Source organism: Micromonospora vulcania (assembly GCF_042658605.1).
In the GTDB taxonomy this organism is placed as follows: domain Bacteria; phylum Actinomycetota; class Actinomycetes; order Mycobacteriales; family Micromonosporaceae; genus Micromonospora; species Micromonospora vulcania.
The window spans coordinates 1-228,917 of record NZ_JBHSQS010000010.1 but is presented as its reverse complement, the minus strand read 5'-3'; the positions used below and the strand labels follow the sequence as shown (position 1 = coordinate 228,917).

General features: G+C 71.8%; 207 protein-coding genes, 4 tRNA genes, 1 other RNA gene and 3 pseudogenes (1 of these 215 running past the window's edge). 89 read left to right on the top strand and 126 right to left on the bottom strand.

The window, feature by feature from the left end:
- Together ACFQGL_RS18935 and ACFQGL_RS18930 are read left to right on the top strand one after the other, a co-directional pair.
- Positions 1-658, top strand: the final stretch of a protein-coding gene (locus ACFQGL_RS18935) for an AAA family ATPase (protein WP_377513498.1). The gene continues 1,589 nt to the left of window position 1, outside the view; 658 of the gene's 2,247 nt are visible here — the last part of the coding sequence; the start codon falls outside the window, past its left edge; it ends in the stop codon at positions 656-658.
- Positions 659-773: 115 nt separating this feature from the next.
- Complete coding sequence (locus ACFQGL_RS18930; protein WP_377513497.1) at positions 774-1,706, top strand: SMP-30/gluconolactonase/LRE family protein; 933 nt, start codon at positions 774-776, stop codon at positions 1,704-1,706.
- 58 nt (positions 1,707-1,764) lie between these two features.
- Here the strand turns inward: ACFQGL_RS18930 and ACFQGL_RS18925 are convergent, their stop codons facing one another.
- The 5 genes from ACFQGL_RS18925 to ACFQGL_RS18905 form a co-directional block, all read right to left on the bottom strand.
- Entirely contained in the window at positions 1,765-2,274 is a 510-nt protein-coding gene (locus ACFQGL_RS18925) for a GNAT family N-acetyltransferase (RefSeq protein WP_377513496.1), read from the bottom strand.
- A gap of 141 nt (positions 2,275-2,415) precedes the next feature.
- Positions 2,416-3,312 carry a hypothetical protein gene (locus tag ACFQGL_RS18920; RefSeq protein WP_377513495.1) on the bottom strand — a complete coding sequence of 299 codons (897 nt, stop codon included), beginning with the start codon at positions 3,310-3,312 and terminating at the stop codon, positions 2,416-2,418.
- A complete protein-coding gene (locus tag ACFQGL_RS18915; RefSeq protein WP_377513494.1) occupies positions 3,281-3,880 on the bottom strand; it encodes a DUF3618 domain-containing protein in 600 nt (199 codons plus the stop codon). The genes ACFQGL_RS18920 and ACFQGL_RS18915 overlap by 32 nt, the downstream gene beginning before the upstream one ends.
- A 22-nt stretch (positions 3,881-3,902) precedes the next feature.
- Positions 3,903-4,298, bottom strand: a complete 396-nt coding sequence (locus ACFQGL_RS18910) for a phage holin family protein (protein ID WP_377513493.1) — start codon at positions 4,296-4,298, stop codon at positions 3,903-3,905.
- On the bottom strand, positions 4,295-4,954 hold the full coding sequence (locus ACFQGL_RS18905; RefSeq protein WP_377513492.1) for a hypothetical protein: 660 nt from the start codon (positions 4,952-4,954) through the stop codon (positions 4,295-4,297). The genes ACFQGL_RS18910 and ACFQGL_RS18905 overlap by 4 nt, the downstream gene beginning before the upstream one ends.
- Positions 4,955-5,254: 300 nt before the next feature.
- On the opposite strand from ACFQGL_RS18905, the gene ACFQGL_RS18900 reads away from it, so the two are divergent.
- Positions 5,255-5,470 carry a hypothetical protein gene (locus ACFQGL_RS18900; protein ID WP_377513491.1) on the top strand — a complete coding sequence of 72 codons (216 nt, stop codon included), beginning with the start codon at positions 5,255-5,257 and terminating at the stop codon, positions 5,468-5,470.
- A 12-nt stretch (positions 5,471-5,482) separates the two neighbouring features.
- Here the strand turns inward: ACFQGL_RS18900 and ACFQGL_RS18895 are convergent, their stop codons facing one another.
- The 4 genes from ACFQGL_RS18895 to ACFQGL_RS18880 all read right to left on the bottom strand — a co-directional run bounded on the left by ACFQGL_RS18895 (position 5,483) and on the right by ACFQGL_RS18880 (position 9,011).
- Entirely contained in the window at positions 5,483-5,929 is a 447-nt protein-coding gene (locus ACFQGL_RS18895; RefSeq protein WP_377513490.1) for a DUF3263 domain-containing protein, read from the bottom strand.
- Between the two features lie 152 nt (positions 5,930-6,081).
- On the bottom strand, positions 6,082-7,098 hold the full coding sequence (locus ACFQGL_RS18890) for an ABC transporter permease subunit (protein WP_377513489.1): 1,017 nt from the start codon (positions 7,096-7,098) through the stop codon (positions 6,082-6,084).
- Positions 7,095-8,105, bottom strand: a complete 1,011-nt coding sequence (locus tag ACFQGL_RS18885; protein ID WP_377513488.1) for an ATP-binding cassette domain-containing protein — start codon at positions 8,103-8,105, stop codon at positions 7,095-7,097. Before ACFQGL_RS18885 ends, ACFQGL_RS18890 begins: the two co-directional genes overlap by 4 nt.
- A gap of 120 nt (positions 8,106-8,225) precedes the next feature.
- On the bottom strand, positions 8,226-9,011 hold the full coding sequence (locus ACFQGL_RS18880; RefSeq protein WP_088987368.1) for a DeoR/GlpR family DNA-binding transcription regulator: 786 nt from the start codon (positions 9,009-9,011) through the stop codon (positions 8,226-8,228).
- Between the two features lie 199 nt (positions 9,012-9,210).
- Between ACFQGL_RS18880 and ACFQGL_RS18875 the strand changes: the two genes are divergently transcribed.
- The 3 genes and pseudogenes from ACFQGL_RS18875 to nagA all read left to right on the top strand — a co-directional run bounded on the left by ACFQGL_RS18875 (position 9,211) and on the right by nagA (position 12,396).
- A complete protein-coding gene (locus ACFQGL_RS18875) occupies positions 9,211-10,140 on the top strand; it encodes an SIS domain-containing protein (RefSeq protein WP_377513487.1) in 930 nt (309 codons plus the stop codon).
- Between the two features lie 100 nt (positions 10,141-10,240).
- Positions 10,241-11,149, top strand: a pseudogene (locus ACFQGL_RS18870) (ROK family protein); the annotation flags it as partial.
- Between the two features lie 137 nt (positions 11,150-11,286).
- Positions 11,287-12,396 carry an N-acetylglucosamine-6-phosphate deacetylase gene (gene nagA / locus ACFQGL_RS18865; RefSeq protein ID WP_377513486.1) on the top strand — a complete coding sequence of 370 codons (1,110 nt, stop codon included), beginning with the start codon at positions 11,287-11,289 and terminating at the stop codon, positions 12,394-12,396.
- Positions 12,397-12,423: 27 nt separating this feature from the next.
- Here the strand turns inward: nagA and ACFQGL_RS18860 are convergent, their stop codons facing one another.
- Positions 12,424-13,635, bottom strand: a complete 1,212-nt coding sequence (locus ACFQGL_RS18860) for a DUF4032 domain-containing protein (protein WP_377513485.1) — start codon at positions 13,633-13,635, stop codon at positions 12,424-12,426.
- Between the two features lie 102 nt (positions 13,636-13,737).
- Here ACFQGL_RS18860 and ACFQGL_RS18855 point away from each other — a divergent pair, with 102 nt between their 5' ends.
- Together ACFQGL_RS18855 and ACFQGL_RS18850 are read left to right on the top strand one after the other, a co-directional pair.
- On the top strand, positions 13,738-14,484 hold the full coding sequence (locus tag ACFQGL_RS18855; protein ID WP_377513484.1) for a phosphatase PAP2 family protein: 747 nt from the start codon (positions 13,738-13,740) through the stop codon (positions 14,482-14,484).
- 11 nt (positions 14,485-14,495) lie between these two features.
- Complete coding sequence (locus ACFQGL_RS18850; RefSeq protein ID WP_377513483.1) at positions 14,496-15,731, top strand: APC family permease; 1,236 nt, start codon at positions 14,496-14,498, stop codon at positions 15,729-15,731.
- An 18-nt stretch (positions 15,732-15,749) separates the two neighbouring features.
- On the opposite strand, the gene ACFQGL_RS18845 is transcribed toward ACFQGL_RS18850, so the two are convergent.
- The 4 genes from ACFQGL_RS18845 to ACFQGL_RS18830 all read right to left on the bottom strand — a co-directional run bounded on the left by ACFQGL_RS18845 (position 15,750) and on the right by ACFQGL_RS18830 (position 22,564).
- Positions 15,750-16,535: an ABC transporter permease gene (locus ACFQGL_RS18845; protein ID WP_377513482.1), complete on the bottom strand. Its 786-nt coding sequence runs from the start codon at positions 16,533-16,535 to the stop codon at positions 15,750-15,752.
- Complete coding sequence (locus ACFQGL_RS18840) at positions 16,532-17,593, bottom strand: ATP-binding cassette domain-containing protein (protein ID WP_377513481.1); 1,062 nt, start codon at positions 17,591-17,593, stop codon at positions 16,532-16,534. The genes ACFQGL_RS18845 and ACFQGL_RS18840 overlap by 4 nt, the downstream gene beginning before the upstream one ends.
- Before the next feature lie 30 nt (positions 17,594-17,623).
- Positions 17,624-20,509 carry an AfsR/SARP family transcriptional regulator gene (locus ACFQGL_RS18835; protein ID WP_377513480.1) on the bottom strand — a complete coding sequence of 962 codons (2,886 nt, stop codon included), beginning with the start codon at positions 20,507-20,509 and terminating at the stop codon, positions 17,624-17,626.
- A gap of 66 nt (positions 20,510-20,575) precedes the next feature.
- On the bottom strand, positions 20,576-22,564 hold the full coding sequence (locus tag ACFQGL_RS18830; protein WP_377513479.1) for a potassium channel family protein: 1,989 nt from the start codon (positions 22,562-22,564) through the stop codon (positions 20,576-20,578).
- Between the two features lie 95 nt (positions 22,565-22,659).
- On the opposite strand from ACFQGL_RS18830, the gene ACFQGL_RS18825 reads away from it, so the two are divergent.
- The 4 genes from ACFQGL_RS18825 to ACFQGL_RS18810 all read left to right on the top strand — a co-directional run bounded on the left by ACFQGL_RS18825 (position 22,660) and on the right by ACFQGL_RS18810 (position 26,801).
- A complete protein-coding gene (locus tag ACFQGL_RS18825; RefSeq protein ID WP_377513478.1) occupies positions 22,660-23,142 on the top strand; it encodes an MSMEG_6728 family protein in 483 nt (160 codons plus the stop codon).
- 149 nt (positions 23,143-23,291) lie between these two features.
- The gene (locus tag ACFQGL_RS18820) at positions 23,292-24,830 is read left to right on the top strand and encodes a hydroxysqualene dehydroxylase (protein WP_377513477.1); all 1,539 of its coding nucleotides are present in this window, start codon (positions 23,292-23,294) and stop codon (positions 24,828-24,830) included.
- A gap of 81 nt (positions 24,831-24,911) precedes the next feature.
- Positions 24,912-26,132, top strand: coding sequence for a hypothetical protein (locus tag ACFQGL_RS18815; RefSeq protein ID WP_377513476.1), 1,221 nt, complete (start codon positions 24,912-24,914; stop codon positions 26,130-26,132).
- 225 nt (positions 26,133-26,357) lie between these two features.
- Complete coding sequence (locus ACFQGL_RS18810) at positions 26,358-26,801, top strand: HNH endonuclease (protein WP_377513475.1); 444 nt, start codon at positions 26,358-26,360, stop codon at positions 26,799-26,801.
- A gap of 69 nt (positions 26,802-26,870) precedes the next feature.
- Here ACFQGL_RS18810 and ACFQGL_RS18805 read toward each other — a convergent pair whose 3' ends face one another.
- The 3 genes from ACFQGL_RS18805 to ACFQGL_RS18795 form a co-directional block, all read right to left on the bottom strand.
- Positions 26,871-28,460, bottom strand: a complete 1,590-nt coding sequence (locus tag ACFQGL_RS18805; protein ID WP_377513474.1) for a serine/threonine-protein kinase — start codon at positions 28,458-28,460, stop codon at positions 26,871-26,873.
- A gap of 105 nt (positions 28,461-28,565) precedes the next feature.
- Entirely contained in the window at positions 28,566-29,333 is a 768-nt protein-coding gene (locus ACFQGL_RS18800; protein ID WP_377513473.1) for an enoyl-CoA hydratase/isomerase family protein, read from the bottom strand.
- Between the two features lie 134 nt (positions 29,334-29,467).
- Positions 29,468-29,623: a hypothetical protein gene (locus ACFQGL_RS18795; RefSeq protein WP_377513472.1), complete on the bottom strand. Its 156-nt coding sequence runs from the start codon at positions 29,621-29,623 to the stop codon at positions 29,468-29,470.
- Positions 29,624-29,927: 304 nt separating this feature from the next.
- On the opposite strand from ACFQGL_RS18795, the gene ACFQGL_RS18790 reads away from it, so the two are divergent.
- Positions 29,928-30,149: a helix-turn-helix transcriptional regulator gene (locus tag ACFQGL_RS18790; protein WP_377513471.1), complete on the top strand. Its 222-nt coding sequence runs from the start codon at positions 29,928-29,930 to the stop codon at positions 30,147-30,149.
- A gap of 268 nt (positions 30,150-30,417) precedes the next feature.
- Here the strand turns inward: ACFQGL_RS18790 and ACFQGL_RS18785 are convergent, their stop codons facing one another.
- Entirely contained in the window at positions 30,418-32,787 is a 2,370-nt protein-coding gene (locus ACFQGL_RS18785) for a M4 family metallopeptidase (protein WP_377513470.1), read from the bottom strand.
- Between the two features lie 195 nt (positions 32,788-32,982).
- Between ACFQGL_RS18785 and ACFQGL_RS18780 the strand changes: the two genes are divergently transcribed.
- Entirely contained in the window at positions 32,983-33,492 is a 510-nt protein-coding gene (locus tag ACFQGL_RS18780; protein ID WP_377513469.1) for a protealysin inhibitor emfourin, read from the top strand.
- Between the two features lie 25 nt (positions 33,493-33,517).
- On the opposite strand, the gene ACFQGL_RS18775 is transcribed toward ACFQGL_RS18780, so the two are convergent.
- The 3 genes from ACFQGL_RS18775 to ACFQGL_RS18765 form a co-directional block, all read right to left on the bottom strand.
- Positions 33,518-34,147, bottom strand: coding sequence for a histidine phosphatase family protein (locus tag ACFQGL_RS18775; RefSeq protein WP_377513468.1), 630 nt, complete (start codon positions 34,145-34,147; stop codon positions 33,518-33,520).
- A 77-nt stretch (positions 34,148-34,224) separates the two neighbouring features.
- Positions 34,225-34,644 carry a VOC family protein gene (locus ACFQGL_RS18770; protein WP_377513467.1) on the bottom strand — a complete coding sequence of 140 codons (420 nt, stop codon included), beginning with the start codon at positions 34,642-34,644 and terminating at the stop codon, positions 34,225-34,227.
- Positions 34,645-34,679: 35 nt separating this feature from the next.
- Positions 34,680-35,078, bottom strand: a complete 399-nt coding sequence (locus tag ACFQGL_RS18765) for a helix-turn-helix domain-containing protein (RefSeq protein ID WP_377513466.1) — start codon at positions 35,076-35,078, stop codon at positions 34,680-34,682.
- A 140-nt stretch (positions 35,079-35,218) separates the two neighbouring features.
- On the opposite strand from ACFQGL_RS18765, the gene ACFQGL_RS18760 reads away from it, so the two are divergent.
- Positions 35,219-35,779, top strand: a complete 561-nt coding sequence (locus tag ACFQGL_RS18760; RefSeq protein WP_377513465.1) for a hypothetical protein — start codon at positions 35,219-35,221, stop codon at positions 35,777-35,779.
- A 104-nt stretch (positions 35,780-35,883) separates the two neighbouring features.
- On the opposite strand, the gene ACFQGL_RS18755 is transcribed toward ACFQGL_RS18760, so the two are convergent.
- Positions 35,884-35,960 (bottom strand) — tRNA-Thr (locus ACFQGL_RS18755).
- A gap of 355 nt (positions 35,961-36,315) precedes the next feature.
- On the opposite strand from ACFQGL_RS18755, the gene ACFQGL_RS18750 reads away from it, so the two are divergent.
- Positions 36,316-37,407, top strand: coding sequence for an ABC transporter ATP-binding protein (locus tag ACFQGL_RS18750; protein ID WP_377513464.1), 1,092 nt, complete (start codon positions 36,316-36,318; stop codon positions 37,405-37,407).
- 103 nt (positions 37,408-37,510) lie between these two features.
- Here the strand turns inward: ACFQGL_RS18750 and rlmB are convergent, their stop codons facing one another.
- The gene (gene rlmB, locus ACFQGL_RS18745) at positions 37,511-38,641 is read right to left on the bottom strand and encodes a 23S rRNA (guanosine(2251)-2'-O)-methyltransferase RlmB (RefSeq protein ID WP_377513463.1); all 1,131 of its coding nucleotides are present in this window, start codon (positions 38,639-38,641) and stop codon (positions 37,511-37,513) included.
- On the bottom strand, positions 38,641-40,056 hold the full coding sequence (gene cysS, locus ACFQGL_RS18740) for a cysteine--tRNA ligase (RefSeq protein WP_377513462.1): 1,416 nt from the start codon (positions 40,054-40,056) through the stop codon (positions 38,641-38,643). The genes rlmB and cysS overlap by 1 nt, the downstream gene beginning before the upstream one ends.
- 120 nt (positions 40,057-40,176) lie before the next feature.
- Between cysS and ACFQGL_RS18735 the strand changes: the two genes are divergently transcribed.
- Complete coding sequence (locus tag ACFQGL_RS18735; RefSeq protein ID WP_377513550.1) at positions 40,177-40,833, top strand: IclR family transcriptional regulator; 657 nt, start codon at positions 40,177-40,179, stop codon at positions 40,831-40,833.
- Between the two features lie 131 nt (positions 40,834-40,964).
- A complete protein-coding gene (locus tag ACFQGL_RS18730; protein WP_377513461.1) occupies positions 40,965-41,966 on the top strand; it encodes a hypothetical protein in 1,002 nt (333 codons plus the stop codon).
- Positions 41,967-42,055: 89 nt separating this feature from the next.
- Here ACFQGL_RS18730 and ACFQGL_RS18725 read toward each other — a convergent pair whose 3' ends face one another.
- From ACFQGL_RS18725 to ACFQGL_RS18715, 3 genes are all read right to left on the bottom strand, one after another.
- Positions 42,056-43,759 carry a S8 family serine peptidase gene (locus tag ACFQGL_RS18725; RefSeq protein WP_377513460.1) on the bottom strand — a complete coding sequence of 568 codons (1,704 nt, stop codon included), beginning with the start codon at positions 43,757-43,759 and terminating at the stop codon, positions 42,056-42,058.
- Positions 43,760-43,899: 140 nt separating this feature from the next.
- On the bottom strand, positions 43,900-44,649 hold the full coding sequence (locus ACFQGL_RS18720) for an HAD family hydrolase (RefSeq protein WP_377513459.1): 750 nt from the start codon (positions 44,647-44,649) through the stop codon (positions 43,900-43,902).
- Positions 44,650-44,662: 13 nt separating this feature from the next.
- Positions 44,663-45,631 carry an EamA family transporter gene (locus ACFQGL_RS18715; protein ID WP_377513458.1) on the bottom strand — a complete coding sequence of 323 codons (969 nt, stop codon included), beginning with the start codon at positions 45,629-45,631 and terminating at the stop codon, positions 44,663-44,665.
- An 86-nt stretch (positions 45,632-45,717) separates the two neighbouring features.
- Between ACFQGL_RS18715 and ACFQGL_RS18710 the strand changes: the two genes are divergently transcribed.
- On the top strand, positions 45,718-46,263 hold the full coding sequence (locus ACFQGL_RS18710) for a CGNR zinc finger domain-containing protein (RefSeq protein WP_377513457.1): 546 nt from the start codon (positions 45,718-45,720) through the stop codon (positions 46,261-46,263).
- A gap of 28 nt (positions 46,264-46,291) precedes the next feature.
- Here the strand turns inward: ACFQGL_RS18710 and ACFQGL_RS18705 are convergent, their stop codons facing one another.
- The 7 genes from ACFQGL_RS18705 to ACFQGL_RS18675 all read right to left on the bottom strand — a co-directional run bounded on the left by ACFQGL_RS18705 (position 46,292) and on the right by ACFQGL_RS18675 (position 60,902).
- Entirely contained in the window at positions 46,292-47,701 is a 1,410-nt protein-coding gene (locus ACFQGL_RS18705) for a class II fumarate hydratase (RefSeq protein ID WP_377513456.1), read from the bottom strand.
- 35 nt (positions 47,702-47,736) lie between these two features.
- Positions 47,737-50,715: an AfsR/SARP family transcriptional regulator gene (locus tag ACFQGL_RS18700; RefSeq protein WP_377513455.1), complete on the bottom strand. Its 2,979-nt coding sequence runs from the start codon at positions 50,713-50,715 to the stop codon at positions 47,737-47,739.
- Positions 50,716-50,757: 42 nt separating this feature from the next.
- Positions 50,758-53,736, bottom strand: a complete 2,979-nt coding sequence (locus tag ACFQGL_RS18695; protein ID WP_377513453.1) for an AfsR/SARP family transcriptional regulator — start codon at positions 53,734-53,736, stop codon at positions 50,758-50,760.
- Positions 53,737-53,778: 42 nt separating this feature from the next.
- Complete coding sequence (locus tag ACFQGL_RS18690; RefSeq protein WP_377513451.1) at positions 53,779-56,760, bottom strand: AfsR/SARP family transcriptional regulator; 2,982 nt, start codon at positions 56,758-56,760, stop codon at positions 53,779-53,781.
- Positions 56,761-57,027: 267 nt separating this feature from the next.
- Positions 57,028-58,695, bottom strand: a complete 1,668-nt coding sequence (locus tag ACFQGL_RS18685) for a fumarate hydratase (protein WP_377513449.1) — start codon at positions 58,693-58,695, stop codon at positions 57,028-57,030.
- Positions 58,696-58,839: 144 nt separating this feature from the next.
- The gene (locus ACFQGL_RS18680; RefSeq protein ID WP_377513549.1) at positions 58,840-60,294 is read right to left on the bottom strand and encodes an outer membrane protein assembly factor BamB family protein; all 1,455 of its coding nucleotides are present in this window, start codon (positions 60,292-60,294) and stop codon (positions 58,840-58,842) included.
- A gap of 119 nt (positions 60,295-60,413) precedes the next feature.
- The gene (locus ACFQGL_RS18675) at positions 60,414-60,902 is read right to left on the bottom strand and encodes an Lrp/AsnC family transcriptional regulator (RefSeq protein ID WP_377513447.1); all 489 of its coding nucleotides are present in this window, start codon (positions 60,900-60,902) and stop codon (positions 60,414-60,416) included.
- Between the two features lie 138 nt (positions 60,903-61,040).
- Between ACFQGL_RS18675 and hppD the strand changes: the two genes are divergently transcribed.
- The 6 genes from hppD to ACFQGL_RS18645 all read left to right on the top strand — a co-directional run bounded on the left by hppD (position 61,041) and on the right by ACFQGL_RS18645 (position 66,968).
- The gene (gene hppD / locus ACFQGL_RS18670; RefSeq protein WP_377513445.1) at positions 61,041-62,246 is read left to right on the top strand and encodes a 4-hydroxyphenylpyruvate dioxygenase; all 1,206 of its coding nucleotides are present in this window, start codon (positions 61,041-61,043) and stop codon (positions 62,244-62,246) included.
- Between the two features lie 11 nt (positions 62,247-62,257).
- Positions 62,258-62,968, top strand: a complete 711-nt coding sequence (locus ACFQGL_RS18665) for an RDD family protein (RefSeq protein WP_377513443.1) — start codon at positions 62,258-62,260, stop codon at positions 62,966-62,968.
- Between the two features lie 76 nt (positions 62,969-63,044).
- Entirely contained in the window at positions 63,045-64,163 is a 1,119-nt protein-coding gene (locus ACFQGL_RS18660) for an RDD family protein (RefSeq protein WP_377513441.1), read from the top strand.
- Positions 64,160-65,263 carry a histidinol-phosphate transaminase gene (hisC, locus tag ACFQGL_RS18655; protein ID WP_377513439.1) on the top strand — a complete coding sequence of 368 codons (1,104 nt, stop codon included), beginning with the start codon at positions 64,160-64,162 and terminating at the stop codon, positions 65,261-65,263. Before ACFQGL_RS18660 ends, hisC begins: the two co-directional genes overlap by 4 nt.
- 141 nt (positions 65,264-65,404) lie before the next feature.
- Positions 65,405-65,959, top strand: coding sequence for a hypothetical protein (locus tag ACFQGL_RS18650; RefSeq protein ID WP_377513437.1), 555 nt, complete (start codon positions 65,405-65,407; stop codon positions 65,957-65,959).
- A gap of 160 nt (positions 65,960-66,119) precedes the next feature.
- Positions 66,120-66,968 carry a hypothetical protein gene (locus ACFQGL_RS18645; protein WP_377513435.1) on the top strand — a complete coding sequence of 283 codons (849 nt, stop codon included), beginning with the start codon at positions 66,120-66,122 and terminating at the stop codon, positions 66,966-66,968.
- Positions 66,969-66,990: 22 nt separating this feature from the next.
- On the opposite strand, the gene ACFQGL_RS18640 is transcribed toward ACFQGL_RS18645, so the two are convergent.
- The 6 genes from ACFQGL_RS18640 to ACFQGL_RS18615 form a co-directional block, all read right to left on the bottom strand.
- On the bottom strand, positions 66,991-67,416 hold the full coding sequence (locus tag ACFQGL_RS18640) for an LPXTG cell wall anchor domain-containing protein (protein ID WP_377513433.1): 426 nt from the start codon (positions 67,414-67,416) through the stop codon (positions 66,991-66,993).
- 89 nt (positions 67,417-67,505) lie between these two features.
- A complete protein-coding gene (locus ACFQGL_RS18635; protein WP_377513431.1) occupies positions 67,506-68,762 on the bottom strand; it encodes an outer membrane protein assembly factor BamB family protein in 1,257 nt (418 codons plus the stop codon).
- Positions 68,763-68,854: 92 nt separating this feature from the next.
- Positions 68,855-69,337, bottom strand: a complete 483-nt coding sequence (locus tag ACFQGL_RS18630) for an SRPBCC family protein (RefSeq protein ID WP_377513429.1) — start codon at positions 69,335-69,337, stop codon at positions 68,855-68,857.
- A gap of 138 nt (positions 69,338-69,475) precedes the next feature.
- On the bottom strand, positions 69,476-69,685 hold the full coding sequence (locus ACFQGL_RS18625) for a DUF397 domain-containing protein (protein WP_377513427.1): 210 nt from the start codon (positions 69,683-69,685) through the stop codon (positions 69,476-69,478).
- Between the two features lie 325 nt (positions 69,686-70,010).
- Entirely contained in the window at positions 70,011-71,207 is a 1,197-nt protein-coding gene (gene fahA, locus ACFQGL_RS18620; RefSeq protein ID WP_377513425.1) for a fumarylacetoacetase, read from the bottom strand.
- On the bottom strand, positions 71,204-72,073 hold the full coding sequence (locus ACFQGL_RS18615) for a hypothetical protein (protein ID WP_377513423.1): 870 nt from the start codon (positions 72,071-72,073) through the stop codon (positions 71,204-71,206). The genes fahA and ACFQGL_RS18615 overlap by 4 nt, the downstream gene beginning before the upstream one ends.
- 94 nt (positions 72,074-72,167) lie before the next feature.
- Between ACFQGL_RS18615 and ACFQGL_RS18610 the strand changes: the two genes are divergently transcribed.
- A complete protein-coding gene (locus tag ACFQGL_RS18610) occupies positions 72,168-73,334 on the top strand; it encodes a homogentisate 1,2-dioxygenase (protein WP_377513421.1) in 1,167 nt (388 codons plus the stop codon).
- 4 nt (positions 73,335-73,338) lie between these two features.
- Here the strand turns inward: ACFQGL_RS18610 and ACFQGL_RS18605 are convergent, their stop codons facing one another.
- The 4 genes from ACFQGL_RS18605 to ACFQGL_RS18590 are packed head-to-tail and all read right to left on the bottom strand — an operon-like array spanning position 73,339 to position 76,114.
- Positions 73,339-74,367: a tetratricopeptide repeat protein gene (locus ACFQGL_RS18605; RefSeq protein WP_377513419.1), complete on the bottom strand. Its 1,029-nt coding sequence runs from the start codon at positions 74,365-74,367 to the stop codon at positions 73,339-73,341.
- 10 nt (positions 74,368-74,377) lie between these two features.
- Positions 74,378-74,863, bottom strand: a complete 486-nt coding sequence (ispF, locus tag ACFQGL_RS18600) for a 2-C-methyl-D-erythritol 2,4-cyclodiphosphate synthase (RefSeq protein WP_377513548.1) — start codon at positions 74,861-74,863, stop codon at positions 74,378-74,380.
- 13 nt (positions 74,864-74,876) lie between these two features.
- The gene (ispD, locus tag ACFQGL_RS18595) at positions 74,877-75,572 is read right to left on the bottom strand and encodes a 2-C-methyl-D-erythritol 4-phosphate cytidylyltransferase (protein WP_377513417.1); all 696 of its coding nucleotides are present in this window, start codon (positions 75,570-75,572) and stop codon (positions 74,877-74,879) included.
- Positions 75,573-75,628: 56 nt separating this feature from the next.
- Positions 75,629-76,114, bottom strand: a complete 486-nt coding sequence (locus ACFQGL_RS18590) for a CarD family transcriptional regulator (protein ID WP_007073334.1) — start codon at positions 76,112-76,114, stop codon at positions 75,629-75,631.
- A 330-nt stretch (positions 76,115-76,444) separates the two neighbouring features.
- On the opposite strand from ACFQGL_RS18590, the gene ACFQGL_RS18585 reads away from it, so the two are divergent.
- The gene (locus ACFQGL_RS18585) at positions 76,445-77,140 is read left to right on the top strand and encodes a hypothetical protein (RefSeq protein WP_377513415.1); all 696 of its coding nucleotides are present in this window, start codon (positions 76,445-76,447) and stop codon (positions 77,138-77,140) included.
- A gap of 29 nt (positions 77,141-77,169) precedes the next feature.
- Here the strand turns inward: ACFQGL_RS18585 and ACFQGL_RS18580 are convergent, their stop codons facing one another.
- The 4 genes from ACFQGL_RS18580 to ACFQGL_RS18565 form a co-directional block, all read right to left on the bottom strand.
- A complete protein-coding gene (locus tag ACFQGL_RS18580; protein WP_377513413.1) occupies positions 77,170-77,826 on the bottom strand; it encodes a hypothetical protein in 657 nt (218 codons plus the stop codon).
- 32 nt (positions 77,827-77,858) lie between these two features.
- Positions 77,859-78,908, bottom strand: a complete 1,050-nt coding sequence (locus tag ACFQGL_RS18575; RefSeq protein ID WP_377513411.1) for a type III polyketide synthase — start codon at positions 78,906-78,908, stop codon at positions 77,859-77,861.
- Positions 78,909-79,002: 94 nt separating this feature from the next.
- Positions 79,003-80,172: an acyl-CoA dehydrogenase family protein gene (locus ACFQGL_RS18570; protein WP_377513409.1), complete on the bottom strand. Its 1,170-nt coding sequence runs from the start codon at positions 80,170-80,172 to the stop codon at positions 79,003-79,005.
- 42 nt (positions 80,173-80,214) lie between these two features.
- Positions 80,215-80,988: a class I SAM-dependent methyltransferase gene (locus tag ACFQGL_RS18565; RefSeq protein WP_377513407.1), complete on the bottom strand. Its 774-nt coding sequence runs from the start codon at positions 80,986-80,988 to the stop codon at positions 80,215-80,217.
- A 46-nt stretch (positions 80,989-81,034) separates the two neighbouring features.
- On the opposite strand from ACFQGL_RS18565, the gene ACFQGL_RS18560 reads away from it, so the two are divergent.
- From ACFQGL_RS18560 to disA, 4 genes are all read left to right on the top strand, one after another.
- A complete protein-coding gene (locus ACFQGL_RS18560) occupies positions 81,035-81,874 on the top strand; it encodes a UbiA family prenyltransferase (protein ID WP_377513405.1) in 840 nt (279 codons plus the stop codon).
- A gap of 140 nt (positions 81,875-82,014) precedes the next feature.
- Positions 82,015-82,839, top strand: coding sequence for a hypothetical protein (locus ACFQGL_RS18555; protein ID WP_377513403.1), 825 nt, complete (start codon positions 82,015-82,017; stop codon positions 82,837-82,839).
- A gap of 84 nt (positions 82,840-82,923) precedes the next feature.
- Positions 82,924-84,378 carry a DNA repair protein RadA gene (gene radA / locus ACFQGL_RS18550; protein WP_377513401.1) on the top strand — a complete coding sequence of 485 codons (1,455 nt, stop codon included), beginning with the start codon at positions 82,924-82,926 and terminating at the stop codon, positions 84,376-84,378.
- Between the two features lie 143 nt (positions 84,379-84,521).
- Entirely contained in the window at positions 84,522-85,703 is a 1,182-nt protein-coding gene (gene disA, locus ACFQGL_RS18545; protein WP_377513399.1) for a DNA integrity scanning diadenylate cyclase DisA, read from the top strand.
- Positions 85,704-85,713: 10 nt separating this feature from the next.
- Here the strand turns inward: disA and ACFQGL_RS18540 are convergent, their stop codons facing one another.
- The 3 genes from ACFQGL_RS18540 to ACFQGL_RS18530 all read right to left on the bottom strand — a co-directional run bounded on the left by ACFQGL_RS18540 (position 85,714) and on the right by ACFQGL_RS18530 (position 87,657).
- On the bottom strand, positions 85,714-86,433 hold the full coding sequence (locus ACFQGL_RS18540) for a hypothetical protein (protein WP_377513397.1): 720 nt from the start codon (positions 86,431-86,433) through the stop codon (positions 85,714-85,716).
- 118 nt (positions 86,434-86,551) lie between these two features.
- Positions 86,552-87,148, bottom strand: coding sequence for a peptide deformylase (locus ACFQGL_RS18535; RefSeq protein ID WP_377513395.1), 597 nt, complete (start codon positions 87,146-87,148; stop codon positions 86,552-86,554).
- Positions 87,145-87,657 (bottom strand): glycine cleavage system transcriptional repressor, encoded by a 513-nt coding sequence (locus ACFQGL_RS18530; protein WP_377513393.1) that lies wholly within the window; start codon positions 87,655-87,657, stop codon positions 87,145-87,147. The genes ACFQGL_RS18535 and ACFQGL_RS18530 overlap by 4 nt, the downstream gene beginning before the upstream one ends.
- Positions 87,658-87,753: 96 nt before the next feature.
- Here ACFQGL_RS18530 and ACFQGL_RS18525 point away from each other — a divergent pair, with 96 nt between their 5' ends.
- Complete coding sequence (locus ACFQGL_RS18525; protein ID WP_377513391.1) at positions 87,754-88,674, top strand: HhH-GPD family protein; 921 nt, start codon at positions 87,754-87,756, stop codon at positions 88,672-88,674.
- Positions 88,675-88,916: 242 nt separating this feature from the next.
- Here ACFQGL_RS18525 and ACFQGL_RS18520 read toward each other — a convergent pair whose 3' ends face one another.
- The 3 genes from ACFQGL_RS18520 to lysS form a co-directional block, all read right to left on the bottom strand.
- Positions 88,917-91,448, bottom strand: coding sequence for an ATP-dependent Clp protease ATP-binding subunit (locus tag ACFQGL_RS18520; RefSeq protein ID WP_363757637.1), 2,532 nt, complete (start codon positions 91,446-91,448; stop codon positions 88,917-88,919).
- 525 nt (positions 91,449-91,973) lie between these two features.
- On the bottom strand, positions 91,974-92,318 hold the full coding sequence (locus ACFQGL_RS18515; RefSeq protein ID WP_377513389.1) for a histone-like nucleoid-structuring protein Lsr2: 345 nt from the start codon (positions 92,316-92,318) through the stop codon (positions 91,974-91,976).
- 111 nt (positions 92,319-92,429) lie between these two features.
- On the bottom strand, positions 92,430-93,938 hold the full coding sequence (gene lysS, locus ACFQGL_RS18510) for a lysine--tRNA ligase (RefSeq protein WP_377513387.1): 1,509 nt from the start codon (positions 93,936-93,938) through the stop codon (positions 92,430-92,432).
- Positions 93,939-94,025: 87 nt separating this feature from the next.
- Here lysS and ACFQGL_RS18505 point away from each other — a divergent pair, with 87 nt between their 5' ends.
- Complete coding sequence (locus tag ACFQGL_RS18505) at positions 94,026-94,766, top strand: class I SAM-dependent methyltransferase (protein ID WP_377513385.1); 741 nt, start codon at positions 94,026-94,028, stop codon at positions 94,764-94,766.
- A 23-nt stretch (positions 94,767-94,789) separates the two neighbouring features.
- Here the strand turns inward: ACFQGL_RS18505 and ACFQGL_RS18500 are convergent, their stop codons facing one another.
- Positions 94,790-95,548, bottom strand: a complete 759-nt coding sequence (locus ACFQGL_RS18500) for a type III pantothenate kinase (protein WP_377513383.1) — start codon at positions 95,546-95,548, stop codon at positions 94,790-94,792.
- Positions 95,549-95,666: 118 nt separating this feature from the next.
- Between ACFQGL_RS18500 and ACFQGL_RS18495 the strand changes: the two genes are divergently transcribed.
- Positions 95,667-96,758: a hypothetical protein gene (locus ACFQGL_RS18495; RefSeq protein WP_377513381.1), complete on the top strand. Its 1,092-nt coding sequence runs from the start codon at positions 95,667-95,669 to the stop codon at positions 96,756-96,758.
- A 17-nt stretch (positions 96,759-96,775) separates the two neighbouring features.
- Here ACFQGL_RS18495 and nadC read toward each other — a convergent pair whose 3' ends face one another.
- The 7 genes from nadC to ACFQGL_RS18460 form a co-directional block, all read right to left on the bottom strand.
- A complete protein-coding gene (gene nadC, locus ACFQGL_RS18490) occupies positions 96,776-97,672 on the bottom strand; it encodes a carboxylating nicotinate-nucleotide diphosphorylase (RefSeq protein ID WP_377513379.1) in 897 nt (298 codons plus the stop codon).
- A 53-nt stretch (positions 97,673-97,725) separates the two neighbouring features.
- The gene (locus ACFQGL_RS18485) at positions 97,726-99,423 is read right to left on the bottom strand and encodes an L-aspartate oxidase (RefSeq protein ID WP_377513377.1); all 1,698 of its coding nucleotides are present in this window, start codon (positions 99,421-99,423) and stop codon (positions 97,726-97,728) included.
- 109 nt (positions 99,424-99,532) lie between these two features.
- Entirely contained in the window at positions 99,533-100,420 is an 888-nt protein-coding gene (locus ACFQGL_RS18480) for a septum formation family protein (RefSeq protein ID WP_377513375.1), read from the bottom strand.
- Positions 100,421-100,516: 96 nt separating this feature from the next.
- The gene (gene panD, locus ACFQGL_RS18475) at positions 100,517-100,945 is read right to left on the bottom strand and encodes an aspartate 1-decarboxylase (protein WP_377513373.1); all 429 of its coding nucleotides are present in this window, start codon (positions 100,943-100,945) and stop codon (positions 100,517-100,519) included.
- A gap of 41 nt (positions 100,946-100,986) precedes the next feature.
- On the bottom strand, positions 100,987-101,835 hold the full coding sequence (gene panC, locus ACFQGL_RS18470; protein ID WP_377513371.1) for a pantoate--beta-alanine ligase: 849 nt from the start codon (positions 101,833-101,835) through the stop codon (positions 100,987-100,989).
- Positions 101,832-102,797, bottom strand: coding sequence for a Rossmann-like and DUF2520 domain-containing protein (locus ACFQGL_RS18465; protein ID WP_377513369.1), 966 nt, complete (start codon positions 102,795-102,797; stop codon positions 101,832-101,834). Before ACFQGL_RS18465 ends, panC begins: the two co-directional genes overlap by 4 nt.
- Positions 102,798-102,949: 152 nt before the next feature.
- On the bottom strand, positions 102,950-104,236 hold the full coding sequence (locus ACFQGL_RS18460) for a phytase (RefSeq protein WP_377513367.1): 1,287 nt from the start codon (positions 104,234-104,236) through the stop codon (positions 102,950-102,952).
- A 54-nt stretch (positions 104,237-104,290) separates the two neighbouring features.
- On the opposite strand from ACFQGL_RS18460, the gene ACFQGL_RS18455 reads away from it, so the two are divergent.
- Together ACFQGL_RS18455 and ACFQGL_RS18450 are read left to right on the top strand one after the other, a co-directional pair.
- Positions 104,291-105,433, top strand: a complete 1,143-nt coding sequence (locus tag ACFQGL_RS18455) for an SAM-dependent methyltransferase (protein WP_377513364.1) — start codon at positions 104,291-104,293, stop codon at positions 105,431-105,433.
- The gene (locus ACFQGL_RS18450) at positions 105,430-106,617 is read left to right on the top strand and encodes an NADH-quinone oxidoreductase subunit D (protein ID WP_377513362.1); all 1,188 of its coding nucleotides are present in this window, start codon (positions 105,430-105,432) and stop codon (positions 106,615-106,617) included. The genes ACFQGL_RS18455 and ACFQGL_RS18450 overlap by 4 nt, the downstream gene beginning before the upstream one ends.
- A 54-nt stretch (positions 106,618-106,671) precedes the next feature.
- Here the strand turns inward: ACFQGL_RS18450 and ACFQGL_RS18445 are convergent, their stop codons facing one another.
- Entirely contained in the window at positions 106,672-108,444 is a 1,773-nt protein-coding gene (locus ACFQGL_RS18445) for a hypothetical protein (RefSeq protein WP_377513360.1), read from the bottom strand.
- A 158-nt stretch (positions 108,445-108,602) separates the two neighbouring features.
- Between ACFQGL_RS18445 and ACFQGL_RS18440 the strand changes: the two genes are divergently transcribed.
- On the top strand, positions 108,603-108,962 hold the full coding sequence (locus tag ACFQGL_RS18440) for a hypothetical protein (protein ID WP_377513358.1): 360 nt from the start codon (positions 108,603-108,605) through the stop codon (positions 108,960-108,962).
- Between the two features lie 60 nt (positions 108,963-109,022).
- Here the strand turns inward: ACFQGL_RS18440 and ACFQGL_RS18435 are convergent, their stop codons facing one another.
- The 3 genes from ACFQGL_RS18435 to ACFQGL_RS18425 all read right to left on the bottom strand — a co-directional run bounded on the left by ACFQGL_RS18435 (position 109,023) and on the right by ACFQGL_RS18425 (position 111,676).
- Positions 109,023-110,027, bottom strand: a complete 1,005-nt coding sequence (locus tag ACFQGL_RS18435) for a glycine betaine ABC transporter substrate-binding protein (RefSeq protein WP_377513356.1) — start codon at positions 110,025-110,027, stop codon at positions 109,023-109,025.
- Positions 110,028-110,255: 228 nt separating this feature from the next.
- Positions 110,256-110,993, bottom strand: a complete 738-nt coding sequence (locus ACFQGL_RS18430) for an ABC transporter permease (protein WP_377513354.1) — start codon at positions 110,991-110,993, stop codon at positions 110,256-110,258.
- Entirely contained in the window at positions 110,990-111,676 is a 687-nt protein-coding gene (locus ACFQGL_RS18425; protein ID WP_377513352.1) for an ABC transporter permease, read from the bottom strand. The genes ACFQGL_RS18430 and ACFQGL_RS18425 overlap by 4 nt, the downstream gene beginning before the upstream one ends.
- A gap of 2 nt (positions 111,677-111,678) precedes the next feature.
- On the opposite strand from ACFQGL_RS18425, the gene ACFQGL_RS18420 reads away from it, so the two are divergent.
- On the top strand, positions 111,679-112,683 hold the full coding sequence (locus ACFQGL_RS18420) for an ABC transporter ATP-binding protein (RefSeq protein ID WP_377513350.1): 1,005 nt from the start codon (positions 111,679-111,681) through the stop codon (positions 112,681-112,683).
- A gap of 42 nt (positions 112,684-112,725) precedes the next feature.
- Here the strand turns inward: ACFQGL_RS18420 and ACFQGL_RS18415 are convergent, their stop codons facing one another.
- The 7 genes from ACFQGL_RS18415 to folP all read right to left on the bottom strand — a co-directional run bounded on the left by ACFQGL_RS18415 (position 112,726) and on the right by folP (position 117,292).
- Complete coding sequence (locus tag ACFQGL_RS18415; RefSeq protein ID WP_377513348.1) at positions 112,726-113,229, bottom strand: hypothetical protein; 504 nt, start codon at positions 113,227-113,229, stop codon at positions 112,726-112,728.
- A gap of 53 nt (positions 113,230-113,282) precedes the next feature.
- Positions 113,283-113,591, bottom strand: coding sequence for a hypothetical protein (locus ACFQGL_RS18410; RefSeq protein WP_377513346.1), 309 nt, complete (start codon positions 113,589-113,591; stop codon positions 113,283-113,285).
- A gap of 53 nt (positions 113,592-113,644) precedes the next feature.
- Positions 113,645-114,859 (bottom strand): ABC transporter permease, encoded by a 1,215-nt coding sequence (locus ACFQGL_RS18405; RefSeq protein WP_377513344.1) that lies wholly within the window; start codon positions 114,857-114,859, stop codon positions 113,645-113,647.
- Between the two features lie 118 nt (positions 114,860-114,977).
- A complete protein-coding gene (locus tag ACFQGL_RS18400; RefSeq protein WP_377513342.1) occupies positions 114,978-115,517 on the bottom strand; it encodes a DUF3180 domain-containing protein in 540 nt (179 codons plus the stop codon).
- Positions 115,518-115,536: 19 nt separating this feature from the next.
- Positions 115,537-116,064 carry a 2-amino-4-hydroxy-6-hydroxymethyldihydropteridine diphosphokinase gene (gene folK, locus ACFQGL_RS18395; RefSeq protein ID WP_377513340.1) on the bottom strand — a complete coding sequence of 176 codons (528 nt, stop codon included), beginning with the start codon at positions 116,062-116,064 and terminating at the stop codon, positions 115,537-115,539.
- Entirely contained in the window at positions 116,061-116,426 is a 366-nt protein-coding gene (gene folB / locus ACFQGL_RS18390; protein WP_377513338.1) for a dihydroneopterin aldolase, read from the bottom strand. The genes folK and folB overlap by 4 nt, the downstream gene beginning before the upstream one ends.
- Positions 116,426-117,292 (bottom strand): dihydropteroate synthase, encoded by an 867-nt coding sequence (gene folP, locus ACFQGL_RS18385; RefSeq protein WP_377513336.1) that lies wholly within the window; start codon positions 117,290-117,292, stop codon positions 116,426-116,428. The genes folB and folP overlap by 1 nt, the downstream gene beginning before the upstream one ends.
- Positions 117,293-117,648: 356 nt before the next feature.
- Here folP and ACFQGL_RS18380 point away from each other — a divergent pair, with 356 nt between their 5' ends.
- Genes ACFQGL_RS18380 through ACFQGL_RS18350 form a run of 7 tightly spaced genes read left to right on the top strand, consistent with a single transcriptional unit; the run spans position 117,649 to position 126,074 of the window.
- Positions 117,649-117,963, top strand: coding sequence for a hypothetical protein (locus ACFQGL_RS18380; RefSeq protein ID WP_377513334.1), 315 nt, complete (start codon positions 117,649-117,651; stop codon positions 117,961-117,963).
- Between the two features lie 13 nt (positions 117,964-117,976).
- Positions 117,977-118,339, top strand: coding sequence for a hypothetical protein (locus ACFQGL_RS18375; RefSeq protein WP_377513332.1), 363 nt, complete (start codon positions 117,977-117,979; stop codon positions 118,337-118,339).
- 49 nt (positions 118,340-118,388) lie between these two features.
- The gene (locus ACFQGL_RS18370) at positions 118,389-121,787 is read left to right on the top strand and encodes an ATP-binding protein (protein WP_377513330.1); all 3,399 of its coding nucleotides are present in this window, start codon (positions 118,389-118,391) and stop codon (positions 121,785-121,787) included.
- A 1-nt stretch (position 121,788) separates the two neighbouring features.
- Positions 121,789-123,738 carry an MFS transporter gene (locus ACFQGL_RS18365; protein ID WP_377513328.1) on the top strand — a complete coding sequence of 650 codons (1,950 nt, stop codon included), beginning with the start codon at positions 121,789-121,791 and terminating at the stop codon, positions 123,736-123,738.
- Entirely contained in the window at positions 123,735-124,292 is a 558-nt protein-coding gene (locus ACFQGL_RS18360; RefSeq protein ID WP_377513326.1) for a hypothetical protein, read from the top strand. The genes ACFQGL_RS18365 and ACFQGL_RS18360 overlap by 4 nt, the downstream gene beginning before the upstream one ends.
- Positions 124,289-125,461 carry a M23 family metallopeptidase gene (locus tag ACFQGL_RS18355; RefSeq protein ID WP_417565877.1) on the top strand — a complete coding sequence of 391 codons (1,173 nt, stop codon included), beginning with the start codon at positions 124,289-124,291 and terminating at the stop codon, positions 125,459-125,461. The genes ACFQGL_RS18360 and ACFQGL_RS18355 overlap by 4 nt, the downstream gene beginning before the upstream one ends.
- A gap of 13 nt (positions 125,462-125,474) precedes the next feature.
- Positions 125,475-126,074 carry a hypothetical protein gene (locus ACFQGL_RS18350; protein ID WP_377513322.1) on the top strand — a complete coding sequence of 200 codons (600 nt, stop codon included), beginning with the start codon at positions 125,475-125,477 and terminating at the stop codon, positions 126,072-126,074.
- A 3-nt stretch (positions 126,075-126,077) separates the two neighbouring features.
- Here ACFQGL_RS18350 and ACFQGL_RS18345 read toward each other — a convergent pair whose 3' ends face one another.
- Entirely contained in the window at positions 126,078-126,635 is a 558-nt protein-coding gene (locus tag ACFQGL_RS18345) for a hypothetical protein (protein ID WP_377513547.1), read from the bottom strand.
- Positions 126,636-126,829: 194 nt separating this feature from the next.
- Between ACFQGL_RS18345 and ACFQGL_RS18340 the strand changes: the two genes are divergently transcribed.
- Together ACFQGL_RS18340 and ACFQGL_RS18335 are read left to right on the top strand one after the other, a co-directional pair.
- Positions 126,830-129,391 (top strand): FtsK/SpoIIIE domain-containing protein, encoded by a 2,562-nt coding sequence (locus tag ACFQGL_RS18340; protein WP_377513320.1) that lies wholly within the window; start codon positions 126,830-126,832, stop codon positions 129,389-129,391.
- A 28-nt stretch (positions 129,392-129,419) separates the two neighbouring features.
- Positions 129,420-130,142 (top strand): hypothetical protein, encoded by a 723-nt coding sequence (locus tag ACFQGL_RS18335; RefSeq protein WP_377513318.1) that lies wholly within the window; start codon positions 129,420-129,422, stop codon positions 130,140-130,142.
- Positions 130,143-130,207: 65 nt separating this feature from the next.
- Here the strand turns inward: ACFQGL_RS18335 and folE are convergent, their stop codons facing one another.
- The 4 genes from folE to ACFQGL_RS18315 form a co-directional block, all read right to left on the bottom strand.
- On the bottom strand, positions 130,208-130,873 hold the full coding sequence (gene folE, locus ACFQGL_RS18330) for a GTP cyclohydrolase I FolE (RefSeq protein ID WP_377513546.1): 666 nt from the start codon (positions 130,871-130,873) through the stop codon (positions 130,208-130,210).
- 35 nt (positions 130,874-130,908) lie between these two features.
- On the bottom strand, positions 130,909-132,918 hold the full coding sequence (gene ftsH, locus ACFQGL_RS18325) for an ATP-dependent zinc metalloprotease FtsH (protein ID WP_377513316.1): 2,010 nt from the start codon (positions 132,916-132,918) through the stop codon (positions 130,909-130,911).
- Between the two features lie 467 nt (positions 132,919-133,385).
- A complete protein-coding gene (hpt, locus tag ACFQGL_RS18320; RefSeq protein ID WP_030328005.1) occupies positions 133,386-133,961 on the bottom strand; it encodes a hypoxanthine phosphoribosyltransferase in 576 nt (191 codons plus the stop codon).
- Positions 133,962-134,061: 100 nt separating this feature from the next.
- Positions 134,062-134,199 (bottom strand): hypothetical protein, encoded by a 138-nt coding sequence (locus ACFQGL_RS18315; protein ID WP_377513314.1) that lies wholly within the window; start codon positions 134,197-134,199, stop codon positions 134,062-134,064.
- Between the two features lie 150 nt (positions 134,200-134,349).
- Here ACFQGL_RS18315 and ACFQGL_RS18310 point away from each other — a divergent pair, with 150 nt between their 5' ends.
- On the top strand, positions 134,350-135,312 hold the full coding sequence (locus tag ACFQGL_RS18310; RefSeq protein ID WP_377513312.1) for a GlxA family transcriptional regulator: 963 nt from the start codon (positions 134,350-134,352) through the stop codon (positions 135,310-135,312).
- A gap of 17 nt (positions 135,313-135,329) precedes the next feature.
- On the opposite strand, the gene tilS is transcribed toward ACFQGL_RS18310, so the two are convergent.
- The 3 genes from tilS to dacB form a co-directional block, all read right to left on the bottom strand.
- Entirely contained in the window at positions 135,330-136,337 is a 1,008-nt protein-coding gene (gene tilS, locus ACFQGL_RS18305; RefSeq protein ID WP_377513310.1) for a tRNA lysidine(34) synthetase TilS, read from the bottom strand.
- Positions 136,338-136,347: 10 nt separating this feature from the next.
- Positions 136,348-137,418 carry a zinc-dependent metalloprotease gene (locus ACFQGL_RS18300; RefSeq protein ID WP_377513308.1) on the bottom strand — a complete coding sequence of 357 codons (1,071 nt, stop codon included), beginning with the start codon at positions 137,416-137,418 and terminating at the stop codon, positions 136,348-136,350.
- A gap of 103 nt (positions 137,419-137,521) precedes the next feature.
- A complete protein-coding gene (dacB, locus tag ACFQGL_RS18295) occupies positions 137,522-139,018 on the bottom strand; it encodes a D-alanyl-D-alanine carboxypeptidase/D-alanyl-D-alanine endopeptidase (RefSeq protein ID WP_377513545.1) in 1,497 nt (498 codons plus the stop codon).
- Between the two features lie 544 nt (positions 139,019-139,562).
- On the opposite strand from dacB, the gene ACFQGL_RS18290 reads away from it, so the two are divergent.
- Positions 139,563-140,069, top strand: a complete 507-nt coding sequence (locus tag ACFQGL_RS18290) for an inorganic diphosphatase (protein WP_377513306.1) — start codon at positions 139,563-139,565, stop codon at positions 140,067-140,069.
- A gap of 31 nt (positions 140,070-140,100) precedes the next feature.
- Here the strand turns inward: ACFQGL_RS18290 and eccD are convergent, their stop codons facing one another.
- Positions 140,101-141,504 carry a type VII secretion integral membrane protein EccD gene (gene eccD / locus ACFQGL_RS18285; RefSeq protein WP_377513304.1) on the bottom strand — a complete coding sequence of 468 codons (1,404 nt, stop codon included), beginning with the start codon at positions 141,502-141,504 and terminating at the stop codon, positions 140,101-140,103.
- 101 nt (positions 141,505-141,605) lie between these two features.
- Here eccD and eccCa point away from each other — a divergent pair, with 101 nt between their 5' ends.
- The 4 genes from eccCa (at position 141,606) to ACFQGL_RS18265 (ending at position 148,603) form a co-directional block, all read left to right on the top strand.
- Positions 141,606-145,595, top strand: coding sequence for a type VII secretion protein EccCa (gene eccCa, locus ACFQGL_RS18280; RefSeq protein WP_377513302.1), 3,990 nt, complete (start codon positions 141,606-141,608; stop codon positions 145,593-145,595).
- Positions 145,596-145,669: 74 nt separating this feature from the next.
- Positions 145,670-147,007, top strand: coding sequence for a type VII secretion-associated serine protease mycosin (mycP, locus tag ACFQGL_RS18275; protein WP_377513300.1), 1,338 nt, complete (start codon positions 145,670-145,672; stop codon positions 147,005-147,007).
- A 54-nt stretch (positions 147,008-147,061) separates the two neighbouring features.
- The gene (locus tag ACFQGL_RS18270; RefSeq protein WP_377513298.1) at positions 147,062-147,853 is read left to right on the top strand and encodes a phosphatase PAP2 family protein; all 792 of its coding nucleotides are present in this window, start codon (positions 147,062-147,064) and stop codon (positions 147,851-147,853) included.
- A gap of 39 nt (positions 147,854-147,892) precedes the next feature.
- Positions 147,893-148,603 carry a phosphatase PAP2 family protein gene (locus tag ACFQGL_RS18265; protein WP_377513296.1) on the top strand — a complete coding sequence of 237 codons (711 nt, stop codon included), beginning with the start codon at positions 147,893-147,895 and terminating at the stop codon, positions 148,601-148,603.
- Between the two features lie 13 nt (positions 148,604-148,616).
- Here the strand turns inward: ACFQGL_RS18265 and ACFQGL_RS18260 are convergent, their stop codons facing one another.
- From ACFQGL_RS18260 to ACFQGL_RS18235, 6 genes are all read right to left on the bottom strand, one after another.
- Positions 148,617-149,795, bottom strand: a complete 1,179-nt coding sequence (locus ACFQGL_RS18260; protein WP_377513294.1) for a MarP family serine protease — start codon at positions 149,793-149,795, stop codon at positions 148,617-148,619.
- Positions 149,796-149,857: 62 nt separating this feature from the next.
- Entirely contained in the window at positions 149,858-150,550 is a 693-nt protein-coding gene (locus tag ACFQGL_RS18255) for an NUDIX hydrolase (protein WP_377513292.1), read from the bottom strand.
- Positions 150,547-151,158, bottom strand: a complete 612-nt coding sequence (locus tag ACFQGL_RS18250; protein WP_377513290.1) for a TlpA family protein disulfide reductase — start codon at positions 151,156-151,158, stop codon at positions 150,547-150,549. Before ACFQGL_RS18250 ends, ACFQGL_RS18255 begins: the two co-directional genes overlap by 4 nt.
- Positions 151,155-151,943: an endonuclease III gene (nth, locus tag ACFQGL_RS18245; RefSeq protein ID WP_377513289.1), complete on the bottom strand. Its 789-nt coding sequence runs from the start codon at positions 151,941-151,943 to the stop codon at positions 151,155-151,157. Before nth ends, ACFQGL_RS18250 begins: the two co-directional genes overlap by 4 nt.
- 40 nt (positions 151,944-151,983) lie before the next feature.
- Positions 151,984-153,156 carry a CapA family protein gene (locus ACFQGL_RS18240; RefSeq protein ID WP_377513288.1) on the bottom strand — a complete coding sequence of 391 codons (1,173 nt, stop codon included), beginning with the start codon at positions 153,154-153,156 and terminating at the stop codon, positions 151,984-151,986.
- Positions 153,157-153,212: 56 nt separating this feature from the next.
- Positions 153,213-153,875 (bottom strand): adenosylcobinamide amidohydrolase, encoded by a 663-nt coding sequence (locus ACFQGL_RS18235; protein WP_377513287.1) that lies wholly within the window; start codon positions 153,873-153,875, stop codon positions 153,213-153,215.
- Between the two features lie 143 nt (positions 153,876-154,018).
- Between ACFQGL_RS18235 and ACFQGL_RS18230 the strand changes: the two genes are divergently transcribed.
- Together ACFQGL_RS18230 and ACFQGL_RS18225 are read left to right on the top strand one after the other, a co-directional pair.
- Positions 154,019-154,696: a Crp/Fnr family transcriptional regulator gene (locus tag ACFQGL_RS18230; RefSeq protein ID WP_007466162.1), complete on the top strand. Its 678-nt coding sequence runs from the start codon at positions 154,019-154,021 to the stop codon at positions 154,694-154,696.
- Positions 154,697-155,534: 838 nt separating this feature from the next.
- The gene (locus tag ACFQGL_RS18225) at positions 155,535-156,281 is read left to right on the top strand and encodes a GntR family transcriptional regulator (RefSeq protein ID WP_377513286.1); all 747 of its coding nucleotides are present in this window, start codon (positions 155,535-155,537) and stop codon (positions 156,279-156,281) included.
- 73 nt (positions 156,282-156,354) lie between these two features.
- Here the strand turns inward: ACFQGL_RS18225 and ACFQGL_RS18220 are convergent, their stop codons facing one another.
- Positions 156,355-157,140, bottom strand: coding sequence for a metallophosphoesterase family protein (locus ACFQGL_RS18220; RefSeq protein WP_377513285.1), 786 nt, complete (start codon positions 157,138-157,140; stop codon positions 156,355-156,357).
- A gap of 108 nt (positions 157,141-157,248) precedes the next feature.
- Between ACFQGL_RS18220 and ACFQGL_RS18215 the strand changes: the two genes are divergently transcribed.
- From ACFQGL_RS18215 to ACFQGL_RS18175, 9 genes are all read left to right on the top strand, one after another.
- Entirely contained in the window at positions 157,249-157,854 is a 606-nt protein-coding gene (locus ACFQGL_RS18215) for a TetR/AcrR family transcriptional regulator (RefSeq protein WP_377513284.1), read from the top strand.
- Positions 157,855-157,894: 40 nt separating this feature from the next.
- On the top strand, positions 157,895-158,692 hold the full coding sequence (locus tag ACFQGL_RS18210; protein ID WP_377513283.1) for a TIGR03084 family metal-binding protein: 798 nt from the start codon (positions 157,895-157,897) through the stop codon (positions 158,690-158,692).
- Positions 158,689-160,371 (top strand): acyclic terpene utilization AtuA family protein, encoded by a 1,683-nt coding sequence (locus ACFQGL_RS18205; RefSeq protein ID WP_377513282.1) that lies wholly within the window; start codon positions 158,689-158,691, stop codon positions 160,369-160,371. Before ACFQGL_RS18210 ends, ACFQGL_RS18205 begins: the two co-directional genes overlap by 4 nt.
- Positions 160,368-161,564, top strand: coding sequence for an acyl-CoA dehydrogenase family protein (locus ACFQGL_RS18200; RefSeq protein WP_377513281.1), 1,197 nt, complete (start codon positions 160,368-160,370; stop codon positions 161,562-161,564). Before ACFQGL_RS18205 ends, ACFQGL_RS18200 begins: the two co-directional genes overlap by 4 nt.
- A gap of 114 nt (positions 161,565-161,678) precedes the next feature.
- The gene (locus ACFQGL_RS18195; protein WP_377513280.1) at positions 161,679-163,280 is read left to right on the top strand and encodes an acyl-CoA carboxylase subunit beta; all 1,602 of its coding nucleotides are present in this window, start codon (positions 161,679-161,681) and stop codon (positions 163,278-163,280) included.
- A gap of 14 nt (positions 163,281-163,294) precedes the next feature.
- Positions 163,295-165,265 (top strand): ATP-binding protein, encoded by a 1,971-nt coding sequence (locus tag ACFQGL_RS18190; RefSeq protein WP_377513279.1) that lies wholly within the window; start codon positions 163,295-163,297, stop codon positions 165,263-165,265.
- Entirely contained in the window at positions 165,262-166,425 is a 1,164-nt protein-coding gene (locus ACFQGL_RS18185; protein WP_377513278.1) for an acyl-CoA dehydrogenase family protein, read from the top strand. Before ACFQGL_RS18190 ends, ACFQGL_RS18185 begins: the two co-directional genes overlap by 4 nt.
- A gap of 126 nt (positions 166,426-166,551) precedes the next feature.
- Positions 166,552-167,553, top strand: coding sequence for an AraC-like ligand-binding domain-containing protein (locus tag ACFQGL_RS18180; protein ID WP_377513277.1), 1,002 nt, complete (start codon positions 166,552-166,554; stop codon positions 167,551-167,553).
- A gap of 62 nt (positions 167,554-167,615) precedes the next feature.
- The gene (locus ACFQGL_RS18175; RefSeq protein WP_377513275.1) at positions 167,616-167,921 is read left to right on the top strand and encodes a hypothetical protein; all 306 of its coding nucleotides are present in this window, start codon (positions 167,616-167,618) and stop codon (positions 167,919-167,921) included.
- An 81-nt stretch (positions 167,922-168,002) separates the two neighbouring features.
- Here the strand turns inward: ACFQGL_RS18175 and ACFQGL_RS18170 are convergent, their stop codons facing one another.
- Positions 168,003-169,277 (bottom strand): hypothetical protein, encoded by a 1,275-nt coding sequence (locus ACFQGL_RS18170; protein ID WP_377513273.1) that lies wholly within the window; start codon positions 169,275-169,277, stop codon positions 168,003-168,005.
- Positions 169,274-170,215 carry a transporter substrate-binding domain-containing protein gene (locus tag ACFQGL_RS18165; RefSeq protein ID WP_377513271.1) on the bottom strand — a complete coding sequence of 314 codons (942 nt, stop codon included), beginning with the start codon at positions 170,213-170,215 and terminating at the stop codon, positions 169,274-169,276. The genes ACFQGL_RS18170 and ACFQGL_RS18165 overlap by 4 nt, the downstream gene beginning before the upstream one ends.
- Positions 170,216-170,381: 166 nt before the next feature.
- On the opposite strand from ACFQGL_RS18165, the gene ACFQGL_RS18160 reads away from it, so the two are divergent.
- Complete coding sequence (locus tag ACFQGL_RS18160; RefSeq protein WP_377513269.1) at positions 170,382-170,714, top strand: hypothetical protein; 333 nt, start codon at positions 170,382-170,384, stop codon at positions 170,712-170,714.
- On the opposite strand, the gene ACFQGL_RS18155 is transcribed toward ACFQGL_RS18160, so the two are convergent.
- The 7 genes from ACFQGL_RS18155 to ACFQGL_RS18125 form a co-directional block, all read right to left on the bottom strand.
- On the bottom strand, positions 170,701-172,197 hold the full coding sequence (locus ACFQGL_RS18155) for a serine/threonine-protein kinase (protein ID WP_377513267.1): 1,497 nt from the start codon (positions 172,195-172,197) through the stop codon (positions 170,701-170,703). The genes ACFQGL_RS18160 and ACFQGL_RS18155 overlap by 14 nt on opposite strands.
- 30 nt (positions 172,198-172,227) lie before the next feature.
- The gene (locus ACFQGL_RS18150; protein WP_377513265.1) at positions 172,228-172,728 is read right to left on the bottom strand and encodes a hypothetical protein; all 501 of its coding nucleotides are present in this window, start codon (positions 172,726-172,728) and stop codon (positions 172,228-172,230) included.
- A gap of 136 nt (positions 172,729-172,864) precedes the next feature.
- Complete coding sequence (locus tag ACFQGL_RS18145; protein WP_377513263.1) at positions 172,865-176,524, bottom strand: adenylate/guanylate cyclase domain-containing protein; 3,660 nt, start codon at positions 176,522-176,524, stop codon at positions 172,865-172,867.
- The gene (locus ACFQGL_RS18140; protein WP_377513261.1) at positions 176,521-177,357 is read right to left on the bottom strand and encodes an MBL fold metallo-hydrolase; all 837 of its coding nucleotides are present in this window, start codon (positions 177,355-177,357) and stop codon (positions 176,521-176,523) included. The genes ACFQGL_RS18145 and ACFQGL_RS18140 overlap by 4 nt, the downstream gene beginning before the upstream one ends.
- Positions 177,358-177,480: 123 nt before the next feature.
- Positions 177,481-177,942 (bottom strand): RidA family protein, encoded by a 462-nt coding sequence (locus tag ACFQGL_RS18135; RefSeq protein ID WP_377513259.1) that lies wholly within the window; start codon positions 177,940-177,942, stop codon positions 177,481-177,483.
- Positions 177,939-178,094 (bottom strand): DUF4177 domain-containing protein, encoded by a 156-nt coding sequence (locus ACFQGL_RS18130; RefSeq protein ID WP_007466198.1) that lies wholly within the window; start codon positions 178,092-178,094, stop codon positions 177,939-177,941. The genes ACFQGL_RS18135 and ACFQGL_RS18130 overlap by 4 nt, the downstream gene beginning before the upstream one ends.
- Before the next feature lie 44 nt (positions 178,095-178,138).
- The gene (locus ACFQGL_RS18125; protein ID WP_377513257.1) at positions 178,139-178,621 is read right to left on the bottom strand and encodes a hypothetical protein; all 483 of its coding nucleotides are present in this window, start codon (positions 178,619-178,621) and stop codon (positions 178,139-178,141) included.
- A 580-nt stretch (positions 178,622-179,201) separates the two neighbouring features.
- Between ACFQGL_RS18125 and ACFQGL_RS18120 the strand changes: the two are divergent.
- The 3 genes and pseudogenes from ACFQGL_RS18120 to bagB all read left to right on the top strand — a co-directional run.
- Positions 179,202-179,801 (top strand): annotated as a pseudogene (locus ACFQGL_RS18120) (Rv0361 family membrane protein); the annotation flags it as partial.
- Positions 179,802-179,827: 26 nt separating this feature from the next.
- Entirely contained in the window at positions 179,828-180,805 is a 978-nt protein-coding gene (gene bagA / locus ACFQGL_RS18115) for an ATPase BagA (protein ID WP_377513255.1), read from the top strand.
- 57 nt (positions 180,806-180,862) lie between these two features.
- Positions 180,863-182,008, top strand: coding sequence for an ArsA family ATPase (gene bagB / locus ACFQGL_RS18110; RefSeq protein WP_377513253.1), 1,146 nt, complete (start codon positions 180,863-180,865; stop codon positions 182,006-182,008).
- A 6-nt stretch (positions 182,009-182,014) separates the two neighbouring features.
- On the opposite strand, the gene ACFQGL_RS18105 is transcribed toward bagB, so the two are convergent.
- Positions 182,015-182,335, bottom strand: a complete 321-nt coding sequence (locus tag ACFQGL_RS18105; RefSeq protein ID WP_130405437.1) for a WhiB family transcriptional regulator — start codon at positions 182,333-182,335, stop codon at positions 182,015-182,017.
- A gap of 408 nt (positions 182,336-182,743) precedes the next feature.
- Here ACFQGL_RS18105 and ACFQGL_RS18100 point away from each other — a divergent pair, with 408 nt between their 5' ends.
- Positions 182,744-185,182, top strand: coding sequence for a penicillin-binding protein (locus ACFQGL_RS18100; RefSeq protein ID WP_377513251.1), 2,439 nt, complete (start codon positions 182,744-182,746; stop codon positions 185,180-185,182).
- Between the two features lie 177 nt (positions 185,183-185,359).
- Here ACFQGL_RS18100 and ACFQGL_RS18095 read toward each other — a convergent pair whose 3' ends face one another.
- Complete coding sequence (locus ACFQGL_RS18095; protein ID WP_377513249.1) at positions 185,360-185,815, bottom strand: GatB/YqeY domain-containing protein; 456 nt, start codon at positions 185,813-185,815, stop codon at positions 185,360-185,362.
- 25 nt (positions 185,816-185,840) lie between these two features.
- Here ACFQGL_RS18095 and ACFQGL_RS18090 point away from each other — a divergent pair, with 25 nt between their 5' ends.
- The 3 genes from ACFQGL_RS18090 (at position 185,841) to ACFQGL_RS18080 (ending at position 188,292) form a co-directional block, all read left to right on the top strand.
- Entirely contained in the window at positions 185,841-186,734 is an 894-nt protein-coding gene (locus ACFQGL_RS18090; RefSeq protein WP_377513247.1) for a metallophosphoesterase, read from the top strand.
- 222 nt (positions 186,735-186,956) lie between these two features.
- Positions 186,957-187,033 (top strand) — tRNA-Pro (locus ACFQGL_RS18085).
- Positions 187,034-187,467: 434 nt separating this feature from the next.
- A complete protein-coding gene (locus ACFQGL_RS18080) occupies positions 187,468-188,292 on the top strand; it encodes a class I SAM-dependent methyltransferase (RefSeq protein ID WP_377513245.1) in 825 nt (274 codons plus the stop codon).
- 11 nt (positions 188,293-188,303) lie between these two features.
- Here ACFQGL_RS18080 and ACFQGL_RS18075 read toward each other — a convergent pair whose 3' ends face one another.
- The gene (locus ACFQGL_RS18075; protein WP_377513544.1) at positions 188,304-188,777 is read right to left on the bottom strand and encodes a hypothetical protein; all 474 of its coding nucleotides are present in this window, start codon (positions 188,775-188,777) and stop codon (positions 188,304-188,306) included.
- Positions 188,778-188,927: 150 nt separating this feature from the next.
- Here ACFQGL_RS18075 and ACFQGL_RS18070 point away from each other — a divergent pair, with 150 nt between their 5' ends.
- Complete coding sequence (locus tag ACFQGL_RS18070) at positions 188,928-190,211, top strand: MFS transporter (protein ID WP_377513243.1); 1,284 nt, start codon at positions 188,928-188,930, stop codon at positions 190,209-190,211.
- 162 nt (positions 190,212-190,373) lie between these two features.
- Here the strand turns inward: ACFQGL_RS18070 and ACFQGL_RS18065 are convergent, their stop codons facing one another.
- Positions 190,374-191,072 (bottom strand): histone deacetylase, encoded by a 699-nt coding sequence (locus ACFQGL_RS18065; protein WP_377513241.1) that lies wholly within the window; start codon positions 191,070-191,072, stop codon positions 190,374-190,376.
- Between the two features lie 168 nt (positions 191,073-191,240).
- Between ACFQGL_RS18065 and ACFQGL_RS18060 the strand changes: the two genes are divergently transcribed.
- Positions 191,241-192,662 carry a sensor domain-containing diguanylate cyclase gene (locus ACFQGL_RS18060; protein WP_377513239.1) on the top strand — a complete coding sequence of 474 codons (1,422 nt, stop codon included), beginning with the start codon at positions 191,241-191,243 and terminating at the stop codon, positions 192,660-192,662.
- Here the strand turns inward: ACFQGL_RS18060 and ACFQGL_RS18055 are convergent.
- Positions 192,659-193,723 carry an aspartate-semialdehyde dehydrogenase gene (locus ACFQGL_RS18055; RefSeq protein ID WP_377513237.1) on the bottom strand — a complete coding sequence of 355 codons (1,065 nt, stop codon included), beginning with the start codon at positions 193,721-193,723 and terminating at the stop codon, positions 192,659-192,661. The genes ACFQGL_RS18060 and ACFQGL_RS18055 overlap by 4 nt on opposite strands.
- Positions 193,724-193,730: 7 nt before the next feature.
- The gene (locus tag ACFQGL_RS18050) at positions 193,731-194,996 is read right to left on the bottom strand and encodes an aspartate kinase (protein WP_377513235.1); all 1,266 of its coding nucleotides are present in this window, start codon (positions 194,994-194,996) and stop codon (positions 193,731-193,733) included.
- A gap of 256 nt (positions 194,997-195,252) precedes the next feature.
- Here ACFQGL_RS18050 and ACFQGL_RS18045 point away from each other — a divergent pair, with 256 nt between their 5' ends.
- Positions 195,253-196,044 carry a hypothetical protein gene (locus ACFQGL_RS18045; protein ID WP_377513233.1) on the top strand — a complete coding sequence of 264 codons (792 nt, stop codon included), beginning with the start codon at positions 195,253-195,255 and terminating at the stop codon, positions 196,042-196,044.
- 84 nt (positions 196,045-196,128) lie between these two features.
- Positions 196,129-196,659 carry a nitroreductase family protein gene (locus ACFQGL_RS18040; RefSeq protein WP_377513231.1) on the top strand — a complete coding sequence of 177 codons (531 nt, stop codon included), beginning with the start codon at positions 196,129-196,131 and terminating at the stop codon, positions 196,657-196,659.
- A 13-nt stretch (positions 196,660-196,672) separates the two neighbouring features.
- On the opposite strand, the gene ACFQGL_RS18035 is transcribed toward ACFQGL_RS18040, so the two are convergent.
- Positions 196,673-197,665, bottom strand: coding sequence for an ArsR/SmtB family transcription factor (locus tag ACFQGL_RS18035; protein ID WP_377513229.1), 993 nt, complete (start codon positions 197,663-197,665; stop codon positions 196,673-196,675).
- Between the two features lie 70 nt (positions 197,666-197,735).
- On the opposite strand from ACFQGL_RS18035, the gene ACFQGL_RS18030 reads away from it, so the two are divergent.
- Together ACFQGL_RS18030 and leuA are read left to right on the top strand one after the other, a co-directional pair.
- The gene (locus tag ACFQGL_RS18030) at positions 197,736-199,007 is read left to right on the top strand and encodes an MFS transporter (RefSeq protein ID WP_377513227.1); all 1,272 of its coding nucleotides are present in this window, start codon (positions 197,736-197,738) and stop codon (positions 199,005-199,007) included.
- 241 nt (positions 199,008-199,248) lie between these two features.
- Positions 199,249-201,000: a 2-isopropylmalate synthase gene (gene leuA, locus ACFQGL_RS18025; protein ID WP_377513225.1), complete on the top strand. Its 1,752-nt coding sequence runs from the start codon at positions 199,249-199,251 to the stop codon at positions 200,998-201,000.
- A gap of 61 nt (positions 201,001-201,061) precedes the next feature.
- Here the strand turns inward: leuA and ACFQGL_RS18020 are convergent, their stop codons facing one another.
- Positions 201,062-202,555: an MFS transporter gene (locus ACFQGL_RS18020; protein ID WP_377513223.1), complete on the bottom strand. Its 1,494-nt coding sequence runs from the start codon at positions 202,553-202,555 to the stop codon at positions 201,062-201,064.
- Between the two features lie 107 nt (positions 202,556-202,662).
- Between ACFQGL_RS18020 and ACFQGL_RS18015 the strand changes: the two genes are divergently transcribed.
- Entirely contained in the window at positions 202,663-203,301 is a 639-nt protein-coding gene (locus tag ACFQGL_RS18015) for an HNH endonuclease family protein (protein WP_377513221.1), read from the top strand.
- Entirely contained in the window at positions 203,301-203,699 is a 399-nt protein-coding gene (locus ACFQGL_RS18010) for a hypothetical protein (RefSeq protein ID WP_377513219.1), read from the top strand. Before ACFQGL_RS18015 ends, ACFQGL_RS18010 begins: the two co-directional genes overlap by 1 nt.
- A gap of 35 nt (positions 203,700-203,734) precedes the next feature.
- Here the strand turns inward: ACFQGL_RS18010 and ACFQGL_RS18005 are convergent, their stop codons facing one another.
- From ACFQGL_RS18005 to ACFQGL_RS17970, 8 genes are all read right to left on the bottom strand, one after another.
- Positions 203,735-204,838, bottom strand: coding sequence for an ABC transporter ATP-binding protein (locus ACFQGL_RS18005; RefSeq protein ID WP_377513217.1), 1,104 nt, complete (start codon positions 204,836-204,838; stop codon positions 203,735-203,737).
- Positions 204,835-205,848 (bottom strand): ABC transporter ATP-binding protein, encoded by a 1,014-nt coding sequence (locus ACFQGL_RS18000; protein WP_377513215.1) that lies wholly within the window; start codon positions 205,846-205,848, stop codon positions 204,835-204,837. The genes ACFQGL_RS18005 and ACFQGL_RS18000 overlap by 4 nt, the downstream gene beginning before the upstream one ends.
- 41 nt (positions 205,849-205,889) lie before the next feature.
- The gene (locus ACFQGL_RS17995) at positions 205,890-206,852 is read right to left on the bottom strand and encodes an ABC transporter permease (RefSeq protein ID WP_377513213.1); all 963 of its coding nucleotides are present in this window, start codon (positions 206,850-206,852) and stop codon (positions 205,890-205,892) included.
- Positions 206,849-207,853 carry an ABC transporter permease gene (locus ACFQGL_RS17990; protein ID WP_377513211.1) on the bottom strand — a complete coding sequence of 335 codons (1,005 nt, stop codon included), beginning with the start codon at positions 207,851-207,853 and terminating at the stop codon, positions 206,849-206,851. The genes ACFQGL_RS17995 and ACFQGL_RS17990 overlap by 4 nt, the downstream gene beginning before the upstream one ends.
- 81 nt (positions 207,854-207,934) lie before the next feature.
- A complete protein-coding gene (locus ACFQGL_RS17985; RefSeq protein ID WP_377513209.1) occupies positions 207,935-209,596 on the bottom strand; it encodes an ABC transporter substrate-binding protein in 1,662 nt (553 codons plus the stop codon).
- 318 nt (positions 209,597-209,914) lie between these two features.
- Positions 209,915-210,508 carry a recombination mediator RecR gene (gene recR, locus ACFQGL_RS17980; RefSeq protein ID WP_377513207.1) on the bottom strand — a complete coding sequence of 198 codons (594 nt, stop codon included), beginning with the start codon at positions 210,506-210,508 and terminating at the stop codon, positions 209,915-209,917.
- A gap of 8 nt (positions 210,509-210,516) precedes the next feature.
- Entirely contained in the window at positions 210,517-210,825 is a 309-nt protein-coding gene (locus tag ACFQGL_RS17975) for a YbaB/EbfC family nucleoid-associated protein (RefSeq protein WP_377513543.1), read from the bottom strand.
- Positions 210,826-210,970: 145 nt separating this feature from the next.
- Complete coding sequence (locus tag ACFQGL_RS17970; RefSeq protein ID WP_377513205.1) at positions 210,971-212,227, bottom strand: hypothetical protein; 1,257 nt, start codon at positions 212,225-212,227, stop codon at positions 210,971-210,973.
- A 122-nt stretch (positions 212,228-212,349) separates the two neighbouring features.
- On the opposite strand from ACFQGL_RS17970, the gene ACFQGL_RS17965 reads away from it, so the two are divergent.
- On the top strand, positions 212,350-213,033 hold the full coding sequence (locus ACFQGL_RS17965) for a DUF998 domain-containing protein (RefSeq protein WP_377513203.1): 684 nt from the start codon (positions 212,350-212,352) through the stop codon (positions 213,031-213,033).
- A gap of 6 nt (positions 213,034-213,039) precedes the next feature.
- On the opposite strand, the gene ACFQGL_RS17960 is transcribed toward ACFQGL_RS17965, so the two are convergent.
- Positions 213,040-215,763, bottom strand: a complete 2,724-nt coding sequence (locus ACFQGL_RS17960) for a DNA polymerase III subunit gamma and tau (protein WP_377513201.1) — start codon at positions 215,761-215,763, stop codon at positions 213,040-213,042.
- 151 nt (positions 215,764-215,914) lie between these two features.
- Positions 215,915-216,004: signal recognition particle sRNA small type (gene ffs, locus ACFQGL_RS17955), an RNA gene on the bottom strand.
- A gap of 82 nt (positions 216,005-216,086) precedes the next feature.
- On the opposite strand from ffs, the gene ACFQGL_RS17950 reads away from it, so the two are divergent.
- Positions 216,087-216,171: transfer RNA gene (locus ACFQGL_RS17950), tRNA-Ser, on the top strand.
- Between the two features lie 76 nt (positions 216,172-216,247).
- Here the strand turns inward: ACFQGL_RS17950 and ACFQGL_RS17945 are convergent.
- The 6 genes from ACFQGL_RS17945 to ACFQGL_RS17920 form a co-directional block, all read right to left on the bottom strand.
- On the bottom strand, positions 216,248-216,370 hold the full coding sequence (locus ACFQGL_RS17945) for a hypothetical protein (RefSeq protein WP_377513199.1): 123 nt from the start codon (positions 216,368-216,370) through the stop codon (positions 216,248-216,250).
- Between the two features lie 819 nt (positions 216,371-217,189).
- Positions 217,190-218,107 carry a DNA-processing protein DprA gene (locus ACFQGL_RS17940; RefSeq protein WP_377513197.1) on the bottom strand — a complete coding sequence of 306 codons (918 nt, stop codon included), beginning with the start codon at positions 218,105-218,107 and terminating at the stop codon, positions 217,190-217,192.
- Positions 218,108-218,355: 248 nt separating this feature from the next.
- Complete coding sequence (locus ACFQGL_RS17935) at positions 218,356-219,024, bottom strand: pentapeptide repeat-containing protein (protein ID WP_377513195.1); 669 nt, start codon at positions 219,022-219,024, stop codon at positions 218,356-218,358.
- Positions 218,993-219,136 (bottom strand): hypothetical protein, encoded by a 144-nt coding sequence (locus ACFQGL_RS17930; protein WP_377513193.1) that lies wholly within the window; start codon positions 219,134-219,136, stop codon positions 218,993-218,995. The genes ACFQGL_RS17935 and ACFQGL_RS17930 overlap by 32 nt, the downstream gene beginning before the upstream one ends.
- A gap of 5 nt (positions 219,137-219,141) precedes the next feature.
- Positions 219,142-219,582: a YbaB/EbfC family nucleoid-associated protein gene (locus ACFQGL_RS17925; protein ID WP_377513191.1), complete on the bottom strand. Its 441-nt coding sequence runs from the start codon at positions 219,580-219,582 to the stop codon at positions 219,142-219,144.
- A gap of 119 nt (positions 219,583-219,701) precedes the next feature.
- Entirely contained in the window at positions 219,702-219,941 is a 240-nt protein-coding gene (locus ACFQGL_RS17920; protein ID WP_377513189.1) for a flavin reductase, read from the bottom strand.
- Between the two features lie 197 nt (positions 219,942-220,138).
- Here ACFQGL_RS17920 and ACFQGL_RS17915 point away from each other — a divergent pair, with 197 nt between their 5' ends.
- Together ACFQGL_RS17915 and ACFQGL_RS17910 are read left to right on the top strand one after the other, a co-directional pair.
- A complete protein-coding gene (locus ACFQGL_RS17915; RefSeq protein ID WP_377513187.1) occupies positions 220,139-220,906 on the top strand; it encodes a Scr1 family TA system antitoxin-like transcriptional regulator in 768 nt (255 codons plus the stop codon).
- Complete coding sequence (locus ACFQGL_RS17910) at positions 220,897-221,088, top strand: DUF397 domain-containing protein (protein ID WP_377513185.1); 192 nt, start codon at positions 220,897-220,899, stop codon at positions 221,086-221,088. Before ACFQGL_RS17915 ends, ACFQGL_RS17910 begins: the two co-directional genes overlap by 10 nt.
- 27 nt (positions 221,089-221,115) lie before the next feature.
- Here ACFQGL_RS17910 and ACFQGL_RS17905 read toward each other — a convergent pair whose 3' ends face one another.
- Positions 221,116-221,757: a DUF1349 domain-containing protein gene (locus tag ACFQGL_RS17905; RefSeq protein WP_377513183.1), complete on the bottom strand. Its 642-nt coding sequence runs from the start codon at positions 221,755-221,757 to the stop codon at positions 221,116-221,118.
- 143 nt (positions 221,758-221,900) lie between these two features.
- Between ACFQGL_RS17905 and ACFQGL_RS17900 the strand changes: the two genes are divergently transcribed.
- On the top strand, positions 221,901-222,455 hold the full coding sequence (locus ACFQGL_RS17900; RefSeq protein ID WP_377513181.1) for a hypothetical protein: 555 nt from the start codon (positions 221,901-221,903) through the stop codon (positions 222,453-222,455).
- Positions 222,456-222,547: 92 nt separating this feature from the next.
- Entirely contained in the window at positions 222,548-223,042 is a 495-nt protein-coding gene (locus ACFQGL_RS17895; RefSeq protein WP_377513542.1) for a hypothetical protein, read from the top strand.
- A gap of 132 nt (positions 223,043-223,174) precedes the next feature.
- Here ACFQGL_RS17895 and ACFQGL_RS17890 read toward each other — a convergent pair.
- Positions 223,175-224,650, bottom strand: a pseudogene (locus ACFQGL_RS17890) (carboxylesterase/lipase family protein); the annotation flags it as partial.
- 129 nt (positions 224,651-224,779) lie between these two features.
- On the opposite strand from ACFQGL_RS17890, the gene ACFQGL_RS17885 reads away from it, so the two are divergent.
- Positions 224,780-225,703: a TetR/AcrR family transcriptional regulator C-terminal domain-containing protein gene (locus ACFQGL_RS17885; protein ID WP_377513179.1), complete on the top strand. Its 924-nt coding sequence runs from the start codon at positions 224,780-224,782 to the stop codon at positions 225,701-225,703.
- A gap of 136 nt (positions 225,704-225,839) precedes the next feature.
- On the opposite strand, the gene ACFQGL_RS17880 is transcribed toward ACFQGL_RS17885, so the two are convergent.
- Entirely contained in the window at positions 225,840-226,394 is a 555-nt protein-coding gene (locus tag ACFQGL_RS17880) for a hypothetical protein (RefSeq protein ID WP_377513177.1), read from the bottom strand.
- A 286-nt stretch (positions 226,395-226,680) separates the two neighbouring features.
- Positions 226,681-226,770: transfer RNA gene (locus ACFQGL_RS17875), tRNA-Ser, on the bottom strand.
- A 75-nt stretch (positions 226,771-226,845) separates the two neighbouring features.
- On the opposite strand from ACFQGL_RS17875, the gene deoD reads away from it, so the two are divergent.
- Together deoD and ACFQGL_RS17865 are read left to right on the top strand one after the other, a co-directional pair.
- Positions 226,846-227,553, top strand: coding sequence for a purine-nucleoside phosphorylase (gene deoD, locus ACFQGL_RS17870; protein WP_377513175.1), 708 nt, complete (start codon positions 226,846-226,848; stop codon positions 227,551-227,553).
- A 372-nt stretch (positions 227,554-227,925) separates the two neighbouring features.
- Positions 227,926-228,894, top strand: coding sequence for a hypothetical protein (locus tag ACFQGL_RS17865; RefSeq protein ID WP_377513173.1), 969 nt, complete (start codon positions 227,926-227,928; stop codon positions 228,892-228,894).
- Positions 228,895-228,917 lie beyond the last annotated feature (23 nt).

Sequence of the window (228,917 nt, the reverse complement as noted above, 5' to 3'; positions counted from 1 at the left end):
GGGCTGCGGCAAGACCTACCTGGTCACCGCGCTCGCCGGCTCGGGCAGGGCGAACGTGCTCTCGGTGAAGGGCGCTGAGCTGCTCTCCAAGTGGGTGGGCGAGAGCGAACGGGCGGTCCGTGAGCTGTTCCGCCGGGCCCGGGAGGCGGCTCCGACCCTGATCTTCCTGGACGAGGTGGACGCGCTGGCTCCGGTCCGCGGCCAGGCCACCGACGGGGGCACCACCGATCGGGTGGTCGCGGCGGTGCTCACCGAGTTGGACGGCGTGGAGGCGCTGCGCAACGTGGTGGTGGTCGGCGCGACCAACCGCCCCGACCTGGTCGATCCGGCGCTGTTGCGGCCGGGTCGGCTGGAACGGCTGGTCTACGTGCCGCCGCCGGACGGTGCCGGACGGTCGGAGATCCTGCGGGCCGCGTCCCGGCAGGTGCCGTTGGCTCCGGACGTCGACCTGGCCGCGCTCGGCGGGGAGCTGACCGGCTTCTCCGCGGCGGACTGCGCGGCGCTGGTCCGGGAGGCGGCGCTGGCCGCGATGCGTGAGTCGCTGACCGCCGCCACGATCACCGCAGCGCACGTCGCCACGGCGCGGGCCCGGGTTCGTCCGTCGCTGGATCCGGCCCAGGTCGCCTGGCTGGCCGGGTACGCCGCTGACCGGTCGTGACCGAATGGTGATCGTCAGTCTCGGCTGAGCCGCCAACCATTCCGCCGGCCCAGGAGGTTCCTACGACGTCAGATTCCTCAGTGGAGAGATCCACGAAGACGTCAGGCGGTGTTCCTTGCGCAAGCTGCTCTCTCTTCTCTTCGTACCCCTGGTGGCGGCGGCCACCATCAGCACGATCGGGTCGCCGGCCGCGGCCCATCGGACGGCGCCGTTTCCGGCCCGGATCGCCCTGCCCGACGGGTTCACCCCGGAGGGGCTGACCATCGGCCGGGGCACCACCGTGTTCGTTGGGTCCAAATTGGACGGTGCGGTGTGGCGTGGTGACTTACGGACCGGGCGCGGCTCGGTGCTGATCCCGGGCGTGCCGGGCAAGGACAAGGCCGGCCTCAAGGTCGACGAGCAGGGCCGGCTGTGGACCGCCGACTTCTCCGGCGGCGGTGCCAGCGTGTACGACGCCGGCACCGGCGCCCAACTCGCCCACTACCAGTTCACCGCCGAGCCGGGCAGCTTCGTCAACGACCTGGTGATCACCAAGCGAGCGGTCTACTTCACCGACTCCGCGCTGCAGGTGCTGTACGTGGTGCCGCTCGGCCCGGGTGGCCGACTGCCGTCCGCCACCAGCTTCCGGGTACTGCCGCTCACCGGACCGGCCGCGACGCCGGACGCGTACCACAACGGGATCGTGGCGCTGCCGGACGGTGATCTGCTGGTCGCGCAGATGCTGCCCGGCCGGCTGGTACGCATCGACCCGCGTACCGGCGGCAGCCGGCTCGTGGACCTCGGTGGCTACTCCGTGGAGCGGGCCGACGGGCTGGTGCTGCGCGGGCGAACCCTCTACGTGATCCGCAACCTGACCAGCGTCATCGCGGTGGTCCGACTGAACGCCTCGTACACCGCGGGGGTCGTCCAGCGGGAGATCACCGGCCCGCAGCTGCGGGTGCCCGCGACCGGTGACCTGCTCGGCTCGGCGCTGTACGTGGTGAACGGCCGGTTCGACGTGGAGCCCGGCCCGGACGTCGACTACGACATCGTCCGGGTTCCGGCCTGATCCCGACGGTCGGTGGCGATCCCCACCGGGTCGCCGCCGGCCGACTCGGCCAACCGCCTCAGAGGGCCGGGGGCGTCGAATCGAGGCAGATCTCGGCGTACACCTTGCCGCCGTCCTCGCGCAGCTTCGCACCGCACTTCTCCAGCACGGTGACCGCACCGATGTTGTCCCGGGTCGTCTCGGCCACCACGGCCCGCATCCCCACCCGGGCAGCTGCGTTCAGCAGCTCCCGCAGGGCGGCCGCGCCGACCCCCTGGCCGCGTGCCGAGCGGCCGAGCCACATTCCGGTCTCCACCGTGCCGGGCTCGTCACAGCGCGTCATCCGGACCATGCCGACGACCTCGCCACCGACGAGGATCGCGTACATCTGCGAGCGGGTCGGGCCGTCCAGACCTTTGAAGCTGGCCCGATGGAACTCCCGGAACGCCTCCCGGCGGGCGAGCGACCAGCCGGCGGGTGCCTCGACCGGAGGCATCACGTCACCCGGCTCCGCCTCGGCAGCCGCTACGGAGAGCAACGGCTCCAGGTTCCTCTCGTCCACCGGCTCCAGCCGGACCGCACCCGCCACGTGCCGCAGTCTGCCGGCCCCATCGGCCGAAGTCCACCCCGTTCGGCATCCACTGGCGGTCCGGCCACCGGTACCGCCCGGTCGGGCGGCCCGAGTGTTCCTCATCACGCTCCGTTGTCACCCGGTCGGGTCGACGAGTGCTCAGGCCGTCGGCGCGAACTCGCAGAACACCACCGAGGCGTCGTCGGTTGGCTTGTGTCGGCGTAGCCGGTCGGGGTGGTCGCGCTCGGCGTTCCGGACGTGGTCGAGCAGCGCGGTCGGCCCGGCCGCGCTCAGCAGGTCCAGCAGCCCGGCCCAGTCGGTCAGCCCGAACTGCTCGACCGCGCTGGACGCGCCGTCGCTGAGCAGCGCCGCCCGGCGCAGCGCGGTCGGACCGCTCCGGGGCAGCGTCCCGGTCACCGCATGGAAGGCCGCGTCCGGGTCGGCCGCCGCCACCCAGTAGCCGTGGGTCCGGTTCATCCGCTCCCGCTGTACGCCCACCGCGTGCCGGAAACGGGTGAGCCGGTCCGCCGGGCCGGCCGGCACCGTGGCGACCGTCTGACGCAGCTCGGCCATCGCCACGTCCAACCGGTCGTCGGTGACCACACTGACCTGGCCGCCGACGTCCAGCACCAGAGGGCTGTCGCAGAGCACCAGGTAGTCCACCTGATCGCCGCAGTCCCGCAGCAGGCAGACGGTGCTGGACGGGGTGCCGGGGTGGTCCAGGTCGCACTGCCCGCCGTGGTCGGCCCGGACGGCGAGGATGGCTGCGGCCAGGTTGCTGGTCAGCCTGGCCGCCGGGCGTGCCGCCTCGGCAACCCCGAGCCGGGCTGCCAGGTGCCGCACGTACCACTCGGGTCCGTGCACACAGCCGGTGTCGAAGCCCTCCGGCACCGTGGCGCCGTCCAGGACGCCGACCAGCGGGCCGAACCGGAAGACCAGGTCCTCGTTGACCGGCCGGCCCGGGGCCGGCGCATACGCGGAACTCACCCGCATCACCGGCGCCGGCCCCGTCGTGCCGACCGGATCACCGCTGCCGGAGGTCGTCGGCTGCCGCATGTGCCTGTCCCTGGACCTGACCGGCCGCCGACCGGCCCTGCTCCCGGACCGCGGACACGCCCTGGGTGGCGCTCGACCGGACCGACTGCGCCGCCTGCTGCGCGGGTTCCCGCAGGTTGTCCCGGACCTGGTTACCGGCCTGACTCGCCTGCGCGCGCAGCTCATCGGAGTGCTCGCTCACCATGGTCCGGGCCCGGCCGGCGAGTTGCCGCTCGCGCCCGCTCGGCGGGACCAGCGAGGCAGCCAGCAGCCCGACACCAAAGGCGACCAGGCCGGCTGCCAGCGGATTGCCCTGGGCCTGCTCCCGGGACTGCTGCCCGAGTGACCGGGTCTCGTCACGTACCGAACCGGCCGCGTGCGACATCCTCTGCTGGGTGCCCTGCCCCAATTGGCTCGACCTGCCCATCACCTTCTCCTTCGCTCGATCGAACGCGCCGCGAGCCTGCACGGCACGGTCGCTGGCGATCCGACGCGGGTTGACCCGGTCGGTCAGTTCGTCGACGTTGCTACTCAACTCGTCGCGGGTGGTCTCGATCTCCCGCCGGATCCGATCCGGATCACTGGACATGACCTGCTCCCTCCCGACTCGTTCACCGGCCTCGCAGGGCATCTGGGATGTCCCGGGCCGTCTGTTTCGTGCGCGGCAGCACCGCACGTGCCCGCTGCATCTGGGTCCGGGCATTGAGGAAGAGGCCTGCGGCCGCGGCGGCCCAGAGGACCGCGACGATCAGCGCCGCCCAGCCCTGGTCCATCGCGTTGGACAGGCCCCACCACACGGCGTACGACACGAACAGCACGGCCAGGAACCCGGCCAGACCGGCAGCGCCGAACATGCCGCCGGCCTTGCCAACCTGGCTCACCTCCTCGCGAACCTCGGCCTTGGCCAGCTCGACCTCCTTGCGCACCAGGGTGGAGAGGTCGCGGGTGACATCGCCCAGCAACTCGCCGACCGAGGCCTGGGTCCGCTCCTTCTCCGGGGCGCTCACGGGCCCACCCTGCCGGGCACGTCCGGCTCGGTTCGACCGGCCGGTGAGACGTTCTGCGCCCGTGCCGTCCCGGTGTACGGCTGCTCGGCCGCCGCACCCGCACTACCGCCCGCACTGCCGCCGCCCGCACTGCCGCCCGCACTGCCGCCGCCCGCACTGCCGTCGGAGCCGGAAGCGGTCAGGCCTCGGGTGAGCCGGCCGACCAGCAGTCCGGCCACCGCCGCGCCGGCCAGGAAGGTCCCGGGGTGGCGCCGTGCGTACGTGCGGACGTCGTCGAGCACCTCGCCGGGTTCCCGCGCGTCGAGCCAGCCCGCAGCCTGCTGGGCGGCGTCGGCCGCCCGGCGTACCGCCTGACCGGCCAGCCCGGAGTCACCATCCCGTTCCGCCATCGTGCCGAGTTCCCGGCCGAGGTCCCGCAGCCCTTCGGCGGCCCGCCGCTGCTGCGCCTGCGCCTGGTCCCGAAGTTGTCCGCCTGCCTGACCGGTCAACTCCCGGGCCTGTCGCCGCGCCTCGGCGGCCACCTGGCCGCCCTGCTCGGCCGCGGCGTGTGCGACCTGGCCACCGGCCTGCGCGGCCTGCTGACCGACCTGGGAGACCTCCTGACGGGCCTGCTGCCCGCCGCCGGCCGGTGGCCGGCTCTGATTCGTTGCCGTCATGCTCCGCTCCCCTCCTGGGTCCTCGGTCGCGCACGCGACCCCGGAACGTCTCCCGCCTACCCGCCGGGCCGGTTGACATGCGGCGTTTCGACCTGCGCGGTTGACCCCGGCACAACGGCCCGGACCAGCACCGATGGCGTCAACTAGCCGACCCGGAGCCGACCCGGACGGTAGCGTCAGCAGCGGTTGACTCCGGAGTTCCCGGGCGGCCGGGCGGAGACCAAGTCGGTCCCGGCGGACCGCGCAGCAGACCTCGGGTACGGGGGACGAAACCGCCCATAGCGACAGGGGGATCGCGGCATGTTGAAGCGGTTGCACGAGTCAGGGCTCAAGGCAGATCACATGTACATGGCCGGCTTCGTCAGCATCGGGCTGTCGTTCACGAGTTGGTTTCTCTCCAGGCATCTGGAGAAGGCAGGCGTGGCCAGGGCCGATCGGTGGGGCATCTTCATTGGCGAGTGGGCTCCGACGTTCTTCGCCATCGGTAACGGGCTTCAGGGGTACGAGAAGAGATGACGCCGGCAGCGGTCAGCGGCGGCGGTTGCGGGCGCGCGACGATCGCAGCCGGCGGAGCCGGCCGATCAGCACGGGGTCGGCGACGAGCGCTGCCGGGTTGTCGAGCAGTCCGTTGAGCAGTTGGTAGTACCGGGTCGAGGAGATCCCGAAGGTGTCCCGGACGGCCTGTTCCTTGGCCCCGGCATGCCGCCACCACTGCTGCTCGAAGGCGAGGACGGCTCGTTCCCGCTCGGTCAGCCCGGGCGCGGTCCCGACGCTCGGCCGCGGCGCGGCGGCGGCCGTCGTACCGTCGGTGTCGGGCTCTTCGTCGGCGTCGAGCGTTGGTGCGGGCGCGTCGGCGGCCTCGACGGCCGGCGCCGGCCGGGGCGACGGAACGGTCGGCCCGGCGTGAGCCACGCCTTCGGCCGGGCGAGCGTCGGTGGACGGCTCGGGGGCGGCCGGGGTGGCGTCGGCGGGCATGGCGCTCCTCGCAGGGCGGGCGACCGGCCGGCGACGCCAACCGGGGAACCCCAGCCTAGCCAGGGTCGACCCGGGTTGCAGCAGCCGACGCGGCCGGCCCCGCGCCGCCGGGAGAACCCGACGGCCGGGCCGGCCGCATCGCGTCGAGTCGGTCAGGAGATGTCGCGCCGACGCATCGCCCAGAGCGCCGCTCCGACGATCACCACCACCCCGACGGAGAACAGCACCGACGACTGCTGCCAGGTGATGTCCAGTGTCGCCGGCTTGCACTCGCCGTAGTAGGTCGCGTTGCAGGAATTCCAGTCCTGCAGGGTGACCTTCTTGGTCATCCAGGCCAGGGCGTACGTGGGCAGCAGCCACGCCTCGGCGAACCGCACGCTCGCCATCGACAGCAGGATGCCCAGGCCGAACTGGCCGACGACCATCACCGCCACCACGCCGCCGAGGGCCATCGCGGTGTGCCGGCCCAGCGAGGCCAGTGCGAAGCCGATGGTGGTGATGACCAGCACCAGCACCACACCGCGCAACCCGGTGAGGGCGAACGACTGCCAGACACCGGACGTCATCTTCGCGGTGCTGCCCCGGAGGTTGGCGACCGCCCAGAACCCGGCGAACCAGAGCACCGCGGCGGGCAGCGTCACCGCCAGCGTGCCGGTGAGCAGCGCGGCCAGCTTGGTGAGCAGGACGGTGAGCCGTTTCGGTCGCCAGAGCAGCAGGTTCATCATGCCGCCGGTGCTCCATTCGGCACCGACGAACGACGCTCCCACCACGAACCCGACCAGCGCGAGGATCGCCGCGAACGGGACGAGCGTCTCGTCGAACGTCTCGCGGAAGTCGAACGTGGAGGGCAGGAACCAGCGTGCCTCGATCGACTCCCTGGGCGGCGCCGTGATCATCGAGCAGTCGTCCGGGTAACGGCCGTCGTTCGGCGTGCCGGCCGTCTTGGCCTGCTCGCAGTTGGCCCGCTCCTGCGCGCTCCAGGTGACCTGCTGCTCGTACTGTTGGTCGGCCTTGCGCTCGGCCAGGGCGTACTGGGTGGAGTCGATCTTCTGATTGGTGAAGAAGACCCCGATCACCACCGCGGCCAGCACCAGCAGACCGAGCAGTGACATGTAGCGGGAGAAGCGCCTCTTGGCCAGCCGGCGCAGCTCCGTACGGTAGAGGCTCACGCGCCCCACCCTCCCGCGGCGGCACCGGGCTGGCCCGTGCCACCGACCATCGTGGACTCATCGACCTGCCGGTGCTGGCCGGGTACCGGCGCGGTGGCGGTCAGTTCAAGGAAGACGCTCTCCAGGTCGACGGCGATCGGGGCCAGCTCGCTGACGTAGAGACCCTGCTCGGCGAGCAGGCGGGTCACCGCGGCGGGCTTGTCGACGCCGGCCAGCATGAGGTGGTCCGGCGCACCGGTGACCTTGATCCCGGCCCGGGTGAGCGCCTCGGTGGCCGCCGGCAGGTCGGTGACCGCCTCCAGCCGGACCCGCACCGCGCTGGACGAGTGCTGGGCGAGCACCTCGTCGACCGGGCCGAAGGCGACCCGCCGGCCCAGCGAGATGATGGTGACCGAGTCACAGATCAGCTGGATCTCGCCGAGGATGTGGCTGGACAGCACCACGGTCATCCCGGATTCGGCGAGGGTCCGCATCAGCGTGCGCATCTCGCGGATGCCGCCCGGGTCGAGGCCGTTGGCCGGCTCGTCGAGGATGAGCAGCTTCGGGTTCTTGAGCAGGGCGGACGCGACGGCGAGCCGTTGCTTCATGCCCAGCGAGTATGTCTTGACCCGCTCACCGGCCCGGTCCCGTAGGCCGACCAGCTCCAGCACCTCGTCGACCCGGACGGCCGGCACGTCGCCGGCGCCGGCCAGCAGGGACAGCGTGTCCCGTGCGGTGAAGTGCGGGAAGAACTGCGGGCTCTCCACGATCGCGCCGACCTGACCGGCGACGGTGGGCAGCGCGTCGGGCACCTCGTGGCCGAGCAGCGCCATCCGGCCGCCGTCGGGCCGGATGAGGCCGAGAAGTGTGCGCAGCGTGGTCGTCTTGCCGGACCCGTTGGGGCCCAGGAAGCCGTGCACCTGCCCCGCGTCCACCTTCATGTCGAAGCCGTCGAGCGCGTTGCGGGTGCCGCGTCGACGACTCTTGTACGTCTTACGTAGACCTTCGATCTCCAGGACAGCTGGCAAGCTGCACCTCCCCCGATGATGGGCGTGTCAGCGGTCACCATACTTGGTATGCAGCCGCTCGCAATACCGGGTATGCATTGACGCGCCGATCGGGGTGAATTATCGGCGGAGAGTGATCGGTCAGGCGCAGACGACCTGTACGCCGGCGGCCCGGAACGCCTCCACCACCTCGGGTGCCGCACCGGAATCGGTCACCAGCGTCTCGACCCGCTCGACCGGGCAGATCCGGGCGAAGGCGTGGCCGCCCAACTTGGACGAATCCGCGATGATCACGACCCGCTTGGCGCGGGCCACCATCAGGTTGTTCATCGCCGCCTCACCCTCGTGATGGGCTGCGGCGCCGAGCTGCGGGTCGATCGCGTCCACGCCGAGCAGCGCGACGTCCAGCGTGACCTCACGCAGCAGTGCCCCGCCCAGCGGGCCGACCAGCTCGAACGACTTCGGGCGCACCACCCCGCCGGCCACCACGACCTTCATCCGGGACCGGACCAGCAACTCGTTGGCGATGTTCAGCGCGTTGGTCACCACGGTGAGCTGGGCGCCCTCGGCGCTGGTGTTCAGGTCCGGACGGACGGCGAGAGCCCGGGCCACCTCGGTGCTGGTGGTGCCACCGTTGAGGCCGACCACCGTGCCGGGCGTGACGAGCGCCGCGGCGGCAGCGCCGATCCGCTGCTTCTCCGCCGAGTGCTTGGCGGTCTTGTAGCGCAGCGGGAGGTCGTAGGAGACCCCGTTGGCCACCGCGCCGCCCCGGGTCCTGGTGATCATCTGCTGCTGGGCGAGCTGGTCGAAGTCCCGGCGGATGGTGGCCTGGGAGACGTCCAGCCGCTCGGCGGCCGCCTCGACGCTGACCCGGCCGTTGTCGGTCAGCATTTCGAGCAGGGCGTTCCATCTGGCGTACCGGTCCACCGCGGGGGCCCTCCCAATGACTGCACGGACGGTGATTGATTGCGTGCACACTAGTGCGCGAAACTAGGCTGGCGCAAAAGGCTGGCCTGCGCGATCGGCCAGCCGGTTGCCACGGCCACCCGAGTTCGCGCAGAATGACGCGCGAAATACGGGTGTAACGAGCCGTATTGCGCATCGGTCGGCCCTGCGAGGAGTTGCCATGGCGTACGTGGACGCGGAGATCGCGAGCCAGCCCGACTGTTGGCGGGAAGCCGCCGAGTTGGCCGACGTCGTACGCGGGGACCTACCGCGCCCCGGCGAGCGGGTCGCCGTCGTCGGTTGCGGCACGTCGTGGTTCATGGCGATGGCGTACGCGGCACGCCGCGAGCAGGCCGGGCAGGGCGAGACCGACGCGTTCCAGGCGTCCGAGTTTCCCCTCGGCCGCCGCTACGACCGGCTGATCGCCATCACCCGCTCCGGCACCACCACCGAGGTGATCGAGCTGCTCGCCGCGCTGCGTGGACGGGTGCCCAGCACCGTCATCGTCGGCGATCCGGTGTCTCCGGCGGTCGACCTGGCCGACGCCGCGGTGACGATGCCCTTCGCCGACGAGCGGTCGGTCGTGCAGACCCGCTTCGCGACCACCGCACTCGCCCTGCTCCGGGCCCACCTCGGCGACCCGGTGACCGCGCTGGCCGCCGACGCCGAGGTGGCGGTACGCGCCCCGCTGCCGATCGACCCGGCCACCATCGAGCAGGTCACCTTCCTCGGTCGGGGGTGGACGGTCGGGCTGGCCCAGGAGGCCGCCCTGAAGTGCCGCGAGGCGGCCACCTTCTGGGCCGAGGCGCACTCGGCGATGGACTACCGGCACGGTCCCATCTCGGTCGCCGCGCCCGGCCGCCTGGTCTGGGCCTTCGGCGAACTGCCCGAGGGGCTGCCCGAGGACGTCGCCGCTACCGGAGCGGCCTTCGTACACAGCCGCACGCACGGCTGGCGGACCGTGCTGGGCAGCTGGTCCGCCGGCCGTACCCCGGTCGACCCGATGGCGGACCTGATCCTGGCCCAGCGCTTCGCGGTCGCGCTGGCGACCAGCCGGGGCCTCGATCCGGACGCGCCCCGGCACCTGACCCGGTCGGTGGTGCTGGCGTGAGCGAGCGAGCCATCAGGCGAAGCGGCGTGCCGGCGTGAGCGACGGCGACGCCGTGGACGCCGAGCGGGTCGTCGTCGCGCTGGATGTTGGCGGCACCGGCATGAAGTGCGCCCTGGTTCGACCGGATGGTGTCGCGGTACGCACCGAGCGGCACCCCACCGACGCCGCACGCGGCCCGGCCGCCGTGGTCGGCACCATCCTGGACGTCGCCGAAGGGCTGGCCGGCAAGGCCCGCGCGGACGGCCTCACCCCGATCGCGCTCGGCATCGCCGTACCCGGCGTGGTGGACGAGGCCCGCGGGGTCGCGGTCTGGTCCGCGAACGTGGGCTTCCGGGACGTACCGCTGCGGGACCTGGCGGTGACACGGCTCGGCCTGCCCACGGCGCTCGGCCACGACGTGCGGGTCGGCGGCCTCGCCGAGGCCCGGCTCGGCGCCGGGCGTGGCACCGGGCACGTGCTCTTCGTCGCGATCGGCACCGGCATCGCCGCCGCGCACGTGGTCGACGGCACGGCCACCGTCGGCGCGCACGGCGCGGCCGGGGAGATCGGCCACATCCTGGTCCGACCCGGTGGTCCGCGCTGCGGCTGCGGCCGACCCGGCTGCCTGGAGACGATCGCCTCGGCCGCCGCGATCGGCCGCCGCTACGCCGAGTTGGCCGGCGGGCCCTCCGACGGCCTCGCCCCGCCGGTGACGGCGGCCGAGGTGGGCGAGCGGGGCGGGGGGCCGGAGTGGGCCGAGCGGGCCGCCGCCGGCGAGCCGCTCGCCAGTCAGGTCTGGCAGGAGGCGGTCGAGGCGCTCGCCGACGGTCTGGCCACCGGGCAGGCCCTGTTCGACGTGGCGACGATCGTGCTCGGCGGCGGCCTGGCGCAGGCCGGAGACCGGTTGCTCGTCCCGCTGCGGGCGGCGGTGCACGAGCGGATGACCTTCCACCGGGAGCCCCGCATCGTCGCGGCGGCCCTCGGCGACGAGGCCGGCTGCCTCGGCGCCGCCCTTCTCGCCCTGGACGCCACGGGCGTCCACGCCGACCTCGACGCCGCGGGCGTCCGCGACCACCTCGACGCCACGGGCGTCCGCGCCGACCTCGACGCCGCAGGCGTCCGGAACCACCTCGACGCCGCAGGCGTCCGGAACCACCAGGAGAAGTGATGACCGTGCGGGTGAACGGCCGAGTGGTGACCCCGAACGGTGTCATCCGGCAGGGGTGCGTCGAGTGGGACGGCGACCGGATCACCGCGGTGGCCGAGTATCCGTCGGCCCGGGACGGGCACTGGATCCTGCCCGGGTTCGTCGACATGCACACGCACGGCGGCGGTGGGCACACCTTCACCACCGGGGACGCCGACCAGGCCCGCGCGGCGGCCGACTTCCACCTGGCGCACGGCACCACCACCCTGCTGGCCAGCCTGGTCAGCGCACCCTTCCCGCTGATGCGCGCGGCCACCGAGGCGTTCACGCCGCTGGTCGACGAGGGTGTGCTGGCGGGCATCCACTTCGAGGGGCCCTACCTCTCCGCTGCGCGCTGCGGCGCGCAGAACCCGGAGTACCTTCGCGACCCGTCGACCGACGAGCTCTCCGAGCTGATCGAGCTGGGTGCCGGCGCGATCCGGATGGTCACCCTCGCACCGGAGCGTGATGGCGCGCTGGAGGCGATCAAGCTGCTCACCGCCCAGCGGGTGGTGGCCGCGGTGGGGCACACCGACGCCACGTACGAGCAGACGCGCGCCGCCGTGGCGGCCGGCGCGAGTGTCGGCACCCACCTCTTCAACGGTATGCGGCCGGTGCACCACCGCGAGCCCGGCCCGGTGGTGGCCCTGCTGGACGCCCCGAACGTGGTCTGCGAACTGGTCGCCGACGGGGTGCACCTGCACGACGGCACGCTGACCTTCGCCACCTCGACCGCTGGCCCCGACCGGGCCGCGCTGATCACCGACGCGATGGCCGCCGCCGGGATGCCGGACGGCGAGTACGAGCTGGGTGGTCAGGCCGTCACGGTGACCGACGGGGTGGCCCGACTGGCCCGGGACGGCGCGATCGCCGGCAGCACCCTGACCATGGACGCGGCCCTTCGGCACGCCGTCAATGCCGGCATCCCGATCGCCGACGCGACCCGGATGGTGGCCACCACACCCGCTCGCGCCGTTGGCCTCGGTGACCGGGTCGGCGCCCTCCAGGTGGGCCTGCGAGCCGACCTGGTGGTGCTGGACGAGGAACTCACCGTGGTCCGGGTGCTGCGCGGCGGTTCCTGGGTGGAGTGACGCCCCACCCGCGTTCGGCGGGCTGGTTCAGCCGCCGGTGGGCACCTCGACGCCGAGCACGGCCTGCTCGTCGGGGCGGTGCACCAGCACGTCGGCCAGGTACGACTGCACGGCGGGCGCCATCCCGACGTCCCGGCCGGCCCGCTCGGAGAGCAGCCACTTGTGCTCGATGATCTGCGCGAACAGCTCCTGCGGCTCCAGCTTGCGGCGCAGGTTCGCGGGCACGGCCCGGACCACCGGCTCGAAGACCTCGGTGAGCCAGCGGTGCGCGGCCTGCTGCTCGTCGTTCAGGTCGCTCTCGGCCCGGTAGGCGTCCAGGTCGTTGAGCAGCTTGCGCGCCTGGTTCTCCTCGGCGTCCAGGCCGGTGAGACGCAGCAGCCGACGGGTGTGGTAGCCGGCGTCGACCACCTTCGGCCGGACCAGGTAGCGCCCGTTGTCGATGGTCGACATGGCCACCTCGGCCACGTCGAAGCCCAGGTCGTTGAGGCGTCGGATCCGGCCCTCGATGTCGTGCCGTGCTTCCCGCTCGATCGCCTGCTCGTAGGTGATCTCGTGCCAGAGCCGCTCGTAGCGCTGTACGACCTCCTCGCAGACCACCTCCGGGTCGATGGACTCGTGCAGCAGCCCGGCCGCCTGCAGGTCCAGTGCCTCACCGAAGATGTTGACCCGGGCGATCTCCAGGTCCTCGCCCCGCTGACCGTTGGAGAGCGTGGTGTGCAGCGCTCCCGTCTCCGCGTCCACCAGGTAGGCGGCGAACGCCCCGGCGTCCCGGCGGAACAGCGTGTTGGACAGCGAGCAGTCGCCCCAGAAGAAACCGGTCAGGTGCATCCGCACGATCAGAGCGGCGAGCGCGTCGAGCAGGCGGCTCATCGTCTCGGGCCGCAACGTGTGCGAGAAGAGCGCCCGGTACGGCAGCGAGAACTGCAGGTGCCGGGTGATCAGCACCGATTCGAGAGGTTCGCCGTCGTCGGTCTGCCGGTCGGCGACGACCGCCACCGCCTCGACCGACGGGAAGTCGATCCGCTCCAGGGATCGGAGCAGGTCGTACTCCCGTTCGGCGATCCGCTCGCGAGTCTCCTTGAACGCGTAGACGTAGTCGCCGAGCCGGACGAAACGGACGATGTGTCGGGAGATGCCCTGTGGCAGCGCCACCAGGTGTTGGGCAGGCCACTCCTCCAGCGGTGTCGACCAGGGCAGGTCGAGCAGCGCCGGGTCCACGAGGGCAGACGTGATCCGCACGGGCACAAGCATGACTGGTCGCCCCCCGGATCCGCCTCTGATCGTGGTTGGGCACACAGCGCCGAACGCCCCGGCCTCGCGCCGGGCCGGTAGCGTGGTCGCGTGCTCAAACCCACGGCGGTACGACGTGACCTGCGGCTACGGCCTGTCCGCCCGGCCGGCTGGTGGTTCGATCTGCTCCTGCTCGTCGGGTTCGGCGTCCTGACCCTGGCCCTTGCCAGGGGAGCCCTCCTCGGGATCGACCTGGCGGTACGGGAGTGGGCCTACGACCACCACCCGGCACCGATCTACTGGACGGCCCGGGTGTTCAACTTCCTCGGCCAGGGTGGCTGGCTGTTGATGCCGCTCTCCGTGGCACTTGCCCTGGCGGCGGCCTGGCGGGCCCGCACGGTCCGACCGCTGCTGCTGGTGGCAGGGGCGTTCGTGCTGTTGTATCTGACGATCGGGCCGCTCAAGGTGTGGACCGATCGGGCTGCGCCCAGCTCGAAACTGCCACCGGCCGACTCGGTCCGGATTTTCAACGACCTGCCGCCCCTGGAATACGACCTCTCCTACCCCTCCGGGCACGTCGCCAACGCAATCGTCTGGTACGGGGTGATCGCCGTGCTGTTGACCGCGCTGACGGCAGGACGACTGCACCCGACCCTGCACCGACTGGTCCGGTTCGCGCCGCCGGCGATCCTGCTGGTCACCACGACCTACCTGAACTTCCACTGGCTCACCGACGGGGTGGCTGCGCTACTGCTGGGGCTGCTCCTGGACCGGCTGCTGCACCGGGTGCCGTGGGACGACCTGCCGCTACCCGGCCGGCTACGTCGGTGGGACGGGCCGTTCACCTCGTACCCCTAGGGTTTCGGCTCGTGGATCAACTGGCGCGGCGACTCGGCGTACCCGATGCGGTTGTCATCGGGTTGGGCTCGATGCTCGGTGCGGGCGTCTTCGTGGTCTTCGGCCCGGCCGCTGCGGCGGCCGGCGGTGCCGGCCTGCTGCCCGCGCTGGCGCTGGCCGGCCTCGTCGCCTACTGCAACGCGAACAGCTCGGCGCGGCTCGCGGCCCGTTACCCCGAGTCCGGCGGCACCTACGTCTACGGGCGGGAACGCCTCGGTCCGTTCGCCGGGTTCCTGGCCGGCTGGGGCTTCGTGGTCGGCAAGACCGCGAGCTGCGCGGCGATGGCGCTGACCATCGGGGCGTACCTGTGGCCGGGTCAGGCCCGGCTGATCGCGGCCGGTGCGGTGCTCGCGGTGACCGCGGTGAACCTGCGCGGCATCGGCAAGACGGCCATCGCGACGAAGGCGCTGGTCGCGGTGGTATTCGCCGTGCTGACCCTGGTCGTGGTCGTCGGCGTCACCGGCGGGGGGCTGACCCTGAGCCGCCTCGGCGACCCTGGTGGCTCCGGCCGGGGCGTGCTCACCGCCGCCGGGCTGCTCTTCTTCGCGTTCGCCGGGTACGCCCGGATCGCCACCCTGGGCGAGGAGGTCCGCGACCCGGAGCGGACCATCCCCCGTGCGGTGCCGCTGGCGCTCGGCGCGGTGCTCGCGATCTACCTGGTGCTGGCCGTGGTCACGCTCGGAGTGCTCGGCGCCGACCGGCTGGCCGATTCCGCCGCGCCCCTGGTCGACGTGGTGACCGCCGCCGGGCTGCCCGGCCTGGCCTGGGTGGTCCGCGCCGGGGCCACCATCGCGGTCACCGGGGTGCTGCTCTCCCTGGTCGCCGGGGTCGGCCGGACCACGTTGGCGATGGCCCGCCGCCGCGATCTGCCCGGCGTGCTGGCCGCCGTGCACCCCGTGCACCGGGTGCCGCACCGGGCCGAGCTGGCGGTGGCCGTGGTGGTGATCCTGGTGGTGTTGCTCGGCGACGTGCGTGCCGCGATCGGCTTCTCCAGCTGCACCGTGCTGGTCTACTACGCGATCACCAACGCGGCGGCGCTCACCCTGGGCCGGGACCCGGACCGGCGGCTGCCGGTCCGGGTCCTCGCCGGCCTGGGGCTCGTCGGTTGTCTGCTACTCGCGGTCAACCTGCCGCTGGGCAGCGTTCTCGCCGGCTTCGGTGTGCTCGCCGTCGGCGCCGCCTCCTACGCAATGCGGGCCCGCCGCTGACCTCGGCAGACGGCCCGGTCAGCGGCTCAGCCGCTGGTAGCGGCGCACGGCCAGCGGCGCGAACGTCGCGATCAGCAGCACCGGCCACACCACCGCCAACAGCACCGCGTGCTCTGCCGGCCAGGAATCCCCACCCAGCCCCGGATTACCGAACAGGTGACGGGTCGCCGCGACGGTGGCGGACAGCGGATTCCATTCCGAGATCGCACCGATCCATTTCGGCATCAGCTCGGGCGACACGAACACGTTGGAGATCGCGGTGAGCGGAAACGCCGCAGGGAAGATGATCACACCGACCGTGTCCGGGTTGCGGACCAGCAACGCCAGGTAGATCCCGATCCAGGTGATCGCGACCCGCAGCAGTAGGAGCAGGCCGACGGCGAGCAACGCCCGGCCGACGCCATGTCGCCACTGCCACCCGACGAGTAGGCCGCAGACCAGCAGGGTGGACATCTCCAGCAGGGCACGGAGCAGATCCGCGGAACTGCGGCCGGTCATCAGGGCGGACCGCGCCATCGGCATCGACCGGAACCGGTCGACAACCCCTCGGCTGAGGTCGAGCGCCACGCCGGTCGCGGTGGCGCCAAGGCCGTACAGCATCGTCATCACGAAGATCCCGGGCAGCAGGAACTCGCGGTAGTTTCCGCCACCCGGCACCTGCATGCCGCTGCCGAACACGTAGCCGAAGACGAGCACGAACATGATCGGCAGCGAGAAGTAGAGGATCAGCTCCTCGGGCGCGCGGATCACGTGGATCATGTTCCGTCTGGTCATCGTCCAGCCGTCGATGATCGCCGTGGTCATGCCGCATCCGCCTTTCGTCCAGTGGTGACGGGCTCGCGGGTCTCGCCGGGTTCGTGGGCCTTGTCGGGTTCGTGGGTCTCGTCCGGCTCGCGGGTCTCGCCGGGCCTGCGGGCCTCGTCGGGCCGGTGGCCGGTCAGGAACAGGAACGCCTCGTCCAGCGTCGCGCGCCGCAGGCCGATGTCCTCGACCGCGATCCCCGCGTCGTCCAGGGCCCGTACCACCTCGATGAGCCCGGCGACCCGGTCGACCACCGGCGCGCTGAGTCGCCGGACCGCGGGATCGCGCTCGGGCTCCGCGCCGCAGATCCGGGCGACGAGACGGGCGGCCGGGGTCAGGTCGGCCGCCTCACGGACCACCACCTCGATCCGGTCACCGCCGGTCATCGACTTCAGCTCGTCCGGTGAGCCCTCGGCCACCACCCGTCCGGCGTCGATCACCGAGATCCGGTTGGCGAGCTGGTCGGCCTCCTCCAAATATTGCGTGGTGAGCAGGACCGTGGTCCCGTCCGCGACCAGGGTGCGGACCAGCTCCCACACCTGGTTGCGGCTGCGCGGGTCCAGGCCGGTCGTCGGCTCGTCGAGAAAGAGCACGCGGGGCGTACGGATCAGGCTGGCGGCGAGGTCCAGGCGGCGGCGCATCCCACCCGAGTACTCACCGGCGGACCGGCTCGCCGCCTCGTCGAGCCCGAACCGTTCCAGCAGCTCCCCGGCTCGTTTGCGGGCCGCACGGGGGCCGAGCCGGAACAGCCGGCCGAACAGCTCCAGGTTCTGCCGGCCGCTGAGGGTCTCGTCGACCGCGGCGTACTGCCCGGTCAGCCCGATCCGGGCCCGCACCTCGTTCGGCTGACGCAACACGTCGAATCCGGCCACGGTGGCTGTGCCGCCGTCGAAACGCAGCAGCGTGGTGAGGATCCGTACGGCCGTCGTCTTGCCGGCACCGTTCGGTCCCAGCAGTCCGTACACGGTGCCGGTCGGCACCCTCAGGTCGAACGTGTCGAGCGCGCGGGTCGGGCCGTACCGCTTGCCCAGTCCCTCGGCGACCACCTCGAATGTCGTCATGCCCCCACGGTGCGGTCGGGCGCTGACGGCTCACGCACCGTCCGCTGACGGCAGCGCACCGGGCGGGTCCAGAACGACGCTCCGCTCCGCCTCGGCGATCTGCGCCAGAACGAGGATGATCTCCGACCGCGTGGCCTCGCCGACGTACCAGCCGGTGAGCCCGCCGGTCAACGCCTCTTCGCCGAGCCGCCGCGCCTCGACGAGGTCTCCGGCCAGCCGTGCCACCTGGGCGAGGCCGAGCCGCGCGCTGGATACGAACTCGGGCGCGCCGCTGCGCTGCGCGAGGAGCAGCGCGCCGGCGAAGTCGTCCCGCGCCGCCGCGAGGTCACCGGCACGCAGCCTTATCTCGCCTCGGGTACGCAGCATGTCGGCCTGGTCGACCGCCGATCCGAGTTCCTCGGCCAACCCGATGGCCTGCTCCATGTAGGCGCTCGCCGCATCCGGATCACCCTGCCAGGCGGCCAGTTCACCGAGCGCACCGAGTGTGATCATGGCTCCCCACCGGTCCCCGGTGCTCCGGAAACCGTCGAGCGCGGAGCCCAGGGCCGTCCTGGCCCGATCCCACTGACCGTTCCACATCTGCGCGGAGCCGGTCCCCATCGCGCCGAGCGCGTTGATCCAGACGTCCGGACCAACCAGCCGCCGCAGCTCCCGCATCAGGTCGTCGACGTGCTCGGCGCCGCCGGACGGTGGTCCGGTCGAGATCCCGGACAGATACAGCAGGAAGGGCTGTCGGGGCGGCCCGTCGAGGCTGCGGATCACGGACCACTGCGTTGTGCCGAGGGACGGTGGATGGCCCGCACCGCCGAGCGAGGCGTTGTAGACGCAGAGGGCGAACTCCTCGCCCAGCCCGGCCGGCGCCTCGGTGCCGAGGACATCGAGGACGTCGGCCGCGAGCCGGGCGCCTTCCCCGCGCATGCCGCGCAGCCACCAGTAGAACGACAGGGCCGCGACCAGCCCGGCCGCGTCGGACGCGGCACCAGCCGCAGCGGCACGACGCAGGGCCGCATGCAGGTTGTCCCGCTCGTCGTCGAGCCGGCGCAGCCACTGCAACTGTTCAGCGCGCCGCAGGTGGTCGCTGGCGATCCAGGCGAATTCCAGGAAGTACGCCGCGTGTGCACGGCGCAGGTCATCGGCCTCGCCGGCCTCGGCGAGACGATCGGCGCAGAAGGCGCGCACCGTCTCGAGCATCCGGTAGCGACCGCCGGTCAACTCCACGAAGGACTTGTCGACCAGACCGGACAGCGCATCGACGAACTCGGCGCTGGGCAGGCCGGAGACCTGCCCGGCCGCCTCCAGCGTGGCACCGCCGGCGAAGACGGTCAGCCGTCGGGCCAGGGCCCGCTCGACATCGTCGAGCAGGTCCCAACTCCACTCGACCACCGCGCGAAGCGTCCGGTGTCGCGGCGACGATGCCCGGCTGCCCATCGACAGCAGCCGGAACCGATCGTCGAGACGGGCGGCCACCTCGGCGACGGGCAGCGCCCGCAGCCGCGCGGCGGCCAGCTCGATCGCCAGCGGCAGGCCATCGAGGGTACGGCAGATCCGCAGCACCACCTCGACGTTGGCCGCCGTGACGGCGAAGTCCGGTACGACGTCAGCGGCCCGCTGGGCGAACAGGCTGACCGCGGCGTAGTCGTCGGCGTCCAGCGTCGACGCGTCGGGCGGCGGGAGGGTGAGCCCGGACAACGGACACAGCGCCTCGCCGGCCAGCCCGAGCGGCTCACGACTCGTGGCCAGGACGCGCAGCGCCGGGCACCCGCTGAGCAACCGTGCGGTCAGCCGCGCCACCTCGCCGATGACGTGCTCGCAGTTGTCCAGCACGAGGAGCAGCCGCCGCTCGGCGAGCGCCTCGACCAGCCGGTCGGCTGCGTTCCGGCCCGGCTCGGCCGGGGCACGCAGGCCGGCGTCGCGCAGGCCGAGCGCGCTCAACACCGCCTGCGGTACGTCCGAGCCGTGTGCCAGACCGGCCAGCTCGACGAAGCGGACCTCGCCGTCGAGGCGGCCGGCGGCCTCGATCGCCAGCCGCGTCTTGCCCGCGCCACCGGGGCCGGTGAGGGTGACCAGCCTCCGTTCGCCGAGCAGCTCCCCTACGCGCTTGAGTTCCTCCTCCCGCCCGACGAAGGTGGTGAGCTGGCTCGGCAGGGTCGACTCGGCTGGCCCGCGTACGGCGGGGCCCTCCGTACCGCGCAACACGGCCAGGTGGATCGCCGTGAGCGCCGCCGACGGGTCGACGCCGAGCGCCTCGGCCAGCACGCGCCGGGCATCCTCGAACTCGGCCAGTGCCTCGGCCGGCCGGCCCAAGCCGGCGAGGGCGCGCATGAGCTGGCCCCGCGATCGTTCCCGCAACGGATGCGCGACGATCAGCTCCCGTAGCTCCGGGACCAGCGCCGCGTGCGCGCCCAGCGCCAACTCCGCCTCGATACGGTCCTCGACGGCGGCCAGCCGCAGCTCGTCCAGCCGCGCCGCCTGCGCGGGAACGCCCGCCACGTCGAGGACGTCGGCCAGGGCGGGACCCCGCCACAACTCCAGCGCCTCACGCAACGTCGCCGACGCCCGGGGCCAGTCGCCGTCGGCGAGCAGGCGGCGACCCGCCTCGGCGAGCCGCTCGAACCGGTACGCGTCGACAGCACCGGGATCCACGGCGAGGCGATAACCCGCCGGGTGGAACTCGACCGGGCTGTGCTCGGCGGGCAGGACCTGACGCAGCCGCGACACCTGGGACTGGAGCGCGTTCGCCGCGCCCCTGGGCGGGCGCTCGCCGTACAGGCCGTCGATCAGCCGCTCCGCGGAGATGATCCGGCCCGCGTCGAGCAGGAGCAGTGCGAGAAGGGCACGCAGCCGCGGACCGCCCAGGGGAATCTCGCGCCCGTCGGCCAACAGCACCTGGGTCGGCCCCAGGATGCGGAAACGCATGACCCCGATTGTCGCTCACGACCAGCGCGTTCCCGCTACCCGAGCTCTCGTCGGAGTCGTCGAACCTCAGACCGACCGTGCCGCGCTCGAACCTGGCTCGTGCTGGGCACCGATGTCGTCGCCCTGCTCCACCGGCCGGTGCCCGGCCTCGACGCCGTGGGCCGGCGGTCCGGCATCGTCGGCCGGTGACGACGGAGCCGGTACCGGATGCACCGCGCCGGGCGCGGACGCGGCGACCTCCTGATCGGTCGCCCGGGGCACCGAGCCGACGTGGCCGTGCGGCATGGGCGCCTTTCCCGGGGCGGGTGGAGCGCACTGCCGGGTCAGCCAATCCAGCCCGCGTCGGCGGGCAACCACGGTGAGCCGGTCGCCCGCGAAGATCACCTGCCGGGGGTCCAGCTCCTTCCACCAGATCGTCTTCGTACCGCCCGCCGGGGTACGCGCGATCAACCGCACCTGGCCGTCCCGGTTGACCGCGTCCAACGGGCGGCCGTCCAGCTCGGAGCCCGCGGCCACCGGCACCTCGGCGACGGGCAGCGCGTGCCGGTCGACCGGAATGGTGGTGATCACCGCGCGCTCGGTGAGCGCACCGATGAAGGCCGGGGCCGCCAGGTAGGAGACCGATCGGGACACGCCGAGGGCGAAGGTCTCCTCCACCCGCTCGGCGAAGTCGCCGTCGAAGAGGCGCAGCACCACCCGCAGGTTGTCGCGCAGGTCCCGGGCGGCCAACGCCGCTTCCAGGTTGGCCACGTCGTCGGTGGACGCCACCACCAGCGCCTGACAGTCCGCCACCGACGCGGCGGCGAGCGTCTCCGGCAGGGCCGCGTCCCCGACGATGAGCGGCACCTCCAACTGGCGGGCCAGGGTGGCACCGCGCGGCTCCGGGACCTTGTCGATCGCGACGACCTCGACGTCGTACTCGCGGAGCTGGGCCATCACCCGAGTGCCGACATTGCCGAGGCCAATCACCACGACGTGCCCGATCCGGGCAGGTTGCAGCCGGCCGGTGTGCAGGGCCAGGCGCGCGTTGACGATGCCGTCCACCACGACGGCGGTGATCAGCGGAATCAGCGCCAGCCCGGCCAGGTTGAGCACCACCTGCATGATCTGCGCGTCCGCCGACTTGGTGGTGTCCGGGTCCGCGCCGCTGAGCGTGGTGACCAACGTCAGGTAGAGCGCCTCCACCGGTGAGACCCCCTCGGCGCGGGAGATCAGCGCTCCCAGCACTGCGATCACCGCGAGCACCACCATCACCGCGACGCCGATCTTGCGGGTGGCGAAACCACGTACCGCTCCCAGCAACATCGCCATCGGGCGGCGCCGGCGGCGGGCCCGGACCAGCCGACGCGCGGCGACCTCGGTGCCGGGCGGCTGCCCGGTCACCTCGGCGAGCACCAGGTCGGCACCGGCCTGTTCGGCCGGCAGCAGCTCCACCCGCTGCTGCTCGGTGACGTGGGCCAACGCGCAGACCACATCCTGCGGCCGGACGTCGGCCCGCCGGGCCACCCGGAGCGTCTTGTCCCGGTGCTGGAACGAGCTCGGGTCGACCTCGCCCAACGCGGCGGCCACGAACGCGGGCGCGGCCATCTCGGCGTCGGAGAGCACCTCGACCGGTGCCTTGATCAGCTTGCGCACACCGTCAGCGAGGGTGCCGTTGAACATCCGCAGCACCTGGCGGACCCGCTGATCGACGGCCTGGGCGCAGAGCGCGGCGTGCAGATTGCCCACGTCGTCCTGGTGCAGCAGGGCCAGCCCGGTCGCACCGGCCAGGCCGGCGGCCTCGAAGGTGGCCACGTCCAGCCGATCCGAGCGGACGACCCGGAGCCCGCGCAGCCCCGCCACGTCCGGACCGTTGGTGCGGTAACGCTCCGGCACGATCACGGTCACGCGTGCCCCACCGGTCGGCAGCTCCGATTCGAGCATCGCCCGGGCCACGTAGTAGGCGAGCGCGTCGCGGCCGCAGATCACGTAGTGCGGGCGCGGGTCACCGGCGGACCGCAGTCGCCAGTTCCACTCCACCGCCCGTCGCGCCCGGTCCCGCCACGGCTCCCCCATGCCCGGATCGTAGCCAGGACGACCTCGGTGGGCGACCCCTTCCGGATCGTCCCCCGGCCAGGCATGTCGGCCCGGGTGGCGGGTAGAGCAGCGGCATGCAGACCTTCCTCCCGTACCCGGACTTCGTGGCCAGCGCCCGCACGCTGGACCAGAAGCGGCTGGGCAAGCAGCGGGTGGAGGCCATCCAGGTGCTGCGCGGCCTCACCTGGCCCGGGTACGGCTGGCGTAACCACCCGGCGGTGAAGATGTGGGCCGGGTACGAGGAGGCGCTGGTCCGGTACGGGCTGGACATGTGCGCGGTCTGGTGCGAGCCGGGGCGGGCCGACACCTGCGCCGCCACGTTGACCGTCGACCTGACCGCCGCCTGCGGCGCTGGCGTCGTGCGTACCCAGGTCGAGCTGGCCGGAGCGGGCGAGCTGCCGCCCTGGCTGGGCCGTGCGGATCTGCACCTGAGCCACCGCTCGTCACTGCTGCGCAAGGACCCCGCGCACTACCGCCCGATCTTCGGTGACGACGTCCCGGAGGACCTGGAGTACGTCTGGCCCGCCTCCGACCGCCCCCGCCGCTGCCTGCCCTGAAGGAAGGGCACCTTGTTAACGCCTCCGGTTGTACAAGGGCACCTTATTAACAACGCTTAGCTCACCCTGTTAACAGGGTCCCCTTGTACAACGCCAGGCGTTAACAAGGTGCCCTTCCTTACATCGGTGCAGTGAACGTGGAGGTGATTATGGCGCTGTCGCAAGTGGTGGGTCGCCTTCTCGGCGTACGCCAGCACCAGGTGGACCCGGGCGGCGGTGGCGCGGACCGCGTGCCGCGACCAACGGCGGCGGTGGTGGTCGGCGGAGGCATCGCCGGCATGTCGGCGGCGGTGGTGCTGGCTGAGCGGGGCGTGGCGGTGACGGTGCTGGAGGCCGCACCGACCCTGGGCGGCCGGCTGGGCGCCTGGCCGGAGGCGCTCGCCGACGGTGACCAGCGCAACGAGCACGGGTTCCACGCGTTCTTCCGGCAGTACTACAACTGGCGGTCCATCCTTCGCCGCGTCGATCCGGATCTGGGCTTCCTCAAGCCGATCCCGGGCTATCCGATCCTCAGTGCCCAGTGGCCGACCGAGGAGTTCGGGAGGCTGCCACCGGCACCACCGGCGAACCTGCTCGCGTTGCTGCTGCGCAGCCCCAGCCTGCGCCTGGCCGACCTGCGGCTGATGGACCGGGACGCCGCACTGCCGCTGCTCAGCTACGACCCGGTACGCACCTACGCCGAGCTGGACGACACCACCGCCGACGAACTGCTGGCCTCGCTTCGCCTGCCGGACCGGGCGCGGGCGATGCTGTTCGAGGTGTTCTCGCACTCGTTCTTCAACCACGAAGCCGAGATGTCGGCGGCCGAGATGGTCGCCCAGTTCCACTTCTATCTGCTCGGCAATCCCGAGGGGCTGGCCTTCGACTGCCCAGACGAGGACTACGCCACCGCGATCTGGGAGCCGCTGACCCGGCACTTGGAGAAGCACGGCGGTCGGGTGCTCACCGGGTCCACCGCTACCGGGCTGCGCCGCGCCGCGGACGGCTGGCGGGTGGCGACCGCCGACGGAGGCAATCACGCGGCGGGCCACGTGATCCTCGCCGTCGACCCGCCGGCGCTCGCCGCGCTGGTCGGGGCCTCCCCCGACCTGGCCGAACAGGCACCGGATCTGGTGGCGCGAATGCCCGCATTCGGCAGGCCCGGCCCGCCGTACGCGGTGGCACGGTACTGGTGCGACGGGGACGTGGCCGCAGGGCGGGCGGTGTTCAGCGGGGTGTCTCGACAGCCCACTCTGGACTCGGTGACGCTCTACCACCGGCTGGAAAACGAGTCGCGGCGCTGGGCGCGGCGCAGCGGCGGGTCGGTCATCGAGCTGCACGCGTACGCCTGCGAGCCCGGGGTGCCGGCCGAGGAACTGGCCGAGCGGATGCGCCGCGAGCTGGGAGCGCTCTGGCCGGAGGCCGCCGGGCTGCGGGTCCGCGAACTCCGGGCCCGGGTCCAGGCGCAGGCGCCCGCGTTCACTCCGGGCAGCCACGCCTGGCGACCGGGGGTACGCACCGACGCGACCGGCCTCTACCTGGCCGGGGACGGGATCTCCACGGAGTTCCCGAGCGCGCTGATGGAACGCTCCGCCGCCACGGGCATCATCGCCGCGAACCACATCCTGCGCGCCGAGGGTGGTGCCGCCGAGCCGGTGCGCTCGATCCGACCTCGGGGACTGCTGGCCGGGCGCCGCCAGCCAAAGTGACAAAACGGATATAAGTAATGAACTGCTGTCGTACGCTCGATTGATCATCCGTCGATCGACCGGGCGGGAGGGCAGCGGACGATGTCACCACTGCTCCGCGCCGGCGCGGAGCGCGTACCGCTGGTCGAGGAGACCGGCCGGGACGACGCGTACCCGCTGATCCGCGATGAGCGCGCCTGCGTCGTCACCGCGCTACGGCTGGGCTGGTGGATGGCGGACGCGTACCACCAGGGACAGCACGCCGAGCTCGGTGCCGCCGAGGCCCACCCGGCCGCCCCGCCGGCCAAGCTCTCCAACTTCACCGAGATGTCCGTGCACCGCCGGATGCGGATGTACCTCGACGGGGTGGACGTCGCGCTCGCCCAGATCGCCGAGCTCACCCGACACACCAAGCCGCTACCCGACACCGCCGCCGCCCGGGACCAACTGCCCGACCTGGACCGGCCCGACCCCATCGACCCAGGGCCACTGCTGCTCGCCCTCGACGACCTCAACGTGGAGGTGCTGCGGTGGGCGATGGCCACCAACCACCGGGTCGGTCTGGCCTACCGGCTGGGCCGGTCACTGGCCGACACCGTCCGACCTGGCGACGCCACCCAGCTGGTTCGTCGCTTCGGCGGCCGGCAGATCCAGATCAGTCGTTGGCTCAGCGAGCTGGCCAGCGTGCTGCCGCCGTACTCGGCGGCGGTGGTGCGTCGCTCGCTGGCCACCTGGGCGACCGCGGTGGAGCGGGCCGGCCGAGGTGACCCGGCCGAGCCGGAGCCCGCGGCGCTGAGCCGGGAGCTGCGCAACCAGGCCGACCTGTGGCGCGGCGTGCTCACCGGCGGCCTGCACCCACGCGACCTGCTCGACGAGGAGGACTACGCGGTGGTCGCCCGGAATCTGATCATCCGGGATCGGCGACTGGTGGCGCAGGCGGCCCGGGGCATCTTCTGGCCGGTCCTGGTACCCCTGCTGGTGGTGCTCTTCGCGGTGGTGGGGGTGAGCGCCGCCGCTGCCGCCGGATCGCCGACCACCCGGGCCACCGTCGCCCTGGTCGGTCTCGGCGCCGGGCTGGCCGCCATCTGGCGCTCGGTCTCCGGGCCGGCGCTGGCGGTCGCCGGTGAGGTCAACCGGCCGCTGCTGGACAGCGAACTCACCGCACGCATGGCCGTACGGATCGACCGGCCCCTGGACACCGCCCGGGCCGCCGTACGGCACACGGCGAGCCCCGCCGCCCGGACCCGGCGGCAACGCCGCTCCGACGACCGGGCGAGCCGATCGAATTACGTTGCCGGTCTCTCCCGGGTGGACCTACCGTGATCACGCAAGGTCAACCACCGCCACGGGAGCAGCACATGACGATGTCGCACGACACCTCCGTGCCATCGACGCTGCTCGGCGACGGTTGCCGAGCGGAAGGTCCCCGGGCGGGCCGGCCCGACTGACGCGTACCCGTACGCGCCGAGCCGCCCGTCCGATCGTCGGACCGGGCGGCTCTTCGCTGTCCGGAGCAGTTCGTCGTCACCATCGTGAAGGGAGAGCCCGGTGGACGCCGTCCTCGTCATCAACGCCGACCTCGGCCCGCTGCACCGGGTCACCGTCCAACACGCCGTCCGGATGCTCTGCCGCCGGGTGGCCGAGATCCACGAGGCCGAGCCCGACCAGGTGATCGGTGTCTTTCCGATGCCCCGGGTGGTGCGGCTGGTCCGCTACGTGGTCACCCGCTGGCGGTTCAGCTCCGGGCCGGCCTGGTCCCGAGCCGGGGTGCTGCGCCGCGACGACCGGTGCTGCGCGTACTGCGGTGGCTCGGCGTCGACCATCGACCACGTCCTGCCTCGCTCCCGCGGCGGCCGGAACACCTGGCGGAACACCACCGCCGCCTGCTACGCCTGCAACCAGCGCAAGGGTGACCGGACGCCGGCGGAGGCGGGCATGCCGCTGCGCCGGGAGCCGACCAACCCAGGCTGGGCCGCGCTGGCCGGGCGGTGACGGACCGGTCGGCGGGAACGGGGGGCCGCGTCGGGGGTACGCCCCCGCGCGGCACCCGCCGGCCCCCGATCAGCCGGCGCGCTCCCTGACCTTCGGTTTCGGGCGGCCGTTGGAGCACTGCACCCGAACCTCGCTGCGATGCTCGGCCGAGGTCAGCTCGACCGAAACCCGCTTTGCCGGGCCGGCGTCGTACGCCTCGGTCCGAAAGCCGGGCGCGGGCTCAACCGCCACCACCTGCACCGTTTTGCCGAGGCAGTGGACGGTGACCGTCCCGCCTTGGGCATCGACCGGTACTCCGGACGGCGGGCTCGGTGTGGGCGCGGGGGCGGCGATTCCGGGTGGTGACGGTTCGGGGGTGCTGGCGGACGGGCTCGGGGCACGAGTGCCGCCCGGATCGGTCGGGGGGCCGGTCCGGGCGGCAGGCGGGGCACCGGTCACCGACGCGTCCGCGTCCGGCTGAGGGCCGGCCGGGCCAGGGTTGACCGGGAGGGGGACGGTCGAGTGGGTGTCGGCCGGACCGGGTGGCTCGGCGGTCAGCGGCAACCCCACGCTCGTGGTGCCGTCCGGCCCGGTACCGGTCCGCGCAGAGCCCGACTCGTGCCGGTGGGTGCTCGCGTCGCCGAGCGAGCCGGCCATCGCCACCACCGCGAACACCGCGACGCCCACCGCCAGCAACACCCGCCGCCGACGCCAGGACCGCCGGCCCACGCCGGAAGAGTCCATCATCGTGGCCTTCGGCGAGTTGGAAGTCGGGCCGTCGCTGCTGGCCGATGCGCCCACCGTGCCGGCCGGACGCACGACGGTGGCCGGTTCGCCCCGCGTCTCCTCCGGGCGCACGACGGTGGACGGTTCGCCGGCGGCGAGCAGGATGCGGGCCGCCTCGGCGGCCGGAGGGCGGTCGGCGGGGTCGCGGGCCAGGCACCAGTGGTAGAGCCGGTGGATCTCGGGCGGCACGCCGGCGATCTCGGGCAGCGGGGCCGGCTCGACGTACGTGTGCGCGCGGAGCATCCGGGTCTGCGCCTCGGCACGCCAGGGCAGTCGACCGGTGAGCACCAGATGCGCGAGCACGCCGAGGGCGTACACGTCGCAGGCTGGCAGCACCTCACCGGCGTCCAGGCGTTCCGGGGCGAGGTAGGCCGGCGTGCCCATCAGCCGCCCCTCGAAGTCAATCTCCGGGTCGCCGGCGATCGCCGCGATGCCGAAGTCGAGCACCTTGGCGCCGATGGGCGTGAGCATCACGTTGTCCGGCTTGACGTCGCGGTGCACCAGGCCCTGGGCGTGGGCGGCCGCGAGCGCGGCGGCCACCTCGGCGCAGATCCGCAGGGCCGCGTGGGGCGGCAGCGGACCGGAGGCGGCCAACCGCTGTTCGAGGGTGTGGCCGTCGAGCAACTCCATCACCACGAACGGGACCTGACCCCCGCCGAGCGTCGACTCACCGAAGTCGTAGACGCTGGTCACGTGCGGGTGCGACAGCCGAGCCGCAGCCTTGGCCTCGGCCCGGATCCGCAACCGGGCGTTGGCGTCCGAGGCGACGAGCACCTTTACCGCCACGTCCCGTTCGAGCACCTCGTCGTACGCCCGGTGGACCGCGGACATGCCGCCGCTGCCGAGGCGCTCCAGGAGCCGGTAGCGGCCCGCAAGCAACTGATCACGCTGCACGACCGACAGCCTGCCGTACCGCCCGGCCACGCACCAGCGCCGCATCGAGCCTTTTCTATGGCAGTAGCCGAGATTTCCGCGCCCCGACGGGGAGGGCGGGGAGAATCAGTCGCTGACTGAGGGGCGCCAGGCGAAGCGGGGCGGTCGGCGTTCGGCCATCGCCGCCACGCCCTCCCGGGCTTCGCCGCTGGTCAGCACCTTCCGGTGCCACCAGGCCACCCGGGCCGGTCCGGCCCGGTCGTCGACGATCTCCTTGGCCGCGGCGACGCTCAGGGGCGATCGCTGGGCGATGGTGGCGGTGAGTTCGTCCACCCGCGCGGCGAGCCGGTCGGCCGGCAGCACCTCGTCGACCAGGCCGACCCGCAGGGCGCGTTCGGCGTCGATCAGCTCGGCGGTGAACAGCAGATGCTTGGCGGCGGACGGGCCGATCAGGCGGGCCAGCCGGCGGGTGGTCGGCGCCGGATAGACCAACCCCAGCCGCGCCGGCGGTACGCCGAAACGAGCATCGTCGCTGGCTATGCGGAGGTCGCAGGCCACCGCGAGCTGGCAACCGCCTCCGACGCAGGCACCCCGGATCGCCGCCACGGTCGGCTTGGCGAAGCGGGCCAGCCGCTCCTCGGCCGCCACCGCGATGCTGGCGTCACCGGCGTCCAACAGCTCGGCGAGGTCGCCCAGGTCGGCACCGGCGCAGAAGGCGTCGCCCGCGCCGGTGAGCACCAACGCCCGTACGGCCGGGTCGGGCTCCAGCCGATCGAGCAGTTCCGGGAGCTGTCGCCACATCGCAGCGGTCATCGCGTTGCGGCGGGCCGGGTTGTGGATCACCACGGTCGCCACCGGCCCGGTCACTTCGACGGTCAACTCCGCGTCCGACACGTCCGCCCCTTCCCGCGCCACCCGTCCGACGCCGCCGATCCGGCTGCCTGCGCCGCTGCGGCGACCATAACGGCGCGGACCCGGCGACCACCGTTGAGGGTTGGCCGCCGGGCCCATGCGACCGGTCGGCCGATCTAGTTGGGCCAGCCGTCCTCGTCGCGGAACTTGTTGATTGCCAGGTGGCGGATCCAGCCCAACATCCGGCCGTACATCTCGATGGGGTTCGGCGGGGTTGGGTAGAGCTGGCCGAGGTCACCCGTGGCCTCGGCCAGACAGTCGGCCATGTCCACGGCCAGGAGCTTCGGGTCGTCGGCGTATTCGGCGGTCAGCTCGGCACGGGCCTGGCGGCACGGCCACGGATGGACACAGGCTGCGCAAAACCAGAAAGGACGGACTGGTGAGTGACGCTGGCTGCACATTGGGCCTCCCGGGGTGGAGTTTCGGGTGTCATGGCACCCCCACCCGCCGTGCTCCGCCTCTAGCAGGTGAGGGGCCCGGCTCGATCCCACCCCGACGCACACCCCCTGTCAATGTAGGCGCGCTAATGTAAGTGCGCTCATATTGACGCGTCCGGCCCGGCCTACCCTCGTCCGCATGACCGAGGAGGGACCAGGCCCGCTCGTCGCAGCGGGCGAAATCCTGGAGATGCTGGGCGTCGGTCGGTCGCGCTTCCGCCAGATCCAGATGCATCCGAAGTTCCCTCGCCCGTACCAAGTCCTGACCGTTGGTTCGATCTGGCTGCGGGCGGACATTGAGAAGTACATCCGGGAGCACCGCCAGCCCAGGCCTCCAGCAGACGAGGACGCAGAGGACTAGTGCCGCCTCAGGCGACGTTTGCCTCGTCCTGTCAGATTGCTCGGCTGACCGCCAGACCTGCGGGAGAGCAGGATTTCCGTGGCTTTCTTGGCCTGGCGGCTATGAAGGTCCTGGCACCTCGCGGCGGCCTCACCCGGCGGCGTCCAAGCGGAAGGCCGCATCCGGACCTGTTACCTCGGTGCCGGTCACCGCTGCGGCGACCATAACGGCGCGGACCCGGCGACCACCGTTGAGGGTGGCCGCCGGGCCCTTGCGACGTGCGGTCAGGTCAGGAGACGTTGAGCGCGGTGTCGTCGACCACGAAGGACGTCTGGAGCGAGGAGTCCTCGACACCGGTGAACTTCAGGCTGACGGTCTGGCCGGCGTACGCGGCCAGCGAGAAGGACTTCTGGCTGTAGCCGGTGGCCTTGTTCAGGTTCGAGTAGGTCGCCAGCGTGGCCAGCACCGTCCCGCCCGAGTTGAGCACCTGCACGCGCAGCGTGTCGTACGCGACGCTCGTGGTGGTCTCGGCGGAGTCGATGTGCAGCCAGAAGCTGAGCGCGTACGACGAGCAGCCGGACGGCAGGGTCACCGACTGGGCGAGCGTGTCGGTGTGGGTGCTGCCGTACCCGTCCAGCCAGGCCTTGTACGACCCGGTGCGGGCGGCCTGGCTGCTGGAGTTGGTGATCACGCCGGAGGTGGCCGTCCAGCCGGTCGCGCCGGACTCGAAGCCCGGGTTGGCCAGCTTCTGACCCGGTGACGTGCAGCCGCCGCCGGTCCCGTTGACGGTCAGCGTGTAGGTCGCGCTCCGGGTGACCGAACCCACGCCGTTCACGGTGACCGAGTACGTGCCGGGCGGGGTGCTCGCCGAGGTGCTGATGGTGAGGGTGGACGAGCCGCCCGAGGTCACCGAGGCGGGGCTGAACGTGGCGCCCGCCCCGCTCGGCAGGCCGGACGCGGAGAACGTCACGGTCTGCGCCGAGCCGCTGGTGGTCGCGGTCGACACGGTCGTGGACGCCGAGGCGCCCGGGTTCACCGAGCCGGCGGTCGGCGAGAGCGTCACCGAGAAGTCGTTGCCGGTCGAGCAGGGCGCGTCGTTGCCGGCCACGTTCACCGCGGTCCAGGCGGCCTGCACGGTCTTGTACTCGGTGGAGCAGCTGCCGTACAGGTCGGTGGCCGCCCGCAGGCTGTAGGCCCGCGCGGTGTTCGCCGGGTTGCTGGTGTTGACGTACGACGTGTTGGAGGTGAAGTAGACGTCCAGCGCCCGGTACCAGATCTTCTCCGCCTTGGTCCGGCCGATGCCGGTGACCGCCGGGGCGGAACCGCAGACCGGAGAGGTGCCGTACGCGGTGGCGCCGGTGCCCTCGGCGAGGTTGAAGTAGAAGTGGTTGGCCACGCCGGAGGAGTAGTGCACGTCCTTGTTCTTGGTGCCGGTGGACCAGCAACTGTCGGACGAGCCGTCCAGCGACGGGTTGTACATGTAGCGCAGCGGCGTACCGTTGCCGTTGATGTTGATCTTCTCGCCGACCTGGTAGTCACCCGGGTCGCTCGGCGCGGCGGCGTAGAACTCCACCATGTTGCCGAAGATGTCGCTGGTGGCCTCGTTGAGGCCGCCGGACTCACCGGAGTAGACCAGGCCGGCCAGCGCCTCGGTGACGCCGTGGCTCATCTCGTGCCCAGCCACGTCCAGCGAGACCAGCGGGCGGGAGTTGCCCGAGCCGTCGCCGTAGGTCATCTGGGCCCCGTCCCAGAACGCGTTGACGTAGTTGTTGCCGTAGTGCACCCGGCTCGGCACGCCGCTGCCGTTACCGAAGATGCCGTTGCGACCGTGCACGTTCTTGTAGTAGTCGAACGTCTTCGCGGCACCGAAGTGGGCGTCGACGGCGGCGGACTGCCGGTTGGAGTTGGTGCCGTTGCCCCACGCGTTGTCGGCGTCGGTGAAGGTGGTGCAGGTGGACGTGCCGTTGTTCATGTCGCAGGTACGGCCGTTGCCGTGCGACGGGTCGATCATCTGGTAGGTGCTGCCGGAGAGCGTCGTGTCGATGCTGACCGTGCCGCTGTAGATGCCCTGGCCGCTGCCGACCACCGACTCGATCTCGTCGTACGATCCGACGGCCGCACCGGTGGTGGCGTCGGTGATCACGTGCAGACGGGACGGGGTCTGCCCGTCGGGCTGCCAGCCGCTGATCACCGTCTCCCAAGCCAGCCGGCCCTGACCGGAGCTGGCGTCGACGAACAGCTCCGGGGCGCCCACCGCCTCGGCCTTGCCGGTGAACCCGGCCCGGGCGGCCTTCTTCGCCGCCGCGGCGGAGACCTTGGCCGTGGTGCCGAGGGTCAGCGGTGCGGCCAGGCCGACGGAGCTGCCGGCGTACGTGCCGTTCGGCGCGGTGTGGATGACGAAGTCACCGCCGTACACGCGGAGTCCCTGGTAGGTACGGGTGTAACGGGTGTGCGCGGCGCCGTTGGCGTCCCGCTTGGTGCTGTGTACCTGGTAGGACTCGGCGCTGGAACCCTGGACTGCGCCGGGGTTCGTCCGCAGGACGGACGCCGCGGAGGCGTCCGGGGCGGTGGGCGGAGCCGCGTGCGCCGCGGTGGCGACGCAGGTCAGCAGGCCGCTGGTGAGCAGCACTGCGCTGACGGCGGCGAGGGGTCTTTTCACGTGCCCTCCTGGAAGGAGAAAGGTTGTGACGGGGGTAGTCACGCATGTAGATATAGCCATGTGTCGAAGAAAAGAGAAGCCTTGGACCGCTCCCAGACATCGACAGTGACCGTTCGGATGAGGGGCGTGACAAGGGAACCGGCAACCGGAACCGTGCGTCCGAGCGGCATGAGACCCGCTTCGCCGATCGGCGTCATGATCACGCTGATGGTCGCCGTCCTGGCCGGTTGCACCAGCGCCGACCCGGTCGACACCACCCCGAACCAGCCCCCGGTCACGGCCACCTCGCCGCCGTCGAGCACCGCCCCGACCACCTCCGGGGCCCCCGCACCGACCAGCCCTGGCACCGGGGCGACCGGTGCGGCCGGCCCGGTGCAGCTGACCCGCTCCGGCGGGTTCGCCGGCCGCGGCGACCGGGTGACCGTCGAGCCGGACGGCCGCTGGACGGCGGTGGACCGGGCCGGCAGCCGGCGTACCGGCAAGCTCAGCGCCGCCGACCTCGGCCGGCTGAGAGGGCTGGCCGCCGACCCCCGCCTGGCCTCCGAGTCCCGCGTCCCGACCGCATCGACCGGCTGCGCGGACGCGTTCACCTACCGACTGAGCGTCGGCACCATCGAGACCGGGTACGTCGACTGCCCGAGTGAGACGACTCCGCCGCCGGCCACCCGGGCACTGGTCGAGCTGCTGCTACGGGCCACGGCCTGACCGCCGGGCAGCGGCAGCCGAAGGATCAGACCAGGTAGTCCGGTGGCAGGCCGGTGCCGCGCAGCTCCAGCGGCAGATGCGCCACGTCGTTGAAGGCGATCAGGTTCGGCGGTCCGGCCGGGCCGTACCGGATGACGGTCAGCCCGGCATTGTGCTGATTCAAGCCCAGCCACCGCCGCTCCGGCGCATCGAGTGCGTGCCGGACCAGCCAGCCGATCAGGAAATTGTGCGTGATGACCAGCTCGCGGACCGGCTCGGCGTCGCCGGCACCGTCGACGACCGGACCGGTGAACCGCCGTGCGGCCTCCGCCGTCACCCGCGGCCCGTCGGCCCGCTCGGCCGCCGTGAAATCGGCCAGAAACCTGGCGTACGCGGGCGACAGCTCGGCCGGATCCGTGTCGTGGGGAAGATGGTCGCCGGCCAGCTCCGTCGCGTACACCGGAACGCCCGGCAGCGACTCGGCGACCAGCTCGGCGGTCTGGGCGGCCCGGCGCAGCGGCCCGTGGTGCACGGCGGCGAACGACCGGCCCCGCAACCGCTCGCCGAGCAGCCTGGCCTGCCGCCGGCCCCGCTCGGACAGGCCGGCCTCCGGCGACTCGGTCGCCGCGTCATCCTGCTCGGCGTGCCGGGCGAGGTACAGCAGTCGGGTCGCCATGGCCTCAGCCCATCACATCGGGAGGTGCGAGGTCGACCCGCACCCCCCGTGCACAGCCCCGTTCGTCGATCGGCGCCTCAGGCCCGCGGGAACATCTGGCCGATGCGGATGTGGTTGCCGAACGGGTCCCGAATGCCGAAGTCGATCCCGTACGGGCGCTCGGTCGGCTCGTCGGTGACCTCGACGCCCTTGGCCACCAGACCCTCGTACGTCTTGTGGGCGTCGTCGGTGGTCATGAAGAGGGCACCGCCCAGCGCCCCCTTGGCGAGCAACTCCCGGACCTGCTCGGCGGTGGCCGGGTCCATCGCCGGCGGACCGGGCTTCTCCAACAGGATCTCGCGGTCCGGGTCGCCCGGCAGGTTGACCGTCAGCCAACGCATGAAGCCGAGGTCCTGATCGGTGTTGAGTTCCATGCCGAGCTTGCCCACGTAAAAGTCGAGCGCCTCGTCCTGATCGAGGACGTAGATCTGGGAGCGGCTGATCGCGTTCATCGTCATGACAAGCACGCTAGACGCAGACCTTGACCTGCTGCTTATCCAAAACTGCTGGGTCGGGTCCAGGCCTTGGTGAAGCAGGACGGCACGTTGCCGGGCACGGTTCGACGGCGGAAATCCGAGGGCGACTCGCCCACGATCTGACGGAACGTCCGGCTGAACGTACCCAGACTGCTGAAGCCAACCGCGTAGCAGATGTCGGTCACGTCCCGACCGGTCTCCACCAGCAGCGACATCGCCCGCTCCACCCGCCGCCGTTGCAGGTAGCGGTGCGGGGTCTCGCCGAAGGTAGCCCGGAAGGTGCGGATGAAGTGCGCCTGGGAGACGTGCGCTATCCGGGCCAGCGCCGGAATGTCCAGCGGCTCGGCGTACGCCCGGTCCATCGCGTCCCGGGCGCGGAGCATCGCCCGGTTCGACTCCTCGACTGCGCGACTCATCCGTCCTCGTTCAACTCGGCTCACTGCCGGGCCCAGGCTACTGCCGAAGAGAGACCTTCCGGCAGCTGCGCCACCACCTGGGCAAGGGCCTCGACATCCGATCCATTAGCCTGACTGGCGAAGGTGACGTCACCGATGGCATGGTCGCCGGCTACCTTGCCAAGTACGCCACCGAAAGCACCGAGATAACCGGGCACCGATCCGTCAGGGCAAGCTGGACGGGCGGCCATCTTGATTTGGTGACGGGTAGTCTCCGCTTCATGGTCCTGTTGGCTGGGCGCATTCGACGTCGACTTCTCCTTGCGCTCCTGTTGGTGGTCTGTCTATTGGTGTGCTGGAGAGCCTTCGCCTGGCAGGGCGAGCTGAACCAACGACGGGACCGGAGCGAGGCCAAGGCCGCCCTGAGCAAGTACCTGGAGCGGGTTCGGGGCAGCGATTACGGTGCGGCCTACGAACAGCTCTGCTCCGACGTGCTATCGGAATACACCGCGTCGGACCATGCCGCGTTCCTTCGAGAGCAGCGGCGGTTCGTGTCGTTCTCGATCGGCGAGCCGACGCAGTCCACCGGCATCGACGGCACCTACCTCATCTTTCCGGTCGACTTGGCCTACGCCGATCAGTCAACCAGCGTCGTACGGCTGGCCGTGGGTCTCGAAACCGGCGGCCCCAAGGTCTGTGATCACTACGAGTGGCGGAAGTGACTCACTACCTCGGTAACGGACGCCTGCTGGAACCCGGTTGCTGTCAGCGCTGCTGTCAACCGGCTCGACGCCGGCAGAGTCGGTCGGGAAATGCCTGGTGGAATTGGAGCCCCCGGCCGGGATCGAACCGGCGACATCTCGCTTACAAGGCGAGTGCTCTGGCCAGCTGAGCTACAGGGGCGCGTGCGTCGAGGCCAGCATAGCGACTGACGTCCGGATATCCCGCTCGCCAGTGGTCCCGAGCACGGGAAACGTCATCAACCCGACGCTTGCCCGGCTTCGCAGGGTTCAGGCGCGCGTCGATTGATGTCTCACCGTGCCGGACTGACCGGAATGCGTAGACGCTGAGTCACTTCCGAGGCTCCCTCGCCTTGGCAGCGCGAGGAAAGCCGTTTACGGTGCAGTGACACGGACGATGACACCGGCTGCCCTCGCGACCGGCCCGTCGTCCGCTGACCGGCGCGGGGCACCGTGCCGGTCGCTCCTTCACTCGGATCGTCCGGCACGTTCCTGCCGGTGAAAGGAAGCGCTTCACCATGGCTACGGTCACCTATTCCAAGGCGTCCCGGATCTACCCGGGCACCGAGCGTCCCGCCGTCAACGAGCTGGACCTCGAGATCGGCGACGGCGAGTTCCTCGTCCTGGTCGGCCCCTCCGGTTGTGGCAAGTCCACCAGCCTGCGGATGCTCGCCGGTCTGGAGGACGTCGACGCGGGCTCGATCTACATCGACCAGCGCGACGTCACCCACCTTCCCCCGAAGGCCCGCGACATCGCGATGGTCTTCCAGAACTACGCGCTCTACCCGCACATGACGGTGTACGAGAACATGGCGTTCGCCCTCAAGCTGCGCAAGACCTCCAAGTCGGAGATCGACCGGCGGGTCAAGGAGGCGGCTGGGCTGCTCCAGCTCGAGGAGTTCCTCGGCCGTAAGCCGAAGGCGCTCTCCGGTGGTCAGCGCCAGCGTGTCGCGATGGGCCGGGCGATCGTCCGCGAGCCGCAGGTCTTCCTCATGGACGAGCCGCTGTCGAACCTCGACGCCAAGCTGCGCGTGCAGACCCGTACCCAGATCGCGTCGCTCCAGGCCAAGCTGGGCGTCACCACGGTCTACGTCACGCACGACCAGGTCGAGGCCATGACGATGGGTCACCGGGTGGCGGTGCTGCTCGACGGTGTCCTCCAGCAGGTGGACACCCCGCGGGCGCTCTACGACACCCCGGCCAACGTCTTCGTCGCCGGCTTCATGGGCTCCCCCGCCATGAACATCAAGACCGTCGCGCTGAACGACGACGGCGCCGAGTTCGCCGAGCTGCAGGTCCCGCTGACCCGCGAGCAGGTCGAGGCGGCCCGCGCCGAGGGCGGCGACGGCAAGGTGACCGTGGGCTTCCGCCCGGAGGACTGCGACCTCGTGAGCCCGACCGAGGGCGGCATGCCGGTCGTGGTCGAGCTTGTCGAGGACCTCGGCTCGGACGCCAACGTCTACGGGCACGCCGCGCTCGGCGGCAACTCGGAGCGCTTCGTCGTCCGCACCGACCGGCGCACCATGCCGAACATGGGTGACACCGTGTTCGTCAAGCCGCGCACCGGCCGCAGCCACGTCTTCCACGCCACCACCGGCAACCGGATCTGACATACGCCGTACCGAAAGGGGCGGTCCGCTTCGGCGGGCCGCCCCTTTCGATAGAGCGAGGCCCCTCCCCCGCTGTGCGGGAAAGGGGCCTCGTCGAACGTCGTTACGGCTCGACCGAGCGGCGGCGGGCGACCTCGGCCAGGGTGACCGCGGCGGCCACGCTGGCGTTCAGCGACTCGACATCAGAGATCATCGGGATGCTGACGGTCAGGTCGCAGGTCTCCCCGACCAGCCGGGACAGCCCGCGCCCCTCGGAGCCGACCACCACGACCAGCGGACCGACCGCGGCCTCCAGGTCGTAGAGCTCGGTGTCGCCGTCGGCGTCCAGGCCGATCACCATGAAGCCGGCGTCGCGGCACGCCTTCAGCGACCGGGTCAGGTTGGTGACCTGGGCCACCGGCACCCGCGCCGCCGCGCCGGCGCTGGTCCGCCAGGCGGTCGCGGTGATCCCGGCAGCCCGCCGCTCGGGTACGAAGACACCCTGCGCGCCGAACGCGGCGGCCGACCGGATCACCGCGCCCAGGTTGCGTGGATCGGTGACGCCGTCCAGCGCGACCAGCAGCGGGGCCTGCTGCTCCATGGCCGCGGCGACCATGTCCTCGAACGGCTGGTACGCGAACGGCGGCACCTGAAGCCCGACGCCCTGGTTCAACACGCCGCCGGTCATCCGGTCCAGCTCGGCCCGGCTGATCTCCAGGTTGGCGATGCCACGGTCGGCGGCGGTCCGGATGATCTCGTTGATCCGGTCATCCATGTCGATGCCCTGGGCGGTGTAGAGCGCCGTCGCCGGCACCTGGGCGCGCAGCGCCTCCAGCACCGGGTTGCGGCCGACCAATAGCTCCGGGGTGTCCTTGGACGGGTTGGACTTGCGCCCCGGCGCGACCCGGGGACCGGACCGGCCGACGGGCTTGCCGCCCCGACCGCCGGTGCCACCCCGACCGACCGGTACGCCTCGACCGCCGCCCTTGCCCCAGGTGGTGTCCTTGCTGCCCGGCTGACCGATCTTCGGGGCGCGCCCCTCGTCGGCCGCCGCGCGGCGCTCCTTGTCCTGCTTCCAGGCGGTGCGCTGGGGCAACTTCTCGGTGCCCGAGTAGCCCTTGTGCCAGGGGCGCTCGTCGGCGGGCAGGGTGCGACCCCGTCCGGCCAGCGAGTCCTTGTTCTTGCCGCCGGAGCCCTTGGGGGCACCCGCCTTCGACGTCAGTCGCCGGCCACGGCGCTGCGAGTTGCCGGCCATCAGTCCTGCTCTCCAATAGTCCAACGGGGCCCCTGGGGGGTGTCCTCGACCACCACGCCGGCCAGCTTGAGCTGGTCACGTACCGCGTCGGCGGCAGCCCAGTCCTTGCGGCCCCGGGCCTGCGCGCGCTGTTCCAGGGCCAGCGCGACCAGGGAGTCCACCACGGCACGCAGATCATCCGAGTGGCCGCCACCGGTCCAGGCCGGGTCGAGGGGGTCGATCCCGAGGATATCCAGCATCGCCCGTACTGCGGCCAGCGTGGTGCGGACGGTCACATCGTCGCCGGTGCTCAGCGCGGTGTTGCCATCCCGGATCTGCTGTTGCAGCACGGCCAGCGCGGCGGAGGTGTTGAGGTCGTCGTCCATCGCCGCGACGAAGCCGCCGGGCAGCGCGCCGAGCTGCCCGGCACCCACCCGCTCGGTGGCCCGCTGCACGAAACCCTCGATCCGGCGGTACGCGGTGGCCGCGTCGCGCAGCGAGTCCTCCGAGTAGTCGATCACGGAGCGGTAGTGCGCGGCGGCGTAGTAGTAGCGCAGTTCCACCGGTCGCACCCCGAGCGAGTCCACGTACGCCAGGTCCAGTGCGTTGCCGGCGGACTTGCCCATCTTGGCCCCGCCGATGCTGAGCAGCCCGTGGTGCACCCAGAAGCGGGCGAACGGCAGCCCGGCCGCGTTGGACTGGGCGATCTCGTTCTCGTGGTGCGGGAAGGTGAGATCCAGCCCGCCGCCGTGGATGTCGAATTCCGGGCCCAGGTATCGCCAGCACATTGCCGAGCACTCGATGTGCCAGCCCGGACGACCCAGCCCCCACGGCGACGGCCAGTAGGCGTCCGCCGGCTCGTCGGGCTTGGCGCCCTTCCAGAGCGCGAAGTCGCGCGGATCCCGCTTACCCCGGTCGGGGGCGTCCCCGGCCGACTGCATCGCGTCCGGCGACTGGCCCGACAGCGACCCGTACGCCGGCCAGGACGCCACGTCGAAGTAGACGTCACCGGAGTCGTCGGTGGCCGGGTAGGCGTGCCCGTCCGCGATCAACTTCGTGATCAGCTCGTGCATCTCCGGGATGTGCCCCGTGGCGCGCGGCTCGTAGGTGGGTGCCAGCACGTTCAGCGCCCGGTACGACTCGGCGAGGATCAGCTCGTTGGCGTACGCGATCGACCAGAACGGCCGACCCTGCTCGCCCGCCTTGACCAGGATCTTGTCGTCGATGTCGGTCACGTTGCGGACGAAGGTGACCTCGTAGCCGGCGACCAGCAGCCAGCGACGCAGCACGTCGTAGTTGACGCCGGAGCGAAGGTGGCCGATGTGTGGCGGCGCTTGGAGGGTGAGACCACACAGGTAGACCCCCACCTTGCCGGCTTCCCGCGGGACGAAGTCCCGCACCGATCGGGTGGCGGTGTCATACAGGCGTAGCGTCACCGTACAAGGGTAGCCGTCCGCGCCTTTCCGGGTCCGCCGGTGCCGGGTCGTACGCTGCCAGGCGTGGATGCGACCGCACGCCCTGGTGAGCCACCGACCCGTGCCGGCGCCGCCGCCCGCCTGGAGACGGCCGCCGACGTGGTTACCGGCGGCGAGACCGCGCAGACCCTGGACCGGGGGCTGCGCCTGCTGCACCTGGTCGCCGACGCGCCGGGCGGGTTGACCGTCACCGAGGTGGCCAACCGGCTCGGTATCGGCCGGGCGGCCGTCTACCGGCTGGTCGGCCCGTTGACCGGGCACGGCATGCTGCGCCGCGACGGCGACGGCAGACTCCGCCTCGGCGCGGGGGTCCTGCACCTGGCCCGGCGGGCCCAGCCGCTGCTCGCCGACGGAGCGCTACCCGCACTGCGGCAGCTCGCCGAACAGGCCGGTGCGACCGCTCACCTGACCGTGGTCGAGGGCGGTGAGGGCGTCGCCCTGGCGGTGGTCGAGCCGTCCTGGACGTCGTTCCACGTCGCGTACCGGACCGGGGCGCGGCATCCGTTGGACCGGGGCGCGGCGGGCAGGGCCATCCTGGCCGGCCGGGCCGGCGTGCCGGATCCGGTGAGCAGCAGTGGCGAGTTGCAGTCCGGGGCGTACGGGGTGGCCGCGCCGGTGCTCGGCGTACCGGGGTTGGAGGCCAGCGTCGGGGTGATCGCTCTCGCCCCGCTGGACGTCGACCTCGTCGGTCCGCAGGTCCGGGCCGCCGCCACCGCCATTGCCAGCGCCCTCCGCTGAGCGACCCGCACCGACCGCTGTACCACAGCCAGCAGCCGGAATCGCAGTTGTCCACAGGAGCCTGAACGACGGCCGGGACGGTTTTCCACAGGGGTATCGGCGGTCGGTCGACGGCCGGCACGCTGCTCGACATGCCGCCTCGTCCCCACCTTCCCGACGCCCTGGCCTGGCAGGTCTTCCGCGGCTCCGACGCGGTCCGGCAGCGCCTGATCACCGAGCATCAGCTGCGCAGCACCGCCTGGGTGCGGCTGCGCCACGACATCTACGCCGACGCACGGCTGGATCGGGACCACGCCCTCGCCTGTCGTGCCGTTCTCCTTCGGCTACCACCCGGCGTGGTGGCAGCCGGCCCGTCGGCCGCCTGCCTGCATGGTGTCGAGCACGCCGCAGGCTTCACCGACGACGTACACGTCCTCGTGCCCCGGCCGCTGCGAATCGGCGCGCAGCGCGGCCTCCGCGTGCACGTGGGTGACTTGGATCCACCGCCACCGGCACCGGCGTCTCGCCCGTCGACGTCAGCGGGGTGCCGAATCGAGAAGGCGCTCGGATCTGAGCGCGGGGCGGCAGCCACGGTCGCCGCCGCACCGAGCCGCCGGCCCGGCCATCCGATACCCCGGACCGATCCTGGCCGGGCCGCTTGGGAGACGGCCGTCTGGCTTGAGCCGGTTCGCGCGGTCTCGATCATCGACGCGCTGCTGGGTCGCGGCCTGACCGATCGCGACACGCTGGCCCAGGTGGCCGCCCAGCACGCGGACCGGCCCGGTGGACGGCGGGCACGCTGGCTCTTCAGCATGGCCGACCCGGGTGCCCAGTCCCCACCCGAATCGCAACTGCGAGTGCGGCTGGTGCTCAGTGGGCTGCCACGCCCGGCCGTTCAGTTTCCGGTCCGCCTGCCCAACGCCGTCGTCCTGCATCCCGGCCTGGCCTGGCCGGAATACCGGGTGGCGGTCGAGTGTGACGGGCAGTGGCAGGCCGACGCCGATCAACTGCACCGCGACCGCCGCCAACTGAACCTGCTCGTCGGGGCGGGCTGGCTGGTGCTGCAGGTGACCAACCGACGACTACAGACCGAGTTCCCGGCGGTGCTCCGCGAAGTGCGCGCCGCGCTGGTCGCCCGCGGATGGCGCAGATGAACCCGGTGTCAAGGGACCAGAGTCGATCAATGGTTGAGGACGGCACGGGGCCCGGCCAACCGTGGTCGACCGGGCCCCGAGGGGTTGCGTTACGGCTGGGCGTTCGGCTTGAGCGGGGTCTTCACCGCCGCGTAGGCGTCGACGATTCCGTAGCCGTAGAAGCCGTTGAAGTTGACCCCGCCGGCGCAGTACGCGTCGTAGGTCTCGTCCCGGCCCTCATTGCGATACTGCTGAAGCCGCGGCTCCGGGCAGGCGTGCTCGGCGGCCGTCCGGTACAGGTGCTGCTCGACCAGGTCCGGAGCCATGCCGAAGCCGCCCCGACGCTCCGTCTTGCCGTACCGGCTGACGATCAGCGCGGCGACGCCGGCGGCGTGCGGGGACGCCATCGAGGTGCCCTGGAGATAGGTGTAGTAGCCGCACTCACCGTTGGCCTTGCACTGCTTGAAGACGAGCGTGGCCACCCGCGGGTCGATGTTGCCGTTGGCGTCCACCCGAGGATCCGGGATGGTGGCGGAGATCGGCTCCTCCTGCAGCACCTTCAGGGGATAGGTGGAGAGGATCCGGTTGCCCGGGCTGTTGTAGGTCGGGGTCCCGAAGCCGTCCCGGGCGAAGCCGCCCGGCGCGGCGACCGAGATCTGCTCGGTCCCGTAGTTGGAGAAGTCGGCCTTCTTGCCGGACGGGCCGACCGACGACACGCCGATCACGTGCGGGCCCTCGGTGGGAAGGTCCCAGCAGCTGTTGTTGTCGATCGGCCGGGGGTACGGGTCGGCGCCGTAGTCCGGGCTGCTGGTGTCCGTACGAGGTGCGCCCAGGTCCTCGTTGTTGTTGCCGAGCGCACCGACCAGGGTGACGCCCTTGTTGTGGGCGAAGGTCAGCGCCCGCTTCATCGCCTTGATGATGGCCCGCTGCTCGGCCTGGTCCTCCGGGGAGTCGGCCGGGTTGGCGGTGCAGTTATAGAGCCACGGGTCGACGTAGAACGACATGTTGACCACGTCGATCCCGGTACGGCCGGCGTAGACCAGGGCGTTGACCACCGGGTCGAGGAAGAAGTAGCCGGAGTCCTGGCCACCCTTCAGCTCGACCAACGACACGTTCGGGGCAACGCCGGAGAGGCCGAAGCCGTTGGCTGCGGCGCCGATGGTGCCGGCCACGTGGGTGCCGTGCCCGCCGTCGTCGGTGCCGACCGGGTCGAGGCAGCTCGGCACCTCACACGGGCCGTCCACGTCGGTCAGGTCGGGCGCGAAGTTGCGCGAGAGCGACCAGTTGAAGTTCGGCGCGATGTCCGGGTTGCTGGCGTCGACGCCGGTGTCCAGCACGCCGACGGTCACCCGACGGTCACCCGGCTCGATCTTGCGAGCCCGGTCGGCCCGGACCATCTCCAGACCCCAGAGCTTCTCGTCGAGCGGGTCCAGCTTGGCGCCCTTCTTGGCGGCGGCACCGGCCGCGTTGGCCAGCACCTGCTCCTGCTCGACCCGATCCAGCTTCGGCTTGCGGCCGATGGCCTTCTGCTCGGCGGCGGCGATCAGCGCCGGAGCGGCGGTCGCCCTGGCCGCGAAGTCGGCCCGGTCGCTGCTCACCTGGAACATGCCGACCTCGTCGGAGCGGGCCACCACCGTGCCACCGGCCGCCCGGATCGCGGCGACCGCCGTGTCGGCGGCGACGCCGTCCTCGGCAACCACGGTGAATGTCCGGGCGCTGGTCGGCGCGGCGCTGGCCGGCACACCCAAGCCCGAAGCAGTAAGTGCCAGCACGGCCGCGGTCTTGACGGCACCAGCGGTGAAGCGCTTGCTCACCACATCGAATCCTCTCGTTGAGGGACGTGGCAGCCATCACACAACACCGGGCGAGTTTCCGCCAGATCAACGTCCGTTTTGGAGATGAATCTTGCCCTTCATCCACCCAGGTCGGCGCACAATCCGCGCCCGCTGGCGCGCTACCCGTGCGCATTGGCGCGTTGCGCCGCCCGGACGGACGAAACCGCAGGCACGGCCAGGTCCGCACGCACCGCCGACAGGTCCGCCAGCGCGGCCGACAGGTAGGCCAACGTGGACACCTCGGCATCGGGCACACCTCCGGACGGGCGCGGCAGGCGGTGCCGGTTCAACCACACCGATCGCAGGCCGGCCCGCTGTGGTGCCAGCACGTCGTGCTCCCACGAGTCACCGACGTACACGATCTGCCCGGCTGGCACCCCGGCCGCCTCGACGACCGCCGCGTAGAACTCCGGGGCGGGCTTCTTCGGCAGGCCGTTCTCGTGCGCGTACACCTCGAAGGCGAACTCCCCGGCGAGCCCGCAGCGTTCCGCGCGGCTGTTGCCGTTGGTGGCGAAACCCAGCACGTACCGGTCGCGCAGCGCGGCCAGTGCCGGCGGCACGTCCGGAAACGGCCGGGTCAGCGCGAAGCGCCGGGTGAAGAAGAGTGCGGCGAGTTCGTCCAGGTGGGCGTCCAGCCCGGCGCGGGCCAGTGAACGGGCCAGCGCGGCGCGACGGATCTCGGCCACCGGCGCCGCGCTCAGGTCCCCGAAGACCGCACCCCAGTCCGATTCCAGGTCGGCGAGGGACACCTCGGCTGCAGCCGGCGTGCGCCGCCGCATCTCGGCCAGCACGGCCACCAGTCCACCGGTCACCGCCGGACGCAGGTCGAGCAGGGTCTCGTCGGCGTCGAACACCACGGTGGTCAGCACGTTGCCCACTGTCTCACCGAGCGTCGCCGGCCAACAGGGGCTCGGGCAGGGCGGCGGGCGCCAGCACCGGCGCCGACCCGCGCAGCTCGTCGAGACGGACCAGGGCGACCCCGGCGACGATCAAGGCACCTCCGAACAGCTGCCAGGCAGTGGGCAGTTCGTTCAGGAGCAGCCAGGCGATCAGCACCGCGAAGAGCACCTCGGTCAGCCCCAGGAACGACGAGAGCCGGGGCCCGAGGATGCGGGTGCCAGCAACACCGGCCAGGTACGCGATCACGGCGGCGACCAGGGAGAGCCCGGCGATGGGCAGCAGCCAGGTGGTGCGCTCGCCAGCGAAGGTGACCGCACCGAAGGTGGCCCGCAGCGGCAGCAGACCGGTCAGCCCGACGAGGAGCAGCACGGCCGCGCCGACCGCCATCCCACCGCTGGCCATGGCGACCGAGGGCAGTCGGGGATCGACGCGCCCGGCGAGCACGAAGTAGCCGGCCAGGCCGATCGCGGCACCCAGCCCCCAGAGCAGGCCGAGCGGGTGGAAACTGGCGGTGCCGGTGAGGTCCAACACGAATGCCAGCCCGACCACGGCGGTCACGGCACCGGCCACGGTGAGCCGGCGTGGACGCTGCCCGTGCCGAAGCCACATCCAGCCCACGACGAGGATGATGCCGAGATATTCCAGCAGCACCGCGACGCCGACCGGCACGTGGCGCACGGCGTTGAAGAAGCAGACCTGCGCCAGCGCCACGCCGAGCAGCCCGAACATGCCGATCGCCGACACGTTCTGCCGCAACACGTGCCATTTGCCGCGCATGGCCAACGCGGCGGGGATGGCCAGCACCAGTGCGGCCACGCCGACCCGGGCGACCACCAGGGCCCCGGCCGACCAGCCGGCCTCGATGAGCGACCGAGCGAAGGTGCCCGAGGTGGCGAAGGTGACCGCGGACAGCAGCGCCAATCCGGCACCGGCGGCGGGTCGTGGTTGCATCCTGCGCTCCTCGGGGGCGACCGCGTGTCATGAGCAAACTATCCTTGTGCCCATGACGCTAGGCGGCCGCTGTGACAGGAGTCAAGATGCTTTTCGCTCATGACACCGAGTGTTCGTTGATCGCCGCTGCCGCGCTGGTCAATACCGCAGGTCGGGACGGCGAGCTGCTGCCCGATGTCGCCGCCCTGGACGCGTTCTTCACCAGGCACGGCTACACCGGCCGGCACGAGCGCACCGACGCCGAGTTGCGCGCCGTCCAGGAGCTACGGCCCCGGCTGCGCCGCATCTGGTACGCCGAGCCGGCCGAGATCGTCGCCGTGGTCAACGGCCTACTGCGCGAACACCGGGCGTTGCCGCAGCTCATCGAGCACGACGACGAGCCGTACCACCTGCACGCCGTGCCCCGCGACGCGCCACTGGCCACCCGGATCGCGGTAGAGGCCGCGATGGCGATCGCCGACCTGGTCCGGGCCGGGGAGCTGAGCCGTCTGCGGATCTGCGAGTACCCGGACTGCGCCAACGTGGTGGTCGACCTGTCCCGCAACCGGTCGCGACGGTTCTGTGAGGCCGGCTGCGGCAACCGCGCCGCGGTGACCGCCTATCGCGCCCGCCGGGCCGCCGGCCGATCCTGAGTCGGACCGGCCAGGTCGGCGCCCCGGGTCAGGGGTGGGTCATCCGGAGCAGGTCGAGCGCCTCGTCGAGCTGGGTCTCGCTCAGCTTGCCGGAGGCCACGTGCCCCCGGGCGAGCACCACCTCGCGGATGGAAGTCTGCTTGGCCAGCGCCTCCTTGGCGATCGACGCGGCCTCGTCGTACCCGATGTAGCGGTTCAGCGGGGTGACGATCGACGGCGAGCCCTCGGCGTAGGCCAGACAGACCTCGGCGTCCGCGACCAGGCCGACCAGCAGGCGGTCGGCGAACAGCCGGCTCGCCGCCGCCAGCAGCCGGATCGACTCCAGCAGGTTGCGGCCCATCACCGGGAGCATCACGTTCAGCTCGAAGTCGCCCTGCGAGCCGGCGAAGCCGACCGTCGCGTCGTTGCCGATCACCTGGGCGCAGACCTGCCGCATCGCCTCGGCGACCACGGGGTTGACCTTGCCGGGCATGATCGACGAACCCGGCTGGAGATCGGGGATCCGCAGCTCACGCAGGCCCGCCCGGGGACCGGAGCCCATCCACCGAACATCGTTGGCGATCTTGTAGAGGCCGATCGCCACGGTACGCAACTGCCCCGAGGTCTCCACCAGCGCGTCCCGGGCGCCCTGCGCCTCGAAGTGGTTGCGCGCCTCGGTCAACGGCAGCCCGGTCGACTCGCGCAGCTTGCCGATGACCGCGGCGGCGAAGCCGAGCGGCGTGTTGATCCCGGTGCCGACGGCAGTGCCGCCCAGCGGCAGCTCGGCCAGCCGGGGCAGCGCCCCCTGCAGCCGTTCCACGCCGTAGCGGACCTGGGCCGCGTACCCGCCGAACTCCTGGCCCAGGGTCACCGGGGTGGCGTCCATCAGGTGCGTACGCCCGGCCTTCACCACCGTCTCGAACTCGGCGGCCTTGCCTTCCAGCGCCTCGGCGAGGTGATCGAGCGCCGGCAGCAGGTCCCGGGCCACCGCCTCGGTGGCGGCCAGGTGGATCGAGGACGGGAAGACGTCGTTGCTCGACTGCGAGGCGTTGACGTCGTCGTTCGGGTGCACGTCGCGGCCCAGCTCACGGGTGGCCAGGGTGGAGATCACCTCGTTGGTGTTCATGTTGGACGAGGTGCCCGAGCCGGTCTGGAACACGTCCACCGGGAACTGGTCGTCGTACCCACCGTCGGCCACGTGGGCGGCAGCGGCGGTGATCGCGGCGGCCACGTTCGCGTCGATCACGCCCAACTCGCCGTTGACCTCGGCGGCGGCGCCCTTGATCTGGGCCAGCGCCCGGATCTGGGCCGGCTCGAGACCCCGGCCTGAGATGGGGAAGTTCTGCACGGCACGCTGGGTCTGCGCCCGCCACAGCGCCTCGGCGGGCACCTGGACCTCACCCATCGAGTCGCGTTCGATCCGGTAACCGGTCGTCTCTGGAGTCGTCACGCGTACCATCCTGCCGCGCCCACCGTCGACCCGCAGATGATCCGTCAGCCCAACTCTGCCAGCAGTCGTTCCACCTCGTGCCGCTCCGGTGACTCGACCTGGCGGAACAGGGACAACGCCCGGATCAGATGGGCGCGGGCCGCCACCGGGTCGCAGGCCCGTACGCAGCGGGCGATGCCCTCCAGCGCCCGAGCCTGCTCATAGCGGGCACCCAACCGGGTGGCGTCGGCGAGCACCCGGCGGTGCAGATCGAGGGCGCTGGCGACGTCACCCTGATCGAACATCGCCCAGGCCAGCAGGTTGCGCGAAGCGCACTGCGCCACCAGGTCGCCGACCTCGATCATCGCCACCAGCGCGTCCCGATGCAGGGCTGCGGCTTCTTCCGGCCGCCCGGCGGCCCGCTCCATGACGCCAAGCTCGTTGAGCAACTCACCCTCGTTGGCCCGATGGCCCCGCCGTCGATTGAGGGTCAGCGCGACCCGCAGGATCCGACGGGCGGGGGCCAGGTCACCCATCCGGTGTCTGATCAGGCCGAGATGTCCGATCGCGTTCTCGGTCTGCCGCACGTCCCCGACGTAACGGGCCGTGAGGAGATGCAGCCGGGCATTGCGCAACGCCTCGTCGTACTGACCCCATCTGATCTGCATGTAGCACAGGTTGTGTAGCAGATTGGTCAATGCGTGTGCGTCGTCCAGGCCGCGGATCATGCCGAGTGCCTCGTCGAACCTCGCCCTACTCTGCTCGGCATCACCGTGCGCGGCGTACGTGAGGCCGAGGTTCCACAGCGTGCTGAGCATGGCGCCGCGCAGCCCCAGCCGGCGGCGCAGGTCGAGCGCCACCTCCATCTTCTGGATCGCCTCCGGAAAGCGGGCCAGCCGGAAGTACGCGGAGGAGAGGTAGTTGAGCATCACGGCGATCGCCGCCTCGTCGCCGAGCCGCTCGGCCGCCCGAAGCCCGATCGTGTGGGTCCCGATCAGCTCGTCGAGGTGCCCGCCGTCGAAATTGAACCGCCAGCACGCTCGGGCCAACTGCCAGCACTGCGCCGGGAAACCCTCCTCATCAGCCACCCCGACCAGCGCGGTGAGCACCGTCAGATTTTCCTCGAACCACGCCCGCCCCTCGGCCGCCGGGACGGCCACCAGTTCGGGCCGGCTGGGCGTGCCAGCCGGAATGGTCGGACGACTACCCGCCGCCTCGACCGAGCGGGCAATCGCCGCCGTGACGGCCAGGTGGTGATCCAACAGCCGCTCCAGGGCATCCCGACGCTCTTCCCGGCGGTCCTCGGCATCCAGCAACAGCCGCGCGTAGTCACGGAGCAGGTCGTGCAACCGGTACCGGCCCGCCTCCGCCTCCTCCGCCAGGTGCGCGTCGACCAACTCGTCCAGCAGATCCTGCGTGTCGCTCAGCGGCAACTCCGCGAGAGCCGCAGCCACCCGGCTGTCCAGCCGTCCGCCCGGAAACAGCCCCAGCAGCCGGAACAGCCGTTGCGCCGGGCGCGACACCTGCGCGTACGACAGCGCGAACGCCTGCCCCACCGAGCGCTCCCCGGCGGTCAGCTCGGCCAGTGGGCCAGCCGCGACCAGCCGCTCGGCAAGATCACTGAGCCGCCACTGCGGCCGGTGCGCCAGCCGTGCACCGGCCAACCGGATCGCGAGCGGCAGATGACCACAGCGACGGACAACCTCCACGGCCGCCTCCGGTTCGGCGGCAACCCGGGCGACGCCAGCCAGCCGTCCGAGCATCTCCACCGCCTCGTCGGTGTCGAGCACTGGAAGTGACGACGGTCGTCCGTCGTCCAGCCCGACCAGCCGGCGACGGCTGGTCACCAGAACCAGACAGTGCGAGCCGTTCGGCAACAGCGGCACCACCTGGTCGGCGTCCACCGCGTTGTCCAGCACCACCAGGGCACGCCGACCGGCCAACTCGGTCCTCCACAGCGCCAGCCGGTCCTCCGCACTCACCGGCACCCGCTCCGCCGGTACGCCAAGCTGGCGTAACAGCGTGGCCACAGCCATGGCCGGCGCCAACGGGGCATGCGTGCTGTGCCCGTGCAGGTCGATGAAGAGCTGGGCGTCCGGGTAACGATCGGCGATGGCGGTGGCGACGTGCACGGCGAGGGTCGTCTTGCCACTGCCGGCCATTCCGTCGATCAGATGGATCCGGGTGCCGTCCTCCTCGATCTCCTTGACCAGACGCGCCACCGTCTCCTGCCGGCCGGTGAAATCCCCGATCGCACGCGGCAACGAGCGCACCACGGTGACCGGCCGGGGCTCACGGCCGGTGAGTGCCAGGTCACCGGCGAGCACTCGCTGATGCAACTCCTGCAACTCCGCGCCCGGCTCGATGCCCAACTCATCGGCGTAGAACCGCCGACCCTCCCGATAGACCGCCAATGCCTCGGCCTGTCGACCGACCGAGGAGAAAGCCAGCATCAGCTGTCCGCGCAGCCGATCCCGCAACGGGTGCTGATCAAGACTCTCCGCCAGCTCCTCGATCAACTTCGCGCCCTGCCCGAGGCTCAGCTCGACCTCGACGCACTCCTCCAATACGGTCAATCGCTGCTCATCGAGCACCTGCGCCCGGCGCCGAACACTACGACTGGGGATACCGCCCAGCGCCGGCCCTCGCCACAACGCCAGAGCAGAACGGAACCGCCCACCCGCCTCAGCCAGCCGATTGGCCCTCACCGCAGCCCGCGCAGCCTCCACCCCTTGCGTGAAAATCTCGACATCCAGATCCGTCGACGCGAGACGGACGCCATAACCCACCGGATCCGTCACGATGATCTCCGGAGCCAACCCGAGCTCGGTGAAACGCCGGCGCAGCCGCGACACACACGTCTGCAACTGCGCACGAGCCGTGGCCGGCGGGTGCTCCTCCCACACCGCGTCGACCAACTCCTCGACCGGCACCAACCGACCCGCCCGCAACAACAACATGGCAAGCACGATCCGGTCGCGACCAGCCGTGACCGTGGACTCGCCACCACCGACCCGCAGAGGCCCCAGAATCCCGAACCGCATCCGCTCCCCCGAATCCGTGCCGCACGCCGCAAGACTCATCCGTCAGCCCAACTCAGCCAACAGCCGTTCCACCTCGTGCCGCTCCGGCGATTCCACCTGCCGGAACAGCGACAACGCCCGAACCAGATGCGCGCGGGCCGCGGCGGGGTCGGTAGCCCGAAGGCAGCGGGCGATGCCCTCCAACGCCCGAGCCTGCTCATAGCGGATGCCCAACCGGGTAGCGTCGGCGAGCACCCGACGATGCAGGTCCAACGCGCTGGCCACGTCACCCTGATCCAGCATCGCCCGAGCCAACAGATTGCGCGACGCGCACTGGCCGATTCGATCTCCCATCTCCATCATCGCCACCAGCGCGTCCCGATGCAGGGTTGCGGCTTCTTCCGGCCGCCCGGCGACCCGCTCCATAACGCCGATTTCGTTGAGCACCTCGCCCTCGCCAAATCGGTTGCCTTGGCGGCGTTTCAGGTGGAGCGCGACCCGCAGGATCCGACGGGCGGGGGCCAGGTCACCCATCCGGTGTCGGATCATGCCGAGGTGCCCGATCGCGTTCTCGGTCAGCTGAAAATCGTTCGCCTGGCGGGCCAGCAGGAGGTGCAGCCGGGCGGTCCGCAGTGCCTCGTCGTACCGACCCCAGCTGATCTGCGTCATGCACTGGTTGTTGAGCAGGTTGGCTAGTCCGTACGCGTCGTCCAAGCCGCGGATCATGCCGAATGCCTCGTCGAACCTCGCCATACTCTGCCGGAATTCACCGTGCGCGGAGTACGCGCCGCCGAGGTTCCACAGCGTGCTGAGCACATCGCTTCGCAACCCGAGTCGGCGGCGCAGGTCGAGTGCCACCTCCATCTTCTGGATCACCTCGGGGAAGCGGGCCAGCCGGAAGTACGCCGAGGAGAGGTAGTTGAGCATCACCGCGATCGCCGCCTCGTCGCCGAGCCGCTCCGCAGCCCGAAGCCCGATCGTGTGGGTCTCAACCAACTCATCGAGATGCCCACCGTCGAAGCTCAGCCGCCAGCAGGCTCGGGCCAGTTGCCAGCACTGCGCCAGGAAACCCTCCTCCTCGGCCACTCGGACCAGGGCGGTGAGCACCGACAGACTCTCCTCGAACCACGCCCGCCCCTGAGCCGCCGGGATCGCCACCAAATCCGGCCGGCCGGGCGTGCCAGCCGGAATAGTCCGGCGACTCCCCGGCGACTCAACCGAACGGGCAATCGCCACCGTAACGGACAGTTGGTGATCCAGCAGCCGCTCCAAGGCAGCCCGACGCTCGTCCCGCCGATCCTCGGCATCCAGCAACAGCACCGCAAATTCACGCAGCAGATCGTGCAACCGGTACCGGCCCGCCCCCGCCTCCTCCACCAGGTGCGCGTCGACCAACTCGTCCAGCAGATCCTGCGTTTTGCCCAGCGGCAGCTCCGCGAGGGCCGCTGCCACCCGACTGTCCAGCCGTCCGCCCGGATAGAGACCGAGCAGCCGGAACAGCCGCTGCGCCGGGCGCGACACTTGCGCGTACGACAGCGCGAACGCCTGCCCCACCGAACGCTCCCCGGCGCTCAGCTCGGCCAATGGGCCTGCGGCGACCAACCGCTCGGCGAGGTCACTGACCCGCCAGTGCGGCCGGTGCGCCAGCCGGGCGCCGGCCAACCGGATCGCGAGCGGCAGATGACCACAGCGGCGGACAACCTCCACGGCCGCCGCCGGTTCGGCGGCGACCCGCTCCGCGCCGGCCAGCCGCCCGAGCAGTTCCACCGCCTCGTCCGTGTCGAGCACTGGCAGTGACGACGGCCGTGCGTCGTCCAACCCGACCAGCCTGCGGCGGCTGGTCACCAGAACCAGGCAGTGCGGGCCGTTCGGCAGCAGCGGCACCACCTGGTGCGCGTTCACCGCGTTGTCCAGCACCACCAGGGCACGCCGACCGGCCAACTCGCTCCTCCACAGCGCCAACCGGTCCTCCGAACTCACCGGCACCCGCTCGGCCGGCACACCAAGCTGGCGCAGCAGCGTGGCCGCCGCCGCAGCTGGCCCTAACGGGGCGTGCGTGCTGTGCCCATGCAGGTCGATGAAGAGCTGGGCGTCCGGGTAACGATCGGCGATGGCGGTGGCGACGTGCACGGCGAGGGTCGTCTTGCCACTGCCGGCCATCCCGTCGATCGAATGAATCCGGCCGCCGTCCTCCTCGATCTCCTTGACCAGACGCGCCACCGTGTCCTGCCGCCCGGTGAAATCCTTGATCGCACGAGGCAACGCGCGCACCGCGATGATCGGACCGCGGTCCCGGCCGGCCAGGGCCAGGTCACCGGCGAGCACCCGCTGATGCAACTCCTGCAACTCCGCGCCCGGCTCGATACCCAACTCATCGGCGAAGAAATGCCGGCCCTCCTTGTAGACCATGAGCGCGTCGGCCTGCCTGCCGGCCGACGAGAGGGCGAGCATCAACTGGCCACGTAGCCGCTCCCGCAACGGATGCTGATCAACGCAACCGGCCAGCTCCTCGATCAGCTCCGCCGCACGCCCGAGATGCAGCTCGACCTCGACGCACTCCTCCAACACGCTCAGACGCTGCTCATCGAGCACCTGCGCCCGGCGCCGCACACTACGACTGGGGATACCGCCCAGCGCCGGCCCTCGCCACAGCGCCAGAGCAGAACGGAATCGCTCCCCCGCCTCAGCCAGCCGATTGGCCCTCACCGCAGCCCGTGCAGCCTCGACCCCTTGCGTGAAAATCTCGACATCCAGGTCGGCCGACGCGAGACGGACGCCATAACCCACCGGATCCGTCACGATGATCTCCGGAGCCAACCCGAGTTCGGTGAAACGCCGGCGCAGCCGCGACACACACGTCTGCAACTGCGCACGAGCCGTAGCCGGCGGGTTCTCCTCCCACACCGCGTCGACCAACTCCTCGACCGGCACCAACCGACCCGCCCGCAACAACAACATGGCAAGCACGATCCGGTCGCGACCAGCCGTGACAGTGGACTCGCCACCACCGACCCGCAGAGGCCCCAGAATCCCGAACCGCATCCGCTCCCCCGAATCCGTGCCGCAAGCCCCAAAACTCATCCGTCAGCCCAACTCAGCCAACAGCCGCTCCACCTCGTGCCGCTCCGGCGATTCCACCTGCCGGAACAGCGACAACGCCCGAACCAGATGCGCGCGGGCCGCAGCGGGGTCGGTAGCCCGAAGACAGCGGGCGATGCCCTCCAACGCCCGAGCCTGCTCATAGCGGGCACCCAGTCGGGCGGCGTCGGCGAGCACCCGACGATGCAGATCCAACGCACTGGCCACGTCACCCTGATCCAGGATCGCCCGAGCCAGGAAGTTCCGGGAGGCGCACTGGCCAATCCGATCCCCCACCTCGGTCATCTCGGCAAGCGCGCTGCGGTGCCGGGTGGCGGCCGCCTCGGGCCGACCCAGCCTGCGCTCCACCGCCCCCAGCTCGTTGAGCAGCTCACCCACGCCAAAACGGTTCCCGAGGCGCCGCTTCCAACGCAGTGCCACCTCAAGGAGGCGCACGGCGACCTCGCTGTGTCCGAGTCGTACCCGGGCCATCCCGGCGTGCCCGATCGCGTTCACCACGTCCGGCAGTGAGTCGACCTTCCGGGCCAGGACGAGCTGCTGGCGGGACAGCACCAGCGCTTCCGCCGGGCGTCCGGCCATGAGCAGAACCGCCGCCTTGTTGGTGAAGAGCGCAACCGTCCCCCTCTCGTAGCCCGCGGCCCGCAGCAGCACCAGCGCCCGGTCGAAATGGCTCAGCGCGCTGGTGATGTCGCCATTGATCGCGTAAACGGTGGCTGCGTTCTTGTGTGTGCCGGCCCGCCCGATCCGATCCACCGATCGCTCCCGCAGCCGCAGGGCCGTCTCCATCGAGGTGAGGGAATCCTGGTAGCGAGCGAGTCGGTAGTAGCCGGACGCGAGATAGTTGTGCATCGTTGCCACGGCCTCGTCGTCAGCCAGTCGCTCGGCGGCACGCAACCCGACGGTGTGTGCCTCGATCAGCTCGTCGAGGTGTCCGCCGGCATACCAGTAGCTCCAGCAGGCCCGGACCAACTGCCAGCAGTAACGGAGCTCCCCCTCGTCCCCGGCCAGCCGCACCAACGCGACCAGGGTCGCGCGGTTCTGGTCAAGCCAGTCGAGGCCCTGCGACCGGTACACCTGCAAAAGGTCGGGTCGCTCCAGCGGAGGGAGCGGAAGATGGGCGCCACTCACCGACTGGTCCACCAGCTGGGCGAGTTCGGCACCAGCGTGCAGATACAGGTTGAGCAGCCGCTGCAACGCCGCCGGTCGCTCCTCGATGGCGTCCGGCTCAGCCAACTTCTGCCGAGCGAAGTCCCGGACCAGGTCGTGGAAGCGGAACCGGCCCGGTTCGGGCTCGTCGACGAGGTGCGCGTCGATCAGGCCGTCCAGCAGGTCCTGGGCTTCGGGCAGCGGCAGGTCGGTGAGGGCCGCGGCCACCAGGCTGTCGAAGAACACCCCCGGGTACAGGCCCAGCAGCCGGAACATCCGCCCCGCCGCCGGACCGACCTGGGCGTACGACAACGCGAAGGCGTCGCCGACGGAGCGCTCGCCGGCCGACAGCTCGCTGAGCGGCCCGCGACCGCTGGCCAGCCGGTCCGCGAGGTCACGCACCCGCCACCGTGGTCGGTGGGCGAGCCGGGCACCCGCCAGTCGGATCGCGAGCGGCAGGTGGCCGCAGCGCAGGACCACCTCGGCGGCGGCCTCGGGCTCGGCGGACACGCGATCGTCGCCCACCACCCGTCCGAGCAGCTCGACGGCCTCGGCCGCGCTCAGCACCGCGAGGGACGAGGGCCGGCCACCGTCCAACCCGGCGAGCCGGCGCCGGCTGGTGATCAGGGTGAGGCAGCCCCGACCGCTGGGGAGCAGGGGCGCGACCTGCGCGGCGGTTGCGGCGTTGTCGAGTACGACGATCGCCCGTCGGCCGGAGAGTTCGCTGCGCCACCGTGCAGCCCGTTCCTCGGTCTCCGTCGGTATGCGTTCGCCGGGCACGCCGATCTGGTGCAACAGCGCCGACAGGGCGGCGGCGGCGGACAGCGGCTCCCGGTCGCTGTGCCCGTGCAGGTCGATGAAGAGGTGCGCGTCGGGGTAGGCGTCACTCAACGCGGTCGCCACGTGCACGGCGAGGGTCGTCTTGCCGCTACCGGCCATCCCGTCGATCAGATGGATCCGGCTGCCGTCTTCCTCGATCTCCTTGACCAGGCGAGCCACCGTCTCCTGCCGGCCGGTGAAGTCGCCGATCGCCCGGGGCAATGAACGCACCGGATGCACCGCACGAGACTCCCGGCCGGCCAGGGCCAGGTCACCGGCGAGAATCCGCTGGTGCAACGCCTGCAACTCGGCACCCGGCTCGATGCCCAACTCCTCGACGCAGAACCGCCGACCCTCCCGATACACCACCAGCGCATCGGCCTGCCGACCAACCGACGAGAGGGCGAGCATCAACTGGCCACGTAGCCGCTCCCGCAGGGGATACTGATCGACGCTCTCGGCGAGTTGCTCGATCAGCTCAGCCGCACGCCCGAGCCGCAGCTCGACCTCGACGTGCTCCTCCAAGACGCTCAGACGCTGTTCATCGAGCACCTGCGCACGGCGACGAACACTACGACTGGGAATGCCACTCAACGCCGGCCCCCGCCACAGCGCCAGAGCGGAACGGAACCGCTCACCCGCATCGGCCAACCGACCGGCGGAAACGGCCGCCCGTGCCGCCTCCACGTCCCGCGCGAACACCTCGGCGTCCAGATCGGCCGGCGCGGTACGAACGCCGTAGCCCACCGGATCCGTCACGATGATCTCCGGTGCCAACCCGAGCTCGCTGAAACGATGGCGCAGCCGCGACACACACGTCTGCAACTGAGCACGAGCCGTGGTCGGTGGGTGCTCCTCCCACACCGCGTCGACCAACTCCTCGACCGGCACCAACCGGCCGGCCCGCAACAGCAACATGGCGAGCACGATCCGGTCGCGACCAGCGGTGACGGTGGACTCGCCACCACCGACCCGCAGAGGTCCCAGAATCCCGAACCGCATTCGCTCTCCCGCATCATCGGTGCAACTTCAGCAGGGTAGCCCCATGGTCACGGATCGCCTCGATCCGACGATAGTGATCTGAGAGCGGATCGACAGCGGTACACCGGACACTCATTGTGGGTTGTCGGCGACGGCATCCGACGGGGGCGGTGCGCCCGCTCCCACCCCAGCGGGGGCGGGCGCACCGATGTCGATAAATGCACGGACGACGAACCGCGGAAGGGGCGCCGGGCGAACTGCCCGACGCCCCTTCCGTCTCGTCAGCGGTCAGCGACGACCGACGGTGAGCACCGGCTTGGTGACCTCGGCGAAGAAGTCGTTGCCCTTGTCGTCGACCACGATGAAGGCGGGGAAGTCCTCGACCTCGATCTTCCAGACCGCTTCCATACCCAACTCCGGGTACTCCAGGACCTCGACGTGCTTGATGCAGTCCTGGGCGAGGCGGGCTGCGGGACCCCCGATCGAGCCGAGGTAGAAGCCGCCGTGCTGCTGGCAGGAGCGGGTCACCTGCCCCGACCGGTTGCCCTTGGCCAGCATCACCTGCGAACCGCCAGCGGCCTGGAACTTCTCCACGTACGCGTCCATCCGGCCGGCGGTGGTCGGGCCGAACGAGCCGGAGGCGTATCCCTCGGGGGTCTTCGCGGGGCCGGCGTAGTAGACCGCGTGGTCACGAAGGTACTGCGGCATCGGCTCACCGGCGTCCAGCCGCTCGGCGATCTTGGCGTGCGCGATGTCCCGGGCCACCACCAGCGGGCCGGACAGCGACAGCCGGGTCTTCACCGGGTACTTGGACAACTCGGCGCGGATCTCGTCCATCGGCCGGTTGAGGTCGACCCGGACGACCAGCTCCGCGTCGAGCGAGGCGTCGGTGACGTCGGGCAGGAAGCGCGCCGGGTCGGTCTCCAGTCGCTCCAGCCACACACCCGACGGGGTGATCTTGGCGACCGCCTGCCGGTCCGCCGAGCAGGAGACGGCGATCGCCACCGGGCAGGACGCCCCGTGCCGGGGCAGCCGGACCACCCGTACGTCGTGGCAGAAGTACCGGCCGCCGAACTGCGCGCCGATGCCGAAGTTGCGGGTCAGCTCCAGGACCTCGGCCTCCAACTCCAGGTCCCGGAAGCCGTGCGCGCTCATCGAGCCGGCGGTGGGCAGCGCGTCGAGGTACTTGGCGCTGGCGTACTTCGCGGTCTTCAGGGCGTACTCGGCGGAGGTGCCGCCGATGACGATGGCCAGGTGGTACGGCGGGCAGGCGGCGGTGCCGATCAGCCGCAGCTTCTCCTCCAGGAACTGCATCATCCGCGTCGGATTCAGCAGCGCCTTGGTCTCCTGGTAGAGGTAGGACTTGTTGGCCGAGCCGCCGCCCTTGGCCATGAACAGGAACTTGTACGCGTCGGGGTGCCCGTCCGGGTCCTCGGCGTACAGGTCGACCTGGGCCGGCAGGTTACTGCCGGTGTTCCGCTCGTCCCACATGGTCAGCGGGGCAAGCTGCGAATAGCGCAGGTTCAGCTTGGTGTACGCCTGGTAGACGCCCCGGGAAATGGCCTCGGCGTCGGCGCCGTCGGTCAGCACGTGCCGGCCGCGCTTGCCCATCACGATCGCGGTCCCGGTGTCCTGGCACATCGGCAGCACTCCGCCGGCCGCGATGTTCGCGTTGCGCAGCAGGTCGAGTGCGACGAATCGGTCGTTCGGCGAGGCCGCCGGGTCGTCGATGATCGCCCGGAGCTGGGCCAGGTGGGCCGGACGCAGGAAGTGCGCGATGTCGTGCATCGCCTCGGCGGTCAGCGCGGTCAGCGCGGCCGGCTCCACGGTGAGGAAACGGCGGCCCCCCGGGCCGTGTACGACGTCCACGCCCTCGTCGGTGACCAGCCGGTAATCGGTCTGGTCGGGGCCGGTCGGCAGCAGGGGGGCGTACGAGAATGCGGCGGCACTGCTCATGAGCGGCAAGCCTAGGGCAGACCGGTCGATCAGTCCCACCCGCCGGGCTGGTCCTGGGACGCCGCTCTCATCCGGCGGGCCCACCGCGCTCCGCGGTCCTGGTCACTGCCGCTCTCCCCGCCCACGCCGGACCGTGGCGCCTGTTCAGCCGCTGCCGGGCTCGGGGCAGAGTTCGCCCTTGGGTCCGCAGTCGTCGCCGTCCCCGGGCGCGGGGGTGCGGGTGGTGCCACCGCCTGGGCCGGTGTTGCCGGGGTTGCCGCCGTCGCCGGGTGCCGGGGCGGGCGCGTTACCGGTGGCACCGAAGCGGACGTACCCGATCTCCCGCCCCTCGCCGATGATCATGCCCTGCGACCCGACGGCGAGGGCGTTGGCGGAGGTCCGCAGAACCGCGAGCTCCCGGCCGGTCCGCGGGTCCACGGCGACCAACCGGGAGGGTTTCTCGTCGGTCACCACCGCCGCGTACGGAGTGAGCGCGGCGGTCACCTTGCCAGTGGCGGGACGGGTCCACCGGACCCGGTCGGTGCCCAGCTCGCGGGCCACCACCGAGCGCTTGTCGGCGGCCCGGACCAGCGCGTAGCGGTCGTCCACCGCGATCAGCTTGGTGCCCGGGTCGCCGACCCAGAGCAGCCGCCCGTCGTACCCGTCGATGACCGCCTCGCGACCGTCCGGGGCGACCCCGATCAGCACGTTCCGCGCGCCCTGCGGGTCCTCCCGCTGCACGCAGCCGGCGCTGTCGGCGGTCCGCAGGTTGACCCCGGACCGCTGCCATGCCTCCTGCCCCGTCGCCGGGTCCCGGGCGGAGATGGCGAAGTAGCAGGTGCCGTCCTGGGATCGGGCGGTGATCCGCAGCATCCGGCCACCCACCACCGAGAGCCGCTCGTCCCGACCCGGTTCGACGTTCTGCAACACCCGACCGGTCGCGGTGTCGACCACGTGCACCCGGCCGTCGACCGGGAAACCGAGCAGCGGCGGTGCGGGCTCGGGCCCGGCCACCCCGTCGTCGACCCGGGTGGCGGTGAGCCGACGGGTGCCGCGCAGCCCCGGGTTGTCGGCAAGCAGACCGCTGTGCACTCCGGGCAGGAAAGCCGTCCACAGTGGCGTGGTGCCGCGCGGGTCCCAGGCGCTCAGGGTGCAGTCGGTGGCGTCCGTACAGCGGGCGTCGAGCAGCAGGTTGCGGTACGTCCAGACGGCCACCGCATCGTCGTCGCGCCGTCGGGTCGCCCCGGTCGTCGGGTCGAGCAGCTCGTACCCCTTGACCAGAAGCTTGCCCACCGCGACCACCGGGTCCCGGTCGCCGCCCGCGACCGCCGACCAGTCGGCCTTGCGCTCCCACAGCTGGGCGCCGGTGGCCAGGCTGCGGGCCTCGACCCGGGTACGCTGCTCGATCACCACGGCGTCGCCAGCGATGGTCACGCTGCGTGGCGTGCCACCGACCCGCTGCTGCCATACCACATCGGGCTCAGAGATGGGATCGCTGCGGTCGACCCACTCCCACAGCTTCGGGAACGGATTCCACACGCCGGTGGCGGCGAGGGCGATGACCGCAGCGAGGCCAAGCAGTAGCCCGCCGCGTACGCTCCCCTTCGCCACACCGCACACCGTAGCCACGATCACGGATCTTCCGTACGCCCGCACCGCCGTGTCGCCGCGCTTTCTGACGCCGCAGGTGTTAACAGGGGACCCCTCCTCTACCGGAGGCGTTAATAAGGTGCCCTTCCTTACCGCCGGACCGCACTACGCACCAGCGGCAACGTGCGGTAGGGGATCTGTTCGGCGAGCGCGATGATCGTCGAGGCCCGGGTGATGCCGGCGGACGAGACGATCTGGTCGATGACCCGTTGCAGGTCGGTGTTGGAGCGGGCCACGATCCGGCAGAGCAGGTCGCTGGAGCCGGTGATGGTGTGCGCCTCCAGCACCTCGGGGATGGCGGCGAGGTGGGCGGTGACCGGGTCGTGGCCGTGCCGCTGACTGATCTCCAAGGTGACGAAGCTGGTCACCCCGAACCCGATGGCGGCCGGCGAGATGTCCGGGCCGAAGCCACCGATGACGCCACGGTCGACCAGCTTGTCCAGCCGGGCCTGCACGGTTCCGCGGGCCACGCCGAGCCGCCGCGAGCACTCCAGCACCCCGATGCGGGGCTCCTCGGCCAGCAGATCGATCAAGCGCACGTCGAGTTCATCGAGCTGTACAGCTTGCTCACCGTTCATGGGTTCAGACCATACCGAATGCGCAACCTGACCAGCATTTACGCCGACAGTTGCCCACCTCGGGCCCGGACCGCGATCCTCGCCACAAGACCAACCACGGCGGCCCACGAGGCCGGCCGGTACGCGAGGGAGGCCATCATGACCCAGGCGATCGACCGACCCCAGTCGACCGAGGACGTCGACATCGACCGGCTCGTCGGCGCTGTCGACCACGACATCAGCCACGACCCCTTCCCGGTCAAGGGCCTCGACCACGTGCACTTCCTGGTCGGTAACGCCAAGCAGGCCGCGCACTACTACTCCACCGCCTTCGGCATGACCTGCGTGGCGTACCGCGGCCCGGAGCAGGGTTACCGGGACCACGCCCAGTACGTCCTGACCAGCGGCTCGGCCCGGTTCGTGCTGACCGGCGCGGTGCGCCCGGACGCCGACGGCGCGGAGCACGTGGCCCGGCACAGCGACGGGGTCAGCGACATCGCGCTGGAGGTGCCGGACGTCGACAGCGCGTACGCGCACGCCGTCGCGCAGGGCGCCAACGGCGTGGTCGAGCCGCACGACGTGACCGACGAGCACGGCACGGTCCGGCTGGCCGCCATCGCCACGTACGGCGACACCCGGCACACCCTGGTCGACCGCTCCCGCTACACCGGCCCGTTCCTGCCCGGCTTCGTGGCCCGCGGCCCGATCGTGGACCGGCGGCCGATGATCGACGCCGGCATCCAGCCGAAGCGCTTCTTCCAGGCCGTCGACCACGTGGTCGGCAACGTGGAGCTGGGCCGGATGGACGAGTGGGTCGAGTTCTACAAGCGCGTGATGGGCTTCTCCAACATGGCGGAGTTCATCGGCGACGACATCGCCACCGACTACTCGGCGCTGATGAGCAAGGTCGTGGCGAACGGCACCCGTAAGGTGAAGTTCCCGCTCAACGAGCCGGCGATCGCCCGCAAGAAGTCGCAGATCGACGAGTACCTGGAGTTCTACCAGGGCCCGGGCCCCCAGCACATCGCGGTCGCCACCAACGACATCCTGGCCAGCGTCGACGCGATGCGGACCGCCGGCGTCGAGTTCCTGGACACGCCGGACTCGTACTACGAGGACCCGGAGCTGCGCGCCCGGATCGGCAACGTGCGGGTGCCGATCGAGGAGCTGAAGGCCCGCAAGATCCTGGTCGACCGGGACGAGGACGGCTACCTGCTCCAGATCTTCACGAAGCCGGTGCAGGACCGTCCGACCGTCTTCTTCGAACTGATCGAGCGGCACGGCTCGCTCGGCTTCGGCAAGGGCAACTTCAAGGCGCTCTTCCAGGCCATCGAACGGGAGCAGGAAGCCCGCGGCAACCTGTAACACTGTCGAGCGTGACGCAGCCTCCGTCGTACCCGATGCCGCCGGTCGGTGGGCCCTCACCCACCGCCGGCGGCGTCACCCCGCCGCCCGGACACCCCCAGGGGTACGCGGTCCCGCCGCAGTACGCCCCACCCGGGTACGCCCCGCCGCCGTGGTACCCGGGACCGCCTCGACCAATGGCCCCGCCGCCGACGCTGAGCCCGGGCGGCCAGCCGCTGGCCAGCTTCAGCGACCGGCTGCTGGCCTGGCTGATCGACATGGCCCTGGCCAGCGGCGTCGCGCTGGTGCTGTTCCTACCCGCCTTCGCGATCCTCTTTTGGCGCATGGTCACCAAGATGTCCGAGGTCAAGCCGGACGGGACGGTCATGGACCCGGACCCGAGCACCATCTTCCTCAGCTACTTCCTGCCGATCCTGCTGCTCCAGGTCGGCATGTTCGTCCTGCTGCTCGGCCTGTACTGGCTCTACCACGTGGAGTACCTCAAGCGCGACGGCCAGACCCTCGGTAAGAAGGCGATGAAGCTGCGTGTGGTGCCGCTCGACCCGACCCGGACGCTGAACCGGGCGATGGCCGGCCGGCGATGGCTGGTGCAGCACCTGGCCGTTGCCTTCGTCCCCGGGCTCAACTATCTCGACGGGTTCTGGCAGCTCTGGGACAAGCCCTGGCAGCAGTGCCTCCATGACAAGTTCGCCGAGACGGTCGTCGTTAAGGTGTCTGAGTGAGCGAGCGGAGCGAGCGAACCAGCAGGTCCATTAGCGTGGCGTCGCACGCCGTCGCGCAGCGAAGCGGAGCGACGGCGTGAGTGTGCAACCCGGCTGGTACGTCGACCCCGCCGACACCGAGACGCGGCGGTACTGGGACGGCGAGGGCTGGCTCGGCGCGCCCATCCCCGTCGACGCCACCCCACCCGAGGGACCACCCCCGGTCGAGCCGCCGGCCGCTCCACAAGCGCCGGCCACCCCCGTCGCCGTCGCCCCCGGCTGGCCGCAGCACCCCGGGCCGGGCCCACAACCGGGCCACGGCCCATACCCGGGGTACGGCCCACCGCCGGGCCACGGCCCATACCCGGGCCACGGCCCATACCCGGGCCACGGCCCATACCCGGGCCACGGCCCATACCCGGGCAGTGGTCCGCAACCGGGCAGTGGTCCGCAACCGGGGCACGGTCCGCAACCGGGGCACGGCCCGGGTTGGGGGCCGCAGGCCGGCCCGCCGGGTTGGGCGCCACAGGCCGGGCCGCCCGGCTGGGCACCGCCGGGTGTTCCGCCCGGCTGGGCACCGCAGGCCGGCCCGCCCGGCTGGCCCGGACGGCCGCCCGAGCCGCGCCCGCACGGTTTGGCGCTGGCCGGCTTCGGCCGCCGACTGACCGCCCGGCTGATCGACTTCAGCCTCGTCTTCGGGTTGAACGTGCTGGTGAACGGCTGGTTCGTCTGGCGGTTCTTCGAGGAGACCGGGCCCTACTGGCGGGAGGTGGGTCGGCGCTTCGCGGCCGGCGACTCCTCCACCGAGGGGTTGCCGCAGATCAACGAGCAGGTTGGGCTCCTCCAGGTGGTGATCCCGGTGATCGCCACCGCCCTCTGGCTGGCGTACGAGGTGCCCGCCATGGCCGCCGGCGGGCAGACCGTCGGCAAGCGGGTCATGCGGATCAAGGCGGTGCCACTCGTCGAGGACCAGCCGCTCGGTTTCGGCCGGGCGCTGCGCCGGTGGAGCCCTCTCGGCATGCCCACCCTGCTCTGGTACTGCGCTGGCCTCGGCCTGGTGCTGCAACTGGTCGACTCCCTCTCCCCGCTCTTCGACCACCCTCTGCGCCAGGCGCTGCACGACAAGCGGGCGCAGACGGTGGTCGTTGAACTCCCCCGCACCACCGGCGCCATCCCCCCGAACGACCGCACCGAACCCCCGGGAGACACCCCATGACCGACTCCGGACGTCACCAGCCGGCGCTACGGCTGACCCGCGCCGACCTGGACGCACTGCCCAGCTACGTGCCGGGGCGCAGCCCCGCTGACCTGGCCCGCGAGCTGGGGCTGCCCGAGGCGATCAAGCTGGCCAGCAACGAGGTGCCGTACGGGCCGCTGCCCGGTGTGGTGGAGGCGGTCACCGAGGCCGTCCTCGCGTCGCACCGCTACCCGGACATGGGTGTGGTCGCTCTGCGCGACGTGCTGGCCGAGCGGTACGGCGTCGCGGCCGACCGGATCGCCACCGGCTGCGGGTCGGTGGCGCTCGCCGAGCACCTCGTCCGGGCCACCTGCCTGCCCGGCGACGAGTTCCTCTACGCGTGGCGGTCGTTCGAGGCGTACCCGATCATCGCGGCGACCAGCGGCGCGACCAGCGTGCGGGTGCCCAACGACGCCGGGCACGGGCACGACCTGGTGGCGATGGCCGCGGCGGTGACCGACCGGACCCGGATGATCGTGGTCTGCAACCCGAACAACCCCACCGGTACGGCGGTACGCCGGGCCGAGCTGGACCGGTTCCTCGACGCCGTGCCGGACGACGTGCTGGTGGTCATCGACGAGGCGTACCGGGAGTTCGTCACCGACCCGGAGGTGCCGGACGGCCTCGACTACCTGGACCGACCGAACGTCGCGGTGCTGCGCACCCTGTCCAAGGCATGGGGCTTGGCCGGGCTGCGGATCGGCTGGCTGGTCGCCCAGCCCGCGGTGGCCGCGGCGGTCCGCAAGGTCGTGACGCCGTTCTCCACCAGCACGGCCGCCCAGGCCGGTGCGCTCGCCGCACTGAGCCAGGTCGAGGAGATGGAGCGCCGCTGCGCCCTGGTCGTCGCCGAACGGGACCGGGTCACCGAGGCGCTGCGCAAGTTCGTGCCCGAGGTGCCGACCAGCCAGGCGAACTTCGTCTGGCTGCCGCTGGGCGAACGGTCGGTGGCGTTCGGCAAGGCGTGCGAGTCGCGCGGGGTGATCGTCCGACCGTTCCCGGGGGACGGGGTGCGGGTCACCATCGGCACCCCGGCCGAGAACGACGCCTTCCTGGCCGCTGCCGAGGCGGCGCTGAACTGAGGAGTTGGGGCCTCCTCACCCAAATAATGACGTAAATACTGTTTGTCCGCTTCTGTTCGTTACCTGCCGTATCTTCCGAAGTGGCCCGGCTTTCCACGACCCACGCCCGGGCTCCACTTCGAGAAAACGGGGTAACAAGCAGTGCGTACTGTCAAGATCTGTCTGGCCGGGGCGGCCGCAGCGGCGATGGTGGGCTTCCTCGCCGCGCCGGCCGCCGCCGCGCCCACCGACACCACGACCGTCACCTTCGAGGTGCTCGCCGGCACCCTCGACATCGACGCGCCGGCCGCCGCCGACCTGGGCGATGGCGCTCCGGGTAGCACGATCACGGGCGCCCTCGGCCCGGTCACGGTCACCGACTCCCGGGGTGCGGCGGACGCCTCCTGGGCGGCCACGGTGACCTCCACGGTCTTCCAGACCGGCGGCGGCACCGCGGCCGAGACGGTCGAGCCGGAACTGATCGACTACTGGTCAGGTCCCGCCACCGCGACCACCGGCACCGGCACCTTCACCCCGGGGCAGGCCGCCGCCGTCAATGCGGCGCCGCTGTCCAGTGTCACGCCCCTCCCGGCGTTCACCCACACCGGCGGCACCGGCGGTAACACCGCGACCTGGAACCCGACTCTGATCGTCCACGTGCCGCTGGACAGCATCGCGGGCGTCTACACCGGGACGGTGACGCATTCGGTGGCGTAGCCGCCGGGGCCGGTCGACCGTCGCGGTCGCGCTGGCACTGCTCTGCCTCGCCGGTCCGGGTCTGTCGACCCGGGCCGGCGCGGCCGAGCCCGATGCCGACGAGCGCCTCGGAATCCGGCTACTGGAGGCACCGACCAACCGCCGCGACGACCCTCGGGCGTTGCGCTACATCGTCGACCACCTGCCGCCCGGCACGACCATCAAGCGGCAGATCCTGATCGTCAATCGGACCGACGAGCGGCAGCGGCTCGACGTCTATCCGGCCGCGGCGACGCTGGAGAAGGAAAAGTTCGTCTTCGGCGAGGGGCGTACGGCCAACGAGCTGACCTCGTGGATCGGCCTCGACCGCGACACGATCGACCTGGAGCCGGGCGAGGAGGCGAAGGTCAGGGCGACCATCGAGGTGCCGAAGATCGCATCCGCCGGTGAACGGTACGGGGTGATCTGGGCGTCCGCGATCTCCAAGCCGCGGCCCAACGGCAGCATCACCCAGGTGCACCGGGTCGGCATCCGGGTCTACCTGGACATCGGCCCTGGCGGCGAGCCGGTCTCCGATTTCACCATCGGCGATCTGCTGCCGGCGCGGAGCCCGCAGGGCGAACCGTCGGTCGCCATCAAGGTCTCCAACACCGGCGGGCGGGCGTTGGATCTGACCGGAACGGCGACCCTCACCGAGGGGCCGGCCGGAACTCGGGCTGGGCCGTTCGACGTCGTGCAGGGCACCACGTTGGCACCTGGGGTGCCCGGCCAGGTCACCGTCCGATTCCCGGCCGACCTGGCGGACGGGCCCTGGAAGATCGACCTCAAGCTGGAGAGTGGCCTGATCAAGAAGGAGGTGACCCGGCAGATCGAGTTCCCCGAGCCGGGCAAGGTCGGCAAGCCCGGCACGTTCTTCTCCCGAATGACGACCGCCTGGAACGTGGCCGCGTCCGCAGCGGGCCTGCTGGTGATCACCGGCTTGGCCTGGCTGGGCCGGCGGCACTGGAGACGACTGCCAGCCCGACGGTGAGGCCGTCGCTGGTCGGCCGGGTTCACTCCCGTCGCTGGCGGCGGACCACCATCCAGCCGATCAGAATCAGCGCCATGCCCAGCAGCGCCACCGGGCCGGCCGTCGACGATCCCGACCCGGTCACCGGCAACTCGGTCGGCGGTGGCTGCGTCGGGTCGTACGTGGGGCTCGGCGGCGGCTGCGTCGGGTCGTACGTGGGACTCGGCGGCGGCTGCGTCGGCTCGCCGGTGGGACTCGGCGGCGGCTGCGTCGGCTCGCCGGTGGGCGTCGGCGTCGGCGTACCCGGTATCACCTCGAAGGTGACCCCGGTGTCCCCCGACGGCGCCGCCAGAACCGCGGCAACCGCCACCGGGTCGCCCGGGGCGAGCACCGTCGGAACCGCCACCGCGAGGCTCGCCGTGGCGGCGAGTGCACCGCCGACGAGCCAGCCGACCGCTGTCCTACCCATGTGCCGCCCCCTCCAGCCGAAACCTGAACCGTGAAAAACGTACCGTTTTCGGTCAGATGTGGCGGAAGGTTCCCAGGCCAGACCCACGATCAGGTGGCGGCCAGGATCACCGCCTCGGCGGTCAGGTAGTAGCGCTGGTCGTCCCCGTCCGGGTCGACCGGCTCGCGGAGCCGTTCCACCGCGAGGTAACCGTCCATCGCGGTCACCGCTCCGGGCGCCCAGCCGGTGCCGTCCGACCCGACGTTGAGCGAGAAGCGGGAGAGTTGGGCACCGGTCACCGGATCCAGCGTCACCAGGTCGTTCACCTCGGTCAGCAGGTGCACCCGGCCCGGCTGGACGGCGAGCACCCGGGCCGGTCCCAGACCGTCGACCCGCCAGAGCTCCGCGCCCGAGCGGGCCGACCGGCCCACCGCCACGCCGTCGACAACGGCGACCGCCTGCTCGCCGGCCAGCGTGGCACCGACCGGGTCCAGCGCTGGTGCGGCGGTCGGCGTACCGGCGCCCAACAGCCAACCGCGGCCACCCGCGTCGCCCGGCCCGGCGGTCCGCAGAGCGGGGCAGTCCGATCGGCCGGTACGGCAGCCGAGCGGGGTCACCACCAGCCCGTCCGGGCCACCCGGCGGCCGCCACCGTTCGCGCACCGCGCCGGTCGCCGCGTCCCGGAACTCGACCGTGGCCGGCCCGGCACAGGAGTCCACGCCGATCAACTGCCCGGACGAGGTGGTGCCGACGTCGCTGCGGCAGCGACCGGGCAGGTCGACCCGCCACAGCTCCCGGCCACCGGCCAACTCCACCCCGCGCGCCTCGTCGTCCCCGGTCACCACCAGCACCGTCCGGCCGTCCGGAAGATCGGTGCGGTGCAGACCACTCGGGTCCCAGACCGTGGCCGCCCCGGTACGCCGTACGACCGCACCGGTCTCGACCGGCACCGGGCCGTCGGCCCGCCAGAGCACCCGACCGCTCGAAGCGTCGAGCGCGACCAGTCGACCGTCGGACCAGCGACTGACCACCGTGCTGCCGCTGCCGACCACCCCGGTCAGCTCCGCCGGCCAGCGCCGGTACGACCAGTACGGGGTGGTCCGGTGCCGCCCGTCGACCGGCCGGTCGGCGTAGACCTGGCGGTGCGCGGCGTACACCCGCAGCCGGGAGTCCACGATCAGCGGGGCGACCGGCAGCCGTCCGACCACGCCGACGGGCGGCTCGGCCGCGGCCGGGTATCCACCCCGGGCCACCGTGCTCACCTCGGCCGGCGCGAGCACCCGGTGGACGATGACCGCGACCGCCGCCACGGCGAGCAGCGCCGCGACCGCCAGCACGAGCCGTCGTCGGCCCTTCGGGAACCCCATGCCGCACCTCCGCCCGGCACCCTACCCAGCGGAACCTGCGGAACCCCGGTCAGGTCACGTCGGCCACGTGCGAGAGGTCGGCCGATCCGCGGTCAGGCGGCTTCGACCGAGCCGATGGTGCCGGCCGCGACGGCCAGGTCGGCGAGATCGCGCCGGAGCGCCACCTCGACCGCGCGGGCGGCCAGCCCGCCCAGCAGCAGTGCCACCACCCTGCCGTACGGGGCGGTCGGCGCCGCCTCCTGGGTGACGGTGACCGCCGTGCAGCCACGGCCACGACGGCGGACCGGTCGCAGGATCCAGGTGATCCGGTAGTCCGCGCCGGCACCGGAGGAGCAGAGCACCAGCCGGCGTGGGGCAACTGCCTCCACCACCAGGAACTCCTCGGTGAGCGTGCCGCCGCCCGGTTGGGCGCGCTGCTCACGCCACGCGGTGCCCGGCCCGAACGGGCCCGGGGTGAGCAGCTCGACCGGGCCGGCGGTGGTCAGTCGGGCCGCCCGAGCGGGCAGGTCGGTCAGCAGACGCCAGGCATCGCCGGTGTGTGCCTCGATGAACCCGGTAACCGCCACCGTCGACATGCCGCCCTCCCGTGTCGATGACGGTACGCGGGGTGAGGGCCGAACGAGGCCCCCGGGACGGAATTTTCACCGCCCGGAGGCCACGTTGTCCGTTCCGGCGACCGCTCGGCACCGGTCGTCGACCGGGTCCGGCGGCGGTCAGTGCTCGAAGCGACCGGCCCGGATCGCTCCGATGAAGGCTGTCCACCCCGGCGGGCTGACGGCGAGTGTGGGACCGGTCTGGTCCTTGGAGTCGCGTACCGCGACCAGATCGAGGACGGCGACCAGGTTGTCGGCCACCTCCACGCAGAGCCCTTGGTCGTTTGAGCGACTGCTGGTACGCCAGACCGCGCCCGCGAGATCGTGCATCGTCGTTACCTCCTTGTGCGATGGGATGCCCCACCCCCGGACGGCCGGGCTGAGCCTGGCCCGTACCGGGTGGCGGAGCGATTGATCCGCGTGACCAACGGGGTAACCAGGCCTGGTGATCGCACAGCCGGTGCGATCACGAGTCCCATCGATGAGACGGCCCGAACCACAGGCGGTCAGACCGGTCCGGCGCGAGCGGAGATACCTGATTCCGCCGCTTTGCTCTGCTTCGACAGACGCAACACTGGGCGGCCCAAAGTGTTGCGTGGGGTGAAGCAGAGCAAAGGGAGCCGAAGACGGCTCAGGTGGTGACTGACGGGCCGGTTCAGCGGGCCGGCAGAATTGTCCCGGTGACCTCGCCGAGGGCGACGGTGGTGCCGTCCGGGCCCGGAGCGGTGGCCGTGATGGTCACCGTGTCACCGTCGGCGAGAAACGTACGGCTCTCATCGCCGAGCTGCACCGGCTCGGCCCCGCCCCAGGTCAGCTCCAGGAACGAGCCGACCTGCTCCCGGGTCGGGCCGGAGACGGTGCCCGAGGCGTACAGGTCACCGGTGCGCAGGGACGCGCCGTTGACGGTGAGGTGCGCCAACTGCTGTGCCGGGGTCCAGTACATGGTCGCGAACGGCGGCTCACTGACCCGCTCGCCGTTCCACTCGACCGCCAGCGCCAGGTCCAGCCCCAGGTGCGGCACGTCCCGCAGGTAGTCGACCACCGGCGGGTCCTGCTCCGGGGCCGGCACGAAGGCGTCGGCGAGCGCGTCCAGCGGTGTCACCCAGGCGGATACCGACGTGGCGAAGGACTTGCCCAGGAACGGGCCGAGCGGCTGGTACTCCCAGGCCTGGATGTCCCGGGCCGACCAGTCGTTGACCAGCACCACGCCGAAGACATGGTCGGCGAAGTCGTCGGCGGCCACCCGGGCGCCCAGCGGGCTGGGTACGCCCACCACGAACCCGACCTCGGCCTCGATGTCGAGGCGTACCGACGGGCCGGTGACCGGGCCCTCGGCGGAGGCGCGCTGGCCGATGGGGCGGACCACCGGCGTACCGGACACCACCACCGTGCCGGCCCGCCCGTGGTAGCCGATCGGCAGGTGCTTCCAGTTCGGCAGCAGCGGCGGCTGGCCCGGACGGAAGATCTGCCCGACGTTGCCCGCGTGGTGCTCCGAGGAGTAGAAGTCGACGTAGTCGGCCACCTCGACGGGGAGCAGCAGCTCCACCTCGTCCAGCGGCACCAGCAGGGGCTCCACGGCCGGGCGGTGTGCCGGGTCGGTCAGCAGCTCGATGATCCGTTGCCGCACCGCGGTCCACTGCGGACGGCCCAGCGCCATGAAGTCGTTCAGGGTGGGTCGGCCGAGCGTGCCGGCGGCCAGCACCAGGTCGGCGGCCTCCGCGGCGGCGAGGTCGAGCACCCACGAGGAGATCCGTACGCCGATCCGCGGCCGGCCCCCGTCCTGCCGGAACACCCCGTACGGCAGGTTCGTCACTCCGTACGGCGATCCGTCGGCGCCGGTCACCCAGGTCATGCGTCGTAGCCCCCGTTCACCAGCCCCAGCCGGATCAGATCGGTCAGTGGTTCCAGGATGCTGCACGAGCCGAAGCCGACCCAGAGCGGGCGGGGCACGTCCAGCCGTCCACTGGTTCGGTTCAGCAGCGGGCGCGGGTCGGTCACGGTGAGCAGCTCGGTGACCACGTCCACGCCGTCCCCCTCGGCGGCGGCCAGGGTCGCCGCCAGCACGTTGGCGTAGCCGTGGTGGGTGAACCCGGTCGTCGGGTCGAGGTGCCGGACCGCCTGGTGCAGCCCTGCGGTGAGCTTGAACGGCAGGTCCCGGTCCCGGCAGGCGCAGATGACCGCGGCCAGCTCGGCCGGGGTCGGGAACAGCTCGGAGGCCAGCCCGCCGGTACGGAACTTCGCCGCGATCGGCATCCCGTCAGCACGAGCGGCGGCGAGGGCATCCAGCGCGCCCATCAGCCCGAAGGTCAGCGGCAGCTCGGCGTAGACGGCCTCGACGCCCGGCAGGGTGCCGGTCGCCCGCAGCAGTTCGGCGATGCCGGGCAGCGGATCCTCGCCCCGCTTGGCGACCGCCACCTCGACCTGCCGGGCGGTGACATCGTCCGGGGCCAGGAACGACAGCGCGCCGGACAGGCCCGCGATCCCGGTGTCGCCGATCACCCCGACCACCAGGCCCTCGCCGGGGTCGACGAGTTCGCTCAGGTCGCCGCGGGTCAGCGTCGAGGCCGGGAGCAGCAGCGGACCGACCAGGTCGGCGTACCAGGCGGTGCGGTACCCACGGTGCGCGAGCACGGCGTCGGGCAGCTCGGCGCTGCCCGGTGGGAAGACGGCGGCGTCGTCCACCAGGCCGTCGAGGAGTGCGGGCACCTGCGTTGACACGGAACAAGAATGTACGGGACGCTACAAGGAACGGACAACAGCGTCCGATTATCGGACGCCACCGGCCGGTGAACGGGACCTATCGGGAGGCGAGATGCCGTACTACCGCAGCGTCGGCGAGGTGCCGCGTAAGCGCCACACCCAGTTCCGCCAGCCCGACGGCAGCCTCTACGCCGAGGAGCTGATGGGTCAGGAGGGCTTCTCCTCCGACTCGTCGCTGCTCTACCACCGGTACGCGCCGACCGCGATCCTGGCCGCCGACGAGTTCACCCCGCCGGCGTCCACCCGCTCGCCGAACCTGCCGCTCAAGCCCCGCCACCTGCGTACCCACAAGCTCGACGCCGGTAGCGCCGACCCGGTCCTCGGCCGGCAGTACCTGCTCGCCAACGACGACGTCCGGATCGGGTACGTGCTCGCCGACCGGCCCTCGCCGCTCTTCCGCGACGCCACCGGCGACCACTGCCTCTATATCGAGGCGGGCACTCTGCGGGTCGAGTCGCCGTTCGGCGTGCTGGACGCGGTCGCTGGCGACTACGTCGTCATCCCCACCTCGACCATCCACCGGCTGGTGCCCACCGGCGACCAGCCCGTCCGGCTGCTCACCATCGAGGCGGCCGGGCACATCGGCCCGCCCAAGCGCTACCTCTCGGTACGCGGCCAGTTCCTGGAGCACTCGCCGTACTGCGAGCGCGACGTCCGGGGCCCGGACGCCCCGCTGCTCGTCGACGACGAGGAGGTCGAGGTGCTGGTCCGCCACCGCCGTGGTTGGACCCGCTACGTCTACGCCAACCACCCGTTCGACGTGGTCGGCTGGGACGGCCACCTCTACCCGTGGGCGTTCTCCATCCACGACTTCGAGCCGATCACCGGCCGGATCCACCAGCCCCCGCCGGTGCACCAGACCTTCCAGGGGCCGAATTTCGTGATCTGCTCATTCGTGCCCCGCAAGGTGGACTACCACCCGGACTCGATCCCGGTGCCGTACAACCACCACAACGTCGACTCCGACGAGATGCTCTTCTACACCGGCGGCAACTACGAGGCCCGGCGCGGCTCCGGCATCGAGCAGGGCTCGATCTCGCTGCACCCGTCCGGCTTCACCCACGGCCCACAGCCGGGTGCGGCCGAGCGTTCCATTGGTGCGGACTACTTCGATGAGCTGGCCGTCATGGTCGACACCTTCCGCCCACTGGACCTCTGCGACGCGGCCCGCGCCTGTGAGGACGACGGCTACGCCTGGACCTGGGCGCGTCGCGCCTGACGGATCAGCGGATGGCGGTGCGGGTGAAGACCGCGAACTCGGCGATCGCCGTGGCGACGACGGCCAGCACCAGTGGCCACGGCGAGCCGACCACCGCGTACACCAGCAGCAGCAGCGGCGCGGCCGCCACCCCGTAGACCGCCAGGGCCATCGTCCGGTCCGAACGCAGCAGGTCCGGTAGGACGGTCCGGGTCAGCCCCGGCAGCCGGGCGCCGAGCTGCCAGACCACGATCCCGCCGGTGAGCGCGGCGAGCACCGCCAGCACGCGGGAGAACCCGTCGTTCGCCGAGGCCGCGAACGCCACCAGCACCGCTGCCACCAGCGACCAGCCCGCACCGTAGAGCACCAAACGGTGCAGGCCGGCGGCGATGGTCCGCCCGGAATCCATTCGCTTCGGGCCGATCGTGGCCGCCTCGGCGAGATATTCCAACGCCTGGGCCCAGCGGTGCCGCTCAAGTCGGATGACACCCACGTCGTGTCCGGTCTCGGCGAGGCGTGGGTCGAGCCGCAGCGCCTCCCGGTAGGCCCGCTCGGCCAGGTCGAACAGCTCCAGCCGGGCCGCCACCAGGCCGAGCACGAGATGCGCTTCGGGCTCCTCCGGTGCCAGCTCGACCGCACGCCAGGCCGCGTTCAGCGCCGGCTGACCGTTGCGCGAGCCGGCCAGGATCGCCGCCGCGCTGCGTTGGGCGTACGCGTCGGCCGTGCCGAGCGCGAGGATCCGGTCGGCGGTGGCGGCCGACTCGGGGTAGCGCTCCAGGTCGGACAGCGCCATGCCACGGATGACCAGCGGCGGGACCGCCTCGGGCGCGGCGGCCACGGCAGCGTCGGCGGCGGTGAGCGCGTCGGCCGGTCGACCAGCGGCCAGGTGCACCCGGGCCAGCATGAGGAGTGCGTCCCGGTCAGCCGGTTCCAGGGCGAGCGCGTCGGTCAACTCCCCGGCCGCCTCGTCATGGCGACCGAGTTCGGCGAGGAGTTGGGCCCGGTGGAGATGGCCGTCGGCGGCGGACCGGTCGGGAACGGGGTCGCTGGACATCGCGGCGAGCCTAGGCGGCCGGGGCGTCGTACACCAGGGCCACCGCGATGCCGGCGAGCCCTTCGCCCCGACCCGTGAACCCGAGCCCGTCGGTGGTCGCCGCGGAGACGGTCACCGGCGCGCCGACGGCGGCGGAGAGCACCCGCTGGGCCTCCTCGCGGCGCGGGCCGATCTTGGGCCGGTTACCGACGATCTGCACGGACACGTTGCCGATGGCCAGCCCGGCGGCCCGCACCCGGCGGGCCGTCTCGGTCAGCAGGGCGACCCCGGACGCGCCGGCCCACTCCGGCTGCCCCACCCCGAAGGTGGAGCCGAGATCGCCGAGACCGGCGGCGGAGAGCAACGCGTTGCAGGCGGCGTGCGCGGCCACGTCGGCGTCCGAATGCCCGGCCAGACCGTCCTGGTCGGGCCAGAGCAGGCCGGCCACCCAGCACGGCCGACCGGGCGCGAACGCGTGCACGTCGGTGCCGACGGCCACCCGGGGAACGATCATGATCAGAGGGTACGCGTCATCCGCCGGCGGCCAGCAGGTGCTCCGCCAGCGCCAGGTCGAACGGTCGAGTGATCTTCAGCGCGTACTCCGAACCGGGTACGCAACTCACCTCGACGCCCTGCTTCTCGACCAGGCCGGCGTCGTCGGTGAGCGGATCTCCCGCCGCGGCGTGCGCGGCGGTGAGCACGGCCCGACGGAAACCCTGCGGGGTCTGCACCGCACGCAGGGCGGACCGGTCGACGGTGCCGAGGACCACCTCTTCGGCACCGACCTCCTTGATCGTGTCGACGACCGGCAGCACCGGGATCACCGCGGCCCGACCGGCACGGACCGCCGCGGCGACGGATTCGACCAGCTCCGGTGGGGTGAGTGCGCGGGCGGCGTCGTGCACGAGGACGATCTGAGGGCCGGCGGGTACCGCGGCCAGCGCGGCGGCCACCGACGCCTGCCGCTCCGCGCCACCGGGCACCACGATCACCGGTGCCACCGGGGCGAGCAGCTCTCGGACGGCCAGCACCTCGGCGGCGGGCGCGGCCACCACGATCGTGTGCACCGAGGGCGCGGCGGCCAGTCGACGCACGGCGTGCACCAGCAGTGGCTCGCCGGCGAGCAGGCGCAGCGCCTTGGGTCGGCCGGGGCCGAGCCGTACGCCGGCACCCGCCGCAGGAACAAGGACCGCGACGTCACCGCGCGGATTGAGCTGCGCGGTCACGTCGCGGTCCTCGGTGGTTTCTTCGCTACGAATCGGGTACGACGATGCTGTGCGGACTAGGCCTCGGTGAGGACCTTGTCGAGCAGCGTCTCCGCCTCGTCCTTGGTGCTCTTCTCCGCCAGCGCGACCTCGCCGACGAGAATGTCGCGTGCCTTGGCCAGCATGCGCTTCTCGCCCGCGGAGAGGCCCCGCTCCCGCTCCCGACGCCACAGGTCGCGAACGACCTCGGCGACCTTCAGCGGGTTGCCGGAGGCGAGCTTCTCCAGATTGGCCTTGTAACGCCGCGACCAGTTGGTCGGCTCCTCGGTGTGCGGGGCCCGAAGAACGTCGAAGACCTTGCCCAGGCCCTCTTCGCCGACCACCTCACGCACACCCACGATCTCGGCGTTCTCGGCCGGCACCCGGACCGTCAGGTCACCCTGCGCGACCCTCAGGACGAGGTATTGCTTAGGCTCGCCCTTGATGACCCGAGTCTCGATTGCCTCGATGAGTGCGGCCCCGTGGTGGGGGTAAACAACGGTCTCGCCGACACTGAAAACCATAGGTTCGAAACCCCTTTCGCTGTGTCTAGGGTAACACGGTCAGGCACCGATGTCTCACCCATGTCCTGACCGTTGGCGCAGCTCAGGGGCCCTGTGAGAGGTCTTTCTTCAGCTTGACAGGCGGTCAAACCGATGGTTCGAACACGCTCCGTAACGCACGGATAACTTCCCGATACGGGTGAACAGAACGTCGAGATCAAGGGCTATGCGCTCCTCCCATGGTATCCCGCCCGGCGGGACTGCGCCCAGATGTAGCGGGAGGTGCCCCCGGTGCGGGACCCTGGAGTCCGAAGCGCACTCCGCTCTCGAGACGCTGCCAGGGGGTGTCCGATGGGCAAGCCGGACGCAGAGGGCCACGGTTCATCCGACGGGCTGCCCGACCTGCCGCCCGAGTGGGGTCGGGTGGTGGTCCCCGACGACGCCTCCGCGCTCGCGGCCGAGGCTGCCCAGATCCGCCGCGAACTGCGCCGGGCTTCCGGACGACCGGGCGACCACCGGGCCCTGGCCCTGCCGCTGCTGGTCCTGCTGGTGGCGGTGCTCACCACGCTGGCCGGCCTGCTCGCGGTCACCTGGCCGCGCGCCAACCGCGGCAACGACCGTCCGGCCCCCACGCCGTTCGCACCACCCGCCTCGCTCACCGGGCGAGCGCTGCCCGCACTCGACCTGGTCGACGCCGGCCAGGCGCCGGTGCCGTTGCGCGGCCTCCTGCCCGCCATGATCATCCTGGTGGACGGCTGCCCGTGTCCGGACCGCGTCGCCGACGCCGCAGCGGTGGCGCCGCTCGGAGTGGCCGTGGTCACCGTGTCCGGAGGGCGGACGGTCGCGACCGTGCCGTCGTCACCCGGCAGGGACGTACGCGCGCTGGCCGACCCCACCGGCGGCCTGCGCTCGTTCCTGGGTCAGCCGGCCCGCCCCGGCACCGCGACCGCACTGCTCGTCGACCGCGCCGGCGTGGTGACCCGGGTGCTGCCCGAGCTGGGCCCGGTGGAGACATACCGGGAAGATCTCACCGCACTGGCCGCCTGAGCTGCGGGCTGCGGGCTGCGGGCGGCGGGTCAGGGCAGCTCGACGAGCTGTGCCTCGGCGTCGACCGGCCGCGTGCCCGTCGTGGACAGCGACACCCGGATCGGCCCGCCGATCGGCGTCACCTCGGCGGTCTCGACCCTGCCGTCGCAGTCGATCCGGGACGGCCCGGTGGTCCGGGCTCCGGTGACCACCAGCAGCATGGTGCCCGGGTGGGTGCACCGGACCTGGAGCAGGTAACGGTTGCCGGCCTCGCCGGCGGACTGCCGGATCACGCTCTCGCCGGGGGTGAGCGTCGTCCGTTCGCGCCAGATCGTCGCGCTGAACGCGGACAGCTCGCTCGACGGGTCCGCCCGGCTCGAGGGCTCATCCGGAGCCTCGATGACACCCCGGGTCAGGCCGGTGGCCGGGTCGACGATGGAGACCACCTGGTCGCCCTCCAGCCGGATGATCTCACCCGTCTCGCCATCCACGCGCGCGGTGAACCCCGAGTCGGACGTAACAACCAGCGCACGATCCAGCGCGGTGCTGACGGTCGGCGTCACGGCTGGCTCGGCGGTCGGTTGACGAGCCGAACCGGCCGTGGTGGGCGCCTCGGCCCGCCACCACCAGCCGCCGACGGCGAGGGCGGTCAGGGTCACGCCGACCAGCACCGCCGAGCGGAGCCGATCGTCCGCGGCCATCTCCATGCCGTGAGCCTACCGGCCGGCCCGTCGGACGATCAGTCCTGTCGATCGAGCAGCACGGCGTACAGGGTGAGGCCGGGGCCGAACGCCAACATGACGATCCGCCGAGGTGCGTCCGCCGCTCGGAGCAGCCGGTCCAGGATCAGCAGCACGGTGGGCGACGAGCAGTTGCCGTGCTCGTCGAGCGTCGCCCGGGACGCCGCCAGCGCCTGCGGTGGCAGGGCGAGTTCCCGCTCGACCACGTTGAGGATGCGGGGGCCGCCCGGGTGCACCGCCCAGCCGTCCACCTCGGAGACGGTGGTGCCGTGCCGCGCCAGCAGGTCGTCGATCAGCCCGCGTACGTGCCGGGAGAGCACCTGCGGCACCTTCGGCGACAGACCCATCCGGAACCCGGTGTCGGTGACGTCCCAGGTCATGTGGTCCGCGGTGGAGGTGTCGGTGACCGAGGTGACCTCGCGCAGCGCGTACCCCCGGCCACCCGGCACCACCACGGCGGCGACCGCGGCGTCCGAGAAGAGCGCGTGCGAGACGATCTGCTGGGTGTCCACCCGGGCGCTGGACGGCTGGAGGTGCAGGCTGGTCAGCTCCGCGCAGAGCAGCAACGCGGGGCGCCCCCGGGCGGTGACGAAGTCGCTCGCCGCGCCCAGCCCCGGCAACGCCGCGTAGCAGCCCATGTGGCCGACGAACATCCGCTGGGTGTCCGGGGCCATGCCGAGGTCCCGGGCGAGCAGGATGTCCAGCCCCGGGGTGGCGTACCCGGTGCAGGAGCAGACGATGAACAACCCCACGTCGCCGGCGCCCAGCCCGGCCGCGGTCAGCGCGCGGCCGACCGCCTCCTTGCCCAGCGGTAGCGCCTCCACCTGGTAGCGCCGCATCCGGCGCTCGGTCGGCCAGTCCGAGGCGTCCTCCAGCAGCGGATTGACCGCGGCCTGTCGCCGGGTCACCCCCGAGTTCGCGAAGATCCGCTGGGCCAACGACCGGGTGGTGCCGGAGAAGTGCCGGGAGAAGAAGCCCTCCCACAACTCATGCTGCGAGGCGGACGGCGGCTGCGCCGCCCCGAGCCCCGCGATCACTGGTACGGGCACGATCGCCACCTCTCGTCAGACGCTGTCCTCCCCCGATCCATGCCCCCGGCCACCTCCGCCGGCAGTTCCCGCACTCCCGTCGAACCCCACCGGCTCACCAACGCGGAGCCGACCCGTCGCGGTCCGGGTCGCCGCCCAGTGCGGCGATGCCAAGCCAGTCGGCGCAGACATCCGAGGTGGCCGGGTGCAGTGAGCCACAGCGGGCGTCCCGGTAGAGCCGCTCCAGTGGATGGCCGCGCCGGGTCGCCGAGGTGCCGGCCGCCTCCAGCATGGACGCGGCCACCTCCGCTGCCGTGGTGCCGGCGAGCAGCTTGGCCCGCCACACCCAACGGTTGGTCTCCGCGTCGCCCGGCGCCTCGTCCACCCGACGGGCCGCCTCGGCCACCACCAGCTCGGCCGCCGCCGTCGCCGCGTCCGCCCGACCGAGCCGGGCCCGCACCGCCGGCAGACCGGCCAGGTTGCGGGCGTTGAGGTGCTCGGCCGCCGCGTCGATCGACGCCCGGGCCACCCCCACGTAGACGGCCGCGTAGCTGGCCACCAGCCAGTGCGGCATCAACTGGGCGACCACCAGTGCCAGCCCCTCCACCCCGCCGAGCAGACGGTCGGTCGGGACGGCGACGTCCAGGTGCAGGTCGTGTGAGGAGGTGGCGCGCATCCCGAGCGCGTCCCAGGTCGGCTCGACGGTCAGCCCCGCCGGACCAGCCGGCACCAGGAACTGGGAGACCACCGACTGGTCGGCGGCACTTCGCGCGGCCACCAGGTAGCCGTCGGCGTGCCCAGCGCCCGAGCAGAAGGTCTTGCTGCCCTTGAGGTGCCAGCCCTCGTCGGTCGACTCGTAGACCGTGCTCAGTTGCGAGAGCCGGGCACCGGCGCCACGCTCACTCATCGCCACCGCGTACCAGGAGCCCTGCGCCGCGGCGGTGAGCAGCCGGTCGCGGGCTGCCAGCGCCTCGGTCGGCACACCCAGCGCCTCGGCCAACTCCTCGGTGACCGCGCCCAGGGCACCGGTCACCGAGGCGTGCATGTTGAACACCAGGGCGGTCGCGCCGTTGCCCCGGGCCAGCTCGGTGGCCACCGCGGCGTACTCGGCGAAGGTGGCGCCCTGGCCGCCGAGCGCGCGGGGCACCATCAGACCGAACAGGCCGGCCTCCCGCAGGTCACGGAAGTCCTCGACCGGGAAGGACCCATCCCGGTCGTGCTCCGCGGCCCGCGCGGCGAACCGCGGCGCCAACCGGCGGGCCGCCTCCAGCGCGTGCACCGTCATAATGCCCCCTTCTCGGCGTCCCTTACCCCCGCCCCGGGCGGACTATCCGTTGCGGACCCCCCGGCCCTGGTAGAGCACGGCGGTGGACCTGGTCGGGACGATGCGCGGGGTGCGGCCGGCGGTCACCGCGCCGGGCCGTCGGGCCGCTCGTGCCCGCCGCAGCAGCCAGCCGACCAGGCCGCCGACCTGCGGCCGGATGCCCCGTAGGCGCAGCTCGACGCCGTGCCGCGCGCACTCGGCGACCAACGACCGTGCGTCCACGAACAACTGTGGATCATGGATGCCGCGCGGCACCGTCGGCAGTCGCTCGCCGATCCGCACCGCGACCAGCCGAGCCAACGCCGTGTCGTTGAGGGTGTCCAGCACCAGGACACCCCCCGGGCGCAGCAACCGACACGCCTCGGCCACCGCGCGCGGCCAGGCCGGCACGTGTTCCAGGAGCTCACCCGCGGAGACCACGTCGGCGCAGCCGTCGGGGAGCGGGACCGCGGTGACATCGGCCTGCAGCACAGTCACCCCGTGCTCGGCGGCTTGGACCAGGGCTGATCGGGTCAGGTCGACCCCGACGTGCCGGTAGCCCTTGCCGGCCAGGTGCGGCGCGAGCAGCCCGGCACCGCAGCCCAGGTCGACCAGCAGCGCGTCGGGACGGGTGGCCGGCGGCACCAGCGCCGCGCGGGCCTCAGCCAGCCAGTGCAGCATCGCGAACGCGCCGTCCGGCCGCCACCACTCACCGGCCAGGTCGTCGTACTGGCGCGGATCGTTGCGCGGCAGCACCCGGGGGCCGGTGGACGCCGGGGCCGCAGCCACGTCTCGCATGGCTCCGAGCGTGGCACGACTGCTCGGTAACGACCAGACTTCCCTTATGTCGTCGAGGGTGTTAGGGCTGGTCAGGGCGAGCCATCCGGAACCGACCGCGGCGGTGACCACGGTGGCCGGTCTGCTGGCCTGGGGAGTGGGGCACCGGCTGGCCGGAATCGCCTCCGTGGTGCTCGCCGTGCTGGCCAGCCAACTCGCCGTCGGCTGGACCAACGACGCGCTGGACGCCGACCGGGACGCCACGGTGGGGCGTACCGACAAACCGGTCGCCGCTGGCGCGGTCAGCCGGCGCACGACGGCCTGGGCCGCGGCGGCGGCCGCGGTGTCCTGCCCGCTGCTGGCGCTGACCACGAACCCCACGGCGGCGCTCTGGCTCACCATCGCCCTGGTCTCCGCGCTGCTCTACGACTGGCCACTCAAGGCGACCGCGTTCTCGGTGCTGCCGTACGCGGTCTCGTTCGGCGCGTTGCCCGCCTTCGTGGTGCTGGCGCTGCCCGGCGAGCCGACGCCGCCGGTCTGGCTGCTGGCGGCGGCGGCCTGCCTGGGTGCCGGCGCGCACTTCGCGAACGTGCTGCCCGACCTGACCGACGACGCCCGGACCGGGGTGCGCGGCCTGCCGCACCGGCTGGGCGCGGCCGGCAGCCGAGCCGCGGCGGCCGGGCTGCTCCTCGCGGCGACGGCGGCCCTGGTCCTCGGGCCACCCGGGCCGCCGTCGGCGGTCGGGATCGCGGCGGTCGGCACCGCCGCCGTGGTGCCGGCACTGAGTTGGTACGCCGGCCGCTCGGCGTCCCGGGCCGGCCGGCGACCGGTCGCGGCCTTCCGCGCGGTGATGCTGGTGGCCCTCATCGACGTGGTCCTGCTGGTGGCGAGCGGTCGGGTGGTGTGACCGGCACCCGGGGAGGTGGCATTACCGGGTCCGCGTGCGGGCCTCGATCAGCCCCAACTACCCTGGAGCGCGGTCTGCGCGGGTATGGCCACCGTGCCCGGCGTGCGGCCCGGGTGGGGATTGTGACGAGGAGGACCGACGTGACGCGCTCGATCAGGGGATCCCGGCGGGCGGCCCTGCTGCTGTCCGGGATGGCGGCGGCCACCAGCCTGCTGGTGTCCGGGTGCGGCGCCGGTCAGATCGCCGAGACCGCGGCCAAGTCGCCGTCGACCCAGGGCGTCGACCTCTCGGCCGGTGACGGCGTCTTCGGCGTACGTGGGCTGCTGGTGAACTACCCGGGCACCGAGGGCTACAAGGCCGGCCAGGACGCCCTGCTCAACGCCGTCCTCTTCAACGACTCGAAGGACACGGTGACGGTCACCGTCACCACCCAGAGCGCCCGCGAGGTGGTGATCAGCGGCGGCTCGGCGAGCCCGTCGCCGTCGGCCTCGGAGTCGGCCTCCGCCAGCCCGTCGACGTCCGAATCGGGCTCCCCGAGCCCGTCGACGTCCGAATCGGGCTCCCCGAGCCCCTCGGCGTCCGGGTCCTCGTCCCGCTCCGCCAGCCCGTCGGCGACCCCGTCCGAGACCGGGTCGTCCTCGGCCACCCCGTCCGCCCCGGAGTCGGCCCGGGCGTCGGGCTCGGCGAGCCCGTCCACGCCGGGTCAGCCGGCCCGGATCACGCTGGCTCCGCTGAGCTACCTCCAGCTCAACGAGGAGGCCACGCAGCAGCTTCGGCTGATCGGCCTGACCGAGGCGCTGCGCTCCGGTCAGAACGTCCTGGTGACCTTCGACTTCGGCAACGGCAACACGGTCACCGGGCCCGCGCCGATCGCGGTGCCGCTCACCCCGGCGGCGCCCGCCTCGCCGATCATCGAGCGTGAGGGCGGCCACGAGGGCGGCGAGGAGTCCAGCCACGGCGGCTGACCAAACCCCGACATCGAAAACGCCCCCGCGTGGTGACCACCACGCGGGGGTGTTTTCGTCGTACGTGAGGACTAGCGTCCTGATGTGACCACCTCCCGATCGACCTCTCCGCGCGGCACGGCGGGCGGAGCCCGCGGTCGGTCCGCCACCCGCGAGCCGCGCCCGGCCTACGAGTGCGACGCCTGCGGCCACCAGCCGCCCAAGTGGGTGGGGCGCTGCCCGGAGTGCGGTGAGTGGGGCGCAGTGGTCGAGTCCACGCTGACCGGCCCGACCGTCGCCGGCCGGGTGGTCAGCTCCCGGCTCCCGTCCGAGCCGGCCCGGCCGATCGCCACCATCAGCGCCGCACCGGCCCGCGCCCGACCGACCGGCGTCAGCGAGCTCGACCGGGTGCTCGGCGGCGGCCTGGTTCCGGGTGCGGTGGTGCTGCTCGCCGGCGAGCCCGGCGTGGGCAAGTCGACCCTGCTGCTGGACGTGGCCCAGCAGTGGGCCATCGGTGCCGGCAGCCCCTCACTGGTGGTCAGCGGGGAGGAGTCGGTCAGTCAGGTGCGGCTGCGCGCCGAGCGGATGGGCACCCTGCACGACCAGCTCTACCTGGCGGCCGAGAGTGACCTGGGGGCGGTGCTCGGGCACCTCGACGCGGTCAAGCCGGGCCTGCTCGTGCTCGACTCGGTGCAGACCATCTCGACCACCGGCACCGAGGGCGTGCCCGGCGGGGTGACCCAGGTCCGGGCGGTCACCGCCGCGCTGGTCGCGGTCGCCAAGGAGCGGGGCATCGCCACCGTGCTGGTCGGGCACGTCACCAAGGACGGTCAGGTCGCCGGGCCCCGGGTGCTGGAGCACCTGGTCGACGTGGTGCTGCACTTCGAGGGCGACAAGCACTCGTCGCTCCGGCTGGTGCGCGGCGTCAAGAACCGGTTCGGCGCGGCGGACGAGGTCGGCTGCTTCGAGATGCACGAGGGCGGCATCAGCAGCCTGGCCGACCCGTCCGGGCTGTTCCTGACCCGCTACTCGGAGCCGGTGCCGGGCACCTGCGTCACGGTGGCGATGGAGGGTCGCCGGGCCCTGGTCACCGAGGTGCAGGCGCTGATCGGCGCGACGGTGGCCGGTTCGCCTCGGCGTACGGTCTCCGGTCTCGACTCGGCCCGGCTGGCGATGGTGCTCGCGGTGCTGCAACGCCGCACCGAGCGGCTGACCCTGCACGACCGGGAGGTCTTCGCGGCCACCGTGGGTGGCATCCGGGTCGTGGAACCGGCGGCGGACCTGGCGGTCGCTCTGGCGGTCGCCTCGGGCGGGCTCAACCTGGCCATCGCGCCGCACCTGGTGGCGATCGGCGAGGTGGGGCTGACCGGCGAGGTGCGCCGGGTCGGTGCGGTGCCGCGCCGGCTGGCCGAGGCGGCCCGGCTGGGCTTCAAGGTGGCCCTGGTCCCGCCCGGTTGCGGCCCGGCCAGCACCGGCGCCGGTCCCGAGCAGATGCGGGTGACCGAGGTCACCGACGTCCGCTCGGCCCTGCACCATGCGGCCCGCGCGTCCGCCGAGTGACCCAGTGTGCCGGCGAAGATGGCTTCGACGGGGCGATACCGGGCAGCACGTCCGCAAGCGGAAATCGGCTGGAAGGGCGGCATCGTGACACATCACAGTAACCACGACAGCACCCACCGCACGGCAGTCCGTAGACTGTGCCCGTGCCGATCGACCGCGATACCACCAAGCCTGCCGGCGCGCCGCCCCAGGCCCGCGCCGGCGCCGTGGGCTCGCCCGCCCGCCCGATCAGCGTGAGCGTGACCGCTGGCGCCGGGGGCGCCGGAGATCCCCTACGGGCCAACCTTGCCCTGATGGCACCCGGCACCGCGCTGCGCGACGGTCTGGAGCGCATCCTGCGCGGCCGCACGGGCGCGCTCATCGTGCTCGGTTACGACAAGGTCGTCGAGGGTCTGTGCACCGGCGGCTTCCCGCTCGACGTGGAGTTCTCGGCGACCCGGGTCCGTGAGCTGTGCAAGATGGACGGCGCCGTGGTGCTCTCCAGCGACGGCACCCGCATCGTCCGGGCGGCAGTGCACCTGATGCCCGATCCGTCCATCCCGACGGAGGAGTCCGGCACCCGGCACCGCACCGCGGAGCGGGTGGCCCGGCAGACCGGCTACCCGGTCATCTCGGTCAGCCAGTCGATGCGGATCATCAGCCTCTACGTCAACGGTCAACGGCACGTGCTCGACGACTCGGCGGCGATCCTCTCCCGGGCCAACCAGGCGTTGGCGACCCTGGAGCGCTACAAGCTCCGACTGGACGAGGTCTCCGGCACGCTCTCCGCACTCGAGATCGAGGATCTGGTCACCGTACGGGACGCGGTGGCTGTGGTGCAGCGACTGGAGATGGTTCGCCGGATCGCCGACGAGATCGCCGGCTACGTGGTCGAGCTGGGCACCGACGGCCGACTGCTCGCCCTCCAGCTCGACGAGCTGATGGCCGGCGTGGACGCCGACCGGACGCTGGTCATCCGGGACTACCTCCCGGTCGGCCGCAAGTCGCGCACCCTGGACGAGGCGCTGGTCGAGCTGGATCTGCTCGGCGCCACCGAGCTGATCGACCTGGTGTCGGTGGCCAAGGCGATCGGCTACCCGGCCGCGTCGGACGCCCTGGACGCGGCGGTCAGCCCTCGGGGCTTCCGGCTGCTGGCCAAGGTGCCCCGGCTGCCGGTGGCGGTGGTCGACCGCCTGGTGGTGCACTTTGGCAGCCTTCAGCGGCTGCTGGGCGCGACGGTGGAGGACCTGCAGGCCGTCGAGGGGGTCGGCGACGCCCGGGCCCGAGGCGTCCGGGAGGGGCTGTCCCGGCTCGCCGAGGCATCCATCCTGGAGCGGTACGTCTGATCCGGCTGGCTCAGCCGGTGATGGTGAGCTTCACCGGCTCGCTCAGCTTGGTGCCGACCCGCGCGAACACCTGGTACGTCCCGGCCGCCGGGAAGGGCCCCGCGGCGAGCCCGGACTTGTCGCACCGGGTGGTGTCCCGTCCGTTCCAGCCGACCTCGTAGGAGCGCTCGAAGTTCGGCGTGAAGGACTGTACGTCCGTGCCCTGCACCTTGCCGCAGGTGTCCGACGACCAGACCTTCTCGGCACCGGACTTGATGAAGATCTCCTGGACGTCGGCGCCGACGTCCCGGCTGCACGTCCGCTCCGAGGTGTTCTTGATCCTGAGCTGAAGATCGACCATCGCCCCGCGCTGCACCGAGGTGGGCTGCGCCACCGAGACCACGCTGATCTCCGCGTTGGTGCAGGTGCCGTCGTCCACCCCCCCGGCGGCCGTCCCCGGCGGTGGTACCGAATTGCTGGTGATCTCGGCGGTCGGTGACGACGTGTCCGGGTCGGCAGACGCGGACAGTGTCGGAGCCCCGGTCTGCGGGGTCAACACCGGCCCGGCCGGACCCGCGGACGCGGAGGGCGTCGACGTCGACGTGGCTCCCGCCTTCGGTTGGCCGCCGGATCGATTCGAGCCGGTGCAGGAGTAGAGCAGGACAATCAGGAAGAGAAGCCCCGCTCCAAGTACGACGACGCGACGCCGCCAGTACACGGCGGGTGGCAGGGGGCCGACCGTCAGACGCATGATGCCCTCCACCGTAATGGCGCTGAGCCCGCCAGCCGGGCGCGACGCGCCGGAGTGCCACCGGCACGCCCCACCGAGTCTCCATTCAGGACAATCGTGGCGATCGCCCGGTGCCTGTTCAGAGGTAGACCTTGCGCTGATAGACGGCGTGCGCACCGGCCACCCGATCCAGGAAGAGCAGCCCCGCGCAGTGGTCGATCTCGTGCTGCAACGCACGCGCCTCGAAGCCGTCGGTGACCAACCGGACCAACTCCCCGCTGCCCGGCAGGGCACCCTCCACCACCAGCCGGCTGGCACGCTTCACGTCCCCGGTCAGGTCCGGCACCGACATGCACCCCTCCCGGCCCGGCTTCCAGCGGGTGGCCTCGACCACCCGGGCGTTGCAGAGCACGAAGGTGCCGTGCACGGTGACCGCCTTCGGATGCCCCGTCACGTCGACGGCGAAGACCTGGGCGCCCACGCCGATCTGCGGTGCGGCCAGGCCGACACAGCCCGGCGAGACCCGCATGGTGGCGACCAGGTCGGCGGCCAGCCGGACGGTCTCCGGGGCGGTCGGGTCGACCTCCTCGCCGGCCCGACTCAGCACCGGGTGCGGGGCCGATACCACCGTCCGCACCTCGCCGGGCACGTCCAACGTCTCCGGCGTCCAGTCGCCCAGGCCGACGTACGTCCCGACGTTCCGGCCGGTGTCCGGCCCGCTCGCCTCGCCGGTCACAGCAGGTCCGGATCCGCCGGCCGGAGGGTTACCTCGACGCCCAACTCGGCGGCCGTGCGATGCAGCCGGCCGGTCAACGTCTCCGCTACACCGGACGGCAACTCGACCTCGGCCAGCACCACGTAGAGCGAGCCGGCCAACCGGGTGCTCAGGTCGGTGACGTTCCCGCCGGCGTCCACCAGCACCCGGGTCATCGCCGCGACGATGCCCATCCGATCCGACCCGTGCACCGCCATCACGTACGGCTCACCCACCGGAGCAACCTCGGCGTCCGGGGTGACCGCGCGTACCGTCGCCAACAGCTGCCCCTCGGCGGCCAGCGGCGCGAGCGCGGCCTCGACCTCGACGGCGGCCGGGCCGGTGCAGATCAGGGTCATCGCGAAGTGCCCGCGTAGCCGGGTCATCGTGCTGTCGGTGAGATTCGCGCCCAGCCGGGCCAGCACCTCGGCGACGTCGGCCACGATGCCCGGCCGGTCCCGGCCGATGACGGTGATCGCGAGCTCGTTCATCCGGGCATTCTCCCCGATCCGCCCGCAGCCTCCCGGCCACCCCACCCGAGCCGCCCAGCCAGCGGGAACCCACCGCGTGACATCATCGACGACGCGATGACTGATCCCGATTTCGCCACCCTGGTCAGCCGGTGGTACCAGCAGCACGCCCGTGACCTGCCCTGGCGCGATCCCGAAGTCGGCCCGTGGGCCATTCTGGTCAGCGAGGTCATGCTCCAGCAGACGCCGGTGGTCCGGGTGGTACCGGCCTGGCAGGCGTGGCTGGCCCGCTGGCCGACCCCGGCCGCGCTGGCGGCGGACAGCCCGGCCGAGGCGATCCGGATGTGGGGACGCCTCGGCTACCCCCGCCGGGCGGTACGCCTGCGGGAGTGCGCGGTCGCGATCGTCGACCGCCACGGCGGGCAGGTGCCGGACCGGCTGGAGCAGTTGCTGGCGCTACCCGGGGTCGGCACGTACACAGCGCGGGCGGTGGCCGCGTTCGCGTACGGGCAGCGGCACCCGGTGGTCGACACCAACGTGCGCCGGGTGGTCTGCCGGGCGGTGGCCGGCCAACCGGACGCCGGCCCGGTCACCCGGCCGGCCGATCTGGTCGCCACCGAGGAACTGCTGCCGGTCGAGCCGACCGCGGCGGCCCTGGCCAGCGCCGCGTTCATGGAGCTGGGCGCGGTCATCTGCACGGCCCGGTCACCGCGCTGCACCGCCTGCCCGGTCGAGTCGGTCTGCGCGTGGCGGGCCTCCGGGCAGGAGCCGCCGGCCGGCCCCACGCGCAGACCCCAGCGGTACGCGGGCACCGACCGGCAGGTACGCGGGCTGCTGCTCGGGGTGCTCCGGGAGACCACCGGGCCGGTCCCGCACCAGCGGCTGGACCAGGTCTGGACCGATGACGTGCAGCGTGCCCGCGCCCTGGCCGGTCTGGTGCAGGACGGCCTGGTGGAACCGGTCGGCGTCGACTCGTTCCGCCTCGTCGGCGACGGCCCGTCGCCACAGGCCGCCCACCCGCACCAGCTGACCCAGTAGGACGGCATTACACGCGAGCCCGAGGTGACGCATGCGCACCATCGCCACCGGGCGAGGTCGCGGCCGCACGATGCCGCGCGCGACTGGCACTGTTTCCAGGATTTGGTTCCCTCGGCGGCCTGGGAGGGGACTGAATCCTGGAAACAGGGGCGAGGGCCGGTCGGAGCGTGGGCAGCGGAAAAGGGGCGGGGCCCCCGATGGCTCTCGCCACCGGGGGCCCCGCCCCTGCTGCCTGGTGTTGCTTACTCGTCCGCGCCTGCGGCGGCGGTGCCACCGAGGTCGGCGGGCACGGCGTCCGGAACCTCGACCGGCTTGTCCGCGCCCCGGAAGACGAGCTTGGACTTGTCGATGTCGTTCGGGTCGCCCTCGCAGTCCACCACCACGATCTGACCCGGGGTCAGCTCGTTGAACAGGATCCGCTCGGAGAGGTTGTCCTCGATGTCGCGCTGGATCGTGCGACGAAGCGGACGGGCACCGAGCACCGGGTCGAAGCCCTTCGCCGCCAGGTACTTCTTGGCGTTGTCGGTCAGCTCCAGGCCCATGTCCTTGTTGCGCAGCTGCGTCTCGATCCGCTGGATCATGATGTCCACGATCGAGAGGATCTCGCCCTGGCGCAGCTGGTGGAAGACGATGGTGTCGTCGATCCGGTTGAGGAACTCAGGCCGGAAGTGCTGCTTGAGCTCGTCGTTGACCTTCTGCTTCATCCGGTCGTAGTTGGACTCGGAGTCCTCCGAAGCCTGGAAGCCGAGCGACACCGCCTTGGCGACGTCCCGGGTGCCCAGGTTGGTGGTCAGGATGATGACCGTGTTCTTGAAGTCCACGATCCGACCCTGACCGTCGGTGAGCCGACCGTCCTCCAGGATCTGGAGCAGCGTGTTGAACACGTCCGGGTGGGCCTTCTCGATCTCGTCGAAGAGGACCACCGAGAACGGCCGACGCCGCACCTTCTCGGTCAGCTGCCCGCCCTCGTCGTAGCCGACGTAGCCGGGAGGGGCACCCACGAGCCGGGAGACCGTGTAGCGGTCGTGGAACTCGGACATGTCCAGCTGGATGAGGGCATCCTCGCTGCCGAAGAGGAACTCGGCGAGCGCCTTGGACAGCTCGGTCTTACCGACGCCGGACGGGCCGGCGAAGATGAACGAGCCGGAGGGGCGCTTCGGGTCCTTCAGGCCGGCCCGGGTACGCCGGATCGCCTTCGAAACCGCCTTGACCGCGTCCTCCTGGCCGATGACGCGCTTGTGCAGCTCGTCCTCCATGCGCAGCAGGCGCGAGGTCTCCTCCTCGGTCAGCTTGTAGACCGGGATGCCGGTCCAGTTGCCGAGCACCTCAGCGATCTGCTCGTCGTCAACCTCGCTGACGACGTCCAGGTCACCGGCCTTCCACTCCTTCTCCCGCTGCGCCTTCTGGCCAAGGAGCTGCTTCTCCTTGTCGCGCAGCTGGGCGGCGCGCTCGAAGTCCTGCGCGTCGATCGCGGACTCCTTGTCGCGACGCACCTGGGCGATGCGCTCGTCGAAGTCGCGCAGGTCTGGCGGCGCGGTCATCCGACGGATCCGCATCCGGGCACCGGCCTCGTCGATCAGGTCGATCGCCTTGTCCGGGAGGAAGCGGTCCGAGATGTATCGATCGGCCAGAGTCGCGGCAGCCACCAGGGCCGCGTCCGTGATCGAGACCCGGTGGTGCGCCTCGTAGCGGTCGCGCAGGCCCTTGAGGATCTCGATGGTGTGCGCCAGCGACGGCTCACCCACCTGGATCGGCTGGAAGCGGCGCTCGAGCGCGGCGTCCTTCTCCAGGTGCTTGCGGTATTCATCGAGCGTGGTGGCACCGATGGTCTGCAGCTCACCGCGGGCCAGCATCGGCTTGAGGATGCTCGCCGCATCGATCGCGCCCTCGGCGGCACCCGCACCCACCAGGGTGTGGATCTCGTCGATGAACAGGATGATGTCGCCGCGGGTGCGGATCTCCTTGAGCACCTTCTTGAGGCGCTCCTCGAAGTCACCGCGGTAGCGGGAACCGGCGACCAGCGCACCGAGGTCGAGCGTGTAGAGCTGCTTGTCCTTGAGCGTCTCGGGCACCTCGCCCTTGATGATCTTCTGGGACAGCCCCTCCACCACGGCCGTCTTACCGACGCCGGGCTCACCGATCAGGACCGGGTTGTTCTTGGTACGGCGGGAGAGCACCTGCATGACCCGCTCGATTTCCTTCTCGCGCCCGATGACCGGGTCGAGCTTGCCCTCGCGGGCGGCCTGGGTCAGGTTGCGGCCGAACTGGTCCAGCACGAGGCTGGTCGACGGCGCGGCCTCGCCCGGCGCGGCGCCGGCAGCGGCCGGCTCCTTGCCCTGGTAGCCGGAGAGCAGCTGGATCACCTGCTGGCGGACCCGGTTGAGGTCGGCGCCGAGCTTGACCAGCACCTGGGCGGCGACGCCCTCGCCCTCACGGATCAGCCCGAGCAGGATGTGCTCCGTGCCGATGTAGTTGTGGCCGAGCTGCAGCGCCTCGCGCAGCGACAGCTCCAGCACCTTCTTGGCCCGCGGCGTGAACGGGATGTGCCCGCTCGGCGCCTGCTGACCCTGGCCGATGATCTCCTCGACCTGCTGGCGCACGCCCTCCAGGGAGATGCCGAGGCTCTCCAGGGCCTTTGCCGCGACGCCTTCACCTTCGTGGATCAGGCCCAGCAGGATGTGCTCCGTACCGATGTAGTTGTGGTTGAGCATCCGGGCCTCTTCTTGGGCCAGGACGACAACCCGTCGCGCTCGGTCGGTGAACCGCTCGAACATGCCCTCGTGCTCCTCACATGCCGTGCGCCTTGATGGTCAAGATCTTGGCGGGGCCGGTGCACGAACGTCCAGGACGGGCGTCCGTGCCTCCTTACTCTATCGTCGCTGACCGACTCAGCTGAGGTCGTGTGTCTCCGGTGCGGGTCGGTTCCACGTCGTTTTGAACAACCGTCCGCGCTCAGGAGGTGTTCCGGTACCCCTGGCGCTACGCGCAGAGCGAAATCCGACTGGCGCGACGGGAGCCCTGTCCCGGCTCCTGAGGCCTCCGGAAGGGCGGATCGGAGCCGCCGACGCCACTGCGCCGGGCCCTCGGGGGAGGTTGTCCACAGGCTGTGGAAAGCCCCTCCACTGGTTGTGGATAACGCCGGGCGGTCTGGAATGCTTCCCGGCCCGTGAACCGGCCCTCGGCCGACCTCGTGGGGCGGGTGTGGATATGGCGACGCCGGCCCGGAGGAGTCTCCGGCCCGGCGTCGGTGTCGCCCTGCGGTGGCACCTGGCCACCAACTGCTGCTCGAAACTGCAGCCTCAGCGCTTCGCGTGGTACTCGTCGACGATCTCCTGCGGGATACGACCCCGGTCCGAGATGTCCTTGCCGGACTTCTTGGCCCACTCCCGGATCGCCTTGTTCTGCTCCCGGTCGGCGGTGGCGCCACCCCGGCCGCGGGCAGCACGCCCACCGATCACGACGCCGCCCCGGCCCACCTTGGTGCCGGCGCCGACGTACGGCGAGAATACGTCGCGCAATTTCGCGGCGTTGGAACTCGACAGGTCGATCTCGTACTGAACGCCGTCGAGGGCGAACTTGACAGTCTCGTCAGCGTCCCCGCCGTCCAGGTCATCGACCAGCTTGTGAATGATCTGCTTGGCCACGTCCCACATTCCTTTCGAGCAGGGTGCTCCTGCTAACGAGAGCACAATAACCCCCGTGCTGCTCGCCGCGTCAATAGGATGCGGTTAAGACTCGGCGCGAGCCGGCCGGCACTACTCCGGGCGGACCAACGGGAAGAGGATCGTTTCCCGAATTCCGAGCCCGGTCAGGGCCATCAACAGCCTGTCGATTCCCATTCCCATACCGCCGGCCGGCGGCATTCCGTACTCCATCGCCCGGAGAAAGTCCTCGTCGAGACGCATCGCCTCGTCGTCGCCACGGGCGGCGAGTTGCGCCTGGGCGACCAGCCGATCCCGCTGTACCACCGGGTCGACCAGCTCGGAGTACGCCGTGCCCAGCTCGAACCCGAGTACGTAGAGGTCCCACTTCTCGGTCAGGCCCGGCTCGCTGCGGTGCGCCCGGGTGAGCGGGCTGGTCTCCTCCGGGTAGTCCCGGACGAAGGTCGGCGCCTCAAGGCTGGGCACGACCAGTTCCTCGAACAGTTCCTCGGCCAGCTTGCCCGGGCCCCACTTCGGGTCCACGGCCAATCCCACCTTGTCCGCGTACTCCACCAGGCGGGACCGTTCGGTACGGACCGTGACCTCCTCGCCGAGCGCCTCGGAAAGCACTCCGAACAGGGTCACCGAGCGCCACTCGCCGCCCAGGTCGAACTCCCGCCCGTCGGCGTGGGTCACCACGGTCGACCCGGAGACCGCGATCGCCGCCTGTTGCACGAGATTGCGGGTCAACTCGGCCATCGTGTCGTAGTCGCCGTACGTCTGGTAGGTCTCCAGCATCGCGAACTCCGGCGAGTGCGAAGAGTCGACACCCTCATTACGGAAGTTGCGGTTGATCTCGAAGACGCGGTCGACGCCGCCGACCACGGCGCGCTTGAGAAATAGTTCCGGAGCGATTCGCAGATACAGATCGGTGTTCAATGCATTGCTGTGGGTCACGAACGGTCGCGCCGTCGCGCCGCCATGCAGCAGTTGCAGCATCGGGGTTTCCACCTCGATGAAGCCCTTTCCGTGCAACGAATCGCGCAGGCTGCGCACCGCCGCCGCCCGGGTACGGACCATCTGCCGGGCCTGCGGCCGGACGATCAGGTCGACGTAGCGCTGCCGGACCCGGGCCTCCTCGGAGAGCGGCTTGTGCGCCACCGGCAGCGGCCGCAGCGACTTGGCGGTCATCTCCCACCGGTCGGCCAGCACCGACAGCTCGCCTCGGCGGCTGGTGATCACCTCGCCGGTGACGCCCACGTGGTCGCCGAGATCGACCAGGCGCTTCCAGTCTTCCAGCCGCTCCGCGCCGACCCGGTCCAGGGAGAGCATCGCCTGCAGCTCGGTGCCGTCGCCGTCGCGCAGGGTCGCGAAGCAGAGCTTGCCGGTGTTGCGTACGAAGATCACCCGACCGGTGACCGCGGCCTGGTCGCCGCTGGCGGTGTCGGTGGGCAGGTCGGCGTAGCGCGCCCGGACCTCCGCCAGGGTGGCGGTGCGGGGGAAACCGACCGGGTACGGCTCGACCCCGTCGGCGAGCATCCGGTCGCGCTTCTCCCGGCGGACCTTCATCTGCTCGGGAAGGTCGTCGGCGGGGTCCACTGGCACGGCGTTCTGCTCGCTCACGGCACGCTTCCTCAAGGAGTTTCGGCGGGGTCAGCCCCCGAGCGTACTCAAGCCGCCAGGGGGTCGTTACCGGATAACCTGCCCGTCATGGCGAATCACACTCAGGCCCTGTCGTTCGGCGCGGCGGCAGCCGACTACGACCGGTTCCGGCCCCGGTATCCGCAGGTCGCGGTCCGCTGGGCGCTGGACGGGCTGGGCGACGCCGCCCGGGTCGTCGACCTGGGCGCGGGCACCGGCATCCTCACCCGCGAGCTGCTCGCTCTCGGACACGACGTGACGCCGGTTGAACCGGACCCGGGGATGCGCGCCCAACTGGCGGTGGCCACCCCGGGAGTCGAAGCCCTGCCCGGCGGCGCGGAGGCCATTCCACTGCCCGACGGCGCGGCGGACGCGGTGTTGGTCGGACAGGCCTACCACTGGTTCGACCGTGAGCGGGCGCATGCGGAGATCGCCCGGGTCCTCCGAACAAACGGCACGTTCGCCCCGATCTGGAACACGCGGGACGAACGGGTCGAATGGGTGGCCGAGCTGGGCCGCATCGCCCACATGGACAGCAACGCCACCAACCTGGTCGAGTCGGTGACCACCTTCGGCCCGGCCTTCGGCGACCTGGAGCTCGGCGAGTTCACCCAGCGCACCGCCCTCACCGTGGACGAGGTCGTCGGGATGATCCGCACCCGCTCGTACTACCTCACGGCCGACCGGTCCAGCCAGGAAGCCGTGGACCGGGAGTTGCGGGACCTCCTCGCCACCCATCCGGACCTGGCCGGCCGGGAACGCGTCGAGCTGCCGTACCGGACGCTGGTCTTTCGGGCTCGACGGCGCTGACGGTCGGTCCCGACCTCTCGGCGTCAGATGTTGCGCTCGTAGACCATCCGCAGGCCGATCAACGTGATCATCGGCTCGTGGTGGGTGATGCTGCGGCACTCGTTGATCACCAGGGAGGCGAGGCCACCGGTGGCGATCACCGCCTTCACCTCGCCCAACTCCTCGGTCATCCGCTCGACGATCCGGTCCACCTGCCCGGCGAAGCCGAAGTACAGACCCGCCTGGAGGCACTCGACGGTGTTCTTGCCGATCACCGAGCGGGGCTTGGTCGCCTCGACCTTGCGGAGCTGGGCGGCGCGGGCGGCCAGCGCGTCGAAGGAGATCTCGATGCCCGGGGCGAACGCGCCGCCGAGGAACTCGCCCCGACCGCTGATCACGTCGAAGTTGGTGGTGGTGCCGAAGTCCACCACGATCGACGGCCCGCCGTAGAGGGTGTACGCGGCCAGGGTGTTCACCACCCGGTCGGCGCCCACCTCCTTCGGGTTGTCGATCGCCAGCTGCACTCCGGTCCGTACCCCCGGCTCGACGATCACGCTGGGCAGGTCGGCGTAGTAGCGACCGAGCATGGTGCGCAGCGACCGCAGCGCGGCCGGCACCGTGGAGCAGGCGGCCACCCCGGTGATCTCGACGTTGTCCCCGGCGAGCAGGCCCCGGAACATCAGGCCCAGCTCGTCCGCCGTCGAGCGGGCGTCGGTCTTGATCCGCCAGGAGTGCACCAGCTTGTCGCCGTCGAAGGTCGCCAGCACGGTATTGGTGTTTCCGATGTCGATGCAGAGCAGCACGCACGCAGCCTAGACAACGACCGTACGGGCGGGTGCGGACCGGCCGCCGGACCGTACTCTGGTCGTATCGCGACATGAGCATGGGTCAATCCACGGCGCGGCCGGACGGGGAGCGGACATGTCGGGGACGTGGTGGATGCGGGGTCGCAACACCCTGCGCCGACGCCGCCGGCACGTGCTGGTGCTGGTGGCGCTCGCCGGTGGCGCGATCTGGATGATCGTGCAGGCGTGGCGGGCGTCCCTGCGGGAGAGCGGCAGCTTCGCCGGCGACCTCTACCTCAACATCGGCGCCGCACTGATCATGACGCTGCTGACCTACGTCGTGCTCAACCCGCTCTTTCGGGAACTCCAGACGGTCAGCATCATCGAGCACCCGCGACTGGACCGGGACGCGCTGATCGAACGGGTCTCCCAGTCCCGGGAGATCGTGGCGATCCTGGAGACCTGGACCAGCATGCTGGAGGGCCCGTACGCGGCCCGGTTCGTGGCCGCGCTGCGCTCCGCGCTGGCCAACGGCGCCGCCGTCAAGGTGTTGCTGCTCGATCCGGACTCCCCGGCGGTCCGCCTGCGGGGCGAGGAGTTGCGCCGGCGGGACGCCTCGGTGGCCATCCTCAACAACCTGTGGCACCTGGCCCGGCTCAGCGAGGAGCTGCCCGAGTCGGCCCGGGCCCGGCTCCAGGTCCGGGTCTACAGCGCGGCGCCCTCGGTGCAGATGTACCGCTGGGACGGCAAGGCGTTCATCTCGTTCTTCCCGGTGCAGGGCAGCACCTTCGACACCCAGCAGATCGAGGCGTTCGTCTCCACTCCGCTCGGCGAGTTCGTCGACGACCGGTTCGCCGAGCTCTGGGAGACCGCGCCGCTGGAGGATCTGGCGGCCTGCCTGACCCTGCGGCTGTGCCTGCGCCAGGCCGATCAGGACCTGGAGACCTGCGACGCGCTCTACGTACGCTCCGACGGCGACTGGTACATCGCCGGCACCGACCTGGTGCGCAACGTGGCCCGGCACGGGATGGCCGGGCTGACCGTGGTGCTGGACCGGCCCGAGGCGGCCGGCGAGGTCTTCGCCATCGGCGAGGCCGACGAGCTGCCGCCCGAGATCTACAACCGGGTGCTGGAACTCTTCCGGGCCAAGTACGGCCTCGACGGCCGGCAGGACACCGAGAGCCGGGTGATCTTCAACCTGGCCGCCACCTCGCTGTCCACCGTCTGAGGTCGATGGACGTCCGGCTACTCGGTGCGCAGGTCCAGCGCGATGTCCAGGATGGGCGACGAGTGGGTCAACGCGCCCACCGAGAGGAAGTCGACGCCGGTGGCTGCGTACCGGCCGGCCACCTCCAGCGTCAGCCCGCCGGTCGCCTCCAGCTCGGCCCGGTCACCCACCGTGGCCACCGCCTCGGCCAGCACCTCCGGGGTCATGTTGTCGCAGAGCAAGAAGTCCGCGCCGGCCTCGACCGCCTCCACCGCCTCGTCGACGGTGGTCACCTCGACCTGCACCGGCACGTCCGGGAACGCCTCCCGGACCCGCCGGTATGCCGGCGTGATGCCCCCGGCGGCGAGCTTGTGGTTGTCCTTGATCATGGCCACGTCGTGCAGGCCCATCCGCTTGTTGGTGCCACCACCGGCCCGCACCGCGTACTTCTCCAGCGCCCGCAGACCCGGCGTGGTCTTGCGGGTGTCCAACACCATCGCCTTGGTGCCGGCCAGCGCGTCCGCCCAGGAACGGGTGTGGGTGGCCACTCCGGACATCCGGCAGAGCAGGTTGAGCGCGGTGCGCTCGGCGGTCAGTAGCAACCGCGTCGGACCGGTCACCGTCGCCAGCACGTCGCCGCGGGCCACCCGCTCGCCGTCGCGGGCGAGCACCGACACCTCGACGGTACGACCGAAGCCGGTCACCTCGCCGACCAGCTCGAACACGGCGGCGGCCACGGCCGTCCCGGCCAGCACGCCGTCCGCGCGGGCCACCAGGTCGGCGGTGTCGTTCTGCTCCGCCGGGATGGTGGCCACGCTCGTGACGTCGAGGAAGTCCGGTCCCAGGTCTTCGACCAGCGCGTTCTCGATCACCCGCCGGACCTGGTCCGGGTCCAGTCCGGCCTCCCGCAACGCCCGCTGCGTCGACTCCGTCATCGCCTTCTCCGTTTCCGACTGCTGCGCTCGCGACACCGGCTCACTCCTCGCGCTCACTGGGCCTTCCCGTTCCACCGCTGCGTCAACCGGCCCTGCGCCCCGACCGAACCGACCAGGTGGCCCAGCCATCGCTCGTCGGCCGTCGGGAAGTCCTCCCGCCAGTGGCAACCCCGTGTCTCCTCACGGGCGTACGCGGCAGCCACCAGCGTCGACGCCACGGTCAGCAGGTTGGTCGCCTCCCAGTCGGCCGTCCGCGGCCGACCTCGGGCGGTACCCAACTCGGTCAGCGTTCCAGCCGTGTCTGCCAGCGTCGCGGCCGAGCGGAGCACCCCGGCGCCCCGGGTCATCGCCCGCTGTAGAGCCGGCGTCGACTCGGTCGGCAGCACCCAACCCGTACCGCCGCGCCACGCGCCGGTGTCCGCCGGACGGGCCTGCTCCGGCAGACCCGCCGCGATGTCGTCGGCGATCCGCCGGGAGAAGACCAGGCCCTCCAGCAGCGAGTTGCTGGCCAGTCGGTTCGCACCGTGTACGCCCGTGCAGGCGACCTCGCCGCAGGCGTACAGGCCGGGGATGGAGGTACGGCCGCGCAGGTCGGTGCGTACGCCACCGGAGGCGTAGTGCGCGGCCGGCGCGACCGGGATCAGGTCGATGGCCGGGTCCACGCCGATCGCCAGGCAGGACGCCACGATGGTCGGGAAGCGGCCGGCCAGGAAGTCCCCGCCCAGGTGCCGGGCGTCGAGGAAGACATGGTCCGCGCCGCTGGCCAGCAGCACCCGGTGGATGCCCTTGGCCACCACGTCCCGGGGGGCCAGCTCGGCCAGCTCGTGCTGGCCCACCATGAACCGCTTGCCGTCCCCGTCCACCAGGTACGCGCCCTCGCCGCGCAACGCCTCGGAGACCAGCGGCTGCTGTGCGTGGCCGGCACCGGGCACACCCGCCCCGGTCGGGGTGATCAGCGCGGTCGGGTGGAACTGGACGAACTCCACGTCGGTCACCGCCGCGCCGGCCCGCATGGCCAGCGCCACCCCGTCTCCGGTGGAGACCGCCGGGTTGGTGGTGGCCGCGAAGACCTGGCCCATTCCGCCGGTGGCCAACACCACCGCCCGGGCCAGCAGCGCGCCGACGCCGTCCTCGCTGCCCTCGCCGAGCACGTGCAGGGTGATCCCGCAGGCCGGGCCGAGCCCGTCCGGGCCGTCGCCGGGCGCCCGCAGCAGGTCCAGTACGAGAGCATGCTCGACCAGTCGGATCCACGGGTCGCGCTGCACCGCCGCGTGCAGAGCCCGCTGCACCTCCGCCCCGGTGGCGTCCCCGCCGGCGTGCACGATCCGGTCCGCCCGGTGCCCACCCTCACGGGTCAGCATCAACGAACCGTCCGCGTGACGGTCGAACTCCGCGCCGATCCGGATCAGCTCCCGCAGCCGGGTCGGGCCCTCCTCGACCAGCACCTGGACCGCCGCCGGATCGCAGAGCCCGACCCCGGCGACCTCGGTGTCGAAGGCGTGCGCCGCTGGCGTGTCCTGCGGGTCGAGCACCGCGGCGATGCCGCCCTGCGCCCACCGGGTCGAGCCGTCATCGATGTTGACCTTGGTGACCACGGTGACGTGCAGGCCCGCCTCACGCAGGTGCAGTGCAGCGGTCAACCCGGCCACCCCGGAACCCACCACGATCACGTCGGTGGTCTCCACCCAGCCGGGCGCGGGCGCCGCCAGCAACGGGGGCAGGGCCGGCAGGTCGACGGTCGGAAGGTCCATCCCCCCAGTCAACCCGAACGGTCCTCGCCCGGGGCGGCGGGGGCGGGACGAGTGGTATGGGCTACCCCGTCCGCCGCCGACCGGTGTCACACCGGCCGGCAACCCCCGGTCACTTCGTCCGGACCGGCAGACCGGCCGGGCCCACGCCGCGCAGCGAGGCGGTCACCGTACGGGTGCTCAGCCACAGGTAGCAGCGGATCCCTCGATCACCGGCCCGCCAGCGCACCGCGTCCGGGCGGCGGATCACCACGCCGGCGCGGTACTGCAACATGCCGTCGTCGGGCACGCCGACGTACCGGCCGAGGATGGTGCCGCAGCCGTCGTAGGCCACCCCCCAGTCCCCGGGCTTGGTCGGGTACGGCGCATCGGGCGCCGCCTTCCACACCCCGACGAACTCCGCGTTGTGTCGGCTTTCACAGGCCACCGCCGCCAGTGTCTGGGTGCGCCCGCTGGCGGCCTGCTGACAGCCCAGCCGCAACGAAGAGGCGCTCTTCAGCGCGTCCCGCAGGCTGCCCGACCGGACCACGACGGTGGCCGCCTGGTCGGCCGCGGTCAGCTCGCTGACGTCGCACCGGTACCAGCGGGAACCGGCTGCCCAGCCCGGCCCGGACGGCAGCGCCACCGACAGCCGCAGCCGACCGAACCGCCAGTCCTCGCCCAGGTATCCGGCGGCCCGGGTGTCGCACTCGGCGAACGCGCCGCGCAGTTCCACCGACCCGTTCGCCGGAACAGCTGCCCGCTCGGCCGGGAACGCGCCGACGTGCACGGTCTCGACCCGGTGCGGGCCGGCGCAGTCCACCGGCTGGTAGCTGGCCAGCGTGACGGTGGAAGTGAAGTCGGCGGCCTGACACACGCCGGCGGCAGGGGCGAACGCCGTCGCCGGCGGCAGCGCCGCCCAGTCGTCGGTCAGATCACCGTCCAGGCTGCCGGCCTGGGCACAGCCGACCAGCAGAACCGCTGTCACGACAGAGGTGAGCAGGGTCGTCATCGCACGCATCGCGGCCTCCCCCAGGCACCGACCAGCTTCCGACGGTGCACCAAGGGTAACCGGACATGTCCTTCCGGTAACAGACCGGATTTGCGTCGCGTCGGGTCAGACGGCCGACACGGCCAGCGGGCTGGGCACCGGGTCACCAGCCGTGCCGGGGGCCGCCGCGGCGGGGTCGGCGCCCAGCTCGATCACCCGGTTGTCGGCGTCCACGTGCACCACCCGCGGCCGGTACGACCGAGCCTCGACGTCGTCCATCTGCCCGTACGAGATCAGGATGACCAGGTCACCGGGGTGTACGAGGTGCGCGGCGGCACCATTGATGCCGATCACGCCGCTGCCCCGCTCGCCCGGGATGACGTACGTCTCCAGCCGGGCACCGTTGGTGATGTCCACGATCGCCACCTGCTCGCCGGGGAGCAGGTCGGCGGCGTCGAGCAGGTCCTCGTCCACTGTCACCGAACCGACGTAGTGCAGGTCGGCCTGGGTCACGGTGGCACGGTGGATCTTCGACTTGAGCATGGTCCGCAGCATCGGGGTGGCCTTTCACGGAAGTTGTGGAGGGTGCGGCCGGATCAGGGGCGGGGGGCGAGCCGGATCGCGGCGTTGTCGATCAACCGGGTGGCGCCCACCCAGGCGGCGATCACCAGCCGTGCCGGCCCGGACAGCGGCCCCGGCTCCAGCTCGGGGTCGGTGAGCACCAGGTAGTCGAGCCGTGCGCCGGGGGTGCCGGCGTCGAACGCGGTGTGCGCGGCGGTCAGCACCGCCGTCGTGTCCAGGCCCTCGTCGGCGGCCCGCGCACCGGCACGCAGCGCGGCGGACAGGCTCAGCGCGGCGGCCCGCTCCGGCTCGCTCAGGTAGCGGTTCCGGCTGGACAGCGCCAACCCGTCCGGCTCCCGGACGGTCGGCACGCCGACCACCTCGACCGGCACGTCCAGGTCCCGGGCCATCCGACGGACCAGGGTGAGCTGCTGGTAGTCCTTCTCGCCGAAGAACGCCAGATCCGGCTGGGTGAGCTGGAGCAACTTCAGCACCACGGTGAGCACCCCGTGGAAGAAGCCGGGGCGACTGGCGCCCTCCAGCTCCCCGCCGAGCGGGCCCGGGTCGAGCCGTACCCGGGGCTGGCCGTCCGGGTACATCTCGGCGACCGACGGCGCGAAGACCAGGTCGGCGCCGGCCCGCCGACACACCTCCAGGTCCGCCTCGAGGGTCCGCGGGTAGCGGTCGAAGTCCTCGTTCGGCCCGAACTGCAGCGGATTCACGAAGACCGTCACCAGCACGTGGTCGGCCCGTTCCCGGGCCGCGCGCAGCAACGTCTCGTGGCCGGAGTGCAGCGCACCCATGGTCATCACGACGCCGACCGTGCCGGTCAGCGTGGCACGGGCCTTGGCCAGGTCCGCCCGGGTGTGCACGAGCTCGGTCATGCCGCCAACTCCTTGCTCTTGTCTGCGAGCACGCCGAGCAGCGACTGCGCGTCCACCGGCCGGAGCCGGCCGGCCGCGATCGCCCGGTCGGCCGTACGCCGGGCCAGCGCCAGGTAGGCGGGGACGGACTCCGGGGCGGTGGCGGCCAGCCGGGCCAGATGCTGCTGGACGGTGCCCGCGTCGCCACGGGAGACCGGACCGGTCAGAGCGTCGTCGCCGAGCCGCAGCGCATTCTCCAGCGCGGCACGCAGCAGCGGAGCGAGGACCTTCTCCGGCCGGGCCACCCCGGCGTCGCGCAGCCGGTCGGTCGCCTCGTTCACCAGGGTCACCAGGTGGTTCGCGCCGTGCGCCAGCGCGGCGTGATAGAGCGAGCGATCCGACTCGCCCACCCACTCGGGTACGCCGCCGAGGTCGGCGACCAGCCGGGCCGCCAGCGGGCGCAGCTCCGTCGGGGCGGTGACCCCGTACGAGATGCCGGCCAACCGGGCCAGGTCGTCCGGCGTACCGGTGAAGGTCATCGCGGGGTGCAGGGCGAGCGGGCGGGCACCCACCGCGGCGGCCGGGGCCAGCACGGCCAGCCCGTGCGCGCCGGAGGTGTGCGCGACCACCTGGCCCGGGCGCAGCGCGCCGGAGTCGGCGAGGTCGGCGACCACCCCGGCCAACGCGTCGTCCGGCACGGCGAGCAGCAGCAGATCGGTGGCGGCGCGGGCGACGGCGGCAACCGGACGGCGGGGCACCTCGGGCAGCAGCAGGGCGAGCCGGGCGCGGCTGGCTCCGGAGCCGCCCGCGACGGCGACCACCCGGTGCCCGGCGGCGGCGAATGCGGCACCCAGTACGGCACCGACCCGGCCAGCACCGACGACACCAACGGTGAGCAGGCGGGAGGTGGCGGGGGCGCCGATGACGGCGTCATCGGCGGGCCCCTGTGGGGCGGCCGGACGCGGGCGCAACGGTGCGCTCATGACAACGATCCAGTCCTCGAGAAGGGGTACCGGTCGATCGCAAGTATGCGCCCGCGCCACAGAACCGAAACAGGGTGTGTGAAAACGTTCACCACCGAAGGAAGGGCACCTTGTTAACGTCTCCGGTTGTACAAGGGGCCCTTCCTAACAGCTCAGCGGCCGGCCCGCAGGAAACCGGCGTCCAGGAACTTGAAGTCGGTGTCCGGGCGGATCTCGCCGTCCTCATCCGGGGTCTCCGGGGTGTTCTGGCCGTCGTGCACCACGAGCAGACCACCCGGGTAACCGGGCAGCGGCGTGGAGACCACCGCCGCGCCGTCGCACTCCTGCGAGCCGTCGACCCGGCCGTCGACCACCGCGAACCGGCCGGTCGGCCGATCCGTGCGCCGGTCATAGGTGTAGAAGGTGTCGTCGCCCTGGCTGGAGACGAGCAGGGTGCCGGTCGCCCGCCCGGTCCGGTAGATGGTCAGACCCTCCACGTCCTGGGCGATCCGACCACCGAAGCCGGGGTCGGCCGCGTAGTCGGTCACGCAGTCCTCCTCCTCGGCGTCGTACGCCGCCGGCACGCCGTACTCGCGAACCCGCTCGACCGACACCGGCGTACCGGCGAACCGCCCGTGGACCAACCGGGTCCGCCACAGCCCGACCTTCTCCTGGGCCAGGTGCACCACCCCGCTGTCCGGGTCCACCACGGTCCCCTCCACCTGCGGCCCGTCACCCGGGTCGGTGCACGGCGACCAGGCGGTGCCGTTGGGCAGGGTGAACGTGCTGGGCAGGGTGAGCCGGTCCACCGGCCGGTAGCTGACCTTCCCGGCCCGCTCGACCAGGCGGAACACCCCCACCTCCGGGCTGCTGCGCCGGCTCACCACGGCGTACACGCTGCCGTCGGTGTCGGTCCAGGTGCCCAGCCCGTACGCGGTGCGCTGCTCGTTGACCTCGGCCTGGTCGGCGCTGAACGCGAACGGCACGTCCGCCGCGGTGACGTCACTCAACAGCCGGGTGCGCGGGTCGATCCGGTAGAAGCGCAGCTGGTCCCGGCCCCGGTCGGTGACCACCGCCAGATCCGCGCGCCGTCCCGCCAGCCGGAACCCGCCGACCAGGTCCACGTTGTTGAACCGGCCCGCCTCGTCCTCTGGTCCGGGCGCCGGCGGAGTGGCGATCACCTGACGCTCGCGGGCCCGCAGGTCGTACACCCGCAGGCCGCCGTTCTTCGCGGTGGCGATGACCAGGCTGCCCGCCCGGTCGGCCGGGTTCACCCAGATCGCCGGGTCGTCCGCGTCGGCGTCCCCGCCGGCCGGGTCGTCGAAGAGGGAGGGGGTCTCGACCACCGCCCGGACCGGACGCGGGGTGTCGGTCCCGGTGGGGCGCGGCGCGGCGTTCGCCGGAACGCCGGCCAGCAGCAGCGGTACGACCGCCAGAGCGGGGATCACGAGTCGCTTCATACCCGGTGACCGTAGGGTCGGCACGGTGACGCACCCTGAACGCGGAGTGAACTGATGTCGATCCCTTGGCGGGACGCGATGAGCCGGGCCCTCTACGGGCCCGGCGGCTTCTTCGTCGCCGGGCCCGGCCCGGCCGATCACTTCCGGACCAGCGTGCACGCCTCTCCGGCGTTCACCACCGCACTGTTACGCCTGATCACGAAGGTAGACGCATCTCTCTCCCACCCTGCTCAACTCGACGTGGTCGATGTGGGCGCTGGGCGGGGGGAACTCCTGCATGGTCTGCTTCGAGCCGCGGAAGACACCGCCGGGTCCGCGGTGCGGGACGAAACCTCGGCGCTCGCCATTCGTCCGTCGCTTGCGAAACGAGTGCGGTTCACCGCCGTCGAATTGGCACCTCGCCCCGAACACCTACCTGACGAGATCGGGTGGGTGTCGGAGATTCCCGATGGGATCACCGGAGTTCTGCTGGCCACCGAGTGGCTGGACAACGTCCCGCTGGACGTGGCAGTACACACCGGAGACGGCTGGCGCTACCTACTGGTCGACCCCAGCAGTGGTACGGAGACAGTCGGCGGACCAGTTGACTCTGCTGACCTCGACTGGCTGACAACCTGGTGGCCCGCAGCCCCAGGCGGTACGGGCCGCTCGAACCGTGACGCGGGTGACGTGACCTGGCCCGATGCGACCAGCGAGACCGGGTCGGGTTTCCGGGCAACCCCCCACAGCGACCACCCCCGGGTCGAGATCGGCCGAACCAGGGACCGAGCGTGGGCAGAAGCGATCAGGAAGATCGAGCGCGGAATGGCGGTAGCGGTCGACTATGGGCACCTCAGGGAGAGCCGGCCGGTGCACGGGACGTTGACCGGGTACCGGGGTGGGCGGCAGGTGCTTCCGGTACCGGACGGGACCGCCGACGTGACCGCGCACGTGGCCATGGACTCGGTCGCCTCCGCCGGTGCGGCGGTCGCCCGGTGTGCGTACTCCCTCGATCTGCAGCGGGAGGCGCTGCGGGCGCTCGGGGCCGACGGTGGCCGACCGCCGCTGAGCCTGGCCGGAACCGACCCGGCCGGGTACGTGCGGTCGCTGGCCGCCGCGTCGGCGGTGGCCGAGCTGACCGACCCGGCCGGCCTCGGCGGCCACTGGTGGCTGCGCCAACCGGTCGGCGTCCCGCTCGGTCCGGCCGTGGCACGATGACGGGCATGACCACCGACGCCGGAGACCTCCGTGAACTGACCGTCGGCACCGGGGCCGGCCTGGTCGCCGGCACCGGCGATCAGCAGCTCGGCACCGACATGGTGCTGAACATCGGCCCGCAGCACCCGTCCACGCACGGCGTGCTGCGGCTGAAGCTGGTGCTGGACGGCGAGCGGGTCATCGCCTGCGAACCGATCGTCGGCTACATGCACCGGGGGGCGGAGAAGCTCTTCGAGGTACGCGACTACCGGCAGATCATCGTGCTGGCCAACCGGCACGACTGGCTCTCGGCGTTCTCCAACGAGCTGGGTGTGGTGCTCGCGGTGGAACGGCTGATGGGCATGGAGGTGCCGGAGCGGGCCACCTGGCTACGGATGGCGCTGGCCGAGCTGAACCGGGTGCTCAACCACCTGATGTTCCTCGGCTCCTACCCGTTGGAGATCGGCGCGATCACGCCGGTCTTCTACGCCTTCCGGGAACGGGAGACCATTCAGGCGGTGCTGGAGGAGGTCTCCGGCGGGCGGATCCACTACATGTTCAACCGGGTGGGCGGGCTCAAGGAGGAGGTGCCGTACGGCTGGACCGGTCGGGCCCGGGAGGCGATCGGCGAGGTACGTCGACGGCTGCCCGATCTGGACCATCTCATCCGGCGCAACGAGATCTTCCTGGCCCGGACCGTGGGTGTGGGAGTGCTCTCGGCCGCCGACGCCGCCGCGTTCGGCGCGTCCGGGCCGGTGGCCCGGGCCTCCGGGCTCGACCTGGACCTGCGCCGCGACGATCCCTACCTCGCCTACGACCAGTTGGACGTACCGGTGGTCACCCGCACCGCCGGGGACTGCCACGCCCGCTTCGAGGTGCTGCTCGACCAGGTGTACGCGTCGCTGGACCTCGCCGAGCAGTGCCTGGACCGGGTGGACCGGCTGACCGGACCGATCAACACGCGGCTGCCCAAGGTACTCAAGGCACCGGAGGGGCACACCTACGCCTGGACCGAGAACCCGCTCGGCATCAACGGCTACTACCTGGTCTCGCGCGGCGAGAAGACGCCCTGGCGGTTGAAGCTGCGCACCGCCTCGTACGCCAACGTGCAGGCGCTGGCCACCCTGCTCCCGGGGTGCCTGGTCCCGGATCTGATCGCCATCCTCGGCTCGATGTTCTTCGTGGTCGGGGACATCGACAAGTGAACCGGCCGGCCCGGGCCGGAGGCGCTCGCCGCGAGCTGCAGCGACCGCCGGCGGTCAGCGCCAGCGATCGGTGACCGGGGAACCGCCGGCGCGCGGCGCATCGTCCTGCGGCGGGTAGCCGTACCGCTCCTCGACCCGGCGTCGGCCGGCCCGCTCCGGGGCGGGTTCCGGCTGGTGGCCACGCTGGTGCGGCGGGCGCCACTCGTCCGGCACCGGTACGCCGCCCACTGGCAGCGCCGGCCGGTCGTCCGGTTCGGCCCGACGGTACGGATCGCGCTCGTCGTAGCGGCTCGGCTCGTCGTGGCGGCTCGGCTCGTCGTACCGGCGGGCGTCCTCGTGACGGCGGGGTTCCTCGTGACGGACGGAGGCCCAGCGGTCGGCCATCCGGTATTCGGTGCCGCTGGCATCGGCGTGCACCTCGGCCCGGCGCTCACCGACCCGCAGCTCACGGCCATGATCGTCGTCACGAACAGCCGCCCACCGGTCACCGGCCCGCAACTGCGACCAGTACTCGCCGGTGTCGTCGGCCTGTAGGGCAGGCCCGGGCTCCGGGGCGGCGGCCCGCTCGGGCTCGCGCTGCTCGGACCAGCGGCCGTCGTCGCGCTGCGGTCGCTGGGCGTACGCGTCGCGCGGATCGGTCCACTCCGGCTCGTCGTGCCGGGCCCTCCAGCCGGGCTCGTCGCCGCCGAGGTCGGGCTCGTGGCGGTCGGCTCTTCTGCCCGGTCCCCCCTGCGCTCCGGTCCAGGCGGGTTCGTCCCGGGCCACGGGCTGCCCGCCCCAGGATCGGTCGTCGGCGTGCCGGGCACGGTCGTCACCGGGACGGGCTCGATCATCGACGGGACGGGCTCGGTCGTCACCGGGGCGGCGGTCGTCGGCGTACCCGGGTCTGGGGCGGTCCTCCCGCTCACCCCACGAGTGGTCCGTGGGCCGGGAACGTCCTTCCGCGCCGCCGCCTCGGGTCCACTCCTGCGCGGGCGGGGTCCACTGGCCGGCGTACCCGCCGCCGTACCGTCCGCCCGGCTCGGCCGAGCCACCGTCCACCACCGTGTGCCGGGTCGTGACGTGCACCGTCTCGGTGTGCCGGACCACGCCCGGCCGGTGTGTCGGCTCGGGGCGGTCCTGTTCACGAGGGCGGGCGGCCGAGCCGTAGGCGGCGGGTCGATCCGCGCCGTACAGCCTGTCGCCGGCCGGCGGCTCGTTGCCGGCGGCCACCCGCGGGTACGCCGGCTCGTCATCGTCCACACGCTCGGAGCGGCCCCACCGGGCGGCGGGCTCCTGCGGACCTGGCACCCGACCTCGACCGGCCTGGGCGTTGCCGGGCACCGGCACCCGGCTGCGGGCAGCCGGAACCTCGTCCACCGGTTCGGCGGCCAGCACCCGCGCCCGGCCCGCACCTGCCGGCTCGGGGGCGGGGGCAGCGCCGGCGGGGTTGGGGGCAGCGCCGGCCAGGGCGGCACCGGTGGCGTCGAGACGGCGACGCACCGCGGCGACCGCTTCCTGTGCCCGCTGCGCCTGGTCGATCGCCTGGTTGCCGCGCTGCGCGGCCGCCACGATCTCACCGCGCAGCTCCCGGCGCAGCTCCTCGAGCTCGTCCTGCAGCTCGTCGGCGCGCACGGAGTCGCCGTCACCGTCCGGCCGCAACGCGACGGAGAGGCCGATCAGCACCACCGACGTGATGGCGAGCACGGCCGCGAAACGCAGCGGCGTGTTGCCGTCGGCGACCAGCAGGATCAACGCGGCCACCGGGGCGAGCCCCACACCGGCCCAGAAGAGCACGGTCAGCAGCGGCGACTGACGCCGGACGTCGGAAGTGACCGGGGCTGGCATGGATGTGCAGCCTACCGAGGATCGCCGCTCAGGGGAACGGACCCGAACAACCCTCGCGGACTTCTGACCTGGCCATTGATCGGTTCATGCGCATTTCTCGTTCGAGGAAGCCACAGGTCCGTGGTGCAATCGACGTTCGGCAATCAATGGAGGTGGAGATGCGAGCATCGAGAACGGTGCAGCGAATGTCCGTGCTGGCGGCGGTTGCCGCCCTGGGGGTCGTGGCGACCGGCCAACCGGCCTGGGCAGTCGAGCAGACCCTCAAGATTGGAAAATACGTCTTCGCGCACGGAGGCGTCATCAACAGCGGTTACACGCTCTACGCGTGCGACGACCGGGCCAACGGTGTCGGCGCGGTGACCGAGGTCCGGCTCAACACCGGTTACACCGACAACGTGCGGGATCCGAACGGCTCCGCGTCCGGGTGCGGCCAGAAGAACACGTCCGGTTCGTCGTACGCGTTGCAGTACCGGGTGTGCTCCGGCGAAGCCTGCACCGGTTGGGCTCGGGCGTACTGACGCGACGACGCCCCCTACCCGGCGAGGGTCGGGGGCGTCGTCAACGCGCCACGAGGTGGCTCAGCTGGTGGCGAAGGCGCTGTCCGAGGAGAAGATCAGACCCACGCTGATGGCACCGGTGCGCAGCCCGTTCTTGGTCAGCGGCCCGCCCTGGTCCAGCGAGGAGAACGAGCCCACCGAGAGCCCGTACGTCTTCTCCAGACCCGGCTTGCAGAACGGACGCTGCTGGCACTCCGGCGGGCCACCCAGCACGGTCGCGCTGCCGGAGCACTTCGCAGCCAGCTCGGAGAGGGTCCGCACGCCGTACTTGTCGGCGAACTCCTGGGTGACCGCGAAGGCGTTCTGGTCCTGCGCGGCGGCAGGGGTACCGAAGGTGATGCCGGCCTTGTCGCCCTCGGCCTTCAACGCGGTCACCGTCTTGTCCACATCCGGCGAGGAGACCGGCGTGGCGTTGGCACCGTTGACCTTGGTGTTGAGGAACTCGGCCATGGTCGCCGCGTACTCCGGGACGACCTGGATCTCGCCCTTCTGCAGCGCCGGCTCGTAGAGCTCGCGGTTGCCGATCTGCTGCACCTTGACCTGGTAGCCGGCGGCGGTGAGCACGATCCGGTACAGCTCGCCCAGCGTCTGGCTCTCGCTGAAGTTGCCGGCACCGACCACGATGTCGCCGCCCGGGCCCTTGGCGATGCCCGCCGTGAGGTTGTTGGCGGTGGCGAACTCCTCGGCCGCCACCTTGGGGGTCTTACGGTCCGTGTCGACGGCCTTGTTGAGCAGGATGAGCTTCGGCGTGTCGAGCGTGGCGGAGACCTTGTCGAGTGCGGCGAGCAGCTGCGGGTTGGCGACCTTGCTGTTGACCGCGGGAATGACGTTGTCGGAGTTCTGGAGCTTCTTGTCGTCCTGCAGGGCGATCAGCTGCTGGCCGGAGACCGGGGCGCACCCGGCACCGGACGCGCTCTGCTGAGGCGCGTCGGTGCCGGACGAGCCGGCGTCACCACAACCGGTCAGCAACCCTGCCGCGGCGACGGCGCCGATGGCGCCGATCGCCAGACGTGTACGTGCGCGCATACGCCCGCCTTCCGTGTCCCGGCGCGACCCGTCCCGGGCCGGCCGCGTGTCCGACGGGCGATCCTGACTGTCGGCCGCCCGCGAATATCCACCCAACATCTTCCGCAGCCGACCGACAACTTGAGATGGACTTCGTCACCGCATCGTCACCCGCCCGACCGCCGCCAGCAGCGCAGTTCACCGACGGCTCACCCGGACGGGTCACCCACCGAGGCAGAGCCGGATCGGTCAGGCGCGGCCGGTGGCGTCGGCAGGTCGGGGTCGCACCACGCGCTGCCGGCCGCGGCGCAGCGGACGGGGCGTGACCAGGCGTTCCACGACACTCAGGACCACCTCGGCCAGCAGCGCGAGCCCGGCCACCAGCACGCCGCCGGCCACGATCTGACCACCGCCGACCGCGATGCTCAGGCCGAAGCCGGTCCGGATGATCTCACCGAGGCCGCCGCCGTTGACGAACGAGGCGAGCGCGGTGGTGGCGATCACCTGCACGGCAGCGGTCCGGAAACCGGCGGCCAGGTAGGGCACCGCGAGCGGCAACTCCACCCGACGCAGCACCTGCCCGCCGGACAGACCCATCCCGCGGGCCGCGTCGAGAGCCTCCGGGTCCGCTTGCCGTACGCCGGTGTACGCGTTGGCCAGCAGCGGCGGTACGGCGAAGACGGCCAGGGCCACCACCACCGGTGTCCGGCCGAAGCCGAGGAAGGTCAGCGGCAGGATGGTCAGCAGCGCCAGGGTGGGGATGGCCAGGGTGGCGTTGGACACCAGCACCACCAGGCCGCCGCCCCGCCTGGCGTGCCCCAGCCAGAGCCCGAGCGGCCAGGCCACCAGGCAACCGAGCACCACGGCGGCGGCGGAGATCGCCAGGTGCTCGCCGAGCCGGTCCAGGACGCCGCCGGGGTTGGTCCAGTTCAGTGGGTCGTTGAGCCAGAGCACCGCCTGGTGTACGGGGCTCGCGCCGGCGCTCACCGGGCGCCCCGGGCGGACCAGGGGGTGAGCAGCCGGACGACCAGGACCAGCAGCAGGTCCAGCAGGACGGCGAGCGCCACGCAGAGCACCGTACCGGTCATGATCTCGGCCTTGTAGAGGTTGTTCTGGAAGCCCGCGAAGATCAACTGCCCGAGGCCGCCGTGCCCGACCAGCACCCCCACGGTGACCAGCGCGACCGTCGACACGGTGGCCAGCCGCAGTCCGGTCAGGATGCCCGGGACCGCCAGGGGCAGGTCGATCCGGAACAGCCGACCCCACCGGCCGTAGCCCATGCCCTCGGCGGCCTCCCGGACCTCGGGCGGCACCTGGTTGAGCCCGGCCACCACATTGCGAACGATCAGGAGCAGCGCGTACAGGACCAACCCGACCAGCACGGTGGTGGTGCCGGTGCCCAGGTAGGGCGCGATGAACGCGAACAGCGCCAGGGACGGAATGGTGTAGATCACACCTGTGACGCCGAGGATCGGGCCGGCCAGTGGGCGGAACCAGTACGCGGCCACGGACAACGGCAGAGCGATCAGCGCCGCGATCAACACCGCCCGCCCGGTGAGGGAGGCGTGTTCGCGCACCGCGGCGAGGATCGTGTCAGAGTTGTCCCGCACGTACTGCCAGGAGAACCAGGGGTTACCCGGGTCGGCCCGGTAGCTCAGGCGGAAGGACATACGTGGACGTTACCCCGGAGGCCGCCGGCATGACCGAATCCCCTCGCGCGGCATCGATCTCCCTGCAGGGCATCCAGAAGCGCTACCCGAACGGCACCGAGGCCGTGCGGGATCTCAGCCTGGAGGTCAAGCCCGGCGAGCTGGTGGTGCTGATCGGCCCGTCCGGCTGCGGCAAGTCGACCGTGCTCCGCATGGTCAACCGGCTGATCGAGCCGACCGCCGGGCGGATCATGCTCGGCGACGAGGACGTCACGGACGTCGACCCGGTGCGGCTGCGCCGCCGGATCGGCTACGTGATCCAGAACGTCGGGCTCTTTCCACACCAGACGGTCCGCGCCAACGTGGCCACCGTGCCCGGTCTGCTCGGGTGGTCCCGCGACCAGACCCGTTCCCGGGTCGACGAGCTGCTCGAACTTGTCGGACTGGACCCGGCCGAGTTCGGCCGCCGCTACCCGCACGAGCTGTCGGGTGGGCAGCGGCAGCGGGTCGGGGTGGCTCGCGCTCTCGCCGCCGACCCGGTGGTGTTGCTGATGGACGAACCGTTCTCGGCCGTCGACCCGATCGTCCGCGCCCGCCTGCAGGAGGAGTTCCTGCGCCTCCAGGCCGAGGTCCGCAAGACGATCGTGCTGGTCACCCACGACCTCGACGAGGCCGTCCGGCTCGGCGACCGGATCGCGGTGCTCTCCGAGGGCGGGCACCTGGAGCAGTACGACACCCCGGCGGCCCTGCTCGGCACGCCCGCCACTCCGTTCGTGCAGGAGTTCGTGGGTGCCGACCGGGGCATCCGCCGGCTGGCCGTGACCCGACTGGATCGGGAGTCGCTGGAGCCGGTGCCCGGGAACGCTCCAGCGGACCTGCCCACCGTGCCACTGGACGGCAGCGCGTACGACGCGCTGGCAGTACTGCTCACCTCGGGACGGGACCGACTCGTGGTCACCGACGCCGGCCGGCCGGTGGGCGCGCTCAGCCGGCAGCGCCTGCTCGACCTCGGTCGGTCGACGGACTAATCACCCCGAACACGCACGGCCCGGCTCGGCGGCCGAACACGGTCAGGCTCGGCCGCCGAGGCTGGCGGTGCCGATGATCCAGCCGGTGAGGAAGCCGTAGCCGGCACCGGCGCTGGCGTCCTGCAACGCGCCCAGCATCGACGGGTCCGGGCCGAACAGCGCGGCCAGCACGGCGGCGAGTCCGGCGGCCAGCACGTACGCGGCCCAGCCGGAGAAGAACTGGCTCACCGAGCCGGGCACCCGGGCCACCTGGGCGGCCGGCAGCAGATAGAGCAGGGCCACCGCGAGGATCACCAGCAGGACAGCCCGCAGGTCGGCGGCGAACAGCCCGCCGGCCTGCCCGTCGGCGTCCAACCGCCAGGCCGGCCACGCCAGCAGTCGCAGATAGAAGTGGCCGGCCGACTCCGGGTCGTCGAGCCCACCGGCCCAGCCGGTGTACGCCGGGCTGCCGCAGATGCCAACCAGCAGCAGTGCGGCGAGCGCACCCGTGCCGGCGGCCGTCCCGTACCGGCTGACCGGGCCGGAGCGGTGCAGGAACGCCATCATCCGCCCAGATCCCGAATCGGCCGGCCGGCCGGACCTGGGCTGCCCCGACCGCCTCAGTGCTTCAGCAGGTAGTCGATGAAGGCGGCCCGCAGCAGCGGCGCCGACTCCTCGTAGCCGTGACCGGTCAGCTCCCGCCACAGCGCGGCGGCCTCGTCGATCGTCGGTCCGACCGAGTTCGGTGCGCCGTCCAGCGCCGCGGCCTCGTCCGCGTTCGGCAGGTGCCGCAGCACCGACCAGTAGAACCCCACGTCGCGGTGCTCCCGGGCGCGGGCGAACGCCCGCTCCCGCAGCTCTTCGGTGGGCAGCGCGTCGAGCTCCTCGAACGAGGTTCCACCGGGGGTGGCGGCAGGTGTGTCGGTCATGCCGCCGAGCCTAACCGTCGAGATCAGCTCCGGCTCGGTGGACGCGGCGTAGGTCACCGGTCATCGGCGTCCCACCGGCGCGGGCTGTCGTCCCAGCGCGGGTCCCGCCACGGGTCGGCCGGTTGTGGTGCGGCCGGCGTGGGTAGCGAGGGAGGCCAGTTGTCGGCCGGCTGCGGCCGGGGCACGGTCCAGCCCGCGCTGATCGTGCCGTCACCAACCGGCTCGGACCGATCGGTGCCATCCGGCCGAGGCCGCCCGTACGACTCGACCAGTCGGGTGGCCAGCAGCCCGACCCCAACTGCCGCACCGCCGACCGTCCAGTGGCTCACCGTCCAACCGCGCGCTCGCGCGTACGCCTGGAAGACGGTGACCAGGCACACCGCCAGCAGGGTGCCGAACACCCCACCTCGGCGGCCGTACGCGCTGGTGCCGCCGAGCAGGGCCACCCCGATCGCCAGCACGGTCCAGTCCAACCCGGTGCTGGGCGTGACCGGCCCGGGACCGTTGGCGGCGAGCAGCACGCCGGCGAGCGCGGCCAGCACGGTCGAGCCGACCAGTGCGGCCGCGGTGACCACGGCGGCCACCGCTCCCCGGCGGCGGGCCGGATCGGCGACCGGCCGGTATCGGCCGGCCAGCCGACGAATCGCTCGGATCGCACCGAACAGCCCGCCCAGGACCGCCACCGCCGCGAAGCCGGCGACGAGATAGGAGGCGGTCTGGCGGGGGTTGTAGTCGCCCTGCACCAGAACCGGCGCCGAGCGCCGTTCGATGTACACCACCACGCCCGCGGCGGCACCCAGGCTGGCCGCCCAACCCGGCACGTGCAGCACCACCACGACCAGCGCCAGCACCAGCCCGCCCACTGCGGCGACCGCGACGGCCGGGCCGACGGACGCCGGTAGACCCCGGTCGCCCTGCTCGGCGTAGTGCAGCGCGGCGGCGACCGCGATCGGTCCGACGGCGAGGTTCGGGGCGGCGGTACGCAGGCTCAGGCCGGCGGCCAGGGCGAGCAGCCCGAGGCCGACCAGGTCGACCAGGAGCGTGCGTAGGTCGTTGCCGCGCAGCATGTCCGGCTCGGCCCGCCAGAGCAGCAGGCCCACGGCGACCAGACCGGCCAGTAGCAGAATCTCCCACCCGACGTGCACCCCGATGCGGTCCCGACCGGGCTCACCGTGGGTGGGGTCGTCGAAGACGTTCTGCAGTACGGCGGCGGGCACTTCGGGCGAGGGCTCGACTGATCGGTCCCGGCCCGCTTCTTCGTACCCCATGACGCCGCCTCCCCGCTGGCCGGCCGTTCCCGATCCGGCACACGGACGGACCGGGGCGGCCGTTGCTCTCCGATCGCAGGCACCGTACCCGCGCCCGGTGCCGGGCGTAACCCCCTGGTCAGCGCTGACCGGGACGGCTCTCCCGCGGGTCAGGCTCGCGCTCGTCGTCCGGACGCTCCGGCACCCGGCAGGAGCGTTCCAGCCAGAGAGCCGCCCCGACCAGCGCCAGCGAGGCGAGCAGGCCACCTCCGGCGGCCGGCCGATCCTGCGTGGCGGCCCGGGTCGTCTCGACGAAGAGCCAGCCGGTGAGCCCAGCGTAGAAGCCGGCGAAGATGGACGCGGCCAGTGCCGACGCCTTGGCCAGCACGACGAACCGGGCGACCAGCAGCGGGTTGACCGGGTCCCGGCCGGGCTTGCGTTCGATCCGGCCCCGGGTGTTGATCGCGGCGTACGCCTCCAGCACGGCGAGCGCGGCCAGCGTCACCACGGGCAGCCAGGGCAGCCGGGGAATGCCGCTGTAGTAGAGGGTGCTGATCAGCAGCCAGGCCACCGCCGCCGCGGCCAGGGCCGACACGGCCAGACTGGAGATCCGGGTGGGGCCCATCCGCGACCGGTCCGGGCCCGGACCACCCGGTGGTGGGGACTTCGCCTGCGTCATGCCGGCTGGCTCCGCTCGGTCATGCCGTCGACTCTAACGCCAGTTCCGGCCGGGGACGCAGATCCAGCGCGTCCTGCGCCGCCGGGCCGGCAGTGAGCAGGTCGGTCAGCCAGCCGTGCCCGGGCAGTCGACCGTAGGGCTGGATGTCGATCCACGGCCGTAGCACGAAGGCGCGCAGGTGCGCCCGAGGATGCGGCAGGGTCAGTTCGGGGTCGTCGCTGAGCACCGGCTCGTCGTCGTCGCCCCAGACCGCGATCACGTCCACGTCCAGGGTGCGTGGCCCGAACCGCCGCTGCGGGTCGCGGACCCGGCCGGCCGCGGCCTCCGCGGCCCGGGCCCGCTCCAGCCAGTCGCGCGGGGCCGCCGCGTCGTCCTGGACCAGCAGCACCGCATTGAGGTACGCGGGCTGCTCGACGTCCCCCCACGGTGGAGTCTCGTACACGCCGGAGACCACCAGCACGGCGTCGCCGAGCGTGGCGAGCGCCGTGCGCAGGTTGCCCAGCCGGTCACCCAGGTTGCTGCCGAGCGAGAGCACCGCCCGGGTCATCGGGCGCGCGTCCTGGTCATGGTGACGGCCACATCGGTGAAGGTGTGCGGCACCGGCGCGTCCGGCTTGTGCACGGTGACCGTGGCGGTGGTGACCCGGTCGTCGGCCAGACAGACCCCGAGCAGTCGGTCCGCGAGGGTCTCGATCAGGTTCACCGGCTCGCCGGTGACCACCGCGACCAGGCGTTCGGCCAACTCGCCGTAGTGGACGGTGGTGGTGACGTCATCACTGGCGGCGGCGGGGGCGAGGTCAATCTCCAGGACGGCGTCGACCACGAAATCCTGCCCCTGGGCGCGCTCGAAGTCGTACACACCGTGCCGCCCGTGAGCCCGCAGGCCGGTGAGCTGGATCCGGTCGGTCATCAGTTCTCCCCTCGGACGGCGTGCGCCGGGACCAGGCGCGGGCCACCGGTGGCGGCCCAGACGGCGAGCGCGTCGGCGGTGGCCCGCACGTCGTGTACGCGTACGCCCCAGGCGCCCGCCGCGACGGCCAGCACGCTGGTGGCGACGGTGGCCGCCTCCCGCTGCGTCGTCGTCCGCGGCGTGCCGTCCGGCCCGGCGAGCAGCCGCCCGAGGTAGGACTTCCGGCTGGCCCCGAAGAGCAGCGGGTACCCGAGATCCAGCAGTTCCGGCAGGCGGGCGCTGAGTTCCCAGTTGTGCGCGGCGGTCTTGGCGAAGCCGAGGCCGGGGTCGATGACGATACGGTCGGGGGCCACACCCGAGGCCAGTGCCGCGTCGATCCGCTGGGCCAGCTCGGCCCGGACCTCGACCACCACGTCGGTGTAGCTGGCCAGGTCGCGCATCTGGCGGGAGTGACCGCGCCAGTGCATCAGCACCCAGGGGCAGCCGGCGTCGCGGACCACCCGGGCCATGTCGGGGTCGGCCAGCCCGCCGGAGACGTCGTTGACCACCGTCGCGCCCGCGCCGAGCGCGGCCTCGGCGACCCGTGCGCGGGAGGTGTCGATGCTGACCGGCACTCCGGCGGCGGTCAGCTCGCGAATGACCGGCAGTACCCGGGCGGCCTCGGTCGCGGCGTCGATCCGCTCGGCACCCGGACGGGTCGACTCCCCGCCGACGTCGACCAGGTGCGCCCCGGCATCGCGCAGACGGACGCCGTGTCCGACGGCGGCGTCGAGGTCGGCGTACCGTCCGCCGTCGGAGAAGGAGTCCGGCGTGACGTTGAGGACGCCCATCACCACCGGGCCCGGAGCCCGTACCAGATCGGTCACGACTAGACGGTACCGGTCGCTACGGCGGCACCCACCGACCCGGGTCGACCCTCACGCCACCACACCTGACGTGCCAATTGGAACAGGTGTACGATCGGTCATCCGGGCACGATCGGGCAGCCCGTTCGCGGCTTGTCGCAATCCGGGCCGGGCCGTACGCTTTGGAATTGGCCAGCATCGAGATGGCGAAGCCTGGAGGGAGGGCCGAAGCGGGGAAAAACCGCCCAAAGCTCACCACGCTCCGTGGTGAGTAACGAACACAGGGTCGAGAACGCTGCGCCCTGTGAGCACATTTCCCGCCAGGCTTGCCTACTGCGCCGCCGCGGCACCGCCGGCCGCGATATGGGGAGGTTCCAGTGATCGCCTTCGAGCTCATGGAGACGGCGTCGTCCGGCGTCGGCCACGCGCTCTCCACCCTGGCGTCGGCTCCGCTCGCCGAGCCGGCACCGAAGGGGATCGACACCAACAGTGTGGTCACCTTCTTCGCCAGCAAGATCGCGCCGATCCTGCTCGCCGTCCTGGGCGTCATCTTCATCGGCCGCGCCAGCCGGGGCGAAATCTCCAAGGTGCTGACCAGTTCAGCGATCGCCATCGTCGGGCTGGCCTTCATCGCCGGGGCGGCCACACTCTTCTTCGTCGGCGATTACCTGATCGACCTCATCTTCGAATAGGCGCGATCACCAGATGCGGCTGCGCACTGACGACGACATCTACCGGGCCCGCCTGGTCTACCTCGGGCCGCCCGGCTACACCCTTCCGGTCCACCTGCCGTACGCCCAGTACGGGCTCTTCATGTTGCTCGTCCCCCTCTACATGTTCATCCACTGGCTGTTCACGCTGACGGTCGAGCTGTTCCCCGCCTGGGAGATCGCACTCGCCATCGTGACCACGTCGTTCATCTTCCGGCACGTCGACCCGGACCGGCCTGCGCGAGTGGTCATCCGCACCGCGCTGACCGACTGGCGACGCACCCGGGAGCCGGCGGTCGAGCTGCGCGACCCGCGCCTGGTCGGCAGTCGGATCAGGATCCGGGAGGAGCTGGCATGACCGGGCGTACGCCGATCGGTCCGTCGCACGATGCGGGTGAGGCGGTCGCATGAGTCGCTCCTCCACGCCGGGGTCCCCGGCCGGCCGCCCAGGCGTGCCGGCTGGTCACCGTGCGCAGTCGTTCGACTACACCGAAGACGAGGACGAGGTGGCGCTCGATCCCGCGCTGGTGACCTCACCGGGGCACGGCGCGGTCGGTGTCTTCCAGGCTCCCCGCCCGGTGCCCCGCCGCACGCCGCACGCCGAGCCCAGCGCGGTCACGGCCGGCGAGAACCCCGACATCGACTCCCCCTTCCTCGACCTCTTCGGCGCGTCCCGGCCCGGCTCGGCTCGGGCCGTGTCGGCCGGCCCGGGCACCCAGGAACAGCCGCCGGCCCCACCGCAACCACCCGCCGCCGGGCCGGCGCCGGCCCTGCCCGCCCACCGGCTGCCCGACCGGGCACCCGAGTTGGAACCACCGTGGTCGCCCGCCGACGAGCCCACCGGCGGCGGACGTTCCGTCGAGCCACGACGGGGCGGCGGCCACCCGACCGGCGAGTCCCGGGTGCCGCACCAGGCCGGCGACCGGCTGCCGATGATCCATCCAGCGAGCGGGCCCGGCCCGACGGCAGAGGGCACCGCCCCGTCGCCCGGTCCGGCCGCCCGATCGGCCGGCACCGCTCCGGTCGGTCGTCCGACGGCCACGCCTACGGGCCGGTCGGCGGCCCCTGCGGATCCACCGCGCACTGACCGTCCGGCCCTGGAGCGGGCACCGCGCCGAGCCGGTTCTCAGCCGACACCGCTTGCTGCCGACTCCTCGGGTCGGGAGGTCGCCGCACCCCGGCAACGCGCCGCGAGCCGACCCGACCGTCCGATCCGGCCCACCCGGGTCCGCGCCCCGAAGATCAAATTTGGGGATCGGGACCCGTCGGTCGAGCTGGCCATCACCGAGATCGCCGGTCACCTCACCTTTACCCCGAACACCGTCACGGCCTGGTACTGGCTGCCCGAGGTGCGCTGGGCGTTCCGGCCGGACGCCGAACGCGAGGCGCTGCTCTCGGCCATCTCGGAGCAGTACGCCGGCCTGGCCGGCTTCCGGCTGCACCTACGCCGCACCACCCGGCCGTTCCCCGCCGACGAGTGGGCGCGCACCATCGACGCGCACACTCCGGCACCGCTACCCGACGTGTCCGGCACCACCGGCTGGGCCGACCACCTGGTCGCCGCCCAGCGGCACCTGATGGCGGTCAACCACGCCGAGGGCCAGACCTACCTGGGTGTCACCTTCGCCCGCCGGTCGCTCGGCGACTCGCTCACCGAACGGTTGCTGCGCAGCTTCGGCCGGGGCACCGCCGAGGGTGAACGCCGCAAGCTGGGCCGCACCGTCGAGCAGTTCGACGAGGTGCTCGGCGCGTTCGGCATGCGCGGACGGCGGGTCACCGCCCAGGAACTGGAGTGGCTGCTCTACCGCTCGGTGGCGCTGTGCATGGCACCGCCCGGCACGCTCTCCCCGGTCACCGACGGGCACTGGGAGCGCGGTGACCTGCTCGCCCTCACCGAGCAGGTCGAGCGCTACCGCACCCCGTACGGCTCGACGGTGAAGCTGGTCAACCGGATGACCGGCGAGGAACGGCACGTGGCCGTCCTCGCCGTCGGACGGATGGAGCCGCTGGAAATCCCCGAACGGCACGAGCCCTGGCTGCACTTCCACGAGCGGCTGCCCTGGCCCATGGAGATCTCCACCCGGGTCGACATCCTCGGCTCCGGCGACTCGTTCCGCAATCTCGAACACCGACTGCGGATGATCCGATCGCAGCAGCTCGACTACGCCGAGCACGGCATCGACGCGCCCCCGGAGCTGGAGCGGCTGGCGAAACGGGCGCTGGTCATCGGCGACGAGATGACCACCGGGCTGCCGGTCGACTCGGCCCGCGCACACGGCTGGCACCGGATCGCGGTCGGTGGCCGGACCAGGGAGGAATGCCTGGAGCGGGCCCGCCGGCTCATCCAGCTCTACTCCCGCGAGCTGCGAATCTCGCTCCAGCACCCGAAGAACCAGGACTGGCTGGCCCGCGAGTTCATCCCCGGCGAGCCGATCGCCAACACCGGCTACGTCCGCCGGATGCCCGTCCCGCTCCTCGCCGCCGCACTGCCGCAGGCCGCCTCCAACGTGGGCGATCGACGGGGCGACCTGATCGGCCGGACCGCGGGCACCTGCCGCCGCCCGGTCTTCCTCGACCTGCACTTCCCCATGGAGGTACGGGAGCGCTCCGGGCTCGCCGTCTTCGTGGCCGAGCCGGGCGGTGGCAAGTCGACCCTCCTCGGCGCGCTGGGCTACCTGGCCGCCCGGCGGGGCGTCCAGGTGACCCTCCTCGACCCGTCGGGGCCGCTGGCGCGACTCTGCGCGATGCCCGAGCTTCGGCCGTACTCCCGGGTGCTGAACCTGACCGGCTCGGAGCACGGCACGCTGGCCCCGTACTCGCTGATCCCGACGCCACTGCGCAGTGAGTTCGGCGCCGGGGCCTCCGGCGACCGCGAGTTCGAGATCGCGGTCTCCAACGCCCGGGCCGAGCGTCGGATGCTGGTCCAGGACATCTGCATGATGCTGGTACCGCCGCAGGTGGCCCGGGAGGCGTCCACCGCCACCCTGTTCCGGCACGCGGTCCGCCAGGTCCCCGCAGAGGAGACCTCCACCCTGGACGACGTGGTCAGCTGCCTCGGGCGACTCGACGACGATGCCGGTAAGGAACTGGCCAACCTGCTGCTCGACACCGCAGAGATGCCCCTCGCCATGCTCTTCTTCGGCCGCCCACCGGAAGGGCTGCTCGGCGCCGACGCGGCACTCACGGTGATCACCATGGCCGGGTTGCGACTGCCCGACCTCAAGATCGAACGCGAGTACTGGTCCGCCGAGGAGGCGCTCGCCCTGCCGATGCTGCACACCGCGCACCGGCTCGCCGTCCGCCGCTGCTACGGCGGGTCGATGTCCTCCCGCAAACTCGTCGGCCTGGACGAGGCGCACTTCATGGAGGGGTGGCGATCCGGGCGCTCGTTCCTGGTCCGACTCGCCCGAGACTCCCGCAAGTGGAACCTGGCCGCGCTCGTCGCCTCACAGAACCCCCGCGACATCCTCGGCCTCGACGTGCAGAACCTCGTCTCCACCGTCTTCGTCGGCCGGATCGCCGAGGACGCCGAGATCGCCTCCGAAGCTCTACGCCTGCTGCGGGTGCCGGTCAACGACGGGTACGAGGCAACTCTGGCCTCACTCTCCGCCGCCGACACCAGCTCGGCAGCCCGGCTCGGCTTCCGCGAGTTCGTGATGCGGGACGTCGACGGCCGGGTGCAGAAGGTTCGGGTCGACGTCTCGTACGTCGACGGGCTGCTGGACCACCTCGACACCACGCCCGCCGCGATCGCAGCGGCGGCCGGAGTGCTACCGAGCATCCCCCTGCCGGATCTGGAGGCGTGACATGGCGAGGGCCCGGGCACGGATCACGACGTTCCTGCTCGCCCTCGGCGTACTGGCCGGGGCCACCGTCACCTGGCCGCTGATCGGCGCGGAGGCTGCTGCCGCCGCCCCACCGGCAGCCCAGGCCCGCGCCGACCTCTGCACGACCCAGGAGTGGCAGGCCGACTTCCGGGCCTGCGTGGCGAAGCTCAAGGAGGTCAGCGAGGACGAGGTCAAGTGCCGTAACGCCCCGGTCCCCGGCACTCCCGACTCCGGACTCGCCGGCTGGTTCGCCTCCGCGCCACCAGCCGAGGCTGCGAACGGAATAGCTGGCCGATACAGCCTTTACGGCTACGGCGGTTACAGCTATAACACCTACGACATCGACGGTGGCTGCGCATCGAGCGTGCTGCATCCGGATTACAAGTTCACCACCACCGTCGCCAACGGCGAGTTCATGGTCGCCACGGCCATCATCGGTGCGTCGAACGCCCTCCGGGAGCGCGCCTGGGACCCCGGTTCGATGTGGGGCTGGGCTGATCCACTGGTAGACACGGCAACCAAGGCCGTCTACGAGAAGGTGTTCAGCGTCTTCGGCATTGTCACCTTGTGTGTGGTTGGGCTCTATCTGCTGTGGCGCTCCCGCCAGTCAGACATGAGCAATGCAATGACCACTGCGGGCTGGGCGCTGCTGGTAATGGTCGCGGTTACCGCTCTTGCCGCTTGGCCGGTCAAGTCGGCGAATATCGCGGACGGTGCCCTAGTCACCAGTCTCGGAGTGGTGCACGACGCTGTAGGTCCGCAAGCGAAGGAGCCGCCGCCAGACCAGTGCATTGACCCCAACCGGTGCAAAGATCTCCGGACACCTGCCGTCCGAGCCAGTGACACCGCGACCGAGACCATGCTCTACCGGAACTGGCTCCGCGGGGTGTTGGGTTCGGCGGACAGCGAGACCGCCCGCAAGTACGGCCCGGCCCTCTACGACGCCAAGGCACTCTCCTGGGAAGAGGCTGAAAAGCTTCGCGCCAACCCGGCCACCCGGGAAGCGACGATCAAGGCCAAGCAGCAGCAGTGGGCCCGGGTCGCCCAGCAGATCCAGACCGAGGACCCAGAGGCGTACGAGTACCTCCAGGGAGTGCGGGACATGGACCGGGTCGGCGCCGGGTTCATCGCGGTGCTGGCCTCGGTGCTCTTCGCGATGTTCGACCTGACCGCGTCGTTGCTGGTGCTGCTGGGCTTCCTGATCTTCCGGTGGGCGGTGATCGCGGCACCCATCCTGGGCACCGTCGGCCTGCTCCGACCGGCCAGCGCCGGACTGCGACGGCTGGCGAACGCCGTCGTGGCGGCGGTGTTCAACATCGCGATCTTCGGCACCGGGGCGGCCATCTACCTGTTCGCGGTCGACCTGATCATGAGTACGCCGACCCTGCCCGGTTGGCTCCAGGTGGTGCTGGTCTGGCTCTGCGGTGTGGTGGGCTGGCTACTACTGCGGCCCTACCGTCGGATCACCCAACTCGGCGGCAAGGACAGCAGCGAGGCCGTCAGCTCGGCCGGCTCCTGGCACCGCCGGTTCTTCCGCGACATGCGGACTGCGGCGCGGCTGGACGTGGCGGAGCCCGGCGGCACGGCGGAACCGGTGGGCGGACGCCGCCGGTCGCCGGTCGCCGAGCAGACCAGGCTGCGTCCAGAGGCCCGACGGGAGGATCCGGTCACGACACCGAGCGCCCCGACTGACAGCCCGCGCACCGGTGCCGGGCGCCCGGACGGTCGGGAGCGCGCCGACGAGGCACCGACGGAGACGCCCGGCGGCCGAGGCCGTTCCGTCCCGCCACAGCCGCGCCGGCGGCAGCCGGCCACCTGGACCGAGCCGGACGTGCCGGCCGAGAACCCGTCGTTCGTGGTCTACCGACCGGGCTCGACCGAACGTGCCCCGGACCGCACCGGACCCCGGGTGCGCTCAGAGGCGCGGTGACGGTGATGCGACGGGCCCTGGAGTTCCTTGTCACCCGGGCGCTGCGGTCCCGACTGGGGGTGGCGCTGGTGATCGCGGTGCTCGTCCTCGGTGTGCTCGGGGCAGCCCGGCTGGTCGCCGACCCGGCCGATCCGGCGGACGGACTGAGCAACCGGCCCAACCGACCGATCACCACCGTGGACCCGACGGCCGGCGACGATGGCGCGATCTCGACCGAGGCTCCGCCGTCGCCGGTCACCCGGCCCGGTGACCGCACCCCCGAGCAGACCGCCGACCGGTTCGCCGCGGCCTGGCTGGGCGGCCCCGACATCACTGCCGAGCAGTGGCACGCCGACCTGCGGCCGTTGTCCACGCCGGCGCTCACCGAGAAACTGGCGGGCGCTGACCCTGGTGGCGTGCCGGCCGAGGAGGTCACCGGCCCGCAGGCCGTACGGTCGCGTACCGAGACGTTCGTCGAGGTTTCGCTGCCCCTGGACACCGGGCGGCTCCGGCTGGAACTGGTCGCCGCAGAGGGCGGATGGCTGGTCGACGTGGTCGATTGGGAGCGGCCGTGACCGCCGGCCGGGGCGGCTTCTTCCGCCGGCCGGCGCGGGTCGGCGTGATCGCCGCGGTGCTCACCGGGGTACTGCTCCTGCTCTGTTGCACCGGCGGCACCGCGGCCTTCTTCCTCAGCGGCCTCGGCGGCGACGCGGAGAACGGGGACACCATGGCCGGCTGGGGTTGCGGCCCGGTCCGTCCGGTAGACATCGCTGGTGAGCTGCCTCGGTTCACCGAGTACGGCGACGGGCAGATCCGCAACGCCGCGATCATCATCAAGGTCGGTCAGGACCTGGGGGTGCCGTCCCGGGGCTGGGTGATCGCCCTGGCCACCGCCATGCAGGAGTCCGCACTCCGTAACCTGGCCAACAGCGACGTGCCGGAATCCCTGGCGCTCCCTCACGAGGGCGTCGGCGCCGACCACGACTCGCTGGGCCTGTTTCAGCAGCGGCCGGGGTGGGGCACGGTCGCCGAGCGGATGACCCCCGCCTACACAGCCCGCAAGTTCTACGAGAAGCTCGTCAAGGTCCGGAGTTGGCAACGCCGGCCGCTGACCGTGGTCGCGCAGCAGGTCCAGGTCAGCGCCTACCCGGACGCCTACGCCAAGCATGAGGATCTGGCCAGCCGGATCGTCGACGCGCTGGCTGGCGGCGCGGCCCGCACCATCGAGATCAACGGGAAGGCGATCTGCGACGCGGCCGAGCGCGGCCAGATCGCCGCCTCCGGCTGGACCGCCCCGATCCCGGGCGATGTCGGCTCCGGCTTCCGCACCTCCGATCGGCCCAGCCACAACGGCGTCGACATCGGTGCGGGCAAAGGCACCGAGATCCGTGCCGCGGCGGCCGGCCGGGTGCTGGTCGCCCGCTGCGATCCGGACAACCGGGGCCGGCGGGACTGCGACGTGGACGGGTACCCGGGTAAGGGCGGCTGCGGTTGGTTCGTCGACCTGCTGCACGCCGGCGGCTACATCACCCGGTACTGCCACATGGTGGTCCGCCCACGGGTGGCTCCCGACCAGATCGTGCCGGCCGGCGAGGTGATCGGGCAGGTCGGCAGCAGCGGCAACTCCTCCGGCCCACACCTGCACTTCGAGGTGCACCTGCGCAACGACCGGTCCAGCCGCGGTGCGGTCGACCCGATCCCGTTCATGCGCGAGCGGGGTGCCCCGCTGCGCGGCACCGCGTGAGGCCAACACAGGCATGACCGGACCGTTGCCGGACCCGTTCGCCGATCAACCCGACTGGGCGCCTCGGCCGCCCCGACCGCTGTCGATCGTGCCCGCCACCGACCGGGTGGAGCTTCGCGGGCGACGGGTGCTGGTCGGGCTACCGGGGCTGGGCTGGCGGGGCGACCTACGGGCGGACGACCGAGTCGTCCAGGGGGCCCGTACCTACGTACCGGTGATCCCCGAGCACGAGTGGTACCGGGCCGAGGCCGACCAGGTCGAGGTGTTCGCGCCGCTGATGCCGGTGGAGCGGGTCTGGGTGGAGACGCTCGGCGACCGGCCGGTGCCGGACGGCACCCGGGAGACCGGCATCCGGCTGGTCTCGCTGGACGGTCCGGCCCATCGGGCCCCCACGCCGGTCTTCGAGGCGGACGCGGTGACCGGGCGCCGCGTGGTGCATGTCGAAGGCTCGGTGGAACACCGCGATCTCCGCGCGGTCACCGAGACCTATTCGGGTGCCGAGGGAGACATCTGCGTCCGCATCACGCCCGAGGTGGAGTGGTACCGCTGGGCCTGGCGTGGCCAGCCACCCACCACCCTGGAGGTTCCGGTCCACCTGCTCTGGATCGAGTGACGCTCAACTTATCTTGACGGCACCGCAGACCCGCCAGCCTTCCTGCTTCTTGACATTGAATTGCCACGTGTCCGTCAGACTTTGCTGCGTCTGACCGACCGTGGCGCTGCGCCGGATGCCGGTAACGACGGAGGCGGCATCGCCCTGATCTTTCACGTCAAGGCTTCCCCACGAGACCAGAATCGTGACACCGAGTTGCTCTTCGCGTGCAAGGAGGTCGGTACGGAACGTGACGAGCGCATCCAACTGCGTGCCGCCTTCGCAGGTGAAGAATTTGGCTCTCGTGTCGTTGCGATCCACGAGGAACGCGCGCAGGTAGTTGTCCACGACCACGTCGGGTGCGCTGCGGTCCGGTGCGGACGCGCGGTCGTACAGCACATAGCCGGCGGCGACCCCGCCCAGGCAGAGGACGGCGAGCACCCCGGCGACCACCGTGAGCACGGTCCGCATCCGGCGACGCGGCGGCTGCGGCGCCGGCGTTACCGGGGTCGGCAGCAGTTGCTCGGACGGCGTCCGTTGGGCCGGTACGCGGGACACCTGGGAACCGGCGGGGGGCTGCACTGATTCCACCCCCTGAAGCTATCGGCTGGACGCCCCGGAGCCAATGCCTCAGATCCAGCGGATCGTGACGGACCCCTCCCGACCGGTGAGATCCCCGACAACACCGGCGCACCGCCGTGGCACCTCCCGGAGGTGTGGTCCCGGCTGGGATACCGTCTCTGCTTGGGAGGGGTTGCCAACCTCGGGCAGAGGGGGTGAATGCGGTGGCCGGTCCGAAGGCACGTACGAACCGCGCCGCGACCCTGCACCGCCGGGCTGCGGCCGTCGCGACCGCCGCCGCCGGCATCCTCGACGAGACCCGACCGGCCCCGGCCGATCAGCGCCGTCAGTACGAGGTGGCCGACCGGCTGCGTGTGGTCGCCGCGCGGCTCGCTCCGGGCTGGTCGGGGGCTGCCCTCGACACACTCACGGTGGACACTCCCGCTGGCGACGGCCCACCACTGTTCGTCCGGGTCGGTACGGCGGCACCGTTGGACGACGCCCGCTTCCCCGCGCTGGTGCCGCTGGTCGGTACGGGGCATCTGAGCGTGGACGCCGATGCCCGGGAGCCGCGGGTGGCCGGGCTGCTCCGCGCCGTGCTGCTGCGGTCGTTGGGCGCGGCGCCGGCGGGTGCGCTGCTGGTGCGGGCGGTGGACGCCACGGGTGCCGTGCTCACTCCGTTCGGTGCGCTGGCCGACGCCGGTCTACTCCCCCCTCCGGCCGTGGACGTGGCGGGTCTGCGCGCGGTGTTGACCGAGGCGGAGCAGTGGATCACCCCGGGGGCCAGCGGGCGACGCCGACACGACCGGACCCTGCTGCTGGTGGTCGCCGCACTGCCGGACCTGACCGGCCCGACCGATCTGGCACGAATCGAGGCGCTGGCCGAGCAGGGGCCGATCGCCGGGCTGCACCTGGTGGTCGCCGGCTGGCCACCCGCCGGCCCGTACGCGGCCCGTGCCCCGCTGCCACACGCCACACCGCTGGTGTTGCGCAACGCGTACGCGCTGCTCGGTGATCCGCCCGGGTCGTCCTTCGGCGGCCCGGGCGTCGATCCGCCGGGTGGGCTGAACTCGCCGGTCTTTGTCGAGGCCGACCCGCCAGCCGAGCTGGTCGACGCGGTCTGCCGACGGCTGGCGGCGCAGGTGGAGGCGGGTTCCCGACTGGCCTTGGCGGATCTGTTGCCGGCGACGGGTGAGCAGCTCTGGGAGTCAGATTCGGCGGATGGTTTGACGACCACGGTCGGTGACGCCGGGGGCCGGCCGGTGCCGCTGGGCTTCACCGAGCTGACCCCGCACTGGCTGGTGAGCGGCCGGTCGGGGGCGGGCCGCGCGGCGTTCCTGACCACGGCGCTGCTCGGGCTGGTGGCCCGGTACGGGCCGGAGGATCTCACGCTCTACCTGGTGGATCTCGGCGACGGCGAGTCCTTCGTGGAGTTCCTCCAGACCGAACGGGACCGGTCCTGGATTCCGCAGGTGCGGGCCGCCGCGATGGCGGCGGACCGGGAGTACGTGCGGGACCTGCTCGACCAGTTGACCGCCGAGGTGCAGCGCCGGGCGGACGCGGCGGCGCGGGCCGGCGGGCAACGTTTCGCGGAGCTGCGCCAGCACCGGACGCTGCCCCGGATCGTCTGCGTGTTGGAGAATCTGCCGCTGCTCTTCGCCGAGCGGGACCGACTGGCCGCCGAGGTGGCCGTACAGCTGGACGGGCTGGCTCGCACCGGACGGGCGTACGGCGTGCACCTGGTGCTGGCCGGCGCGGGCGAGCTGGGGTTGAGTGCCCGGGCGGACGCAGGACACCGGGATTCGGTGCTCGGGCAGTTCCCGGTGCGGGTGGCGTTGCCGGGCGGCAGCCCGGTGCTGGAGCCGACCAACGACTCGGCGGCCGGCCTGCCGGTGGGCAGTGCGGTGGTGAACACCGCCGGTGGTCTCGGTGGTCCTCGGGGTGCGATCCGCGGTCACGAGCGGCTGGTCCGCCACCCGGACCCGCAGGATCATCCGGAGGCCGTGGAGCAGTTGCGGCACGAGTTGTGGGCGGCCCGGCCGGCCGGCTCGGTGGCACCGGTGGTCTTCGCCGGGTATGCCCGGCCGGTGCTGGGTAACGATCCGCGACACCGGGCGGCGCTGGCCGGCCAGGCGCACGGGCCGGCCGCGCTTCTCGGCCGGGCGGTGGACGTGGTGCGCTCGACGGTCGCCGTACCACTGGGGCCGGCGGCCGGACGCAACCTCGCGGTGTTGGGATCGAGCCCGGCGGCGGGCGGACTGCTGGCGACGGCGGCCCGGAGCACCGCAGGCCATCATCCGCCGGGCAGCGCCCGGTTCCTGGTGGCGGCACCGGACCCGGGCGCCCGGCCCTTGGCGGAGGCGTTGACGACCGAACTGTCGGCCCGGCATCCGGCCGCCCTGGTGGACCTGTCGGCGCTGCTCGCGGACACGGATGACGACCTGCCGACCTACCTGGTGGCCTTCGGCCTGGACCGGCCGGGCCCCCGGGAGCTGCCAGCGGACCGGCTCCGCGCGCTGCTGCGCGACGGGCCTCCAGCGGGTCGGCACCTGCTGGGCTGGTGGCGGGCGGTGCCGCCGTTCGCCGCGCTGCTCGAGCCGGACGGCGAAGTGGACAAACTCGCCGCCGTGGTCGTGCTGGACGTGCCGACCGCGCAGCTCACCGCGGTCTTCGGCCGGCCGGTGGAGTGGCGGGCACGCCCCGACCGGGCGGTGCTCTGGGACGGGCCGGACGAGCGGGGCACCGTCCTGGTGCCGTTCGCGGACGAGGCTGGGTGATCCGGCGGTGCGCACGGGGGGTGGCGGGATGGGTCCGAGCACGACGGTGACCGGGCCGGGGCGGCAACGGACCGCCGAGCCGGTCGGGGACGTCACCCCGGTTCCGGCGGAGCCCACCACCACGGCCTGGTCGGAGTATCTCGCCGCCGCGCGCGAGTTGGACGGGGTACGCCGTGGTGCGGCGTCCGCCGCCGGTGAGCAGGCCCGGTCGGCGGAGGCCGCCCGGGAGGAGTTGGCCGTGGTCCGCACCGGGCTGGCGAGCCAGCAGGAACGGCTGCGGGAGCTGGGCGTACCGGCGATGTCGCTGGTGCCGTCGCCGCCGGAGCTGACCGAGGCGGCCCGGTCGATGGCGGGTGGCCCGGCGGCGGTGCTGGCGGCGCTGCGGGCCGCACGGAGCCGGGCCGAGGCGGCGGACGCGGCGTTGGCCGTACGCGGTTGGCTCCACCCCGGGTCCTGGCCCGCTCGGCCGCGCAACCTCCTGGTGTACGGGCCGCTGGCGCTGGTGGTGCCACTGATCCAGATCGTGGTGTACCTGGCGACCGGGGCGGGTCCGGCCAGCGTGGCGGCGTTGATCTGCGGGCTGCCGATGCCGGCGGTCGCCTTCGTGGCCGGCTGGGTGGGGATCGGCCGGGTGTTCCGGGCCGCCCCGGGCGAGCGGCTGGACCGCACGGTGCGCTTCGGCGCGCTGGTCTGCCTGGTGCCGGCGGTGCTGGTCACGGCCGGCCTCCTGCTGGCCCTGTTGGCCGGCTGACCAGTCGCTGTTGGAGACGGCCGGCCGCCCCACAGGGGTCGACCGGCCGTTCGCCCGTACGGGTGTCAGCGGGGAATGATCAGCGCCATCGCCTCGGCACGCGACTTCGCGTCGTGCTGGAGGGTGCCGCGTACCGCCGAGGTGATCGTCTTGGCACCCGACTTCTGGATGCCGCGCATCGCCATGCACATGTGCTCGCACTCGAGCACGACGACGACGCCGCGCGGGGCGAGCTTGCTCATGAGCAGGTCGGCGACCTGCGAGGTGAGCCGTTCCTGCACCTGCGGCCGACGGGCGAAGACCTCGACCAGCCGGGCCAGCTTGGACAGGCCGGTGATCCGACCGTCCGGGCCGGGGATGTACCCGATGTGCGCACTGCCGCGGAACGGCAGCAGGTGGTGCTCGCAGAGGCTCATCACGTCGATGTCCCGGACGATCACCAACTCTTCGTGGTTGGCCTCGAAGGTGGTGCTGAGCACCTGGGCCGGGTCGACCCGCAGGCCGGCGAAGAGTTCGGCGTACGCCCGGGCGACCCGGGCCGGGGTCTGCTGGAGACCGTCACGGTCCGGGTCCTCGCCGACCGCGATCAGGATCTCCCGTACCGCCTTCTCGATCCGGCCCAGGTCGATCGCATCCTCGACCGGGCGGCCGGTCAGCTTGCCGCTGATCAGCCGGGCGGCCACGTAGTCGAGGCCGTCGTCCGAATCGGGCTCGGTCGCGGAGACGGCCAGCTCCCGGTTGGGGGAGCTGGCCGTCGGGTCGCTACTCAGTGCGTACCGTCCGAGTTGTTGGAACCACCGACCGACGCCTGCGCGCCGTCGGCCTGGGCCTGCGCCTTGAGGGCGTCCTTCTCGGCCGGGGTGAGCACGGGCGGCTCGGTGGAGGGCTGCCGCTTGCCGAAGCCGTTGTACGGCGCCAGCGGCGGACGCTTGACCACCCGCGCGCAGATCCGCGCCATGTCCGCCGTGGAGAGGGTCTCCTTCTCCATCAGCTCCAGCACGATGCTGTCCAGGACGTCCCGGTATTCCACCAGGATCTCCCAGGCCTCGTCGTGTGCCAGCTCGACCAGTGCCCGCATCTCGCCGTCGATCTCGGCGGCCACCGAATCCGAGTAGTCCCGCTCGTGGCCCATGTTGCGGCCGAGGAACGGCTCGTCTCCGCTGGTGCCGTACTTGATCGCACCGAGCTTCGAGCTCATGCCGTACTGCGTGATCATCGCGCGGGCCAACTGGGTGGCCTTCTCGATGTCGTTGCCGGCGCCGGTGGTCGGCTCGTGGAAGACCAGCTCCTCGGCGGCCCGACCGCCCAGCGCGTACGCCAGGGTGTCGATCATCTCGGCGCGGGTCTGGGTGTACTTGTCCTCGGTGGGCAGCACCAGGGTGTGGCCCAGCGAGCGACCGCGGGACAGGATCGTCACCTTGTGCACCGGTGCGGCGTGCGGCAGCGCCCAGGCGACCAGCGCGTGGCCACCCTCGTGGTACGCGGTGATCTTCTTTTCCTGGTCGCTCATCACCCGGGTCCGTCGCTGCGGACCGGCGATCACCCGGTCGATCGACTCTTCCAGCGAGTCGTTGGTGATCGCCCGCTGGTCCTTGCGGGCGGTGAGCAGCGCGGACTCGTTGATCACGTTGGCCAGGTCGGCACCGCTGAAGCCCGGGGTACGCCGGGCCACCGCGTCGAGGTCGACGTCGGGCGTGAACGGCTTGCCCTTGGCGTGCACCCGCAGGATGGCCTTGCGGCCCTCCATGTCGGGGGCGTCCACCGGGATCTGCCGGTCGAACCGGCCCGGGCGCAGCAGCGCCGGGTCGAGGATGTCCGGTCGGTTGGTGGCCGCGATCAGGATGACCCCGCCCTTGGTGTCGAAGCCGTCCATCTCGACGAGCAGCTGGTTGAGCGTCTGCTCCCGCTCGTCGTGGCCGCCGCCCATGCCGGCGCCACGGTGTCGACCGACGGCGTCGATCTCGTCGACGAAGACGATGGCCGGCGCGTTGGTCTTGGCCTGCTCGAACAGGTCACGGACCCGGCTGGCACCGACGCCGACGAACATCTCCACGAAGTCGGAGCCGGAGATCGAGTAGAACGGAACCCCGGCCTCGCCGGCGACCGCTCGGGCCAGCAGCGTCTTGCCGGTACCGGGCGGGCCGAAGAGCAGCACACCCTTCGGGATCTTGGCGCCGAGGGCCTGGTACTTCGCAGGGTTCTGCAGGAAGTCCTTGATCTCGTACAGCTCCTCGACGGCCTCCTCGGCCCCCGCGACGTCCGCGAAGGTCGTCTTCGGAGTGTCCTTGGTGATCATCTTCGCCTTGGACTTGCCGAAGTTGAGCACCCGGGAGCCGCCGCCCTGCATCTGCGACATGAAGAACAGCAGCAGAAGCACGAGCAGCGCGATCGGCAGCAGGTTGACCAGCAGGCTCACCCAGATGCTGTCCGACGAGACCTTGGCGTCCGCCGGGCCGGTGACCCGGTTGGCCGCCTTGGCGTCCAGCACCTGGTTCCAGACCTCGTCGCCCACCTGGTACGGGAACTGGGCCTCGATCTTGTTGGTGGTGGTGTCGCCGAACTTGGTCTTGTTCTTCAGGTCCAGCTGGAGCGTCTGCTCCTTGTCCTGGAACACGACCTTGTTGATCTGCGCGGTGTGGAGCTGGTCGAGCGCAACGGAAGTGTCCACGCGGTGGTAGCTGGGACCAGCGGTGAACAGCTGACTGAGCACAACGGCGCCGAGGATGACCAGGATGATCCAGACCACCGGTCGGCGGAAGAAACGCGTACGTTCCATACTGTTGTCGAGCGCCGGGGCGCCCGCATCCTCCTGATCGACGTCCTGACCGTCTGATGGTGTCGCCGCGTCGTAGCGGCGGCCGGAGCCGCCGTGCGGGCCGGCCTCGACCCCGAGGCGCGAAAACTGCCGCGCCGCGGTCATTCGACGGTACACCGTGTACGCGAGGAGTGAGCTTGCGAGCCCCGCACTCGGCACACCTTCGCCATCGACGAGGCGCACCGCGAGCATGCTCGCCAGCCCCGCACCGAAACGTACGGCGGGTCCGGGCAGAAACCGGCGTGGCGGGGAGTCCGGCACGGCCACCCGAACGCCCGGTCCAGCGGTCGAGGGGTCGTACGCGGAGGTGCCTTCCGCACCACCGTGCTCCACGGTAACCGGAACAGCTGAGAGCGCGCTGAACGTCGGCTTGACGGATGCCGATACGAGTTGGCCTCACGCCACCGCCGAGGTGACCCCGGCGGGCGTCAGGAGCGGGCGTAGACCTCGGGCTTGAGCACCCCGACGTACGGCAGCTCCCGGTAGCGCTCACCGAAGTCCAGGCCGTACCCGACCACGAACTCGGTCGGAATGTCGAAGCCGACGTACTTCACCGGAACCGGCACCTTGACCGCGTCCGGCTTGCGGAACAGCGCGACCACCTCGACGCTCGCCGCCGAACGGGACTCCAGGTAACGCAGCAGCCAGGAGAGCGTCAGGCCGGAGTCGACGATGTCCTCGACGACCACGACGTGCCGACCGGCGATGTCCCGGTCCAGGTCCTTGAGGATGCGGACCACCCCGGAGGAGGTGGTGCCCTGGCCGTACGAGGAGATGGCCATGAAGTCGAGCTCGGCCGGGGGGCCGTTGCGGCCCAGCGCCCGGGCGAAGTCCGCCATGAACATCACCGCACCCTTGAGCACGCAGACCAGCAGTAGTCCGTCACCCACGTGGGCGTAGTCGGCGGAGACCTGCTTGGCCAGCTCCGCCGTCTTTTCGCGGATCTGCGCCTCGGAGATGATCACGTGGTCGATGTCGGCGTCGTACCAGGAGCCGTCAGCCATGACTCCTAGCCTGCCGTACGTCGGATGGCCTCCGTCGGCGGGGCCGCACCTTTTGGCGCAGCCCCGCCGGGGATTTTCGCCGCAAAGAACGCAAAGCACCTCAGCTGGTACGCGACCGCCAGCGGCGGCCGTCGTCGGTTGGCTTCCAGTCGGCCGAATCGTGGCTGTCCGTGGTGAGGCCGGCCGCCGAGGCGGCGACGAGCAGGACGAGGAACAGGAGGAAGAGCAGGAACTCCATGGCGGCGCTCGCTTTCGCATGATTGCTGTCGGTTTCGCCGCCGGTGCGCACCGGACTGACACCAGTCTGGGACCCCTCGCGCCGACCGGACAGTGGCAGCGATGCCATTGACCATCGATTTCCTGCCACCTCTCGGGTTACCCTCGTCACATGCTTCGTTCGGTCGCCGTACTCGCCCTCGACCAGGTCGCCCCCTTCGAGCTCGGTGTGCTCGCCGAGGTGTTCGGCACCGACCGAACCGCGGATGGTTTCCCTGGCTACCGCTTCCAGGTGTGCAGCCCGGACGGAGCCGCCGTACGCACCTCGTCCGGCTTCCACCTCACCCCGCACGCCGACCTCGCCCCGATCGAGGACGCCGACCTGGTGGCCGTACCCGCGCACACCCAGGGCACCACCGTCCCCGGTCCGGTGCTCGACGCGCTGCGCCGGGCCGACGCGCGCGGCGCGTACCTGTTCAGCGTCTGCTCCGGCGCGTTCGTGCTCGGTGCGGCCGGGCTGCTCGACGACCGGGAGTGCACCACCCACTGGCGGTACGTGGACGAGCTGCAACACCGGCACCCGCGCGCCCAGGTGCGCTGCAACTCGCTCTACGTCCAGGACGGCCGACTGCTCACCAGCGCCGGCACCGCCGCCGGCATCGACGCCTGCCTGCACCTGATCCGCCAGGAGCACGGCTCGGCCACGGCGACCCGGCTGGCCCGGCGGATGGTGGTCCCACCGCACCGCGACGGCGGCCAGTCGCAGTACATCGAGGCGCCGATCCCGAAGGCCCCCGAGGCGCCCACGTTGGAGCCGGTGCTGGAGTGGCTGATGGGGCACCTGGACCGTTCGATCACGGTGGAGGAGCTGGCGGCACGGGCCGGCATGGCACCGCGGACGTTCGCCCGTCGGTTCCGCGCCGAGACCGGCACCACCCCGCACGACTGGCTCACCAACCAGCGGGTGCTGCTCGCCCGCCGGCTGCTGGAGGAGACCCCGCTGAGCGTGGAGGCGGTCGCCGACCAGGCTGGCTTCAGTGACGCGGCGGCGCTGCGCCATCACTTCAGCCGCCGGGTCGGCGCCACCCCGCACGGCTACCGGACCACCTTCCGGGACCGCGCGCACAGCGGCTGACCGCCGCCCCGAATGGTTCAGGCGCCCGACTCAGCGGTGGGGTTGACGGGCGCGAGCCGGTCGGCGTGACGCAGCACCCGGACACCGCCGGGCAGGTCCGCCGGGCCCTGACCGTGCCACGCGGTGACCAGGGCATCCAGCGCGGCGACGTGCCGGTACGACAGGGCACCCGGCGAGGCTCCCAGCTCACGCGCCCAGGCGTGCAGCACCCGTCCGCGTACCGCGGGTGCCAGGCCGACCAACTCCGGCACCCGGAGGCCACCCTCGGAATGCCGGGCCGCCGCCAGCGCCTTCTCCGCCAGCTCGTCGAGGGCGGCGTTGTCGGCCGCCACCAGCCGGGCGGTACGCGCGAGGTTGTCCAGCACGCCCGGCCCGAGCGCGCGTACCAGAGCCGGCAACACGTCGGCGCGGACCCGGGACCGGGCGTACGACGGGTCGGTGTTGTGCGGGTCCTGCCACGGACGGAGCCCGAGCGCCACGCAGGCGGCGCGGGTCTGGTCCCGGCCGATCGCGAGCAGCGGGCGCAACAGCGGCACCCCGGCCAGCTCCCGCCGGTCGGGCATCCCGGCCACCCCCCGTGGGCCGGCGCCTCGGGCGAGCGCGAGCAGCACCGTCTCCGCCTGGTCGTCCCGGGTGTGCCCGGTGAGCACCGCGACCGCGCCGTGCTGCCGGGCCACCTCGGTCAACGCCTGGTAGCGGGCCTCCCGGGCGGCGGCCTCCGGCCCACCCGAGCGCCCGGCCACGTCCACCCGTACCGCCGTCACCGGTGCGAACCCGACCTCCCGGGCCCAGGTCGCCACCGCCTCGGCGCGCTGTGCCGAGCCGTCCTGCAGGCCGTGGTCGACGGTCACCAGGCCGGCGGCCCAGCCCAGTCGCGGTGCCACGAAGACGGTGGCCGCCGCCAGGGCGAGCGAGTCGGCACCGCCGGAGCAGGCGACCAGCACCGGGCCGCCGGACGGCAGACCGGTCAGGGCGTGCCGGACCGCCACCCGGATCGCGGCCACCGGCGGGGCGAGCGCGGCCACCGGCGGACGGTCAGCCCGCGGCCGGGACGGTGCCGGCCGGGCCGTGCACGCGGGTCACCCAGGCGTCCGGGTCGCCGAGTTCGGAGAGCCGGGGCAGGGTGAGCGGCGAGTTGAAGATCGAGTTGAAGCCGTCCATGCCGACGCGCTCGACCACGCCGTGCACGAACTTGCGCCCCTCGGCGTACTGGCGCATCTTGACGTCCACCCCGAGCAGCCGGCGGATCGCCTTCTCCAGCGGGTTGCCCGCCTCGCGGCGTCGGTTGAACGACGCCCGGATCCGCTCCACGCTCGGGATCACCTGTGGGCCGACACCGTCCATGACGAATTCGGCGTGCCCCTCCAGCAGGGTCATCAACGCGGTGAGCCGGTCCAGTACGGCACGCTGTGCCGGGGTCTGCACGATGTCCAGCACGCTCGTGCGGCTCTCCGGATCGCGGACCGCCTCGGACAGGGTGGCCACCCCACGCCGCAACCGCTCGACCAGGTGCTCGCTGCCGCTGGACGAGGCGTCGACGAACGCCTGCACCTCACTCAGGAAGTAGGCCCGCATCCACGGCACGGCGGTGAACTGGGTCCGGTGCGTGACCTCGTGCAGGCAGACCCACAGCCGGAAGTCCCGCGGGTCGGCACCGAGCTTGCGCTCCACCTCGACGATGTTCGGCGCGACCAGCAGCAACTGACCCGGGTCGGCGGAGAAGACCTCGTACTGGCCGAGCACCCGACCGGAGAGGTACGCCAGCACGGTCCCGGCCTGTACGCCGGTCAGCCGCGACCCGATCGCCTCGGTCAGCGCACCCGGCTGCTTGTCACCGGAGAGCCGGCTGACCAGCGGGGTGATCACCTCACGCAGCCCGGCGATGTTGGCGGCGGCCCAGTCCCGGCGGTCGACCACCCGGACCGCCGGGTGCGCCACCTGCGCCCGCAGCCCCGTGTAGTCGGCCACGTGCCCGGCCGCCTCCTCGGTCAGCCGGCGCAGGTCGCCGACCACGTCGGTGGCCTCGGCGTACGACACCCGGGGGCCCGACTTGCTCAACGCCCCCGCGGTGGCGGCGGCCAGATCCCAGTCCACGAACTGCGCCATGGACCCACCGTACCCGCGCCGCAACACCCCGGCCCGGGCTCGCGTTGGCCGTCGACACCGGTCGCGGCTCCGCCGCCGGTCTGGAGCCCTGGGGCGGCGGTGGTCAGGAGCAGCCGCAGCCGGCCAGCGCGGCGGCGATCCGGTCCAGCGCCGGTTGGGCGGTTTCCCGCCCGCCGGGCACGTTGTCGGTGAGCACCGCGAAGGTGAGCAGACGACCGTCGGCCGTGGTGACCAGGCCCGCGATGGAGTGCACCTTGGTCAACGTGCCGGTCTTGGCCCGTACGGTGCCGGCGCCAGCGCCCGTGCCGGGGGCGCCCTGATACCGCTCGTCCAGGGTGCCGGACCAGCCGCCCACCGGCAGGCCGCCGAAGATGCCGGCCAGTTCCGGATGGTCCGGGCTGGCGGCCAGCCGGATCAGGTCGGTCAGCAGCGACGGGCTGATCCGGTTGCGGCGGGACAGTCCGCTGCCGTCGGAGAGGGTGATCTCGTCGGCGGGCAGGCCCAGCTCGGCCACCTCCGCGTCCATCGCGGCGGCGCCGCCGTCGAACGAGGCCGGTTCGTTGCGGGCCAGGGCGACCTGGCGGGCCAGCGCCTCGGCAACCAGGTTGTCACTCTCGCTGATCATGATGTCGACCACCCGGATCAGCGGTGGGGACTGCACCACGCCCAACTCGGTGCCGGGGGCCGGTGTGCCACCGACCGCGCCCTGAGCGGGTGCCGTACCCCGTTTGACGGCGCTGGTCGGCACGCCGAGCAGCCGGGCGAAAGACCGACCGGCGGCCAGGTCGGGCTCGGGGACCCGCTCGGCCGCGCCGTGCTCGACGCGCGGGTCCTTACGGGCACCGTCGGTCATCAACGCGGTCACCGCGCCACCGGAGCCGCCGGTGGGAATGTCGGCATCCCAACCCGGGCCGTAGACCGGGCCGGAGTAGATCGAGCCGTCCACCGTGACGCTGGTCGGGGCGGTGCCACCGAGGGCGGTACGCACCTGGGCAGCCAGGTCGTCGAGGCGCGCCGCGCCCGGGTAGTAGCCCTTCTTGTCGACCGCCAGAGTGGGGTCGCCGCCACCGACGATCACCACCTCACCGGGCTGCGCGCCGGCCACCGCCCGGGTGGGGATCCGATAGGCGGGCCCACGAGCGGCCAGCACGGTCACCGCGGTCGCCAGCTTGGTCACCGAGGCGGGCACGGTTCCGTTGTCGGCTCCCTTGGCGTACAGCGTCTGCCCGGTGGCCACGTCGGCAACCGAGACGTTCACCCGGTCGCCCAGGGTGGCGACGCCGACCAGCGGGTCCAGCGCGGCACGTACCCCCTCGGGACTGGGCACCGGGGCGTTCTGGTCAGGGCCGGCCAGCACGTCCGACGGGTCGGGGTCCGGGGTCACACCGGCGGCGACGGGCGCCGGCGCGGCGTCGTCGCCCAGCCAGCCGGCGACCGGGCCGGGCCGGGTCACCACGATCCCGACGCCAGCGAGTATCAGCACCAGCACGACGGCCAGCACCAGGGTCAGCCGCCGCAGGCGGCGCGGGGCGGTGGGCGCGGGAGCAGGCGTGGCGCCGGAGGGCCCGGACGGAGGTGTGGCATCGGAGGGTGCGGGCAGCGCGGAGATCGGCGGACCCAGCGGTGGGGGGTCGGTGCGGATCGGGGCCGTCGGGCCGGCACCGGACGACGGGACACCCGGCGCCGGGCTGGCCGGGACCGCGGCGTTGCCGACCGCCGGCGGGCTCACGGGCCGGTCGCCGCCGAGGACCGGGAAGCGGCCGCTGCTCGGGCCGGCCGGAGCCGACCCGACGGGCGGGCGCCACGGCGGCGGCGGAGGACGGTCGGGTAGCGTCTCCGCTGCCTGGGCCTGCTGGTCGGCCGGTGGTTCGGGAGTACGGGGAAGGTGGGCCTCGGGCACCGGGACCCGCCCGGTGGCGCCGCCGGAGCGGGATCGGCCGGTCCCCTGCCCGTCGCTCCCGTCCGGGCGGTAGTGTGAATCTTCCCTCCCCACGACCCCCTCCTCCCCCAGCGAAAATCGGCTTGGGTGACACTACTTCGGTCCGAAGACTATGCGGCGGCCGGAGTCGGCGGGTGGGCATTCACCTGTCCGGGGGGCGCCAGTGGTTCCGTTAGCCAGCGTGGGCAGACGAGGGAGCGTGCAGATGGATTTCGACGTGACGGTTGAGATCCCCAAGGGTCACCGGAACAAGTACGAGGTGGACCACGCGACCGGCCGGATTCGGCTGGACCGCACCCTCTTCACGTCCACCCAGTACCCGGCCGACTACGGGTTCATCGAGGGCACGCTGGGCGAGGACGGCGACCCGCTGGACGCGCTGGTGCTGGTCCCCGAGCCGACCTTCCCGGGCTGCCTGATCCGCTGCCGCACGATCGGCATGTTCCGGATGACCGACGAGAAGGGCGGCGACGACAAGGTCCTCTGCGTGCCCTACGAGGACCCCCGCCAGGAGCACCTGCGCGACATCCACCACCTCGGCGAGTTCGACCGGCTGGAGATCCAGCACTTCTTCGAGGTGTACAAGGACCTGGAGCCCGGCAAGTCGGTGGAGGGCGCGACCTGGGTCGGCCGTACCGAGGCCGAGGCCGAGATCCGGGCCTCCTACCAGCGGGCCAAGGACGCCGAGGCGCACGGCGACGCCGCACACTGACGAGCACTGACGTACCGGGCCCGAGGGTCGCTCAACCGAGCAGCCCTCGGGCCCGGTCGTACAGGTCGAGGACCGCGCAGGCGACCGGCACCACGGCGACCACCAGCGCCGTATCGGTGAGGTCCGCGACTCGGCCCAGGTACGGCGAGACCGGTCGGCGGGCGTACCCGGTGCCGGCCGCGACGGCCACCAGGGCCAGCGCCGTCCCGCCGAGGACCAGCGCGAGCCGACCGGTGTCGTCGGCCCTACCGACCAGCACCGCACCCAGTACCGCGTAGCCGGCGAGACCGGCGAGCACCGTCGGCACCCGGTGCCGCAGCGCCACGAACAGCCGCGACCGCAGCAGCAGTACGGCCGAGGCCACCGCGACCAGCACCCGCCCGGCCGTCCCGCCGGCCACCCCGAGCACCGCCGCCGCGGCCACCGCGAGCAGGGCGTGCCCGAGCAGCATCCCGGTGAGCATCTCCTCGGTGCGGGCCACCGCCGCGTTCACCCGACCTCGGTCCGGCAGGTCCCGGGCCCGTCCCGGCTCCGCGTCGGGCGCCGTGGTCGGCAGCGTGATCGGCGGCAACGGGAGCTTGCCCAACCTGATGGCCAGCAGCGGGATCGCCCCGACGGCGAAGACCAGCGCGCTGAGCAGCACCGCAGCCGTGCCGGCTGGGGTCAGCAGCAGCCCGCCCAGGGCCGCGCCGGCACCGACCAGGCCGACCGTGACGCCGGCCACGAAGACCCGTAACCGACTGGCCACGCCGAGCAGCCCGAGCAGCGCCACCAGCAGCAGCGCCACGGAACCGGCCAGTAGTTCGGGCGCGCCGACCCAGCGCGCCGGCCCGAACGGCCCGACCGGATCACCCGAGCCGACCGCGAGGGCTCCGGCCGCGAACGCGTACGGCAGGGCGTAGCCGCCCAGGGTCGCTCCGGCGGCACCGTCACCGTTGGCGCGGGAGGCGACCGTGCCGGCCACGGTGAGCAGCAGCGCCACCACCGTCGCCGCCGGCCAGCCGCCCCGGTGCGCCGGGCCGCTGGCGAGCAGGGCGAGCAGCCCGACGGCGAGCGGCACCGCCGCACCGCTCAGGGCCGCCACCCGGGTGGCGGCGGGCGACCAGGCACCGCCCCGGCGGCGGGCGCCGTCGGCGATCGCCTCCACCACGTCGTCGTACTCCAGCTCGGGCCAGTGGGCCTGGGCCGGCACCAGGTGCAGCACCTCACCGTCGCGTACGCCCTGCGGCAGCAGCGCCTGCGCGGTCGCGAGCAGCGCGCCGTCGGTGCGGCGCAGAACCCAGCCGCCGTGTCGTTCGCCGTCGTCGGCCAGCCCCTCTCCGGCGTGCCGGAGCACGTCGGGCAGCAACTCGGCCAGGGGCACCTGCTCCGGCAGGGCGACGTCCACCCGCCGTTGGGGCGCGCTGATGGTGACGCGGGCCAGCCCGGTTGTCATCGACTGATCTCCATATCGAGAAGCATCGGAGGCTGCGCGGACGACAGGACTTTACCTACCATGAGCCAGGCTCGGGTTACTTACCGCTGTCAGGAGGCCGAGTGTCCACCGTCGTCATCAAGCGCCCGCCCCGCCGGCCCGCGCCGGAGATTCCGACCGGCGAACTGCCGGTCGAGGCGCCGCCGGAGATCCCCGCGGTGACCGGCGGGCGGTGGCAGCAGCTCCTCATGCTGCTGCCCATGCTCGGCGGCACGGTCGCGATGGCGATGATGTTCGGCCGTGGCGGCGGCGCGTACTCGTACGTGGTGGGCGGGATGTTCGGGCTGTCCTCGCTGGCGATGCTGGTGAACTCGTGGGGCAGCGCCTCGGGCACTCCGAAGAAGTCCGAGATGATGGCCGCCCGACGGGAGTACCTGCGCCACCTGGCGACGCTGCGTCGCCGGGTCCGGCAGACCGCCGGGCAGCAGCGGGCCGGGCTCTACTACCGGCACCCGGACCCGGGACGCCTGTGGTCGACCGTGGACAGTCACCGGGTCTGGGAGCGACGCCCGACCGATCCGGACTTCGCGGTGGTCCGGGTCGCCGTCGGGCCGCAGACCCTGGCCACACCGCTCGTCGCGCCGGTCACCCGGCCGCTGGAGGAGCTGGAACCGATGACCGCGGGCGCGCTGCGCCGCTTTCTGGACGCGTACTCCGTGGTGCCCGACCTGCCGGTGGCGCTGTCCCTGCGCAGCTTCGCCCGGGTGCACGTGCGGACCGCCGGCCGGGCCGGGGGCGGCACCGCCCCGACCGGCGGCGGCCCACCCACCGGCGACCCGGCGGCGCAGGCCCTGGTCCGGGCCGTACTCACCCAGCTCGCCGTGTTCCACGCCCCCGACGAGCTGCTGGTCGCGGTCTGTGCCGGGCCGGAACGCCGAGCCGGTTGGGAGTGGGTCAAGTGGCTCCCGCACGTGCACCATCCCGGCCAGGTGGACGCGCTCGGCCCGCTACGACTCGTCACCAGTTCGGCCGCCGAACTGGAACGGCTGCTGGCCGACGTACTGGCCAGTCGGTCCCGGTTCAGTCCGACCGGCCCGGCCACCGACGGCCCGCACGTGGTGGTGGTCCTCGACGGCGGGGACCTGACCGGCGCCACCGACCTGACCGGCGACGGTGGCATCGACGCCGTCACCGTCCTGGACCTGGACACCCCACCGCCACGCCTGTTGGACCGGTACGCGCTGCTACTGGAGCTGCGCGGCCGACGGCTGCACTCCTTCTCGGTCGAGGGGCACGCCGAGGTGGGCACCGCCGACCAGCTCGACCCCGCCGACGCCGAGGCGGTCGCCCGGCGGTTGGCACCGCTGCGGCTGGCCGGTGTGGCCCGTGGCCCGGACGCCCCGCTCCAGGCCGAGCTGGGCCTACCCGATCTGCTCGGCCTGGGAGACCCGGAGAGCTTCACGGCCGAGCAGGGCTGGGGACCACGCTCCGCGCGCGACCGGCTGCGGGTACCGATCGGGGTGGGCGCGGACGGTGGTGCCATCGAGCTGGACCTCAAGGAGTCCGCCCAGGACGGGATGGGCCCGCACGGCCTGCTCATCGGTGCCACCGGCTCCGGCAAGTCCGAGCTGCTCCGCACCCTGGTGCTGGGGCTCGCCACCACGCACAGCTCCGAGCAGCTCAACTTCGTGCTGGTCGACTTCAAGGGCGGTGCCACCTTCGCCTCGTTCGACCGGCTGCCGCACACCGCCGCCGTGATCACCAACCTGGCGGACGCGTTGCCACTGGTCGACCGCATGGTCGACGCGATCAACGGGGAGCTGATCCGCCGGCAGGAGCTGCTGCGTCGGTCCGGCAACTTCGCCAGCGTGCGCGACTACGAACGGGCCCGGGCGGCCGGTAGCCCGCTGGCTCCGCTGCCGTCCCTGCTGCTGGTCTGCGACGAGTTCTCCGAGCTGCTGTCGGCCAAGCCCGACTTCATCGACCTATTCGTGCAGATCGGCCGGCTGGGCCGGTCGCTCGGCGTGCATCTCCTGCTCGCCAGCCAGCGCCTGGAGGAGGGGCGGCTGCGAGGTCTGGACACCCACCTGTCGTACCGGATCGGGCTGCGTACCTTCTCCGCGCTGGAGTCCCGCACCGTGCTCGGGGTACCGGACGCGCACGAACTCCCCCGCTCGCCGGGTCACGGCTACCTCCGTGCCGGCACCGACCCGCTGGCCCGGTTCAAGGCCGCGTACGTCTCCGGCGCGGTCCGCCGACGGGCCGCCACGGCGGGCTCCGCCACCGGTGGCGGAGCCCGCCTGCGTACCTTCACCACGCACGTCGTACCGGTGCCCGAGCCGGCCACCCCGGCCGTACCCGTCGTGGCCGAGGAGGACGACGGCCGGGAGACCCTGCTCGACCTGCTGGTCGACCGGCTCGCCGGGCAGGGCCCGCCCGCGCACCAGGTCTGGCTCCCCCCGCTCGGCCAGCCATCGGGCCTGGACGAGCTGCTCGGCCCGGTCGAGGTGGACCCGGCGCGCGGGCTCACCGTGGGCAACCCGGAGCTGCACGGCTCGCTCGGGGTTCCGGTGGCTCTGGTCGACAAGCCGCTGGAGCAGCGCAGGGACCTGCTGTGGTTGGCGTTGGACGGCGCGGCCGGGCACGTGGCGGTGGTCGGTGCGCCGCAGAGTGGCAAGTCCACCACGCTGCGTACGCTGATCTGCGCGCTGGCGCTCACCCACACCCCGGCCGAGGTGCAGGTCTACTGCCTCGACTTCGGCGGCGGCGGGCTGGCCGCGCTGCGCGATCTGCCGCACGTGGGCGGGGTGACCGGGCGCTCCGACCCGACCGCCGTCCGACGCACCGTCGGCGAGATGACCACCCTGCTGACCGAGCGGGAACGCCGGTTCGCCGAGCTGGGCGTGGAGTCGATGGCCGCGTACCGGCAACGACGGGCCGCGGTGGGTACGGCCGGCCAGCCGGGCACCGACCCGTACGGCGACGTGTTCCTGGTGATCGACGGCTGGAGCACGGTCCGTGGCGAGTACGACGACCTGGAACCGCTGGTAACCGACCTGGCCACCCGGGGCCTGTCGTACGGGCTGCACGTGGTCGCCACGGCATTGCGCTGGTTGGACTTCCGCCCGGCGATCCGGGACCTGTTCGGCTCCCGGCTGGAGTTGCGCCTCGGCGACCCGGCCGACTCGCTGGTGGCCCGACGGGCGGCCGCGAACGTGCCGGAGCGGCCGGGTCGGGGCGTGACCGCCGAGAGCCTGCACTTCCTCACCGCGCTCCCGCAGCTCGCCGCCGCCGGCGGGGACACCGGCGACCTGGTCAAACGCGTCGCGGGCAGTTGGGCGGGCCCTCGGGCTCCCCGGGTCCGGATGCTTCCGCCGGTGCTGCCGTACGCCGAGTTGGACCTCGCCGCGACGACCGGGCTGCGACTACCGATCGGGGTCGCCGAGGCGGACCTGCGCCCGGTGTTGCTCGACTTCGCCGTCGAGCCACACTTCGTGGTCTTCGGGGACGCGGAGTGCGGGAAGTCGTCGTTCCTGCGCGCCTTGGCCACCTCGATCATCACTCGGTTCACGCCTGAGCAGGCCCGGGTGATCCTGGTCGACTACCGACGCAGCCTGCTCGGGGCGATCGAGACGCCGCACCTGATCGGGTACGGCACGGCCGCGGCACACACCGCCGACCTGGTCGAGTCGGCGGCCGGCTACCTGGAGCGGCGGGCTCCGGGCCCGGAGGTCACCGCGCAGCAACTACGGGACCGGTCCTGGTGGTCCGGGCCGGAGCTGTTCGTACTGGTCGACGACTACGACCTGGTGGCGGCCGGGCCGGCGAACCCGCTGCGGGCTCTGGAGGAGCACCTGCCGCGGGCCCGGGATGTCGGGCTGCACCTGGTGCTGGCCCGCCGTTCCGGTGGCGCGGGCCGAGCCCAGTACGAACCGGTCGTGCAGCGACTACGGGAACTCTCCACGGCCGGTCTGGTGATGGCAGGCAGCCCCGACGAGGGCGCACTGGTCGGTCCGGTCCGTCCTGGACCGTTGCCGCCGGGCCGTGCGCGGTTGGTCACCCGGCGGGAGGGCGTACGCCTCGTTCAGCTCGCTCATCTGCCGCCGCCATGACCTGTCTCTGCGGTTCTCCCCGTGACACCCGGGGAAACCGTTATTCTCCGATCGTCATGGTTCCGTTGGGATGAATGGCTGAGGATGTGACTGGGGTTCGGCACAGCGGTCCGGCAGCGACCCTGCGGGCTACCGCGCGGGCGCTGCTCGGCGTGGCGGCCGTGCTCACCGTCGTCGCCCCGGCCGCCGCCGTGCCTGCCACCGCGCCCGCCGCCGGCGGCCAACTCGCCGGTGCGCCGGCAGCGTTCGCCCCCGCCGACAGCCTGGCCCGTGGCGACCAGGTTCGCGACGAGCAGTGGCAGCTCGACGAGCTGCGAGCCGAGACGGCCTGGCGCACCTCGACCGGGCGCGGCGTGACCGTCGCGGTGGTCGACTCCGGGGTGGACGCCAACCATCCCGACCTGGTCGGCCAGGTGCTGTCCGGTCGGGACCTGGTCGGCCCCGAGGGCGGCGCCGGCCCGGACCCGGTGGGGCACGGCACCACGGTGGCCGGCCTGATCGCCGGCCGGAAGGACGACAAGCGCGGCGTGGTCGGCCTGGCACCGGACGCACGGATCCTGCCGGTACGCGTGCTCGACGACCAGAACCGTTACGACGACGCGCTGATCGTCGCCCAGGGAGTGCGCTGGGCGGTCGACAACGGCGCCCGCGTGATCAACCTGTCGCTCGGCGGCGGCGGCGACAGCCCGGCGCTGGCCGCGGCGCTCGACTACGCGTTCGTCCGGGACGTGGTGGTGGTCGCCTGCACCGGCAACCTGGCCACCTCCAGCAACTCCAAGGTCTGGTACCCGGCCCGCGAGCCGGGCGTGATCGCGGTCTCGGGGCTTGAGCGCAGCAGCGACAACCTGTGGTCCGGCTCGATCACGGGTCGGGCGACGGTGCTCACCGCCCCCGCCACCGGGCTGGTCGGCGCCCGTCCCCCGAGCGGCTACTGGCGGGTGCAGGGCACCAGCTTCGCCGCCCCGCTGGTGGCGGCGACCGCCGCACTGGTCCGGTCCCGCTATCCCCAGATGCCCGCCGGCGAGGTGGTCAACCGACTGTTGGCCACCGCGCGTGACCTCGGCCCGACCGGGCGGGACGACCGCTTCGGGTACGGGGTGGTGGACCCGGTCGCGGCTCTGACCGCGGACGTGCCGCCGGTGACCGCCAACCCGTTGGACGACCAGACGTCACCGGGTGTGGTCGGCTTCGGCCCCGCCCCCGGTTCCGCCGACGACGATCGGGTGGCCGGCGCGGGCACCGACCCGCTGGGTCTCACCGCCCCACGGCAGCAGACCCGGTGGGCGGCCCGGCCGGCGGGTGCACAGGACGATTCGGCGCCGGAACGGCTCTGGACGGGGGCGGCCATCTTCGTCGCTCTGGTCACCGGCGCGGCGTTGATGGTGCGCCGGTTCCGCCAGCGGGTCCGCTGATCCAGACCGCGCGAGCATGCCTGACCGCTTCGCATGGTGGGTAGAACCGGCCGCATGAGTACGCCCGGCCTACGCACCGTCGACCCCGCCCGACACACGTCCTGGCGGAGCCGCCGCCTCGACCCGGACCATTCGCTGGGCCTGCGGCTGACCCTCGCGGCGTCCGCGGCGTTCCTGGTGCTGGTGCCGTTCGCGCTGCTCGCGTTGCTGGTGCTCGGGGCGTGGGCGCCTCTGCACCGGCTGGATGGGGCGATCACCGACGTGCTGCACGGCTATGCGGTCGACCACCCGGTCTGGGTCACGCTGATGCGGGTCTGGTCGGAGGTGTTCGCGCCGCTGCCGCTGCGGGCCGTCGCTCTGCTCGTGGTGATCTGGCTGCTGCGCCGGGGAGCCCGCCGATTGGCATTCTGGGCGGCCACCACCCTGGTGGTGGGTGGGTTGTTCGGTCCGCTGCTCAAGCTGCTCGTCGGCCGGGATCGACCGGATCTGCTCGACCCGGTGGCCCGGGCGGCCGGTTACTCGTTCCCCTCGGGGCACGCGCTGAACGCCACTCTGGCCGCCGGGGTGCTGCTGCTGGTGTTCCTGCCGTACGCCGGTCGGGGGGTGTGGCGGGTGGTGCTCTGGGTCGCCGCGGTGCTGGTCACCGTGTTGACCGGCGTGAGCCGGGTGGCGCTCGGCGTGCACTTCGCCAGCGATGTGCTCGGCGGCTGGCTGCTCGGTGTTGCGGTGATCGCGGCGACCACGGCCGCGTTCACCAGTTGGCGGGCGCACACCGGCCTGCGCCCGGTCCATCCGGCCCGCGAGGGCGTCGCACCCGAGATCGAGCGGCACCCGGACGACACCTGAGGTGTGTGCCGACGAGGCCGATCGGGTACTTGGCCGCTCATGTCCCACACCGTGCTCCAGATCCTCCGGCGGGTGCTGCTGCCGGTGTCCCTCCTGCTCGGCGTCATGCTGCTGCTCGGGGTGCTGGTCACCCGGGTGTTCGCCCGGACCTGGCCGTTGACGGCGGAGGACGCGGTCAACCGGGAGTTGGCTGGCGACCGCACCGCCGGCTGGAACGCCGTGTCGCTGGTGTTCAGCACCCTGGCCAGCACGCAGATGATCGTCGTGGTCACCGTGCTGGTGGCGTTGGCACTGCGGCTCTGGCTGCGTCGGTGGCGGGAGCCGCTGTTCCTGTGCGCGGCCGTGTCCGCCCAGGCGCTGGTGTTCCTGCTCACCACGATGGTGATCGACCGGCAGCGGCCGGCGGTGGAGCACATGGACGTCTCACCGCCCACGTCCAGCTTCCCGTCCGGGCACACCTCGGCGGCGGTCGCGCTCTACGTCGGGATCGCGGTGCTGATGGCGCTCCGGTCGCGGCGTACCGGGGCGAAGGTCGCCTGGTGGACGCTGCTGCTGATGGTGCCGCTGGGGGTGGCTCTGACCCGGATGTACCGGGGGATGCACCACCCGAGCGACGTGCTGGCGTCGTTTGTCAACGGCGGCACCTGCGTGGCGATCATGGCCCGTTCGGTGCTGGACCGGAGCGTGCGCTGGGGGCGTGCCGCGCTGCCCAGAGCCGGAGGCCGGTCGGTCGCGCCGGCCCGGAGCTGACCCGGGACGGCGGTCAGGTGCACTCGCCGGTGCCGACACCCCGTGTGCGCTCCGCGCCGGCCAACGCCACCGGGCGGGCCTCGGCCGCGGTCACCGCGAACCCGGTGTTCGGGTCGTCGGCCGCCGCCGCGAAGATCACGCCGAGCACCAGGCCGTTGGCCGAGAGCAGTGGGCCGCCGGAGTTACCGCTGCGGACCAGCGCCCGGATCGTGTAGATCTCCCGGGTGACGTCGCCGGAGGAGTAGATGTCCGGGCCGGTGATCCGGTCGACGTCGCGTACCCGTGCCGACTGCGCGTTGTACGGACCGTCGAGCGGGAAGCCGAGCACGATGGCGTCGGAGCCGCTGCCCGCGTTGCCGGCGGCGAACCGCAGCGACGGGCCGGGTAGCCCGGGGACGTGCAGCACGGCCAGGTCGCGGTCGGGGTCGTAGACCACCACCTGGCCGTCGTACCGGTCGCCGCCCAGCTCCACCGCCACCGAGCGGGTACCGGCGACCACGTGCGCGTTGGTCATCACCCGGTCGTCGGCGTACACGAAGCCCGATCCCTCGATCCGACGCGAGCAACTCGGCGCGGACCCGAGCACCTTGACCACCGACCGCTTGCCGTTGACCACCACCTGGGAGCCGGCCAACGCCGGGTCGGGCGGGTCGACCTGCCGGGCCCGGGTGGGCGCGAGGTCACCGAAGACGTCCGGGAAGCCGTTGGTGTCGACGGTGTCCCGCAGCGCGGTGGAGAGCTGCTGTGCCCGCTCCGGCAGGACCCGGTCCACGACCGTGATCAACGCGCTGTTGCGCACCGAGGCCGCCAGCCAGGGCAGCGAGGACGACCCGAGCGGTACGGCGACCAGCCAGGCGACCAGCAGCACCGCGAACAGCGAGACGAACGCCCCGCCGACGTCGTCGACCCGCTTGCCCACCTCACTGGTGATCGTTTTGCGCAGGTGCGAGCCGAGCCAGCCGGCCAGCGCCTGACCGACCACGGCCAGCCCGAAGACCACCACCAGCGAGATCAGTACGCGGGTGCCGCCGTCCACGAACTGCCGGGCCAGCAGCGGCCCGAGCTGGAGGCCCAGCAGCGCCCCCAGGAAGAAGCCGGAGAACGACAGGATTCCGATGACGAAGCCCTGGCGGTATCCGCTGATCGCGAACACGAGCATGAGCAGCAGCAGGACGAGATCCACGACGGACACGGGTCAAGCGTACGGGCAGTGCGCCCGCCAGATGACCATCGCTTGCGGAAGGTGACCGTGCGTCAGCGCACGGCTGTCTCGTCGACATCGTCGGTGCCGGCCGACGGTGCCGGAGTTGCCCCGGTCGGCGGCAACTCGACCACCCGGCCGTGCGGCCACGGGCGGGCCCAGCCGCCCATCTCGAGCAGAGTGGCCAGCACACCGGCGGTGAAGCCCCAGACCAGCATGCCGCGCGACGAGAACGCCGGCCCGATCCAGCCACTGGGGTGGCGGACCTGCAGCCGGTTGGCCGGATCGACCAGCTCGCTGACCGGCAACCGGGCCACGTGCGCCACCTCGGCGGGCTCCCGGGGGTGCACCGGGTGCGGTTCGTGCCACCAGCCCAGCACCGGGGTGACCACGAAGTCGCTGACCGGGATCCAGAGCTTCGGCAGCTCGGCCAGCACGGTCACGCTGGACGGGTCGAGGCCGACCTCCTCGTTCGCCTCGCGCAGGGCGGTGGCCCGGACGTCGGCGTCCTCCGGGTCGGCCGCGCCGCCCGGAAAGGCAGGCTGGCCGGCGTGGTTGCGCAGGGTGGCGGCACGTTGCAGGACCAGCACGTCGGGGCCGGTGTCGGGATGTTCGCCGAGCAGCACCAGCACGGCGCTCTCCCGGCCGCCCTCGGCGGGCGTGGTCAGCCGGGTGAAGTCCTCGGCGCGGGCGGTGCCCAGCCGGGTCAGCAACGGCTCGATCCAGTCCGGCGGTCGACGGGTCACACCGGCACCGTCAGACCGAGGTGGGTGTTGACCAGCTTGGCGAGCCGGGCGTCGTCGAGCGCGCCGGTGGCGTCGATGTGCCGGATCCGGCCCTGCGCGTCGACGAAGAGGGTCAGCGGGATGGCGACACGATTCAGCTCGCGTTGCAGGGCCTCACCCTGGTCCACCAGGATCGGAAAGCGCACGCCGAAGTCCTCGCCGATGGACTGGGCTCCGGCCCGGCTGTCCCGACTGTTGACGCCGACCACCTGGAGTCGACCGGCGGCCCGGTCGCTGAGTCGCTGGAAGGCGGGCAGCTCCTTGCGGCACGGCGGGCACCAGGAGGCCCACACGTTGATCACGGCCGGCCCGGCCACACTCCGCAACGCGACCGGGGCGCCGCCGGTGAAACAGGCCAGGGTCAGCTCCGGCAACGCCGCACCGCCCGTGGCGGGTGTGGTGGCGGCCGGGCCGGCCGTGGGCGCGGTGCTCAGCCCGCCGCAGTCCTCGAACGGGGACGGTCGCTCGGCGGCGGCCGGACGGGGTGGCGGTTCGTCGGTCGCGCCGGTGGTGCAACCGCCGACGGCCAGCAGCAACGGCAGGGTCAGCAGGGCCAGACGGCGGTTCACGGCACCTCCGCCGCGATCGCCTGTGCGGGGACCAGCGCCGGGTCGACACCGGCCGCGACCGCGAGATCACGTGCCCGGGGGCCCTTGAGCAGTTTGACGGCGACGGTCGGATCGGTCGGCCCGGTGCCGTACGAGGGGCAGAGCTTGGCCAGCGTGCACGCGCCACAGGCCGGCTTACGGGCGTGGCAGACCCGTCGTCCGTGGAAGATGATCCGGTGCGACAGCATCGTCCAGTCGCGCTTCTCGTAGAGCGCGCCGATGGCGTGCTCGATCTTTACCGGGTCGGTCTCGGCGGTCAGCCGCCAACGGTGGACCAGCCGCTGGAAATGCGTGTCGACGGTGATGCCGGGGACGTCGAAGGCGTTGCCGAGGATGACGTTCGCGGTCTTGCGACCGATCCCGGGCAGTGTCACGAGGTCGACGAGGCGGCCGGGGACCTGGCCGTCGTACCGGTCCAGGAGGGCCTGCCCGAGCTTGAGCAGCGAGTCGGTCTTGTTGCGGTAGAACCCCGTGGGCCGGATCAGCTCCTCCATCTCGCCCCGGTCCGCGCCGGCGTAGGCCGCGGCGGTCGGGTAGCGGGCGAAGAGCTTCGGGGTGACCTCGTTGACCTTCTTGTCCGTGCACTGCGCGGAGAGGATCGTGGCGACGGCCAACTCCAGGGCGTTGCCGTGGTCCAGCTCACAGTGCGCGTCGGGGTGGGTCTCGGTGAGCACCCGACCGATCTTGCGGGCACGGCGTTTGCGCCCGAGGTCGGTCTCGCCGGCACCGGGAGGGCTACTGGTCACGACGGTCAGCCTACGTCGCGCCCCGGACGATCCCGTCGGGTCAGCCTGCGGCGGGCGGAGAGATCTTGCCCTGCCCGTCGAACCGGGCGCCGCCCTTGGGGAAGTCGCTACGGCTCAGGTCGCCGATCAGGCCCAGACCACGGTCGGCCGGGTCCATCGTCGGCTTGCCGGCGGAGTTCATGTACGTCGAGGTGAACGAACCACCGGCCCAGGTGCCGTCCGGCCGAACCGACACCTTCAGGACCCCGCCCCAGCCGAGCTGGCCGGTGTTGCTCAGTGAGTTGCCACCACCGGCGAAGTTGCCCAGGCTGTACGCGATCAGCCGGCCCTTGTAGAACTCCATGCCGCGCAGCACGTGCGGCCCGTGCCCGACGATCAGGTCGGCGCCGGCATCGATCATCGCGTGCGAGAACTTGACCGGATCGCCCCGGTTCTCGCCCAGGAAGAGCTCGGTGCCCGGCTTGACCCGGGTCTTGTCCGCTCCCTCGCCGCCCATGTGCACCTGCACCACGACCAGGTCGGCCATGGTGGCGGCCTTGGCGACCACCGTCTTGGCCTTGGCGATGTCGACCAGGCTGTTGGACCAGACGTACGACGAGAAGCCGACGACCGCGACCTTGACGCCCTTGACCTCGACCACCGTGTACTCGTCCGGGGCGCCGGTGTGCTTCAGGTCGTACTGCTTCAATGCCTTCTGGGTGTTCTCGTAACCCTTGGGCCCGTAGTCGTAGCCGTGGTTGTTGGCCTGGTTGAGCACGTCGAAACCGGCGTCCCGCAGGTGCGCGGCGTACTCCGGCGGAGCGCGGAACTGGAAGCAGCGGGTGGAGTTGGCCCCGCACTTGCCGGTGCCGGTGTCCACCGTCAGCGGCTCCTCCAGGTTGCCCATCACCACGTCGGCCTTGAGCGCGGCCGTCACCGAGGCGAAGAAGCCCTTCCCACCGTTGGCGGGCAGCCGACTCGGCGCGTTGCCCATGATGATGTCGCCGGTCGCGGAGAGCGAGATGGCACCGCCCCCGCCGGAGGCGGCAGCGGTGGGCTTCGGGCCGGCCGTGGCGACCGGCGCGCCGGTGTCACCGCCGCCAGCACCGGGCTGCCACGTCGCCGGTTCACCCGCGTCACCGCAGGCAGCCAGGAGCAGGGCGGCCAGCAGCGCGCCGAGGCCGAGAGCGGCGCGGCGCGGCCGGCGGGACGCGAGAAAGGCGGAAATGTACATCGTCCGCGACACTACCGGGCCACTAAAGCGCCGACGAGGGCCGATCGGTCGTAAGTTCAGCCGGACAGCCGGTCTGACCAGGGCACCACCGGTCCGGCGCCGCCGGCGAGCACGGCGGCGTGCACCGCTCGGGCCAGCGGGGCGCCCCAGGTGGAGCGTGGTCCGCCGTACGCGGCCTCCGGACCGTCCACCGGGCAGAGCACGGTGACCGCGTCGGTGGGGGTGCCGGTGGCCGCCAACCCCAGCTCCATGATCGCCTGGGTCTTCGCCTCGGTCGCGGTGGCCACCGCGTTGACCAGCGCCGCGTCCGCGAGCCGGGCCGGGACGTACACCACGATGTTGACCGTGCCGACGGGTTGGGTGAGCGCGGCCGGGGCCGGCGCGGCGGCCGGGACCGGGGTGCCGAGCCCGACCGTCGCCCACACCCGTACGCCGGTGTCGGTACGTGCCACCACCTCGGTCACATCGACGCCGGTCAGCAGACCCACCCCGGCGCCGTCGAGGGCCAGGTCGGCGGCGAGCGCGGCGAGGTGCACGGCGGGATCGTCCCGGCCGTACGACATGGGCACGGTCGCGTTCAGCACCCAGTGCCGGACCCCGATGCCACCGCCGAGCGGGCCGCTGCTGACCGCCCGTAGCGGCCCGTCCGCGCGCCAGACGAGAAGCGGTACGTCCCGTCCGTCCTCGGCACGGCTGGTCAGAGTCGGGTCGCTCAGCACGTCGGGCAGGTTACGCCCAACGATCACGTTTCCAGGGGCGACCTCGGATTCATGCTCACGTGCGCCTAGACTTGGCGGCGCGCGAGGGGATCAGCGGACGGCGGCCCCGGCCGACGGACGGCACGCGCAACCGGAGGTGCGCGATGGACGAGGTACTGGCCCGCAGCGGGATCTTCCAGGGTGTCGACCCGGAAGCTGCCGAGGCGCTCGCCAAGGAGATGGAGACGATCGAGGTCCGCAAGGGCGAGATCGTCTTCAATGAGGGCGAGCCCGGTGACAGCCTCTATATCCTGCTGTCCGGGAAGATCAAGGTTGGCCGCCGCGCGGCGGACGGTCGACAGAACCTGATCGCGGTGATGGGTCCGTCGGACATGGTCGGCGAGTTGTCGCTCTTCGACCCGGGTCCGCGTACGGCGACCGCCACCGCGGTTACCGACACGCGTCTGGTGCGGCTGCGCAAGCAGGCACTGCGGCCGTGGCTGAACAACCGCCCGGAGATCGCCGAGCAGCTGCTCCGGGTGCTCGCCCGCAGGCTGCGCCGGACCAACGACTCGCTGGCCGACCTGATCTTCACGGACGTGCCGGGCCGGGTCGCCAAGAACCTGCTCCAGATGGCCGGGCGCTTCGGCACCCGCGACGGCGGCGTACTGCGGGTGACGCACGACCTCACCCAGGAGGAGATCGCCCAGCTCGTGGGCGCCTCCCGCGAGACCGTCAACAAGGCGCTGGCCGACTTCGCCTCGCGGGGCTGGCTGCGGCTGGACGGCAAGAGCATCATCATCCTCGACCCGGAGCGCCTGGCCCGCCGCGCCCGCGTCTGATCGGCTGTCATAGCTTCCCCGGCCCGGATCGCTGTTGGCGATCCGGGCCGGTTGGGCTGGCGGGGTGCATGTCTGTCCGCCGGGGCTTGGTGTCCTCGCCGCGACAGTGGTCCTCCATGTGCGCCTTGAGCGCTGCCTGGTAGGCGGACTGCCCGGCCTCGTCGCCAGGTCCCCCGGACCAGCGATGCGACCAGTCGTGGTGGTGGAAACCATCGTCACCGGGATGGATGCTGCCCACGAGTCATCGGGTCCAGGCCACGAACCGTTCGCGCAGTTCGGCCGCCTGGACACAGGGCCATGACTGTCCGCACGACCTGCAGTCCCACTTCGGCCGGCCGGGAAAATGCTCACCTGCCAACACCCGGGGCAGGGCGTCGATCGAACGTTGCGCCTGGTCGGCCCTGGCCGAGCGCACGGTAATCGGGACCTCGCCCATCATGGTGTCGGCCCATCGCAGAGATGTTCGGTCCGCCGCCGCTCCGCCAGGTCGCGTAGTCGCCGTTGAGCGGCCTCCCGGTCGGCGGCTTCCCATGCCTGACTGACGGAGGGTGCCGGTGGCACCACTCGCCGGCCGATCCTGCGGGTCAAACGGATGATCAGATTGCGCCACATCGACAACCCTTCGGATAGATGGGGGCCACAGCGGGCGGGGTGTTTCCGGCGGTGCGACCCTGGGACTCCCCGCCACGCCGACATTGGTTGCTGACCGGAGTCGACCAGTGGCGGGGAGCCATTCAAAAGCTAGTGCACTAGGTTTCCCTCGAGCAAGGGCGACGCGCAAACTTGGCACACTAGGTTGCGTGTGGTCGACTGGGCGGGCTGACCGGAGGTTCTCCCTATGCCACGAACGCCTGCCTACCTGGCGATCGCTGCGGAGCTACGCGCGCAGATCCAGTCCGGCGCTCTGCCCGCCGGCGCGAAACTTCCCAGCGAGACGAAGCTGATGCAGCAGTACGAGGTGAGCCGCACCGTTGCCAAGTGGGCGATCAGCGTCCTCAAAGGCGAGGGGATCGTCGAAGGTAGAGCCGGGTCCGGCGTTTATGTCCGGGCCGCCCGTCGGTTGGTACGCCACGCGCACGGGCGGGACCTGCGTACCGCCGCCGGCCCGACGTCTCCGTTCGGACGGGACGCGACCCGGGCCGGGCAGCAGGGCTCCTGGGAGCATGACAGCCGCCACGATCTGGCCGACAGCCAGATCGCCGTCCGGCTTGGTGTCGAGCCGGGCACGCCGGTCATGCGGACGACGTACCGGTTCCTGGCAGACGGCGAGCCGATCCAGTTGTCGACGTCCTACGAGCCTCTGGGTGTCACCGGCGGCACCTCGGTGGAGTGGCCGGAGGCCGGAGCGGCGGTCGGCGTAGTGGCCCGGATGGACGTCATCGGTGTACACGTCGACGAGTTTGAGGAGCGGATCAACTCACGGCCCGCGTTGGAGGCCGAGACGGAGGCGCTCGGGCTGCCCACCCGAGCCGATGTGTACGAGATTGAACGGACGTACTACGCGGCCGGTAAGCCGGTCGAGACGGCGAACATCGTGCTGCCGCGTGGCCGTTATGAGTTGGTGTACCGGATCCGGGTGGACTGACGGTAGGCCAGCGAGGCGCTCGAGTTGGCCCGCAACCGGTCACACCGTAGGGCCAGCGCGGTGTGCAGCAGCTTCAGCCGGCGCTGTCTGTCGCGATCGGCGTCGGCTGTACGGGTCGGCGACCGTCGCGGGGAGCGAAGACGGCGAGCGCCTCGGCGTCGCTGTAACGGGAGCGCAGGTACTCGTCCGCCCACGCGGCAGCGTCCGGAAAGGTGGACTCGGCGGCCACCCGGGCGCAGGCGGCGTCCGCGTCGAAGGCGGTACGACGTAGCTGCACACCGGGCCCGAGCAGCGCCCAGTACGCCCCGGCACCCCCGTATGGCATGCCGATGCTGCCGGGATTCACCACCAGGCGGCGGTCGACGAGCCGGCTGAACGGCATGTGCGTGTGCCCGCACACCACCGTGCCCACCTCGGCCGGCACCTCGGCGAAGACCTCGGCCCAGCGCGCCATCCGGGTGTCGACGAGCACCACCTCCTCGTCGTCCCGAGGGGTGGCGTGGCAGAACAGGACGGGGCCCAGGCCATCGACGTCCAGCGTCACCGTCAGCGGCAGCGCGGCCAGCCGCTCGACCTGGTCGTCGCGAAGCTGCTCGGCGGCCCAGTCCGACACCTCGATCGACGCGGGCTTGCCGCTGCGGGCCTCGACCAACTCGCGGTCGGCGTTGCCGCCGACCCAGCAGGCCCGGTCGCCGAGAGCGGCGAGCAGGTCGAGCACCTCGACCGGCTGCGGGCCGGCGGCGATGTCGCCGGTGAGCACGATGAGATCGGCGGCCGCGACGTCCGGCTCGGCCAGCACGGCCTCCAGCGCGGGCAACACCCCGTGGATGTCGGAGAGCACAGCGACCCGGTTCAGCATGGCCCCACCCTGGCCGCCAACGTGGCGGCGAGTCCAGGAATTCTGCGCCCGGCAGACACCGAAAAAGTCAGGCTTGACTGTTTGTTTCTCAGGACGCAGGCTGTCCCCGTGTCCGCCGCATCGACGCGCGTCCCTCAGCAGGAACGCAGCCGAGCCACCCAGGCCCGGCTGCTGGAGGCGACCGTCGACTGTCTGATCGAGCACGGCTGGTCCGGCACCACCACCACCGTGGTCGCGGCCCGGGCCGGCGTCTCGCGCGGCGCCCAGTTGCACCACTACCCCACAAAGGCCGCCCTGGTGACGGCCGCCGTGGCCCATCTTGCCGAGCGCCGGGCAGACGAGCTGCGGACGGAGGCCGAGGCGTTGCCCGCCGGGCCGCAACGACTGGACCGGGTAGTCGACCTGCTCAGCGCGGCCTTCACCGGGCCGCTCTTCGTGGCGGCGCTCGAACTCTGGGTCGCCGCCCGCACCGACCGGGAACTACGGGACGCCCTGGTGCCGCTGGAGGCGACGGTCGGCCGGGAGATGCACCGCCTCACCGTCGCCCTGCTCGGCGTCGACGAGCGTCGCCCCGGCGTCCGCGAAGCGGTGCAGGCCACCCTCGACCTGCTCCGCGGGCTCGGGGTGGCCAACCTACTCAGCGACGACTCGGCCCGCCGTACCGCACTGCTCGCCACCTGGAAACGCCAACTCGCCACCCTGCTCACGCCCTGACCGGCCGCCCGCTGCCGGGCCCGCCCTGACCGGAGGCACCATGGTCGACCTCAAGGACCTGCTCGCGGATCTGGCCGCCGAGTCCGCCCAGCTGGACACACTGGTGAGCCCGCTGCCTCCGTCCGGCTGGGAGCGCGCGACCCCCGCGCCGGGCTGGAGCATCGGGCACCAGATCGCCCACCTCGCCTGGACCGACCACGTGGCCCTGCTGGCGGCCACCGATGTCGAGGCGTTCTACGCGACGGTGACCGCGAGCCCGGACCCGAGCCGGCTGGTCGACGCCGGTGCCGAGGAGTTCCTCGCCCCGCCTCCCGAACTGCTCGCCCGGTGGCGTGCCGGCCGAACCGCGCTCGCCGACGCACTGGCCGCCGTCCCGAACGGCGAGAAGCTGCCCTGGTACGGCACCCGGATGTCGCCCATCTCGATGGCTACCGCCCGGATCATGGAGACCTGGGCGCACAGCGGGGACGTGGCCGACGCACTCGGTGTCACCCACCCGCCCACCGACCGACTACGGCACATCGCGCACCTCGGCTTCCGTACCCTCGGGCACGGCTTCGCCGCCCACGGCCGGGCGGTGCCGACGGCGCCGGTCCGGGTCGAGCTGACCGGGCCCGGCGGCGACACGTGGAGCTGGGGCCCGGCGGACGCCGCGGACCGGGTCACTGGCCCGGCACTGGACTTCTGCCTGCTGGTCACCCAGCGTCGACACCGCGCCGACCTGGCCCTGACGGCTACGGGTCAGGTCGCCGACGAATGGCTCGACGTGGCGCAGGCCTTCGCCGGCCCACCCGGTACCGGCCGGGAACCGGCCGGCGCGAACGGATCGCCGGCATGATCCGGATCGGCAACGCCTCCGGCTTCTACGGCGACCGGTTCACGGCCTGGCAGGAGATGCTCGACGGCGGCGAGCTGGACGTGCTGACCGGCGACTACCTGGCCGAGCTGACCATGCTGATCCTCGGCCGGGACCGGCTACGCGACCCGGACCTCGGTTACGCGAAGACCTTCCTGCGCCAACTGGAGACCTGCCTCGGCACCGCCCTCGACCAGGGGGTCCGGATCGTGACCAACGCCGGCGGGCTCAACCCAGCCGGCCTCGCCGCCGCCATCGAACGGCTCGCCGCCCGGCTGGGCCTGCCGGCCCAGGTCGGGTACGTCGAGGGCGACGCGCTACAACGGCCCAACGCGTTGACCGCGAACACCTACCTGGGCGCGTTCGGGATCGCGGCGTGCCTCGACGGCGGGGCGGACGTGGTGGTCACCGGTCGGGTCACCGACGCGTCGCTGGTGGTCGGTCCGGCCATCGCCCGGTACGGGTGGAGCCACGACAACCTGGACGAGCTGGCCGGGGCGACCGTCGCGGGGCACCTCGTCGAGTGCGGCGCGCAGGTGACCGGGGGCAACTTCAGCTTCTTCACCGAGCTGCCCGACGGTGGGCACCGGCCCGGATTCCCGATCGCCGAGGTGCATCCGGACGGCTCCACGGTGCTCACCAAACATCCGGGTACCGGTGGCGCGGTCACCGTGGAGACGGTCACCGCGCAACTGCTCTACGAGATCGGCGCGCCGGCGTACCTGGGGCCGGACGTGACCACCCGGCTGGACACCGTGACGTTGCGCCCCGACGGGCCGGACCGGGTACGGGTCACCGGCGTCCGGGGCACCCCGCCGCCGGCCACGCTCAAGGTGGGCGTCAACAACCTGGGCGGCTTTCGCAACTCGATGACCTTCGTCCTCTGTGGGCTCGACATCGAGGCGAAGGCGGCCCTGGTCCGGGCGCAGGTCGAGGAGGCGGTGGGCAAGGACGGGCTGGAGTTCGTCCTGGCCCGTACCGACCATCGGGACGCCACCGACACCGAGGCGGCCAGCGCCCTGCTGCACGTACACCTGCGGGACAGCGACCGGACGCGGGCCGGTCGGGCCTTCTCGGCGGCGGCGGTGGAGCTCGCGTTGGCCTCGTACCCGGGATGCACGCTCACCACCCTGCCCGGCGAGGCCACGCCGTACGGGGTCTTCACGGCGGACGCGGTGCCGCAGGACGCGGTGGCGCACGTCGCGGTGCTGCCCTCCGGCGAGCGGGTCACGATCCCGCCCCCGTCGACCACCGGTTTGCAGGGGTCCCCCGTACAACAAAATCCGATAACAAGGTGCCCTTCCTTACCCCCGACCCGGCGTGGGGCACTCGGTGAACTGGTTGGCGCGCGCTCCGGGGACAAGGGCGGCGACGCCAACCTCGGGGTCTGGGCGCGTTCCGATGTCGGGTACGCCTGGCTGCGCGAGTGGCTGACCGTCGAGCGGCTGGCCGAGCTGTTGCCGGAGACCGCGACGTTGACCGTCCAGCGGTACGAGCTGCCGAACCTGCGCGCGGTCAACTTCGTGATCGAGGGGCTGCTCGGGGCGGGGGTGGCCGCGTCCACCCGGTTCGATCCGCAGGCGAAGGCGCTCGGCGAGCTGCTGCGCTCCCGGATCGTCGACCTGCCCGTCGACGTGCCGACCGGCCGGGAGGTGACATGAGCATCGTGGACACCCCGGAGCGGCGGCAACTGCGCGAGCTGACCCGCGCGTTCGTGACCCGCGAGGTGCTGCCGCACCTGGATGGGTGGGAACGGGCCGGCGAGGTACCGCTGGCGCTGCACGCCACCGCCGCGAAGCTCGGCCTGCTCGGCATCGGCTTCCCCGAGTCCGTCGGTGGCAGTGGTGGCGACCTGCTCGACTCGATCCTGGTGACCGAGGAGCTGATCCGTTCCGGCGGCTCGTCCGGCCTGGTCGCGGCCCTGTTCACGCACGGCATCGCGCTGCCGCACATGGTCGCGGCGGCCGGCGCCAGCACCGGCGGATCGCTCGGCGGCCGGTTCGGCGGCGTGTCGGCGCCGGGCGCGGACGGCCTGATCGAGCGGTACGTCCGGCCCACCCTGGAGGGCACGATGATCGGCGCGCTGGCGATCACCGAGCCGGACGGCGGCTCGGATGTCGCCGGCATCCGCACCTCCGCCCGTCGGGACGGCGACCACTACGTGGTGAACGGCTCGAAGACCTACATCACCAGCGGGCACCGGGCGGACTTCGTGACCACTGCGGTCTGCACCGACTTCCCGGGCAGTGGCGCGCTCACCCTGCTGGTCATCGAGAAGGGCAGCCCCGGTTTCACCGTCGGCCGCCGGTTGGAGAAGCTCGGCTGGCACTGCTCGGACACGGCCGAACTCTCCTTCGTCGACGTACGGGTGCCGGTGGCCAACCGGATCGGCGCGCAGGACACCGGCTTCCTGGCGATCATGCAGCACTTCGCGGCCGAGCGGCTCTCGCTGGCCACCCAGGCGTACGCGACGGCGCAGCGCTGCGTCGAGTTGGCGGTCCGCTGGTGCCGGGACCGGGAGACCTTCGGCCGCCCGCTGGCCAGTCGTCAGTTGATCCGGCACCGGCTGGCCGAGATGCACACCCGGGCCGAGGCGGCCCGCGCGTACGTGCACGAGGTGGCCGGGCGGGTCGTCGCCGGTGAGCCGGTGGTGACCGAGGTGGCGATGGCCAAGAACATCGCGGTGGCCGCCTGCGACCACGTCGTCGACCAGGCGTTGCAGCTGCACGGCGGCTTCGGGTACCTGCGCGACGCCGAGGTGGAGCGGCACTACCGGGACGCCCGCATCCTCGGCATCGGCGGCGGGACCACCGAGATCATGAACGAGATCATCGCGAAGGGCATGGGTCTGTGAGCGCGAGGAGTGCGCCGGGCCTGCGAGCCCCGCAGTCGCAAGCGAAGGAGGCACGGTGAGCGCGAGGAGTGCGCCGGGCCTGCGAGCCCCGCAGTCGCGAACGAAGGAGGCACGGTGAGCACTCTGGACAGCGCGGTCGCGGTGTCCGCGCCCGGGTACGCGGCGAACCGGGCGGCGCTGCTGGACCGGCTCGCCGAGTTGGACACCGCGCTGGAGCAGGCGCGGGCCGGCGGCGGTGACAAGTACGTGGCCCGGCACCACGGGCGCGGCAAACTGCTTCCCCGGGAGCGGATCGAGCTGCTGCTGGACCCGGACAGCCCGTTCCTGGAGTTGTCGCCGGTGGCAGGGTTCGGCACGGACTTCCCGGTCGGTGCCAGCGTGGTCACCGGCATCGGGGTGGTCGAGGGCGTGGAGTGCCTGATCATCGCCAACGACCCGACGGTACGCGGCGGCGCGGTCAACCCGTGGTCGCTCGCGAAGACCCGGCGGGCCGGCGAGATCGCGCTGGCGAACCGGCTGCCGATGGTCAATCTGGTCGAGTCGGCCGGGGCGGACCTGCCCACCCAGGCGGAGATCTTCATCCCGGGCGGTCGGGTGTTCCGCGACCTGACCCGGCTCTCCGCGGCCGGCATCCCCACGGTCAGCGTGGTGTTCGGCAACGCCACGGCCGGTGGCGCGTACGTGCCGGGAATGTCCGACCACGTGATCATGATCAGGGACCGGTCGCAGGTCTACCTGGCCGGGCCGCCGCTGGTGAAGATGGCCACCGGCGAGGTCACCGACGACGAGTCGCTGGGTGGCGCGGCGATGCACGCCAACACGTCCGGGCTCGCCGACTACCTGGCCGAGGACGAGCGGGACGGCATCCGGCTGGCCCGGCAGTGCGTCCGTCGGCTGAACTGGCGCAAGCAGGGCCCGGCTCCGCGTACGTCCGTACCGCAGCCACCCAAGTACGACCCGGAGGAGCTGCTCGGCATCGCCAGCGCGGACCTCAAGGTGCCGTTCGACCCGCGCGAGGTGCTGGCCCGGATCCTCGACGGCAGCGACTTCGACGAGTTCAAGCCGGCGTACGGCACCGCGCTGGTGACCGGCTGGGGCGAGCTGCACGGTTACCCGGTGGGCGTGCTGGCCAACGCCCGAGGGGTGCTGTTCAGCGAGGAGGCGCAGAAGGCGGCCCAGTTCATCCAGCTCGCGAACGCCGCCGACGTCCCCCTGATCTTCCTCCAGAACACCACCGGCTACATGGTCGGCACAGAGTACGAGCAGCGCGGCATCATCAAGCACGGCGCGCTGATGATCAACGCGGTGTCCAACTCGACGGTGCCGCATCTGACGGTGAACCTGGGCGCCTCCTACGGTGCCGGCAACTACGGCATGTGCGGCCGGGCGTACGAGCCGAGGTTCCTGTTCACCTGGCCGAACGCCAAGTCGGCGGTGATGGGCCCGGCGCAGCTCGCCGGGGTGCTGTCCATCGTGGCCCGGCAGGCCGCAGCCGCCCGGGGCCGCGACTACGACGAGGAGTCCGACGCGGCGATGCGCATGATGGTCGAGCAGCAGATCGAGTCGCAGTCCGGCGCGCTCTTCCTTTCCGGCCGGCTCTACGACGACGGGGTGATCGACCCCCGGGACACCCGCACCGTCCTCGGGCTCTGCCTGTCGGCGATCCACAACGGACCGGTGAAGGGCGCCGACGGCTTCGGCGTCTTCCGGATGTAGGGGGCTGAGCAAACATGATCACCCGACTTCTGGTGGCCAACCGGGGGGAGATCGCCCGCCGGGTCTTCGCGACCTGCCGCGCACTCGGTGTGGAGACGGTCGCCGTGCATTCGGACGCCGACGTCGACGCGCCGTTCGTCGCCGAGGCCGACCAGGCGGTCCGGCTGCCGGGTGACACGCCCGCCGAGACGTACCTGCGGGTCGATCTGATCCTGGACGCGGCCCGCCGCAGCGGCGCGGACGCCGTCCACCCGGGCTACGGGTTCCTGGCCGAGAACGCCGAGTTCGCCGCGGCGGTGACCGACGCGGGGCTGACCTGGGTCGGGCCGCCGGCCAAGGTGATCGCCGCGATGGGCGACAAGCTCGCGGCCAAGGCGTTGCTGGCCGACGCGGGTGTGCCGATGCTGCCGAGCTGGACCGCAACCGACCAGGTCACCGACTTTCCCGTGCTGGTCAAGGCGTCCGCCGGTGGCGGCGGCCGCGGGATGCGGATCGTCCGGGACGACGCCGGGCTCGCCGAGGCCGTCGCTTCGGCGGGCCGCGAGGCGGCCGCCGCGTTCGGCGACGGCACGGTCTTCATCGAGCGGTACGTCGAGCGCGGCCGGCACGTCGAGGTGCAGATCTTCGGCGACACCCACGGCCGGGTGGTCGCGCTCGGCGACCGGGAGTGCTCGATCCAGCGCCGCCATCAAAAGATCATCGAAGAGGCGCCGGCGGTCGTGCCCGAGCAGGTGCGTACGGCGCTGCACGAGGCGGCAGTGGCCGCCGGGCGGGCGGTCGACTACCTGGGTGCCGGCACGGTGGAGTTCCTGCTCGCCCCGAGCGGGGAGTTCTTCTTCCTCGAGATGAACACCCGGCTCCAGGTGGAGCACCCGGTGACCGAGCTGTGCACCGGGCTGGACCTGGTCGGGCTGCAACTGCGCGTCGCCGAGGGCGAGCCGCTGCCGGCGGAGCTGCCGACCAGCAGCGGGCACGCGATCGAGGTACGCCTCTGCGCCGAGGATGCCGCGGCGAGCTGGCGGCCGGCCACCGGCACCCTGCACCGGTTCACGGTCCCCGGGGTGACCACCGAGTTCGGTGCCCTTGCCGGGCCCGGCCTGCGGCTCGACTCGGGCGTGCTGGCCGGCTCGGTGGTCGGGGTGCACTACGACTCGATGCTGGCGAAGCTTGTCGCCTGGGGTCGGACCCGCGCCGAGGCGACCCGACTGCTGGCCACCGCTCTGGCCCGGGCCGAGCTGCACGGCGTGACCACCAACCGGGACCTGCTGGTCCGGGTGTTGCGCAGCCCCGCGTACGGCGCCGTGGAGATCGACACCGGGTTCCTGGACCGGCACGACGAGGTCTTCGCCCCGCTGCTACCCGCCGACCAGCTGCCGCTGGCCGCGCTCGCGGCGGCACTCGCCTCGGCCGCCGGTCGCCGCGTGGAGGCCCGTGTGCTGGCCGGCCTGCCGTCGGGCTGGCGCAACGTGCCGGCCGTACCGCAGGTCGTCCGCTACGCCGGGCCGGACGACGAGATCGAGGTCCGCTACCGGCTGGACCGCGCGGGCGGGCTCGCCGAGTGGTCCGTGAACTCCGCCGCCGACCGAGCGGTGGTGCTGGTCGAGGCCGCGCCGGACCGGGTGGTGCTCGACGTCGACGGGGTGCGGCGCGCGTACCGCGTACACCAGGTGGGGTCGGCGCTGTTCGTGGACGGCCCGGACGGGGCGGCGAGCCTGGCGGAGCTGCCGCGTTTCCCGCTGCCCACCGCGGAGCTGGCCGCCGGGTCGCTGCTCGCGCCGCTGCCCGGCGCGGTGACCCGGGTGCACGTCCAGGTCGGCCAGCGGGTCGCGGCCGGTGAACCACTGCTCACCCTGGAAGCGATGAAGCTGGAACATCCCGTGCTCGCCCCGACCGACGGCGTCGTCGCCGAACTGCCCGTGCCGGCCGGAGGCCAGGTGCGCACCGGTGCCGTGCTGGCCGTTATCGACCAGGAGGACCCCCGATGACCTTCGACCTCACCCCCGAGCAGGACCAACTGCGCGACGCCGTCCGGGCGTTGGGCCGCCGGTACGGCCACAACTACTTCGTCGAGAAGGCGAAGGCCGGCGAACACACCACCGAACTGTGGGCCGAGGCCGGCCGGCTCGGCTACCTGGGGGTCAACATCCCCACCGAGTACGGCGGCGGGGGCGGCGGCATCACCGACCTGGCCATCGTCTGCGAGGAACTGGCGGCGGCCGGCTGCCCGCTGCTGCTGCTGGTGGTCTCCCCCGCCATCGCGGCAACCGTGCTGGCCCGGCACGGCACCGAAGAACAGCGCAAACGGCACCTGCCCGGCCTCGCCGACGGGTCCCAGAAGATCGTCTTTGCGATCACCGAGCCGGAGGCCGGCTCCAATTTCCACCGCCTCGGCACGGTGGCCCGCCGCGACGGCGACGGCTGGCTGGTCTCCGGCCGCAAGTGCTACATCTCCGGAGTCGACGAGGCGGACCACGTGCTGGTGGTCGCCCGTACCGAGGATGCGGTCAGCGGCAAACTGAAGCCGGCGCTGTTCCTCGTGCCGACCGACGCGCCCGGCCTGACCCGGTCCAAGCTGGACATGGAGATCGTCTCTCCGGAGAACCAGTTCCTGCTCTACCTGGACGACGTACGGCTGCCCGCCGACGCGTTGGTCGGTGAGTCGCTCGACGCCGGACTGCCGGCGCTCTTCGCCGGGCTCAACCCGGAACGCATCACGGTCGCCGCGATGGGCGCCGGCACCGGCCGGTACGCCATCGAGCGGGCCAGCGAGTACACCGCCACCCGCAAGGTCTGGGGTAGCCGGACCATCGGCTCGCACCAGGGGGTGTCCCACCCGCTGGCACACGCGGCGGTGCAGGTGGAACTGGCCCGCCTCATGATCCAGAAGGCGGCCACCCTCTACGACGCCGGCCGCGACCTGGAGGCCGGAGTGGCCGGCAACATGGCCAAGTACGCCGCCGGCGAGGCCGCGGCACTCGCCGTGGACACCGCCGTGCAGGTGCTCGGTGGAGCCGGCATGACCACCGAGTACGGGGTGGCCACCCTGCTCGGCGCCGTCCGGGCCGGCCGGATCGCCCCGGTCAGCCGCGAGATGATCCTCAACTTCGTCGCCCAACACGTCCTCGGGCAGGACAAGTCCTACTGACCCGTCCCCGCCCCACCCGCGCGCTCCCACCAGCTTGGTAAGGGTTTGGTCAGGCCATCCGGCAACTCTCTGGCCAGCCCGGCTCACGTGATTCGCCGGGCCCACCAACGTGGTGAGGAGACTGGCGTGCCCGTGGCTCAATTCCGTACCGCCGACCTTCCCGCAGGGGACCGATTCGACGCCTGGCACGAGATGACGTCCAGCGCGCTCATCAGCACCGTCGTGACCACCGACAGCGTGGACGACTTCGTGGCCACGGTCAGCGTGCTCGACCTCGGCGCGGCACAACTGTCCACAGTATCCTACCCACCGTTGCGGGCCGCGCGCACCGACCGCCTCATCCGGCGGTCCGACCCGGACCTCTACTACGTGTCGCTACCGCTGCACGGGCGCCTCGAAGCACACCACGTCGGGCGGGACGCCGACGTCGACGTCGACCACTTCGTCGTCATCGACACCGCACGCCCGGGGGTGGTCGTCAACCGGGAGTCGGTGAAGCACCTCATCATCCAGGTGCCGCGCGCGGAACTGCCGATCAAACCGTCGATGCTGAGCGCCGCCGTGGGGCGCCCCCTCCCGATCGGCAAGGGTCTCGGGTCACTCATGGTGAGCGTCGCCCAGCACCTGATGAGTTCCACCAACGTCTACCAGCCGGCCGACGAGAGGCGACTTTCGAGCTTGGTTGTCGACCTCGTCGCGGCCGTGCTGGCCAGCCATCTCGACGAGGACGGCGCGGCCCGGGATGCCGGGCAACGGTTGCTGCAACGGCGAATCATCGACTTCATCGAGAGACGGCTCGCGGACCAGGACCTGTCGCCGTCGGTGGTCGCGGCGGCACACAACATCTCCGTGCGCTACCTGCATCTGCTGTTCCAGGACCAGGGTTTGACGGTCGCCGGGTGGATCCGCGAGCGTCGCCTCGCTCGCTGCCGCCGCGACCTTCGCGACCCGACACTGGCCGGGCGCTCGGTGCACGCGATCGGCGCACGCTGGGGATATCCCGACGCGACCGCGTTCAGCCGGGCGTTCAAGCAGGCGTTCGGCATTCCACCCGGTGACTATCGCCGCCAACACGTCGGGGCCGAGGAGTGCGCTGACGGTCAAGGAACGTGCGCCCAGCGCCAATGAAGGTGGCGGCACGGCGATCCATCCTGTTCTGGACCTTAGAACTTCGTCGATCGGAGTAGGCGATGTCGAACATTGGGGCCAAGGCGCTACGGATTGCCGTGGTGGCCGCCTTGGCGCTGCCCATGGGTGTGGTGGCGGCGAGTCCGGCGCAGGCCGCCCCGACCGGCTGCTCGGTCGGACGGGTGCTTCCCTGGGACGGGTGGGCACAGTGCCAGGGCGGCACCGGCAAGTACCGCATCAAGGGGAACTGTGGCTGGCTCGGCGGCGGTTGGCGGGTCGGCACCTGGGAATCGCCCAATCACACCAGCTGGGCCGAATGCGCGGGGCCGGGCTTCGCGATGTATGACCGGCAGGTCGAATTCCAGTAGGTGATCGGGGGCGTGCGAGATCGTGGAAGAGCCCAGCCCTCGCCAGGCTTCCAGGATCTCGCACGAACCACGCCGTCCCGCTCAGCCCGGGGCCCGGCAGGCGGCGTCGATGCGGTGCACTGGTCGTACCCGGCGGCCCAGCCCCTCCAGCAGCGAGTCCTCGATGTGGAAGTCGTGGATCCGCAGCCGGTGCCGGGGCAACTCCTCCTCGCTCGGGCAGAGCACCTGGGCGCGGACCAGCTCGACCGGCACGTACCGCACCCCGCCCTGCTCCTGAAGGATCACCATGTTGACGTCGTCGGTGGTGACGACGTGCCCACGGACGTCCTCGGTGGGGCCGTTCTGCACGCCCACCGTGGTGACGGTCAGCGGCAGCACCGGCGTGCTGATCACCGGCAACGCGGCCCAGACCAGCGTGGCCAGCACCGCCACCTCGGTCAGCGAAGCCAGCGGTCGGATCACCATGCCGGGCAGCGGCCCCGCGATGAACAGGGCCAGCATTGGCGGCACCACGAGGAGTGCCAGCACCAGCAGCTCGCGCTGCTCCCCGGCGTCGCGCAGGGTGGGCAACAGCAGCCAGCCGTACCCGGCGAGCAGTGCGACGATCAGCAGCACCCGTGGCACCACCCACTCGTGCAGCCGCTCGGGACGGAGCTGGAACGCGGCGGCGAACGCCGGCAACAGCAGCGGCAGATAGAGCAGCGGCCAGGTGATCAGGGCCAGTAGGAAACTGGCCAGCACGAGCCAGGCCGGGGTCAGGTCGGCCCAGCGGGCGAAGAGCGGACGGCGGGTGCCCGGTGGCAGTCGATCCACGCTGACGGCCAGCACCGCGCCGAACGCGAAGACGGCGACCAGCCCGGTGGAGAGCAGCCGAGCCGCGGTGGTCAGGAAGCCGGCGAGCAGGTTGACCGGCCCGACGTTGGCCACCAGCAGCAGCGTGGTCTGAAGTTCGCCGCCCGCCTCCACACCGAGCCGGAGCACCGAGAAGATCGCCGGTACGCCCACCAGCGCCGTCCAGAACGACTGGCTGGCCCGGGCCCGGCGCTCCGCCGGATCCCACCGCACCCGTCCGGGCTCGGCGGCGACGACCGGGGCGGCGGGTTCCGCCATCGGCACGCCCGCCGGCCACTCGACATCGGTCGTCTCGACCGGGGTCACCTCGACGCTGGGCCGGACGGCTCCGCTCGGGCCGGCACCGCCCGCGGCGCTGCCCGCCGGCACTGCGGCGCTGCCCGCTGACGGCGCCACGGCGTCGTCGGTCCCCACCCCGGCCTGGTCGGTCGGCACCGCGGGCCGGGGTGGCGGGACCGGGCCGTCGGCGCTCACGCCGCCGGTGGCGGTCGGCGCCGAGCTCACCGCCGGGGTGCCTTGTCGTCGAAGTCGACCAGCTTCGGCACGTGCAACGGCTGCGGCTGGCGCTTTTCGGCGCGCAGCCACGGGCCCAGCGTCCGGTTGTACGCCGTCTGCCAGGGACTTGCCTCCCCGTTGCGGCCCTGCAGGTAGCTCTTCTCAAGGAAGAAGGCGACCAGGTCGCGCAGCGCGGGATCGCCGATCGGCACGCCGATGCCCAGCAGCTCGCTGGTGCCGAACGGCATGTCCACGATCTCGAACTCCTTGGGGAAACTGGCCAGGAAGCCGGCGAGGATCGCCTCGTCGGAGCTGACCGCGTCGTACCGGCCCTTCTGGATACCCTCGACGCAGTCACCGACGTCCTTCACCACGAACGTCCTGACCTGGTGCTTCTCCAGCTCGGCCTCGGTCGTGGAGCCGCCGCTGGTGCAGACCTTGTAGGTCGGGTCGCGCAGATCCTCGATCGTGCGGATCTTGTCCTTGAGCCGGACCGGCACCATCACTTCCTGTGTCGTGACGAAGTACGGTCCGGCGAAGCTGACCAGCTTCTCGCGCTCCTCGGTGATGGAGAAGCTGGACACCACCAGGTCGACCGTGCCGCCCTGCAGGGCCGGGATGCGGTCCTCGGTGGCCACCGAGACGAACTCCAACCGCTGATCGCCCTCGTAGCCGAGAGAGGCGGCGACGTACCGGCCGATCTCCACGTCGAAGCCGAAGTGCTGGCCGTTACGCAGCTCGCCCATCAGCGGCTCGTTGGTGGCGACGCCGATGCGCAGCTTCGACTGGCCATAGATGTGCGACTCCTGCAGCTTCTCCTGCACGGAGGGCAGGTCCGGCTCCTTGCGACTGTCGCAGCCGGCGGCCGCGGCCAGAGTGAGGGTGAGGGCGACCGCCAACGTCGTCGCGATCGAGCGGAGCCGGGACCGGAAGCTGCGTGCGTTCATGGGCGACCTCGCTGACGAATCTCCCTGCGGAACACCGAGAGTAGCGGCTTGGGTCCAGGCTGTGTGGACGTCGACCGGTCGTATCAACTGGCTGGTCGGTCGGCGCGGCGAGCGGCTCTGCGGTTGACAGCGCGCCTGGTCGCGACATGCTGGACGGGTGATTCGATTGTCCAGGCCCGATGCGCGGACGGTGGCGGTCATCGCGGCGCTGGGCGCCCTGTCGCTGCTGGTCATGCTGGTCGTCCGGCGCCGGGAGGACCTCCTCGGGGTGGTCCTCGCGCTGCTCTGCGTGCTGCTGGCCATGGTCGCCGGGGTGTCCGTGTCCGCCGCCCGCCAGCGCGACGCCCCGGAGCCCGCCGACCGGCCGATCGTCACCGGCCCACCGGCACTGATGCCGTACGGGATCGACGCGGACACCCTCGACGCCCTGGACAGTCGGGACGCGTTGCGTGCGGTGCGTGACCGGCGGCGCGGGCCGAGCGGCCTCAGCGACCGGTGAGGGTGGGGACGGTGAGGGCGTCCACGCCCCGCCCGGCCAGACACCGGTAGGTCCGGTCGACGCTGCCGTCCACCGGTGGCAGCACCTCCAGGTGCCAGCCGGTCGACTTGGTGATTCCGGTGGTCAACCGGAACGTGGTCAGGTTGCACACCTGGCGCACCGGCTCGGCGGCGACCACCTCGTCGTACTCGGCGCCGACCAGCGACACCGGCAGGATGCCCTCGGCGTACGTCTCCCAGGTGTGCCGCCCCGCGCAGTCCACCCGTGCCGCCTCGGCGCGGGTGCCTCGGATCCGCACCGGACCGAAGCACTCCAGCTCGGGCAGGCACCGGACACCCTCGGGCAGGGCGGACGGGGCGCCGGTGCCGGTCGTACAGCCGGGCAGCGGCCCGGTCGCCGGTGCGGCGACCTGGCTGGCCGAGGGGGACGTCGCGGGCGCCGCACCATCGGCCACCCAGGCTCCGGCGGTGGCCGAGGCCGCGAGCGCGAGCACCCCCGCGCCCCCGAAGAACCAGCGCCGCCTCCAGCGCCGGCCACTGGGGACCGTCGGGTGGGCCTGCTCGACCGAAGGGCGGGGCACCGGCTGGCCGGCGACGTACGGGCCGGGGAGGGTCGCGCCGCCGCTGACCGGGGCACCGCTCACCGGGGCCGACGTCGGGCCGAGCGGCAGGCTGGCGAGCAGGTCGTGCAACTCGACCGCGGAGGGTCGCTCGGCGGGGTCGTTGGCCATCCCGGCACGCAGCACGTCGATCAGCCCGTCCGGCACGCCGGGCAGGCCGGGCAGCGGCTGGTTGAACATCTCCAGCACGGTGACCAGGCTGGGGTTGCGTTCGGACTGCCAGCGCGGCGGCCGGCCGTGCATCACGGCGTAGAGGGTGGCGCAGAGCGCGTACACGTCGACGGCCGGCGAGGGCGGGCTGTGGCTGAACATCTCCGGCGGCGCGTACGCCGGGGTGAGCACCTCCAGGGTGACCGAGGCGTCCCGGGCCTCGGCCAGCACGGCCAACCCGAAGTCGGCCAGCACCGCCGAGTTGAAGTGCGAGTAGAGGATGTTCGCCGGTTTCACGTCCCGGTGCAGCACCCCGGCCGCGTGCGAGTGGGCCAGCGCGTCGGCGATCTTGACGCCGAGGTCGCGGGTCTCCGCCGGGTCGAGTGGCGAGTTGCGCATCCGTTCGGCGTACGACCCGTCGCAGAGTTCCATGATCAGATAGGGGTGCTGGTCGACGGTGACCCCGACGTCGAAGAGGTCCACCACGTGCGGGTGCGACGACATCCGCCCGGCCGCTCGCGCCTCACGCAGGAAGCGGGCCTGATCGCGCTCGCTGTCCAGCGTGCGGTTCTCCACCTTGACGGCGACTTCCCGGCCCACCGAGATCTGGGTCGCCTGGTAGACGGTCGCGTAACCACCCCGGGCAAACACCCGCAAATCAGTCAGACCGGGCACGATCGGTACCGGCAGGCCGCCGGACGGATTGTCGGTCACTGCTCGAAAATACCCAATCCGGCCAGTCGCTCAGCGCGCCGCGTCCGCCGGAGCGGCACCGGCCGCGCCGGAACCCTCCGCGGCGTCCGCCGGCTCGGTGTCGTCGGGCGTCACCTCGGTGCCGGTCGACGCGCCGGCGCGGGCGTCCAGACGCAGACCGACGGCCGTGGCGAGCGCGCCCAGCCCTTCCCACGCCGCCACCCCGAAGAACCGGTCCGGGGCGATGTCGGCCAGCACCGCGATGCTGAACACGGTGAAGGTGACCAGCCGGAAGAACACCGTGAACCGGTAGAACGCCCGCCACTCGGTGACCGTGGCGAGCAGGTAGTAGACCCCCATGTTGAACGACGCCATCGAGGAGGCCAGCAGGAACGTACCCGTGTGGTCACCGGCGGCGCGGGTGGCCGGCACGTCCAGACCGAGCATCCGCAGCAGCGCCTCCGGCCAGAGGATCCCGAGCCCGCCCATCACCAGCGCCAGCACGCCGAAGACCGCGATGGTCCAGCCCGCGACGGAACGCGGCAACTTCATGAACGGGCCTCCCCAGCCACGGCGACGGTCAGCACACCGCCGCACGGTGTTGACACGCTAGCCGCTCGCTCCGGGCTCCACATCCCCGGAACCGCCAAAACACCATCCCGGACGTCTGCGGACCGCGCCGCCGGCCCTAACCGACGGCGAGCCGCGCGCGCAGGGCATCGGCCTCGGCGCGTTCGCTGCGCTGCTCGGTGGCGTACGCCAGGCGGACCGCCTCGTCCGCGCGGTCCAGCGCCTCCGCCGTGCGACCGCAGGCGGCGAGGGCCTCGGCCAGCACGCTCGCGGCGATCACCTGACTGCGCACGTCCTCGGCCGGCGCGGTGACCGCCCGCTGGGCCCAGTCCAACGCCTGGTCCCGCTGACCATGAGCGAGCAGGGCCGACGCGTACCGGGCCATCGTCTGGCGGCGCGAGAAGAGCAGCGAGGGCGCGTTCGCGGCAGCGGTGGCCACCGGGGCGAGCAGCCCGACCGCAGTCGCCGGGTCGCCGGCGGCCAGTCGGGCGGTGGCCAGCAGCACCCGGGGCGCGACCTGCGCCGGGGCCTGCGGGTTGTGCGGCTCGACGGCGGTCAGCACCGCACGGGCGACCTGCTCGGCGGTCTCCCAGTCGCCCATGTCCAGCGCCACGAAGCCACGCAGCGTGCCGGCCATCCCGGTGAGCAGCGGATGCGAGGTCTGCTCGGCGTACGCCAGGGCATCGGTGAGCAGGTCGGCCGCGTGCTCCGGCTCGCCGAGCCCGCGTGCCACCACGGCCCGTACGACCAGCGCGAACCCGCGCCCCCAGTCGTCCGCGACGGCGGCGAACTCGCGGTACGCGCGCCGTGCCTCCCGGTCCGCCTCGGCCAGCTCACCGAGCTCGGCGGTGGCGAACGCCGCCACCGCGCGCAGCGTGCCCACCGCCCAGGCCTCGCCGACCCGCTCGCCGAACGGCAGGAAGACCCGCGCCAACCGGGACGCCTCGCGCAGCCGGCCGGCCAGCAGCCGGGCGAAGGCCGTGGTGCCCCGCAGCCAGGCCCGCCCGTACGGGTCCCTCAGCTCGGCGAAGAGTCGGGCGGCCCGCCCGAGCACCGCGTCGGTGCCGGCGAAGTCGCCCCGGGTGGTGGTCACCCAGGCCAGGTTCTGCAACGACCAGGCCTGCCCGTGTCGGTCCTTCGCGCCGAGGCTGACCTGGTACGCGGCGGCCAGCCGGCTACTCGCCTGGCTCAACCGACCGGCCACGAAGTCGGCCATGCCGAGCCGGCGCATCGCGGAGGCGCGCTGCGTGGGCAGCCCGGCGGCCGTGGCCACCTGCAACGCCTCCTGCCAGGCGGTGACCGCCCGCCCCTGGTCGCCGAGGGTCTGCTGGGCCTGGCCGGCGAGCAGCAGGGCGCTGACCCGGACGGTGTCGTCGCCCGCGTTCGCGGCGATCTTCTCGGCCGAGGCGAGCGCGTCGGCGACCCGCCCGATCTGGAGCAGCGCCCGAGCGTGCACCACCCGGTCGCCCGCCGGGACCCCGTCGCGGGCCAGCTCGGTGGCGCGGTCGGCGTACTCCACGGCCAACGCCGGCTCACCGGCCGACAGCGACCGGCGGGCGGCCCGGCCCAGCGCGGCGACCCCGAGCGGGGCCACCGCCCGCGCCGTCGCGTCCGGACGAAGCTTCACCGCGTCGGCGAGCCGGGCGGCCCGCTCGACGTGCGTCGCCACGAAGTCGTCCCGGGCCTCGTCGGTGAACCCGCCCGGAGCGCCGGGCGCCGACTCGCCCCCGGGCATCGCCCAGCCAGCCAGCGCGGCGTGCCGCTCGGCCAGCTCCGCCTTGCTCACCCCGGCGTACGCGGCCTCGCGCATCAACGGGGTGGCGAACGCGTAGCCGGTGCGCGTGCGGTGCAGCATGCGGCGTTGCAGCAGCTCCTCAACGGCCCGGTCGAGCTCCACGGCGACCACCGCCGAGGGCCGGCCGTCGCGGCCGGCGCGTTGCTCCCGCAGCGCCTCCAGCGCACCGGTCGGCACCGTGTCGCCGACCACCGCGGCGTCGCGCAGTACCGAGCGGGCGTCCGGCGGCAACGCGTCGATCCGGGCGGCGAGCACGGCCGCGAGGTCCCGGGAGAGCAGTCGACTGCCCAGCGAGCCGGGCACCAGCCGCCAGCCCGGGGCCGGGCTCTGTTCCCGCTCCGCGAGCACTGCTTCGGCCGTGTCACGGACGCCGCGCCCCGGTTCCACCACGTCGCGGACGCCGCGCCCGGACTCCACGGTGGTGAGTGCGCCGCGTTCGATCAGCAGGGTGACCAGCTCGGCCAGGTAGAACGGGTTGCCCTGGGCGGTGGCGAGCAGCCGGTCCGCGTCGGCCGGTGGCAGTTTGCCGCCGCCGAGGTAGCTGGTGAGCAGCCGGGCCGCGTCGGCACCGCGCAGCGGCGGCAGCGAGTGCACCTCGGCGTCCGCGACCCGGGTCAACGCTCCGGCGGTACGCACCAACTCGGGTCGCCCGAGCAGCAGCACCAGCACCGGGCCGGTGAGCCGGGACAGCGTCAGGCCGAGGGCGCGGATCGTCTCGGCCGTGGCGTCGTGCAGGTCGTCCACCACGATCACCAGCGGCGCCTCGACGGCGAGCCCGCTGAGCAGGTCGGCGACCGCGTTCGGCACCGCCTCGGCGTCGGCCGGCACGCCCGCGCTGCCCCATTCGCCGGTGTCGGTGACCCCGTGCGCGGGCAACTCGGCGTAGCCGAGCAGGGCGAGCAGCTGCTCGATGGCGATCGGTGCCGCCGCACCGCCGGCGCGGGCGAGCCGCTGGCCGAGCCGGCGGAACCGCTCCTCCACCGCCGGCCGGGTCAGTGCGGTGGACGCGTCATTGGGCAGACCGACCGCGGCGCGGACCAGGTCGGCCAGCGGCGCGAGCCGACGCCGTTCACCGAAGGCGGCGCAGCGCACGGACAGCACCCGGGCGCCGGTGTGCGCGGCGTACCGGCCGGCGCCCACGTCGTACCCGGCGGCGAGACGTTCCACTTCGGCGGCGAACCGGGACTTGCCGATGCCCGCCTCGGCGGTCATCAGCAGCACCCGCGGGTCACCCTGGTCGATCACCTCGGCGAGCCGACCGGCGACCCGCCCGATCTCGGTCTCCCGGCCCACGTACGGCGCCTCGTCGCCGAGCCCCGAGCGGGTGCCCGGCGCGTCCAGCAGACCCAGCAGCTCGTACGCCTCGACCGGTTCGCGCTTGCCCTTGAGCCGCAGCGGGCGCAGTGTCCGCCAGGAGGCCACGTGCCGGGTGGCGGCCGAGGTCCGCGCTCCGGCGTACACCGCGCCGACCGCGGCGGCGTCGGCGAGCCGGGCGGCGGTGTTCACCGTGTCCCCGATGACCGTGTATTCGATGGCTGCCTGGATGCCCGCGATGACGTCACCGGTGTTCAGGCCGACGCGCAGCCCGAGCGGCGCGCCACCGCCCCGCTCGTCGTCGAGCACCCGCCGGACCGCCCGCTGCATGGACAGGGCGGCGCGGACCGCCCGCTCGGCGTCGTCCTCGTGCGCCACCGGTGCGCCGAAGACGGCCATGATCCCGTCGCCGGTCAGCTTGTCGACGTGCCCGCCGAAGGTCTTCACCGCGCCGGCGAGGGCGGCGAGCACCCGGTCGGTGACCGCGCCGACCCGTTCCGGGTCCAGGTCCTCGGACCACGACGTGAAGTCGGAGAGGTCCCCGAAGAGCACGGTGACGACCCGGCGCTCGGCTGCCGGCAGCGAAGCGGCGGCCGGCAGCGCGGCACCACAGTTGTGGCAGAACCGGGCACCGGGAACGGCGACGGTTCCGCACACCGGGCAGGTCACGTCTGCTCCAACCCGCTGACCCCGGGCTCAGATTCCCCGGCGCCGACCCCCAGGTATTCCAATTGGGCACGGACCGACCATTCGGCGGCCCACCAGAGCGATCGGTCGACGTCGGCGTAGACCACCGCGACCACCTCCGCCGGGGTGCGCGCACCGGCGCTGACCGCCGCCCGGACCTGGTCGAGCCGGGCCCGTCGGTGGGCCAGGTAGAACTCGGCGGCGGCGGCGCAGTCGGCCAGCGCCGGGCCGTGCCCGGGCAGCGCCGCGATCCCCCGGTACGCGGAGAGCACCTCCAGGCTGGTCAGGTAGTCGCCGAGGTGCCCGTCCGGGTGGGCCACGACGGTGGTGCCCCGGCCGAGGATGGTGTCACCGGTGAGCACCACCTGCTCGTCGCCGTAGCTGACGTGCAGGCAGACCGAGTCGGCGGTGTGCCCGGGGGTGGGCACCGGCCGTACCGCCAGGCCGGGCAGGTCCAGTGGCTCCGAGCCGGCGGTGAGTGGTTCGGCGCCGATGCTGTGCGCCGGGTCGACGGCGCGTACCGGCACCCCGCCGAGCAGTTCGCTGAGCCGGGCCGAGCCCTCGGTGTGGTCGTGGTGGCCGTGAGTGATCAAAATCAGCCCGACCGGGCCGTGGGCGGCGATCCGGGCGAGGTGCCCCTCGTCCGCCGGCCCCGGGTCGACCACGATGCCGTACTCCGCCGCCGGGGCGCGCAGTAACCAGGTGTTGGTGCCGTCGAGTGTCATCGGGCCCGGGTTCGGCGCGCGCAGCAGCGAAACCCAGTCAGGCAGCTCCTCGGCGAGCGCCGCCACCGCCCCCGTCACGTGCCCGCTCATGGCTGCGATCGTACGACCCCCGCCGCCGCACCCCGCGATCTTGCTCTTACTGCCGCTGATTCGTCCCTGTCCAGGGCTTTCGTCCGGGCGGAAAGTGCATGATCGCGGGGGTGGGCGGGACGGTCAGGCCACCTCGACGATTAGTTCGATCTCTACCGGGGCGTCCAGGGGGAGTTCGGCCACGCCTACGGCGCTGCGGGCGTGACGGCCGGCCTCACCGAAGACGGTGCCGAAGAGGTCGGAGGCGCCGTTGATCACGGCGGGCTGGCCGGTGAAGCCGGGCGCGGACGCCACGAAACCGGTCAGCTTGACCACCTTGACGACGTTCTCCAGGCCGACCAACGAGTCGACCGCGGCCAGCGCGTTGAGGCCGCACCGCTGGGCCAGGTCCTTCGCCTGCTCGGCGGAGATCCCGGCACCGACCTTGCCGGTGGCCAGCAGCTTGCCCTCGGCGATCGGCAGTTGGCCGGAGACGTACACGTGTTGCCCGGACTGCACGGCCGGCACGTAGCTGGCCACCGGCGGCACCACCTCGGGCAGCTCGAGGCCCAGCTCGGCGAGCTTCGCGTGTGGGCCGTTGCTCATGCCTTGGGCCGCTTCAGGTAGGCGACCAGCTGGTCCGGGTTCGGCCCGGGGACCACGGCGACGAGTTCCCACCCGTCCTCGCCCCAGTTGTCGAGGATCTGCTTGGTCGCGTGGACCAGCAGCGGGACCGTGGAGTATTCCCACTTCTGCATCGCTGGAGGGCTCCCTCTCGGTACGGACTTCTTCGAGGCACAGCCTACGGTCCGCTGGCCGGGCGAGGCGCGGGACGCTGCTCCGGCGTGGCCGGCAGCTCCCCGCAGGGCCCCTCGTGCTCGTACTGCTGGGGGCAACGGGACTTGTCCGGCAGCAGCAGGTCGCAGAAGACCCGGTGCCGGTTGTTCTGGTCGTCCGCGTTGGACACCGTGGTCTCGCCGGCGTCCAGTTCCGGCAGAAAGCCCAGGGAGACCGCGACCCGGCCGGCCAGCGCGGTCGCCGCCGCCAGGTCGGAGACCCGGATCGGGAGGTGGACGACGAAGCCGGGCTCGTCATCCTCCCGGACCCGCTCGGCGGGGCGGCTCGGCACCCGGATGACCTCGGTCGGCTCCGGTACGCGGCGGTACGACCGCTCGTTGATCGGCAGTCGGCCGATCGGCCCGTCGGCCTCACTGACGGATCCGGCCCGGCCCGGCCGGTCGCTGGTCGGGAACTGGGTGCGAGGGATGTTGTCCGCGTCGCGCATGCACTGCCTCCGGTCGTACCTCTCGGATCATGCTTCCGGTCCGGGCCATTCGTCCGTTCCGGCCCCCGCACCGGGACGAAGGTAGGTCGATGGTCACGGTCCCGCCAGCAGGACGCGCACGTCTGGTCACCGACAGTCACATATGCGACACATCGTACGTAGGAAACCTGACGGCGCTTCACGCGAGAGTCCCGTCGACGGGACTCGGATCCGGCGCGGGACCCTACGGGCAATACCGATCCGGTGATCGACCGCTACCCTTCCGGTCGGACGGTCACGCAGTGCCGGCCACCCGCTCGATCACGCTCGTTGCCAGGGGTGGCGGCGGGCGCCGCACCCCCGGGGGAACGAGATGACCCAACCGCCCAGCGGCGACCAGGCCGGCCCGGCCGCGCTCCCGTCCGCCGACCCGAATCCCGTCGGCCCGCCCGGCGCTCCGACCGTCCCCGGCCAGCCGGCTCCCACCGCGCCGCCCGGCCCGCTCGCCCTCCCCGCGCAGCCGGCGCCCCCCGCACGACCGGCCCTCTCCGCCCAGCCCGACGGAACGCCCCAGCCCGGCGGAACGACCCTCCCCGGCGGTGCGACGCTCCCCGAAGGAACGGCCCTTCCCGGCCAACCCGGAGTTCCCGCCGGATCGCCGGCGACGGCCTCGGCGGAGCCGGGCGTCCAGGACCCCTCGGCGATCCCGCCGCCTCCGCCCGGCTACCCGCCGTACCAGGGGGGCGCCCCCGAGCCGAAGAAGAAGCGTGGCCTGCTCATCGCGGCGATCGCGCTGATCGTGATCATGGTGCTCTGCGTGGGCGGCGGCGTGGTGGCGTTCCTGACCCTGCGCGACGCCGAGAGCGGCCAGGGCGCCAAGGAGCCGGAGGTCGCCGTCGACGAGTTCCTCACCGCGGTCTACAAGGACCGCGACGCGGACAAGGCCGCCAGCCACGTGTGCGCCGCCTCCCGCGACGACAAGAAGATCGCCGCGAAGGTCGCCGAGGTGGTCAAGTACGCCGGCGCCTACCAGAACCCGCGCTTCAAGTGGACCAGCCCGAAGGTGGACAACCAGACCGGGGACCGCGCCACCGTCTCCACCCGGATCACCATGACCACCGCCGACGAGAAGGTCGCCGACCAGGACCTGCGCTTCACTGTGGTGCAGAAGACGGGTTGGTGGGTCTGCGAGGTCGCATGACCGGCAACCCTGGATAGGCTCGACGGGTGCGTGCAGCTGAGCGGCCGACCGACCCGGCCGGTACCGGATGGTCGGCCCGCCTCCACGTGGTGACCGGCAAGGGCGGCACCGGCAAGACCAGCGTGGCGGCGGCGCTGGCCCTGGCGCTGGCCGCCGGCGGTCGGCGCACCCTGCTGGTCGAGGTCGAGGGTCGGCAGGGCATCGCCCAACTCTTCGGGCTCGACCCCCTGCCGTACGAGGAGCGACACCTCGCCGACGCGCCAGGCGGCGGTGAGGTGCGCGCGCTCGCGGTGGACGCCGAGGAGGCGTTGCTCGAATACCTCGACATGTTCTACAAGCTGGGTGCGGCGGGCCGGGCGCTGCGCAAGCTCGGCGCCATCGACTTCGCCACCACCATCGCCCCCGGCCTGCGCGACGTGCTGCTCACCGGAAAGGTGAAGGAGGCCACCACCCGCACGTCGGGGCAGCGTCGGGTGTACGACGCCGTGGTGCTGGACGCCCCGCCGACCGGACGGATCGGTCGGTTCCTCAACGTCACGGCCGAGACCGCCCGGCTGGCCAAGGTCGGCCCGATCAAGACCCAGAGCGAGGGGGTCTCGGCGCTGTTGCGCTCCCCGATGACAGCGGTGCACGTGGTCACGCTCCTGGAGGAGATGCCGGTGCAGGAGACGGTGGACGCGATCGCCGACCTGACCGCGCTCGGCTTCGGAGTCGGGCGGGTGATCGTCAACGGCACCCGGCCACCGCTGCCCGCCGGCCGGGCGGTCACCGCCGCCGAGCTGAAGCGTGGCCTGGTGGCCGCCGGGCTGCCGGCCGACCGGGAGATCATCGCCGGCCTGCACGACGAGGCACGGGACCAGTTCATCCGGCGCGAGCTGGAGGATTCGCTCCGGGCCGACCTGGTGGAGCTGGACCGGCCGATGGTCGAGCTCCCGTTACTGCCCGACGGGGTGGACCGGGCGGGGCTCGCGACGCTGGCCCAGGCCCTCGTCCGGGCGGATTGACTCACACCTGACCTCGGCACGGGCGCGCGGACCCACCCGGCCCGATACGCTCGATTGGTGCCTTCCCAAGACGCGCCGCAGCTGGACGTCGACCAGATCCTCGCCGATCCGGGCGTACGGATCGTCGTGTGCTGCGGTGCCGGTGGAGTGGGCAAGACGACCACGGCTGCGGCGCTGGCGCTGCGGGCCGCCGAGCAGCACGGCCGGCGCACGGTGGTGCTCACCATCGACCCGGCCCGCCGGCTGGCCCAGTCGCTGGGCCTGACCGAGCTGGACAACACCCCCCGCCAGGTCAAGGGGATCGACGTCGAGGCCAGCGGCGGCGAGCTGCACGCCATGATGCTGGACATGAAGCGCACCTTCGACGACGTGGTGCTTGCGCACACCGACCCGGCGAAGGCGGCGGAAATCTTCGCCAACCCCTTCTACCAGGCAATGAGTTCAACCTTCGCCGGCACGCAGGAATACATGGCGATGGAGAAGCTGGGCCAGTTGCACGCCCGGGGCGAGTGGGACCTGATCGTGGTGGACACCCCGCCGTCCCGCTCGGCGCTGGACTTCCTGGACGCACCGGCCCGGCTCTCCCGTTTCCTCGACGGCCGGATGCTGCGCCTGCTGCTGGCACCGGCCCGCAGTGGCGGACGGAGCATGTTCAGCCTGGTCACGGCGTCGTTCGGGATGTTCTCGAAGGTGGTGCAGAAGGTGCTCGGCGCGCAGCTGCTCACCGACCTGTCCGGCTTCGTGGCCGCGCTGGATTCGATGTTCGGTGGCTTTCGGCAGCGGGCCGAGCAGACGTACCGCATCCTGCAGGCAGGGGAGACGGCCTTCCTGCTGGTCGCGGCGCCGGAGCCGGACGCGGTCCGGGAGGCCGCCTACTTCGCGGGCCGGCTGCGCGACGAGAAGATGCCGCTGGCCGGCCTGGTGCTCAACCGGGTGCATCGGCCGGCGGTGCCGGAGCTGGACGCCGAGCAGAGCCGGGTCGCCGCGGAGCGGCTGGCCGAGCTGGGTGGGCACGAGGCCACCGCCGACGTGCTGCGGGCGCACGCCGCGCTGGCCCGCCAGGCGGTACGCGAGCAGCAGGTCGCCGCGCGGTTCACCGAGGCGTTCCCGGCGGTGCCCGCCGTCTCGGTGACGGCGCAGCCCGCCGACGTACACGACGTCGACGGGCTGCGGACGATCGGCTTGGCGATCAGCCAACCGTGACCAGCGTCAATTGGCCGCGGTGACCAGGATCTTGTCCTTGCCGGCCTTGTCCTTGCTGTTCTTCTTCATCGCGGCCTCGAACATCTTGCGCCAGCTCGTCACCTGGGGGTGACGACGCAACAGGGCCCGCCGTTCGCGTTCGGTCATGCCACCCCACACACCGAACTCGATCCGGTTGTCCAGCGCGTCGGCCAGGCACTCGTACCGAACTGGGCAGCTCCGGCAGATCCGCTTCGCCACGTTCTGTTCGGCGCCCTGTACGAACAACGCGTCCGGGTCCCCGTTCTGACACGCCGCCAGCGACGGCCAGTCAGTGATCATGCCCATGTGTACACGTCCCCCCTTGCAGTACCTACCGACCTCGCTCGTTGCACGTCAGCCGGCAATTTCCCCCCGATCGCCCAGCTCGCCTTCCCCAAGGCGGCACAGACGACATGTGGCACTTCGCCGCCCCCATCATGCTCTGTAGTCGACTGATTACGCAACGTTGTCGGCTAAATCCATCATTCCGGACACTCCCGGCTTCCCGGGCGCTCGACCGCCGGTTACCCCGCCGAGGTCCGTGAAAACGCTGCGCCCCCTCCTTCGATCGGAGGAGACTCGCGACAGGTCACACGCAACCACGCACCGGGGGTCGTGCGTTTAGCACAACGAGGGCAGCGCGCGCAGGAAATGGGGAAAGAACGCCCCAGCGCCCCTCGTTCCCTACTCGCGTACCCTGTCGAGGTGACCTGGATGCGGAAACGTGACCACAATGTGCTGACCAACGCCGCATCGCTGCTCGTATGTGGCCTGTTGGCTGGCGTGGTGGTCGCTGCGGCGGCCTTCCCCGCGGTGGCGATGTCCGGCCTGGCTGCGAAAGCCGGCGCCGAGACCTTCGGCTCACTGCCCACCGAACTGACCGTGGCCAGAGCGCCACAGATCAGTTACCTGCTGGCCTCGGACGGCAAGACACCGCTCGCGACCATGTACGACGAGAACCGTCGCGACGTGAAGCTCGCCGACATCTCTCCGTACATGCAGAAGGCCATCATCGCGGCCGAGGACCATGACTTCTACAAGCACAACGGCGTCGACATCAACGGTGTCGCGCGCGCGTTCGTCAACAACCAGAACGAAGGTGCCGGCCGGCAGGGCGCCTCGACGTTGACGATGCAGTACGTCCGGCTGGCCATCGCGTACTCGGCCAGTCACCCGGCCGACGTGGTCGCGGCGACCGAGGACACCAGCGCCCGCAAGCTCCGTGAGATGCGGCTGGCCCTCCAGGTCGACAAGGAATTCTCCAAGGACGAGATCCTGACCCGCTACCTCAACCTCGCCGCGTTCGGCAACGGCGCCTACGGCATCTACGCCGCCAGCCAGGTCTACTTCGGCAAGCCGCCGAGCAAGCTCAAGATCGAGGAAGCGGCGCTGCTGGCCGGCCTGGTGAAGGCGCCCACCGACTACGACCCGACCACCGAGAGCGGCTTCCCGCTCGCGTTGGAGCGGCGCAACTACGTCATCCAGAACATGCTCGACATCAAGGCCATCACCCCGCAGGAGGCCGAGGCCGCCAAGGCGGCCAAGCTGGTTCCGAAGGACAAGCGCACCCCCAACGGCTGCATCGCCGCCAACGTCAACAGCTGGGGCTTCTTCTGCGACTACTTCTACCGCTGGTGGATGCAGCAGGAGACGTTCGGCTCGACGACGTACGACCGGGAGCGGCAGCTCAAGAGCGGCGGCTTCACCGTCGTGACCTCGATCGACGTTCAGGCACAGAGGGCCGCGGACAAGGCCGTCCGTAAGGCCAAGAGCGTGAACAGCAAGGAAGCCGCCATGGTCGCGGTGGTCGAACCCGGCACCGGCCGGGTCCGGGCGCTCGCGGTCAACCGGCAGTTCAAGCTCGACGACCCCAAGAATCCGACGAACAAGATCTCCAGCGATCCGGCGAAGAGCAGGAAGGGCATCCGGGGCAACTACCCGGCGACGGTCAACCCGCTGCTCACCGGCGGCGACGGCATCGCCGGCTACCAGGCCGGTTCGACCTTCAAGATCTTCACCATCGTGGCGGCCCTGGAGAAGGGCATCCCGCTCAGCTACTCGATCAACGCGCCGCAGACGTTCAAGTCGGAATACATCATCGACAGCAACAGCGACGCGGCCTGCCCCGGCACGCACTTCTACTGCCCGACCAACTCCGGCAAGAAGGCCGGCGGCGTGCAGAACATGTGGACCGCCTTCTCCCAGTCGGTCAACACCTACTTCGTGCCACTGGAGCAGCAGGTCGGCGCGGAGAACGTGGTCGACGCCGCCAGGCGGCTCGGCATCCAGTTCCGCTCCAGCAACGACGCCAAGTTCGCGGCCACCAAGGAGTCGGCGCACCAGTGGGGCGCGTTCACCCTGGGCGTCTCGGCGACCACGCCGCTGGACCTGGCCAACGCGTACGCCACCCTCGCCGCGGACGGCAAGTACTGCGAGCCCATCCCGGTGCAGGAGATCCGGGACCCGGAGGGCAAGAAGCTGGACCTTGCCAACCCGCGCTGTGAGAAGCGGTTCAGCACCGAGGTGGCCCGGGCCGCCGTGGACGCCGCCCGCTGCCCGGTCGGCGACAACTCCAAGACCAGCAAGTGCGGCAGCAGCCGTACGGCCGGCAACGTGCGGAGCGACGTCGGCAAGCCGGTGGCCGGCAAGTCCGGCACCACCGACTCGGAGAAGACCGCCGCTCTGGTCGCGATGACCAAGCAGTACGCGGTGGCCGGCATCATGGCCGACCCGGACTGGCCGCAGACCAACGTCAAGATGAAGCACAAGGAGAAGGACGGCATCAACCCGCCGGTGTGGGAGACGCTGCGGGACGCCATGGTGGGCAAGCCCCCGATCCCGTTCGAGTCGCCGGGCCAGAAGATCTCCGAGGGCGACCAGCGCAGCATTCCCGACGTGAAGTGCCAGCCGGTGGATACTGCCAGGTCCCGGGTCAAGGGTGCCGGCTTCGAGGTGGTCGTCTCCGACACCAAGGTGGCCTCGTCCTGCCCGGCCGGCACCGCGGCCGGCACCAGCCCGGGCAATCGCACGATCAAGGGCGGTGTGGTCACCATCGAGGTCAGCAGCGGCGGCGGGGCCACCCCGCCGAGCGGCGGCACCACCCCGCCCGGCAACAACCCCGGTCGCCCCGGCACCGGTCGACCGGGCGGCTGAGCCGACAAGCACCAGGACGCCCGAACGGGCGGGCACCCACTGTGGGTGCCCGCCCGTTCGTCATGTCAGGACTGCCGCTGCGGGCAGTCGGATCCGCGGCCGCCCGGGCCGTCGCAGCCAGCGCTGCTGAACCCGGCGAGCCGGCCGTCGGCTGTGTCGGCCCGTATTGCCGACGGGTCAGAGGCCGAGCTGGCGGCGTACCTCGGCGGCCACCCGACCACCCTCGGCCTGGCCGGCCACCGCGGCCTGGGCCGCCTTCATCGCCGGGCCCATCTGGGCCTTGCCGGTGAAGCCGCCCGCGGCGAGCGCCCCCGCGACCAGCTCGGTCACCTCGGCATCGGAGAGCTGCTTGGGCAGGTAACGGTCCAGGACCTCACCCTCGGCGGTCTCCTTCGCGGCCTGCTCGGTCCGGCCGGCGTCGGCGAACGCGGTGGCCGCCTCCCGGCGCTTCTTGGCCTGCTTGGTCAGCACCGCGAGCACCTCGTCGTCGGTGAGCTCGCGCTTGGCCTTGCCGGCGACCTCGGCGGTGCCGACGGCGGCCAGGGCCATCCGCAGCGTGGAGGTGGTCAGCTCGTCCCGCGCCTTGAGCGCGGTACGCATGTCGGCAGTGAGGCGGTCCTTCAGCGTGCTCATGGACGGTCAAACTACCCTGAACGCCATGCGAAAGCGCACAGTATTCCGACTCGCCGCCGGAACCGCCGCAGTCGGCGCGGCCACCCTGGCGTACGCGTCACTCGTCGAGCGCAACATGTTCACCCTGCGGCGGTACGACGTGCCGATGCTGCCGGCCGACGCGGAGCCGCTGCGCGTGCTGCACCTGTCGGACCTGCACATGATGCCCGACCAGGCGCGCAAGCAGCGCTGGGTGGCGTCGCTGGCGGCCCTCGACCCGGACCTGGTCGTGGTCACCGGCGACAACATGGCCCACCCCGGCGCGGTGCCGGGCGTGCTACGAGCGCTGCAACCGTTGCTGGACTACCCGGGCGCGTTCGTGTTCGGGTCCAACGACTACACCGGGCCGGTGTGGAAGAACCCGTTCACCTACTTCCTGCCCGACCGGGAGTACACCGAGGGCACCGAACTGCCCTACGAGGAGCTGCGCCAGGTGTTCACCGGCGCGGGCTGGGTGGACCTCAACAACGCCCGGACCACGCTGAAGGCCGGTGGCCGGCAGCTCGACCTGGTCGGCGTCGACGACCCACACATCGAGAGGGACGACTACGCCGCGGTGTCCGGTGCCGTGTCGTCCTCGGCCGACCTGTCCATCGCGCTGACGCACTCCCCCGAGCCGCGGCTGCTCGACCAGATGGCCGCGGACGGCTTCGGGCTGCTGCTGGCCGGGCACACCCACGGCGGGCAGGTCTGCGTACCGGGTGTCGGGGCGCTGGTGACCAACTGCGGGCTGCCCCGCTCGATGGCGCGCGGACTGCACCGTTGGCCGGGCTCGGACTCCTGGCTGCACGTCTCCGCCGGCCTGGGCACCCACCCGACCGCACCGGTCCGCTTCGCCTGCCCCCCGGAAGCCACCATCCTCACCCTTATCCCCCGCTGACAGCGTCCCCCGGCGCGGGGCGCGGCCTGCGGCGCCGCGCGGCCCGCGGCGCTGCGGCCGCAAGATCCGCACTACATCCGGGATTTAGTGGCCTCGCAGCGTTACGAGGCCACTACATCCCGGATGTTGCGCGGATCTTGGCTGCTCCGGGCGGGGTTGCGGCGGGCGGGGGTACTGAGTTTGACCATCGGGACGGGTGGGCTACTATTTGTCGGCACGCCTCGGGGTGTGGCGCAGCTTGGTAGCGCGCTTCGTTCGGGACGAAGAGGTCGTCGGTTCGAATCCGGCCACCCCGACCAGAGGTAAGAGGGCACATCCGATCGATGGATGTGCCCTCTAGTGCTTCCTGGGTGACTGGGCCGCACCAGCCCGTCACGCCGATGGCGAGGCCCGCCTACTGAGACTCAGCCCACGTGTCGACGGCTGCGGCGAACTGCGCGGCCGGGAGCCGCACGATCACGGCGTCGCCCGACGAACGTCCGCTCTGGGAGATCGCGAGCCCGAGCAGAGCGAACTCACCGGCACGCAACCGGGAGCGGGCCTGCCCGCAGGTCTCCTCGGCTATCGGTCCCTCCTCGTCGCGCTCCCAGGCGGCGACAGCGGCTGCGGCAAGGCCCTTGGGGAGGGGAGCCAGCGGAGTCCGATGCTGCCGATATACGTATTTCTGCCGATCCCTCACCACGCTGCGTCACTTAGCGTCGACGGAACAGCCACCGTTCGAGAGGGAACGCACATGACCACAGCACTCGATCTCAACGCCGTGAAGGCCCGTCAGCAGGTGACCTGGGCCAGCGGTGACTACGGCGCGGTCGCCGCGCTGATACACCCGATCTCCGAATGGCTGGTAGCGGAGGCTGACCTGTCGGCCGGGGCCCGGGTGCTGGACGTGGCAACCGGCACCGGCAACGCGGCCATCGCCGCCGCCCGCTGCGGCTGCGCGGTGATCGGCGTCGACTACGTACCGGAGCTGTTGGAACGAGGCCACGCGCGGGCGGAGGCCGAGCGGCTGCCGGTCACCTTCGTGACTGGCGACGCAGAGCAGCTGGCGTACCCCGACGACTCCTTCGACGCGGTGCTCTCCGTCGTCGGCGTGATGTTCGCACCAAATCAGGAGCGGGCGGCCTCCGAACTGGTGCGGGTCTGCCGGCCCGGCGGGACGATCGCACTGGCGTCGTGGACGCCGCAGGGGTTCATCGGCGAGCTGTTCCGCACGGTGGGGCGGCACGTGCCGCCGCCACCGGGGCTGCGTCCGCCGGTGCAGTGGGGCGACGAGGACCGGGTCCGCGAGCTGCTCGGCGGGGCCGTGGGCGAACTTCGGGCGGTACGGCGTGAGTTCGTCTTCCGCTTCGAGACGCCGGAGGAGTTCGCCGGCTTCTTCCGGGCCAACTACGGGCCGACGCTCAAGGCGTTCGAGGCACTGCCCGAGGAGCGGCACCCGGAACTGCACGCCGACCTGGTCGAGCTGGCACGGACACACAACCGGTCCACCGACGCGACGGTACGGATTTCGGCGGAGTACCTGGAGGTGGTGGCGCACCTATCACCCGGGCCGGCCTGACACCGACTCACTCAGTCCTGCCGTTCGGTGCGCTCGATCTCGGCGAACGCCGCGGTCAGGTAGTCGTCCAACGATGCGCCGGTGGCGTTCAACAGATCGGCCACGAGCAGCGGGGCGTGCCGGGCCAGAGCCGACGCGTCCGGCGGCGTCTCGTCCCCCTCGGGGTCGTACACCCCGAGGGCGCTGGCCAGTAGGACCAGCACCACGTGCGGATCCACATCGGACCGCCAACGCGCCGCGTCCTGCACGCAGTGCGCCAACACCTGGCGGACGTCGTCCCCGTCCAGCCCGTCCGGGTGGCCCTGCTCCAGCAGCAGCCGTACCACCGCCCCGAGCACCAGGCCGGACCGCTCGTCCACGGCGAGGCCCGCGACCGCCTCGTCGTACGCCTGACCGTCGCGGGCCCGAGCGGCGGCGACGGCCGCGGTGGCGGTCACCGCGATGGTGCGGGCGGTAGCGGGCAGGTGTCGCCAGGTGCCGGTCATCCGGCCAGCATCGCAGACCCGGCCGACACCGACGGGCCGCCCCGGAGCCGGGTGGATCACCGTGTTCGTGGTCACACGGCCACCGCGCAAAGAGCAGACGACGCACAAAACAATTCGCGACATGTCGTACCCGGCAACCAGAATCACCGGATGCTGCGCCGCGCCCTTCCTAGCCGCCCGGAAGCTCGCCGGCTCCTCGTCGGCACTCTGTTGTCGGCGATCGGGCGCGGGTTGACCCTGCCGTTCCTGTTCATCTACCTGACCGACGTACGCGGGCTCACCGACGCCCGCGCCGGGCTGGTGATCGGCTGGTACGGCGCGGTCACCCTGGTCCTGTCTCCGCTGGGCGGGACGCTGATCGACCGGTTCGGCGCCCGCCGGGTGGTGCTGCCCTGTCTGGTGATCGAGGCGGTGGGCACCGGTTCGCTGTCACTGGTTCACTCGACCGGCTCGGCCCTGCTGGTGATGACGGTGATCGCCATCGGCAGCTCGGCCATCTGGTCCGGGCAGAACACCATCCTCGCCTCGCTGACCGACGACGGTGAGCGGCAGCGCGTCTTCGGGCTCAACTTCGCCCTGCTCAACCTCGGCATCGGTATCGGCGGCATGACCTCCGGCGCGATCGTCGACACGGCCCGGCCCGGCACCTTCCAGACGATCTACCTGCTGGACGCGGTGAGCTACCTGCTGCCGGCATTGATCCTGCTCACCCTGCCGGGCGTCGGCCATCGACTCGGCCACCGTACGACCGGCGACGAGCCATCGTCCGGTGGTTACCTGACGGTGCTCCGCGACCGCCCGTTCCGCCGGCTGGTGATCTTCGGCCTGATCCTCACCACCTGCGGGTACGCCCAGATCGAGGTGGGCTTCGCCGCGTACGCCGTGCGCGTCGCCGAGGTCGGACCACGGGTGGTGGCGTGGGCGCTCGCCGCCAACACCGTGACGATCGTGGTCGCCCAGCTCCTGGTCATCCGCCGGATCGAGGGGCGCAGCCGCACCGGAGCGCTCGCCGTGGTCGGGGCGGTGTTCGCCACCGCCTGGCTGGTCCTCGGTGCCGCCGGCCTGGTCAGCACCGGCAATGCCCTGCTGGCCGCACTGTGCGTGGTGACCTGCTCGGCGATCTTCGGCTTCGGCGAGACGGTGCTGTCGCCGGTGATGCCGGCGCTGACCAACGCGCTGGCCACCGACCAGCTTCGCGGCCGGTACAACGCCATGAGTTCGATGATCTTCGGCATCAGCGGCGTGATCGGTCCGGTGACCGCCGGCCCGCTCATCGGCGCCGCCGACGGGATGGTCTGGGTGGCGGTGGTGGTCGGCGGCTGTCTGGTCGCCTCGGTCGTCGCGCTCTCCCTCCGCCGCCTCCTCAACCCCACACAGGACGGCCGCACGACGACCGACCCGACCCCCGCCGAGCAAGCTCCAGCCCACGCCTGACCCACCCACGCGGCGGCCGCGCGCCCGGGCCCGCCCACGCGGCCGCCGCAGGCCCGCACGCGCCCGCCGCCCCGGACGTCGCGGGTGCAGGCTCCGCGCCCGGAGGCGGCAGCCCGAGCCCGGAGGCGGGTGCTTCGAGCGATGGGGCGGGCGCCGGACCGGTCAGCCGGCCGCGAGTGCCTCGGTGACCAGGGCCGCGACGGCCTCCGGCGGCCAGCCGTCCGCGACTCCCGGGCGGTCGGCCAGGTAGGTCGCGATGCGCTCGGCGGGCCAGCCGTGCGACTCGTGCAGCCCTCGGGCGATCATGCCGAGGTAGATCGGCGCCGGCGGCCGGCACCGCTGGGTCGACGCCGACTCCCCGGCGGTGAAGGTGAGCAGCGGGATACCCGCGAGGTGGCCGGGGCAGACCAGCGTCTCGTAGCGCCCCGGGCCGAGCGTGGCCCGGCCTTCGGCGACTGCCGCGTCGATCGCCGCGCCGGTCGCCGGGATCAGGTCGGCGGTGTCGCCCGGCGGCCGGTACATCTCCTGGGCCGCGATGTCGGCGAACTGCTCGACGGTGACCAGGTAGGCCCGGGCCGCGGCGACGCCGGGCAGGCGCGGGTCGTAGAACGCCATCCCGCCGGTCCAGGCACCGGACTCGCCCGCGAAGTAGATCCCACCGGGCAGCGACACCGGTACCGAGCGGCTCGGTGGACGGGTGTCCCGGCAGCCCGGGTACGTCCGTCGGCCGCCGGGCGGGCAGCCACCCCCGATGTACCACGCCAGCCGTGCCGCGTGCAGGTTCGAGCCGTACGCGACGTACCAGACCAGCCGCTCCTCGGCACCGACCACGCCGGTGGTCAGGTGCGGGTCACTGAGCACGGGCCCACGCTATCGCCGGCCGGGGACTCTGCCCACAGGCTGCGTCCACAGCCTGTGGATAGCACATGTGTACGAAGCCCCGGGGCGACCCGCTCCAACGTGGGTACGCTTGATCGCGCAGCCCGGCGCCGGCCGGCAGCCCCCTCCCCTACCTGGAACGACGTGCGAGTGGATCATCAGCGAGTCATCCGTGACGTCACCGTCCGCCTGCCGATGGCGTCGAACGCGCCGGAGGCCTGCCGGTGGACGGTCGCCGCGCTGTCCCGCCACACCCCGGCGACCATCTCCGTGCTGCTGCACGTGCACGATCGACTGCGCTGTGTCGCGGCGACCGGTGCCTGGCAGGTCTACGCCACCGTGCCCCCGAGCGCCGGGATCGTCGGGCGGGTGTTCACGACCGGCACCGCGGCGGCCGTCCCGGATGTCACCGCCGATCCCGACTATCTACCGGTACGCCCGGACGTGACCGCGGAACTGTGCGTGCCGGTGCTGGACCCGGCGGGCCAGCCGATCGGCGTACTCGACCTGCAGTGGACCGAGCCGGTCGATCTGGAACCCTGGCGCGAGGCGGCACAGCAACTGGGCGTCTGTCTGGGGGCGCGGATCGTCGCGCTCGGTGGTCCGCCGGCCGAGAGCCGCAGCGAGATGCTGCTTCGGCACGCCGCCGCGCTCTCCTTGGCGGCCACCGAACCGGACCTACTGGCTGCGGCGGGCTGGGCAGCCCGCGAGGTCTCCACGCTCTCCACCGCGGTGCTGCTGATCGCCGAGCCGGATGGTGCGCGACTCGGGCCGTCGGCGCCCGCCCCGGACGGGCTGGAGGCGCGCATCCGTGCCGAGCTGACGGAGGCGGGTCCGTCCGCGCTCGGTCGGATGGTCCGGCGGGCGCACCGGTACGGTGCCGGGTACACGCTGGGCGAGGCTGGGCACCAGCCGACCGGGGACTACGGGCCGCTGACCCGGGCCGGGGTGCGTACGTTGGTCGCCGTTCCGGTCGGGCCGCCGGACGCGGGCGGGGTGCTGCTGGTCGCCGACGAGCGGTTGCTGGGCCCGGACCCGACCACGGTGAGTCTGCTGGAGCTGCTCGCCGGGCAGGCCTGGGCCAGCCTGGACCGGTTGCGTACGCTCGCACGGCTCCGGGAGCAGGCCAGCTCCGACCCGCTGACCGGGCTGCGGCACACCGGCCCCTTCGGGCAGCGGATCGCGGCGGCCATGCCGGGGCGTACGGCCCTGCTGGCGATCGACGTGGACGACTTCAAGACCGTCAACGACACGTACGGCCACCAGGCCGGCGACCGGGTGCTGGTCGGGCTGGCCCGGGCGTTGGAAGGGGCGCTGCGGCACGGCGACGAGCTGTACCGGATCGGCGGCGACGAGTTCGTCGCGGTGATCGAGGTGAGTCGCCCCGAGGAGGCGGTCCGGATCGCCGAGCGACTGACCGAGGCGGCCCGGCGGACCGGTCGCACGATCAGCGTGGGCGTCGCGCTGCCCCGTCCCGGCGAGACCCCCGACCGCACCCTGCGCCGTGCCGACCAGGCCCTCTACGCGGTGAAACGCCACGGCCGGGACGGCGTCCACCTGGCCGCCGCCTAACCCTTCGAGGTCAGGTCCTTGGCCAGGAGTTCGGCGATCTGGGCGGTGTTGAGGGCCGCACCCTTGCGCAGGTTGTCGCCGGTGATGAAGAGGTCCAGGGCGCGGGGGTCGTCCAGGGCGCGGCGGATCCGGCCGACCCAGGACGGGTCGGTGCCGACCGCGTCGATCGGCATCGGGAACTCCCCGGCGGCGGGATCGTCGACCAGGATCACCCCGGGGGCGTTGCGCAGCGCCTCGCGGGCGCCCTCGGCGTCCACCTCGGTCGCGAAGACGGCGTGCACGGCCACCGAGTGGCCGGTCACCACCGGCACCCGGACGCAGGTGGCGGAGACCTTGAGGTCGGGCAGACCCAGGATCTTGCGCGACTCGTTGCGGACCTTCATCTCCTCGGACGACCAGCCACCGTCGGCCGGCGAACCGGCCCACGGCACCACGTTGAGCGCCAGCGGTGCCGGGAACGGCCCCAGGTCGTCGCCCACCGCCTGCCGCACGTCGCCGGTCCGCGAGCCGAGCGCCCGATCCCCGGCGACCTTGGCGAGCTGGTCGTGCAGGATGTCCACGCCGGCCTGGCCGGAGCCGGAGACCGCCTGGTAGGAGGCGAGCACCAGCTCCCGGAGGCCGTACTCGCGGTGCAGCGGCGCGACCGCGATGATCATCGCAAGGGTGGTGCAGTTGGCGTTGGCGATGATGCCGCGGGGGCGGTTGCGGACCTGATCGGCGTTGATCTCCGGAACCACCAGCGGAACGTCGCGGTCCATCCGGAAGGCTCCGGAGTTGTCCACCACGATCGCGCCGCGGGTGACGGCGATCGGGGCCCACGCGGCGGAGACCTCGTCGGGCACGTCGAACATCGCCACGTCGACCCCGTCGAACGCCTCCGGGGTCAGCGCCTGGACGGTGAGGTCCTCGCCCCGGCAGCGCACCTGCCGACCCACGGAACGCTCGGAGGCGAGCATCCTGATCTCACCCCAGACGTTGCGACGCCCGGTGAGCAGCTCGCACATCACGGTGCCGACGGCACCGGTCGCTCCGACCACGGCGAGGGTGGGCAGCGCGGTCATGCCGGCGCTACCTACCCGTCCCCGCGTAGACCACGGCTTCGGTATCGCCGCCCAACTCGAAGGCGTCGTGGATGGCGCGGACCGCCGCGTCCAGGTCGGTGTCCCGGCAGACCACGGAGACCCGGATCTCGGAGGTGGAGATCATCTCGATGTTCACGCCGGCCGCGCCGAGCGCGGCGAAGAAGCCGGCGGCCACGCCGGGGTGCGAGCGCATGCCGGCGCCGATGAGTGAGACCTTGCCGACGTGGTCGTCGTACAGCAGGCCCTTGAACTTGACCGGCTCCTGGATCTTGCTGAGCGCGGCCATCGCGGTCGGGCCGTCGGTCTTGGGCAGGGTGAACGAGATGTCGGTCCGACCGGTGCCCTCGGTGGAGACGTTCTGCACGATCATGTCGATGTTGATCTCGGCACCGGCGACGGTGTCGAAGATCCGCGCGGCGGCGCCCGGCTCGTCGGGCACCCCGACGATCGTGATCTTGGCCTCGCTGCGGTCGTGCGCGACCCCGGTGATCAGTGCCTGCTCCACGGGAAGGTCCTCCATCGATCCGGTGACCATCGTGCCGGTGTTGGTCGAGTATGACGAACGGACGTGGATCGGCAACCCCGCCCGACGGGCGTATTCCACGCTACGCAGGTGCAGTACCTTCGCGCCGCACGCCGCCAGCTCCAGCATCTCCTCGTAGGTGATGTGCCGGATGTGCCGGGCGTTGGGCACGATCCGCGGGTCGGCGCTGAAGATGCCGTCGACGTCGGTGTAGATCTCACAGACATCGGCGTGCAGCGCGGCGGCGACCGCGACGGCGGTGGTGTCCGAACCACCCCGGCCCAGGGTGGTGACGTCCTTGGTGTCCTGCGAGACGCCCTGGAAACCGGCCACGATGACCACCGAGCCCTCGTCGAGCGCGCCCTTGAGCCGCCCGGGGGTGACGTCGATGATCCGCGCGCGGCCGTGCACCGAGGTGGTGATCACGCCGGCCTGCGAGCCGGTGAACGAGCGGGCCTCGTACCCCAGGTTGTGGATGGCCATGGCCAACAGCGCCATGGAGATCCGCTCCCCGGCGGTGAGCAGCATGTCCAGCTCGCGGCCCGGCGGCAGCGGGCTGACCTGGTTGGCCAGGTCGAGCAGCTCGTCGGTGGTGTCGCCCATCGCGGAGACCACCACCACCACGTCGTCACCGGCCTTGCGGGCGGCGACGATTCGCTCCGCCACCCGCTTGATCCGCTCGGCATTCGCGACGGAGGACCCGCCGTACTTCTGCACCACGAGTGCCACGACGGTGCACTCCCTCCCAGCGACCCTGAGCGTGCCGACGCCGCCGGAACCGGGGCCGGCGGCGCGTGTCAGACCCCAGAAGCGTATCCGGCGGCTCGCGGCACTGGGTCGGGTGATCCCACCATCCGGCCCGCCCGGGCCCCGGACCACGCCCGGCCGGGTCAGGCGGTACGCCGGCCCGGTCCCCGCCCGACACGCCGGACGGACCGGCGCGGGCGGGCACCCACCGACCACTCGTACCCACCAGAATGGGCCGGTGCCCGTCCTCATCCGCTCGGCCGGCCGCGTGCTCGGGCCGCTCGTGTTCGCCCTGCCGGCGCTCCTGGTCGCGTGCACCAACGAGCAGCCCCCGGCCCCGCCACCGCCGAGCGACCCCGGGCCGATCGAGGTGGACGCCGCCCGCGACGAGTTGGCCGCGCTGGCTGCGGCGGCACAGGACCGCCACCTGGTGGCGCAGTACACCTTCAGCCAGGCCGACCAACCGGACCGCACGATCGTGTTCACCAGTGCGAACGACGGCAGTTGGCGGGTCGACGTGCCCGGTGGCGCGCTGGGCGGCACCGCCGATGTCTCACTGGCCGCGACCGCCGACGGGCTGTTCCAGTGCGCCCTGCCGTCGGTCGGCCACCCGGAGTCGGCGCAGTGCGTACGCCTCGGCGAGCGCGACGACGCCATCCCCCGCCGGCTGGACCCTCGGGTCCAGCACCCGCTCACCGACTGGCTGGACGTGCTCACCGACCGCCGCTCGCCGCTCGCGGTCTTCCCGGCCGGCCCGCCCGAGGGACTCACCGGCACCTGCTACTCGGTGGACTCGACCTCGGCCTCGCTCAACGCCCCGCTGGACGTCGGGATCTACTGCTACGACCGGGACGGCACGCCGACCGGTGCCCGGACCACGGGCGGGACGCTGAAGCTGGCAGCCCCGCCCGGGGCCGCGCCGGCCACCGTGCAGCTGGCCGGCCCGGTCGTGGTGGACGGGGAACCGCTGGACACCGCGGCTCCGCCAACGCCGGACCCGTCCGACAGCCCGAGCGCGGGAACGTCCTGATCTTCATCCCGTTACGGGTGCTCTTGCCCACATTTAGCCGACCCCGGACGCGGGGGCAAATCGCCCATACGGGACGATCGGTGAATGGCCGATCTCACCCCACTACTCGCGTACCGCTGGAGCCCACGGGCCTTCGACCCGGACGCCGAGCTGACTCCGGACCAGGCGGCCTCGTTACTCGAGGCCGCGCGCTGGGCGCCATCGGCGGAGAACGTGCAGCCCTGGCGGTTCGCCCTCGGCCACCGGGACGACGAGACCTGGAAGCTGATCCTGACCAGCCTTCCCGCCAGCGACCAGGACTGGGTCCGGCACGCCGCGACCCTGGTGGTCGGCGCGCACACCGGCGATGACGCCGAGCGGGCCGCGTACGACCTGGGTCAGGCGATCGCCCACCTGACCGTGCAGGCCACCGCGCTCGGTCTGCACGTACATCAACTCACCCGCTTCGACCGGGCCGGCCTCGCCTGCGAACTCGACCTGCCCGGCGTCGTCCGCCCGCTGGTGGTCGCCGCCGTCGGCCGCCTCGGGGACCCGTTCACGCTCCCGCCCGAGCTCTGCGCCCGGGAGACCGGCCTGCGGCACCGCCGCCCGCTCGCCGACCTGCTGCTCCGCTGATCGACCGCCGGAGCTACCCGCCCCGGCTGGCCCGGAGCAGGACCGCTGCCGCCTCCGTGTTGCGATAGAGGACGTGCCGGCCCTGTCGCACCCGGGAGACCAACCCGGCGTCGTGCAGCGCGGAGAGGTGCTGGGAGACGTTTCCGGCGGACATCCCGGCGAATCGGGCGAGGTCAGTGGTGGTCGCCGCCGTGTCGAGCAGGTGCAGCAGCGCGGCTCGGCCCGGGCCGACCACCCGCGCCAGCGGGTCACCGGGCGGCGGCGCGCTCGTCTCCCAGAGCGTGCCGAGGGCACGGACCGGGTATGCGCCGGCCGGCAGCGAATCCTCCAGCAGGTTCCACAGCACATGCCGCTCGGTGAACACCGTCGGGTTCAGCGCCAGCCCACGACCGCGGAGGTCGAAGTCCCGCTCGAACGTGTCGTCGCTGATCACCCGGTCGCCGTGCCAGCGCAGGCTCGGGTGGAGCTGTTCGAAGAACCGACCGGCACCATTCTCGGCGAGCTGGGCGGCCCGGTACGCCACGTCGGCGTCGAGCAGCGCCCGCATCCGCGGCCAGTCCGGGGCGATCGCCTCGTCGTACCAGACCCGCACCGCGTCGACGAGCTGCGGCAGCAGGCCGCGGGGATCGGCGAGCAGCGCCCTCCCGAACGGGCTCAACGGCCGGCTCGGGGTGGTCGCCAACAGATCCTGGACCACCACGGCCGGCGGCGTCGCCGCGATCTGGTCGAGTTGCTCGGCCATCTCCACGTTCGGCCGGGCCGCCGGGGTGAGGAAGTCGGGCAGCCAGGTACGCGGCCGAGCCAGCTCCACCAAGGGTCGGACCCGGTCGGCCACCTCGGGACGACGCAGAGTCACCCGGGCGCGGTCGATCCAGGGCAGGTGCACCGCATAGTGCACCGGGCTGGACACCGCCCACATGCTCATGACCGTCTCGTTGGCCGGCGACACGGCCAACCGCACTCCCGCCACGTCGGCCAGGCTGAACCGCAACTCGGACACATGCACCCCCGGCCAGGATTTGGCTCAGCCTAAAAGGCTCGACTGGCACCGTGGGGGCACGGTTGACTTCCCGGCCATGGGGGCCAGAGAAACCATCCGCATTGCCGTCCGAAATGTCGTACCGCCGGCCGGGCTGACCCGCGCGCTGGCCGTGCAGGCCATGGTCTACGCCGTTGGCAGCGGCCTGTTCCACGCCGGGAGCGCCGTCTTCTTCACCCGGGCGCTGGGGCTCAGCGCCGCCCAGGTGGGGCTGGGGCTGTCCATCTCGGCGGGGGTTTCGCTGCTGGGTACGGTGCCGCTGGGCGGACTGACCGACCGGTACGGGCCGCAGCGGGTCTGGATGGTCGGGCTGGTGCTGCAGGCGGCGCTCTTCGCGAGCTACCCGTTCGTGGGCGGCTTCGCCGGCTTCCTCGCCGTGGTGGTGGCGTTGGCCGCCGTGGAGGCCGCGACCGGCGTGGCCGTTCAGGTCTACTCGATCAACGCCCTTCCCCCGGCCGAACGGGTCACGGCGATGGCGTACCAGCGTTCGTCGCTGAACGTCGGGTTCGGGCTGGGCGCGGTGATCAGCGGTCTGGTGCTGGCGGTGGACACGGACGCGGGGTACCGGGGGATGATCTGGTTCATCGCGACGGTCTTCCTGGTGACGGCCCTCTTCGTGCGGAGACTGCCCCGGTTGGCCCAGGCGACCCGGGCGGCAGAGCCGATGAGCCGGCTCGCCGTGCTGCGCGACCGCCCCTTCATGGCGGTGTCCCTGCTCTCCGGGCTGCTCACCGCGCACCAGACGCTCTATCTGACGGTGATGCCGCTCTGGATCCTCACCCACACCGACGCCCCGAAGACGGTGATCGCCGCTCTGGTGCTGCTCAACACGGTCCTGATCGTGCTGCTCCAGGTACGCGCCAGCCGGGGCGCCGACACCGCGCTGGGCGCGGCCCGGGCCTCCCGCCGAGGCGCCCTGCTGATCTCGCTGTTCTGCCTGGTCCTGCCGATCTCCGGGGCCACCCGGGGCGTACTCACCGTGGTGGTGCTGGTGGCCGCCGCGACGCTGCTGATCGTGGCCGAGCTGATCGAGTCGGCCGGCACCTGGGGGCTCACCGCCGCCCTGCCGCCGGCCGCCCAGCGTGGCGCGTACGTGGGCGCGTTCCGGCTCGGCTCGCAGGTGCAGTACCTGATCGCGCCGGCGGGACTGACCGCGCTGGGGGTGACCACCGGTGGTTGGGGCTGGTACCCGGCGGCAGCCATCTTCACGCTGGTCGGGCTGGCGATCGTACCCACGGTGGCCTGGGCCGTACGGACGCCGCGACTGGGTGCGGTCGCCCCGGAGCAGGTCGTGACACCGGTCCCATAGTCCGGACCCGCCTTCCCACCCTCCGTCTCATCACGTAGGGTCACCCTGTCATGTGGCGGGCGCTTCTTCTCCTTGGCTGCCGCGACGAGGCCTGACCGGCCGGCACCTCGTCGCGGAGTCGAACGGCGCCGTCCAGCACATCCGAAATTCCCCTCGGCACCCGCGCGGGCACCGTCGCCCGGCACCTCGCCGACACCTTCCGATTGCTGACGCCCCACATGACCCACGGGAGCATTCCGTCATGGCTCAACCCGTCACCGACGTTGACACCGACCCGATCGCCCGGCAGCGCCCGAGCCGGATGCCGTACCAGCGCTACCAGCCCTACGGCCAGCAGTTCCGGATCGATCTGCCGAACCGCACCTGGCCCACCCGTCAGGTGGACGCCGCACCGCGCTGGTGCGCCGTGGACCTGCGCGACGGCAACCAGGCACTGATCGACCCGATGTCGCCCGAGCGCAAGCGCCGGATGTTCCAGCTGCTGGTCCAGATGGGTTACAAGGAGATCGAGGTCGGCTTCCCGTCGGCCAGCCAGACCGACTTCGACTTCGTCCGGCAGCTCATCGAACAGGACATGATCCCGGACGACGTCACCATCCAGGTGCTCACCCAGTGCCGGGAGCACCTGATCGACCGGACGTTCGAGTCGCTGCGCGGGGCCAGGCGGGCGATCGTGCACTTCTACAACTCGACCTCCACCCTGCAGCGCCGGGTGGTCTTCGGTCTGGACCGCGACGGCATCGCCGACATCGCCACCTCCGGCGCACGGCTCTGCCAGAAGTACGCCGAGATTCACACCCCGGACACCGAGATCCACTACGAGTACTCGCCGGAGTCGTACACCGGCACCGAGCTGGAGTACGCGCTGGAGGTCTGCTCCCGGGTGATCGACGTGATCGACCCGACGCCGGACCGGAAGCTGATCATCAACCTGCCGGCCACGGTCGAGATGGCCACGCCGAACGTGTACGCCGACTCGATCGAGTGGATGCACCGGCACCTGCCGCGCCGGGACAGCCTGGTGCTGAGCCTGCACCCGCACAACGACCGGGGCACCGGGGTGGCCGCCGCCGAGCTGGGTCTGCTCGCCGGCGCGGACCGGATCGAGGGCTGCCTGTTCGGCAACGGCGAGCGCACCGGCAACGTGGACCTGGTGACGCTGGGGCTCAACCTCTTCTCCCAGGGCATCGACCCGATGATCAACTTCTCGAACATCGACGAGGTCCGTCGGGCCGTCGAGTACTGCAACCAACTGCCGGTGCACGAACGCCACCCGTACGCCGGTGACCTGGTCTACACCGCCTTCTCCGGCTCCCACCAGGACGCCATCAAGAAGGGCTTCGACGCCCTCGCCGCCGACGCGGCGGCGGCCGGCGTACCGGTGGACGAGCACATCTGGGCGGTCCCCTACCTGCCGATCGACCCGAAGGACCTGGGCCGCACCTACGAGGCGGTCATCCGGGTCAACTCGCAGTCCGGCAAGGGCGGCGTCGCGTACATCATGAAGAGCGAGCACCAGCTGGACCTGCCGCGCCGGCTCCAGATCGAGTTCTCCGGCGTGGTGCAGCAGGTCACCGACCACGACGGTGGCGAGGTCGACCCGGGCGCGATGTGGGAGATCTTCGCGACGAACTACCTGCTCGACCACCAGCCAAACCCGGCGGTGCGGTTGGCCGGCTACGCGATCGGCACGGCCGACGGCAAGGTCGAGATCGAGGCCCAGGTCGGCGTGGGCGGCGAGCATCGGGCACTCACGGCGGTCGGTAACGGCCCGATCGACGCGTACGTCAACGCGCTCCAGTCGGTCGGGGTGGGCGTACGGGTGCTCGACTACCACGAGCACGCGCTCTCCTCCGGCGGTGACGCGCAGGCCGCCGCGTACGTGGAGTGCGAGGTGGACGGCCGGACGGTGTGGGGTGTCGGCACCGACGCCAACATCGTCACCGCCTCGATCAAGGCGGTCACCAGCGCCGTCAACCGCGCGCGCAGCTAGCTGCACCGTTCGTTAGGAAGGGCCCCTTGTACAACGCCAGGCGTTAACAAGGTGCCCTTCCTTACTTCGGGGGCGTTGCGGCGGGCATCGAGTGGCAGGGCTGCGAGGGCGGGGCCGCGCGGGGTGGGCGGTGCACCAGCACCAGGGCCAGCACCGCGCCGGCCAGCAGCAGCCCGGCGCACCAGGCCAGCGCGCCTCGGAACGCGTGGGTCAGCTCGGTCTTCTGCGCGTAGCCGCTTCCGGACAGGCCCACCAGCAGCGGCAGCGCCGCCACCGCGAGCAGGCCACCCGCTCGGGACGCGGCGTTGTTGAACCCGCTGGCCACCCCGGAGAACCGGTCCTGCACCGCGGCCAGCACCGACGCGGTCAGTGGCGCCACCACCAGGGTCAACCCGGAGCCGAAGAGCAGCACCCCGGGAAACACGTCCCGCCAGTACGACGCGCCGGGATCGACGCCGCGCAGCAGCAGCAGTCCGGCGGCGGCCACCACCGGTCCGATGGCCAGCGGCAGCCGTGGACCGATCTTCGCCGCCAACGCCCCGGCGCGGGCCGAACCGACCAGCAGCAGCACGGTCATCGGCAGCAGTGCGATCCCGGTACGGAAGGCCGACCAGCCGAGCACGTTCTGCAGATAGACGGCGAAGAAGAAGGTGAAGCCGTTGAGCGCCGCGTACACCACCACGGTGAAGATGTTCAGCACCGAGAAGAGCCGGCTGCCGAACAGCCCGGTGGGCAGCATCGCGGTGTCGCCGCGCCGCCGTTCCAGCAGTACGAAGGCCACCGCGGCCAGCACTCCGACGAGCGCCGCGACCAGCACCGGGGCCGAGACGAAGCCGCGCTCGGGCGCGTCGATCAGGGCGTACGTGACCCCGGCCAGCGCGAGCGCGCCGAGCAGCGCCCCGGCGACGTCGAACCGACGGTGGGTCCGGCCCCGCCCCGCGCTGCGGGAGGCGTTCTCGTCCCGGCTCTCCGGCACCCAGCGCAGGGCGGCCAGCAGCACCAGCACGGCCAGCGGCAGGTTGAGGAAGAAGATCCACCGCCAGGACAGCGTGTCGATCAGCCAGCCACCGAGGAACGGGCCCAGCGCGGTGGACACCCCGGACAGCCCGGCCCAGGCACCGATCGCCCGACCCCGGTCGTCCGGGTGGAAGCTGGACTGGAGCACCGACAGCGACCCGGGGGTGAGCAGCGCGCCGCCGGCACCCTGGAGGAACCGGGCCGCGATCAGCCAGCCGGTGCCCTGGGACAGCCCGCACAGCACCGACGCGACGGTGAACCAGACCACCCCGATGAGGAAGATCCGTCGCCGGCCGAAGCGGTCCCCGAGCGCTCCCCCGAGCAGCACGAAAGCCGCCAGCATCAGCAGGTAGCCGTTCACGGTCCATTGCAGATCGGCCACGTTCGCGCCGAGATCCTCACCGAGTTTCGGCAGCGCCACATTGACAACCGTGCCGTCCAGGAAGACCATGCCGGAGGCAAGTACTGCGGCGAGCAGCGTCCCCCGGCCTGCGGCAGTACCCATCCGCAGTGCGGGCGCCGGTACGGGTGCGGTCATCCCACCAATTTGCCTTGCACCATGTGGGAGACGCCACGAAACGCCGAAACCACACCCGGGTACTGTGCGCAATCGCCGGAAGCCCGCAAGCTGGAGAGGTGTCGTCTGTGCGTACCAGATCAGGATCGCGCGCGGCGGTGACCGCGCTCGTCGCGGCGCTGGCGCTCAGCGTTGCCGGTTGCGTCCCGCCGGATGAGTCGGACCAGCCACCCCCGAGCGACGGCGGCAACGCCGCCGAGCAGTTGGGCCAGCTCACCGTGGCCACCGCTGGCTCGATGAAGGGTTACAGCCGCGAGCGTTTCCCGCACTGGCGGGACACCGGCAAGAACTGCGACGTGCGGGACAGCATCCTGCAGCGCGACGGCAAGGACGTGAAACTCTCCGGCTGCAACGTGGTCGGCGGTCGCTGGGAGAGCGTGTACGACGGGCGCACCGCCACGGATCCCTCCGAGGTGGACATCGACCACATGGTGCCGCTGGCCAACGCGTGGCGCTCGGGTGCCGACGAGTGGGACGACGCGAAGCGGGGCGATTTCGCCAACGACACCACCCGACCGCAGCTCTTCGCGGTTTCGGCGTCCTCCAACCGGGCAAAGGGTGACCAGGACCCGTCCCAGTGGAAGCCGGCGAACCGGTCGTACTGGTGCCAGTACGCCGAGAACTGGGTGACGGTCAAGCACCATTGGCGGCTCACCATCACCACTGCCGAGAAGGCCGCCCTGACCGACATGCTGGAGGGCTGCTAGTGAGTGAGCGAGCCGAGCGAGCCGCCGGGTCGACGGGTGACACCGCCACCAGCCCCGCAGCCGCGGGCATGACCGCGGACGGCAAGGCGGAGACCTCCGCCGCGGTGCCGGGGGCCGGCATGGTCGCGGATTCGGACGGCGCCGGCGGCCCACAGAGCCGGACGACCGACATCGTGCCCGGTCCGGGCGGGGTGATGACCGACGAGGTCGGTGTGGTCACCGGCGACCTGACCCTGCGTACCGAGTACGCGGACGGCCAGGTCACGCTCCGGGTGCAGTACAAGGACGCGGACGAGTGGTACGTGGTGACCGGCGGGAAGGTGCAGCTGGCCGACCCGGCGGGCCTGGCCGCGGTGCACGGCATCGCGGTGGCCCTGCTGCACCGCCCCGAGGGCTGACCCACCGACCCGGGACGGGCCGGTGGGTCCAGCCGTCAGACGTACGAGCCGGGCTCGGTGGGGACGGAGACCACGCCGGGCGAGTCGCCCTCACCCTCGGGGCGCACGATCTGCACGCTGACCTGGTGCGGACGCAACTCACCGCTGGCGATCTGCTCGGCGAAGTGGCAGGCCACCCGGCTCGCGCCGATCTCCCGCAGCACCGGCCGCTCGTCCGCGCAGCGGGTGGGCTGCGCCCACGGGCAGCGGGTGTGGAAGCGGCAGCCGGACGGTGGGTTGGCCGGCGAGGGCAGGTCACCGGCGAGCAGGATCCGCTCCCGGCGGTCCTCCACGTCCGGGTCCGGCACCGGCACCGCCGACATCAGCGCCCGGGTGTACGGGTGCAGCGGCTCGGTGTACAGCCGGTCGCTCGGCGCCTCCTCGACCAGCGCGCCCAGATACATCACGCCGACCGTGTCGGAGATGTGCCGGACCACCGCGAGGTCGTGCGCGATCACCAGGTAGGTCAGCCCCAGGCTGTCCTGGAGTTCGTCCAGCAGGTTCACCACCTGGGCCTGGATCGAGACGTCCAGGGCCGACACCGGCTCGTCGGCGACGATCAGCTCCGGCCCGAGCACCAGCGCGCGGGCGATGCCGATGCGCTGCCGCTGCCCGCCGGAGAACTCGTGCGGGTAGCGGGACAGCGCCCAGCGGGGCAGCCCCACGGCGTCCAGTGTCTCGCCGATGATCCGCCGACGGTCGGTGCGGTCGGTGCCGATCCCGTGGGTCTGCAGCCCCTCGGTAAGGATCGACTCGACGTTCTGCCGCGGATCGAGGCTGGACATCGGGTCCTGGAAGATCATCTGCATCCGGCGGCGGGTCGCGCGCAGCTTGCCGGGCGGCAGCGTCGTCAGCTCGACACCGTCGAAGCTCACCTCGCCGGAGGTCGGCGGAGTGAGCTGGAGCAACGCCCGGCCGAGCGTGGACTTCCCGCAGCCGGACTCGCCGACCAGCCCGTACGTCTTGCCGCGCGGAATGCGCAGGTCGACCCCGTCGACGGCCTTCACGTGGCCGACCACCCGGTCGAAGAGCACGCCCCGCTTGATCGGGAAGTGCACCTTCAGGTCGCGTACCTCGACGAGGATGTCGTTGTCGCTCACGCTGATTCCTCCTCGCGTGGGGCAGGCACCGTGCCGGGCACCGGCTCCGGGTTGACGCACCGGTAGCTGCGCCCGTCGTAGGTCTGCACCAGCTCCGGCGGTTCGCCCACGCACTCGTCGGTCCGGCGGGCGCAGCGCGGGGCGAAGGCGCAGCCGTCCGGCCAGGGCAGCAGGTCGCGGACCGAGCCGGGGATGGGGTTCAGCTTCTCGCCCCGCCCGGCGTCCAGGCGCGGCACCGAGCCGAGCAGACCCACGGTGTACGGGTGCCGCGGCTCGCGGAACAGCGGACGGCGGCGAGCCGTCTCCACCACCCGACCGGCGTAGAGCACGTTGACGGTGTCGCACATGCCGGCCACCACACCCAGATCGTGCGTGATCATCAGCAGTGCGGTGCCGGAGTCGCGGACCAGTTCCTTGAGCAGTTCCAGGATCTGCGCCTGGATGGTCACATCGAGCGCGGTGGTCGGCTCGTCGGCGATCAGCAGCCGGGGCTGACAGGCCACCGCCATCGCGATCAGCGCCCGCTGCCGCATACCGCCGGAGAGCTGGTGCGGGTACTCCTTCAACCGACGCTTCGGGTCGGGGATGCCGACCCGCTCCAGCAGCGCCGCGGCCTCCTTGGCGGCGGCCTCGCCCTTCATCCCCCGGTGCCGGGTGAGCACCTCGGTCACCTGCAACCCGATCGGGATAACCGGGTTCAGCGAGGAGAGCGGGTCCTGGAAGATCATCGCGATGTCCCGGCCCCGGATGTCCCGCCGCGACCGGTCGTCGAGTTGGAGCAGGTCGGTGCCGTCGAAGACCGCCTTGCCGCCGACCCGCAGCCCGGGCTGCTTGGGCAGCAATCCCATGATCGCCAGTGAGGTGACGCTCTTGCCGCAGCCGGACTCGCCGACCAGGCCGACCACGTCACCCGCGTCGACCGAGAAGGACACTCCGTCGACCGCGTGCACGGCACGCTGGCCGCGTCGGGCGAACGTGACGGAGAGGTCGTCCACTTCGAGCAGTGCCATTACCGGCCTTTCGTTCGCGACTGCGGGGCTCGCATGAGGGTCTACTTCCGCAGTTTCGGGTCGAGGGCCTCGCGCATCGCCTCACCGAGCAGGGTGAAGCCGAGCGCGGTGATGATGATCGCGATGGCCGGGTAGATCGCCAGCGACGGCCGGATGCCGAGGTACTGCTGCGCATCGGCGAGCATCACCCCCCACTCCGGTACGGCGGTGTCGGGGTTACCCAGGCCGAGGAAGGAGAGCGCGGCGGCTTCGATGATCGCCGTGGCCAGCGTCAGGGTGGCCTGCACGATCACCGGGGCGAGCGAGTTCGGCACCACGTGGGTCAGCGCGATCTTCGACTTCTTCACGCCGAGCGAGGTGGCCGCCAGCACGTAGTCGCTGTTGGCCTGGGAGATCATCGAGCCGCGCAGCAGCCGGGCGAACACCGGCACCGAGACCACGCCGACCGCGATCATCACCGTGGTCAGGCTGGCACCGAGCAGCGCGGCGATGCTCACCGCCAGCAGCAGGCTCGGCATCGCCAGCAGCATGTCGATGAACCGCATCAGGGTGGTGTCGATCCACCGCCCCCACCGGCCACCGAGGCCGGCCGCGGCACCGGAGACGCCGCCGATCAGCGCACCGATCGCCAAGCCGATGAGGGTGGAGACCACGCCGACCAGCAGGGTCTGCCGGGCTCCCACGATCATCCGGCTGAACTCGTCCCGGCCCTGGTGGTCGTAGCCGAACCAGTGCTCGCCGGTCGGGCCGGGAATGACGCCCGGCCTGATCAGCCCCTCCCGGATGCCGATCGTGTCGGTCGCCGCGTACGGGACGAGGAACGGCCCGATCACCGCGACCAGCAGGAAGATCAGCAGGATGATCGCGCCGACGATGGCGGCCGGGTTGCCGCGCAGCCGACGGAACGCCTCCTGCCAGAGGCTCACCCCCCGCTCGTCGTCACGGGCGGCCAGTTCCGAGAGCCGGTCGATCTTTTCGCGCTTCTTGCCGGGGCTGATGGTCATCGGACCCTCACCCTCGGGTCGATGAAGCTGTAGGAGAGATCGACCAGGAGGTTCACCAGCACGTACACCACCGCGATGATCAGGATGAAGCCCATCAGCACCGGATAGTCGCGCTGGCCGATGGCCTCGGCGACGAACGCTCCGATGCCACTGAAGGCGAAGACGGTCTCGGTCAGCACGGCACCGGAGAGCAGGCCGCCAGCGAGCAGGCCGATCGAGGTGGCCACCGGCAGCATCGCGTTGCGCAGCACGTGCCGGCGACGGACCGTCGACTCGGTGAGGCCCTTGGCCTCAGCGGTCCGGACGAAGTCCTCGTTGAGCACTTCCAGCACGCTCGCCCGGGTGATCCGGACGATGATCGCCAGCGGAATGCTGGCCAGCGCGATGCTGGGCAGCACCAGATGCCAGAGGGCGTCGGCGGCGGCGTCCCACTCCCGGGTCATCAGCCCGTCCAGGACGAAGAAGTTGGTGACGCGGGTCGCCCCGAGCGTCGGGTCCTGCCGACCGCTGGACGGGAACCAGTGCAGGTTCTCCGAGAAGATCGCCTTGAGGACGTAGCCCAGGAAGAACACCGGGATGCAGATGCCGATCAGCGAGCCACCCACGGAGGCGTGGTCCAGGAACCGGCCTCGACGGCGGGCGGCCAGGTAACCCAGCGGGATGCCGACGCCGATCGCGATCAGCATCGCGGTGATGGTCAGCTCGACCGTGCCGGGAAAGCGCTCGATGAACTCGGTGGTGACCGCCCGCTTGGTGGAGGTCGAGGTGCCCAGGTCGAGCTGGATCATCCGCCGGACGAACCGGCCGTACTGCACCAGGATGGGCTGGTCGAGACCCATGTTGTGCCGGATCGCGGCACGCATCTCCGGTGTGCCGCGCTCGCCGAGGATGGCGGTCTCAGGGCCGCCGGGCAGTCGGCGGAGCCAGATGAAGAGCAGGAGGGAGAGCCCGAACAGCGTGGGTATCAACTGGAGCAGGCGTCTGACGATGAACCGGAACACGGCGGCCTCGAAGGGTTGCGGAGGGTTGCGGGCGGGCGCTGTGCGACAGCGCCCGCCCGCGTTCCTTGCGTTGGTTCAGGACTACTTGAACTCGGCGGTGGCGTACCGCTCGTCGGTGAGCGGGCTCGCCTTGACTCCGGTCACGTCCTTGCCGAACACGATCGCCGGCGGCGAGTGCGAGATCGGCACACCGGGCAGGAAGTCCATGACCGACTTGTTCAGGGCCTTGTACTTCTCGGTCCGGGCCGCGATGTCGGCGGTGCCGTCCGCGTCCTTGAACTGGTCGAACAGGGCCTTGTTGTTGAAGCCCCACTCGTCCTTCGGCCGGTCGAAGAAGGTGCCGATGAAGTTGTAGGCGTCGCCGTAGTCACCGGTCCAGCCGAGGAAGTGGATGTCGTGCTTGTTACCGGACGTGGTGGCGTTCAGGTAGTCCGGGCTCCACTTCAGCGGGATCGCCTCGACGGTGATGCCAACGGCCTTCAGGTCCGCCGAGAGCAGCTCGAAGATGTCCTTCGGGTTCGGCATGTACGGCCGGGTGACCTCGGTCGGGTAGTGGAACTTCAGCGTCAGGTTCGACGCGCCGGCCTCGGCCAGCAGGGCCTTCGCCTTGGCCGGGTCGTAGGTGTACTTGGTGACGTCGCCGTTCCAGCCCTCGACGGTGTCGGGCATGAAGTTGTCGGCGACCTTCGCGCCCGGAGGCAGCTTCGAGTCGACGAGCTGCTTGCGGTTCAGCGCGTACGCGATCGCCTGCCGGACCCGGAGGTCGGCGAGCTTCGGGTTGCCCTTCTGGTTGATCGCCAGGTAGAGCACGTTGAACGCCGGGCGGGTGAGGACGTTGAAGCCCTCGTTCTTCAGCGGCGTGACGTCGGCCGGGCCGACCAGGTCGTAGCCCTGGATGTCACCGGAGCGCAGCGCCTGCTTGCGCGCGTTCTCGTCGGAGATCGTCTTGAAGATCAGGGTCTTCAGCTTGGCCTTGGTGCCCGAGTAGTCCTCGTTGCGCTCCAGGGTCAGCGTCTTGTTCGCGACGTCCCAGGACTTGAACTTGAACGGGCCGGTGCCGGTCGGGTGCTCCGTCGCGTACGACGGGTACTTGATGTCCTCGGCGGTTCCGCCCACGTTGCTCGCGTCGAACTCCTGCAGCGCCTTCGGGCTGTGGATGGAGAACGACGGAAGCATCAGCGCGGCCGGGATCTTGCTGGAGACCCGGGTGAACGCCAGGTCCACAGTGGTCGCGTCCTTGGCGGTGCAGGACTTGAAGAGGCTCGGCGGCAGGTCCGCGTCCTCGTTCTTGGCGAAGCCGCCCATGACGTCCTGCCAGTACGCGGTCACGTCCGGGCTCTGCATGAGGCCCTTGGCGTTGTACCAGCGGTCGAAGTTGGCGCAGACCGCCGCCGCGTTGAACTCGGTGCCATCGTGGAACTTGACGCCCGACCGGAGCTTGAAGGTCCAGGTGGTGCCGGCGGCGTCCGGAGTCCAGGACTCGGCCAGGCCGGGGGTGACCTTGGTGCCACCCTCCTCCGGACGGACCAGGGTCTCGAAGACCTGACGCGCCACGCGCAGCGACTCACCGTCGCTGGCGAAGCTCGGGTCGAGCACCTTCGGGTCGCCGGCAACGCCGAAGACCAGGGTGTCCTTCTTGCTACCGCTCGAACTGTCATCGCGGTTGCTCTCGGCGCAGCCTGCTACCGCGAGGGCCGCGACCGCGACGGCCGCTATCGCGACCTTCGGCCTGGGTGCACGCATGTGTGCCTCACCTCGTCCTTGGGGGTACGGACAACGTGGTGACAGGGGTCACCGATGGCGGTGACCATAGCTCCCGTGGCGTCCACCCGGAAACCATCGGGTGGACGGTTGGTATCGGATCGTGCCTCAATCGTCGCTTGACATTCGATTCGAAGGCGAACGGCTCCTCAAACCGAACAATCCGCACCCGCGATGCCAAACTGTTACGTCGACCGGGCCACTGGGGGACGCAGGTGTCAGATCATTTCCGGGCTTCGATGCGGCGACGGCCGGCCCCGGGAACACCGGGTGCCGGCCGTCGGTCGTACGCGGCAGGGCTCAGACGGCCCGGCGCCCCTCGAAGGCACGGCCGAGGGTGATCTCGTCGGCGTACTCCAGGTCGCCGCCGACCGGCAGACCGCTCGCCAACCGGGTCACCGCGATGCCCATCGGCTTCACCATCAGCGCCAGATAGGTGGCGGTCGCCTCACCCTCGGTGTTGGGATCGGTGGCCAGGATCAGCTCCCGCACCGCGCCGCCACTGAGCCGGGTCATCAGCTCGCGGATGCGCAGATTGTCCGGACCGATCCCCTCCAGCGGATTGATGGCACCGCCCAGCACGTGGTAGCGGCCGCGGAACTCGCCGGTCCGCTCGACGGCCACCACGTCCTTGGGCTCCTCCACCACACACAGCACCTCGTCGGTGCGGCGGGGATCACGGCAGATCCGGCACTGCTCGGACTCGGCCACGTTGTAGCAACTGGTGCAGAACCGCACCAGCTCCTTGACCTTGCGCAGCGCGCCGGCCAACCGGTTGACGTCGGCCGGATCCGCCGACAGGACGTGGAACGCGATCCGCTGGGCGCTCTTCGGGCCGACGCCCGGCAGCCGACCCAGCTCGTCGATCAGATCCTGGATGGCACCCTCGTACATCTGCCGGCTCAGAAACCGGGCAGGCCGAGGCCGCCCATGCCGCCGGCGACCGGGCCCATCTTGCGCTCGGTCAGCTCCCGTGCCGCCTCGGCGGCATTGTGCACGGCCGCGACCACCAGGTCCTCCAGCGTCTCCACGTCATCCGCGTCGACGGCCTTCGGGTCGATCTTGATGGCCTTGAGCTCACCGGCGCCGGAGACCGTCGCGGTGACCAGCCCGCCGCCGGCGGTGCCGGTCAGCTCGGCCTCGGCCAACTCGGCCTGGGCGGCGGCGATCTGCTGCTGCATCTTCTGCGCCTGCTTCAGCATCTGCTGCATGTTGGGCTGTCCACCTGGGCGCACGGATGGCTCCTTCTCGCACTCGTCTGCTCGACCGCCGCCCAGCCTATCCGCTGGGACCGACCTCGCCCCGCCCGGTGCGTCCCCCACGCCGGGCCACGCGGCGACATGGAGGCGGCGCGGCTCAGAGTCGGTCGTACTGCTCACGGACCAGCGGCTCGATGGCGGTGAGGGTGCCCGACGATCCGCCGACCGCGCTGACGAGGACGACGATCTCCTCCCGAACCGCGACGGCCCAGATACCCGCCCGGTCGTCGCCGACGAAGGCCATCGCCCCCGGCACGTCGTCGATCTCGACCAGGTTGCCCGGAGTTGCCTGCTGGAGATCGACGTAGGTCCGCTGGAACTGGTCGGCCGAGCTCGCCGTGCCGAACTGGAGCAGGGTGACCGTCACGGAGGTGGCGTCCGGGCGGGTCCACGCCGCGCCGGCGGTGTGTTCCACCTCGTCGCGTGCCTGCTCGGCGAGCAGCATCGCCCGCGAGTCGGAGAGCGGCAGGATCCGACTGAGGTCGACCCGGTCCTCGGCGCCGGCCGGACTGGCGGGTGTCGAGTCGGCCGGACTTGCCACCACCAGCGAGGCGAGGTCGGCGGGCTGCGGCTCGGCGGCCGGACGGGTCGCGTACCAGATCACCGTCGCGAGGACGGCCACGGCGACGAGACCTGCCAGACCGCCGGCCAGCGGCCCGGGACGCCGCCACCACGGCGCCGCCGGGCGGGTGCCCACGCGGGCGCTCTGCCAGACGAACGGAGCCGAGTCCACCGGAGCTGCCGGGTCGGCTGCGGCGGGTTCATCGGCGGGTGCGGTCTCCGGTTGCGACGGATCGGTCGGTACGACCTCCGGCAGCGCCGCAGCGGTCGGTGTGGCCGGCATCGGCACCGCTGGCAGGGTCGCGATGGCACCGGCCAGCAGCAGCATCCCGAGGAGCGCGGACCACACTCCGGCGAGGAAATCCGTGCTGGGGTGGTTGTCCGGCTGGAAGCCGCTGGCGCTGACGGCGACACCGCCGGGCAGCAGGGTGACGACCGCCAGCACCACGCTGATCAGCACGGCGGCCATCTGCACGCCCTGTCGCCACGCCGGCCGCACCCAGGCCGCCACGAGCAATGCCAGCAACAGCCCCCATCCGACGTACAACCAGGGCGCGAAGCCAGGGAGATCGGTCAACCCGTACGTCCGTACCTCGGTCGAGGGAGTCACCCCGATGAGCCGATCCACGACGCCCTGGCCCTCGTGCACCGTCACCCACGGCATCGAGGTCGCCTGGGCCAGGTTGACCAGGCCGATGATCGCGGCCACCGCGGCCCACACGTGACGACGGTCGAACCTGGTCGTGCCGGACGGGCCTGCGGTACCCCGTTCCGGGCCTGAGGTGATCTCCACGGCGCACATCCTGACAGCGCCTCGATACACCGTCCACCCCGTTCGGGTACGGCTGCCACTACCCCGAACCGGCCATCTGCAGGTAGTGCGCCAAGGGTCGTCGCACTGGTCTGCTCATCGGCATGAACCTCAATCGCACCGGCCGGATCGGCGCACTCTGCTGGGTGGCGGCCGTACCGATCTTCCTGGCCGCCAGCCTGATCACCGGCCTCCGGTGGCGCGACCCGTCCTACAGTTGGGCCACCAACAACATCAGTGACCTCGGCAATGTCCACTGCGGAGTGTGGGACACCACCAGGCCCCGGTACGTCTGCTCGCCCGGGCACCCGCTGATGAACGCCGCGCTGCTGCTCACCGCCGTGCTGCTCGCCGCCGGGCTGCTGCTGACCTGGCGGACCCTCGGTCGCGGCGGGGTGGTCCGGTCGGCGCAGACGCTACTGCTGCTGGACACCGGCGGGTACGCCCTGGCAGGCCTCTACCCGGCGGACGTCGACGAGAACCTGCACGTCCTCGGCGCCTTCCTGATCATGGGGCTGGGCAATCTCGGCCTGCTCCTCGCCGCCCTCGCGCCGCGCACCACGTTGCTCGGCCGGTGGCGACGGCTCACCCTCGCCGCAGGGTTGACCGCGCTGGCCGGGGCGGTGCTGTTCTTCGCCCAACAGGGCGTCGGGCTCGGCTTGGGCGGCATGGAACGGGTCGCCGTGCTGCCCTTCCCCCTGTGGGCCTGCTGCCTCGGCGTCCTGCTCGCCGAAACCCCCAAGGGCAGTACGCAAAACAGCCGTTCGCCCGAGACCACCGCCCGGTGAACACCGCTAGCGGGCGTCCACCTCGTCGATCTTCTCGGCGCCGAACGTCTCGCGGAGCAGCCGTACTGCCTGCTCCTCGCTCGACTCCCGTGCGGTCTTCTCGTCGATGACCTCGTCCAGCGGCTCGTCGCCCGGATCGAACCCCTCGTAGGTCGGTGTGGCCGCCGGTGTCACCGCGCCACCCGGTCGGCCGCCGCGCAGCGGCCCGTCGAAGTCCGGGTCGTAGGGCGGTTCGCCGGCCCACTCGGCGTCCGCGGTGGGTCGGGCCGCCGGTCCGGTACGCGCACCGCGTCCCGCCGCCGCCGCGCGGGCGGCCGCGATGGCGCTGCTGACCGGCGCACCGCCGGTGGGGGCCGCGTTCGGCTGGCGGGCAGCCGGCGTCGGGTTGGCCCGCGTGCCCGGCGTGCCACCGCCGGTGGCCGATCCGGAGCCGTTGACGCCCGAACCGTGCACGCCAGCGCCGTTCGACCCGGAGCCGTTCGACCCGAAGCCGTTCGACCCGAAGCCGTTCGCGCTGGCCGGTGCGGGAGCTGAGCCCGGCGCGGCGTCGGAGGCCGCGCCGTCCGCAGCCGTGGCACCGCCGGGACGGGCAGCCTCCGGCCAGTCCTCGCCATCGGTAGGCACCGCGGCGAGGGCGCTGCCGCCGGGCTGGGCCGCCTCCGGCCAATCGTCCTCGTCGTCGGCCGTCGCGGCCGACCCACCGGGCTGCCCGCCGGCCGGCTGCTGTGCGCCACGACCGCCGGGGGGGTTCGCGCCGGCACCGGACGAGACAGCGGAGCCACCGGACGGGCCGTGCTGACCACCGTTCCCGCCCGCCGCGTCACGGCCGGTCGGGACCGGCGGGGCGTCCGCCGGGGCGGGCCGAGGCGGGGCGGACGGCTGCGAGCGCGCCGGACCGGACAGCGACACGCCGCCCCGCTCGCCGGCCACCTCGCAGCGGATCTGCCAGCGCCCGCCCAACTCCTCGTACAGCGCGTCGGTCAGCACCGCCGCGTGATCGGACATCATCTTGGCCAGCACCGTGGACTTCACCGTCAGCACCAGCATGTCGCCGTCGAGTTCGCGCACCACCGCGTCGCGCATCAGGGCGGCGATCCGCTTGTTGGTCCGGTTCACCTTGCCGACCACGTCGGGCCAGACCCGGCGGACCGCGACCGCGTCCAGCGGCGCCGGCGCGGCACCGGGTCGGGGTGGCGCCGGGGTCGCCGGGTCGGGCAGCACCGCCGACGGCGGCACCGCACGACGTGGGGCCGGCGATACGGGTACGGCCGGCTCGGCGGGCACCGACGCACCGGGCGACGCCGGAATCGGCGAGTCAGCAGCCGAGGCCGATGCGGTCGAGACCGGGACGCTCGACGTCGGGGCGCTCGACGTCGGGGCGGTCGACGTCGGGACGCTCGACGACGGGGTCGCCGTCGGGGTGCCCGTCGACGGGGGCGCGGAGGTCGGGGCGGCAGCGGGTGCAGGGGTGGCACCGGCAGCCGGACCCGGAGTCGCCGACTGTGGGCGTACTCCCGGGTTGGTGGCTGGCGCGGAGCCGGCGGCGGCCGACGGCGCGTCGGCACCGGCCAGGGTGAGCCGGCGTTCCATCCGCTCCAGGCGCTGGAGCAGGCCACCGGTGGAGTCATCCGTGCCGGGCAGCAACATTCGGGCGCAGATCAGCTCCAGCAGCAGCCGGGGCGCGGTGGTGCCGCGCATCTCCACCAGGCCGTCGTGCACGATGTCGGCGCAGCGGGACAGCGTGCCGGGGCCGAGCTGCGCGGCCTGTGCGGCCATCCGCTCGATCTGGTCGGCGGGGCCGTCGATGAGGCCCTTCGCGGTGGCGTCCGGCACCTGCTGAAGCACGATGAGGTCGCGCAGCCGCTCCAGCAGGTCGGAGGCGAACCGACGCATGTCGTGCCCGGCTTCGGCGACCCGGTCGACGGTGGCGTACGCGGCCGCGCCGTCACCGGCGGCCAACGCGTCGCACATCTCGTCGATCAGCGCGGAGTCGGTGACCCCGAGCAGCGCGACGGCCCGGGCGTAGCTGACCCCCTCCGGGCCGGCACCGGCGATGAGCTGGTCGAGGACCGAGAGGCTGTCCCGCATGCTGCCGCCACCGGCGCGCACCACCAGCGGAAAGACCGCCGGCTCGACGGTGACGCCCTCGGCCTGGGTGAGCTGCTCCAGATAGGGGCGGACCACCTTCGGCGGAAACAGCCGGAACGGGTAGTGGTGGGTCCGCGACCGGATCGTGCCGAGGACCTTCTCCGGCTCGGTGGTGGCGAAGATGAACTTGACGTACTCCGGGGGCTCCTCGACGAGCTTGAGCAGGGCGTTGAAGCCCTGCGTCGAGACCATGTGCGCCTCGTCGATGATGTAGATCTTGAAGCGGCTGTTGGCCGGCGCGAAGAAGGCACGTTCGCGCAGCTCGCGGGCGTCGTCGACACCACCGTGGCTGGCCGCGTCGATCTCTAGCACGTCGATCGAGCCGGCACCGTCGGTGGCCAGCGAGCGGCAGGACTCACACTTGCCGCACGGCTCGGGGGTGGGGCCCTGCTCACAGTTGAGCGAGCGGGCCATGATCCGGGCGCTGGTGGTCTTGCCGCAGCCACGGGGGCCGGAGAAGAGGTAGGCGTGGTTGAGCCGCCCGCTGCGCAGCGCCTGCGACAGCGGTTCGGTGACGTGCTCCTGCCCGATGACCTCGGCGAAGGTACGCGGACGGTACTTGCGGTAGAGCGCCAGCGTCACTCGTCCCGCCTCCTCTCGACCGAGCCATTCTGCGCCGGTCCGCCCCGGGTGACCACCCACCCCGCCGCGTCTCGTCTTGATCGACTCCATGGCGGCATCCGCGGCCCGGGACAGCCCCACATCGGCGGCCTGGCGAGGGGCCCGGAGACAAAAAGGCCTCCCGTGCACCCGGCAGAGCTCGCTTATCCTTGCTGCCTTCCGGCCCTGGGGAGGTTCACGAGATACCGCCGCACGGGAGGTGTCGCCAAGCCTACCCGACCGCCCGTCGATCTTCGGGGGGTGGTGGGGTGGCCCGGCCGACCGGGGCCTGTATCCTGGCTCGCGGAGGATTCGCCTAGAGGCCTAGGGCGCACGCTTGGAAAGCGTGTTGGGTTTACACCCTCACGAGTTCGAATCTCGTATCCTCCGCTCGCCTGAGCAGCACGAACGACAGGGCCGGCCCCACGGGGACCGGCCCTGAGTCGTCTCTACGGTCGCTGCCGTCTCACTTGCCCTGTTCCGGCCCATCTGGCTGTCCGCCGCCCGTCTTTCCCGGGCGGCCCGGCGGGTCGCTCCAGAGCAGTCCGCCGAGCTGCTGCGCGATGTCACGGCGCAGCTGATCCGTCATGTGCTGGTACCGGACGAGCCCCGCCACGGGTGATCGGGCGGGGATTCGCGTCTACGAACTGTCCGCCGGCTACCTGTCGTCCAATGCGCAGCGGGTGATGTTGAACTCTGAGGTTACTCGTAGCCGTTCGACGAGCGGTTTTGACGGCGGGTAGTCCGGGTTAATCCGGCGACCGATGACTACCGCTGCTACTGCTACTGCGCCGGCAGCCCTGAGAGCGAACGCCAATGACTGAACCCGGCCGCCGGTTGTCCATGTGTCATCGAGTAGAAGGATTCTGCCGCCGGACGCGCTGCTCGGCGGCAGGTGGAAGCGGTCGTGGTAGAAACTCCGGTCGTCGGGGCCGTGGGCAGGGTTCGGGACTGGGCGGAGGACGGGAAGAGGCATGCGTCTGGCGACGATGGTCTCCAACGGATGCACGCCTTGTCGGCCTCGTGTGGAGGGGACCGTGACGACGTGTGTGAAAGGGCCGCCGAGTGCGCCAGCGAAGCAGTCCCAGTGATACGCGCGAGATAGAGGACCGTCAGCGACGAGAGGTTTCCCATCGCAACGGCCGACGGCTGCGCGGACTTGTAGACGATCAGGTTGTGATCGTGCTGCGCGCGTGCGACTGAGTAGGCGATCGGAGCAACGAAGTCCGCTTGCGTGCCGTCGGATGCCGAGCGGTGCTGGCTGCACTGGTAGCACAGCTCGAAACCACTGCCCGCAGTGCTGCGACAGACGGCGCAGATGCCATTTCCCGGCGGTAGTGGGTTGCGCAGGTAGTTGCGCTGTCGCTCAACCACCTGCATCTCGTCATGTTGGGCGGTCGCCCATTGCCTAAAGGTCGACAAGGCGCGGTAGACCTTCGAGTGCCTGGGGGGAATCTGGTATCTGACGCACGATGAGATCAACCGTGGCGACGAGCTCGTTAGCTGTCGATACGACGTGCACCCCCGGCCGACTGGCGTACTCGCGTGCCCAGTCGTGCTGTAGGAGCGAGTCAGCCAGAACCACTGGTCGGCCGTGCTGTAGTGCAAGGCGAGCCTGCATCCGAGCCCCGCTGCGGTATGCCGCTTCGACAACGACCGTCGCGGCGGCATAGCCGCTCATGACTGCGTTGCGCATGGGAAAGGTGTGTTTGCCAGGTGGCGCGTCTGGCCAGAACTGACTGAGCACCAAGCCGTCTTTAACTATCTGATTCTGTAGCACTCTGTTCGCTGCTGGATAGTGTCGGTTGACCCCGGTACCGATGACTGCGACCGTGCGGCCACCCGCCCGCAGGGCCGCAGTGTGCGCCGCCGTGTCGATACCGGCAGCTAGACCCGACACGACTGTGATGCCGGATTCTGCCAGTGCCGTGGCGCAGGTCTCGGCAATACCGACGCCATGGTCGGTGGGCTTGCGCGTTCCAACCACCGCCACCGTCCGCCGATCTTCGGCGAGCGTCCCACGCGTGAAGACAATCGGAGGCATCTGATGAATGTCACGGAGACGCGCGGGATATGCTTCGTCGAACAGCGAATGCACGCCGATTCCGTCCGCCGCCCACGCTTGCAGTTCGGTGCGCGCAGCTTTCAACGCATCCCGCACCGGGTCCTCGGCAAACAGGGTCTCCGCCGCGCCAAGATGGCGGCAAAGGACGGCGAGCGCGCTGCCTTCGGCAAGCACCTCGGTGGCTATTTCGGTCCAACGAGCGCCAGGCTGATGAAGCAGCGCAACGAGGGCTGCTACCTGGGCCTGGGAGTTGTCCAGCATGGCAGTGATCCTAGGAGTGCTCTGTACAGACGGCAGCGACACGGGGCTCATTGCCACTCCTCCCCTTCGGCTGCCCTTGACTCTAAGTCTCGTACAGACGTACGGCGGTTTCCGTTTGGCCAGGATCGCGCCATTGTCCAGCCCCGCGGTCCAGGGCGGCACGCTGGCACGCCGCCGCCTGGCGTCGGCATGGCGGCTGGCGCTGCGTGCGAGCAGGGCTGAACCATCTCCGCATCTCCGAGGACGGGTCAGCCCACGACCTGGACGCTCTCCGCGCCCTGCGCCGAGAACCACGCTTCGAGTTCGGCGCCAGCGAGCGACCGGGTCGCACCCTCGTCGACGAAGACCGGGCCGACGACGGCACCCTTCGCGCCTTCGAGCTGGCAGCCGTACATCTTCGCGCCGCTCAACACCGCGGGCATGGTCGTGCCGCCCAGCGTGCACCACCGCAGACTCGCGAACTCAAGATTGGCGTCGCGCAGATCGGTCTTGTAGAGCTTGGCGGAATTGAGGACGGCGTGACTGAGGTCCGCCCCGTGCAGAATGGCCTCGTCGAGCTGCACCGAGAACAGCCGCGCCGAGCGGAACCGCGCCTGCACGGCCGAGCAGCCGACCATTTCCGCCTTGGCCAGGTCGGCGAAGGAGAAGTCGGCACCCTGCAACTCGGCATTGTTCAATGTCGCGTCGCTGAGGTTGGCCTCCTCGAACCGGACGCCGACCAGGTGGGCATTTGCCAGGTAGGCGCCGGTCAGGTCGAGGCGGCTGAGATCTGCGCCGCGAAAATCGAGAAAATCGCCCGAGAGGTACGCCGCAGTCGGGAAATCCGCGGCGAACCACTCCTGGAGCGCCTCCCGAGCATCGGGGTTGTCCGGCCAGCGGGCCACGTCAGCGCTGCTCCGCCTGTATTTGCTGCTCACTTGTCAAACACCACCTTGCCGTCCCAATTCGCACGAATCGGATACGCAGGGCGTCGATGTTGCGGGCGTGCTGGCGGATCTGCTCGGCGTCGACCTCGAACCCGTCGGCCACCTAACTCACCATCGGCGGTACTGCTCGTCGGAGTCGTCCGGGGCGGCGGGATGGGCATCGCGCAACTGCTGCCCGACACGCTCGGAGATCGCCCGCGCCGCAGCCGAATCGGTCCCCAGCGTCTCGCCGATGATCTCCTGCGAGAGGTCGGCCAGTTGCTGCTTGGCGGTGCTGATCGTGTTCATGATCGTACGGGCGACGACGTCCGGCGCGACCCTTTGGATCCGCTGGCCCAGCCGCAGATCGAGCAACGACCCCGTGGAGTCGATGGTGACCTCCACCAGCCCGTTGTCGTCGGCCGCGGTCACGCGAAGCTCCTGGAGCCGCCCGCTCATCGCCTCGGTGGCGGCCGCCAGTTGGTTGATCCGGCCCTTCCACTGCGCCAGGCGCTCCATCGCGCCATCCGGGTCCAGCAGGCCCCCCGTGCTCGATACGCCGGTGCCCATGTGTCCCCTCGGCCGCTCAAGGTGATCATGCTTAGCCGAGGAAGATTAACATGTGATCGCCGTGCCAACAGTCCACAGCAGACCAGGCCACGTGGCACCCCGACGTCGCCGACACGTGGTCAGCCACGTGGGCGCGCCCAGGACAGGAAGCGCTCGGTCAGCACGGCCGGATCCACCTCGGTGAGCTGTTCACCGGCCTCTGCTTGAAGCGTCGCGAGGTAGACGGTCATCGCCAGCCGGTCGTGCCGGTACTCAGCGAGCAGCCGCAACTTCGCCGCCGAGCAGGGCCAGGCAATGCCACACGACTGGCACCGCCAGGTGGGACGGGTAGGCAGATGTTCCCGATGGCGGCGGGGCATGGGCGGGCCTCCTTCGCAGTGGAAGGGGGTCGCCCCGCCTCCCCGTCGGGGCGACCCCCTGACTGACGCAGGCCGCCGGGCTCCTCGCCTCCACCGGCCGCGTCGTCCTCTGCGAACCAACCTTGCGCGCGTCACCAGACAGGTACACCGCGTAACGATATGGTCGGCAGATATTCGAGACATCCGATGGAGGAGCCGTGAACGACGCGCTTCGGGTGGCGTTGAGCGACACCGGGCACACCACCGAATCTCTCGCCGAGAACGTCGGCGTCGACCCCAAGACCGTGGCGCGCTGGCTGACCGAGGGGCGCATCCCGCATCCTCGACACCGGTTCGCAGCAGCGGAAGCCCTCCGCCGGGACGTGTCGGACATCTGGCCGGACACTTCCAGACGTCGAGACCCCATCTGGTTCCGTCCCTGGCAGGAGATCGAGCGTGAGGCCGCCTCTCTGCGCTGGTTTGAATCGACTGTCCTGCCCGGGCTCCTGCAGACCGAGGCGTACGCCCGCGCGGTACTCAGTGGCGCGGGACTGATTCCCCGCGGCGAGATCGAGCGACACCTCTCGGTCCGACTCAACCGGCAGGGTGTGCTCAGGCGGGACGATCCGCCGCAGTTCACCGCGGTCATCGACGAGGCGATACTCCGTCGACCGGTCGGCGGCCGGTCGACCATGCGCGAGCAACTGCTTGCCGTTATCGCGGCGTGCGCCGAGCCGCACATCCGGGTGCACGTCGTGCCCGCCTCGGTCGGCGCGTACGCCGGCCTCAACGGGCCGTTCGTGATCGCGCACAGCCACGACCACCGGGTCGCCGGCTATCTCGACAACCAACTCCAGGGACAAGTGGCTAGCGACGGGGAGGACATCGCGGCCATGATGGCGGCGTGGGAGAACGTGCGCGGCGAGGCGCTGTCGCACTGGCAGTCGGTCGATCTCATGACGGAAGTGGCGGAGACATGGAGCTGAACGGCGCCCGGTGGCGCAAGAGCAGCCGCAGCAGCGGCAACGGCGGCGCTTGCGTTGAGGTCGCCGACAACCTCCCCGGCGTGGTCGGCGTACGGGATTCGAAGGACCCGACCGGCCCGGCGCTCACCTTCGTGCCAACGGCCTGGCGCGCGTTCGTCGCCGAACTCGCCCGGCGGGCCTGAGCGACGGTCGCGGGGCCGGCGCCTAGGTCAGGAGCCGTCGCGGAGGTCGGCGAGGCGTTCGGCCCGGAAGCTGATCTCGTCGAAGGTCACGCTGCATCCGTCGCCGGTCGGGGACTGGCCCGCGAAGCCGATCCGGTCGCGTGAGGTGTCCGCGTCGAGCAGGAAGACGCGGATGAGCTGCCAGGTCGTGCCGTCGAGCGAGGCGTGGTACGCGTAGACCCGGTCGATCCGCGAGACCCGCAGCCACACGGACCGATCCGCTACGACGAAGGCGTTGGAGTCGTCGGCGACACCCCGGCAGATCACCGACACGATCATCGGCTCACCGTCGGGCGAGTACTCGAAGCACAACTTGCCCCAGCGCCGCTCGTCGAGCCAGAGCAGCAGTACCCCGGCGTCGAAGGTGGCGGCGAAGCCCACGGTGACCCGGGCGCTGAGTTGGAAGTCGCCCTCGGGCAGCTCGCCGAGCAGCGTCGCCGCGTTGAGCGTCGCCTCCGGGCTCAGCGGGGCGTCGGCGTCGACCGAGCCGGTGGCCGGGTCGATGAAAATGTCAGTGTGCGGCTGTGCCGACACCGCCACTGCGCCGGTCGCCTCGTCGACGCGCCACAGGTCCGCGGGTGACGGCACGAGCGGAAACGGCACACCGGGAACGCTCAGTCGATCGGCCATGGCTCAGGACCGTACAGCGGCCGGAGAGCTGCCGGAAGACCATCTGGGTCGGCTCGGGCCTCAGCGGGTACGGTCCGGGGATGGCGGCGGCAGGGCCGTCGTACACATGTTCTATCCACAGGCTGTGGACGGCGGAGGGTCCGATGGGTTACCAGCTCAGCGCGGTGGTCGCGGACGCGGAGTTGCTTCGCGAGCAGACCGCCGAGCTGGATCACGCGGTCCTCGGTGACCTACGTCAGGACTTCGCGCTGCTGCCGGTCACCCCGCAGTTGGTGGTGGAGCTGACCGGGTCACTGCCGGACTTCGTGGTGGACGATCGGAGCGCCGAGCAGCCGTTCGACCTGGTGCTGTCGCCGCCGCTGGTCGAGTCACTGACCCGCTGGTCGCAGGCGGGACCGGTGGCGTACGTCGAAGCGGAGTTCGCCGGCGGTGCCGGCTACCAGTCGGCGGCGGTGTGGCTGGGCGGCAGGCTGTCCTGGGGTCCCGGGTTCGACGACGTGTTCGACGCCCCGCGCGAGCAGTGGCCGATCAACGCGGCGCTGGTTCGGCTCGGTGTCGAGCCGGGCACGTGGATCGACCCGTTCGCCGAGCTGGGGTTGCACCTGGAGCGGAACACCGCCGGTTGGTTGGCGCACGGGCGGCGGCGGCTCAGCGCCGACTACTGGGATGAGCTGGTTGAGGAGTGGGAAAACCGGTAATCCGCCGGCTGCCAGCAACCTATTTGCCCTGGTCGCGTTGGGGACTGGGGGATTCCATGAAATTACGACAATTTGCGTTTATTTCCACGCTGCTGACGGCTGCGTCGATCGCGGGCAGCGGCTCACCGCCGCCCGGGCCGATTCCGGAGAACCGGCCCGCCGGCAACGTGGAGATCATCGACTTGAACGGCCTGCGCAACATCGAGTTCGGCGACACCGAGGACGAGCTGACCCGCCGGGGCATCCTGCGTACCGACCTGGATGCCTGCGGGCCTATTCTCGCCGGCCACGACATGGTCAGCCCGGTCTTCGCCGAGGAGAAACTGGTGCTGCTCTGGGTCGGCGACCCGATGCGGACACCGGAGGGCATCACCACTGGCTCACCGGTCGACCAGGTCTGGGAGCGGTATCCGTCGGTCACCCGGCTGCGCGCTCCACAGGGGACGTACCGCCTCGACGGGCTACTCGCCCGCCACGGCGACCGCGCGTACCTCTTCCTGCACGACGGGCACACGGTCCGAAAAACGATCGCCGGGTACGCCGACTGGGCCCGCCGCCTCTTCGACGAGGGCGCCGGCCCCTGCTGAACGGAACGACCGCCAGAAGTCGTACGAGTGTGTCGCCGCGAAATCCGTCGAACCGGATCCACCGGCACCGGCCAGCACCCGCACGTACGGTGCATCACCGTGCAGCCGGGGCCAGCCCGCCCTTCCGGTCCGGGCGAAGTCGCTCCAGGCCCGGACCATCTCCTCGGAGAGCCGCCGCTGGGTCGGCGTGAGCGCCTCGGCGTAGTCGACGGTGAACAGGTAGGGCAGTTCGGCGCAGTGGTACGCGCCGGTCGGGAAGGTCGCCTCGGGCCCGGCGGTGAAGAACGGCGCATCGTCGTCGGCGAACTCGTACGCGTACGTCGGCACCCGTCGGGAGAACTGCAGCGCGGCCGAGTAGATCGGCTCGGCGTACTCGTGATCGGTCAGCACGGCGGCCAACGTCTCGCTGGCCGAGTGCGCGTCGTCGCCCGGGTAGCGGGCCAGCACCTCCTCGGCCCGGTCACCGAAGGCGGCCCGTACCTGCTCGCGGTACTGCTCGTCGGTGAGCGGGCACGACTCGGGCTGCTCACCGGGCTCGGGTGGCGTCGGGCAGTTCAACCCACTGCGTTCCATCCCCCACACCAGCAGCCGGGACTCGTCCCGGTTCAGCCCGACCAGCACCGGCACCGGGTGCAGCCGACCGGTGGCCAACGCGTCCGACGGGTCGACCGGCAGCGTACGGCCGTCGACGACCGGGCCGAGCTCGACGCCCGCACCCGGATAGCCGGCCGCCTCGATCAGCGTGGCCGGGTCACGCCCACGCAGACAGGCGGCGACCGTGGCCGGATCGGTGCAGCCGACCTCCCGGGCGAACGTCTCGGCCGCCGCGGTCGCGTCGACCCGACTCTGCACCGGGTTGGCGCACGAGTTGCTCTGCATGATCGCCCGATGGAACAGACCAGCGGAGGCGGGCGCGGCCAGGTGCGCACACACGCTGGTGGCCCCGGCGGATTGACCGATCAGGGTCACGTTGCCCGGATCACCACCGAAGGCGGCTATGTTCCGCCGTACCCAGCGCAGCGCCGCCTGCTGATCCTGTAGGCCGTAGTTGCCCACGGACCCGCCCGCCCCGGCCAGCGCCGGATGCGCCAGAAAGCCGAGCGCGCCGAGCCGGTAGTTCACCGTGACGACGATGACGTCGCCGCCGGCCGCCAGCCGCTGCCCGCCGTAGACGTCGCCACTGCCGAACCGGAAGTCGCCGCCGTGCAGCCACACCAGCACCGGTCGGGGCGTACGGGCGGGGGCTCGTGGGGTGGTGACGTTCAGGTGGAGGCAGTCCTCGGACTCCGAGGGGGAGTCCATCGGCAGCCCCTGGATCTGGGCGCAGGCGTCGCCCGGCCGGGTCGCGTCACGAACGCCGGTCCAGGTCGGGCCGGGCTGTGGCGGGGCCCAACGCAGCGCGCCCAGCGGCGGACTCGCGTACACGATGCCCTGGAACGACCGATGATCCGCCGCGACGGTGCCGCGCAGCGCGCCCTGGGCGGTCCGGACCACGGCCGGTCCCCGGCCGCCGGCCTCCGCGGCGCTCGCACCGGCGGCCACCGCCGGCGCGAGCAGCGCGACCGCGCCAAGGGCGGCAACCCACCGTGGGTACGGGATGCTGGTCATGATCTCCCCCTTCGTCAGATCCGGTACGCCGTACGCACCGGATAGACGCTGAGCATGCCGAGCTCAAGATGGGCCGGCCAGGGTGCTCTAGTGCGCTACGGTCGGAAGCCGACCGACGGGAGGGCGCTCGTGACGGAGTTCGACGAGTCGACGCCGCCGTATCTGCGCATCGTCGGGGAGCTACGTCGGCGCATCACGGCCGGCGAGCTGGGCCCCGGCGACCGGGTGCCGTCCACCCGGCAGATCGTCCGCGAGTGGGGGGTCGCGATGGCGACCGCCAGCCGGGCCCTCACCGCACTACGACAGGAGGATCTGGTCCGGGCGGTGCCCGGCGTGGGCATGGTGGTGACCGGCCCGACACCGACGCCGGCCAGCCGGGGCGCGCGGCGGGGCGCCGCCAGGGGCGTGACCCGCGACCAGGTCGTACGGACCGCCACCGGGATCGCCGACGCCGAGGGGTTGCCGGCGCTGAGTATGCGACGCATCGCGACCGAGCTGGACGTGCCGACCATGTCGCTGTACCGGCACGTCCGGGGCAAGGAGCAGCTCCTGCTGCTGATGGCGGACGCGGCCTTCGCCGGCCATCAGCTGCCCCACACGTTCCCGCCCGGGTGGCGAGCCCAACTGGAGTTGCTCTGCCGACTCCAGTGGTCGATCTACCGTCGGCATCCCTGGCTGGCCCAGGTGATCTCGCTGACCCGCCCGCTGCTGGCGCCGAACGCCGTCGCGCACACCGAACGGGCCCTTGCCGCCCTCGCCGGGCACGGCCTGGACGAGCACACCCAGCTCCACCTGGTGGCCGCCCTGGCCAACCACGTACGCGGCACCGCCGTCAACCTCGAACGGGAGGCCGAGGCGGAACAGGACACCGGCCTGACCGACGACGAGTGGATGCTGGCCCAGGCGGACGTGTTCACCGCGCTGCTCACCGCGGGCGAGTTTCCGCACCTGGCCCGGCTCAACCGGGCGCCGGTCGACCTCAACGTCGACAGCCTGTTCGAGTTCGGCCTGCAACGGCTGCTCGACGGGGTCGCGGAGGTACTCAGACGGTGACCGGGCCACCGCAGCGGCGGCGGGCTCTGTGCCGGGTCGACCGGTGCGAACGGGAACCCGTTCACACCGGACGACCATTACAGCGGCAGGTCATGCCTGCGGCCGTTCCCGGCGCTCCGCGTGGAGAACCTCGGCTCTACTCGCCGTTGTGAATGGCGTATCCGCCAACGAGAACCGGGTAGCGGGGTCTCGTGGGCAGTTCCGGGGGGAGATCCGTCTCCGGGTCGAGGCAGTGGGTGGGCGGCCGCTCGCTCCCGTTCTGTGCCTGAGCGTCGACGATCTGATCCGGCCCTCGTCCACCGTCGATGATCTTCACGTAGTAGCCATGGTTCTTCACGGTGCCCTGGCCCTCCGGGACGATCGCGGTGAAGATCGCGACGTTTCCGGTGACCTTCAGGCACGTCACGTCGGCTCGCCCCTGCGCGACCAGCGTGCCGTCCGGCAGCTCGTGCCGGTACAGGAACTGGCCGTACGTCGATCCGCCGGCCGTCGTCGCCGCCTGGACACCGAACCAGATCCGGTGCCCAACCACGTTGGGTTCGTCGTACACGAATCGTCCGATCCCGGCGACGAACGACCGCCCGGACGTGGCGCTTGTCGCTGCGGACTGCTGAGCCTGCGCGACCTCGGACCGCTGGGCCTGCGTCACCTCGGACTGCTGGGCCTGCGCGGCGGAGGGTGATGCCGCCACGCCGGCTGCCGCAACCACCGCCAAAGCCGTCGCACGGAAACTAGACCTGAACATGTCGCTCCCTTTGACCGTTGGTCGACTGACACGCTCAGCATCGCCGCAGGTCAATGCAAGCGAATCCCGCCGCCGAGCCAGCCGCATCCCCGGGCCGAGGGAGCCGTGCCGTGCCGGCGGGGAGGCGGCTGTGGGAACGTCCTCGTTCGCGCCGTCCGAAGGTCGCAACTCGGACCACGAACGAAACGCCCGGCCGATCCTCACGGATCGACCGGGCGTTCAGCCTGTTCACTGGCGGTGGCGGCGGGATTTGAACCCGCGGAGGGCGTAAACCCTCACACGCTTTCGAGGCGTGCTCCTTAGGCCACTCGGACACGCCACCGCCGAAGAGGCTACAGGACCACCGGTTGCGACGCCGAACCGGTATCGCCCGCGCCGGCCTGGCAGGATCTTTGCCATGAGTACGCACATCGGCGCGAAGCCGGGCGAGATTGCCGAGCGGGTCCTGATGCCGGGCGACCCGCTGCGGGCCAAGTGGATCGCAGAGACCTACCTCGAGGGCGCCACCTGCTACTCGACGGTCCGGGGCATGCTGGGCTTCACCGGCCGCTGGAACGGCGTCGACGTCTCCGTCCAGGGCTCCGGCATGGGCATGCCGTCCGCCTCCATCTACGCCCACGAACTGATCAACGAGTACGGCGTGAAGACGCTGATCCGGGTCGGCTCCTGCGGTGCCCTCAGCACCGACCTCCAACTGCGCGACGTGGTCGCCGCGATCGGGTCGTCCACCGACTCGAACATGAACCGGATGCGTTTCGACGGGCTGATCGACTACGCGCCGGTGGCCGACTTCGGGCTGCTGCGTACCTCGGTCGAGGTGGCGGAGCGGCGCGGCATCGCCATGCACGTCGGGCCGATCCTGGCGGCGGACGCCTTCTACACCGACCGGCCGGACCTCTACGACACCCTCGCCGACTACGGCGTGCTCGCGGTGGAGATGGAGTCCGCGGCGCTCTACACGATCGCGGCCCGGTTCAAGGCGCGGGCGCTGACCGTACTGACCGTCAGCGACCACATCAAGACCGGCGAGAAGACCACCTCCGAGGAACGCGAGCAGACCTTCAGCCAAATGGTCGAGATCGCCCTAGACACAATCATCACCTAACCCACCCCTCTGTCCTCCCCGCCCCGCCCCTCCCCCCTGCCCGCCCCTCCTCGCCCCCTCCTCGCCCCCTCCTCGCCCCCCGCGGGGCTGTCTCGCCCCTCTCCTCGCCGATCTAGGGGAAATCGTTGCTAGTGGATCTCAATCCACGACGATTTGCCCTAGATCAACTGGGCAGGGTGGGAGCGGGAGGGAGGGGGAGAGGGGGGACGGGGCTGGTGAGGGCCCGAGGGGGAGCGGGGAGCGGGGCGGGCGGCGCCGGGCGGGGCGGGCGGGCGGGCGGGCGGGTAGCACGTTGGGGTTGGGATTGGGGCGTCGTCCACAGGGCCTCGGGTTATCCACAGGGCGCGGTGGTGGGTCAGCGGAGAGCGGTGGATGGCCGCAATGGTCGCCATCGTGGACATCTACTCGCAGGCGGCCGGATTACCCTGGCGCCTGCCAATCGACCAGCAGTCACGCAGCTATCACCAGCTGCTGAGCGCCGGGTTACCTGCGGGGGCGATCAGTTGGCGCTTACGCAGAGGGCGAATTCAGCGGCCGTACCACGGTAGGTACATCCCTGGCCCGGACCTGCCGGGGCTATGGGGGCGCGCGCAAGCCGCACTGATGGACAGCCCGCACTCGGTTCTGGGCTTCCACACCGCCGCCCAACTACACGGCTTCGGGGTCGCGCCGACCGAAAGCATCCACCTGCTCACGCAGGCGGGAGGTCCCTTCCCACAGCGGCGAGGGGTTACCGCGCACCAAACGGTCCTACCGATCGGCCCACCCGTACGCATCGTCGGTCTTCCATGCGCGAGCGCGGCACGGGTCGCCGTGGACCTCGCTCGTTCACTTCCCCGATTCGATGCCCTACCGGTCCTGGACGCCGCGCTCTTCGCCGGCGCGGTGACACCGGAGGACCTGCTCATCGAGGTTGGGAGACACGATGGCCTACGCGGTGTGCGGCAGGCACGTGAGTTGGTCGCGGTCGCGGACGGGCGGGCGGAATGCAGGCAGGAGAGCCAGCTCCGGCTCCTCCTGACGGACGCCGGCATCAGGGATTACGTACCCCAGTTGCCGGTACGTGACGACACCGGTTGCGTACGCTGCCGCCTTGACCTCGGCGATCCTCACCACATGATCGCTGCGGAGTACGACGGTTCGTCCCACCTGAGCCGGCAACGCCTGCAACAGGACCGCTGGCGCCACAACTGGCTGGAGCAGCGAGGTTGGGCGATGCGCTACTTCACATCCTCAGACCTCTACCACTCCCCCCACCAGATCCTCTCCACGCTCGCCGCCGCCCGTCGATCTAGGGCATATCGTCGTCCGTGGAGATCAAGTAACGACGATACGCCCTAGATCGACGGGCAAGGCGGCGCGCG

Bases quoted from the DNA above. Each gene is read 5' to 3' on its own strand.
- panC (WP_377513371.1), bottom strand. From the start codon at position 101,835: ATGACCGAGCTCGTGCACACCCGGGCGGACCTGGCCAAGGCCCGTGCC.
- ACFQGL_RS18760 (WP_377513465.1), top strand. From the start codon at position 35,219: ATGGTCGCCGGCTACCTTGCCAAGTACGCCACCGAAAGCACCGAGATA.
- ACFQGL_RS18240 (WP_377513288.1), bottom strand. From the start codon at position 153,156: ATGTACATTTCCGCCTTTCTCGCGTCCCGCCGGCCGCGCCGCGCCGCT.
- ACFQGL_RS18530 (WP_377513393.1), bottom strand. From the start codon at position 87,657: ATGAACGAGCTCGCGATCACCGTCATCGGCCGGGACCGGCCGGGCATC.
- ACFQGL_RS17995 (WP_377513213.1), bottom strand. From the start codon at position 206,852: ATGACCATCAGCCCCGGCAAGAAGCGCGAAAAGATCGACCGGCTCTCG.
- ACFQGL_RS18230 (WP_007466162.1), top strand. From the start codon at position 154,019: ATGGACGAGGTACTGGCCCGCAGCGGGATCTTCCAGGGTGTCGACCCG.
- ACFQGL_RS18570 (WP_377513409.1), bottom strand. From the start codon at position 80,172: ATGACGGTGCACGCGCTGGAGGCGGCCCGCCGGTTGGCGCCGCGGTTC.
- ACFQGL_RS17905 (WP_377513183.1), bottom strand. From the start codon at position 221,757: ATGGCCGATCGACTGAGCGTTCCCGGTGTGCCGTTTCCGCTCGTGCCG.
- ACFQGL_RS18840 (WP_377513481.1), bottom strand. From the start codon at position 17,593: ATGACGACATTCGAGGTGGTCGCCGAGGGACTGGGCAAGCGGTACGGC.
- ACFQGL_RS18105 (WP_130405437.1), bottom strand. From the start codon at position 182,335: ATGGGCATGATCACTGACTGGCCGTCGCTGGCGGCGTGTCAGAACGGG.
- ACFQGL_RS18635 (WP_377513431.1), bottom strand. From the start codon at position 68,762: ATGGGGTTCCCGAAGGGCCGACGACGGCTCGTGCTGGCGGTCGCGGCG.
- ACFQGL_RS18425 (WP_377513352.1), bottom strand. From the start codon at position 111,676: ATGTCCTTCCGCCTGAGCTACCGGGCCGACCCGGGTAACCCCTGGTTC.
- ACFQGL_RS18690 (WP_377513451.1), bottom strand. From the start codon at position 56,760: ATGCGGTTCGGGATTCTGGGACCTCTGCGGGTCGGTGGTGGCGAGTCC.
- ACFQGL_RS18130 (WP_007466198.1), bottom strand. From the start codon at position 178,094: ATGCAGAAGTGGGAATACTCCACGGTCCCGCTGCTGGTCCACGCGACC.
- panD (WP_377513373.1), bottom strand. From the start codon at position 100,945: ATGCTGCGGACCATGCTCAAGTCGAAGATCCACCGTGCCACCGTGACC.
- ACFQGL_RS18790 (WP_377513471.1), top strand. From the start codon at position 29,928: ATGACCGAGGAGGGACCAGGCCCGCTCGTCGCAGCGGGCGAAATCCTG.
- ftsH (WP_377513316.1), bottom strand. From the start codon at position 132,918: ATGGAACGTACGCGTTTCTTCCGCCGACCGGTGGTCTGGATCATCCTG.
- ACFQGL_RS18440 (WP_377513358.1), top strand. From the start codon at position 108,603: ATGCGAGCATCGAGAACGGTGCAGCGAATGTCCGTGCTGGCGGCGGTT.
- ACFQGL_RS18770 (WP_377513467.1), bottom strand. From the start codon at position 34,644: ATGACGATGAACGCGATCAGCCGCTCCCAGATCTACGTCCTCGATCAG.
- ACFQGL_RS18265 (WP_377513296.1), top strand. From the start codon at position 147,893: ATGTCCCACACCGTGCTCCAGATCCTCCGGCGGGTGCTGCTGCCGGTG.
- rlmB (WP_377513463.1), bottom strand. From the start codon at position 38,641: ATGGCCGGCAACTCGCAGCGCCGTGGCCGGCGACTGACGTCGAAGGCG.
- ACFQGL_RS18685 (WP_377513449.1), bottom strand. From the start codon at position 58,695: ATGAGCAGTGCCGCCGCATTCTCGTACGCCCCCCTGCTGCCGACCGGC.
- ACFQGL_RS18580 (WP_377513413.1), bottom strand. From the start codon at position 77,826: ATGGAGATGGCCGCGGACGATCGGCTCCGCTCGGCGGTGCTGGTCGGC.
- ACFQGL_RS18365 (WP_377513328.1), top strand. From the start codon at position 121,789: ATGGCGAGGGCCCGGGCACGGATCACGACGTTCCTGCTCGCCCTCGGC.
- ACFQGL_RS18200 (WP_377513281.1), top strand. From the start codon at position 160,368: ATGAGCATCGTGGACACCCCGGAGCGGCGGCAACTGCGCGAGCTGACC.
- ACFQGL_RS18000 (WP_377513215.1), bottom strand. From the start codon at position 205,848: ATGGCACTGCTCGAAGTGGACGACCTCTCCGTCACGTTCGCCCGACGC.
- ACFQGL_RS18765 (WP_377513466.1), bottom strand. From the start codon at position 35,078: ATGAGTCGCGCAGTCGAGGAGTCGAACCGGGCGATGCTCCGCGCCCGG.
- ACFQGL_RS18095 (WP_377513249.1), bottom strand. From the start codon at position 185,815: ATGAGCACGCTGAAGGACCGCCTCACTGCCGACATGCGTACCGCGCTC.
- ACFQGL_RS18080 (WP_377513245.1), top strand. From the start codon at position 187,468: ATGACCACAGCACTCGATCTCAACGCCGTGAAGGCCCGTCAGCAGGTG.
- ACFQGL_RS18900 (WP_377513491.1), top strand. From the start codon at position 5,255: ATGTTGAAGCGGTTGCACGAGTCAGGGCTCAAGGCAGATCACATGTAC.
- folK (WP_377513340.1), bottom strand. From the start codon at position 116,064: ATGACCCGGGCGGTGCTCTCGCTCGGCAGCAACCTGGGTGACCGGCTG.
- ACFQGL_RS18875 (WP_377513487.1), top strand. From the start codon at position 9,211: ATGGCGTACGTGGACGCGGAGATCGCGAGCCAGCCCGACTGTTGGCGG.
- ACFQGL_RS18525 (WP_377513391.1), top strand. From the start codon at position 87,754: ATGACTGATCCCGATTTCGCCACCCTGGTCAGCCGGTGGTACCAGCAG.
- ACFQGL_RS18030 (WP_377513227.1), top strand. From the start codon at position 197,736: ATGGGGGCCAGAGAAACCATCCGCATTGCCGTCCGAAATGTCGTACCG.
- ACFQGL_RS18220 (WP_377513285.1), bottom strand. From the start codon at position 157,140: ATGCTGAACCGGGTCGCTGTGCTCTCCGACATCCACGGGGTGTTGCCC.
- eccD (WP_377513304.1), bottom strand. From the start codon at position 141,504: ATGACAACCGGGCTGGCCCGCGTCACCATCAGCGCGCCCCAACGGCGG.
- ACFQGL_RS18450 (WP_377513362.1), top strand. From the start codon at position 105,430: ATGACGGGCATGACCACCGACGCCGGAGACCTCCGTGAACTGACCGTC.
- ACFQGL_RS18165 (WP_377513271.1), bottom strand. From the start codon at position 170,215: ATGAACGCACGCAGCTTCCGGTCCCGGCTCCGCTCGATCGCGACGACG.
- ACFQGL_RS18140 (WP_377513261.1), bottom strand. From the start codon at position 177,357: ATGAGCGGGCACGTGACGGGGGCGGTGGCGGCGCTCGCCGAGGAGCTG.
- ACFQGL_RS18830 (WP_377513479.1), bottom strand. From the start codon at position 22,564: ATGGGGGAGCCGTGGCGGGACCGGGCGCGACGGGCGGTGGAGTGGAAC.
- hppD (WP_377513445.1), top strand. From the start codon at position 61,041: ATGACCCAGGCGATCGACCGACCCCAGTCGACCGAGGACGTCGACATC.
- folB (WP_377513338.1), bottom strand. From the start codon at position 116,426: ATGACCGACCGGATCCAGCTCACCGGCCTGCGGGCTCACGGGCGGCAC.
- ACFQGL_RS18540 (WP_377513397.1), bottom strand. From the start codon at position 86,433: ATGCGTCTGACGGTCGGCCCCCTGCCACCCGCCGTGTACTGGCGGCGT.
- ACFQGL_RS18845 (WP_377513482.1), bottom strand. From the start codon at position 16,535: ATGACCACGGCGATCATCGACGGCTGGACGATGACCAGACGGAACATG.
- ACFQGL_RS18310 (WP_377513312.1), top strand. From the start codon at position 134,350: ATGCTTCGTTCGGTCGCCGTACTCGCCCTCGACCAGGTCGCCCCCTTC.
- ACFQGL_RS18700 (WP_377513455.1), bottom strand. From the start codon at position 50,715: ATGCGGTTCGGGATTCTGGGGCCTCTGCGGGTCGGTGGTGGCGAGTCC.
- ACFQGL_RS17865 (WP_377513173.1), top strand. From the start codon at position 227,926: ATGGCCGCAATGGTCGCCATCGTGGACATCTACTCGCAGGCGGCCGGA.
- ACFQGL_RS18815 (WP_377513476.1), top strand. From the start codon at position 24,912: ATGTCACCACTGCTCCGCGCCGGCGCGGAGCGCGTACCGCTGGTCGAG.
- ACFQGL_RS18710 (WP_377513457.1), top strand. From the start codon at position 45,718: ATGCTTTTCGCTCATGACACCGAGTGTTCGTTGATCGCCGCTGCCGCG.
- ACFQGL_RS17965 (WP_377513203.1), top strand. From the start codon at position 212,350: ATGAACCTCAATCGCACCGGCCGGATCGGCGCACTCTGCTGGGTGGCG.
- ACFQGL_RS18055 (WP_377513237.1), bottom strand. From the start codon at position 193,723: ATGACCGCGCTGCCCACCCTCGCCGTGGTCGGAGCGACCGGTGCCGTC.
- ACFQGL_RS18915 (WP_377513494.1), bottom strand. From the start codon at position 3,880: ATGTCCAGTGATCCGGATCGGATCCGGCGGGAGATCGAGACCACCCGC.
- ACFQGL_RS17900 (WP_377513181.1), top strand. From the start codon at position 221,901: ATGGGTTACCAGCTCAGCGCGGTGGTCGCGGACGCGGAGTTGCTTCGC.
- ACFQGL_RS18895 (WP_377513490.1), bottom strand. From the start codon at position 5,929: ATGCCCGCCGACGCCACCCCGGCCGCCCCCGAGCCGTCCACCGACGCT.
- ACFQGL_RS18485 (WP_377513377.1), bottom strand. From the start codon at position 99,423: ATGGACCTTCCGACCGTCGACCTGCCGGCCCTGCCCCCGTTGCTGGCG.
- ACFQGL_RS18480 (WP_377513375.1), bottom strand. From the start codon at position 100,420: ATGCGTGCGATGACGACCCTGCTCACCTCTGTCGTGACAGCGGTTCTG.
- hisC (WP_377513439.1), top strand. From the start codon at position 64,160: ATGACCGACTCCGGACGTCACCAGCCGGCGCTACGGCTGACCCGCGCC.
- mycP (WP_377513300.1), top strand. From the start codon at position 145,670: ATGGCTGAGGATGTGACTGGGGTTCGGCACAGCGGTCCGGCAGCGACC.
- ACFQGL_RS18210 (WP_377513283.1), top strand. From the start codon at position 157,895: ATGGTCGACCTCAAGGACCTGCTCGCGGATCTGGCCGCCGAGTCCGCC.
- fahA (WP_377513425.1), bottom strand. From the start codon at position 71,207: ATGACCTGGGTGACCGGCGCCGACGGATCGCCGTACGGAGTGACGAAC.
- ACFQGL_RS18400 (WP_377513342.1), bottom strand. From the start codon at position 115,517: ATGACGCAGGCGAAGTCCCCACCACCGGGTGGTCCGGGCCCGGACCGG.
- ACFQGL_RS18695 (WP_377513453.1), bottom strand. From the start codon at position 53,736: ATGCGGTTCGGGATTCTGGGGCCTCTGCGGGTCGGTGGTGGCGAGTCC.
- ACFQGL_RS18435 (WP_377513356.1), bottom strand. From the start codon at position 110,027: ATGCGCGCACGTACACGTCTGGCGATCGGCGCCATCGGCGCCGTCGCC.
- ACFQGL_RS18520 (WP_363757637.1), bottom strand. From the start codon at position 91,448: ATGTTCGAGCGGTTCACCGACCGAGCGCGACGGGTTGTCGTCCTGGCC.
- ACFQGL_RS18460 (WP_377513367.1), bottom strand. From the start codon at position 104,236: ATGAAGCGACTCGTGATCCCCGCTCTGGCGGTCGTACCGCTGCTGCTG.
- ACFQGL_RS18225 (WP_377513286.1), top strand. From the start codon at position 155,535: ATGCCACGAACGCCTGCCTACCTGGCGATCGCTGCGGAGCTACGCGCG.
- ACFQGL_RS18270 (WP_377513298.1), top strand. From the start codon at position 147,062: ATGAGTACGCCCGGCCTACGCACCGTCGACCCCGCCCGACACACGTCC.
- ACFQGL_RS17985 (WP_377513209.1), bottom strand. From the start codon at position 209,596: ATGCGTGCACCCAGGCCGAAGGTCGCGATAGCGGCCGTCGCGGTCGCG.
- ACFQGL_RS18905 (WP_377513492.1), bottom strand. From the start codon at position 4,954: ATGACGGCAACGAATCAGAGCCGGCCACCGGCCGGCGGCGGGCAGCAG.
- ACFQGL_RS18705 (WP_377513456.1), bottom strand. From the start codon at position 47,701: ATGGTACGCGTGACGACTCCAGAGACGACCGGTTACCGGATCGAACGC.
- ACFQGL_RS17940 (WP_377513197.1), bottom strand. From the start codon at position 218,107: ATGCTGGACAACTCCCAGGCCCAGGTAGCAGCCCTCGTTGCGCTGCTT.
- nadC (WP_377513379.1), bottom strand. From the start codon at position 97,672: ATGACGGAGTCGACGCAGCGGGCGTTGCGGGAGGCCGGACTGGACCCG.
- ACFQGL_RS18405 (WP_377513344.1), bottom strand. From the start codon at position 114,859: ATGGGGTACGAAGAAGCGGGCCGGGACCGATCAGTCGAGCCCTCGCCC.
- ACFQGL_RS17945 (WP_377513199.1), bottom strand. From the start codon at position 216,370: ATGACGGATCAGCTGCGCCGTGACATCGCGCAGCAGCTCGGCGGACTG.
- ACFQGL_RS18070 (WP_377513243.1), top strand. From the start codon at position 188,928: ATGCTGCGCCGCGCCCTTCCTAGCCGCCCGGAAGCTCGCCGGCTCCTC.
- ACFQGL_RS18775 (WP_377513468.1), bottom strand. From the start codon at position 34,147: ATGGCGACCCGACTGCTGTACCTCGCCCGGCACGCCGAGCAGGATGAC.
- ACFQGL_RS18415 (WP_377513348.1), bottom strand. From the start codon at position 113,229: ATGATGGCGTTCCTGCACCGCTCCGGCCCGGTCAGCCGGTACGGGACG.
- nagA (WP_377513486.1), top strand. From the start codon at position 11,287: ATGACCGTGCGGGTGAACGGCCGAGTGGTGACCCCGAACGGTGTCATC.
- ACFQGL_RS18175 (WP_377513275.1), top strand. From the start codon at position 167,616: ATGTCGAACATTGGGGCCAAGGCGCTACGGATTGCCGTGGTGGCCGCC.
- ACFQGL_RS18445 (WP_377513360.1), bottom strand. From the start codon at position 108,444: ATGCCAGCCCCGGTCACTTCCGACGTCCGGCGTCAGTCGCCGCTGCTG.
- ACFQGL_RS18495 (WP_377513381.1), top strand. From the start codon at position 95,667: ATGTCGGGGACGTGGTGGATGCGGGGTCGCAACACCCTGCGCCGACGC.
- ACFQGL_RS18150 (WP_377513265.1), bottom strand. From the start codon at position 172,728: ATGAAGTTGCCGCGTTCCGTCGCGGGCTGGACCATCGCGGTCTTCGGC.
- ACFQGL_RS18750 (WP_377513464.1), top strand. From the start codon at position 36,316: ATGGCTACGGTCACCTATTCCAAGGCGTCCCGGATCTACCCGGGCACC.
- ACFQGL_RS18125 (WP_377513257.1), bottom strand. From the start codon at position 178,621: ATGCGCGACGCGGACAACATCCCTCGCACCCAGTTCCCGACCAGCGAC.
- ACFQGL_RS18630 (WP_377513429.1), bottom strand. From the start codon at position 69,337: ATGTCGACGGTGGCGGTTACCGGGTTCATCGAGGCACACACCGGCGAT.
- ACFQGL_RS18585 (WP_377513415.1), top strand. From the start codon at position 76,445: ATGGGCAAGCCGGACGCAGAGGGCCACGGTTCATCCGACGGGCTGCCC.
- ACFQGL_RS18205 (WP_377513282.1), top strand. From the start codon at position 158,689: ATGATCCGGATCGGCAACGCCTCCGGCTTCTACGGCGACCGGTTCACG.
- ACFQGL_RS18505 (WP_377513385.1), top strand. From the start codon at position 94,026: ATGGCGAATCACACTCAGGCCCTGTCGTTCGGCGCGGCGGCAGCCGAC.
- ACFQGL_RS18020 (WP_377513223.1), bottom strand. From the start codon at position 202,555: ATGACCGCACCCGTACCGGCGCCCGCACTGCGGATGGGTACTGCCGCA.
- ACFQGL_RS17925 (WP_377513191.1), bottom strand. From the start codon at position 219,582: ATGGGCACCGGCGTATCGAGCACGGGGGGCCTGCTGGACCCGGATGGC.
- ACFQGL_RS18090 (WP_377513247.1), top strand. From the start codon at position 185,841: ATGCGAAAGCGCACAGTATTCCGACTCGCCGCCGGAACCGCCGCAGTC.
- ACFQGL_RS18190 (WP_377513279.1), top strand. From the start codon at position 163,295: ATGATCACCCGACTTCTGGTGGCCAACCGGGGGGAGATCGCCCGCCGG.
- leuA (WP_377513225.1), top strand. From the start codon at position 199,249: ATGGCTCAACCCGTCACCGACGTTGACACCGACCCGATCGCCCGGCAG.
- hpt (WP_030328005.1), bottom strand. From the start codon at position 133,961: ATGGCTGACGGCTCCTGGTACGACGCCGACATCGACCACGTGATCATC.
- ACFQGL_RS18625 (WP_377513427.1), bottom strand. From the start codon at position 69,685: ATGCACGATCTCGCGGGCGCGGTCTGGCGTACCAGCAGTCGCTCAAAC.
- ACFQGL_RS17920 (WP_377513189.1), bottom strand. From the start codon at position 219,941: ATGCCCCGCCGCCATCGGGAACATCTGCCTACCCGTCCCACCTGGCGG.
- ACFQGL_RS18315 (WP_377513314.1), bottom strand. From the start codon at position 134,199: ATGGAGTTCCTGCTCTTCCTCCTGTTCCTCGTCCTGCTCGTCGCCGCC.
- ACFQGL_RS18590 (WP_007073334.1), bottom strand. From the start codon at position 76,114: ATGGTTTTCAGTGTCGGCGAGACCGTTGTTTACCCCCACCACGGGGCC.
- ACFQGL_RS18780 (WP_377513469.1), top strand. From the start codon at position 32,983: ATGATCACGCTGATGGTCGCCGTCCTGGCCGGTTGCACCAGCGCCGAC.
- recR (WP_377513207.1), bottom strand. From the start codon at position 210,508: ATGTACGAGGGTGCCATCCAGGATCTGATCGACGAGCTGGGTCGGCTG.
- ACFQGL_RS18825 (WP_377513478.1), top strand. From the start codon at position 22,660: ATGCAGACCTTCCTCCCGTACCCGGACTTCGTGGCCAGCGCCCGCACG.
- ACFQGL_RS18560 (WP_377513405.1), top strand. From the start codon at position 81,035: ATGTCGTCGAGGGTGTTAGGGCTGGTCAGGGCGAGCCATCCGGAACCG.
- ACFQGL_RS18350 (WP_377513322.1), top strand. From the start codon at position 125,475: ATGACCGGACCGTTGCCGGACCCGTTCGCCGATCAACCCGACTGGGCG.
- ACFQGL_RS18715 (WP_377513458.1), bottom strand. From the start codon at position 45,631: ATGCAACCACGACCCGCCGCCGGTGCCGGATTGGCGCTGCTGTCCGCG.
- ACFQGL_RS18565 (WP_377513407.1), bottom strand. From the start codon at position 80,988: ATGCGAGACGTGGCTGCGGCCCCGGCGTCCACCGGCCCCCGGGTGCTG.
- ACFQGL_RS18610 (WP_377513421.1), top strand. From the start codon at position 72,168: ATGCCGTACTACCGCAGCGTCGGCGAGGTGCCGCGTAAGCGCCACACC.
- ACFQGL_RS18835 (WP_377513480.1), bottom strand. From the start codon at position 20,509: ATGCGTTTCCGCATCCTGGGGCCGACCCAGGTGCTGTTGGCCGACGGG.
- ACFQGL_RS18335 (WP_377513318.1), top strand. From the start codon at position 129,420: ATGGGTCCGAGCACGACGGTGACCGGGCCGGGGCGGCAACGGACCGCC.
- ACFQGL_RS18185 (WP_377513278.1), top strand. From the start codon at position 165,262: ATGACCTTCGACCTCACCCCCGAGCAGGACCAACTGCGCGACGCCGTC.
- ACFQGL_RS17975 (WP_377513543.1), bottom strand. From the start codon at position 210,825: ATGCAGCAGATGCTGAAGCAGGCGCAGAAGATGCAGCAGCAGATCGCC.
- ACFQGL_RS18075 (WP_377513544.1), bottom strand. From the start codon at position 188,777: ATGACCGGCACCTGGCGACACCTGCCCGCTACCGCCCGCACCATCGCG.
- ACFQGL_RS18135 (WP_377513259.1), bottom strand. From the start codon at position 177,942: ATGAGCAACGGCCCACACGCGAAGCTCGCCGAGCTGGGCCTCGAGCTG.
- ACFQGL_RS18920 (WP_377513495.1), bottom strand. From the start codon at position 3,312: ATGCGGCAGCCGACGACCTCCGGCAGCGGTGATCCGGTCGGCACGACG.
- ACFQGL_RS18040 (WP_377513231.1), top strand. From the start codon at position 196,129: ATGGCCGATCTCACCCCACTACTCGCGTACCGCTGGAGCCCACGGGCC.
- ACFQGL_RS18290 (WP_377513306.1), top strand. From the start codon at position 139,563: ATGGATTTCGACGTGACGGTTGAGATCCCCAAGGGTCACCGGAACAAG.
- ACFQGL_RS18465 (WP_377513369.1), bottom strand. From the start codon at position 102,797: ATGAGCGCACCGTTGCGCCCGCGTCCGGCCGCCCCACAGGGGCCCGCC.
- deoD (WP_377513175.1), top strand. From the start codon at position 226,846: ATGAGTACGCACATCGGCGCGAAGCCGGGCGAGATTGCCGAGCGGGTC.
- ACFQGL_RS18455 (WP_377513364.1), top strand. From the start codon at position 104,291: ATGTCGATCCCTTGGCGGGACGCGATGAGCCGGGCCCTCTACGGGCCC.
- ACFQGL_RS18675 (WP_377513447.1), bottom strand. From the start codon at position 60,902: ATGAACGGTGAGCAAGCTGTACAGCTCGATGAACTCGACGTGCGCTTG.
- ACFQGL_RS18100 (WP_377513251.1), top strand. From the start codon at position 182,744: ATGCGGAAACGTGACCACAATGTGCTGACCAACGCCGCATCGCTGCTC.
- ACFQGL_RS18370 (WP_377513330.1), top strand. From the start codon at position 118,389: ATGAGTCGCTCCTCCACGCCGGGGTCCCCGGCCGGCCGCCCAGGCGTG.
- ACFQGL_RS18640 (WP_377513433.1), bottom strand. From the start codon at position 67,416: ATGGGTAGGACAGCGGTCGGCTGGCTCGTCGGCGGTGCACTCGCCGCC.
- ACFQGL_RS18820 (WP_377513477.1), top strand. From the start codon at position 23,292: ATGGCGCTGTCGCAAGTGGTGGGTCGCCTTCTCGGCGTACGCCAGCAC.
- ACFQGL_RS18730 (WP_377513461.1), top strand. From the start codon at position 40,965: ATGCCGCCTCGTCCCCACCTTCCCGACGCCCTGGCCTGGCAGGTCTTC.
- ACFQGL_RS17910 (WP_377513185.1), top strand. From the start codon at position 220,897: ATGGAGCTGAACGGCGCCCGGTGGCGCAAGAGCAGCCGCAGCAGCGGC.
- ACFQGL_RS18375 (WP_377513332.1), top strand. From the start codon at position 117,977: ATGCGGCTGCGCACTGACGACGACATCTACCGGGCCCGCCTGGTCTAC.
- ACFQGL_RS18605 (WP_377513419.1), bottom strand. From the start codon at position 74,367: ATGTCCAGCGACCCCGTTCCCGACCGGTCCGCCGCCGACGGCCATCTC.
- ACFQGL_RS18410 (WP_377513346.1), bottom strand. From the start codon at position 113,591: ATGACCGACACACCTGCCGCCACCCCCGGTGGAACCTCGTTCGAGGAG.
- ACFQGL_RS18300 (WP_377513308.1), bottom strand. From the start codon at position 137,418: ATGGCGCAGTTCGTGGACTGGGATCTGGCCGCCGCCACCGCGGGGGCG.